Source organism: Pseudomonas sp. lyk4-TYG-107 (assembly GCF_030209055.1).
GTDB lineage: Bacteria > Pseudomonadota > Gammaproteobacteria > Pseudomonadales > Pseudomonadaceae > Aquipseudomonas > Aquipseudomonas putida_A.
Window position 1 is genome coordinate 286384 of record NZ_JARVST010000019.1, and the last position, 230686, is coordinate 517069.

Consider the following 230686-nt stretch of genomic DNA (forward strand, 5'->3'; position numbering starts at 1 on the left):
AAGGTGCTCAACGCACTTATCAAAGGCAACAAGCCCACCACCACCGAACACCTGCTCGCAGCAAGCAGCCAGTCACTGACCGTCACTCGCGGTGTCATAGAAGCACTGCGAGACGAACCCGACCAGGATTTACTGGCTCAGCGCTTGGCATCCGAGGTGGCCCTGTCCAGCGTCCTGGAAAAAGCATTGCTGTTGCAGCGCACTCTGTTGACTGGACGAAAAGAACCTAACGTGGCGTCCAATGAATTGGCTCAGCAAGCCATTAACACCGAAAGCGACCTCCTCACCCAAGAAATCAATAGTCTTAAAACTGAACTAGAACTGCGCCGCACCCTCGCCGGCAACTCACCCATGACGCTGATCCAGCGCCAAAGCGACAGGGCTGCAGGGTCTCGCGGGGTCTATCAAGGCGACCCTGTGCGCAACCGCCTAGACCTGATCCAGCAATCGGCACCTGAGGGGCAGCAACGATGAAGCGCCTTGCAACGACGAGGACCCTATTGGCGCATTTACTTTTTTGGGGCGTTCTCCTCAGTCTGGGAGTAATCATTCTCACGCTGACGGTCCTTGAAGGCACAAGCACTATCGAGCAGTGGAATGCCTGGATGCGATCAAACCAGGCAGCTCTTCTGGTTTGGCGTCTTCCTCTTTATGCCACCACGGTGTACGGCTGGTACCGCATGCGGCTGAGCTTAATAAAACGAGGTTTCACTCCCTGCCAACAAAAACGCCTTCTGTATGCCGAGGTCGCTGCGATTGGTGTGCTGGCGATGCTTGAGCTGCTGACCTTTCGCATGAACTGACGACCAGGGACGGTGCCATGACGCTCTACACAAATGACTACCTCGAGTATTACCTCACCCTTGTCGGCTGGATCGTCAATAACGGCATCTGGGAAATGCTCGTGGCCAGCGGTGTATTCACGCTTCCTTTCCTTACGATCATTATTCAGGAATGGCTCAGGGCACGAAGTGAAGGTGCCGACGAAGGCAACAAAGGCGTGCTCTCCTCTCTGCGAATCGAGAACCGCGTGTGGGTTGCCATCGCTGTGATCATGTTCGCCGGCATCCCCTTCATAGACGTCGACCTAAATACCATCGAGTTCAACACCACTCGCTCAACACAATGCCAAATCAATGTGGCGAGCCCACAAGAAACCCGCTGGTCCAACACATTTACAATATTGAACAACCAAAGCGCGAAAGTGCCGGTGTGGTGGTTCTTTATGCACTCGCTGTCCAAAGCACTGACCGGTGGAGCGACTGCAGCCATCCCCTGTGGTACAGACCTGCGACAAATCCGTATCGACATCGATGCGGCGAGGATCGACAACCCTATCTTGGCTCAAGAAGTCGCCGACTTTAGCCAAGACTGCTACGGCCCTGCCCGGGCGAAGCTGTTCATGAGCAGACCAACGCTGAACGACGCCTTACTGAACGACATCAACTGGATTGGCTCAAGTCATCTGCTTAATACCAGCGGTTACTATGATAAGTATCATTCAAAGACGCCGCGCAGCAGTTGGCCCTACAACGCGACACGGGATGCAGGGCTGGCTCAAGTCCCTGGCGGTGGCGGCTATCCCACCTGTAAACAATGGTGGTCGGAATCCCATCAGGGACTGCGCGCACGGCTGCTGAAGCAGGTGGATCCTGGCCTGCTGTTACGGATTAACAAATGGGCGCGCTTTCTCAACATGCATCAAGCCGAAGACTCAGTGATCCGCTCCGTTGTCTCCCCTCGACAACAAAACCTGAACCAAGGCCAGGTCTACACAAGCTATGCAGGACAGATCGATATGAGCGCGTCCAACGTAACCGCACGCGTCGCATCCAACCTTGGCATGACCGTGGGCTCAATGGCCTACTTCCCAGCAATGGACGTCGTACGCCAAGCATTACCCATGGTTCTGTCATTTCTGAAAATGGCACTCACCATCTGCATACCCCTGATACTGGTCGTCGGCACCTACGACCTCAAATCCTTGGTCACCATAAGTTGCGTGCAGTTTGCCCTGTTCTTCGTCGACTTCTGGTTCCAACTCGCCCGCTGGCTCGACAGCACCATCCTTGATGCCCTCTACGGCTGGCATTCCCCACACAGCAACTTCAACATCCTCCTCGGAGCTAACAACTCCTTCGGAGACATGCTGTTGAATTATGTGATGGGTGCTCTCTTCATCATGCTTCCGACATTCTGGATAACTGCATTGACTTGGAGCGGTGTTCGCGCAGGTGGAGTGCTCCAAGGACTGGCACAAGGAACATCAGACGTAAAATCTGAAGGCGCAAGAGGCTCAAGCTATGCTTCGAGCAAACTAAAATAACTGCTATTCCATTTCGTCTGGGTCGTACGGATCGAGTCGCGTGCCCGCTCTGTCATAGAGCCCAAAACCTGATGGCCCGTCACGCCAATTTGGCGGCTCATTCTCTGTGCTTGAGTATCTGATACTTCCGATTAGCACCACAATAAAAATCACTGCAGTCCAAAATCCGATGTAAAGCAGAGAGATAACGGCAACCGTTTGCAGAAGCAAGGTACAGATTTTGGCAATTACTGAAGGTACGCCCACTCTAATTAACAGCCCGGAAAGTTTTGCCAAATTACGTAAGTACCCTTTCCAGCAGCGCCCCAGGTATTCCCCTAAGCGCGATGCCTTTGAGGTTTGATCTTTCTCAGTCACCTAATAGCTCCCTGTCCTAAGTCATTCATCCCTGAATTGCTAATTGCACTGCTGATTTTCTGCCTCCTTGAATAGCAAGCCACCCAAAAGGTAAATGGAAAAAGGGGCCAAACCAAGGGAATGGAGCCGAAGGGGAAAGGCCCTACCCAAGAAACAGAAAAGGCCTTCCTACAAACCTTTCGACAGGATCAATCATGTTTTCTTTGTTCCATCGACGGACTCGATCTGCACGAGATACACCTGCTCCAGATGAGGCAACACTGCAGGCGGGATTGACTGCGCCACAATCTGCCCAATCGCTTTTGTCCACACCCCGCAGACAAAAACTACTGGAGCAGATTTGGCAGCGCACTGCCGTCTCCCGATTTCAATTTGAAAAGCTGTATCTCGATCCCATAAACCGATATGCAGAATTGGTCCAATTGCTACCAGCATCCGAAAGCCACCACCATGCCTACCCAGGAGGCATGCTTGACCATGGTTTGGAAGTCGTCACTTACGCCTTGAAGCTTCGACAAACACATTTGCTCCCGTCAGGCGCCCAACCTGAAGTACAGATTGCACAAGCTGAAGCCTGGACCGCTGCCCTTGCCTACGCGTCCTTGAGTCATGACCTCGGAAAGATCGCAGTCGATTTACACGTCGAACATTCGAATGGTTGCGTCTGGCATCCCTGGCATGGCCCACTCAAAACTCCTTACCGCCTAAGATATCGAAAAGATCGGCAGTATCGTTTACATGGCGCGGCCTCAGGTCTGCTCATCCATCAGCTGCTCAACAAAGAAATTCTCGACTGGCTCTCGAGCTTTCCGGAGCTATGGTGCTCACTGATCTTTAATTGGGCTGGTCAAAATGAACACGCCGGCGAGCTAGGTAGTCTCGTCTCACAAGCAGACCAGGCTTCCGTAGCGCAAGCGCTTGGTGGTGATCCAGTAAAGGCTATGTCAGCCCCCAAACACGCTTTGCAACGCAAACTGCTCGAAGGTCTTCGATACCTACTCAACTCAGAACTGAAACTCAATCAGTCCCAGGCCTCGGACGGCTGGTTGACTCAAGACGCCCTATGGCTAGTCAGCAAGACCGTCTCAGACAAACTGCGCGCGCACTTGCTCTCACAGGGCGTCGAAGGCATCCCTGAGAGAAACATCGCAGTGTTTAACGTATTGCAGGAGCATGGTATCGCCCTCCCCGGCGCCGACGGCAAAGCCATTTGGAAAGCAACGGTGACAAGCGATTTGGGCTGGTCCCACAGTTTTACCTTTCTGAAGGTGTCGCCGGCATTGATATGGGAGGCTCATACGCGCCCTGCAGCGTACACAGGCACAGTCATCGCTGATGCCCCCACCCTAGCGCCTGCGACATCCAGCGCACCTGCAGTGGCAACTGATGCGGCGATAGCGAGGTCCCCTACGCGATCCAGCAGCGACTCAAGCACTTCAATCCCGTCACCTTTGACCGATACACACTACGTAGCTCCTGACTCACTTGACATGCTGATGGACCTATTCGGCGGCCCGCCGACCCTTCCTGCAGACCTCGAGGTGATCCCGATCGACGACCAAGTCCCATCACTCGATATGCCGATGAACACGGGTCAACCAGATGAACTGTCCGGCGCGCACTTCATGGAATGGCTCGGGCAAGGTGTACGCTCTCGCCGCATCATCATGAATGATACCAAGGCGTTAATTCACACCGTAGAGGATACCATCTTCATCGTCACCCCCGGGGTCTTCCAGCGCTATGGACAGGAACACCCGCAGCTCGCCCGAATTGCAAAAAAAGAAAGCCAGCACGACTGGCAATGGATTCAGAAACGCTTCGAAGAAATGAAGCTTCATCGCAAGCAACCAAACGGACATAACATTTGGACATGCGAAGTGAGCGGCGCACGCAGAACAAGGCGCCTCCACGGCTACCTGCTGAAGTCTCACGGCGGATTGATGAATGACTTGGCCCTCAACAATCCATACCTGAAGGTGGTTGAGTCAGAACAGAAAAAGAGCGCTCGTCCAACTTTAGGAAACACTCGGTAACCGGTTTATGGATTGACACCAAACGCCCGGCGACGCAATTTAGGCCCGTGTCTTGCTGACTGGTTCAGCTACATGCCAGCCGCCAGGGTCTTTTAGACGGCGCTGCGAACCTTCGCAGGATCCACCCAATGACCGCACCGCTTCCTGAAGCGCGGTCAGTCGACAACGTGTCGATGGAAGTACGATTTTCCCACCCACGACGGGCCTAACCCTGTCGTGGGATAGGCCTTTTTAGTTTTTCTGGAGGCCTTAATGAAAATGGACCTGGCTCTGTATCAGGCACTGATCGCTATCAATGTGCCTGAGCCTAAAGCCGAAGCAGTAATCCAAGCGCTGGAGTCGGACTTGCAGACATCACTTGCAACCAAATCAGACGTAGCATTACTTCGAGCAGAGCTTTCTCAGCTTGAAGTCAAGCTTACAATTCGAATGGGCGTTATGCTCTCGGCCGCTGTTGGCATACTCATAGCTGCTATGAAATTTATTCACTAATTTCACTCTGAGTTTCCGTACCTTGACCACCTGTCTTATGATAGGTGGTTTTTTATTGCTTCGTTCACAACAGATTTCTGTTTGTCCGTGTACGTCCGGTTGAATCCACAGCTAAAAGCAGTCATAGAGTTTTTACAAAGCTGGGCGATTCAGTTGGCAACTCAAGGCAGCAAGCCTCAGGGATGCAAACGCCGCTGAATGTCCGCTTCGGTGTCCTCTCTCCATGCTTCATGGTCATATGTCTTGGCTAATGCCATCAGCAGTTTCGAAGCAACAAACGGATGAGATATCTGTAGCTCCCTTCCCCAGCCCCGAGATTTTGCAGCGAGCACACGCTCTTGCTCCCCCCTTCACCCCGCCAATGCACACCACGCGAGTTATAAACTCCGGTGTGAGCACCTCGCATCATCGCCTCATATTGAATGTCCACCATCACAGCACGCACCGCTTCACAGGGCCAAACACCGTCCTTACCCTTAGATGCATGTGATAGAAGCTCGCCAAGAGTTGCGCATCCGCCAGGAGGAATGACTCAGCTTAAAAACTCAATCAGTTTGGTACCCAATGGTGTCGCTCTCCCAGCCAGCATTGAATCAACACCCATCGTTGTTCCAAGGCTGTCAGTGGTAACCAGGCCGCGTTGATAGAGATCTTTCCAAATAGGGGTGTAAAGCGTGCTCTGATTAGCCAGCTCTGGAATCGAGTACTCAATAACTTGGGTAAGCCCCCCCATATACCAATTTGCGGGAACCTCCCTCCCCTGTTTGGAGATCCATGCTCTTGGATCACGAAACAAGTGCAGCAACTTGATATGAGTCACCGTGCAAGCGTCCACGAAGCCCAGGAACAACTGACGATAATCGTCTGATGGGCAGCTCGGTAGTGCAGAGTTTTTTACAGCATTGCGTAATGCTTCAAGCTTATCTGCCTCATGATTTCGAAGAGATATTGAGCAAACTTCAGCTACGGTGCTGATGAAGGCTTCGTTCTCCCGTAAACCCTCCTCAGTGACCACTCCTTTTTCGATGAGCTCATTCATGACCTCACCGATCCGGATCATTGTTTCGGTTCGACGCTTGTTCAGCGGGGACTCCAGAACGGAATTAAATATCTCCACCAGAGGCCCGCCGACGATAGGTAATGCACTTATCCCAATGCGTGCCAAGCGGGCTACTTTTTCGCTATCGGGCTCAAGATCTGGATCCAGGCCTTTCAAATCGACTTGCTTCATTACCGCTCCCTATCCGGCCCCATGCCGGGCCGAACACAAATACCCCACTCCAACGAATCACGCCAGCCGGCGAGGCAATCGGCTGTCTGGAGCAAATATGAATCCTTACCTGATCACCGGCCCGGCCCAGATCGGAATCAGCGGTGGTCGCACCAGTGGCCATATGGTCTACAAGGTCCTCGAGGCACACGCCGGCACCCTCCCCGCTGATGTGCACCTGTTCTTCCAAAACACCAGCAAGGGACGCGAAGAAACGCTGGTTTCTATCGATCAGATCGCCAAGCGGTGGAACGTGAACATCGTCTGGATGGAGTGGTGCCGCGTGTATGGCCAGCCCGATGACGGCCCGTGGTACAAGCTGGTGGACTTCGAAACGGCCAGCCGCAACGGCGAACCATTCACCATGATGCTCGAGTATCACGCTGCGTACCGGAAGGCTGAAAAAAATCTGCCGCCTGTGCTTCCGAATTTCTCGAACAACATGTGCACCGCATACCTGAAGTTGAAGATCGGCGAAAAGCACATGCGCGCCTTAGGCTATACCGAGTGGGACTGCGTCGTCGGAACTCGCTACGACGAACCGAAACGCTACCACCGAATGATGATCTGGTGGTAAGGCACGGAAGAACGCTTCGGTCAGGTGTTCCTGCAGGATTGAGCTGACTACAAGACGATGGGATGGTGTGCCGAGCAACGTGCCCGGCAGACCGACTTTGATTTCGAATACCTAGCCGAAGATATCGACTGTTTCTGCGGTGACTAAGAACTCAACCTAAGACTGGATCTCATCTTTTTGTACGAAGCCAACACCGCCTAAGTCGATAACACAATCTGGAACAAATCTACAAATCCCGTCTACCGTATCGCGCTCCTTATAAAGAACACTGATTGCAATATCGTCTTCCGGAGAATACTGCGGCCACCTAAATTTGAAGTCAACGCTTTCGCCTCGACCTAATGCTCTGAAAGTCGCGAAATGATGTTCATTTATCCCATTACTAAGTACCAGAGTTAAGCTATATATTTGGGCCCCGTCATTAAACAACCTACACTCCACGATCCAGTAGCCATCTTCAAAATCAACATTGCCACCTTGCAGATGAAGAATTGGGCGTAGGCTTTGCCGATAACGAATAGCCTCTTCACGCCGAGCCTCACGCTCATGCTCAAGCGTTTTCAATGAGACGTCGGCTAACAGCCTCTGCTGCTCTACAGCGTTTTTCAATTCATCGCCCTGTAAATTTAGAGCCGCCGTTCCTTGTCGTAACTCTATACCCTGCTGAAAAAATCCAAGTACAAGCCAAAGAATAGCAACAGGACCGAAAGCGCCAGCGAGAAAATCGCCGACTTCATTTAGAGACATTGACTGCAATGTTTGAATACGATCCCCGATTAGCCACCAACTAAAAACACCATATAACAAAGTAAATACGATCCCTATCAGAGCAAGCGCCTTACCCATAACCCATCTCCCTAAATAATACTTTTGAGTTTACCTCAGTGAAGCATTGAGGAAGTCCCATGCCCACAGAAAACCCTATCGACTGCCCGGCTTTGCGCAAGCGCAGCAACATCTACCCGTTTGGCGAGCGAGTGCCGCGCACGGTCCGGATGCTGAAGACTGTCACCGCCGATCCCATGCCAGGCGTCGGGCTCGCTTTCATCAAGGGCGATATGCCGGTTGCCACGGCCGGCCAATCGTATCCGGTGTGGACGAACAGCCACGGCGCCGACGCGGCGGTGATGCCCGATGGCAGGTACCTTGGCCTAGTTCGAGGTTGATACCTGGCACGACCTGTCTACAGCTCCAGTAGGCTCTGGTGTCACCCTCGCTACCGCCCGCGCCAACCGCCTCTACTTGGCCGGACCGATGACTGGCTTCGAAGACTTCAATTTCCCCGCCTTCAACAAGATGGCCGCCGAGCAGCGCGCCCGAGACTATGTCGTAGAGAACCCAGCTGAGCACGGCGTCGTCGAGGTTGCGAACCATGGCCTACGACCTGACCCGCCTCGGCCTGTGCGGACAGGTCGCGGTGCTGCCCGGCTGGGAAAACTCGAAAGGCGCCCGGCTTGAGGTACACATCGCCCGCGAGCTCGGCATGACGGTTGTGAATGCCCATGATCTGGTATCGATGGAGATTGCAGGATGAGCGAAGTAAAACGGTACTCAGCAGCCCTGACGCATGCCGAAACGTCGCCGATGTACGAAGCACCGGACGGCGAATGGGTTGTGGCTATGGATTTCGACCGGGTCACCACCGAACGTGATGCCCTGCAGCAGCGCCTGAACGCAGCGGATCAGCGGATTGATGACTTCGCTGGCGGAGAATGCGAGTGGCACCGCGAAGACGACAGCGGCATCTGGAACAGTGTCTGCGGTGAGATCTGGTCATTCCATGAGGATGGACCGGAAGAAAACGGCATGCACTTCTGCCATTCCTGCGGTAAGCACTTGCTGGTTGAGTGGTTGAACAGGAACAGGAACAGGAACAGGATAACGACTGGCACATGAGCCCATGCAAGCAAGGTCACCGCGATGTCGGCGCGGCCGGCGGTGTGGCGGCGTACAACCAGTGCGACGAGAAGATCGAAGCCGCCACCACGCAAGAAGCCTTCGAGCGCTGGAACGCGAGCCATCCGGTACCACAGGCATGAAGCGCTTCGTCCGCCGCAAGCTCGAAGCCTGGCTGATCCTGCTGGCCGCGAAGATCCTGAGCGGCCGCAACGTGCAGCGATCCCCAGTTGTGTCCCGGCGCGACAACAACCAAATGTTTGAAATTGCCGGTGAGCTCGAAGAAATCGCCCAGCGCATCATCACGAAATACCCGTAACTCCCTCCCCCTTCAAAGTCAGCCGCTATAGTGGCAAGGACGAAGTCATGTCTGAAGAAAAGAAACAAACAGGGCCAGACCACTTTCGCTACGTCGACCATATTGGCCCGGAGGGCGTAACTATCGTCTGCCGGAAATACGTTGTGATCCGAGAAAGCGAGCACTGCTACTGGATCGTTCCTGAAGGCTCGGAAGGCTAGGCGCGGGCGAGGCAGACGGCTACAGCCAGACCCTGCACAACCGATGAAGTCGACGACAGCGAAGCGCTCGCCGGCGCCGGAACCACTGTGATCGGGATCACGCTGATCGGCCGTTCTTCCAGACGAGCGCCGGTGTCGATGTGCGCGAACTTGCTCGGTTCGAACTGCAGCGCGCTGATCTCGAAGTCGCCCTTGGTGGTGTGCTTGGTGCGCAGCACGCGGTACAGCGGAATTGCCAAGTCGTCAGCGTCGAGCGCCCATTGCAGTTGCGCGACTGGTGGCTCGCTATAAGCGACGGTCACCGTCACCGCGCGGCCGTTGACGCTCTGCACGGTGCGCCCTTCGGCGCGGCCGCCCGGCAGGTTGATAATCAAACGATCACCGGCTTTGGCCTGGGTATCGCGGTCGAGAGTGATCATCCGCCCCGCCACGGCCGAAATTCGGCCGCCGACTTCACGACCAGCCAGCAGCGAATCCGCGACCGGGATGATGTGACCAAGCAGCGGGATAACACCCTCCATGCCGGTCTTGAACGACACAGTCCGGTCTTGGTTGTTGCTCAAGATCGCCCACTTGCCGCGGCGCTGGGCCTCGGAGGCGCGGGTGCAGCCAATGGCACTAAGCTCGGTCGGCCGGTCGCCGTAACGGCGCTGAAGATCTAGATCCGCGAACGGAATGACGTCGGTGTCGTAGTTGTTCGCTGGGTTGTCGTAGCTGACCCGGATGTTCAAGTTCGGACAGACCTTCAGCGGCGTCGATCAGCAACACCATGCCGTCACGTTCCGCATTCAACTTGTCGATCAACTCCTGCAGCGCAGCGTGATCATCACTATCGGTGACGGGCTTGGAATTAGAGCTACTATCGAAATTCCACTAACGAAACAGCTCTAAAAGGGAAAGTAATGAGCAGCAAATACAAACTTATGAGTCTAAACCTAGCGAACCTGCACGCCGGAGACGGATGGAATTTGCTGGCGACCATCCTGCTACCAGCAGGCACCACAACAAACTTCAGCCCGAAGTCACCCGCCAATGCGGACTCAATGTCAGTAGCCGAACTTAAGGCCTACGCCCTGCGCGAGTTTGAAAAAGCCAACGATTAAGCGATTCCTAAACGCCGCTCGATCTCGGTCAAGCGGCGCTCCAACAGTTTTTTCGGCTGCTGCGTTTCCGGCCTCGCCAAATTGATTGCAAACTCATCGCAGCGATAGCAACTTCGGCAGCTGTAACGCGAGAGGCCAATGCCTCATCCGCAATCGCTCGCGCACTGGACTCGGCGTCAATCTTGGCGGTGTTCGCTTGAACCTGAGCAACCAGTGCTCGGATCTGGTGATCGGTCATTTGCTGTGCCTCATAACGAGAAAAGCCCCTGCGAATGCAGAGGCCCTGAATAGGTGCGCTCGTCTTTCCGAGCTGTCGGCCAAAGGCCTTCTCAACGTCGACGCCCCTATGCATCGATCTCGCTGTTCCAGTCTCGCGCCACCCTGAAAGCAAGTTTGAGATCAGGGTGCAGGGCTGCCGGTGTTGATTCCGTAAGTCGAACTATCTGGCTATCGACGTCCAGGCCTTCCCGAGGGCTGTCCTGGCTACAGTGTTGCTGGCTGGCATGGGAGAATCACTTTCCAGTTCTTCGGTATCTAGCACTACGAGCTTCAGGCGTATAAGAGTCTCGATAAGCAGCCGCATTAGCTGCCTTGCAGCTGTCGCAGCGACAGCCTGTCGTATATTTTGATCTCGTACCGCACATGGCTTTTTTTGTCTGACGCCTTGCGCCAACATTGCAGCCGATATGGCTGAATGCGACATTATCGAGATCAAAGAACAGCGTCACGGGGTCGTCACTGTCCAGCCATGGGACTTTGTGCTCAATGGAGAAGTCTTTGCGACTCATTTCAAGACCGCAGTGGTGACACCTGTGCTTCAACTCGGAAAGCAGCTTGAAAAGTACATCTTTCACCAACCGATTACTGGCTGTTCCCGGATCCATTCCGAGCTGAGTTTTCTTTTTCAAAAGTAAAATCCCTGAATGTGAACTGGGATTCTAAAATGCCATCACAGGAACTTCTACCACCGTGCTATATGCCAATGTAATGCCGCTACGCGACCCCCGGGTCCGTTCGCTTATAAGGCGACTGCTCTACCACTGGAGCTATGACGGCGAATTTCGGGCAATAAAAACCCGGCATGGTGGCCGGGCTAAAGAGACAATAACGCAACTCGGGATTTTGTTACCTCACAACGCCGAGATCCACTAAAGCCCTCCGCCGACTCTCTATCAGAGCATCAGCCTCGGACTCAGTGAGCTCTTCAGCGATGACCACAATGCCGTGAAAAACTGTCCAACATTTGGCCCCGCGCGAGTGCTTGTTTCGTTCTTTTCTCAAGGTATCCATCTCAACTCCAAGGCTATATTTGCTGAGGAAATCTACCATTAGTACGAAAACCCGGCGCAGTGGCCGTGTTGAAAGACAGCTTACGAATCTAGCTGGTGCAAGAGTCGCAGCACTGCGGCGCCATTGATGTCGGCTTGAGCACCTTCGAAAAAATTCACGCCGCCACGCCTCGAAAGCGCCTCCAGAAGCTGATCTCCGAGCTGTGTTCGCTCCCTGGCGCCCAAAATCGCAGCTGGCCCAGAGCGAACTCCGGCAGGACGAATAAACCCTTCGTCTTGGAGCTGCTCGGAAAACAGATCAGCCAAATCTGAAAATTCATGGATGGGGTGCTTGGTATCGAGATTCTGCGCGATCAAGTCCCTGAAGTAGGCACCAGCGATAAGCCCAGGCATAAACGATTGATTTTCACCTGTTGCTCCTGCCAACAGCCTTCTCACGTATTCCCACATTTCCATACGAATTTCTCCTTGAACGCTGCATACGAAAAAGCCCAGCTAGTTGCCGGGCTTTCATGATCACTCCTAAACGCGCAAGAATGATAGGATGGAATTAATTTGGCTCATCCGCTCACTGTCGTCAACAGGCAATCACGCAGCTTGTTCAATCAGCAGACCTTCCGCCTCCAGAATGTCGGAGGCATGTGCCAGCGCCTCGTCGGACCAAGACGTCAGCAGCCTTTCCGATATCCTGTCGCCACCGGCGTCGAGTCGATTCCGGCGTCCCGTCGTTGTCCCAGGTGTTCATGTCGTAGAAGCTGTCCTTCAGCACGATCATGTCGGCCGATCGGGAATCGTCTCTCTTCGCCTTGGCCTGGCCTGCCGCCAGAGCCGCCCTCACCACTGCATCGCGACGCCACTCCGGTGCATTGAGCGGGATCTCGAAGGATACGGACGTGACCACCTTCGGCCGCGCATCCTTCAACTGCGGGATAGCCCAGGCGGTGGTCGCCTTGAACAGGAACAGCTTCGGGGCCGGGGTGTTGATGAGAGCGCACTGTGCAGCCGCGCAGACACCCAGCAGTCCACCTGCGTGCGATCGATGGTATCGGCGCCAGGGGAACGGACCAGTATTGCCAGATCGCCGCCCTCCTCTTCGTCGGCAGAGTTGTACAGCTTCTGCCATGCCTGTTTGCTGGTGTTGTCGATGGCCTCAGCCGCGAGGGCGGAGAAGCGGCCGACCAGTTGGCCAAGTTGGCCACCGACCTTGGCGTTCCACACGGGCCAAGTGCTGTAGCGCTTGCAGTAGGCCATGGTGTAGTTCGCCCAGACCTTGAAGGTTTTGCAGGACTGGTCTTTCGGGCCCGGCATGTCAGCGGGAATCTCAACACGTGGCGTAACGGTGCGATCAACCACCAGCACCACGTTGCGGGCTGGCTTGTCCGGACTGCCCTGCAAGTCCTGATGGGTATCCAGGCCGCGATAGCAAACCGTGTTTGCACGGTGATTTCGAACTGCACTGGCCTCAGCGTTTTCTGCTGCATCACCATGGCGCGTGGTGATACATACTCGCCATGGGCGACGTCGCGCGCACGAAGCTTGGTTAAGTCGCAGGCCCGAAGCTTGCTGTCGATGGCCAGATCGAAGAGCGCAAGATCACGGGTTCGTTCTACAATTTGAAGCCTTACCCGGATGGCCCAGATATCTCTCAGTCTGAGTGGAGCTTTCTGCCCGACCAGTTTTCCTTTGTTCCAAGGCTGGCGGCTGCAGGTAGCGAAGATGTTCATGACGAGTCCTCCACGTATCGAAGGACAAGGATGACTGACCAGAGAAAGGGCCGCTAACCGGCCAGAAGCAGTCGTTCCAGAGCGACCTCTTTCGCAGCGTTTTACCCTCGTTGAGCTCAGCCAACTGCCGCCCCAAATATCTAAAGCTAAAAAAAACAAGCCTTCAACAGATAGGCTAGGATTTCAAACGGAGCGAGGGGTACCAGTTTTTCTGCTTGCTCTCTTCATGTGTCAGGGAGAAAGATTTTATGAGAGTAAGCGGTGTTGCAATTCGAAATTTCCGTCGACTGGAAAATGTCCAGATTGAAATTGAAGAGAGGGAGTCCATTTTTGTTGGCCCCAACAATAGCGGCAAAACTTCTGCCACTGCAGTTTTTCGCTGTTTCCTCGGCGGACGCGATTTCAAAATCCACGACTTCTCGGTCGCCCGAATGGCTGATTTAGACGCATTTGTCAAAACTGGAGATGTGGCGCAGCTCCCCAAAATCAGTCTTGACCTGTGGTTCTCCATCGACCCCGAAAGCATCGCATTCGGTAGAGTTTTCACATTGCTGCCGAAACTTTCGGATTTTACACGAGTAGGAATTCGACTGTCATATGAGGTTTCTGAAGCAAAGAAATTACTCGAGCATTACGACGCCGCCTATCCATTAGAAGAAGATGGAACACGCTCCAAGGCGTTGTCGCAATATCTGGCGCTCGACGGAAATCTTGGCCGACATTTTGCGGTTTGCTACTCGTCACTCGAAGAGAAAATTCAGGACGAAACTTTGCCTGAGATCTTGTCGAGTTACCTTGATCCCGACGAAGGCAAACGACTTCTGAAACATCTCATACGAGTAGAGTTTGTAGACGCGCAGCGCAACATTAACGATGACGACAGTAGCCGCAGTAACAGGCTCTCGTCGGCCTTCGCCGCCTTCTACCGAAAAAATCTAGAGCAGGTGGGCCCAGCGGCCGATGCTCACAGTGTGATCGATGAGAACAACAAGCAGCTAACCGATCACTATGCAAAGCAGTTTGCCCCACTGATCAACCTCATCAAGCACCTTGGCGTACCATCGATTAATGATCGGGAATTACAGATTGTCTCCTCGCTTAGCCCTGAAAGTGCTCTGCGCGGGAACACCGAGTTGCTTTACATTGACCCCAACCGTAAGCATGAACTGCCGGAGCTCTATAACGGACTTGGTTTCAAGAACCTAATTTACATGGCTATTCAGGCTCGGCATTTCCATTCTCAATGGGTGATGACCACCGAAAACAGGCCTCTATGCCTGATGATCTTTATTGAGGAGCCTGAAGTTCACCTTCACGCACAGGTGCAGCAGACTTTTATCTCCAACATCTGGCAGGTAATCAATCAATCTGCTGAGGCAGCTGGCGAGCCTAATCTTGTGCCGCAACTAGTTGTAACCACACACTCCTCTCATATCATGGAAGCCGTGGATTTCGAGAAAGTTCGCTATTTTCAGCGATGCCATACCGAGGATGAGACGGTCGCGACGGGGATTCGCAATGCGTCCATGGTTAGAAGCCTTCGGGCCTTCCAGCCAGAGGTGGAGACGATTGATGGTAAATTGGTTTCACCGTCAGAATCGCTGGCCTTCCTCAAACGCTATCTACGCTTAACACACTGCGACTTATTTTTCGCTGATGCTGCCATCCTTGTGGAAGGTGCCGTTGAAAAATTGCTAATGCCGTCCATGATCGAGCGCGCCGCTGGGCGATTGCGTACTGTATATTTAACAATATTGGAGGTGGGAGGAGCCTATGCTCACCGTTTCGAGGGCCTACTCAGCTTCCTTCATATCCCCTACCTTGTTATAACTGACCTCGACTCCGTGGCCCCCACCGGCTATCCCAGTGCCTGTCGGGCGGACGTTGTGGGTGCTAGAACCTCCAACGCGTCTCTAAAAAAACTTTGCGGACAGACTACCATCGCCGATCTGATCGCATTGACCTTCGCTGAGAAACAGCACATCGACAAAGATCGTTGCATTGCCTTCCAAACAGATATTTTTGTCGCGGATGGCGCCGCCAACGAAACATTGCGCCCACGAACTTTGGAGGAAGCAATCGTCTATGAGAATTTTGGACTGGTTCGGTCCGGCGCTTTATCCATCGGCATCCCCATCCCCGAGTTTCTCAACGACGCTTACCAGGTTGTCTACGACAGAGTTCGGTCGGATAATTTTAAAAAGACTGACTTTGCCATGGACATTTTGGCTTGCACCGAGGAATGGATCGTCCCTGGATACATTGCCGAGGGATTAAGTTGGCTTGAGTCGCGCCTATCGCCCCCGCTAGCCGCGGTGACGGAAATAGAAGTCGTTGCCGCGGCGGAGGTATAAAATGGGGGGATGGGTGGAAAGCGAAGCGGATACACTAGTCCGTAAATGCATAGATAGCCGTCGCAGCTTCGCGATGATAGCCGGAGCGGGTGCGGGTAAGACTAGTTCGTTGGGTGATGCTCTTAATCGGGTTCGGGATAATGAAGGACGTTCCCTTAGAAAAAATGGTCAACGCATTGCCTGTATTACCTTTACCAAGCGTGCCGTTGAGGTCATAAAGAAAAGGTTAGGGTTCGACGAGCTTTACCTAGTTTCAACTCTTCATGGGTTTCTGTGGGGCCAGATCAGCCGTTTCCATGAAGATATTCGCCAAGCGCTATACGTAAGTCGTATCCCAACTCTTATAGAAAAGGCCATGGCAGATGATAATGGGGGTAACAGCAAAAAGGCATTAAAGGCCCGTGCAAAAATCGATCTACTGACAGAACAGCGCGCCCTTCTCGAATCAATTGAACGTTTTGACTATGCCGACACAAGCTTCAGTAATTACGGCAAGGGACAGATCGGACACGACGACGTCATAGAGATTGCAACCTACTTGCTTGCAAATAATAAAACTCTTAGACGGATCATCGGCCTACGGTTCCCATTTATCTTCGTCGACGAAGCGCAAGACACATTTGAAGGAATTGTCTCAGGACTCAATCTCGTGTGTGCGGGCGCTGAACTTCCTGTGGTCGGCTATTTCGGCGACCCCTGGCAGCAGATTTATGACCGGAGCGCCGGCAATTTTGCGCCACCTGCCAATGGTGAGGTCATCAAGAAAGCTGAGAACTTCCGCAGTTCCAAGAGCGTTATCCGTCTTCTAAATGCCTATCGTGGGGATGTTGAGCAGTATGCCGCCGGCGAAAATGCGGCATGTGAAGGCAGCGTCGAATTCTTACTGATCAAAGCAGAAGATCCAACGGAACCGCGCAGGCGTTATTCAGAGGAACAGATTGAGCGGGCGCTGGCACGTATGGATGCTGCAGTCGAAGGCTGGGGCTGGACAGGGCGCGACGATGTCATGAAGCTCTTCCTAGCACGTCAAATGATCGCACGGCGGCTTGGCTTCGCTGACCTCAACCGACTCTTTACAGGCGACTATGCGTCGTCTCGTGCCCAAGATGCGTTTGAGGAAGGTGCGCATTTCCTTCTTAAACCATTTATTTCGACAATTTACCCTCTTATCACTGCTCATAAACAAGGTGACGAACGAGAGATTATCAATCTGCTTCGTCGCGATAGCCCGGCTTTCGCGATCGATGGATTAAACGCGGAAAAATCACTGAAGTTGATGATTGAAACTTCGAAGGCTTTGGTTGGCCAACTGCAGACTCTATGGAGCACCGAAACGATAGGAGCGATCCTTCGTTTTTGTATCGAAAAGCAGATCATCCAGCCTTCCGAAAGGCTAAGCGAGCATCTTGATCGTGCCCCTCGGGTTGAGCCGTTTGATGAGGATATTCACAGCCTAGACAAAGGTGACTGGCTCGCAGACTCTCTATTCAGAATGACGCCTGAGATGGTCGCCCGTTACGCCGATTATCTCAACAACAATACCGCCTATAGTACCCAGCATGGCGTAAAGGGCGAGGAGTATCCAAAGGTGTTGGTCGTCTATGACGATGTCGAGGCCGCATGGAACCAATACAGCTTTAGTAAGACCTTAACGCCACTTACTGCCGGAGAGCCCTCTGACCGGCAACGCGCCGTAACTCAGAAGCTTGCGTATGTCTCGTTCTCCCGTGCGAAGGAGGATCTGCGTGTCGTACTGTTCACCGCTGACCCGGAAGGAGCACGAGCAGAACTCATAGGACGCAAGCTATTAGTGCCTGATCAAATCCGAATAGTGGATTAAATGTTGAGCCTGCCTTTTGATTCAGCGAATGGCATTAAGCCTAAGCGGGGGGAAAGGCACTTATCTGTGTATGTTGAAAAAGGCCCTGACACCAAGCCCACTTCGGAAATCAATAAACGGTTTACGCTGTTGACATAGGCGCCTCGACTGCCCCTCAAGAGGTGGTTGCTCTCGATCGTCGCTGACATATTGAATATAAGCGAATGAATTTTAACGTCTGCTCTTTGCCGAAAACGGTCACTCATAAGCGACTGCTTTCGGCCGATGCTGTGTAAAAACTTTTTGAGCGCGCCTGGCGTTTAAAACCGGACAGTCAATAACGCGTAGTCGGTCGTGGTAGGAGACAAAAGCCTCTTGTTTTTGTACTTTCTTAAGGATATGGTTTGTGATAGGCGGCGCCAGCGCTGAGCCATATTCAATATACCTACGGTAATGTCATGTCTGATATCTCGAAATCAAGTTCTAAGCGATGCTATATCTCCGCTCCATTCGGGCTTGATCTTGATGCTCTTCCAATGCTGCTTGCAGAGCGAGATGTATTTTGGGAGTGGGCCAAGGACGAGTCTTATGAGGGCAGAGATGCTATTGATAGAATTACGGCAGCCGACTTTGTGGTGGTTATTTTAAACGGTACTAATGCTGATTATCGGGGTGCATTTGAAACCGGAGTGGCAGCCGGACTTGGAAAACCAGTTTTTCTTATCCAGAGCAAAGCTCGCACAATTCCAATTGATTACAGTCGATTCACAATTGTTAAGTCCAGCCTATCCAATAGTGAAGCTCTAAAATTTCATTTGGACCTATTCTTGGCATCGCCACCCGCGCCATCAGTGAGCACTGGCACCAAACGCTTGAAGAACGACACTTCTTCTCGTCTGGCCAAGGTACGTCAGCCAGTACGCCCTTTCGATTCTCTTGCAGAAAAGAGAGTATTTGATGCTGTGATCGCAGCGGGTGGAAGTGCGATTTCCCAACCTAAGCCAACTCCAGGTGCGAAATTTCGCCCTGATTTACTCGCGTGGCTTGGGAATTTAGACCCTGAACTGCTGGATCCGGTGGTGATTGAAGTTAAGGGGGATGTGAGTTTTGAAAATGCTCTCAAACTTAATCAGCGACTATGGGACTTTATACAGTCAGCACGCCTAAAGCTAGCCTTGGTTGTTACTAGTTCTATCCCACCTCAATCCGAACAGCAACTTTCACCAAATGTACTTTGGCTAACCATTCAAGATTTTGAGCATCTAGTTAGTTCTAGGCAGCTCGGCGAATATATAAGAAAAACTCGAAATCGTATCGTACATGGTGTGCGATAATGGCTTTAATCGATCATGTATATATTGCTGATAAGCTTGTGGCTGGCGACGCGGGAAATACTGCGGAGAAGGGTGCAGCTTTAGAAGAGGTTGTCGCAAAAACGCTATGTCAACTAGAAGGAGTTGGGGTAATAAAGAGGAACATTCTCGACAATGCTGGCTCGCTTGAGATCGATATACTTTTATACAATCATCGTCTGCGAGATGGTTTGCCTTTTCTTCCAACTCATTTAATCATTGAGTGTAAAAACTGGCAAGCGCCTGTAAACTCTGCAACGCTAACTGTCTTTACAGGTAAGCTTAGAAAATTCCGTGTAGACTTTGGTATTTTGGTCGCTGCAAATGGAATAACCGGCGATGCGCAAGATCGCACAGCAGCTCATGCCCATCTTCGAAGTGTGTATGACCGCGATGGTTTAGCAGTAATAGTAATCACTCGCGCAGAAATTGAGGCTTTACGTGATACTGAAGACTTAGGTCTGTTGATGCGCGAGAAATATGGTGACTGTATCATGGGGGCAGACCAATTCTAGGTCATAGTCAGGTTAGCGGAACTCGATGAGGGACCCCTTAACCCATCACTTTTATGGCCTACGGTTTCGTAGACTGCGAATGACCCTTATTGGCCGGAAGAAGCACCGGCCTCGGCCCATTCGCTTTGGGCCCTGGAACATATCCGATCTACTCGTTGTTACGGCATCCGATACGCCGCGCCCCTTTAGCAGCATTCACCTCCTTCAACATCGGCTGCAGCTCAGCATGGAGCCGGTGATACTCCTCAAACGCGCAGGCGATCGTCTTATCTACCAACTCCAATGTCTCACCATTCCCTCTGGTCACCAGCGTACTCAAGTCGACTTGCATGTCATGACTGAACCGCTCAAGCAGCACACAGAATGGAGTCTTGTGATCGATATGCAGATCTTTACGCTCTGTGATCTCTACACCACTTCCTGCACACTGAACCGGCAAACCTATAGCATCACGGAAAGCCTGCATCTGTGGCCTCACTGCAAATCGCAGGGCCTCACAAACCTTGCCATGAGCAGATTGCGGCACACCGGTGATGCATTGCTCGTAAGAAAAGCTCTCTTCGCTCCCGTCGCTACGGACGAGCCAAAAACCTCGCCCAGCACCCACGTTTCTTTTGATCTTGAAATGATCCACCCCCACGCCAATTTTCCTTGGCGCGTCTGGATGCATCGCAATCAGCAAATGCAAATGCTTGATTGCGTGCCGCTCGCGAATCACACCAATGTGAGCGCGCTGCAAATAGCTTTTGAAACGATCCAAAAGCGCTTTCTTCGATTTGTATTCGAAAGGTCCCAACCAGTACATTTCGGTCGTCTCCATGACATCTGAGGCGGTTATCCATGCCCCTCCGGCTACCCGATACATTGGCGCCAATGGCAGCGGAGCCTTCCCCGCTGCATAGTGAAGCTATGTCACCGCCCTCGCCCTGCAGCCGTGAGGCGGAGTAATACGATATTCTTTGTGTGTACAAGAGCCAGGGTCTTTTCCTCGATAGTCCGAACAGCCCCAGAAAGGCCTATCCGTCTGCTGCCAAACCATTCGGCCTCCCGATTTTGGACACAATGCAATCCATCCACCGCAATTCTGCGCACAGATCAGGTACTTATCACGCTCATGCATTGGCGAGCGGCAATCTGGGCAAGCTGATTCAGTGTGCGAGCACATCGGGGCGAAGGAGCAGCCGTAAAAATATTCATCCTTCTTTGTCCGTTTACGCAGCGTTAGCTCACCCGTTACGCAGGCAGGACAAGGGGGGCCGGAAACAATGGGGGCAGGAGTACCAAACTCATTGAGCTCAAGGTCATATTCATCATCAAGCAGCTCCTTGACGAAACTGGACACCTTATTCTCGCCGGCGACCAGATAGACCCGTTGTTTAGCCCTGGTGAGCGCCACGTAGAACAAGCGACGCTCTTCTGCGTGAGTGAAGTTTTCTCGCGGCGGCAGCAACGCATCCACCAAAGGATGGGACGTCTTTTCTGAGGGCAAGCCGAACTTTCCTGACTTGTTTCCAAGCAACACCACGAAATCAGCTTCTTGGCCTTTGGACGAGTGAATGCTGTCCACTCGAATCATCAGCTTCGGATACAACCTCGCCAATTGATCAAATTTGTTCTTGTCCGGTAGCCCAAAGGAAAACCGGGCAAGAATGTAGACACTCGCGCCTGCACCGGCTCGGGCATTAATACGAGCAATAACCTGGTCCAATGCCTGCTCGTCTTTCAGATCTGTACGAAACAACGAGACTGCGGGATCCGCCTCTTCGACGTGGGTGGACATTTTCTTGAACAGCTGTGCGGGGTTACGCATGACGAAACGGCTAGCGACTTCACTGATGCGATCATTGAAGCGAAAGGTCTTATCCAGCGCACTGGTCACCGTAGGACCAAAGAACTTGTCGAATTCCGACGTCAGGGTGATATCGCTACCTGTGAAGCGATAGATAGACTGCCAGTCATCTCCGACACAGAACAACGAGCCATCGGGCTGAAGGCGCCGAAGCCCCCTGACCAGACGCGCTCGCGGGTTTGAAGTGTCTTGAAATTCATCAACAAGAATGAAGCGCCATGGTGGTGTGTACCCCCCCTCTTCCACTCGCTCAATCGCGCGCACAATCATGTCATCAAAATCGATCTGTTCATTGAGCTCCAGTTCCTTCTGGTATTGCTCGTAGATAGGCTCCAACAGGTCCAATGCTGCACGCATTTGATCTGGATCGGGCGCAGCCTTGACTCGAGCTTCAAGCTCTGTCGGTGACAAATCGGCGGCTTTGTAGCACTTCAATAATTCTTCCAGGAGTTCGGCAAACGCCGACACGACGCCAAATTCACGTAGTGTCTCCAACAGTGCTTCCTCGGGCATTGGATCGAACTTCACCCCGGCCGCAGCGAGACGCTCCTCTAATACCTTGAGCAAAACACCTTCTTGCTGCTCGTAGTGGAAGGTTTCGATCAAGGATGTCTGGTGTTTTTTATGCAGTTGGCGTTTCCATTCCATGCCTTCCTGGTAGGACGCTCGATTGACGTACGGAGCAGTATTGCCTTTTCGGTCAACACCGAAGTGCTCGATGTAAAGGTCGAAATCGGGAAGGTAAAAATCAGGGCGATACTGGCGGCGCTCAGGCGTACGGGTTGACACCTTGTAGGCGTATTCGTAGCGATAATCGACGCCCATCTTGAACAAGAAGTTGGCGATTCGACACTCGGCCATGCTTTTGACTCGTTCACTCTTGAGCGTGCGAACTTCATGCTCTGCCAGATAGCGGAAGTATTCACCCAAGGAAGCAAAATCGAACGGATTTCTGATGGGGTAAAGGTAGTGCTCAAAATACTGCAGGAGTTGTTTGCGGTACTCCGGCTCATTTTGCAGTCGTTCGAATGCCAATTGGACAAATCGTTTGCGCGCAGGCTCGTCATCGGCCATTGGCGACAAGGAAGGATGCTGCAGTATCGATTTACCCAGTGAATGAAACGTCAGTGCTTCAACGCCCTTCACACCCAGGCGTGACTCCAATCGCTCACGCATTTCTTTGGCGGCGTCGTTTCCGTAAGCCAAAAGCAGAATCTCATCCGGGCGTGCTTGACCACTTTTAACAAGGAACGCGACTCGCCCAATCGTCGTACTGGTCTTGCCAGTACCCGCACCTGCCAGGACCAGGTTGTTGTCTTCATCGACAATGCAAGCCAAGCGCTGCTTACGTGTCAGCGGCATTGTCTCAACCTGATCAAAGAGATCGGCATATTTGACCAGGCTTGTTTTGACGTAATGCGCACGCCAGCGGCGCAGGCATCTTTCACCGTTTCTTACCCACGACCTGGCGCGAATCAAGACTTTGCGTTCTTCTCGTGAGAGTACGCCTAATCCTCTGTCCGGTAATGTCGGCCACAGTGCGGATTGTTTAACAAGCTCAGCGTGAAGGTCTGTCCATTGCGAGCGACGGCAGTAGCCAGTTCGCCTCAGGCGCTCGAAAAAAGAGTTCAAATCTCCAGCGACAGAACGAACACGATCGGCATACCACTCTCGCAGTGCTGAGCGCCAGAGCTGATAGGGTTTGCTGACGCCCCACCCAATTGCTACGACAGGCCCCGTGGCTGCATTCAGCTTTAAGCGAGATAGCACCAACCATCGACTTAGCTCGGGAGGTCTGGGCATTCCCGCCACAGTGATTGTGGATGCCCGCCCTTGCCAATCAACCGCAATCAAGCCGTTGGAAGCATTGTCTATCGAAGCGCAACCAGCCCCCAGCCACCTTACCCAACCAAAACTACGAAACGCCTCTTGAGTCATCTAACTATCCTGCTCTGCCACCATCCGCAGTTTGCGAACGCAGCTGTCATCCAAATCCGCAGGCTCAGTCCATTCTGATCCCAACATAGGCGCTCTAGACGCCACTATTGAGCCATTATCACACAGCACCTTTAATTTTTTCGAGGCTCAAGTCCATTGAGCAGCTTTTCGGCCATCAAAGCTCATACACATACGAAAATATTTCATCAATTGATTCGCCGATCTGCGACTGCTAGTCTCCAGCCCCAAGGTATTCGGTAGGTACCGGCCGTCCACAAAGGCGAAGCATCAGCACTATCGTGACAGCCGAAACACCTAACCTGACCCCCAATCAGGTGACCTCGTAGTGGACGCAAGGCACAGCCCTCCCTGGAGCTGTATATGCAGATTACCTCTATTGAAATCAAACAGGTCAAACGTCTGGCCAAGCAGCTTGAAAGCACGTACCCCGAACTGAAACTTGGACAACGCCTAGACAAAGCAGCCACCCAGCACTTAGGTGTACGGGACTACCACGAAGCGTACCGCCTGTACGACAAATGGGTCATGTTTCATGTGCATGCTTCTGAGGACGCTGATCGAGTGAGCAAGTGCGCTTACTGTGAGTTCAGCTTCGCCCCGGATATCAAAGCAGATCTCCAATCACATCGCAAAATTCACGACCACTTTCACGAGGCATGCGTTTCTCTGGGCTACCAACCCGGCAACTACGTGCAACGGGAGCTCATGAAACATGATGGACGGGAACAGGCTGCATCAGGTCAGTCCGTGGAGATCAGAGTAGAGGGCGTTCTGATGCTATTACGTGGCTGGTTTGATCGGTCGCTGGCAGATGCGATACACGGCAAATATTGGCGCAAGCACCCCACCTTTGAAGTTTACGTCGCAATGATTCTAGATACGCTTGGGAGCAGTTACGGTGATCTGCAGAGAGTACTGAAAGAAAGGTACGGATACCTGCCAGGCGTAATCCAAGCTGGAAATAGCTATTGGTATCCGCGAAATGATTGAGCGCTCCAGCAATTTATTTAAAGTTCATTTTTTGAACGCTGAGTAGCGCCTGTGGTGGGCCTCATCATCGCGATGGCGCTCATCACTCGATTGTTTGTTGGGGCCCTTTAGAGAAGCGATTCAGATTGCTGTCCCGATTCGGGCTCGCACCGGTTTTTACGCTCAGTCATCAAAGGGTAATCATCTCGACTTTGCAAAACCAACAAGCCGTCCAGAGCCTTAGAAGTACATCGCAGAAGATTTAACTTTTCAGATACCAAGCCCTCTGCAAGCATCAGATTTGCCTGAATCTTGGGTTCCAGGTTCTTACGATCCAATTGGGTTGGGGACGGGACCGCTAACCAACGTTCGTAATCCAGAGCGGCTCTGGAAGCATGCAAACTTCCCCCCTTTAGGTCTGATTGGATCATAACGACACCCTGTGACATTCCTGCTTGCGTGCGATCGCGTTTTACGAACTGCTGCGGCAACGCGCCTTGCCCAAAACGGAACTCACTGATCAACGCACCTCCGGAATGCAAAATATCATCGGCCAGCTTTCGATGCTTGCTAGGTGCAATAGTCTGCAATCCATGGGCAAGTACAGCAACAGTGTGCCCTCCCGCATCTAGAGCAGCCTGATGCGCGACAGCATCACATCCAAGTGCTAGGCCGCTAACAATGCTCCACCCCTCACTCACAAAATATTCTGTCATTCGCTGCGTTATGACAATTCCGTGCATCGTCGGCTCACGTGTTCCAATAATAGCTACTGACTTAATAGGGGTTGCACTCAACTCACCTTTAACAAAAATCACAAAAGGATCGTCTTTTGTCTTAGCCAGCAACGGAGGGTACCCCTTATCTAGCGGGGATATTATGCGCGCACCGTGACTTAATGCCTGCTCTATCTGTACCTGGGCCTCTTCAGTTGCCTTATCCCAAGCATCCTGAGCTTGCAGCGCTTTCGATAGCGCAGGTAAGTGAGTTGCCAATTGCTCTATCGGTAGCACCTCGAAATCGATGATACCCGCGACCTTTTTTAGAGCAGATGGACCAACCCCTTTCAGCATGCCGAGTGTCAGCAATCTTTTGGTCACAACGGAGATTTCAGTCATTGATCACACTGCTTATGTTGGCGGCGATTGATAAGCAAACCACCTCTTGCACCCCCGCTTCTTCGAGGTATTTTTTGGCGTAAATCAGGGTTGACCCGGTGGTGGAAACGTCGTCAATCACAAGCACCCTTTGAGCCATTTTAGCCACTTCTGGCTGTCTTACAATCAGATGATCTCGGACATTCTCGAAACGTTCAATCGCACTTAGCTTATCATTGCTATTGGATCTCACTCCGTTTTTGTATCCGAGAAGGTCAGGTACAAACGATAGTTTTTTTGGGCCGAAAATCTGAGGTTTAGCGTAAGAACTCTGCAATTGACTCAGGAACGCTTCCAAGCGGGGTGTTCTACCAGGACGGTGTGGAATGACGGTTACGGTCAGTTTTCCACCAACACAAACGTCCTTAAATTTCGACAGAATGAACATTCTGACGGCCTGCACCCATTCGTATGGAAATTCTTCAGCATCCTTCTGCTTGTGAATGCTAGCTGTTAATTTATGCCAGCTCCTACGTGCCTCCAAACACTTATAACCCGCAAAAGATCGGCCACATGCGAAGATAGGAAAAGCTGTCTTATCACCTCCCGCCTCCTTGGGAATAAATTTGTTTATTCTGTCGTACCGTGCATTTCCGGCACGACCTTCAGCCTCATACAGAAGACGCTCAAGCTCTGGAAGATATCGAGTGTAATCAACTAGCACATCAATCAGTTCTTCTGGCTTTTTTATTATCACATCTGGTATATGACCCATCGCCCTCCAGTTGTCGTTGGTATACCCTACTCCCCAAGAACTCTTGTCCAACACGACAACACAGCCTGCATTGTAGCCTGCACGAATATCCGCATCGCCATCCCCCACAAGAATGACATTATTTACCGAATTACAGCCAGCATCCTGCATCGCTTTACCGACACCATCACCATACGGTTTCGTTCGCTTTACGTCTTCGTATGCGACTATGGTGTCCCACTCAAACCCTGGGTAAGCTTGTTCTAATATAACCTCTGCGTAACTCCGTGGAGCTCTCGTAAACACACCTAATTTAAGCTCGGGGAATTTTGCGCGAATCTCTTTAATAAGTTCGTGCGAATATATAATCCTACCTTTATCAGTGGCGAACCCCCTTACTACCTCTGCCCTATAACTTGCACTATCTTTATTCTTGCCAGACTCGCGCAGGACAGTTAGGTCATCGGTTTTGACCAGAGTTTGATCCAGATCAAACAAGCACAATTCAAACATGACGCCTCCTTGCTCAATTGTTTTTAGTGCAGATGGCTCCATCCGTTAATTATAAAAAAAAGCCACCTACCTTAAGACTTCCTTATAAATATAGACTTTACCTATCTTCTAGCGCTTGCGTGCAGAGAGTTATTAATTTCTCTAAAACAGTCACGAATACGTGTCAACACCTCATCAATATGGGCCTGCGTTACGCTATCCCCTTGAGCCAGTACACAGCGATCATCCTTAACTAAAAAGCGGCTTGAAGCGAAATACAGCCCAGCCCAATCCGGAACTGCATGAGCAGGCTGGGTAAACGAAGGCAGCAGCGGGATCAACGCCTCCAGATCTACATCACTGAAGAAAGGAAATACTCCAAACCACTTGTGCTTATAGGCCTTCACCCAAACACCCTTCGGCCAGCTTCGCAGACGAACGTCCAAGTCATATTGTTGCTTGTCGGTGTTCGTTGAAAACCTGGTTTCCATATCGCTCGCAAACTCTGCAAACAAGCTGTCAACCTCCAAACGCTCGCCTAGCAAACGGAATAACTCAGTCATTTTGCGAGTTTTGCAATACTCAAAGTGCTTCACCAGGTGGGTGTAAGCCTCTTCGCTCTGCTGGAAGACCTCCCAGCAAAGGCGGTTCAACTCGCCGTTACCGGACATTGTTTTTTCCACGTGGGTGACAAATTGATCGATGAAATAGGCGGCAGATGGGGTGGCTTCAGACTGATACGAGTGCAGGAGAGTGGCTAAGTCGCCATAGGATTGGAAATACACCGGCACATCGGACGCCAGATCCTGTGTTGAAGACTCCCTTCCCGCCGGCGTCAGGTAAACCAACGCCCTTGACTCGTAATGCGGGTAGAGATCACACAAGGCTCTCTGATAGCGAGCGACCTGATTGTGCTGATCAGCCGCCCAAATCTTGTTTTCGATCGCGATAACCAGACGCAAGCTTGGGAAATCGAGCAGCACATCGATGTGCGCCAGTTCCCTGATAACTTTCGCTTTAGCGCCCTTAGTGCTGCCCAGCACCCGCAGGGAAAGAGGATTACCACTGCAGCGCATTTGAGCAAGAGACGCGACGAACGCGTCCCTGAAGTCAGCGCCGAGTCCGTGCGCTTCGTCCGCCCTCATGAAGGCTGCAAGAATGTTCGAATGGACTAGCTCCTTGGAGCTCACACCCATCACTTTGAACAGATCGAATACGTTGGTGTAGCGGGTAAGCGCAGCAAACTCTACGCTGTTGCGCAGGGCTTCCACATGCTTGATGGCATCCATACCAAGAGTCCTGATAGTCGATCGGGGGGCTCGCGTTCTCAGACTATAGTAGTGGAAGCCATGTACAAAGTGCCATCACTGCATTCATGCTTACGACTTGATCGCACCGCACTCCCCATCATCGAAGGGTCGAGTAAGCGAGAACGTAAGCAGTAACAGGCAATTTGGGTTCAGAGAGAGCCCACAGGGAGGAAACATGGAGTTTGTTGTTCCACGCGATCGGCCATTGTCTGATCTGTTATCGAGTGCATCATCCGCGGACCTTGAGGTATTGGCCGCGCTCATTACCGACAATGGTAAGGGTCGGATTGCCCTCGACAGCTCGATTAAAACCCTGATTTTGAAGCGCCTGGCACAAGGAAATCTTCAGTCAATCGCTGATGTTTTTGAAACAGAGATCCGGGCATTTGGCAGCAACAGCATCGCGAATCTATTCAGGTCAGAGGGAGTGGAGTACAGCGAGCTGGTTGCAGATGTGGCTAAAAAACTAGATGGAAAGCCTGCTGAGGCGCGTGACATTTTCGCATTGGAGGACATTGTCATCCAACAGGCCGCCCGCAAATACCTCGAGAAAGATGTGCCAATCGAAGCACTAAGTGGCGCAGCCCTGACGGCCTATATCGGACAGATTGTAAGCACCTTGATCGCCGCTGCCGGCACTGCTGCAGGCTTTGCTGCAACCGGGGGAGCTGCAGGAATCGCAAGCGCTATTGGTGGAAGACTCGTCACACTTGTCGCTGCCCCCCTAGCAGTCGGCGCAGCCGGCGCTACGCTTATCCAGGCAACAGCACCTGCGTTTCGCATTACCGTTCCGGCAGTACTCCAAGTGGCGAAGATTCGCCGCATTCAATTTGAAGCCGACTTGGCAGCCTACAAGGAGAATCTTCGCGCATGCCTATAAACCCTGAAGTGCTCCTACGCTCCCTGCCCGACATCCCTGGGCTGTTGGCCAAACTGCAAAGCGGTGAATTTCAACTCCATGGCGGCGTCGTACGACATGCTTCTGGCAGTTCACAGGGCGGAAGAATCGTTGGCCATCTGCTCTTTCCTAGTGACGCTCTGCAAACCCAAGAAAGCCTTCAAAAGCTTCAGTCCACTCTAACTAACGGGTTCGGATCGCTTCAAGGCGGCATGGATCAATTGCAGCAAAGCATGAGCACGCTGCAAAGTCTGCAATCGGCTAACCTCGTGATGTCTGGGTTAAACCTTGCCGTCACGACCGCTGGATTCGTGATTGTTTGTAAAAAACTTAATAGCATCAGCGAGCAAATTCAGGCTCAGTCGGTTGCCATTGAGCAAACGCTGCATTGGGTGCGGGAGGGTCATGAGCGAAGTCTCCTAATCGATGAGGCACAGTTTCGAGCCTTGCTCCTCACCGCACAGCAATTCTGCGAGCGCGGAGACATTGAGCCCCTGAAAGGTCTGATCGCTCCCTTTCATAAGGAGTACCAATTCACCAAGCTGGTACTTGAAAAGCATGCACCTATCGCCGCAAGCAACGTTGAACGCTTAAGTGAAATCAAGCTACTGCAAGACCGTCTTGTCAATCTTGGCCTCATGATGTCGCATGTTCAAATCAAGATTGGTGCAATGACATTCGGCCGCGAGAGCTTAACGCAGCTCGGCAGCGACATTTCTCGCTTCAACACTCAACGCATTGATGCCTTGGAAAACAGCCATGACGTCGCGTCCAAATTCACCCAGACACATTTCACCGACCTGACCAGTTTCCTGCAGCATGGGAAGAAAATGATGCCTGCGCTCACCTATCAAGCAGATCTCATCGACCTTGAAGTTCGGCATCCTGGGATGCTTGAGCAAGCATCCGAATCCAAGGAAATTCTGTTGCTCGCTGCCTGAGAAGTAAAACTAAAAGCTTGGTTCTGGAATCGTCCATAAGCAGATGATTCCAGAACCAGGCAGAATTAAAAATTGAGCGAATTACATGTCGATAAACACACTGAGTGGATCACCTTGATTGCTCATCACCTGATTCAAATGTGTCGAAATCCCGAAGGGTAAAATTAACTCAGCAATCGCTCTTTGAAGCCATCAATCCATGCTTGCACCATGGATGAATAAGGTTCCTGTGGCCTTGCCATACGCTTCATCTCACGCAGAACCTGCTCTTGGAGCAGCTTCAAACGCCGAACGATACCTTCGTCCCGCGCATCGGTCTCCTTCCGTATCGCCGGATCTGGTTTAAGCTCCTGTGCCATAACACCAATGTCCAAGGCTAGCGTCTCCAGAAACTCCAGCTGCCGCAACAACCGCGTTCGTTCTTGAACCAAGCCGAGACGATTAAGCCCATATACATGAATCGACACGACCCCTCTGAGGCTGAGCCCAAGCTCAAGCGCCTCTTCCATCACCGCTCGTATTGCTGCGTCTGCTCCATTTATGCCCACTACAGGCACATCCCTCCCATCGCTCTGCTGAGGCAACACCAAGCTTATAAGGTTGGATCGATCAATGTGAAATCTGAGGTGCTCCTCAGGGTTGTCCCTGCACGGGTCGAGCAGCAGAGGATATTCATCGAGAATTGGACAGTCCTCGGACATTGCACGGGTACCCAGCACTGGAAAACTGTCTTTTTTCCCACTAGACATCAACACGCCATGACTAAATCCTCGTGGCCCCTCCTGCAACGTCAATAACTTGGTCGATAGCTGGGGCATGACTTGTTTGCGCTTTCGATTGCAATCAATGCAGCTCGGCAGAAGATTTTCCCAGTCCATCCCCAGCCACCAATAACCAGGATGTGTATCGTCTTCGTGCACGGCGCCTTTGGGCCTGTAGTGTTCAACATCTACAGGTGCTGTTGAGGCATAGAAGCTTTCACAGTAAGCGCATTTGCCATGAAACAATTCATCAAGCTGCTTCTTCACGCTGTCTGATTTGTACACTGCAAAGGTCGGTGCTTTGTCACCAGGCGTGTCGAAGTGCTGTCTGAATTTAACCAACTCGCGCTCAGCCGGGGAGTCTATTCCAGCCATAGCATCCGGCTTGCGGGTTTTGCTCCGTAGCACTGCACGCATGATTCAAAGAGCCTCAAGGATGGTGACAATTTCCCTGCGTGCCTGATCTCGCAGTTTGCCCAAGTTTTCAGAAGACATTTGTCGGCGGTTTTTCAGATAGTCCGATACTGCCTCTTGTACCAACCTCTGCACCTCGGTGGTGCCTACCGGTAAAGCATCACTGACGTCCTGCTCAAATCGTTCCCAAGCCAATTGTTGATCCTCAGTCAGCGATTGGCCAGCCGCTCTAGCCAAAAGCAGATCAGCAAACATCGCCAACTCGCGCTCTATGCGTGGCTGATCGGTCGATGCGAGTCCAAAAAAATCTGACGTCAGCAATTGTTCAATGGTTAGCTGACTTACATCAGGCAAGCGCACTACCTGCTCTACCATCACCGGCCACTCACTGTCCGCGCCATTCTGGCTTGGGACCCGCTGCATGACGATGACCTCTCCATCTTCCATCCCGCGTAAACACAATGGATCGTGAGTCGTGACGATAAACGTGACCTTCGGTAGAGCAATGCGCAAGGCCTTCATGATTTGAATCTTCCAGCGAGGGTGTAGATGCGCCTCGACTTCGTCGATCAGTACGACCGCCCTCGCTGTTTCAAGACTTTCGTAAAAGGTATGAATTTTTGCGCTCATCAACCCTTGAATAATATCGCAGACCATCGCTAGCACTGATCGATAACCTGAGGATGCTAGACCAAGAGGCGTACGATTAGAGACACGATTGCCAGGAGAGGAAGTCACTATCAGACATCGGTTGTTTTCATAATCACGCTCCATGACGTCAAAATCTCCTTCGATGGAGAGAATGACACGAAGTGCGCCCACTACTTCTTGAAATTGATACGAGCCTAAACTCAGCAGCCACTTTTCGGGGTTGGACAGAGGCTTATCGGGATGAAATAAGCTCAATATTGATTTTCCATGGCTGTAGCGCTTTGTTCGCTTTTGGTACTGCCGAAATGCACCATACGCAAACACCGGAGGAACATCCGGTTCCGCCTCCATCAAAAATCTTCCCCCTTCGATCGTCAAGCTACGCATTGAACCATCGTCAAATTTAAGACTAACCGTGGCTTTTTCTCGTTGAGGTGTGGAGTGTTCACCCATTAGCTTTGGATCAAGTGGCAAGGCTGACACATCTAACTTCAGCTCGGCGCGTGCCTCATCTGTTGATAAGGCAAGAGCAACTGCTTCCAAGATTGAACTTTTTCCCGTCGCGTTTTCACCTAAAATCAACAAGGCAGGCTGCAGTGGGTTCGGCAACTCCGCTGTAGAAGCTTTCGCCTCTGGAATTTCCAATTCTAGTTGCTCAATCCCTTTAAAATCGGTCAACGATATGCTGGTCAGGATGGGAGGCGTTTCGGTGAGAACTCGCATCAGATGAGAGTCGCTAGTGAAAGAACCGCGTAGCGAGTCGTTGACCCACTCTTCCAGCGCATCCTGATTAAAGGATTTTAAGCTACTAGTAGTCAATCTCTGAAATGTCTGCTCGATTTGCGTTAACGATAGCGACCATTGTTTTGGACTGCCCTCATTTATAAACAATATGATTTGTCGACACATCAGATACCACGACCCTCCGAATTCCAGTTCGGAGAAATTAAACAGCTCGCTGCTATCACGTGAGGGCCGATGCCCTCTCAGGATCCACTCAACAAGCTCATCGAAATATTCCCTTAAACGCTGGCTACGTACCTCCAGTAAATCCTGCCGATTTAAGTTAAATTGATCAATTGTTTGCTGTGCCCGATCTGTGTGCGGGAAGAGATATCCGTACAAATCAGAAGTGAAATGTGGAACAAAATTATCTTTGCAAGGATCAAGCAGAACATTGCTTTCTTTTGGAGGATGATCCCTCCACAAGCCGATCCCTTCCGCTACATATCTTTCAAGCTGAGCTGTGGAAGGCAATACGGCCCGCGTACCTTTGACTGGAAAATACTCTGGGCGTTCAGGCCTACATAACTGGCAAATCGGATATAAATTTTCCCAAGCAGCACTTAGCCAGATGTAATACAGCCTGGAGTCCGCTCGTTTTGCCATCGGCAAGACACTGCCTGCCGGGCGAAACCTGTAAGGCTCAGTAGTAGCGTAACTTTCGCAGAACGCGCACTTGTCGTGGAAGAGTCTTTTCAGAGCGCTATTGATAGAGTCGTGATTTAACTCGATGTGCAGGTTTGGTACTCGCGTCTGAGCCCTACGCTGCTCTTCCAACTTAAAATATTTAAACATTGCCTGCCGTTGCAAAATGAAATCTTTACTCTGCAACAGAACAGGTGGTGGCTCACTACTGCGATCAAATCGTTGCACAATCTACTTCCTTGACAAGTGGTTGAATTTTAGCAAGGCGCCAGACTTTACTGCTATGCCAATTAACTTTTAATTCTTGCTAAACCAGCCTTTCGAGCTCTTCCAACTTCCAAGAAGTTGAAAGATTTTTTACGCTCTCCGGCTTCATTCATTATCCGTGCCGTACCGCAGCAGATCGCCATCACGGTACAGATTCATTTATTCAGAGCATGCAAACCACCTGCCGCATCGCTATTCGCACCCGATAAGTGGGGCATTGTAGCCAGGCCGATTCCTCCCCTAACTGGAGAATTGTGCTTAGACGCCTCAAGAATATGGCTCTCACACAGGAGGGGCTCTATCAAATCTAATGAATCTACGAAGCTCTTCAATCCGGAGTAGCTTATCGTCGGTATGGGCTATTCGGTGGCAATTCGCGCACAAGAGGACCAGATCATCGGGATCCGTCTCTCCCGTGTGGGCCTCGTGAGAAAGCGGCAACTGGTGATGACACTCAATGACCCTGGTAGCTTTCGATCCTAGCAAAGCATAGAAGTCTGTCTCGCAAGCAGCGCAGGTAAGGCTTTGCTGATCATTCATGCGCTGAAGTTTCAGCTCGTGTCCGATTCGCCCGTTGCGCTCTGTTCGCAGGTGAGATTTCAGGACCTTGGATCCTTCGGCGAAGCTCGAACCCTCTCGGAGCTCATCTCTTTCGCACATGAACCTGCTCTGCAATTTAGAGATGACTTCTGCGGTTCTACCATCTCTGGCAAAGTCCCCTTGATCATAATAGTCAAACGATCCGAGGACGTGAATGAACACATTCATAGTGTCCTCATTCAACGGAGCTTCCTGCCATTTCGACGAGCAGACCTTTTGCGCAGGCCCGGCGCCTTTGCATCGAAGAAAATAGGAACAAGTGTTCAGGCAGGAGCCTTGGTGGTTTGCCCAATTCTCTCCTCCTGGCATGACCGAATCGAGAATCGATTTTTCTGCGCTGCTAAATTTCAAGGTTTTTATAGTCATCAATTCCACTTTTCCATGCTGTCCCTCTAGCTGGAGACAGTCATTCTCGTCAGGTCAATTTAAATTAGTGACCGAACCTTGCTGCGATGTCAATTGGCCACTCTCAGTTTTACAAGATCCGATGTGCGGATTTGAATCGGCAGTTTCCCAGTAACCTGTTGTCATAAAGGAAGCTGCGACAAGCGTATGCAAAGTCGCGTTACACGCCCTAAGGCTGGTTAAAACCTACATCTTTAGTCCTCTGTGGTTTGCGGCAAAGCAGTTTCGATGGCAGCTACTAAACCAAGATGCCCAAAAGAACGTCTCCAACTTTCCTAGATCCTCATCCGAGTCAGATGGATAGCATTCAACTGCCCCACCCACTCACCCGGAGACTGAAATGTCCAAAAAGCCCATCTCCTCCAATCCGCAACGCCAACAGCAAAACGATCATGCTGATGCCCTGAATAAAAACCGCGGCACCACTGGCTCCAACCCGACGAATGCCCATACTCATGGCAACCGCGGTAAACAACTCAACCCCAACAAACGCTAGGACAGCGCCCCCGGCCTCTGGCCGGGGGGTTCAAGGATCGGATATGAACATAAAGGTTTGTTTCGCAAACCAAGGCGAGTTGATCAGGCTGGCATTCGACGCATTCGGGGTGCTCCCCCGCAAGGAAGCCGATCGGGATGATTTCGATGAAGCGGCCAAAAAAAGTATCCAGAAACAGTTGCACAGACTCGCCAAAGAAGAAGGTCACCTGACCTCAAACTTCGACGAATCAGTCGAGCTACTTGGAAGCATTCTTTTAGGGTATCTGCCCAGCACCCGCATGATACAAGCCGTAGGCGCCCCCATGTCAGACCTCCACGACGCGTACAACGAAGTCGTGCGCAGCGAAGGCACATTTCTGAGTAAATCGCAGACCCTGCAATACTTCATCTCAGTCAAGGCTGTCCCACTCTTGGTCATGTCGTTGAACCATAGTCTGCTTCAATACAGGATCGAAGACTTTGAGCTGGAAACGCCTGATGATCCGTTCTGGTACCTGCCTTCCTGGTCGGACTCAAGAAAACCAACACTCCCCTTGGCCAAGGTAATGCGTTGGTCCTATGAGCGCTGTGGCCTCTCACAGACGCAGTTTCACTTTCCAGGGAAATGCGCGGAGTCAGATAACAACTCGCTTCAACACAACCTCGATAACGCCTTCAATTGGACCTCAGGTGCCTCCTTCCCTTCGCTTCCGGCGCTGATGAAAAATTTCAAAGAATCATTCAAGGCTCAGGCTGAAATCGGTCGAGAAGTCCCAGCCCTCCTACAGGCAAGTGTCTTAACCGCTCTTGTGTTTGCAAGGCTGGCGAGCCACATCGCGGAGCGGGTTGTAGAGACTTATGGTGTCGGTTACCTGAAGGACGTCTGCAACCAATTCAAGGACTACGCACAGTGGATTGTGGACGACATTGGAGAGTTCAAGACCGAGCTTGAACCGGTTATGCAAAAACAAACATCGCCTGAAAACGCTTGGATAACCTGGCAGCATGCCTGCAGCCACTTCTGGGGCTTCTTCAACGCAAAAATTGACCACGTAGCTGATACGCTGCAGCGGATTCAAAGTACACATCCCGACCAACCAGTGCGGGACGATGTGATAGCTGCACTGACAACCGAGTATGGTCGGTTTGCTGTATGCACCCGCATGGATCTTTACCAAAGAAAGGTGCCGTTGAACCCACCTGAAGGCTTCGTCGACATGGTCGTACAAGGCTTCAGCCTCAAGCGCGCCCCGAATACGCAGTGGCAGCAGATCGACGAGTACGCCAAGCGCATCGCCGCTTATGGGCTTGAAGAACACCTGTGCTGGATGGAGCCGTGGTTGCGAGCGGTTTACCACTACCGCAGGGAAGACTTTACGTCAGCGATGGAGCACTACCAGATCGCCTTTGAGCATGCCAAGTACCGAGCCGGGCAGCATCAGTACGACCTGGTGAATCAATTTGTTGAGGTGGCTGCAAAGAATGACAACCGGCGCAGGTTTAAAAAGGGTATTGAGTGGGCACAGTACATGAGAATCAAGGTTCGCTGGCTACGTGACGATGATCCAACGGAAGAAAAGCTGGACTACGTTTATCGAATGTTCAAGAGAGCTCGATACGATCATCAGCTATAGAGATTGCAATATTGCAGGCCTGAGGAAGTCTGTTTGGTTGGTTTGGCTCTATGGAGTGTGGATCGAGGAACCACAACCCATTCATGCCGCGCTCCTGCCCCTCTCTACCTAGTGGATAGATCTTGAGGGGCTGAGCAACCAATTTTTTTAGCCAACTGCCCACTCGTCAGTTTTAGCTGTGTCTGAACATCTCGTGGTAATCCGTTCCACAACGTCAGTCCTGATCGCTTCTCTATCTCCGCCACCGTTACCTGAAAATCACAAAAGTTCGCCGATCGCGGTGTGCTTTGATCCATGATAAATGCAGCGTAAAGCCCACCAACAGGCGAAGTCCCCGTGAAGATCACCTTCCAGTATCCACTCGGGATTGTGTGAGCCTTCTGGGTGCCCGGGAGAGAGCCAATGGTTCGCTCGTAAAGTGGCCCGGTAACGACATATACCGCATCCACGTCTGCGGCTTTACCAAGGTTGCGCTCTTGGTCTTCAAGACGTGCCCAAGCCCCTTGGTTGAGATCCGTTTTTTGTGGGGTGATGTTCGTCAGGTAGTTGAGCGACTGCCAATCGGAGACACCGCCCATAGAGGCCAGATTAGCTTGATGACCTCGATCAATTTTCAAAGCGGCGCTCGCCCCATTGTAATCCTGAGGATTAAGCGTTTCCCCCGAAGGTACGTCAGGGTCCGTCTTCCAATTACGAGGGCGGCCACTGGCGGGTGTTGCTTTGGTGATTTTGTAAGCTACCCAGTTGGCGAACTTGGTTGTTGCATTGTTGTTCAGGGTATAGGCCTGACGATAGAGCGTGACCTCACTGCCTCCTGCGGGACACCCCACAGAACAGTTGTCGATCGTCGTTTGCGGTGCCACCTCATGGCCTGGTGCAGTGCCGCCAACGCCCAAAGAGCCAAGTGATGAACAAGCACTTATCAAAGGTAATGCGAGCAAAGAAACCAGTTTGTATTTTAACAATTCTCGCATTTAGCGCTCCTTAAAAGGCGCGCAGCTTAAATCGCAAATGCTCGCCACACCAGTGTGCGCGTTGAGCAAGGTGTATCCAAACGTGGATAATATTCGGCACCCCAAAGTCACACCAATGAGTCAAAATCGACAGTGCATGCATCCTTCGTAATTACCTACGCGCGTCAAGCAATGAACCAGCCTCACACTTCTCGATCGATCAAGGTCAAACCTGCAGGCAACAATGCAAGTTAAGTTATTTAGCTGGTCGCATCCAAAAGCTATAAACCTAAACTTGGACGCCGCGAATTATGAGCCACCTTACCTACCATTCTCTTTTCTACTTTTGGAACAACGAAGACTCTAACAATTTCCTCATCGCATGCAGAGTCATAAAATCTACTCTCGTGGAAATCAAACATTGACTCCCCACCTACGTTCCGAAAGCTATTTTTCACCTCCTCCATTTCTCGAGAAGCGACTTTCCTATCTTTTTTTTCTACCTTGTCGAGAAATCCGCTTGAAACGCCTTCTGGATAAACGAAAATATTGGGGATAATAACGCTCCGCTCATCCACGTCGTCAAAATCAGTAAAAGTGATGGCGTAAAAAGTACCCTTATCAATTTTCTCCATTATTCTTATCAAGCTCATTACAAAAACCGCCATCCCCACAAGCACTTCCGACACCTTGTCGTTGCTCATTTCCTTTTTTAAAAAATCCAATCGCTTATATCTAGAAACAAGCGGTATCTCTTCAAAATTTTCGTAATCTTCAAAGAACACACCCATATCACTATATGGCTCTTTATTTATGATCTTTGTATAAATATCAACCAGCTTCATTTAAGGAATACTCCAACCGTGATCATTTAGCCATGCTTTTGTTTTGTTAGAGAAGGTCACATCTCCTTTTCCTTTATCATGTATTGATCCGTCTAGATTGTATCCCGACCCACACTTGCAGTGTGCATGCCATTGACTGTTAGGAACACTTTGTTCAGGTTCATCAATACGAGTGATTTCCGCCGGTGCCTGGCCTCTTCGAACCTTTGATTGCGCCTGTTTAGGGGTGCCACCCGATTGTCCGCCTTTTTTAGCCAATCCTAACGGATCGACCCAGTTCGAAGGATTCGGAGCGTACTCAAACAGGTTCAACCCGCCTGCGTAACCACTCGGATCTTGGCTGATAAAACGACCCACGCTCGGATCGTAATATCGATGCCGATTGTAGTGCAGCCCCGTCTCATGATCATGGTATTGCCCCTGGAATCGAATCGGGTTGGTAACGCCCTGCTGTTTCGCCCATTGCGACCACTCTTCTGTGATCTCTCCCCAAGCCTTGTACTGAGCACGCCACACAAGGTCACCGCTCTGATCGGTCAGTTCTTGAGGCGTACCAAGATGGTCGCACTGGAACCATGTCAACACATCGATGGGTGGCGACACTGATGAGTGATTCCAGAGCGGATCTTCCTCCACACTGTAGCCCTCGTCATAGCTCGGTAATCCCACCAAATTGATAGAAGAATGAGACATAGCCTGCGCAACCGGAATGAACGTACCCGGCTCAAACACATAGTGAATCGTGCGGCCCGCCTCGCCATCCTGCTGCGCAGCACGACTTTCCCAAGCCAGGTTATCGCCATCCCAGCCGTACAATGTGAACCCACACCCATGCTCGCGCTGCAACCTGGCCTGCTCAGTGCTATTCCACAGTGAGCCCGCTGCCGATCTAGGCTGGTAATGCACCCTTGAGTTCTTCAGCAATCTTCGCCCAAGCGCATCGTAGGCATATTCCACCGATAGCTTGGCGTCTTCAAAATGCACCAACCGATCAAACAGATCCCAGCGCATTTGACTGAAAGCACCGTCCTGCCAGCGCTTGATCTGATTACCGCGTTCGTCGTATTCGTAGTGAGTGCCGGCGTAATCGCGCAGTAAGTTATCGACCAGTTTGCTGCGTGCTGGGGTCAGCTCCAATGGTCGCCGATTCTCAGCCGTCTTTTCATCCAACAAGTTACCCGCCGGGTCAAAGTCGAATGTCTCAACACCCAAACGACTGACTGCGCTCACCAACCTGCTCACTGGATCATAACGGTAGGACAACTGACCACGACGTGTATCGTTGATTTCGCTCAGTTGTTCTGCTGCGTCGTAGGTGTACTCACGCTTGAGAACGACAGACTTGTCATCACTGCGCCCCAGCAGTTGCTCCTGCAACCGCCCGACAGGATCCCATTTCTGAATCTGTACCAGACGATTGCCTTGATGCCGAGCGACTTCGCGGTGCATGTCATCGCGCTCATACCCAAGCAGCTCATGCTCGTTAAGACGCAACGCCAAGAGATGGCCGCTGCCGTAGGTCAACCAACTGACTCGATGTCCATCAGGACGAATCGTAGCAACGCGCTGATTGAGCACGTCGTACTCATGTTGCCAAACAGCAACGAGTGGTTTTTCCAGACAAAGATAATGCTGATGCTCACGCACCATGTTGCCTGCCGCATCGTGGAACCACTGCACACGACTATCGGCATTGCTCGCAAGGATCATCTGACCCCTGCCATCATAAGCATAATTTTCTGCCTGTGACTGATCGCCAAGGGTTGCAAGGCGCTCAGTCACACGTCCCATTTCGTCGTACGCAATCGTCACAACACGGTCACCAGTAGCTACCTTTGACAGACGTCCTGAAGCTATATCGTATTGATAGCGAGTCAGACTACCGTCAAAGCCTGTTTCGGTCAGTAACCGTCCAACTGGGTCATAGAGGAATTGTGCCGAACGCTCATTCTGGTTCTCCAACGCTTGCAAACGCCCCAGGCGATCCCAGCGATAACGCAAAGTCTGTTCGGCTGCGTCCACTCGCTCAGCGAGAAAACCCGATGCTGCATAACTCCAGGTCGTACAGCGATCCAGTCCGTCGACATGCGCCAACAACCGACCTTCCGCGTCGTACTCAAAGCGCTCTTGTGTTTTGTCGGGATGCTTGATGAGCGCCACGTGTCCAGACTTGTACTCATACTCGGTGCTTTGCCCAGCGGCATCGATTGCACAGATCATCAAGCCTCGATCGTCATACTCCCACGCAGTAGTCTTGCCTGAGCAATCGACGTATTTGAGTAATTGTCCAGCGTCGTTGTACTCGAGCGTTTTCTCGTTGCCGTTTGCGTCCTTGATCGCAATCAGCAAACCTTTCTTGTCGTACGCGTACTCTGTTTTGTTACCGAGTGGATCGATCGTTTCAATCAGATTGCCAACATCATCGTAAGATCTTAGCCAGACTCCACCCTCTGCATCCATGATCTTGACCAGTTGATCCTGATCATCATAGGCAAAATGCACCACGCTGTTGTCCGCACGAATATGCTCAAGCCGATTACTGCGCTCGTCGTAGCTGTAACGATCTGTCGATCCATCCGGATGCACATGCCGCACCACGTTTTTGGCATCATCACGAAACAGCCATTCGGACAAGCCATCGGCGTGACGAATACGGTAGGTGTAGCCGAGGCTGTCGTAGTAATGCCAGGTCTCGTTGCCATGAGCATCGGTGACATAGGTCAGACGAATGTTCTCGTCCCATTCCAGGCGAGTTTCAAAGCTACCGTCATCCGCCCACTCACGAACTGCTTTGGCATCAGTGCCTGTGCCCTGCCACTGCAGGTTCATCCCGCGACCGGTTCGATCTGTATAACGTGTAATCAGGTGGTGCTCGTATTGGTAAGACCAAGCGGCTCCATTTTCATCCTGCGCCTGAACCAGATCACCTTGTCCGTCATATTCGTATGCACACAACTGCCGCAGCGGAGCCCCATCACAGATTTCCCACAGGCCGGTGACACGGCCATAAGCATCAACCATGGTGCCGATGTGGCGGTGAACTTTGGTGATGTCATTTTCCTGATAGGTGATCAGATCGGACAAAACCGGCACTTCTCCGTGACGATGCTCATGATGCAACATGATCCCCGCCCCGTTTCGCAGCTCAACACCAACCAATACAAAACGTTGACCGCGGCGGTTATAGGTTTCCTTGCGATCGAAACCACGGCACAGCAATAACTGCTCCTCGCTAACATGCACCAAGGTGATGTTTTCAATCGCGTCGTAGTGGAATTGACCGACCTTCGGTACCGGATAGGCATGGCTACGTCCGTCCGCATCGTGGAACACGAGGCCGTCATCCACCGCATCGATCCTGGTGGTAAACGCTGTGATCCAGCGGGCTCCAATCACGTCCGCGTCATAGGCGTTCAGATCAGAACAATACGTGCGCGTCCATTCGATGGGAAATGCACCGGGCAAGCTGAAGTCTGTGTGATTGAACGTCTCTGTACCCATGGCGAAGCTGATGCTTTTGCAGGTCGCGGGGCACACTTCGTTTTTCTCATCATTAGGCCGCGACTTTGGTTTCGACTCGCCTCGACTGACCTCAACTTTGCCGTCGTCTGCAACACGTCTCGACTGGCTGGTTGTTCCTGGTTTGACGTTGCCGCCTTGTCCGTGAACATTGCGCATCCGCCAGGCTGCAACTGCACTGGCCAGCACCACCAGCAATGCACCAATGGAGCTTTGAACGGCCGGATCGCTCAACTTGTTCAACTGCGTGCGCAGCTCAGGCCCCATGGCTCGCAAAGATTTCGTATGGACCAGCACCTTCTTCCTGGCCTGTTCTGGCAAAAGATGCTCGGCGGCGCTGTTGGCCACACCTTTCCCAGCGGCCTTGTAAACATTCGCGGCGGCGCCAAAAATATTGCTGATCGCACTCAGGGGGTCATGGAGCAACTGATCGCTGGCAGCACTTGCCATCTGCTCGGCTGCTTTCAAATTGCCTTTGGCATCGAGCTTACCGTTTACGACCCTTTCCAGGCCGTTGGCAATTTCGTTGAGGATTTTCTCGCCGAGCTCCCCTGCGTCATTGAGCAACTCTTTAAGTTTGGCTTGGGCCTGCTTAACGAAATCATCAATCACCCCCACGATGTCAGCGTTCAAATGACCGACCACCACGTTGATCAACGCATCACCGAGTACCAACTTTCCGACCTTGGCGACTTCCTGACGCACCAGAAATAGCGTCGGTCGCAAGCTCATGCGCGCTGCTGCCATATTCGGCGGCATCGGCAAAACACCGATCAGGTTAATTCCCAGGCTGACCCAATTGAGGGGATCTTGTCTCGGACTATTGGAGAGCGTCACAACATCATTCAGCGCATCGACCAATGCCATGATGTTACCGACAACAGGCAAAGCCCCCGCCACCGTCTTGATGCGTTCCAGGGTGACCAGATCACCACTGATATCCCGCAACCAGGCATCGAATTGAGCCGCACTGCGGCCTACGTCTTCCACCATGATCAGATTCAGGGGAACGACGGCGACTTGTGGTTCACGTTTGGTTGCAACAGCGGTATTGGTCGTCATGGGAGCGTCTTACCAGCCAGCAGGCTCGGGAATTCAGGGAAAACATGAGGCGCATCGCCGGTTGAGGGGTACGACTGGACGTCGCTTCTCATCAGCAATGGAGCCAAGATGTAGTTAGAACGATCAGCTGATCACTGCGCCTTTCGGGCCGCTTGCAATCAGCGCAGCACCGCAAGCGGTTTTCATACCGTCCAGAGCGATTGGCGTGCCTTCAACGGTGTAGGTGCTGCTGCCCTCTGCAATTGGGAAAACCCCTTTGCACAGTGGACAGCTGACCTTGTGACCGACTCCGGCAATAGGCTTGCCGTTGAGATCGGTTTGGGAGAAGGCTTCGAGCACCTTGCCACCGTGAGTAGTGGAGTCGCCCAAGCGGATTACATCTTTCATGTTGTCACTCCTTTGACTCAATTTTGGTTTCGTATCGGCCAATGGAAAATTGAAAACAGGTTCGCACCGAAAACCCTTTTCCACCGCTTACTCGGCCATCCAAGCTTCAATGGCCGTCACCAGATCGCTTTTGGACAATCAGTCAGCTCTGCAGCCACCAATTGAGTAGGGTTTCTTCATCATCAATGTTTTTTGTAAGCGAAAGACGGCTACCTGTGGCTCTCGCTTCTTGGCAACGGCTGCCTCAGTCATGAGAGCACCTCCCCATTTAGCAGGCCAGGCGTCTTGAGCGATGGTTTGGGCAAGGACGGGGCCGGGAGGCTTGGCAGTTTCCCTGCCTTGCTCGCTGCGCCGAGGATGCTCGATGCACTCGGCAGCGCCGCACTGGCAAGTTTCGGTAACCCGGCCACCCCGCCCTGCACCGCCCCTTTCACCTGCTGCGCCGTCTGCATCGCGCCCTGTGCGGTCTGCATGGCGCCCATGCCGCTCTGCGCCAGTTCCTTGCCCTTCTCCAGCATGTCCCAGTTCTTGTTCGGCAGAACCTGCGCAACCATCGCCTGCACCTGGCTCGGCACGTCTTCAGTGGCTGGCGGTTTTAGCGGCCATTCCGCTTTGCCGATGTAGCTGCCCTCACTCCAGGTGTCCGCCGGATCCTTGCCGAACAACACACGCGCGGGGCCTGGTGCAGCGCCAGAAACGCTGGCGAAACCCTTGGCGTCGAGCTTGCCCTTGATGCTTTTGCCCAGGGCGTCGATGACTTCGTAGTCGCCTTCCTTGATGCCTTGGCGCCCGGCGTACTGGTTGAACAGTTCCAGATTGCCCTTGCCCGGTTTCGGCGGTTCCGGGAATACCCCGGCCAGACTTTTCGCCCCGGTGTAGGCGAAGTTCGCCGCGTGCGCGGTGTACGGGCCCGTAGTGGCGTGGGTGATGCCGCCGGCGTTGTAGGTGGTCGCGCTGCCGCCGCCCTGGATCACCAGTTCGGTCTTGGCGGTGATGGTGATGCGGTCAGCATTGGCAGTGATGTTGAGTTTGGCCAGCAGGTTGATGCTGTCCTTGAGAGCCTTGACGTCGATGTCGCCGGACGCCGCGACCAGACGCCAGCCCATGCTTTGCACGAACAGACGCATGCCACGGCTGGCACTGGCCAGCAGGCGTTTGCCGATGGAAAAACTGGTGTGCCCGGTGCTACTCAGCGCCAGGTGTTCACCGGTGGCGATGTGGCTGGAGCGCGGCGTGGTCAGGGCGATGCCCGCGGGGCTGGCGAGCACCAGATGCGGCTCGGTGAATTCAGGGAATTCATTGGCGGTCATGTTCGCCGGGCCACTGCCGAGTACGCCTTGATGCTGCGCGTGCAACGCCTTGGCCACGTCGTCCTGATCGCCGGCCTCTTGCGCTTGAAGCTCTTTGGCCTGGGTGGCGAAACCGTCCTGCTGATCGCTGGCGGTGGCGAGGCGCTCGGCGGTTTCCGGCAAATCCTTGTGGTGCTTCGATTCGTTCGGGCGCGGCTCGGTGGTGATCAGCAGGCCGGCGCCGGCACGCACCGCGCCATGGCGATCGGTGCGCAACTCGAAACCTTCGCCACGCGGCTGCCCGCCGCTCGGGCGCGGGTGTGTCAAGTAGCCGAGGTTGATCGCACTGGCGCCGTGATCACTGCGCAGCGCAATACTGATCTCGCTGGTGGTGTCGTCGATGCGCAGTTCGTTGGCGCGGCTACCCTTGTATTCCTTGCTCTTGACCGTGGCCAGGGTCTTGAAGTCCGGCAGTTTGTACGGCGGCAGATTCGCGCCGTGGTACAGGCAACCGGTGATCAGCGGCTGATCGGGATCGCCTTCCAGGAAGGTGATCAACACCTCCATGCCGACCCGCGGAATGTTGATCGCGCCAAAGGTTTCCGCGGCCCAGTTCGAGGCCACACGCATCCAGCAACTGGTCTTGTCGTCGTGCTCGCCTTCGCGATCCCAGAAGAACTGCACCTTCACCCGACCGTACTGGTCGCAGTAAATTTCTTCGCCCTCAGGGCCGCAGACCACGGCGCTCTGAGTGCCGAGGACTTTCGGTTTCGGGTGATCGAGCGGCGGCCGGTACGGCACGTCCCACGGGATCGCATTGAAGCGGTTGCGGTAGCCCTGGTGGAAATCGTCCTTGTTGTCAGTGGTGTCGCTGGTCACCGACTCTTCGAGCACTTGCGGCTGCTTGCCTTCGTGGAGGATCTCGGTCAGCAGCCACAGATCGTTCCAGGTCGGGTTGGCGTGTTCGGTGAGGGCGAGGAAATGCCCGCTGACCAGAATCGGCTGATCGCTGTTGCCCTCGGCCAGACGATAGTCGCTGCGATGGCGCTCCAGTGCGCGATTGGCCAGGTGCTTGCCGCGCTCGCGATCTACGAAACGCCCCGGGTAATCGTAATCCTCCAGATCCGGCTGGGCGCTACTCTTGGCATCGCTTTCGAGCTCGATCTTCGGTTTGACGAAGTCGTAATCACGTCGTGTGGTGCGGCTGGTGCGGGTCGCCAGATGCAGGCCGAAACGCTTGACCACTGGTTGATCGGCGACCAGTCCGGAGTCCTGCTGATAAGCCACTGGCGCCAGTTTCGGGAACACCGTCTGGTCATCGCCGAACATCAGTTTGTGGCCGCTGGCGGTGTGCTGGAAGTGGTAGTGAATCCCCTCCTCCTCACACAGGCGCTGGACGAAATGCAGATCGCTTTCGTCGTACTGCACGCAGTAGATGCGCTCCGGATAAATCGCGCTCAGTTGGAAGTGATAGTCACTGGCGAGAATGCCGTGTTCTTCCAGCACCTTGCTGATGATCTGTTGCACGGTCATCTGCTGGAAGATGCGCTGGTTGACCCGATGCGCGAGGTACGAGAGCTGTGGGCGCAGGGAGATTTTATAGCGGGTCAGGCGCTTGCCGGCCTCGCCCTGGGCGATGCTGTAGATCAGCCCGTGAATCCCCGTGCCGCTGGGCGACAGCTGCAGGAACGCGAGTTTGTGCAGCAGGCTTTCGAGGTTGATCGAGGCTTTCTCACTGACCAGTTCCAGTTCGAACTCGAAGGGGGTGTTGAGCGCCTCTTTCCCGGTGAACGACAGCACCTGGAAATCGCTGTCCGCGCCATCGATGGTCAGATTGAAATGAGGCTGATTGGCCGGTGAGAACATCCCTTGTTCCTCGCGCAATGCTGCGACGGGCGCCATTCCATGAAGCGTGGCGCACGCAAAAAATTCTTTAGATCAAAGCCGCCCCGGCCAGCCGCACTGGCCAGGGCAGTACAACCATCAGTCGCGATTAAACGACTGGAGCACGCCAGTCATCGGAGCCCGAAGTACCGGAGACTTCGTGGGTCCAGGTGATTTTGCGGTAGGTGAACTGCACTTCTTCCAGGTGGGTGAAGTGGGCGTTCGACGGGTCCTGGCAGTTGTGCATCTTGTTGTTGATGGCGACGATGATCGCGTCTTCCAGTTTGGTGGTGTAGTAGTGCTCTTGAGTACCTTGAGCCGAAGTGCGGTACCACTGGATAACGATTTCGCTCATGCGCTCGCCGGAAGTCAGCGCCGCTTGCAGCAGAGGCGAAGCCTTGTCGTATACCTTGGTGATGACCACTGGCTTGTGCACACGCTGACCGGTTGGCTGACCGGATTGCGGATCACGCGGGATGATCACGTCGTGGGTGAAGGCCTGAACCATGACCTGGTCTTCGTGACCTTCCTGGAAGGTGTTGCCCACGGAGTCGGCGGTGAACGCGCCGGCAGTGATCAGACCTTGTTTTTCGCCAGTGACGGACATGTACGCTGGTGTTGCCATGGGGATGCTCTCCTTGCTCGAAAATACACAACCGACAGGCACCATTGCCTGCGCTGGTGGCGCTTAGCTATCAAAACTCATGCCAACAGATATGAAGCCCTTTGAAATTGAGGCTTTCAGGCTACCGTTCCTTCATTTTTTGTTTTCAATTCCCTCAAACAAACATGAAAGTGCGCAACTTCTTGCGCAGTAGTGTGCAAAAAGTTGCGCAGTTGGCTGAAAGCCTTGAATTACGTGGGTTTCAGAGCGTCTTAACACCAAAAACCGAGGAAGCACTGCGCAACTTCTTGCGCACTTCGAAAAAATGAATGTCCACTGAGAAAACGGGCATGCAGTCGGTGCGACTCTGAAACCGGGCTGTGAATCGACACGCCCGGCTGTCAGATTTTTAAAAGTGGAAATTGACCGACAGCCGATCAAAACGTTAACTGTACATTCGTACAGTATCGGAAGTCGTGCGTCATGAGCTTTTCAATCCAAGGCCCTATCGCTGTGGGCGGCCGGAAATTACCTCTCTGTTTATCGCGTGTACCAGCCGGTTTCCCATCGCCTGCTGCGGATCACATTGAGGCCCACATCTCATTGGATGAGGTTCTGAACATTCGTGCACCCCATGTTTATCTCGTTTCAATTACGGGAGAGAGCATGCAGGGCGCCGGAATTTTTGATGGTGATCTGGCAATAGTCGATCGTTCAATTGAACCGATTCATGGCCACATCGTGGTCGCATTGCTCAACAATGATCCTGTCTGCAAACGATTATGCTTGCGCGGCAAAGAGGTCATCTTGTTGTCAGAGAATCCGAAATTTCCACCTCGCTACGTGCTCGAGGGAGATGAACTTGCTATCTGGGGTGTCATCACCGGCAGTGTACGTAGCCATGTCTAAACAGCCCCCTGTATTCGCACTGATCGACTGCAATAGTTTCTACGCCAGTTGCGAACGGGTATTTCGTCCCGACTTGGCCAGAGTGCCAATCGTGGTGCTCTCAAACAACGATGGATGCGTGATCGCACGATCAGCAGACGCCAAACCTTTTGTGAAAATGGGCGAACCCTACTTTCAGATCAAAACCAAGCTCCGCCAGCATGGCATTGTCCCCTTTTCCTCCAACTATGCGCTCTATGGCGATATGAGTGAGCGTGTCATGACTGCCATTGAGTCTCTGGTACCTATGGTGGAGGTTTACAGCATCGACGAGGCGTTCGCAGACCTCACAGGCATCGCAAATCTGGATGCACTCGGCAGGCAGATTCGTAGCAACGTCCTACGCGCCACCGGGATACCCGTTGGTGTCGGTATTGCTCACACCAAAACCCTGTCCAAGTTGGCCAACCACACGGCTAAACGATTGCAGGCCCAAACGGGTGGCGTCGTGAATATTTGCGATCCATTCAAACGAGACTGGGTTCTTCGCAATACTGATGTGTCAGAGGTATGGGGTGTCGGTCGACGGATGCAGCTGCATCTGAACGCGATGGGCATCAATACCGCCATGGATCTGGCCAAAGCTGATCCTTGGACGCTGCGTAAAAATTTCAGTGTGGTGATCGAGAAAACGGCGCGTGAACTGGCCGGCACGCCCTGTCTGGAACTTGAAGAACCGGATCCTCCAAAACAAGAAATTTGCTGCAGCCGAATGTTCGGGCAGCGATTGAAAGAGCTTGCGCCGATAAAGGAAGCGGTTGCCACCTATATGCAAAGGGCTGCGGAAAAACTCAGAGCACAGCAGTCACTTTGCAAAAAAATTCGAGTCAGCATACGCACCGGCATGTTCAATCCGGAAGAAGCAAAGTACGCCAATGGCGTTGTGATTGAGCTTCCCTATCCAACAGATGACGTCAGGCTTTTGACCAAAACAGCTGTGGATTCACTCGATCATGTGTTCCGCCCCGGATTTAACTACAGCAAGGCCGAAGTGATGCTGCTCAACCTCTGTCAGCCTGGTGAGTACACGGACGATTTATTCGCAATATCGCAACCAGCAGCTGCTACGAAGGTTATGTCCGTCCTGGATGAAATCAATCATCGATGGGGTCCCGGGACACTGCGAACTGCCAGCGTCCCGAGTAACCCGGCTTGGACGATGCGTCGAGAAATGATGAGTCAGAGTTACACCACCCGGCTCGATCAGTTATGGAAAGTCTCTTGCTGTTAGCAAATGGACACGGCGCTTTTCTGAAGCTTGGCACTCTGTCCCCAAAACACCTATGTTCCACCAGCCGAACAGGCAGCTAACGCCGCCAATGTTCGGCGTTCGGAGTTCCAAATCGTCAGACACCAGACATGTTCAGTCTTCGTCTCCAGACAGAAAAAGTCTGTCCACGCCGCGCTTAGTGAATGCCCATCTGGAACGCAATTGATCTGCTGCCAAGGCCCCACCACCCAACTGAAGACTGAGATATCGCGGTGCTCCAGAAGTCCCAGCACATTGATCCACTCACGGAACAATACTTGCGTGTCTTCGGCGTAGCACACTGTTTTCAACTGGAAAAGTGGACGACAAAAATCAGCATAAAGTGAGAATGGCTCAGCGCAATTGGCCTCGGTGCGAGTAAGACCACGTATTTGCTCGGAGCTCAACTGCTCACCCACGGCTTCAGAAATATTCCAACTCATCGTAGGCTCGGGATAATCCCCGACCGGCACACGCTGGATAAGCTTTCCATGCCACTCGCGCTGACTGTCCATGATTTGTTCATAGAGTTCTGAAAGCGCTCGCCGATGAAACTGCTCATGAACACCTATGTCATCGTCAACGATCAGGGACACAAACTCGAACACACAGCCCACATCATCAAGGCGCCTGCGCAGTTGCGCTATTTTATCCGACCACACCTTTTCTGAATCGCGAACGTGATCCTGCACTCACTACTCCCTACTCTTTTGATTCGACCAGCCTATGCATCGTGCAACGCCGACAGATGGTTGAGAACGCTATCAAATGAGCCGGACGATAAATGTAGGAAATATCAACGCGTCATGAAGGAGGATCCGTAAACTAACATCGATAGAGCACCTACCTGCATCCCCTCTGAAACCAAGTTTCTAGGTACATTGTCTTCGATTTTTGACGTTAACGAACAGTTGACCGAGCGGATAGCGGCTAACAAAGCCCCATTGGACTGACGCGAATCGTTCAGGCGAGCTTATGCTTTTGCCCCTATTACCGATCTTTGCGCTAACGGTCAAAGGGGCAATGCTCGTCAATCCCTGGCAATCAATCCGCTTTACCAAACCGCAATATGCGAATCCGCCCGCGGCTCAGTCCCGCCACACAGCACACCCGTCACTGGATCACGCAGAATAATCTGTCCTCTGCCGTAATCCGTCAGGTCACTGGCGATCTGCACCTCATGCCCGCGACGCGCCAACGCGTTGGCCAGATCCCTTGAAGCACCCTGCTCGATGCCGACCTTCATCCCGCCAAGCCACTGCCAGCGCGGCGCGTCCAGTGCCGACTGCGGGTTCAAGCCGAAATCCACCAGGTTCATCACCATCTGCACATGCCCCTGCGGCTGCATGTAGCCGCCCATCACCCCGAACGGGCCCAACGCCTGACCGTCCTTGGTGAGGAAGCCGGGAATGATCGTGTGAAAGGTCTTTTTCCCCGGCGCCAACGCGTTGGCATGCTCGGGATCCAGGCTGAATTCCTGGCCACGGTTCTGCAGGGCGATGCCGCTGTCCGGCAGCACCACGCCTGAGCCGAAGCCGTGATAATTGCTCTGGATGAACGACACCATATTGCCCTGCCCGTCCGCCGTGGCCAGGTACACCGTGCCACTGGCATGGGGATCGCCCGGTTTCGGCGGTTGCGCTTGTTCGCCGACCTGAGCGCGGCGGCGGGCGCTGTATTCGTCGCTCAACAGATCGGCCACGGCCACGCGCATGTGCAGCGGATCGGTGATGTAGTGCAGCCCATCACTGTAGGCGAGCTTCATCGCCTCCAGTTGCCGGTGCCAGGTCTGCTGGCTGTCACGGTGATCGAAGTTGAAGCCTTCAAGAATCTTCAGCGCCATCAGCGCAACCAGCCCCTGCCCGCTCGGCGGGATTTCCCAGACATCCACGCCGCGATAATTGACGTGGATGGGCTCGACCCACTGCGCGCGGTAATGCTCAAGATCCGTGGCGCGCAGATAGCCGCCCGTTGCCCGCGAATGCGCATCCAGGCGTTGCGCCAGTGCGCCGCGATACAAACTCTCGCAACGAGTGCTGGCCAACTCCTCAAGGGTTCGCGCCTGCGCCGGGTTACGGAACAGCTCACCGGCCTTGGGCGCACGACCGTCAATCAGGAACGTATCGAACCAGGCCTGCAGCACCTCATCGCGGTGCGGACTGAACTCATCCAGTGCGATCTGCCATTGATGGGCAACCACCGGCGACAGCGGAAAACCGTCTCTGGCCAGGCTGATAGCCGGTTGCAGCAAATCGGCGAACGGCAACACGCCAAAGCGTTGCGACAGCTCGGCCCAGGCCGATGGGCAACCGGGCACCGTCACTGGCGTCCAGCCATACAGCGGCATTTGCTCATGGCCGGCTGCTTTCACCGCTTCGATGCTCAGACTGGCCGGGGCATGGCCGTTGGCATTGAGGCCATGCAGCTGATCCTTGAACCAGACCAGCGCAAACGCATCACCGCCCAGGCCGCAGCCCGTAGGCTCGACCACGGTCAGTGCCGCCGCCGTGGCGATGGCCGCGTCGATTGCATTTCCACCCTTCTGCAGCATCTCGATGCCGGCCTGCGCGGCAAGTGGCTGAGACGCCGCGACCATGCCACGACGGGCGAAGACGCTTTGGCGTTGCGATGGATAGGGATATTCGTGAGCAGAGAATTTCAACATGGCAAAGGCTCTTCAAATCAAATTCATTGGCCGGACTTGATCCGGTTCCATTCGCGGGTGATCAGGCGCTGGATGTTTTCCGGCAGATCGGCGGAGACGAAGGCATGGTTGATCACCTCGTCAGTCGGGTAGATCCCCGGGTTGCCGCTGACTTTGCTATCCATCAGCGCCGTGGCGTCCTTGTTCGGATTGGCGTAACCGACGTAATCGCTGACCGGCGCAATCACCTCAGGGCGCAGCAAGTAATTGATGAACGCATGGGCGTTGGCGACGTTGCCGGCGTCCTTGGGGATCGCCAGCATGTCGAACCAGAGGTTCACGCCTTCCTTGGGAATCAGGTAGCGGATATCGATGTTTTTGCCCGCCTCGCGCGCCCGGGTCTGGGCCTGCATCACGTCGCCGGAATAGCCGATCGCCACGCAGATATCGCCGTTGGCGAGGTCGGCGGTGTACTTCGATGAGTTGAAGTAAGTCACTGAGGGCCGCAAGGTCATCAGCAGTTTGGAAGCCTGTTTGTAGTCGTCGGGCTTGACGCTGTTGGGGTCCAGCCCAAGGTAAAGCAGGGCCTGAGGAATGATCTTCACCGGTGCATCGAGGAACGCCACGCCGCAGCTCTTCAGTTTGGCGAGGTTCTGCGGGTCGAACACCATCGACCAGGAATCCAGCGGCGCATCCTTGCCCAGCACGGCGCGGACTTTCTCCTCGTTGTAGCCGATACCCACCGTGCCCCACATGTACGGCACGGCGTATTTATTGCCCGGGTCGGCAGCCTGCAGACGCTGCATCAGACGCGGATCGAGGTGCTTCCAGTTATCGAGCAGTTCGCGTTGCAGCGGCTGATAGGCACCGGCGCGAATCTGTTTGGACAGAAACTGGCTCGACGGCACCACCACGTCGTAACCCGAGTGCCCGGAAAGTAACTTGGCTTCGAGCATTTCATTGGTGTCGAAGATGTCGTACTGAACCTTGATCGCGTTGTCTTTCTCGAAATTCTTCAGCGTGTCGGGGCCGATGTAATCGGACCAGTTGTAAACCTTCACCACCGAGTCGGCGGCTTGAAGCATGGGCACCACAGCGGCGCAGCACAGCGCCGCGAACAAGCTCGATAAACGCATCGTCAATATCCTTGTGAAATTCACAGCACGCGGCTGAGAAAGGCCTGAGTACGGGGATGGGTGGGCCGGCTGAAAATCTGCTCCGGCGGGCCTTGTTCGATCAGTTCCCCCTGATCGAGCACCACCACCCGGTCGGCCACCTCGCGGGCAAAGCCCATTTCGTGGGTGACCACGACCATGGTCATGCCCTCCTCGGCCAGCTCCTTCATCACCTGCAGAACCTCGCCGACGGTTTCCGGGTCGAGCGCGCTGGTGGGTTCGTCGAACAGCATCGCCTGCGGTTTCATCGCCAGTGCGCGGGCGATCGCCACCCGTTGCTGCTGGCCGCCGGAAAGCATCGACGGGTAATGAGCGGCCTTGTCCGCCAGCCCGACTCGCTTGAGCAAGGCTCGCGCCTGCTCCAGCGCAGCCTGGCGTGGCACACCCAACACCTGAATCGGTGCTTCGATGATGTTTTCCAGCGCGGTCATGTGCGGGAACAGGTTGAAGCGCTGGAACACCATGCCAATGTCCCGGCGTTGGCGAGCGATGTTGCGTTCCGAATCGCGCACCAGACTGCCGTCCGCCCGGGTGCGATAACCCATGGGCTGGCCGTTGACCCGGATCTCTCCGCCCTGAATGTCTTCGAGCAGATTGATGCAGCGGATAAACGTGGTTTTGCCCGAACCCGAGGCGCCGATCAGCACCACCACTTCACCGCGTCGCACTTGCAGCGAGATGCCTTTGAGAATCTGCAGATCACCGAAGGCCTTGTGAATGTTCAGCGCCTCGATGATTAGCTCGTCACTTTGCTGCGCCATGATTAACGCCCCCTCAGCAGTTTCAGAGTGCTGCGGCCGAACATCCGGCTGGAGGCCGGCGGTGGCGCAGAAGGTCGGTCGGACTGGCCGAAGCGGTTCTCCAGCCAGCGCTGAAAGAAGCCCCACAGCGTGGTCAGTAACAGGAAATAAATCGCCACCACCAGGTACAACTCGAACACCCGAAAAGTCGCCGAGGTGACCATCTGCGTGCTGAGCAACAACTCCTGCACGCCGATCACGCTGACCAGCGTGGTGTTTTTCAGCATCACGTTGAACTCGTTGCCCAGCGGCGGCACGATCACCCGGAACGCTTGCGGCAGCACGATGCGACGCATCAGTTTGGCGAAGGTCATGCCCAGCGAGCGGCCGGCCTCGTACTGGCCCTTGTCCACGGCGCCGATCCCGGCGCGAATGATCTCGGCCATGTACGCGCCTTCGTTGAGCCCCAGAGCAATGATCGCGGCCTGGATGTTGCCGGGCACCACTAGCCCGAACAGCTCGATGTCTTCGAAGCGAAAAATCCCGCCCGCCGCCAGCGCGGTGTAGAGGAAAACGATCTGCACCAGCAACGGTGTGCCGCGCATCAGCCACACATAAAAACGCACCGGCAGATGCAACAACGGGTTCTTCGACAAGCGCAGCAGCGCGGCGGCCAGCCCCAGCACACAGCCCAGCAACATCGCCAGCACACTGATCAGGCATGTCAGCCAGAGGCCGGTGAGGTACACGCCGCTGGGCTGCAACAGGTACTGCCAGAACACATCCCAATTGAAGTTCATCAACGCTTACCTCAATCGAGTGTGTCGCTGGAGACGTGCCATTTGCTCAGAAGCTGGTTGTAGCTGCCATCGCTGCGCATGTCGGTGATGATTTGCTGCACGGCGGCGCTCAGTTGCGCATCATCCTTGCGAATGCCCAGACCGGTGAGGATTCGGCTGAAGGCTGGCACGCCTTCCTCGAACAGATCCGGCGCCATCGCCGCGTAATAGCCGGCGGTTTCTACGGTGGTGCCGTAAGCGTCGACCTGATTGATGCGCAGGGCCTGGAAGGCATCGGTATCGGTGTTGTAGACCACCAGTTTCATCGGCGGCTTGCCGGCCTTGCTCAGGCTTTCATTTTCGGTATCGAGCAAGGTCTTGATAGTCGAACCGTTGAGCACCGCGATTTTGTGCCCGCTCAGATCCGCCAAGGTCTTGAGCGCCTTCGGATTGCCCTTGGGCACGACGACCGCCTGGCTGGAATACATGTAGTTGACGATGTCGATCACCTCGCGGCGCTCGGGCTTGTCGAACAACTGGTCGACGATCATGTCGCACTGTTTGGCGAGCAAGGCCGGGAGCAATCCGGAGAATGGAATCACCCGCCAATCGACCTTCTTGTCGCCTAGCCGCCTGGCGATTTCCAGGCCCAGATCGACGGTCAGCCCTTTGGGCTTTTGCGCTTCATCAAAAGACACCAGCGGCGGTGAATCCATGCCCGAGCAATAGGTCAGTTTGTCGACCTTGAGCAGACGCTCCGGCACCGTGGGTGCGGCAAGCGCCCACTGCGTACAGAGTCCGAGGGATATTGCAGCCAGTAACAGGCGAGACGTATGCATGACCAGACACTCCAGTTCGGTTAGTAACGGGGCAGTACTCAAAGTCAAAACATCGGCGGACTCGTGTTCCGCTCTGTGGTTATTTTTCCGATTGCAAAAATTTGATCAGTTCGGGGACGGTGCCTTCGATGTGCTCGCGCACCACGGCTTCGGCCTTGCTGGCGTCACCGGCGCGAATCGCATCGAGGATCATCTGGTGTTCCTGGCGCGCACTCAGGGGCTTTTCGATGTGCTGCAGCCAAAGGCGCATCGGCGCTTCGATCAGCGAATAGAGGGCGCTGATCTGCTTCAGCAGTCGTGGGCGATCGCTGAGGCTGCACAGGTATTCATGGAACTTGCGATGGCGGCTGACCCATGCCGCACTCTCCTCGCGGTAGTCGTCCATTTCATCGAGCAGCCGCTCCAGCGCGGTCAACTGACGCTCGCTGATCTTGGGTACGGCGATGCGAATCGCCAGCCCTTCCAGGGCGCTGCGCATCTCGAACACTTCATGCATTTGCTCGACATCCAGACCGCTGACCACTGCGCCGCGGTTAGGCCGCAGCGTCACCAGGCCCTGCGCATCGAGGCGGCGAAAGGCTTCGCGCACCGGCATGCGGCTCATGCCGATTTCACTGGCGATGTCCTCGGCGATCAACCGGTCGCCCTTGCGATAACGACCACCGCAAATGCCTTCCAACAGAAAGTTGTAGGCCTCTTCCTCGGCGGTCATCGGTTGACGCTGATCGTAGGCGGGAGCGAATTGCATGGCAGCACCTTTTGTCTTTTTGTATCCAATTATCCACGGATACAAAAAAGCACGATGCATGCCAGATTTCACATGTGCAGCCCAAGCTTTTGATTTGCATGATTTAAGCGGCAAAACGGCGATAAGACCCTGCCGTGCAAGACTCGAGCGGTGCTACCCGATCGCCCATGGCGAGCACCGCAAAGGTACAGATTGGTAGCTGAGTAACACTCAACTGAATGGCAGCGCCGCTCCAGGAACGACGTTTTTTTGTGGGCTGAAGGACAACTTCCCTTGCAGGCCTGCCTATAGAAATAGGCAATCCTCCCAGACAAACCGGCATACCCTTGCCACGCCGCGCTGCCTACCATGTCGTTTCATCTATCCGTCGGAGATTGCCATGCACAGCAGCAAAACCTTATTCATCACCGGTGTCAGCAGCGGCTTTGGCAGCGCGCTCGCGCAAGAAGCGATCAACGCCGGTCACCGGGTGATCGGTACCGTGCGCAACGAGGCCGATCTGAAGTCGTTCGAGGCCTTGTCAGCGGATCGGGCACACGGGGTGTTGCTCGACGTCACCGATTTCGAACGCATCGACGGGGTGATCGCCGACGTCGACGCCACACTGGGTCCGGTCGATGTGCTGGTGAACAACGCCGGTTACGGACATGAGGGCATTTTCGAGGAGTCACCGCTGGCGCAGATGCGGCGTCAGTTCGACGTCAACGTGTTCGGCGCGGCAGCGATGATCAAGGCGTTCGTGCCGTATTTCCGGCAACGGCGCGCCGGGCGCATTCTGAATATCACCTCGATGGGCGGCACCATCACCATGCCCGGTATTGCCTATTACTGCTCGAGCAAGTTTGCCCTCGAAGGGCTCTCCGATACGCTGAGCAAGGAATTGCAGCCGTTCAACATTTTTGTCACGGCGGTGGCACCTGGCTCGTTTCGTACCGATTGGGCCGGGCGTTCGATGCAGCGCACGGCGCGCAGCATTGCCGACTATGACGCCAGCTTCGACCCGGTGCGCAAGGCCCGTGAAGAGAAGAGCGGCAAGCAGTTGGGCGATCCGCGCAAGGCGGCGCAGGCCATGCTGCAACTGATCGCCAGCGCCGCACCGCCCGCGCACTTGCTATTGGGCAGCGATGCGCTGAATCTGGTGCGCGATAAACTGCAACGCAGCCTCAGCGACATCGAGCAATGGGAAACCCTGACCCGCTCCACCGATGGCTGAGTCCCGGCACAGAGATCAATGCCCATGAGTCCATCCGATCCGTATACCGCGCGCATGGTGCAGTTGCTTGAACAGCTCGCGCCGCTGGAGGGTTACAACCTCAGTGCGCTGGAGGACGTGCGTTTTCTGCGCTCGAATCGGCCGCTGAGCAACACCCCGGTGCTGTATGAGCCGGGCATCGTGATTCTCTGTCAGGGGCGCAAGCGCGGCTATCTAGGCGATGACGTCTACGTCTATGACGCCCAGCATTATCTGGTGGTGTCGGTGCCGGTGCCGTTCACCATGGAAACCGAAGCCAGTGCGGCTGAACCGATGCTGGCGGTGTATATGCGCCTCGACCTGCAATTGGCCAGCGAGTTGATGCTGCAGGTCGACGAGGTGTTCGGCCCCAGCGACGCTCCACCCAAGGGAATGTACGCCTCGCCGATGGATGATCCATTGCGCGCCTCGACCCTGCGTTTGCTCGAAGCGATGAGCGATCCGGGCGACGCGCAGATCCTCGGGCCGGCGCTGGTTCGGGAGATCTACTACCGGATTCTGACCGGCGCCCAAGGCGGGTCGATGCGTGCGGCGCTCCAGCAGCAAGGGCATTTCGGCAAGGTCAGCCGGGCGATCCGGCGGATTCACAGCAGCTATGAGCAACGCCTGGATGTCGAGTCCCTCGCCGAGGAAGCCGGGATGAGCGTACCGAGCTTTCATGTGCATTTTCGCAACGTCACCGACTCATCGCCGATGCAATACCTCAAGGCCACGCGCCTGCATCAGGCGCGTTTGCTGATGCTGCGTGGCGCCATACCGGCCGCGACGGCAGCGTTCAACGTCGGTTATGAAAGCGCCTCGCAGTTCAGCCGCGAGTTCAAGCGATTCTTCGGGCGCACGCCGCTGGCTGAGGTCGCGTGGATGAAGGCCACGTATGCCCTGCCCCAGTCCGCCACGCCCTCCCCGTATGTTTCTTCGCACTAAGCACTGATCGTTCCCGGCCATCGCATGCCCGTCGCAGTCTCAAGGCAAAATCCCCGCGCGTTCACTACGCTTGAGAAATCCGCCTCGATGCAAGCTCGGCAAACACATTGAACATTGCACGCAGGCCGCTGTTCCAGATGATTCAGACAGAGAATCAAGGACGAACATATGGATGTCTTCGCTCCCGCTGCGCCTGTTCCGCCTCAGCAAAGCGCAATCACCCGCCGCCTGGCGTTCGCGGTAGGCACGCTGTTTATCGTCGGGGTGATTGCCGCTATCGGCACCCTGCTCGGCATTGCCGCTCGCCTGGATCGCGAGGATGTCGAGCAGAACCGTTTCTACATGGCCCGCGCCCTGGAAAACCGCATCAGCACCTCAAAGAGCTACATCACCAGTTACGCTGACTGGACCACCGCCTATGAGCACCTGCACACCCAGGTCGATACCGACTGGGCGTATACCCAACAGAACATCGGCAAGACCCTGTTCACCACTGACGGTTATGACGGCGTGTTCGTGCTGGATCGGCAGCGCACCAAATACGCCGTGGTGCAGGGACAGCAGGAAGACGCGGACATCGCGCACTGGCTCGCGGCGCCTGCCGCGTCGTTGATTGATCAGGTGCAAAACCAGTCCGAGCTGACTGTGCCTGTCAGCACCTACTCGCTGTTCGACGGCTGGCCGGCGCTGGTCACGGCGGCGGCCATTCTGCCCAACGATGAGCGCCCGGTGGGCGATCCGCAACAGACGTCGGTGCTGGTATTCGTCGACAAGCTGACACCGGCCAAACTGCAAGCGCTTGGCGTGGCCTATGGCCTGAACAACCTGACTCTGATGCCGGATGAACAGCTCAGCGGGGAGCAACCACGCGTGCCGCTGGACAGTACCGGTTTCAGCATGACGGCAGATCTGAAGCGACCCGGGCAGCAATTGTTGTGGTCATTGCTGCCAACACTCGGCAGCGTGCTGGCCGTGCTGATGCTGTTGACCGCCTATTTCCTGCGTCACGCCGTGCGATCGTCGACCTACGTCGATCAGAGTTTCAGCACGTTGAAGAGCTCGAATCAGGCGCTGGAGGCGGCCAACCATGCACTGGAAGCCAGCGAAGAACGCTTTCGCGCCGTGGCCGAAGCCGCATCGGACTGGATCTGGGAAGTCGACAATCAACTGCGCCTGACCTATCTCTCGGCGCGCTTCAGCGAGGTGACCGGTTACCCGCAAACCGAGTGGCTGGGGCAAGGCATCGGGCAACTGGTGTCCTGCGATACCACGCCGCTGGAGCTGTGGCTGAAAAAACTCACCGAAGACAGCAATGCCAGCGACCTACGCTGCACCTACCGCGATCACGCCGGGCAGCAACGCCACTGCCGGCTATCAGCGCGGCCGATCATCGAGAAGCAAAGCGTGGTCGGCTATCGCGGCACCGCCAGTGACATCACCGACGAAGTCGCTGCCCATGCGCAGATCCAGCACCTGTCGATGCACGACGCCTTGACCGGCCTGCCCAATCGCAATCAATTGTCGCGTTATCTGGATGACGCGCTGCTGCTCAAAGAGCATGCCCCGCCACTGTCGTTACTGGTGATCGATCTGGACAACTTCAAGCCGATCAACGATTCCCTCGGCCATCCGGCCGGTGATGCGGTGTTGCAGGAAGTCGCCAGTCGCCTGCGCGAATGCACCCGTGAGCACGACATCGTCGCGCGCCTGGGCGGTGACGAATTCGTTGTGGTGCTCAATGGCATGGACACTCGGCAAGAGGTCGACCGCTTTTGTACCCGGCTGGTCGAGAGCCTGCATCAACCGATGGTCTTCGAGCACCATCCGCTGCACGTCGGGGCCAGCATTGGCATCGCCCTGAGCCGCCGTCAGGGCTTCGTGCCCAGCGAGTTGATCCGTTGCGCCGACATCGCGCTGTATCAGGCCAAGTCCGAGGGCAAGAACACCTGGTGCTATTTCGAAGCGCACATGAACGACCAGATCCAGACCCGCCGGCAAATGGAAAGCGATTTGCGTGGCGCGTTGAAGAACGACGAATTCATCCTGCATTACCAGCCGCGCTACACCGTCGACGGCAAGCACATCGTCTCGGTCGAGGCATTGGTGCGCTGGCAGCATCCGACCAAGGGGCTGCTGGGGCCCGACGTGTTCATCGGCCTGGCGGAACAGACCGACCTGATCGTGGCGCTGGGCCGCTGGGTATTGCGTGAAGCCTGTGAAACCGCACTGAGCTGGCCGTCAGACATTCTGCTCTCGGTCAATCTGTCGCCGGCGCAATTTGCCCTCAGCGATGTCGTCGAAGACGTGCGCGAAGCGCTGATCCAGACCCGTTTCCCGGCCAGTCGCCTGGAACTGGAAATCACCGAAAACGTGATGCTCGTCGACACCGACGGTGCGCTGGCCACGATGAATGCGCTGAAGCAACTCGGGGTGCGGCTGAACATGGACGACTTCGGCACCGGCTATTCGTCCCTCGGCTACCTGCGCGCCTACCCGTTCGACGGGATCAAGATCGACAAACGCTTCATCGCCTCGATCAGCAACGGCGCCAACGATCGCGCCGTGGTTCAGGCGATCATCGGCCTGGGCAAAGCCATGGGCCTGACCGTCACCGCCGAAGGCGTGGAAACCGAGGAGCAACTGGAGATTCTCGGCAAGGATCAATGCAACGAGGTGCAGGGCTACTTCATGAGCCGGCCGATCGACAAGGGCGCGTTTGCGCAGTTGTTGAAAAGCGCCAGGGCTGAACCGGCCGAGCATCCGTCGCCGAAGAAAGGGCGCGTCATTTAGCCGGCCTTGTATCACTGCCATTCAATCATTGAAATGCACAAAGCCCGTTTCGACACGCGTTGTTAATACGTTTTCCTGTTGACTTCAATTGGTTTTGTTCAGGGTGTGTTTAGGGCCGTCATGCTTGAATATTCCTCACCGCGGATCAGGCTCAACGTCAATCTCGCGCTACACACATGTTCAATGCAGGCGTCACCGGACTGTCAGGATTGCGGTCAAAAGAACAACGTCACCAAAGGGTTAACGATGGATCGATATGATGCCCCGCTTGTTGTAGGGCGCACTTCGCGGGCTGGAATGTTGACGGGGTTGATTACGAGAAATCCATGCCTGAGCATTTTTTTCATGACACTGGCCGTGTTCATGGCATTGCAGTACAAACCCGCGGTCCTCAACTACACAACACGCTTTGTCGACTTTGCCGAGTACATGTTGCTGCACGGCATCACACTGTTCCCGATTGCCGACGACCTCAAGCCTTATCCCGACTATACGGTTATCAATACCCTGTTGGTCTATCTGGTTTCCTTGCCGTTCGGCCGGGTGTCCGTTCTTTCCATGGGTTTTCCGTCCTGCGTGGCCGCCTCGCTGATGCTGGTATTCATTTATCGGCTGGGCGCGCTGCACAGCAAAAAATGGGGCGCGTATGGCGTTCTTTTCAGCCTGCTCACCTGGGCTTTTCTTGACGGCGTCAACTCGCTGGCACTGGATATCTATCCGGCGCTGTTAACGGTGATGTGCTTCTACTTTGCCTATGCGGCCGATATAAAAAAGGACCCGCGTCGCCTTGCATTGCTGTACCTCGGGTTGGCACTGGGTTTCGCCTTTCGGGGGCCAATTGGCTTGATCGGGCCTGCGACTGTCATTGGCGCTTATTACTTGCTAAGCCGGCAGTGGCGCATGTTGCTGCTGTTTTCATTGCTCTCGGGCGTGATTCTGACTGTTGGGGTTGCGCTGCTGGCATGGGCCGCCTACTTGCAAGGGGGGCAAGCGTTCCTCGACGAAGTGCTGAACATGCAGGGCATCGGACGCTTCGGTTCCGACCACGCGCCACGCTACTACTTCTACTTCTCCGCAGGCCTGTTTACCTACGGCATCACGGTGTTTTACGCCATTAATGTAATTCTCAAGAAGTACAAACTGTTCTTCCGCTCGACCCGCGATAAAGACATCGACCTGCTGCTGTATCTGACCGGGTGGCTGTTGGTGCTGCTGGTGCTGTTTACAATCCCCAGCTCGAAGAAAGCGCGCTACATCCTCGCAATCACCCCGGCCATTTCGCTGCTGGCCGCTTACCTCTTCGTCAGCAAGGAAGCCGCCTTGATCCGCGCCAAAAACGGCCTGCTGAACTTCTGCCTGAAGTTGCCCATGCTGGGGTTGGGGATGCTGGTGGCGGTGCTGGTCTACAACAACTTCGCCGATGTTCCGTTACAGCCCAACTACCTGGGCGTAACCTTGGGATTATCTGCGCTGCTGAGCTTCTACCATGGCAAACACCAGTACTTCGCCGAGCATCCCTATCGCGAGTTCATGACGCTGTCGTTTGGCGTAGCGGCATTTCTGATACTGGATATATTTTTCTTCAACCCGATCACCTACCACCTGGAACTCATGATCGAACCCACACCGAAGTTTCTGCCGTATTGGTTTTGGTGAAGCCTCTTCCTGATTCATGAGTAAGCGACACGACTGTCCAGTATTCACATGTTGATATCTGACAGAGTCATGACGCATTCAGGGTACTGAATCGGCGGCAGGGCCCTGCGCAAAAGCAGTCGTTTGCAGCAGGAAAAAAATAAAGGTGCCGCCCGCTTTCGCGAGCGACACCTTCATCCACTGCCCGCTAATCAAGCCTTGTTGTCCGCTTCTTCCAGCGCTTTTTCAGCGTTGAACCCGTCGAAGTTCTCGAATACGCCCAGAAAGCCCGGTACGGTTACTTCTCGCGCCCAGTCGCGCTGTAGTTCGCAGTACATTTGCACCCGGCTGATGAGCTTCGCCCCCGCCTGTTCCATTCTGCGCAACGCCGCCTCGTGCGCGGCGAGCGATGTGCCGCCGACCGCATCGACCGGCACATAAACGTCATAACCTTCCTGGATCGCGTCGAGCACCGGGAATGTCAGGCACGCTTCGGTCCAGAGTGCAGTCATGATCAGCTTTTTGCGCCCGAGCGCCTTGACTGCCTGCTTGAATTGCGTGTCCTCCCAACTGTTGATCGATGTGCGGTCGTAGGTCGGAAGATGGCCGAGCACCTGTTGCAGCTCCTGGATCGGCGGCTTGTTGCGGCCGGTCGCGACATTGACTGTCGAGTGGATGATCGGAAGGTTGTAGTTGACCGCCGCCTTCGCGACGCTGGTTATGTTGAAGACGAGTTCATCACGCGGCATCGAGCGGATCGAAGAAACCTGAACCGGCTGATAATCGATGATGATCAACGCCGAGTTTTCCGGGGTCAGTAGCTGATCGGTATGGGGGTTGCGGAGAGTCTCGCTTGCCATTGGCAAATCCTTTTCATGGGTGACGCACGTTTGTGAATCAGGCCGGAGCCTGTGCGGGTGATGGGTTCCGAGACACGTGCGAATGACGCCATGCCCGGAAAATCCATTGTGCTGTTCCCATGTTCGACGCAGTAGTAGCATTGCGCGACGTGCTGTGTCGCGAAAAGAGGAACGCAAGCGTGGATATCGAAGAACTGCAGACCTTCGTGGAAGTGGCTGATGCCGGGGGCATTTCGCAGGCGGCTCTGCGTCTTGGCGTGTCGAAATCGATCGTCAGCCGCCGCCTGGCTCGGCTTGAAACCGAATTGGGTGTGCAATTGCTGGCACGCTCCACTCGCGGGGCGGCGCTTACCGAGGCCGGTGCGACGTTCCGGGACTACGCCGCCAGGGTTTGCACCGAGATCGACATCGCCAAGGAAACGATCCTGCCCGCCGGCGCCCTCCGCGGCCGCTTGCGCGTGGCCGTGCCGCTGTCGTTCGGCCAGAGTCACTTCGCCCCGATGCTGGCAGAAATGGCGCGTCGGCATCCGCAGCTGCACATCCAGACCTGTTACAGCGATCGCTTCGTTGACCTCATTGCCGAGGGCTACGATTGCGCCATCCGGGTGGGCTATATGCAGGACTCCAATCTGATCGCCAGACGGATTGGCCCGGTCTACGCCAAGCTCGTCGCGAGCCCCGCCTACATCAACGCGCATGGAGAACCCCAGACGCCGGATGAACTGATTGCCCATCAGGCGCTCATGCAGGGCACCGAAGCCTGGCAATTCATGGATGGCGACAAAGTCATCACGGTTCGTCCGCAAGGCCGCTTCAAAGCCGACAACGGCATCGCCCTGGTCGCCGCCGCGACCGCAGGCCTGGGTGTCGCCTACCTGCCCGACTGCCTCACCCATGAACACGTGGCATCCGGCGCGCTGGTGCCGATCATGACAAACCATCCTCCCCCTCCGGCCGGTGCCTACATCCTCCGCCCGCCGGGTCCGCACCCTGCGCGCAAAATTCGTGTGCTCACTGAACTGCTGATCGAGTTCTTCGGCGAAACGCCACACCTGGCGGTGCAGCCGCTGTCACATCAGGATGATGCGCTGGCATGAGGTTGGGCTAAGCGAGAGCGACAGACATTCCTCTTTATCTGCCATTCGCGCAGGGCCGCTATGGGAAAGCGGTCACTCGCGAGTGTCGTCTTCCGACCGGAAGCTGCCCGTAGGCACAGACAGCAATCGGCCAATAAAGGACGATCGCGGTTTAGCTCAGATCTAACGTATACAGTAATATCCGTCTGCACCGCCCAAGCTATGGAGTCGGGCTATTAGCCATGAAGGGATCAAGTGAATCTACAAGTTGAAATTGAAAGGATCTTCGAGGGTAAAGCATTTGCCAGGCCACTTTTCTATACCTATCCAGGAGGTCTGCGTTTTGAGCTCTCTGAAACTGGCGGAGTGATTGAGCAATTTCTAACAGCACTACGAAAATCAGCAAAGATCTGCAGCGATATCTTCCTTGATGACGCGACGCTTGTTGCTTGTCTGCGCGTTCATTCTGGCATCAACCGATTTGCTCATCGGCCCCTGATTCGCGCTCTTCGATCTGCAGACATTAACATACCCACGGAATGCTCAGTCTGGAGTGAGGAAATAGATCCGGAGGAATGGTTTTGCGAAAAAGAGCCGGAGTATTGGATCAACATCGCCTTTGAAGCACCCGCCACCCTGCTTCAAACATTTCTTTGGTGTGCCTTGGCTAGGGACTTTTCCGCAATTCAGCCTAAACCCAACTGCATTTTGTACCTCTTCAATTTGAAGAAACATGTCATGGTTTTCCCCTACGACGACAGAGGTATGGATGTGGTCGGCCCCAACAAAAATCTGCTTTTACAGCTGTATCGTCTCCATCATACATACCTGCTGGATTACGACCGACACACGATGGACACCACATTTTCAGGGCCTGCGTACTAGCCTTATTGCTCACATTGGAGCTGAAACCATGCCCACAGCCCACATGGAAACCGTCTCCTTTGTGTCGTTTGCTGCCTGTCACGAAGGGCAGGAACCTGTCCAGAGTGTGTAAAAACTCCAAAGCCAGCTCGGATGATTAAAAATCGCCCCCAAACACGCATTGCCGCATCTGTCCTGCGTCAGTAGGATTCGGTCATCGCTGACATAAATGGATGTGTACATGGAAAGCATGCCGAGACTGGAAATTGAGCGCGCTGCGTATCAAGAGTTTTTAACTCTTTGGGAACGCGGTGTATTCGATAATCAGCGCTTAGGCCAAGCGTTCTATAACCATTTTCGGCTTCATCGTCTGAGCGACCAAACGCGCCTGTTCGGTCTCTATGAAACTGACGGAGACAAGGCCATAACCGCGATCTCCCGCCTGTTCCAAATCAGATAACTTCGACCCCGCGTTTCGCGAGAGCAGGGTCAGCCTTGAAGACCGAGAGGGGATCAAGCGTTTTTACACACTCTGGGCCAGAAGCGGACGTATTGGCATCTGTGTAGTATCTGCCTCTCTTCCAACCTATATGAGGTGCCCGACGCCTAGTCGACACCCCCATCCCTACAAGAGCTGTCCTAGACCTGCAATACGCCCTTTACTCGATGGAGCGCCTATCACGGTAAGGTCATGTTTGTATGACGCACACGAGCAACCACAATCCCTTGATATTTTACAATAAACCCTTCCATTTACCTGAAGCCTATATCATGTAGCCATAACTGCCGCGAGCTTGGGATGTTTATTTTGATAATACAGCTCCACCTCAGCATCATTCTCCAGGAATTGCCATACCTCTTTTGAACGCATGGAGTATAAAACGATAACTGCAAACACTCCCAGATACAGCCATACCAGACTCGCCGTGCCGAATTTAGACATGATTGCGCCAGTTATCACGAATGAAACCGAGCTTCCCAACTGACTAATAACCAACGTGGACGCCATCAATCTTACGCGTGCACCCGAAGGTATAGACATAACTCTTTTATCCATTCCGATCAAGGTAATACAAGCACTGGCCGCCCCCGCGAAAAATAGCCAAGGAATCAATAGCCAAACTTCGTCGCTTTGCGTCGTCGCGCAAAGTGAAAAAGTCAGCAACGACCAACATCCAAGATACTTTTTGCGCTGATTTTGTCTTTTAGCAATAATTGGGCTCAAAATTAACAAGCCTGCAATAGCTCCACTCGCGAAGACAGCATTCAACAGGCCTGCACTGCCTTCCGCAAGATTGCGAGTATGTGTAAGTGTTGGAACCAGCATCGGCACGATCGCCGTGACGGTCAAACCAAGTAGCAGCCCAGAACAGGTCAAAAATTGTTCTGGCGGAAGAATGCATTTAAGTTTAAGCCCAAGAAATATTTCATTAATACGATGTGATGTTGATCTCGGCTTTGTGGGGGCTTCACTTATCGGTAGAGCCATTGCTATTACTACGGCTACCAGTCCCAGTATTGAAGAAAAAAGTAGCGAGATGTCCAATGAATACACCGCAATTACAATGCCCGCTAACAAAGGCCCCGCAACCCTACCCACGGTAACAACGATACGCCGAATGCGAAATGCAGCACTCGTTTGATGTTTATCAACAGTTTCAGCAGGATAGATGCCAAAAAGAGGCTGGACCACTCCAAATGCTGCTACAGCAATAACGTCGATGAGAATCAGGGCGTCAAGCGAATACCAGTTAGAGGCAAATAGGTACCGCAATGCACTGGCAAACAAGATTACAATACAACCTGCCTTAAGAGCAGTACTACGGCGCATCGACTCAACGCGTGGTGCAAAGCACAACATTGAAATTATCGCTGCGAATGCGAGTGCTGTTTCGTAGACAGCCAGTTCAAACAGGCTGCCCCGCTGTACAATAATCAGAGGCAGCGTTGTGTTCCAACATCCGAGGTAGATCCAGAGCAATAACTCCAGGTATAGATACGTTCGGAATGTACTCAATTCATAATTTCCTTCTTCGTATGGGGGCCGCTATAGCTCCCTGCCATGGCGACCCCTTCACACGAATCAGCCTGCTACAAAATGATTGACTTTAAAGCTTTCTGCGCTCACACCAAACTTAGAAAAGAGGTGGCCGTGCATTCTATTCTTGTATATATCTCGATTCTTTTCGAAATACTCTCGATCATACCATCTTACGCCGAAAAACATGGTCAACCCCCTTACCACAGTCGCAAGCTGCCAATCGTAGAAAACGGCCTCAACCGGTCGAGCACCCAATCGCTCATCAGACTCCATTACCGCGACAATGCATAGATCCAGTTCTTCCTTGCTTGAAAAAGCAACCTCACAGTTGGTCAGAGCAACTATTGGCTTATCCAGGTTTCGTTCATTGCCGATGACAACTTCGTACGTTTGAGATTCCATTCTTGCTAGCCTCTACGTATTTGATGGGTGATTAACACGCTTACTTTCAGAAGCTTCCAATCCGAGAAGCGGATTGGTCCAACATGGAAACTCTCGGAAGAGATCACTAGAGATATGGCAAGCAGAACAAATACGAAATCACAGTCGTCCGCGAGAGCTACCCTGTCAAATCTACAATTTTGGGGGAAGAGCGTGAGACGACAACTGCTCAATACGAAGTAGCAACCCTTAAACACGAACCGTAGCAGAGTGTGTTTCACATTCCAGTTGAGCGCCCTGATAATTAATGTTCAACCAAACTGCGCTGTCAAACTATTTTTTATGCACCATTTTGGCAAATAAATCACGACCAACGGAGCCTTTAATTGTGGAGATGTGGCTGCAACAGCATCAAAAAGGAGCGCATATGAATTATTTGGTGCACCTCCATAAAGCAAAAAAAGTGTGCAGAAATAATAGTTAGAGACTGACAAACATCCTTTGAATGACCCCTTCTGGCTGTGGATTCAACCGGTCGACGCAACACGACTAAATTCTGTGTAAGCAGAAGGAGTGTTGCAGATGAAGCAGAGACCTCGGATCTATTACACCGAAAGCCAGAAAAAACTGATGTGGGATCACTGGCAGAAAGGCGACTCTCTCCAGCACATCGCCCAACTATTTGATCGAAACCATTCATCGATACAGCGCATCTTGGCGGAAACAGGCGGTATCAGACCCGCTGTACGCCGCAGATCCAGATTGGCGCTGACGTTGGCTGAGCGTGAAGAGATTTCGCGTGCCGTGGTGGCAGGTAACTCGATCCGTTCCATGGCTGCGTTGCTAGGGCGAGCAGCCTCTACGATCAGCCGTGAGATCAGACGCAACGGTGGCCAAGGATGCTACCGGGCTAATCAAGCTGATCAGGCTGCCTGGGATCGCGCCCATCGACCCAAGGTCTGCAAACTTGTTGAGAACCGAACGGTGGCGCAAATTGTTGCAGACAAGCTTCAATTGCAGTGGTCACCGGAACAAATTGCCGGTTGGTTGAAGCGCACGTACCCGGACGATACGAGCTATCAGGTGTCACACGAGACGATCTATCGCACGCTCTTCATACAGGCTCGCGGGGCTCTGAAGAAGGAGTTGCTTGAGCATTTACGGCGCACGCGGGCCATGCGTCGCTCGCGTCATCACACTCAGAAAAAAGAAAATCACGGACGAATCACTGATGCTGTATCGATCCGTGAACGCCCGGCCGCGGCTAAGGATCGGGCGGTGCCAGGTCACTGGGAAGGCGACCTGCTGTGCGGTAGCAGGAACAGCCAAATTGCCACTCTTGTTGAGCGACATACCCGCTACGTAATGCTAGTGAAATTGGACGGTAAGGATAGCGAGACGGTCATCAGCGCCCTAATTGAAAACGCCCGTAACTTGCCCCAAGAACTCTACAAATCGCTGACCTGGGATCGCGGTAAAGAGATGGCTGACCATAAACGCTTTACGGTGGCTACCGACATCAAAGTCTACTTCTGCGATCCTCATCGTCCTTGGCAACGAGGATCAAATGAGAACACCAACGGGTTGTTAAGGCAGTACTTCCCGAAAGGAACCGACCTTGCGGAGCACTCGCAAGCCACGCTCAATGAAGTGGCAAGGCAGCTAAATAGCCGCCCTCGGAAAACGCTAGACTACGAAACACCGGCAGAACGATTTAGCCAATCTGTTGCGTCGACCGGTTGAATCCACAACCGATAACTGCCTTCGATACGCGACTTTCGCACGCCAGCGGCTCGATTGTAAGAATATGGCGGAGAGCTGCAAAACCGCCTACGCTTATAGAATGATTCCTCGAACACCTTGCCCATCTGGTGGTATAGAGCCGAGAGATCTGACTTCCTTTGACCGTCCACTTAACACCCACCCGGACCGACCCGCGCCTATCGCCAGCAACTGCCCCCTGAATCCGGTCCACACGACCAGCAGTACGGCGCAACGGGTAAAAGCCAGACCCAGTCCCCCACCTGTCGTTCAAAAGCGACCGATGCCGCAGCACCTCTGGAAACGGGGGCGCTGTTCACGTTCTGCCATGAGGTCAATCCGTATGTATCGGCCGAGCACGATTCCTTACCAGCAGCATCTAGGGTTTAGCCGAACCTTCACTCAGGGGCATTTGAGCCTTGGATTATTCTTTCCCATGGAGGCGTTCGACGGGGACACTCCGAGCATGCTCAACCAGGTCACACTGGCTAAACAAGCCGAGGCGCTGGGCTTCTGCGCGCTCTGGTTTCGCGACGTGCCGCTTCGCGACCCTGGCTTCGGCGATGTCGGCCAAGTCTTCGACCCCTGGGTGTACCTGGGCTATATGGCTGCTCATACCTCGGAGATTGCGCTTGGCACCGCTTCCATTGCCATCCCTTTGCACCATCCCCTGCACACGGCCAAGGCGTCAGCCAGCGTCGATCAGTTGAGCACAGGTCGCTTGATTCTGGGGGTGGCTTCGGGAGATCGGCCGGTGGAGTTTTCGGCTTTTGGTGTCGATCCCGAAAGGCGTGGAGAAATCTTTCGAGAACACTACGAAGTGATTCGGCAAGCCCACAGCACCAGCTTTGAGCCCATCCACTGGAGCACTGGCGAAATGCACGGCGCAGACCTGATTCCGAAACCCACCACCCAATTCATTCCAATGCTGGTGACCGGCAACAGTCGCCAGTCACTGGATTGGATCGCGCGTGAGAGCAACGGATGGATCAACTATCCACGCATACCGAATATGCAGCGGCTGGTCGTGGAAGATTGGCGGCTTGAGGTCACCAGGCAATGTGGCTCTGTGTACAAGCCCTTTACTCAGTCGCTGTACATCGATCTCGATGAGAATCCGTCCACGCCACCCACACGTATCCATTTGGGGTTCAAACTTGGACGTTACCATCTACGGTTTTTGCTGGAGTCGCTTGAGGAAATCGGCGTGGACCACGTCATTCTCAATCTCAAATATGGCAAGCGCCCTGCGGCGGAGGTTATTGAGGAATTGGGTACGCACATCGTTGCGCAGTTCGGAGTGCAGCCGCGTCCGGCAGCGCATTGAGGATCGGTCACTGCTACGCCGACAGATGCTCACTTGACGAAGCCATCGTGAGCCTCCCCGAACTGAATGGAACTTCCTGTTGGATTTGCTTAACCGGGCAGCTTGGCCGCAAGGACGTCAACCTTCTCGATTGATGGCGGTTCGGCAAACAGCTCGGCAGCGTTTGCCATAAGCGCCGCCGCGACCTTGCCCGAAAGATGAGCCTGCCGGCCCGCTTCATCCGGGAATGCGTCAAAGATGCCAAAGGTAGACGGCCCCAAGCGGATTCCAAACCAGGCTGTAGTGGCTGGCTCCTCCTCCACTAAAGGAAGGCCGCTCAAGAGAAAGCGCTCCACCTCTTTCTCTTTCCCAGGTTTTGCTTCCAGACGAACGAACAACGCTACTTTGACCATGACGTGGCTCCTGTTGTTACGATGCGGCTGGTGCTATCTGGTCGCAATAGCTAAAAGGGGCATCCGGTAATTAACTATGGTCGACGACACCAGGATTACAAACCCAAAGAGACCAAGGGTAGCGTCGCATGTCGCTCGGACACTGAGAATGACGTAGTGGGCAACGTGCAAGCCGCAGACCAGCCGCTTGATCACTTTTCCCGAGCTGTGGCCTGATAATAAAGACTCAACGATATCTGAAATTCAGGAGAACATAACAGATCATGGTGACTGTCAAGCCGACCAATATGTACTCGACACGCGGTAGAAATATAACTAACCCACCTAAAGAAAACACGATCAAGGTGTTTTGCAGTATGTATTTCCTTATTCGACTCACAGCTATGAAATAGCCATATTGCTTCCCCAGGAAAAACAAGACCATGCCGGTGATCGACATAATCTGGAAATCGCGCATCGCAATGTCATTCAGGATCGCATGCCTGATCAAATTTGCCAGGAGTGCCAGCCCCATAAAAAGAAAAAGGTGCGAGTAGATCAAGGCGTGCCCACTCATACTGCTTTGATGTTTGTTCAATAAGTAAAAACTATCAAAATAGATCCACCAGATACTGCAAATCATGATGAATCCGGTGATGGCCGCCATCACATTGTAATAACCCCATTGAATGTTAGATAAGCCTCCGGAAAGGCTAATAATTGACTCCCCCAATAAGATTAGGGTGAGTAGGCCTATGCGCTCAACCAAGTGCTCTGTGTGTGCTGGCAACGGTTTTAATTTAGTCCAGAAAAATACAGGAAACAGAATATCAAGAACAATCCCAATATAAGCAACAAGGTAACGCAAGGGCGGGTCAAAAATAACGGATGAAAGGCTAATAACTGCGCTAACTAATAGGGCGAAGCCGAGCCTTGAGGAAAGTTCGCCGCGAGAATCGAGTTTACTAATGGACGAAATATACATAACACTGATGATCGCACGTATACCAAAATAGCAAGCAATAATAAGCGGGTAGTTCACTTCCAGGTCTTCCCCGATCCGTGCCGACAGCACAATGAGCAGGAGCATTATGAATAATGTTGCCAAACGGTGAAGATTGCTGTCTGTATCAAACCTGTTGGAGTAAATCGTGTGACTGGACCAGATCCACCACAACGGTACAAAAAGCAGTAAGAATGTCCATAGTTGCTTATGTTCAAAGTGGCCTTCATGAACATGTCCGAGAGTGTGCGTAACCTGGCCTATCGTAACAACGAAAGTCAGGTCAAAAAACAACTCCAACCATGTGGCGTGTCGATTTTCTTCATAATACTTCAAAGATTTCATTAGTTGCCGGCTCCGTGTCCACCTCTTTAATGTAAAAGGAAGCTAACGTTGGTTTTTCCTCGGCTCCGATGTGGGTGATGCCAAGCCGATTTGGTTCTCTAGCGATTTCGTCCACGCACTAACAAAAGCTCAATCATCTGACTCATCCCGATGAACTCTGGAACTCCGTCATAGCGAAGCCCGTCAATGTAAAACGCTGGGGTGCCATTCACGCCGCTGCGTACACCGCCATTGAAATCGGCTTGTATTTTGGGAATGTAAGTATCCTCTTGCATTGCAAGATCGAATTCCTCCCTGGAAAGGCCGTGTTTTAGAACAATGGCGCGATACAGCGGCAGGCCCAATCGATCCTGATTTTCGTACAATTCGTCGTGGGCCTCCCAGAAGAATCCTCGACTCCCGGCATACTCAGCGGTGACCGCTGCACCCAATGCATGGGGGTGAGCGGTGGTCAGAGGGAAGTTACGGAACACAAACAGCAAGTCATCGCGAAAATGCTGTTGCAGATTCTTGACCATCCAATAAGCTTCACCGCAATAGGGACATTCATAGTCGCCAAATTCGACCAAGGTGACCTTGGCATGCGCACTTCCCTGGCGATGGTCGTTGGCACTTACCGGGACTTTGAGAGTGGCCATGTAATCACCTGTTAATTTTTGGTTGGCGTGCTTTGTGGTGAATTCGCCAGAGCATCCAGCGCATCCAGAATGCCGTCCGCCCCAGGGTTGATTGCCATTGGTGAGATGTAGCTCCAGGCGACCACCCCCTCCTTGTCAATCACGAACAGTGCCCTCTTACAAACTCCGAGCTGGGACTCGTACGCTCCATACTGTCGTGCCACCGCCCCTTTGGGCTCGAAATCGGCCAGCAGGCTGAAGTGAAAATTCCGATCTTTGGCAAAGGCCTGATGACACCAGGCGCTGTCAACCGAGATACCCAGTAGCGCCGCACCGTATTCTCTGAATGTGGGTAGCAACTGGTTGTACAAGGTCAGTTGGTCACCACACACCGAAGTCCAGTCAGCGGGATAAAACGCCAATATCACGGGATTTCCCTTTAGCTCACGCAGCGACAACTGTTGATCAGGGGTTGCGTGAAGAGTGAAGTCGGGCGCGACAGTGCCGGCCGGCAGCGGACCCTGAACCAGGTCGCCATTGGTTTTTTGTGCATCATCGAACTCTAAAGTATTCATTGCTTGAACCTTGATAGATGGGTGGTTGGGACGTGCTCAGTGGGATGCGACGTGCCCGGCGGGATAACTCCATCCACCATCAAGGGGTTCAAAAAAAGACAACGCTGCCTCGATCTCAGCCTGAGCCTGAGTGATTTCGGCAGCGAAACGTTCACGTTCCGCATCAAGGAACACAAGAAGATCCGCCGTGTAATCGCGGAATTGGATTAGGCCAGGTTGGCAGGGGAATGGTCAGATTCGCTCTGGCTCACCAATGACTATAGTCGTTGATGACGCTTGCCGTAGTCGCTGAACGAATTTTCGGTACCCTCAAGTGCCAACAACACTTACGCGCTTATCTTGCTGCCATTTCAGGCGGCGCTTTAACACGATGATTTTGGAAGCTATTTCGCCACTTCAGACAAATCTACATCTGCTTTCTGGACGACAACGGCTGCCCGTTACGACAAGCAGAAACCGACCAGAGGCAGACACTGACACCGCCTTCAGGTCGACAGAATGAAGGTTGATATGGGAAATGCTCTGGACAAACGAGTCGTTGTCATTAGTGCCGGCATCGTGGGCGCTTCGCTGGCGTATCACCTAGCTGATAAAGGCGCGAATATCATCTTGGTTGAGGCTGAAGGTAATCAAAGATGCGGCTCGTGCAGCGATGGTGCTGTACCTAACGAATAGTCGAGATCGGTCTTCGGGAAGCTGAGCGGTAGCCTTTGCGAATATTGTCACTGACCGCTTTTGGCCGGAAGCAGACGATCGGCGCGCTGCATGTGTGAGGAACATTTCTTTAAGGGAAAACCCTCATTGTTGGGCCTACGTCACGCTACTAGCATGAACCTCGGCAATCGGCCCATTCGTAGGAGAAAACCCATGACTACCTTGCAGAGTGACGACAAGCGCCCCACTCCGGATCAGGCGGAGGACAATGCCTTTTTTCCCTCCCCATACTCGCTTAGCCAATTTACCTCGCCAAAATCTGATCTGAGTGATGCGGATTACGCTAATCCCTACCGAGGTGGCCGCTGGAAGATTTTGCTGATTGGCGCCGATGAGCGCTACTTACTGACCGACAACGGAACAATGTTTTCCACCGGTAATCACCCAGTCGAGACGTTGTTGCCCATGTATCACCTCGACAAAGCCGGTTTCGCGTTCGACGTTGCGACCCTGTCAGGCAATCCAGTGAAATTCGAGTTCTGGGCCATGCCTAGCGAAGATACCGAGGTAAAGGATTTCTACGCCAAATACCGTGAGCAGTTCAAAAAACCTTTGAAGCTGTGCGAAGTGGTTGAGAAGGCGCTGGGGCAGGATTCGGATTACATCGGCGTTTTCATACCTGGCGGGCACGGCGCGCTGATTGGATTGCCGGAGAGTACCGACGTGAAAGCGGCTTTGCATTGGGCAATCACCAACGACAAATTTGTGATTTCCTTATGTCACGGCCCAGCAGCAATGCTCGCGGCGGGCATTGGTGAGTCTAGGAATTCCTACATATTCAACGGCTACAAGATCTGCGCATTTCCAGACAGTCTCGACGCAAAGACGCCCGACATAGGGTATATGCCTGGGCATCTGACGTGGAAATTTGGTGAGCAGTTGAAATCCTTGGGAGTTGAGATCATCAATCAGGATATTTCAGGTGCGACGCTCCAAGACCGCAAGTTGCTGACCGGCGACAGCCCATTGGCAGGCAACAATCTGGGCAAGTTGGCAGCTGAAGCATTGTTGAAAGAGGTTGCATCGGAGTGAGCGACGGGCCGGCCGAAACAGCGATGCGCGCTGCTCTGGAGATAGAGACGGCGCGCACGCTTGAATCAATCAAGAAATCCGTCAGGGGTTTCGCCACACCCTACGGTTATGATCGATTCGTGCTGTTTTCTGCATCGACGGCAAGTGAGGAAGTGGTTGAGCATATCTACTGGGTCGAAGGCGATTGGTTCGATAACGGTCAAGCGGTGGATGCCGAGACTTACGTTCGACATTGTCCGGTGACTCGTCACCTTTTGAATGCTCGGCAATCCTTCTTCTGGCAGAAAAAGCAGGTCAAGGGAGAAGAGCGTTACCGGATGATTCGTTCTCCAGGTGGACCAGGAATTCAGGGGTTGCAGGTGCCAGTTTTTGGCCCACAGGGGCTTGAGGGCGCAATGAGCTTGGGGGGGGAGCCGGTGGATGGGAGCGCGCGGGTGCGCTTGGGACTCAGCCTGGTTGCGACGGCCGCTTTTTTCGCGGCTCGGCGGTTGCTTGAGGCGCCATTGGACGAAGCGTTAAGAACCCTTTCCCCGCGAGAGCGCGAAGTCATGGAATGGACGGCTGCCGGAAGACGGCAAGCGGATATTGCAGCGACTCTCGGTTTGTCGGAGCGTACAGTTGAAAATCACCTGCGCTCAGCACGCCGACGTCTGGGCGTGACAACGACAGCACAAGCCATCAGGATGGCCATTCGTAACGGCGAGATCGATGGGTAAGGACGCGGCAAGATCGAGTGCTAGACGGTTTGGACTTCCAAGTAATTTCCTCATCAACTGATTGAGTGTCCACTGTTGGCCGCGAGACGCCACTCCCGAGCGCCTGCTTTTGGCCGATAGCTGCCAGCCAACGTCAACTATTTCCAACTCAGCGCAGACATTACACGGGATGGCGTTGGATTATCTCCAAACGTCATTCGAAGCCGTTCTTCCGCCATCCTCACGCCCCGTGTTCAAAATACCTCTTGGCACGCTCTTCAATTTTGATGAGCGATGGAATTCACCGGTACTGAACTCCATCCGGTCATCGCGGCCCCTGCACCCGATTCATGTGGTGTGCTGAACCAGTGATCACAAATACCAGCGATACTCCCGCGCACTGATCTCCTGCATGAATGCCAGGTGATCCTGACGTTTATTCTCGCAATACACGTCGACAAACTCGGCGCCCAGTCCCGCACGCAGTTGTGGCTGATGCTGCAAGGCGCGCACCGCGTCGAGGATTTCCGTCGGGAAATCGATGCCGCTGTTGCGATCGTCGTTGAGTGGCGGGATCGGTTCCTTGCCTGATGCCAGACCATGTTCCAGGCCCACCAGAATTGCCGCCAGCACCAGATACGGATTGGCGTCGGCGCCGGCCAGACGGTATTCGATGCGCAGGTTTTTCGTGTCCGATTCAGGAATGCGCAGGCAAGCGTCACGATCCTCGTAACCCCAGCTCGCCTTGGTCGCGGTGTTCACCGTGCCGCTCAGGCGGCGCATGGCGTTCTGGTTCGGCGCGAAAATCGGCATGCTGTGCGGCAGCAGATCCAGGCAGCCGGCCACCGCGTGGCGCAGTGCTTGCTGGTGATTGGCGGCCAGCAGGTTGTTGCCAGCCGCGTCATACAGGCTGACATGCACATGCATGCCGCTGCCCGGATGCTGCACGTACGGCTTGGCCATGAAACTGGCGCGATAGCCGTGCTTGAGCGCGACTCCACGGGTGCTGCGACAGAACAGCGCCGCCCAGTCCGCAGCGCGCAAGCCGTCGTCCATATGGCCGAAATTGATTTCGAACTGCCCCGGTCCCAGTTCGGCGGTGATCACCGTGGCGTCGATGCCCTGAGCTCGCGTTGCTTCCACCATTTCGTCGAGCACTGGGGCGAAGCGCGACAGACGCTCGATGTGCATGTTCGGCTGATCATCGGCGTCGTCGGTCAGCTCGTCGCGAGGGAATTGTGGCAGGCCGTCGCGAAGTTTTTTGTCGAACAGATAGAACTCCAGTTCGAAGGCCACCACCGGGTGAATGCCTTTGCCCGCCAATCGATCCAGTACCTTCGCCAGCACTTCACGGGGTTCGAACTCGATGGGTTTGGCGGTGCCGTCGGAGGTAATCAGCATCTGCCCCAGCGGCTGCGCTTCCCAGGTCACGGGCTTGAGCGTTCCCGGGACCAACCGGCGCACAGCGTCAGGGTCGCCGTCGTTGAAACAGTAATCGCCAATCTTGAACAGACCGCCCTGCACGCCGAGCAGCACGCAGTTCTGCGGCAGCTTCAGTGCGCTGCCCGCCGCGACTTTTTCGAGCATGTCCACCGGATAGCGCTTGCCGTAAAAGTGCCCCGGAATGTCCAGGGAAATCAGGTCGACATAACGCACCTCGGGGTAACGTTGGCGAAACGCGCGCACTTCGGCGAGCAGGTCAGAGCAGACAGCGTCCATCGTGTTCATCCTTTGTTGTTATCAGGTGTAGACCCAGAGCACACGGGTGAGCTGCCCGGTGAGGTTGCCGTAGCGACAATGGGTGTGACTGTCGAATTGAAAACTGTCGCCGGCCCTCAAGGTGACCGGCTCGTCGTCGTTGCCCAGCCACAAGGTCAGTTCGCCTTCGAGCACATAGCCGCCCTGCTCCGAGCTGTCGCTCATGTGCCGGTCGCCACTGCTCGCGCCCGGTTCCAGATGACTTTCGAGCATGGAGAACGAGGCACGCATCTGCGGCGACACCAGAATGTCGGTGATGCCGTTGGCGTAATACAGCGTGCGTCGTTCGTCCGGACGGGTGACCCACGGCACTTGTTTGGCTTTGGGCAGGCTGTAGAAATAGGTGGTCGGCACACCGAGGGTTTCACTGATCGCGGTGAGGTCGGCCACGGTCGGGCGCGACAAGCCGCGTTCGACTTGCGAGAGAAAACCCACCGAACGGCCGATTTTGTCGGCCAGCTCTTTGAGGGTGTATTTCTTGTGCTTGCGCAGGTCGTGGATCAGGATCGCCAGCGCAGCGATTTCTTCTTGCTTGTTCATGGTCAAAATCTCATCAAATGCTGTCGCGCAGGCGATACCAGGCCTTGCCGATGGCTTCCAGCGGTGCGGCGAAGTGCTTGCCGCCGGGGAAACGGCCATTGCTCAGGCCCTGGTACAACGCCAATTCATCCGCCTCGCCGAGAATCGCGTCGGACACCGCGCGGGCGGCGGCCAGTGTCGGCAGCACGCCGTGGCCCGAGTAGCCTTGCAGCCAATAGCGATCGCCCTCGCGGCCAATGTCAGGCGTGCGTTTGATCGTCAGGTCGATATGCCCGCCCCAAGCGAATTGCAGCTCGACGCCCTTGAGCTGCGGAAACACGCGTTCGAGAAACGGCCGAGTTGCCGCCGCAATGTCCTTGGGCATACCGCCCAGATAGGTGCAGCCGCCCCCGAACAGCAAGCGGTTGTCCGGCGTGCGACGGAAGTAATCGAGGACGAACTGGTTGTCGGTCACACAGACGTTGCTCGGCAGCAGCGCGGTGGCTTGCTCCGGCGTCAGCGGTGCGGTGGCGACTTGATAGGTGCCGACCGGCAGGATGCAGCTGGAGAGTTGCGGGTCGAGCTCATCGAGATAGGCATTGCAGGCCAGCACCAGCACGTCGGCCTTCACCGAACCGCGCTCGGTATGGACCCGGTAACCGTTGCCCTCCTGCTGATAGCTAAGCGCTTTGCTTTGTTCGTAGATATGCCCGCCGGCGCGTTCGATGGCGGCGGCAAGCCCCAGCGCGAGTTTCAGCGGATTGAGGTGTGCGCCTTCGGCGTCAAAGAGGCCGGCCCGATAACGATCACTGGCGACCCATTGCGGCAAGTCTTCACGAGGAATGAACTGCAGACCGTCGTGGCCCCACTTGTGACTGGCTTCGTGTTGCCACTCAGTCAGCAGGCTGACTCGACGCGGCATCACCGACGTCCACAAATGGCCCGGGCGATAGTCGCAATCGAAGCCATGCCGCCCGGGCAATTCACGCAGCTCCTGTGCGGCCCAACGCATGCCGTCCCATAGACGCCGGGCGCGCTCATATCCAAGCGCAGCCTCCAGCGGCGGCATGTCGCACGACCAGCCCAGAATCGCCTGTCCGCCATTACGCCCGGACGCGGCCCAAGCCACGCGACTGGCTTCGAGTACGGTGACGCGCTTGCCGGCCAAAGCCAGACGCAATGCGGTGTGCAGCCCACTGAAACCGGCACCGATGATCACCACGTCGGTGTCGTGCGCACCTTCCAGTGCCGGTCGTGTGCTGAGAATATCGGCGCAACTGTGGGCGTAATAACTGGCGACATGCTGTTGGGATTGCTGAAACATTCGGCGCCTCATGAAATTTATTTCTTATAATTTCATGAAAATCTACAGAACAAATTTCATATCGGCAACCGACAACTGTTTCACTCACACGAATCAGTGCTCCAGCGCATAGCGCCGGCAATGTTCCAGATAGCCTTTCTCATGGCTGCCCACCAACTGCACGACACTGGTCCACAGCCACGACGGCGCATCCAGCGTTTTCGAGCGACACGTCTGCAATTCACGCATCCATTCGGCGCGGGTACTCATGTCCATCTGCCGGGCATGGGCCAGCCCCACGACGCGGGCCAGATAGCCGGCGGCGAGCATCGCGTCGGTCTGGCTCAACTGATCCAGTTCCAGTTTCATGTCTTGAGGCAGCAGTTCGCGGATGAAGAAGCCATGATCGAGCACGCGGGTGGCGATCATCCGATTGCCCAGGCCCGGGGAGAGAAACCGCGCACCTTCGACCACACGTTTACCGTTGTCGCGCGGCATCGCGGCGCGGGCGACCCGGGGTGCGGCGGCAGCAACTGCCTCTTTGATATCCAGCAGGCAATATTCCTGATCATCGCCCTCGCCCACCCCCAGCAACACCGCATAACGCTTGAGCCCCAGCGAACTGCAGCCTTTGACCCAATAGGCCGAGTCGAGCATTTTCACCCGGTCGTCCTTTGAGCGCCCCTTCAGGGACGTCACCAGCGTATGGACGTCAGGCGTTGCGCAAAGCGATTTCAGCGCGCTGCGCTCTTCCCGTGACAGCGACCAGAAATGCTTGCCCAGCGGAATAGTTGGTTTGGTGCTCTCGATGCGCTCCTGGGCCAGATGCTTCCAGGTGCGCTGCACCGCGCTGCGCATGCCGGCCTTGACTTGCGCGGGTCTTGGCGGCTCTTTGTCGACGTCGTCTTCGAATGCTTGTTCATAGCCGCGCATCATCTCTTCAAGCATGCGCGCGGTGGCGACGCCGGGCAGGTCCGAACCTCGGGCGGCGGTGGCCAAGGAAAGCGCCAGACGCACCAGATCATGCGCGGGGTTGCCGATAACGGTTTGGTCGAGGTCGCGGATGTGAATGTCGATGCGCCCCTTCAGATCGCCGGTCGGCCCGAGATTGCCGGCGTGACAATCGCCGCAGATCCACACCGCCGGCCCCTTCGGTAAGTTGCGGCCCGGTTGGCTGTGCAGCCACTCATAAAACTGCACCGTACTGCCACGGACATAGGCGTGGGCGGAGCGAGCCATTTTCAGATTGCGCAGTTGTGACAGCGGTTCAAGACGTGCGGAGGGCCGTGGGGTTTTCATGGACGCTTCTTGCAGTGAATGTGTCCTGTTGACCGCCGGCCGCTCGCAAATGTTTCAAAGTATTACAAAGGCAACTCAACCCGCGCCAGCAAACCACCGCTGCTGCGATTGCTCAATGTCAGTTCCCCGCCCTGCTCGCGCACGATGGCCCGCGCCGCCGACAGCCCGAGCCCGACACCACCGGTTTCCCGGTTGCGCGAGGTTTCCAGGCGGAAAAACGGGTCGAACACCCGCTGCAACGACGCTTCGGGAATCCCCGGCCCGTTGTCACTGACGTCGATGCACACGCTGTAGCCATCGCTGCTCAAGGTAATGGCCGGCTGCTGCGCGTACTTCTCGGCGTTTTCCAGCAGGTTGACGACCACCCGCTTGATCCCCAACGGGCGGCCCTCATAAACCAGATGCGCCGGGCCATGAAAATCGATGGCGATGTTCTGGTCGCGGTAGTCGTCGATGATCGTCTGCAACAGTTCCGACAGGTCGAAGGCGGTGCTTTGCTCCGGCTGAGTATCTTCCCGAAAGAACGCCAGTGCCGCGTTGATCATCGACTGCATTTCTTCGATGTCGCGGATCAGTTTGCCCTGATGATCAAAGTCCTCCATGAACTCGCTGCGCAGGCGCATACGGGTCAGCGGTGCGCGCAAGTCGTGGGAAATCGACGCGAGCATGTGCGTGCGTTCGCTGATGTAGTGCTGAATCTGCGCCTGCATGGTGTTGAAGGCGATGATCGCCTGGCGGATCTCGTCCGGGCCTTCGACTTTGATCGGCGGCGCACGCAGATCACCGCCAAAACGCCGGGCGGCGCTGGCAAAGCGTTGCAGTGGCTTGGCCAATTGCTGCGTGGCCAGCCAGGCCACCAGCACGGTGGCGATCAGGCCGAGGACGATGATGATCGCGATGCGCGTGCCGATGTCCAGGCCCCAGGAGCGCTCGGGCGAAGAGAACAACAGCCAACTGGCATCCGGCAGTTGAATCAGCGCCGCATAGCGTGCCAGCGGACTGCCGCTCGGCCAGTCAGCGGGATTGAACACCCGAATGTCTCGCTCATCGCCCAACAACTGATGCAACCCCGACGTCTTGTTGGCGATGAGCTGCGTACCACCCGCTGGCAATCCAAGTTCGTCGCGTTGCGCACTCCAGGTCACCTCCTGCGTCGGGCCGGTTGCCGCGTGCGCCAGTTTCGGGCGTAAAGGCGCTGGTGCAGCCTCGATCACTTTGACGGTCGCGGCAATCTGCTCCAGCAAACCGGTACGTTCAATCGGTGGCCGCGCCCAGGTCCCCGCAACCTCCACGAATAGGAAATTGAGTGCCAGCGAAGCCAGCATGGCCGCGACAATCGTCAGCGCGATCCGCCGACTCAGCGGATCACGGCGCAGGAATCGATGGATCATGAACGAGTGACCTTGGCGGTGAACATATAACCGCCGTTGCGCACGGTGCGGATCAGGTCCGGGCGTTTGCTGTTCGGCTCGATCTTGCGCCGCAGGCGGCTGACCTGCACGTCGATGCTGCGATCAAAGGCGTCGTGGCCCTGACCACGAGACAGGTCGATCAATTGTTCGCGGGTAAGAATGCGCTGCGGGTGTTCGAGAAACACCACCAGCAGATCGAACTCGCCGCCGGACAGCGGAATCATCACGTTTTCCGGGGAGCGCAACTCGCGACAGGTGATGTCCAGATGCCAACCGGCGAAGGCGATCACCGGTCGCGAAGGTTCACTCGCAGGACTGACCTGCTCACCGGCGCGACGCTGCACCGCGCGCAGGCGCGCCAGCAATTCACGCGGGGCGAACGGTTTGGTGACGTAGTCATCGGCGCCCAGTTCGAGGCCGACAATCCGGTCGCTCAACTCGCCCATGGCGGTCAGCATGATGATCGGAATGCCCATCTGCGCGCGCACTTTCTGGCACAGGCTCAGGCCACCTTCGCCGGGCAGCATCAGGTCGAGAATGATCGTGTCCGGGCGCTGCTGGGCAATCGCCGCCCACATCGCTGCGCCGTCGGCGGCAACATCGACCTCGTAGGCGTGCTGGACGAAGAACTTCTTCAGCAGGGCAAGAATTTCCACGTCATCGTCGACGATCAGCAGTCTGCTCACGGGCACAGGATCCTCAGGCCAAAAAAAGAACGCATCTAAAACTATTCTGGCGGGCGGGTCATATATTTCAATCGAGCAACATTCCGTCGTCCCGGACATCAAGCGGACATTCTGCGGCAAAACCCCTCAGGCACCCTGCACGCCATCGACAACCGGGGGGCTTTCAATGAGCGCATTGCACAACCGTTATACCGCCGAGGGCCACGACGCCCGCTATCCGTTGATTCTCAGCCAGCGCACCAGCGCGCCCGAGCAGGATACGCCGCTGTTGTTCCAGGAGTTCTGCCTGGGCCTGTCAGATGATCAAAGCCGAATCGTCCTGCGCCGCTATTTCGAGCAGTACGGCCCCGGCGATTCGCAATGGGTCGAGTACGTGCATTCGATTCCGACCGCCGACCTGATCCAATGGATCATGAGCCACGGCCAGCTGCACATCGAGTGCTCGGACAACACCCCGCCGCTCTCCTCCCCAATCACTGCCCGCGCTTGAACGACGCGAGGCAAAAGCGCAAAACAAGGATTCGCATGATCAGAAGCCATTGCTTGATGTCGGTGCTGTGTACGGCGTCCCTGAGCCTTTCGGCCTGCAGCAGCAAAACCGTCGAACCGCAGAAGTACACCGGATTTCTGCACGATTACAGCGTGCTCAGCGAGCGCCAGTCGCCATCTGGGCAGAAGGTGCTGGGTTGGGTCAGCCCGGCGCTGGCGCGGGGGCGTTACACCCAGGCCTATCTGGCGCCCAGCCAGTTCTACCCGAGCGCCGCGCCGACCGAGCGGATCCCGCTGAGCACGCTGTCCGGCGTCACCGATTACTACGACGCCGCGCTCAGGCTGGAACTGGGCAAGGTCATGCGCCTGGTGCCACAACCCGGCCCGAACACCCTGACCATCAGACCGGCGATCACCCGCGTCGCCGCCAGCACCCAGGGCCTGCGCTTTTATGAATGGCTACCGGTGACCCTGGTCGCCGCCGGCGTGAGCACCGCCACCGGCATCCGCGATCAGGACAGCGAAATCACCACCGAAGTCTCGTTCGAGGACGGCACAACCGGCGAAGTGGTCGCCGAAGTAGTGCGCAAGGGCACCGGGCTGCCGCTGGAAAATGACAAGCAGGTGCTGACCGCCGATGACGTCAAAGCGGTGCTGGACGGTTGGGCCAGTGATCTTGGACAGTCCTACCTGGCGACCCGTCGTTAGCCGTGTAACTTTTTCAGCTAGCCTTGCTCACTGAATGTGCTGACCTGTTCGCAAGCAAGCCCGCTCTTACAGGGGAACTGCATTCCAATGTGGGAGCGAGCCTGCTCGCGAAAGCGGTGTGTCTGGCAACTAGTCACTAGAGACTTTCAGCGATCGAAAACACCGTAGACAAGGTCTTGAGCAATCTGCCGGGTTACCAGTTGTTCAAGGACACCACCACACGCTTTGCCGGGATGGAAAACCCCGACGGCTCGAAGGTTGGCCTGATTGCCGAAGAACAAGGCTGGCGCTTGTGTCTGGTGGTGGAAAGTCTCGGTGACTGGATGACGGTGTACATGCCGGATGGCGGAACGGCCGGTGGCACGGCGGGCGAAGTGCGCTTGCTGCAGGCCCGCGAAGTGATCATTACCGAGCTGTCGTGGCTGACCATGGCCGCCGGGTTGCGCTGTGGCGGACGCGGGATGCTGGAGTTGATGCAGCCGTGGTTGCCGAAAACCTGAAAACCACTACTCGCTGCTCAAAATGCCATGGCAGATCAAACCCAGCACACCGCGCATGTGTTCGGCATGTGCTGCCCTGTCCGGCTCAGGCTCGGTCGCCAGACGGATAAACGCCATGTTCGCGTACTGGTTGAACAACGTCGCCGCCACATCGAGATCGACTGACCCCCGCACCTTGCCCTGCGCTCGAAAATACCCGAGCAGCGCCTTGGTTTCTTCGATCACCGCCGCATTCCACGGGCTCAACGCCAGCGCCAACTCACCGGTCAGTAGAAACGGTGCCAATTCACGCCACAGCGAGGCCGGCATCGCTTGCAGTTGATAGTCGGTCATCAAGCCTTCGAACTCGCACAACGCCTCCAGCGGATCGCTGTCGTCATCCAGATTGGCCCGCGCCTCGCGCATCGCCTGCTCGTCCGGCTGTTTGAGCAAGGCCAGCAGAATCTCCTGTTTGCCACCGAAATAATTGACCACCGTCGGCGCGGAAACCCCGGCCTGGATCGCGATCTGGTCCAGCGTGGTGACCGCAAAACCGTTGGTCTTGAACAGCTCCAGCGCTGCCTGCGCGATGACTTCCCTGCGCTGTTCCTTTTGCCGTTCTCTGAGCCCGCTCATGGTGCTGATGTCCTGTCTTGCTGATCGGCGTCAGCCTACGGACTTATTTTTTCACCGACAAATATTTTCTTTACAAAAATTTTTTTAAGTGACAAATATTAGCCGTGCACCGCTGGAATGAACGCGCACCCACTTGCCCCGTTTCTCTGGAGAACCGCCATGTCCGCCGAATTCGATCCGACCCGTAGCACCCGCGATTATCAGGCCGCCGACGCCGCCCACCACATTCACGCGTTCGTCGACCAGAAGGCGCTCAACGAGGAAGGCCCGCGGGTGATGGTCAGCGGTGATCGCCTGGCGTTGTGGGACAACGACGGCAATCGCTACCTGGACGGCATGTCCGGCCTGTGGTGCACCAACCTCGGTTACGGGCGCAAGGACCTGGCCGCTGCCGCGACCGCGCAGCTGCAACAACTGCCCTACTACAACATGTTCTTCCACACCACTCACCCGCAGGTGATCGAGCTCTCCGAGCTGTTGTTCAGCCTGCTGCCCCAGCACTACAGCCACGCGATCTACACCAACTCCGGCTCGGAAGCCAACGAAGTGCTGATCCGCACCGTGCGCAAGTTCTGGCAAGTGATGGGCCAGCCCGAAAAGAAAATCATGATCGGCCGCTGGAACGGCTACCACGGCTCGACCCTGGCTGCGACGGCGCTGGGCGGCATGAAATTCATGCACGAAATGGGCGGCACCATCCCTGACGTCGCGCACATCGATGAGCCGTACTGGTTCGCCCACGAGGGCAACCTCAGCCCGGAAGAATTCGGCCTGCAGGCCGCGCGGCAACTGGAAGACAAGATCCTCGAACTGGGCGCCGACAAGGTCGCCGCTTTCGTCGCCGAACCGTTCCAGGGCGCTGGCGGCATGATCATTCCGCCCGCCACCTATTGGCCGGAAATCCAGCGTATCTGCCGCCAATATGATGTGTTGCTGTGCGCCGACGAAGTGATTGGCGGTTTCGGTCGCACCGGCGAATGGTTCGCGCACCAGGCCTTCGGTTTTGAACCGGACACCCTGTCGATCGCCAAAGGCCTGACCTCCGGCTACATCCCCATGGGCGGGCTGATCCTGTCGCGACGTATGGCCGAAGCGCTGGTGGAAAAAGGCGGCGTGTTCGCTCACGGCCTGACCTATTCCGGTCACCCGGTGGCGGCTGCGGTGGCCATCGCCAACCTCAAGGCCTTGCGCGATGAAGGCGTCGTCACTCAGGTGAAAAACGACACCGGCCCGTACCTGCAGACCTGCCTGCGCGAAGTGTTCGGCAACCACCCGCTGGTGGGTGAGGTTCAGGGCGTCGGGCTGGTGGCGGCATTGCAGTTCGCCGAAGACAAAGCCACCCGCAAGCGTTTCGCCAACGAGAACGACATCGCCTGGCGCTGCCGCACCATTGGTTTTGAGGAAGGCCTGATCATTCGATCGACGCTGGGCCGGATGATCATGGCCCCCGCATTGATCGCCACGCGCGCGGAGCTGGATGAATTGGTCGACAAAACACGAATCGCCGTGGATCGCACGGCTCGCGAATACGGCGTGCTGTAACGCATACCCCTTGTAGGAGTGAGCCTGCTCGCGATAGCGGTGTGTCATTAACATCGATCTAAACTGATCGACCGCTATCGCGAGCAGGCTCACTCCTACAAGGGAATCAGGTATGCCTTGAACTCAGCACATCGGCTCAATCCGGCACGGATGATCGTGCCCATCATCAGAGACCTTCCCTGATTGTCGGTCCCTCACGATGGCTCCCTCAACACCACGCTTTGCGTTGTTGGCACTGCTTTGCGCAGCGAGCGACAGTGCTTTGGCCAATGACTTCTTCGACGACGCCAAAACCGAAGTGCTCAGCCGCAACTTCTTCCTGAGCAACGACTACCGCTCGCCCTCTCCCTCCGGCAAAAACTATAAACAGGAATGGGCCCAGGGCTTTATCGGCACGTTCACCTCTGGCTACACGCCAGGCACTGTCGGATTCGGCATCGATGCCCACGCCTTTCTCGGTCTGAAACTCGACGGCGGCAAAGGACATTCCGGCACGGGTCTGTTGCCGGTCGACAGCAATGGTCGTAGTGAACCGAACTACTCCAGCGCTGGCGGCGCGTTCAAACTGAAAGCTTCACGCACTACCCTCGCGTTTGGCGAAATGACGGTGGAAACGCCGGTGTTCGACACCTCGGACAAGCGCCTGCAACCGGAATACGCTACAGGTTTGCTAGTGAACAGTCGTGAAATCGACAACGTTAACTTCACGGCCGGCCACTTCACCGCATTCAAGAATCAGGACAGCTCTTCGAGCCACGGCGACTTTTCCGGTTACGGCGCCACTACCGAGGCTGGCGGAATCAGTTTTCTCGGCGCCGATCTGTTCGGCGACAGTCCGGTCGGTGGATCGCTTTACGCCTCGGACCTGACTGACACCTGGCATCAGTACTACGCCAATCTGCACTTCAAACAGTCCGGCCTGCTGCTCGACGCCAACCTCTACCACACCCGCGATACCGGTCGGGCGCTGGCCGGCGCGATCGACAACACCGCGTTCAGCCTGTCCGGCAAGTACAGTTTCGGCGCGCACGCGGTCATGCTCGGCTGGCAACGCATAAATGGCGACACGCCGTTCGATTTCGTGGGCGGTGACTCGATCTACCTCGCCAACTCGATCAAATACGCCGACTTCAACGGCGCCGGCGAACGCTCCTGGCAAGCACGCTACGACCTCGACCTTGGCGCTTTCGGCATCCCTGGCCTGACCTTCATGACCCGCTACGTCTCCGGCGACCACATCGACGGCACTCACGCGCCCAAGGGCGGCGCGTACAACCCGTTCGATGCCGAGACTGGCGACTATCAGCCGCAGCAAGGCGCTGGCGGCAAGCATTGGGAACGGGATATCGATCTGAAATACATCGTGCAATCGGGCACGGCGAAGGACCTGTCGGTGCAGCTATCGCATGTCTCGCACCGGGCCAACGAGGCACAGGCCGGGGATGATATCGACCGGATTTATTTAGTGATTCAGTACCCGTTGGGGTTCTGATGGCTGGTGGTTAAACCCAGCCTCTGGCCCGATGTCGCCCTACGAATCCATCGACTGGAAAACCAATCCCCTGTGGGAGCGAGCCTGCTCACGAAAGCGGCGGATCAGTCGACATAGACGTTGAATGACTTACCGCATTCGCGAGCAAGCCCGCTCCCACAGGGGGGATTGGGTGAGGTTTGGAATATTGCGTAATTGGCGGAAGGCAGCCGGAGTCGAACCTGCCCGGGAACGGATGCCGTCCCCAACCGGGTTTGAAGCCCGGCCGCGCCACCGGGCGCGATTGCCTTCCTTTGAACTCAGGGTGCGTCGGCACTGGCCAGCGCGTTGTCGTGGCGGATCACCCGGGATTCGCCGATGCGCCGGGTCAGGCCGAGGCGGTCGAAGTATTCCAGGTACTGAATACAGCGTTTGCGTCCCAAGCCTAGCGCATCACGGAAGGTTGTCACCTGGATCGACGGATTTTCCTGCTCCAGTTGCAACAGAATGTTGGCCATGCGCCGCAGTTGCCCGTCAGACAGAAACAGGTCGCGCACCACTTGGTGCATCAATCCCAAGCGCGCCAGTTTGCGCAACAGCAGGCGCACCACGGCATCCTCCACGCCCAACACGTTGGCGACATCACGTACCCACGGCGGATCAAACCCGGCCTGCTCGAACAGCGGCTGCATGCGCTGCCACAGGGTTTCGTCTTCAGCACTCAAACGCACCTGATGATCCGGCAGATGCAACCACGGCCCGCTGGCGTTGATCGACCCAGCAGCGCGCAGTTCTTCCAGCAGGCTGACAAAGGTCGAGCGCTCCAGCGCCAGACCACTGAAGCGTCGCAGGCGGTCGCGATCCGGGCCCATCTGGTCCGGTTCCAGCTCATGCAATTTCGCCAGTTGCTCCAACAGGGTGAACTTCAATTGCCCCCAGCGCTGCACATTGAACAGCACCGGTCCCTGGCGGGTGTCGATCAGGCGCACGTTGGCTGGTAGCGCCCAGTCTTCACGCTGACGATTGAACTGGCGCTCCAGCCGTTGCGGATCGAGGCCGCCAGCGCTGTGGTCAAGCAGCAGTGGTAACGCTTGTTCAAGACTGTCGCTGCCGGCCAGGGCCTGCAGTTGCGCCAGCCGTTCCGGGCTGCGGCGCTGGCGGGCCGGGGCAAACGGGTCGAGTACCTGACCGCCACCGAGGGTGCGTTGCGCGCTGTGGTCACGCAGGATCAGGCGATCGCCCTTCACCGCGTGCACCGGGGCGTTGATCAGCAATTGCGCGAACATGCGCTGACCGGGGCTCAAACGCGAACCTTCGAGCAACGCCACACGGGCGATGACGTCCTGAGTGCCGAGATGCACATGCACCGGGTGAAAATGTTCGAACGTGCGCTCGCCGGGCAGCAGTTGAAACTCAATGTCGACCCGTTGCGTCGGTGCGTGCAGCCATTCGGCCAGCAGCCATTGGCCGCGATGAATCTGCTCCAGGGTCAACCGGTCACCACTGATATTCAGCGCCACCCGTTGCCCGGCGAAGGCTTGTTCGGCGGCTTGATTCTGCGCGTGCAATCCGCGCACCCGCACCGCTTTACCGGACGGCCCGAGGGCCAGTTTATCGCCGACGCAAACCGCGCCCGACAACGCGGTGCCAGTCACCACGATCCCGGCGCCCGCCACGCTGAAGGCGCGATCAATGGCCAGGCGAAAACCACCTTCGCGGCTGCGCTCATGGACTTCACGTTGAACCTGCAGCAAGTTCTGGCGCAGTTCATCGACGCCCTGCCCGGTCACGCTCGACACCGTCAGCATCGGTGCTTCGGCAAACGGCCCGGTTTCCAGCAGGTCGAGTACCTGACGTTCAACCTCTTCCACCCTGCCCGCTTCAACCCGATCGCATTTGGTGATCGCCACCAGCGCCCGGGGAATGCCCAGCAACTGCACAATCGCCAGATGCTCACGGGTTTGCGGCATCACCCCGTCGTCCGCCGCCACCACCAGCAACACCAGATCGATGCCCTGCGCGCCGGCGAGCATGTTGTGGGTGAATTTCTCGTGGCCCGGTACATCGATGAACCCGGTCAGCCCGGCACTGGGTTCCAGCTCCGCGTAGAGATAACCGAGGTCGATGGTCATCCCACGCTCGCGTTCCTGCGGGCGGCGGTCGCCGGTTTGCCCGGTCAGCGCTTGCAGCAGCGAGGTCTTGCCGTGGTCGATGTGCCCGGCGGTGCCGACGATCACGACTCGACCTGCAACTGCGGCAACTGCGCCAGCCACGTCGGCTCGTCGTCGAGTTGGCGTAGATCGAGCCACAGCGCGTCGTCGTCAATTCGACCCAGCACCGGAATCGGCAAATTGCGCAACGCAGCTTCCAGATTCAGCAGACAACGCCCGCGCAAACGCTTGGACACTTGCGGGCGTAAGCACAGCGCCGCACTCGGCAACCGCGCCACCGGTTGGCTGCCGCTGCCGATCATGCCCAAGGCCTGCACGGCGCTGACCTGCCACGGTTCGCCCAAGACTTCAGCCATCGCCGGTTGCAAACGGCAAGCCTGGGCGAGGATCTCGGCTTGCGGGCGAGTCAACAGCCGCAAACTCGGCAGACGTTCGGCGAGGCGATCCGGATCGCGATACAGGCCCAGCACCGCTTCCAGTGCGGCCAGAGTCAACTTGTCGACCCGCAAGGCGCGCTTCAACGGATTCTTCTTGATCTTCGCGATCAGTTCTTTGCGCCCGACAATCAACCCGGCCTGCGGCCCGCCGAGCAATTTGTCGCCGCTGAAGGTGACGATGTCCGCACCGTCGAGCAGCGCCTGCCGTACCGTCGGTTCCGCCGGCAGGCCCCAACGGGTCAAGTCCAGCAGACTGCCGCTGCCCAGATCCTCCAGCAGCGGCAAGCCGTGCCGATGCGCCAGCTCGGCCAGTTCGGCGGTGGGCACCCGGGCGGTAAAGCCTTCGATGCTGTAGTTGCTCGCATGCACGCGCATGATCAAGCCGCTGCGCGGGCTGATCGCCGCTTCGTAGTCGCGGGTGTGGGTGCGGTTGGTGGTGCCGACTTCATGCAGGCGCACACCGGCGCGGGCCATGATGTCGGGAATGCGGAACGCGCCGCCAATCTCGATCAGCTCACCACGGGAGATGATGCCCTCCTTGCGCGCACCAAGGCTGTTCAGGGTCAGGAGCACCGCAGCGGCATTGTTGTTGACCACGGTGACGGCTTCAGCGCCGGTCAGCTCGCGGATCAGGCCTTCGATCAGGTCATCGCGATCACCGCGTTTGCCACTGGCCAGATCGAATTCCAGATTAAGCGGATAACGTGCGGCCATCTGCACCGCGTCGATGGCTTCGTCCGGCAGCAAGGCGCGGCCCAGATTGGTGTGCAGCACCGTGCCGGTCAGGTTGAACACCCGCCGCACGTTGCTGCGCTGTTGCTGCGCCAGACGCTCGCCGACGCGGCCGGCGAGCACTTCGGGGCTGATTTCAATGGCAGACAGTTGACCTTGCAACACGCTGAGCCGCAGCTCATCAAGCAACTGCCGCAAGCCGCTCAGCAACGCCTCACGACCATAACGCTCGGCCAGCGGCAGACAGGCCGGGTGACGCAACAAACCATCAATGGAAGGCAACCGCAGGGCAACACTCGAAGACATCAGCCACTCCCGAAAACAAGACTCTCCGGCATGACCTGACGCAACGCGTCTAAATACAGCACACCGGCCCCCAATTGTGGGAGCGGGCTTGCTCGCGAATGCGGTGAGTCAGCCACAAATAATCTGACTGACACGGCTCCTTCGGGAGCAAGCCCCCTCCCACAGGTTTTTCAGGAGTGTAGACGCTCTGGTCATTCGTCTCCCGGCGCCAGCAACAGATTCGGTGCCAGACGCTGAATACCGTCCTGCGCCAGACGCATGTCGAGCAGCAGGCTGGTGAGGTCAGCTGACAGCGCTTCGCCTTCGGCATCGTTTTCCAGGTACAGCAATTTCAAGTAGCTGTTGCAGCTCGGACAGACCTCTGCCCGAATCGGCGCCTGATTGGCCGCATGCCGATCGTCCTCCAGGCTCAGGTAATCGAGGCCTTTACTCGACTCGCAATACACGCACTTGACCCGCACCACGTGCCATTCGCAGGCGCACAGCGAACACACCAGATAGCGCAGGCCGTTGTGTTTGCCGCGATGGCGGATCACCCCGGCCATCGCCGGTGAACCGCAACCCGGGCACTGGCTGAGGCTGTCGCCGGGTTTCAGTTGCAGGTTCGGTGCGCTGAGCAGCCAGTGGCTCCACGCCGCTTGCAACCCGGCGCCGAGAAACGGCACCAACTGTGCCGGCACCATCGAATATTGACCGCTGACCAACGCCACCGCCCACGCACGCAACTGGCCGGCACTGGCGCTGCGCAGTGTGGCGAGCGCGTCGACTACGGCGGGTTGATCGGGCGGCACATAGCGTTGCAACAGAGCATCCAGATAAACCTGCCAGCCCTCCTCGCGCACCAATGTGTCGGCAGCAAACGGCGGCAAACCATGCAACTGACAGGCTTCGATCCTTTGCTGATCAAACGGTGCCGTCAGCGGTGGATCGTCGAAAACCTGCTGCTGAGCCCGGCACAATCCGGCGATCAGCCGCAGGTAATCGGCCAGCGGATGCCCGTGAGCCAATTGCTCCAGGCGCTGGGCGCGCAAAGTGAACAGGTTGTGCGGCGGCAGGTGCAGAAACGGCGGCGAACTGGCCGCCGCTTCGATTTCCCCGGGTTCAAGAATGGTTGCCAAAAGTCAGCCCTTTTTGGTGATCGGTCGCTCCGGCACGTCCGGATTGCGTTCATCGCGGGTGATGTCGCGATACCACAGTTCATGGTGCTTCTTCGCCCAGGCGCGGCTGACCCAACCATGCAGCATCGCGTCCACCGAACCCTTGATCCACAGCCCGGCGTAGATGTGCACGATAATGCTGAGGATCAGCACAAACCCGGCCAGCGCATGCAGGAGCATGGCCCAGCGGATCACGGTGATGCCGAAGTAAGCACTGAAATACGCACGCCAGATCACCAGACCGGTGAATAGCAAACCAAGCATGCACAGCAGTAAAGTCCAGAACAACATCTTCTGCCCGGCGTTGTACTTGCCCACCGGCGGCACGCTTTCTTCATCGTTGACCAACACCCGATCAATGCGGCGCATCCACTTCCAGTCGTTGTCGATGAAGAAATTCGCGCGCCAGAAGCGGAACACCAGGCCGAGGAACAACACGAACATCAGCACGCCCATGAACGGGTGCAGAATCCGCGTCCACGGCCCGCCGCCGAACAGGTTAGTCAGCCAGAACATCGACGGATGAAACAACGCCAGCCCGGACAGCCCGGCCATGAAGAACAGAATCGCCACCAGCCAGTGATTGGTGCGCTGGTTGGCGGTGTAACGCAGGATCGTCTTGTTGCTCATGGCCGGTTCTCCCCGCGTGGATCGAAGGTGTGCACCGCCGGATCGACAACGTGCACCGAAGTATCCGGTGGCGCCGGATGATCATCCTCCTCGGTGCGGTTCGGCCCGATGCGCACATAGTGGAAGAAACCGGCCAGCACCGCTGCACCCATCGCCAGCAGGCCCAACGGTTTGCTGATGCCTTTCCACAAGCCCACCAGCGGGCTGATGGCCGGCGCATCTGGCAACCCGGCGTAGATCTTCGGCGTGTCGGCGTGGTGCAACACATACATCACGTGAGTGCCGCCGACGCCTTCCGGGTCATACAGCCCGGCGTTGTCGAAGCCCCGGCTTTTCAGGTCGACGATGCGTTCGGCGGCGTGTTCCTTCATGTCTTCCTTGGTGCCGAAGACGATGGCGCCGGTAGGACAGGTTTTCACGCAGGCCGGCTCCAGCCCTACCGCGACGCGGTCGGAACACAAGGTGCATTTGTAGGCCTTGTGATCCTTCTGCGAGATGCGCGGAATGTTGAACGGGCAACCGGTGATGCAGTAACCGCAGCCGATGCAGTGATCCTGATCGAAATCGACGATGCCGTTGGCATGCTTGATGATCGCCCCGGGACTCGGACATGCCGCCAGGCAACCCGGCTCGGCGCAATGCATGCAGCCGTCCTTGCGGATCAGCCACTCGAGGTTGCCGGCGTCGGTTTCGTGTTCGGTGAAGCGCATCAAGGTCCAGGTTTCTGCGCTCAGATCCTGCGGGTTGTCGTAGGTGCCGTGGTTGTGGCCGACCTCGTCGCGCAGCTCGTTCCATTCCGAGCAGGCGACCTGGCAGGCTTTGCAGCCAATGCATTTGGTGGTGTCGATCAGCTTGGCGACTTCCTGCTGATTCCTCACCGAGGGCGGCACCGTGGTGGTGGCCGAGCGGGCAATGATGTCTTGGCTGGCCATTTACAGTTTCTCCACGTTGACCAGGAATGACTTGGATTCCGGGGTCTGTGTGTTGCCATCGCCGAGGAACGGCACCAGGGTGTTGGTCAGGTAACCGTGACGCGTCTGACCGGTGAATCCCCAGTGCAGCGGGATGCCGATCTGATGCACCACCTGGCCGTTGACCTGCAGCGGCCGGATGCGTTTGGTCACCACCGCCACCGCCTCGATGAACCCGCGCTTGCAGCTGACCCGCACCCGATCCCCGGCCGCGATGCCCTTCTCCTTCGCCAGCACTTCGCCGATTTCGACGAACTGCTCGGGCTGGGCAATCGCATTCAACTTGCAATGCTTGCTCCAGAAGTGGAAGTGCTCGGTCAACCGGTAACTGGTGCCGGCGTACGGGAAGTCCTTGGCTTCGCCGAGGCTTTCCCAGACCGAATCGAAGATCCGCGCCGCCGGATTGCTGATGGCTTTCTTGTTTTGCGGGTGCAGCGGGTTGATGCCGATCGGCGTTTCGAACGGCTCGTAGTGCTCGGGGAATGGCCCTTCGTTCATCTTGTCGACGGCGAAGAACCGCGCCACGCCTTCCGGGTTCATGATGAACGGGTTCATCCCGGCTTCCGGCGGCACATCGGCCTTGTAGTCCGGCACATCGGTGCCGCCCCAGGCCTTGCCGTTCCACCATACGAGGCGTTTTTTCGGATCCCACGGTTTGCCCGCGACGTCCGCCGAAGCGCGGTTGTAGAGAATCCGCCGATTGGCCGGCCACGCCCAGGCCCAGCCCTGATGCTGATGCATGCCATACGGGTCGGCATTGTCACGCCGGGCCATCTGGTTACCGGCTTCGGTCCAGCTGCCGGCGAAGATCCAGCAACCGGACGCGGTGCTGCCGTCGTCCTTGAGCAACCCGAACCCGGCCAGTTGCGAACCGGCCTTGACCGCCACGCCGCTGGCATCGGTGAAGTCGGCCATGGCGCTGCCGTTGATCTCTTTGGCCAGCTCCTCCGGCGATGGCTCGTCGGGGATCTTGTACGGCCACGACAGGTTCAGCAGCGGATCGGGGAACTTGCCGCCCTCGGCCTGATAACGTTTGCGCAGACGCAGGAACAGTTCGCTCATGATGCGGATGTCGGTTTGCGCTTCACCGGGGCCGTCGGCGCCTTTCCAGTGCCATTGCAGCCAGCGACTGCTATTAACCAGCGAGCCGTCCTCCTCGGCAAAGCAGGTGGTCGGCAGGCGAATCACTTCGGTCTGGATCTCGGCGCTTTTCACATCGTTGTATGGCCCGACGTTCTGCCAGAACTCCGAGGTTTCGGTGGCCAGCGGATCCATCACTACCAGCCATTTGAGTTTGGCCAGCGCAGCCATCACCCGGTTCTTGTCCGGCAACGCAGCGATCGGGTTGAAGCCCTGGCACATGTAGCCGTTGACCTTGCCCTGGCTCATCAGGTCGAACATCTTCAGGACGTCGTAGTTCGGGATATCCAGTTTCGGCAGGTAGTCGTAATTCCAATTGTTCTCCAGCGTCGCGTTGGCGCCGTACCAGGACTTCATCAGGCTGACGTGGAATTTGCTGTAGTTCTGCCAGTAGGACAGCTGCCCCGGACGCAACGGCATTTGCGTACGTTTTTTGATAAAGGCGTTGTAGTCCTGCTCGGCATCGCCACCCAGGGTCAGATAACCCGGCAGCGAGTTGGACAACAACCCGAGGTCGGTAAGGCCCTGAATGTTCGAGTGTCCGCGCAAGGCATTGACCCCGCCGCCCGGCATGCCGACGTTGCCCAGCAGCAGTTGCACCATCGCCGCACTGCGGATGATCTGTGCGCCGATCGAATGTTGCGTCCAGCCGAGTGCATAGAGGATGGTCATGGTTTTGCCCGGCGTGGAGCACGTGGCAATCTCATCCCAGATTTTCTGCATGGCATCGACCGGCATCCCACAGATCTGGCTCGCCAGCTCAATGTTGTAGCGGCTGTAATGCTGCTTCATCAATTGATAGACGCACTGCGGATCCTGCAGGGTCGGGTCGACCTTGACGAAACCATCCTCACCCAACTCGTAACCCCAGCCGGATTTGTCGGTGTAGCTGCGTTTGGCCGCGTCGTAGCCGCTGAAGATGCCGTCTTCAAAGCCATAGCCGGCTTTGACGATGAACGAGACGTCGGTGTAGTTGCGCACGTATTCGTGCTGGATCTTGTCCTGAGTCAGCAGGTAATTGATCAATCCGCCCATGAAGGCGATGTCGGTACCGGTGCGGATCGGCGCGTAATAGTCGGCCACCGAAGCGGTCCGGGTAAAACGCGGGTCGACCACGATCAGCCGGGCAGCGTTGTGCGCCTTGGCCTCGGTCACCCATTTGAAGCCGCACGGATGCGCTTCTGCTGCGTTGCCACCCATCACCAGGATCAGATTCGCGTTGGCGATATCGGTCCAGGTGTTGGTCATGGCTCCACGGCCGTACGTCGGGGCAAGACTTGCCACCGTCGGGCCGTGTCAGACACGCGCCTGGTTATCGAACCCCAGCATGCCAAGACTGCGAATCACCTTCTGGGTGATGTAACCGGCTTCGTTGGACGCGGCCGACGCGGCGAGGAACCCGGTGGTCAGCCAGCGATTCACCGTTTGCCCGGTGGAATTTTTCTCGATGAAGTTGGCGTCGCGGTCGGCCTTCATCAGGTCGGCGATGCGATCCAGTGCTTCATCCCAGCTGATCCGGGTCCATTCGCTGCTGCCGGGCTTGCGCATTTGCGGATACAGCAAGCGGCCCGGGCTGTGAATGAAGTCCAGCAGGCCCGCGCCTTTCGGGCACAGGGTGCCGCGGTTGACCGGGTGGTCGGCGTCGCCCTCGATGTGAATGATGTTTTGCGCGACGTTCTTCGCGGCATCGCCCTGGCTGTACATGATCAACCCGCAACCGACCGAGCAATACGGGCAGGTGTTGCGGGTTTCATGGGTGTGGGCAAGCTTGAAGTGACGCACCTGCTCGGCGAAGGCCAGCGTCGGGGCCATGCCCAACGCGCCCAGGCTAGAGCCTGCAAGGCCGATACCGGCGACCTTGAAGAATTGACGACGGCTGAGATCCATCGTGCACTCCTGATCAGGTGGAACCCGGTACTTGAGCCGGGCTTTTTCTGGACAAACACGGTTACGGCAGAATGCCTGCCGGCTTTTTCACTGTAGACAATGACCACACACTCTGTGTGAAAACCGACCGTCGGCGACAATCGGTCATGCCCTGGAAAACCTGTGGGAGCGAGCCTGCTCGCGAAGAGGCCCTGTCAGTTGAGACAAATATTGACTGACACACCGCCTTCGCGAGCAGGCTCGCTCCCACAGGTTTTGTGTATCGCCGAGTGTCATGGGTTTATCATGGCGCCCATGAACAACCCGCCTTCACGAGACCGCGCATGACTTTCGATTTTGATCAGCTATTCGACCGCCACAACACCGGCAGCACCAAGTGGAGCCGCTACCCGGCCGATGTGTTGCCGATGTGGGTCGCTGATATGGATTTCGCCGCGCCACCGGTGATCATCGAGGCGTTGCAGCAGCGTCTGTTGCACCCACTGGTGGGTTACAGCGTGGCGCAGGACAACTTGCGTGAAGCCATCGTCGCCGACCTGTGGGACAAGTTCGCCTGGAAGGTCAAACCGCAGGAGCTGATCTTCCTGCCGGGCGTTGAATCCGGTTTCAACATGGCTTTGAAAGCGCTGGTGCAGCCGCAGCAGAACGTCGTGGTGCAAGTGCCGAACTACCCGCCGCTGCGGCATGCGCCGGGGCATTGGGGGCTGAACAAGGTCGAGCTGGAATTCATAACTCAGGCCGATGGCAGCTACGCCACGCCGCTGGAGACCCTGCGCGAATCGCTGAACGGTGGCGGCGCCCTGCTCCTGAGCAACCCGCACAACCCGATCGGCAAGGTGTTTGGCCGTGAAGAACTGCAAGCCGTGGCCGACATCTGTGCGGCACAGGACGCCTGGATCATCTCCGACGAGATCCACGCCGAGCTGTGCTTCGACGGCCGCGTGCACATTCCGACCGCGTCCCTCAGCCCGGAAATCGCCAAACGTACGATCACCCTGATGTCGGCGAGCAAGGCCTACAACATCGCCGGCCTCAAAACCTCGTTCATGATCATCCAGGACGCTGCCCTGCGCGAGCGCGTCAACCACGCCCGTTGTGGCATGGTCGATAGCGTCAACCCGCTGGGCATGGAAGCCACCCGCGTCGCCTACAGCGAAGGTGCGCCGTGGCTGGCCGAACTGAAAACCTATCTGCAGGCCAACCGCGACTGGCTGGTGGATGCGGTGCGCAGCCGCTTGCCGGGGGTGACGATCAATGTGCCGCAAGGGACTTATCTGGCGTGGCTCGATTGCTCGGCGCTGGACCTGGACAATCCGCAGCAGTTCTTCCTTGAGCAGGCCAAGGTTGGTCTGAGCGCGGGGCTGGATTTTGGTGATCAGCACCAACAATTCGTGCGCCTGAACTTCGGCTGCCCGCGGTCGTTGCTCGAAGAGGGCATCAGCCGCATGGAGCGTGCCCTGACCCAGCGCAATACCTGAAAACACCCTAAACCCTGTGGGAGCGAGCCTGCTCGCGAATGCGGTCTTTCATCCAACAAAGAGGGTGACTGATACACCGCATTCGCGAGCAGGCTCGCTCCCACATTGGTTTTGCATTTCCAAGTCTGAAAGACCAGCGCAAATCCGATCGAACTCACGGCAAACCGTCCGGGTCAACCACCCATACCTGCCCTGAGAACCTCGGAGATTTGTGATGACCGATTACCCAAAACCACCCTTCCCCGCACAAGCCCAAGCCGTCCCCGGTGCGCAAAGCAAAATGCAGCCGTACCCCGACTGCGGCGAGCAAAGCTACGTCGGCTCCGGGCGGCTGGCCGGCAAAATCGCGCTGATTACCGGTGCCGACAGCGGCATTGGCCGCGCGGTGGCGATTGCCTTCGCCCGTGAAGGCGCTGACGTGGTCGTGGCCTATCTGAATGAACATGACGACGCCAAAGAGACCGCGCGCTGGGTCGAACAGGCGGGCCGTCAGTGCCTGCTGCTGTCCGGCGACCTCGCGCACAAGGCCCACTGCCAGGAACTGGTGGACAAGACCGTCGAACGCTTCGGACGCATCGACATTCTGGTCAACAATGCCGCGTTCCAGATGACCCACGAAAACTTCGAAGAAATCCCCGATGACGAATGGGTGATGACCTTCGACGTCAACATCACGGCGATTTTCCGGTTGTGCCAGGCGGCGATCAAACACATGCGCCCCGGCGCGTCGATCATCAACACCAGCTCGGTCAACTCGGACATGCCCAAACCGACCCTGCTGGCCTACGCCACCACCAAGGGCGCAATCGCCAACTTCACCGGCGGACTGGCACAGATACTCGGGCCAAAAGAAATCCGCGTGAACTGCGTGGCCCCCGGACCAATCTGGACGCCACTGATCGTCTCGACCATGCCCGATGAAGAAGTGCAGAACTTCGGCAGCGAAACCCCGCTCGGTCGCCCCGGGCAACCGGTGGAAGTGGCGCCGATTTACGTGCTGCTGGCTTCCGACGAGGCCAGTTACATCACCGGTCAGCGCTATGGCGTCACCGGCGGCAAGCCGATGCTCTAAGCGGCGCGAGAAAAACTGAACCTGGCGGCATGACGTCCCTCCATACCTTTAAGAGCCCCAACCGGTCTGCAGGATCAGGAGGTCGTCATGTCCGCCCCTCTCATCAAACTCTTCACCCAGCCCAACTTCGCCTGGACCGATATCCGCCGCGAGGAAGAGGCCCATCCCCGTCACTACCTGGCGCATCTGTTGCTATTGGCGCTGATTCCCGCCGTGTGTCTGTTCCTCGGTACCACGTATGTCGGCTGGAGTCTGGCAGCCGGCGAGACCGTACGCTTGAGCACGGCCAGTGCACTGCAACTGAGCATTCTGCTGTATGTGGCGATTGTCGCCGGGGTCGCGATCATCGGCGGGTTCATCCGCTGGATGTCACGTACGTTCGACGCACGCCCCACGCTTAACCAGTGCATCGGTTTCGCTGCCTATACCGTGACGCCGTTCTTCGTCGCCGGGATCGCCGGCCTCTATCCGAGCCGCTGGCTGGCGATTCTGGTGCTGGGTGCCGCGTCGGTGTATTCGACGTTCCTGCTGTTCGTCGGCCTGCCGACGTTCATGCATGAGCGCAAAGAACAGGGCCTGCTGTACTCGGCCTGCGTCTGGGGCGTCGGCCTGTTGGTGATGGTGACCATTCTGGTGTCGATGATTCTGCTGTGGTTCAACGTGCTCGCGCCCGAGTACTTGCGAACTACCGTTGGTTAACCCGGTGTCAACGCTGTCGTCGATGGACGGCCGAACATGAGCTTTGTCATCTGGGTCGCGGTGCTTGGCGCGGTGTTGCTGACCCTCGCGCTGACCTCGTCGTACCTTCGCTGGATGCCGGTCACCACTTCGGCCGTGTGCCTGCTGCTGGGGATCGGCATCGGCCCCAGCGGTCTGGATCTGCTGAAGCTGTCACTGGAAAACGCTTCCGTATGGATGGAGCACCTCACGGAAGTGGCGGTACTGTTTTCGCTGTTTGTCTGCGGGCTGAAGTTGCGTCTGCCCCTGCGCGACAAGCGTTGGCGGATTGCGTTCGGGCTGGCGGGCCCGGTGATGGTCTTGACCATCGCCGGGGTCAGCGTGTTGCTGCACTGGGGCCTGCAACTGTCGTGGGGGCCGTCGCTGCTGATCGGGGCGATGCTGGCGCCGACCGACCCGGTACTGGCCGCGCTGGTGCAGGTCAACGATGCGCGGGATGTCGACAGCGTGCGCTTCGGTCTGTCCGGTGAAGCCGGGCTCAATGACGGCATCGCGTTCCCGTTCGTGATTCTCGGCTTGCTGCTGTTGCAGGCCGACGCGCAACCCGGCGCCTTGACCGATTGGGTGCTGCACGGTTTGCTCTGGGCGGTGCCGGTCGGTTTGCTCACCGGTTACTGGATGGGGCGCGGCATCGGTCGGTTGACGCTGTCGTTGCGCATCCGCAACGACGACAGCACCCTGAGCCCGAATGATTATCTGGCGCTGTCGCTGATTGCTCTGGCTTATGTCGGCGCAGATGCGATTGGCGGTTATGGTTTTCTGTCGGTATTCGCCGCCGGCCTCGGCTTGCGTCAGGAAGAAGTCAAATCCACCGGCGCCAGCCAGCCGCCCGCCGAACATCTGGTGCAACCGGTGGTCGGCCACCAGAACATCGAACCGCAGCACGCGGTGCACGGCGATACCGAACGACTGGAAAGCAGCCAGGTCGCGGCCGGGATCATGATGGGCGACATGCTCTCGTTCGGCAGTCTGGTGGAACGGGCCATGGAAGTGTTTCTGGTGACCCTGCTCGGCGTGGTGCTGGTGCCGCATTGGGACTGGCGCGCACTGGTCATTGGCGCGGTGCTGTTCTGCGTGGTGCGTCCGGCCTGCGTTGCGCTGATGCCATGGGGCAGTTTGCTCGACGGTGGTCAGCGGCTGTTGATCGGCTGGTTCGGCATTCGCGGGATCGGCAGCCTGTTCTATCTGTTTTATGCCTTGAACCACGGGCTGAGTCCTTCAGTCGCGACGTTGTGCACCAACATCACCCTGTCCGTGGTGGCATTGAGCATTTTGCTGCATGGCATCAGCACGCAGCCGCTGCTGGCGCGCTACGAACAACGGCAAAAACGAAAAAACTGATTTTTCCGGCGGCAATATATCGGGAAATCCATCGAAGTTTTTTCTGAAAATAAATGGATCCCTCGGCCAAAACCGACAGTCACAACCATAACCCCTCGCTGGATGCACTCGGCGGGGTCCGGCAGGTTCGGTTCCCCTGCGGCTTGCAGCCCATGAAGAGGAATCTTTGGATAACAAGGTCACGGTCATGAAAGAATGCTCGACTCCGGCACAAATCAAGGCTTGCAGGGCTTTGGCCCTGGAACGCAATCGTCAATTGTTCGAAGACGCCCACGCCCTCAACCGAGCGGCTTACGAGCTGCTGGAAGCGGACAATCTGGACCTCGAACAGTTTGAGCACTATCGAGCAATGCGCCGCAAAGCCGATGGGAAGTTCGAGGAAGCCATCGATCACTTGTGCGTCCTCAACGAAGACTTCCCGCCGATTCCGATGTCGCCGCATCACTCGCAGGAATTGCGTCGGCAACTTGAAACCGTCGAATAAAGCACACAAGAAAAAGCCCGGCAGCGATGTCCGGGCTTTTTCTTTGGGCGGCGTTCAGCCCCCGGGGTTGGTCACCTGAATGAACACTGCATAAGCCCCCAGCAGGATCCAGAACGTGGCGAAGATCCAGGGCGTGCGCACCGAAAACAACAGCGACTTGCGATAGCCCTTGTGGCTCGACTCCATTTCACTGAACAGCGGCGACTCGTCGTAAGCCATGCCCATGATCGGCTCGCTGCGTAACAACTCGCTCTGCTTGTAGTGCCAGTGATCGATGATGTCGTACGCCGCACGAATCCCCGGCCAGGCGTTGAGCGAACTGAGCAGCCCGAGCAGTGCGAGAAACGGCGGCACCACCAGCGTGAACAGCTTGCCCCACTCGGGGTTGAGGTTGGCCATGCACGAAGCGAAGGCAATCACCAGAAACGACTGCGCCGCGAGATAGGCATCGGTGCGGTTGGCGAGGATGCTGGTTTCGTACTGTATTTCCTTGCGATAGAAGTCCAGCCGTTCCTTGGGTGAGCCGAACATCTTGGCGTCGTGTTCGGTCAGGTGCTCTTCAGCGCTGGGCTCAGTCAGTATGCGAGGCAAGGGACGCGCACTCCGTGGCGGGGAAACCTTTTAGAAGGCCCTCGCCACGGACAAGTTCAGGCGGATTCACTTCATCGACTGCGCGATGATTTCCACCAGGTTGAGCTGGGTGAATGGCTTGGGCAGACGCGGCAGTTGCGCGGCAAAGCCTTCCAGGCGTTCAGCGTAACCGGTGGCCAGAATGATCGGCAGATCCGGCTTGAGCAGGCGCACCGCATGCGCCAGTTGCGCGCCGCTCATCTGCGGCATGGCCATGTCGGTGATCATCAGATCAATGACTTCGCCCTGCTCGAACAACGCCAGCGCCTTGGCACCGGACGTGGCGCTGATCACGCGATGGCCAAGGTCTTCGAGCAGCAGCGTGGTGCTGGTCATCACCAGCGAATCGTCGTCCACCACCAGCACGCTGAGGCGCGGCACCAACACCGGTTTGACCGCCGGGTAGAGGTTTTTTGCCGTCTCCCCGGCCAGCGCCACCGGTATCCACATTTCAGCGCGGGTGCCATGGCCTTTTTCGCTCTTGAGAATGAAACGGCCGCCCAGTTGCTCGATAAAGCCATGCACCATCGACAGGCCCAGCCCGGTGCCCTTGCCCACGCCCTTGGTGGTGAAAAACGGATCCCTGGCCGAACCCAGCGTGGCTTCGTCCATGCCCTCGCCCGTGTCGATCACGCTCAGGCACACATAGTGCCCGGCTGCCATTGACGAATGGCTTTGCTCAAGCACGACTTCCGGCTGCGCGGTAATGCACAGGCTGCCACCGTCGACCATGGCGTCGCGGGCGTTGGTCGCCAGATTGAGCAACGCCAGTTCCAGTTGGTTGCTGTCGGCCAGCACCGGTTGCAGATCCTCGGGAAAGCGTGTCTCGATGCGAATCCCGGGGCCTATCGAGCTGCGCAACAGTCCGGTGATGCCTTGCACCAGTTGCGGAATATCGACCGGCTCGGTCTTGAGTTCCTGACGGCGGGCGAAGGCCAGCATGCGTTGGGTCAGCGATACGCCACGCAACGCACCCTGCGTGGCGTTTTCCAGCAGACGGCTGTTTTTCGGATCGTCACCGATGCGCTTTTGCAGAATCTCCAGATTGCCCAGAATCACCGTCAGCAAATTGTTGAAGTCATGGGCGATGCCGCCGCTGAGCTGACCGATGGCCTGCATCTTCTGCGCCTGAAACAGCGCTTCGCGGGTCTTTTCCAGCGCCACTTGCGACTCATGGGCTTCGGTGACATCGCGGGTGATCTTGGCAAACCCGAGCAGCGTGCCGGTTTCGCCGCGAATGGCATCGACCACCACGTGGGCCAGAAACCGCGTGCCATCCTTGCGCATGCGCCAGCTCTTGTTCTCGAAACGGCCCTCGCGGGTGGCAATCTCCAGCGCCCGTTGCGGTTCGCCGGCCACGCGGTCTTCCGGGGTGTAGAAAATCGAAAAATGCTGGCCGATGATTTCTTCCGGCTGGTACCCCTTGATCCGCTGGGCGCCCTGATTCCAGTTGCTCACACGACCTTCGGGGCTGAGCATGTAGATCGCATAATCGGTGACACCCTGCACCAGCAGGCGAAACTGCTGTTCGCTTTGCTTGAGGGTTTCCTCAGCCATCTTGCGGTCGGTCAGGTCACGGGTGATCTTGGCATAGCCGAGCAGTTTGCCGTTGGGATCAATGATCGGATCGATGACTACATGGCACCAGAAGCTGGTGCCATCCTTGCGCACCCGCCAGCCCTCGCCTTCGAAGCGTCCTTCGCGCAGAGCCGTGTCGAGCGCGCGTTGCGGCAGGCCCGCCACACGATCATCGGCGGTATAGAAACGCGAGAAATGCTCGCCGAGAATCTCCGCCTCTTCGTAGCCCTTGAAGCGTTTGGCGCCGGAGTTCCAGCTGGTGATGATGCCGTCCGGGTCGATCATGTAAATCGCATAATCGACCACCGCATCGATCAGCAGACGAAAACGCATCTCCTCGATCGCGGCAGTTTTGCTCGGGTTGTCACTCATCAGGTTCACCGCTGGTTTTCATTAGCGCAAGTATGCGGCAATCCGGCGCCATGGGAAGGTGCAAACGCGCTTCTATTCACGGCGTGATCAATGGGTTGATTGAGGACGAGTCGGTGCCGAGCGACCACCAGCGTGGCAGCAGTTGCTGAATGCGCGGTTCGGCGAAGCGGTCATCGATCAGCATCACCACGCCACGATCTTCACGGGTGCGGATCACCCGCCCGGCGGCCTGCACCACTTTCTGCACGCCCGGATACAGATAGGTGTAGTCGTAACCGGCGCCGAAAATCGCTGCCATGCGCCGTTTCAACTGTTCGTTGACCGGGTTGAGCTGGGCCAGCCCCAGGGTCGCAATGAACGCGCCGATCAGCCGTGCTCCGGGCAGGTCGATGCCCTCGCCGAACGCTCCGCCCAACACGGCGAAGCCGATGCCCTGGCTGTCGGCGGTGAACTGATCGAGAAAGGCCTGCCGCTGCCCTTCGGCCATGCCCCGGGACTGCTGCCACAGATTGATCTGCGGATGGCGTTCGGCAAGCAGCGTCAGCACTTGTTGCAGGTAATCGAAGCTGCTGAAGAACGCCAGGTAATTGCCCGGGCGCTCGCTGAACTGGCGGGCGATCAGCTCGACGATCGGTTCCAGCGACGCCTGGCGATGATTGAAGCGCGTCGAAATGCGGCTGACGATCTGCACTTGCAACTGTTCGGCGCTGAACGGTGATTCGACGTCTATGCATACCGTGTCGGCGGGCGTGCCGAGCAGATCGGCGTAATAGCGTCGCGGGCTCAGCGTCGCCGAGAACAACACGCTGCTGCGCGCCGCTTTCAGGCGCGGGCCGATGAACGCCGCCGGCACCACGTTGCGCAGGCACAACTGCGACAGCGGCCGCTTGCGCTCGAGGTCGCGCTTGCTGATGTCGAACAGGTAATGCTCGTCGAACAGTTCCGCCACCCGGCCGAACTGCAGCATGTCGAAATAGAAGGTTTGCAGCGCGCTGTCGAGTCCCTGCGGATGATCATTGAGGTAATCACCAATGGCCGCGCTGCACAGGGACACCGCTTGCAGCAGTTTTTCCGGGGCCTTGTCGTAGGCTTGATAGGGCGCCAGTTGCGGCTGATGCAGCGCGTCCCACTCGCGGTTGACCCGTTGCAGGGATTTTTTCAGCACCTCGGGGGCCGTCTTGCGCACACTGGCCAGCGTGGCCTGATCGAGACTGGCGCTGTACATCGAGCGCCCGCGTTCGACCAGGTTGTGCGCTTCATCGGCCAGCACCGCGACTTTCCACTGATTGAGCTGGGCCAGACCGAACAGCAGCGCGCTGAAATCGAAGTAATAGTTGTAGTCCGCCACCACCACGTCGGCCCAGCGGGCCATTTCCTGGCTCAGGTAATACGGGCACACCGTGTGCTCACGGGCCACTTCGCGCATCGACGCCTGATCCAGCAGATTGATCCGGCTGGCCGCTTGGCGGGCGGCGGGCAGCCGATCATAAAAGCCCTGGGCCAACGGGCAGGACTCACCGTGACAGGCTTTGTCCGGGTGTTCGCAAGCCTTGTCGCGGGCGACCATCTCCAGCACCCGCAGCGGCAAGCGTTCAGACTGATCGAACAACACCTGACTGGCATCCAGCGCCAGTTTGCGCCCCGGGGTCTTGGCGGTCAGAAAGAACACCTTGTCCAGTTGCTGCGGCGCCAGTGCCTTGAGCATCGGGAACAGCGTGCCGAGGGTTTTGCCGATGCCGGTGGGCGCCTGGGCCATCAGGCAGCGGCCGGTGCTGACCGCTTTGAACACCGATTCAGCCAGATGCCGCTGGCCGGGGCGAAAGTCGGCGTGGGGAAAGCTCAATTGCTGCGCGGCCAGATTGCGCGCCTCGCGATGGGCCATTTCCTGCTCGGCCCAGTTCAGGAACAACCGGCATTGCTGTTCGAAAAAATCCTGCAAGGCTGGAGCATTGAAGGACTCGACCAGACAGGTTTCCTTTTCGCTGACGATGTCGAAATACACCAGCGCCAGATTGATCTGCGCAAGCTCCAGCTTGCGACACATCAGCCAGCCGTAGATTTTCGCCTGCGCCCAATGCAACTGCCGATGGTTGGCCGGTTGCTTGCTCAGGTCACCGCGATAGGTTTTGACTTCTTCCAGACAGTTCTGCGCCGGGTCATAGCCGTCCGCCCTGCCCCTGACTTTCAATTGCAGAAACTCACCTTCCAGCGCCACTTCGCTCTGGTATTTGTCGCTGCGCCGCGAGGCCACGGTGCGGTGCCCGAGCATGCCTTCGAGGGCTGTCGGCGAAGGGGTAAAACGCAGGTCGAGGTCGCCGGTCTTGGCGGTGAACTCGCATAGGGCACGGACGGCAATGCTGTAGCTCAAGCGCTCTGCTCCGCCCATTGCACGTAGCACACGGCGACCGGCATCTGGTGTTGGTGGCAAAATTCCAGCCAGCGCAGCTGGTTGTCCTGCAAGCGGTCACCGGGGCCTTTGACCTCGATCATCCGGTAGGTCTTGTGCTGCGGCCAGAACTGGATGAGGTCGGGCATGCCAGCGCGGTTGGCCTTGATGTCGAGCAGCAGGCGATTGAACCAATGCTTGAGGTGTTCCGCCGGCAAGCACTCCAGGGCCTGCTCGAGCAATTGCTCATTCAACGCGCCCCAGAACACGAACGGCGACTGCACGCCCCATTTGGCGGCGAAACGCTCACGAATGGTTGCGGCGTAACGGCCGTCGTCGAGCTGGTCGAGGCAGGCCTGGAACAGTTCGGCGCGGCGTTGCTGAAAGTCTTCGTTGAGCAGATCCACCGGCCCGCGCTGGAACGGATGAAAGAACGCTCCCGGCAACGGCGCAAAAATCGCCGGCCAGCAGAGCAGGCCGAACAGCGAGTTGATCAGGCTGTTCTCGACGTAATGCACCGGGCCGCTGTCTTCGTGCAAATGCGCCTGCACGTAAAACTCCACAGACAATCCCGGATCAGTGCGCGGCAGTTGCAGATCGAGGCGCTCGACCGGGCGTGGCGTTGCCCGTTTGAGCGGCGGCCCGCCGAGTTTGCGCCGCAGCCGTGGCAGCATCCGTTGCAGGCTTTGCTGTTCGGCGGCGCTTTCCGGCGCCTGTTCGGCGAGAGTGGCAAGCTCCAGCGCCAGTGCGTATTCGCCGCAGCGCTCCAGCACGCGGATCATTCGCTGACGGGCGCCGGGGTAGGTGCAATCGCGGTAAATGCTCAACGCCAGGGCGAACTCGGCGACGCGCTCGCAATACTGGCCGATCTGGAACAGCACCTTGCCACGCCGCCGTTGCAGCCACGGGTTGTCGAACTGCAGCGCGCTGACCTGCTCGACAATGGGCTCCAACGGTTCACCGGCTTCGAAACGCTGTTGACACTGATGCAGGAACAGGCAGGCGTCAACGTCTTCACGGCTGCGCAGGCCACGGGAGTCAGCGCAGAACTCGACTTTTTCGTAGGTAAAGATGCCGAGGTCGGCGAGGACGAATTCCGACCAGTCCTGATACAGGTTGCCGAAGAACATCAGACGCAGGCGGTCGCACAAGTCCATGATGGTCAGGCTGAGCAAGCGGTCGCCGAGCGTCGGTGCCCAATCGCAGAGGCTGCGCGACTCGCTGAATTGCTCGGCGAGCGGCGGCAGCCAGTCGTCCTTGCGGCCCTTGGGTTGCTCGATAAAGCTGCCGAACGCCTGCAGCAGTTCAGCCTTGAGCAACACGTCGAACACTTCGGGCACGCTCAATAAAGCCTGATCGTCGAGCCAGCCGTGACGCAACAACGGCTGCGCGGCAGCGCTGATGTCCCCGATTTCCGGGTAGTTGAGTTTGCCGAGGCGGAAATGCACGCCCTTGCGCATTATCATGCGCACCAGCAAACCCTGCGAAGCGCGTGGCAAGGCCTTGAAGTCGCGAATAAAGCCGTGCTCGGATTCGCTCATCACATCGGCATAGCGAAGTTCAAGCCAATCAAGCACTTGCCGGAAGTTGTTGAGGTAATAGAACGGATCGTCGAGCGGGTTGGCAGTCACGGGAATTCAGGGCCATGGCGAGCGAATACTGGTTATGCGTACAGATACCAGCTCTGCCCCGTCGCGTGCAAACGGAAAAAGATCAGTGGCAGCGGCAATCGGGATTTTTTCAGGGTGCCATCGAACTTTTCCCGGTTCGATGGCACCAACCGCGTTAGAGACCGAAGTCGGTCAATTGATATGGAATGAGGTATTTGAGGTGGGTATGAACATCAAGACTCTGGGTCTTCCCCTGGCGGTAGCAGCCTTCCTGGCATTGGGCGGCTGCTCGACACCAACCGTGGTGACCTTGCAGAACGGTACTCAGTATTTGACCAAGGACATGCCGAAAACCAAGAACAAGGACGGGTTCTATGAATTCGAGGATATTTCCGGGACCAAGGTGAAAGTCCGCTCCGATGAGGTCGCGACCGTACGCAAGGAAGACTGACACCCCGTTTTACCTGTAGGAGCTGCCGCAGGCTGCGATCTTTTGATTTTGATTTTAAAAACAAGATCAAAAGATCGCAGCCTGCGGCAGCTCCTACAGGGGAAGTGTTATCCGCCTGGGTTATTCGAAAGCAGGCAAACCCATAATGCTGTGATCACAGCTGAAATACTGCTCACCGCGCCGCGCCAGCTCGGCTTGCAGACGCCGGCAGCGTTCCAGATCCTGTTGGGTCATGCGGTCAATGCTCAGATTGCCAGTGGCTTGCGCCTGTTTGTCATCACCGCGCCGAAACGTCACGAACGGCTGTTCGGGCTGGATCTGAAACAGGCTTTTCTCTTCGACCGGCTCGGCTGCTTCGGTCTTCGCCGGTTTCGGCAATTGGTCACTGCTGATGCCGTAGCGGCTCAGAATCGAGGTTTGAGGCAGATCGGCCCAGGCATTGGCCGATAACAGCGCCAGTCCGACAATCCCGACATACCCCTTGAACCTTTTCACGTGTGCATCTCCTGTACTCAATGGCGGCTGGCTATAGAACGTGCGTGCACGTGCTGGCTTTAGGCCGCTTCTGCTGTTTGCACAGCTTTTGAGTCAGGGTGTGGCTGTTGAGTCACTTTTGATACCGAGCTGAATCCTTCGCGAGCAGGCTCGCTCCCACACTGGACCTGTGTCGATCACATAGCCCCATGTGGGAGCGAGCCTGCTCGCGAATAGGCCCTTACCGGCGCCCTATCAACCTCAGACGATCACAATTCCATCGGCACTGAGGCTATTCAGCGCCACCCCGACCAGCGTCACCGAGTCAGCGCCAAACTTCAGCACCGTGTCCTGCCCCACTATCGAGGCATGCGCGCGGAAGTCATCATTAGGCAACACACCCTGCACGCCAAGGAACACCAGTTTGTCGTTGGCCGTAAAGCCAACCACCCGATCCTGACCGAACGCGCCATTGAACAGGAACGTATCCGCCCCGCCCCCAGACTCCATCAGGTCATTGCCGGCGCCACCGACAAACACGTCGTTGCCGACGCCGCCAATCAAATGATCGTTGCCATCCAGACCAAACAACCAGTCACCGCTGGCATTTGCCTTGAGCGTGTCGGCGCCGCTGCTGCCCTTCACGCTCGATTCATAGGCCGTGACATTGTTGCCAACCTTCAAGCCGCTAGCCGTGACGCTGTGGGTCACGTCGTCCTTGAACAGCCCCCAGAGAAAACCTGGCTCCTTGGTGACGATGCTGCCGATGTCGCGGGTGATGCTGATCCCACCGTTGGCATCGCGCACGTACAGATTGCCGGCGCCATCGTTGGCGAAGTCGAAAGTGTTCACCGATTTCTGCAAGTCGAGGGTGTTGTTGCCGGCGCCACCGAGAATCACGTTGTAGCCACCACCGTCACGGAAAGTGTCATTGCCGGCGCGACCTTCGAGGTAGTCGTTGCCGCTGCCGCCCTGGATCAAGTCATTACTGTCACTGCCGATGATGAAGGTGCCGCCCTTGTGGGTTTCGGCGTTGCGGTTCAGATCCTGCACCCAGGTGTTGACCCGCGCCGGGTCCGACAGGTTGGCGACGATGATCGTCGAGTCCTTGCTGGTCAGGTCGTAGAACTTCGACTCGATGATGCGGTTCATGCCATCGCCGTAAGCGGTCGGCAGGTGCGAGATCCAGGTCGGGATATTGAGAATCGAAAACGGCAGCAGATTCCACGCGGTCGAGGCGTAGTGATCGTTGAAGCTGACGATGTTGTCGGTGGCCGACTCCTTGGGCGCGTCGTGCACGCCGACCGAGGCGCCGGTGAAGGTCGAGCCGTCGAGGGCGCGGAACACCGGATCGTTTTCGTAACCGACGTTGAGCACTTTGTCGGTGCTGCTCTGGGTCGGCGAGGCGTAGGCGATGTAGTTGGAATCGGCGAAGAACCCGCCCCACTTGCCGCCACTCAGGTCAGCCATGCTGTTGACCGCCAGCCCGCCGAGGCTGTGGCCGCTGACCAGCACGTCCTTGCCCGAAAGGCCGTTGGCCTTGGCAAACGCCACCACGTCATTGAGCAGATTGCCGAACGCTTCGCCGACGTAATTCTTGGCGTAGTCCTTGGGACCGAACGCTGCCAGCAGGTCGTTGATCACGTCGCCGATCGAGTCGAGGATCAGGTTTTCCCGCGGGCCACTGGTGCCGCGAAAGGCGATACCGATTTCCGTGAGATGGCCCTGGGCGTCGTACTTGCCGAGGATCTCCACCTGGGCGGTGGTGTAACCGGCCTTCTCGCCGAAGAAGGTTCCGCGCGCGTCGGTCTTGCCGTCGTAGCCCAGCTGCGAGGCGGTGATTGGTGTCCAGCCAGCCTTTTTCACGGCGTCGAGGGCAAGTTTTTCCGAGTCGGGGTTCCACGGAATCCCGGGAATCACCCCTTGCGAATCAGTACCGCCGAGCAGCGCGGTGACCAACGTGACCGGCAGGCCGAGGCCGAAGCCGTTGTGCTGATAACCGGCGGCGAAGCCGTTATCGAGGTTGTGATAGGAATACAGCGTGATCGCCATGGCATCGCTGAACAGCGCCTTGGAATCGGCTGTGCCGAAGTTCTTGTAGTCATACACACCCATTGCTATTGCCTCTCTTTTGTTGGAATTGTCAGAGATAGCTCACAGCCAGGGCGCCCCTCGCGGGCACGCCCCGGAGCATTTCAGTACTACTTGTTGCAGATCTTCCCCTGTGGGAGCGGGCTTGCTCGCGAAAGCGGCGTATCAGCTAAAACAATGTTGACTGACACGGCCCCTTCGCGAGCAAGCCCGCTCCCACTCTGGAGCTAGGCGAACACGAACGCCGAGTCCGACAGGTTAGCCACTCCCACCCCGACCAGGGTCACGGCATATTCGCCAATCTTCAGCACGGTATCGGCCCCCGACTGCACAGCATGCTGCTTGTAGTCATAACCCTGCCCCGCGCCTTCGACGCCCATGAACACCAGTTTGTCGCTGCCCTGATAACCATTGATCGCATCAAAACCGAACGCGCCGCTGAAGAGGAAGGTGTTGTTGCCACCCACTGCCGTCATCACGTCGTTGCCGGCGCCACCGACGAAGGTCACGTGGCCCTTGTCGCTGATCAGCTTGTCATCGCCGCCCAGGCCAAACAGCCAGTCACCGTCGGCGCTGGCGTGCAGCGCATTGCCGTACGCATCGCCGTTGAGCGAATGGGTGTACTGGGTCAGTTCGCTGCCATTGGTCAAACCCTTGGCCGTGACACCCCAGGTGATTTCCTTGCTGCCCCACCACGACCCCGACTCCTTGCTCACCAGCGCGCCGATGTCGCGGGTCATGCTGATGCCGCCGTAAGCGTCGCGCACGTACAGCGTGCCGTCACCGTCGTTGGCGAAGCTGAAGTTCTGCAGTGGTTTCTGCAGCTCGAAGGTGTTGTGACCCTGCCCCCCGAGGAGGATGTTGAAACCGCCGTCATCACGGAACCGATCATCACCGCCCAGGCCTTCGAGGAAGTCGTTACCCGCCCCGCCCTTGAGCCAGTCGTTGCTCTGCGTACCGATGATGAAGGTGCTGCCGGTGTGCGGCTCGCCGCTGCGCCCCAGATCCTCGACCCAGGTCTTGCCCCGGGACGCTTCCTCAAGGTTGGAGACGATGAGGGTCGAGTCTTTGTGCGTGAGGTTGTAGAACTTCGAATCGATCACCCGGTTCAAGCCATCGGCATACCCGAGCGAGCTGTGGGCCGACCAGTTCAGCGGATTGACGATGCTGAATGGCACCAGGTTCTGCGCGGTGGACGCATAGTTGTCGGTGAAGTTGACGATGTTGTCGGTGGTCGACTCATGCGCCCCGTCGTGCTTGCCCAGCGAACCGCTGCTGAAGGTGGTGCCGTCCAGCGCACGGAACACCGGATCGTTTTCGTAACCGATGTTCAGCACGTTGTTGCCGGTGCTGCTCTGGGTCGGCGAGGCGAACGCGATGTAGTTGGCGTCCTTGAAAAACCCGCCCCAATTGCCGCCGCTCAACTCGGCCACGCTGTTGACCCCAAGACCACCGAGGCTGTGGCCACTGAACAGCACGTCCTTGGCGGCGATACCGTTGGCAATGGCGAACGCGGCGACAGCCTTGAGCAGGTTGTCGAAGGCGTTTTTCGCGTAGTTGCTCGCGTAATCCGACGGCCCGATGGCGGCCAGCAGATTGTTTTTCATGTCGCCGAAGGTGTCGCTGTAACCCAGCCCGCCGGTGCCGCGAAAGGCCACGCCGATGCCGATCAATTTACCGCCAGCGTCGTACCGGCCGAGCACTTCGGCCTCGGCGCTGGTGAAGCCATCCTTCTCGCCGAAGAACGTACCTTGCGCGCCGACCGTGCCCTGATAACCCAGCGCCGTGGCGCTGAGAGGTTTCCAGGCGGTGGCCGGCAACGGCTGGCCGGTTGGCGTGTAGGCATACAGCGTCAGTGCGATGGCATCGCTGTACAACGCTTTGCCGTCGGCATTTTTATAATCGAACAATCCCATGTTGTGCTCTCTCTTCCTTCAAAACCGGCAGCCCCCAAGAGACTGCCGGCACGCCTTTAGAACTGCCAGTCGAGGGTCAGACCCACACCGTGGTCTTTCTCGTTGTTACCGATCAGTCCGTTGTAGTCCAGGTTGACCCGGACATCGCGATTGAGCGCCAGCCCGGCGCGTACGCCGACCACCGTCGCGTCACGATCCATCGACACACTCTGCACAGTGAAGGCGCTGTTGCCATTGGCGAAGGCCAGGTGGCTGTCAGCATCGACACTGCTCAGGTTGTGCTGCCAGCCGAGGGTCGCGCCCAGTTCCAGCTGATGTTTGTCCGACAGCGCGAAGCTGCGCTTGGCGCGTACGCCAAGGGTCGACAGCACCACGTCGCGGTTGTCTTCGCCGCTCTTGAGCGCCGCAGCATCACCCTTCTCGGTGAAGCTGTCGGTGTTCAAGTGCACGTACGACAGGTTGGCGAAAGGCTCCAGATTCATCGGTTGCAGACGCAGATCGTAAGCCGCTTCGGTGAACACCTGAGTGGTCGCCGCATCGTGCTTGGTTTTCTCTTTGCCATTGACGCCCGCGAACTGCAGATCACGCTTCACGTCCACGCGATGCCAGCTGTAAGCCGCACCGGCGGTCAGACGCAGCGCATCAATCTGATGCCCCAGGTACGCACCGAGGTGATAGCTGTCGACCGAGGCCGACGAATGCGTGCCGCCGCCCATGTTCAACGAGCTGTCGCTATAACCGGTAACGAAACCCAGACGGGTATCTTCAGCAATCAAACCGTCGACACCGGCCAGCAGCCCGCCGATGGAGCTGTTGGAGTCGGCGTTTTCATGGCCGCCATCGCTCTTGCCCCACGAACCCAGTACCTTGACCCAAGCGTTGCTGCGGTCGTCGGTCGGTGCGTCGGCATTGAACAGATCACGCTCACGCAGACGCTCGCCCACCGCTTCACGCAGGTAGCGGCTGTCGTTGATCAGCATCGTACCGATGGCCGGGTGAATTTCGCCGGAGAGTTGCTGGAAGGCTTGTTGCGCCGAGGCCGCGTTCGGCGACAGCAGCAGGGTTTCGAACAACGCATTGCCCGCCCCGAGACCTTCGGCAGCCGCACCGACCGCACGCTGGTTTGGCGTCAGACCAACACTGGCGAACGACGCGCCGTTGCGCCCGACGTCCAGTTGCACGCCGTTTGCCGAGTACGCCAGGGTGCCGCCGAGGAACGCGTAGTTCGGCAGCACTTGCCCGAACTGGCCTTGGATGCCACCGGCCGCTTGCAGGATGTTGAACTGCGAACCGAGCAGGCTCTTCACTTCAGTCGTCGTCAGCAAGGTCGGGCTGTTTTCCAGCGACAGACTGACCGTGGCGCCATCGATCACCGCTTTGCCACCGGCAACGATCTGGTCGCTGCTGGTCGGCGACACTTCCACCGCGTAGGTCGAACCGCGCTCGAAGGTCACATCACCGGCCACGTTCAGCGTGCCGATCGAGTTGCCCGGGGCGACGGTACCGCCGCTTTTCGCGGTCAGTGCACCGATGCGGCCGTTACCGCCGAGGATGCCGCTGTCGTTGACCGTGACCGCCGAAGCCAGCGAGCCATTGATCGCCAGACGTCCCTGATTGACCAGAGTCGGGCCGCTGTAGGTGTTGTTGCCGGTCAGCACCAGCGTGCCGATGCCCTGCTTGGTCAGCCCGCCGTGACCGGAAATGTCGTTGCGCCAGGTGTCGAGGCCGCAAGTGATGTCGGTGCACAGGCGCTCGGTGGGTTTGCCCTTGTCGATGATCGCGCCGATGCCCGGCAAGTCCGCGACAAACTGCCCGGAACCGTAGGCCCCCTGAATGCGGAACTCTTCCGGGATGTCCTGCTCGGTGACGAACATCGCCGGGCCGTCGATGCCTTTGCGCAGGTTGATCATGCCCCAGCCGTACAAGGCGTCGATGCCCGGTGCGCCGAGGTCGGTCGCGGTGGTACGCAGCACCGTGGCGACCTGATCGCCCGTCATGTACGGGAAGCGCTCCATCAACACCGCCATCGAGCCCGCCACATGCGGTGCGGCCATCGAGGTGCCGTTGTAGTTCTTGTAGCCGGTGGTCAGGTTGTCGGCGTTGGTGCCGCTGATGATCGAGCTGTAGATCTGCGTGCCCGGCGCCGAGACGCAGAAGCTCGCGGTGTAGCCGCAGCGCGAGGAAAACGTACTCATGATGTACGGATTGGCGCTGGCCTGGTCCGGGTTCCTCTGCAACGCGGCGACGGTGATCCAGTTCGGCGCGATGTCCGGCACGAAGTAGCCGAGGCCGGCGATGGCGTCCGGGTTGTTCAGGTTGTAATCGTTACCGGCAGCGAAGATCGTCACGATACCGCTGCGGGCGGCGGCAATCGCACCGTCATAGGCGCCGCCGGGCTTGGTGCCGAGCAGTGTGCGGATCTCGTTGAACTGCACTTGCGCGTCGTTGACGGTGAAGTGCGGATACGCCGGGTCGCGGCCGCCGAGGTCGAACCGGTCAGTGATGCCGATGCCCCAGCTGTTGTTGATGATCCGCGCGCCACTGGCGATCAGCGCATCCCAACCGGCCTTGTACACCGCGCCGTCGTTGCCACGGACGATGCCGTCTTCCGGGCCCGGGTCACCGTTATCCGCGCTGATGATCTGCGCACCGAACGCCACGCCGTGCATCGGCCCGCCGTCACGGCTGCCGGCAGCGATGCCACCGACGTGGGTGCCGTGGGCACCGAGCTTGCCGTCGGAACCGACCGAGGGCGAACCGTCATAGCGGAACGCATCGCCGGCTTTGACCGGGATGTACGGGTCGGTGTATTCGCGGATCCCGCTGGTGACCAGGGTGATGACTTTATTGGCACCGGAAAACTCCGGGTGCGCGGCGTACACCGGCTGGTCGAAGATCCCCAGTTTCACACCTTTGCCGGTGTAACCGGCGGCATAAGCGTGATCCGCGCCGATGGCGCCCAGGCCCCATTCCGCCTGGAACTCGGCGCTGCGCCAACTGGCGGGATCGCCGCTGCGGCCGCTTTCCACGTAAGGCACCGCGTGCGCGGTGCCCCAGGTGGTCAGCGCACAAATCACGGCGCAATTGAGGGTTTTCATGGCGAAGCGACCGCCCGTTTGCGCGCGGGTATTGTTGTTATTCATCCAGCGACCTTCCTTAGTGTTGTTGCGAAAAATCCGTGTACCAGGCCCACACCCGGGCCTGGGAAATAACGCTTGTGGTGAGGGGATTTATCCCCGATGGGGCGCGAAGCGACCCCGAGCAGTTTCCAGTAACCGAGTTGTCCGGGTGAGCGACTGCTGCGAAGTCGATCGGGGATAAATCCCCTCGCCACAAGTGTGTGTTCACCTGACCTGCGGGGTTTGTTTCAGAACTGCCAGTTCAGGCTCAGCCCCACGCCGTGGCTCTTCTCGCGGTTGGCCAGTTGTCCGTTGTAATCCAGGTTGACCCGCACGTCCTTGCTCAACGCCAGGCTGGCTTGTACGCCGACCAGCGCCGCGTCACGCACCAGTGCCGAACTCTCGACCGCGTACGGTGTGCTACCGCTGGCAAAGCGCAGATGCTGTTCGGCGTCGATGTCGCTGAGGCTGTGCTGCCAGCCGAGATGCCCGCTCAGGTCCAGCGCCTGCGCGGCCGACAGGTTGAAGCGCTTGACCGCCCGTACACCGAGGGTGCTGAGCACTGCGTCGCGCTGATCGCCCGAGCTTTTCAGCGCCGCCGCATCGCCCTTTTCGGTGAAGCCTTCGGTATCCAGATGCACGTAAGCGAGGTTGGCGAACGGCTCCAGTGCCAGCGGTTGCAGGTTCAGCCGGTAAGCCGCTTCGCCGAAGACCTGCGTGGTCGCCGCATCGACCTTGACTTTCTGTTTGGCGCTGACGTTGCCGTATTGCAGATCGCGCTTCACATCGGCGCGATGCCAGCTGTAGGCCGCGCCGGTGCTCAGGCGCCAGGCGCCGATGTCATGACCGGCGTAAGCGCCGAGGTGATAGCTGTCGACCTTGGCCGACGAGTGCGTGTCCGAGCCCATGTTCAGCGAGCTATCGCTATATCCGGTGACCAGACCGATGCGGGTCTGCTCGTCCAGCGCGCCGTCAACACCGGCGAGGAGACCACCGATTGAGGTGCTGTAGCGCGAAGTGTCGTTACCGGAGTTGGTCGAACCCCAGGCGCCGAGGGCCTTGATCCAGCCATTGCTTTGCGTGGCGTTGGCATCGTGCAGACGTTCGCCGACCGCGTCGCGCAACTGGCGGCTGTCATTGATCAGCATCGAGCCGAGCGCCGGGTAGATTTCGCCGCTCAATTGCTGGAACGCCTGTTGCGCCGAGGCTGCAGACGCCGACAGCAGCAGGCTTTCGTACACCGAATTGCCGGCGCCGAGGCCTTCGACGGCGGCCGCCACCGCACGCTGATTCGGGGTCTGCCCGACGCTGGCGAACGAGGTGGCGTTGCGCTGAATGTCGAGCTGAATGGCGTTGGCCGTGTAGTCGAGGTTGCCGCCGATGAACAGGTAATCCGGCAGCACCGCGCCGAACTGGCCCTGAATACCACCGGCCGCTTGCAGAATGTCGTACGAATGGCCGAGCAGGCTGCGGGTTTCAGTGGTGCTGAGCAGGGTCGGACTGTTTTCCAGCGACAGGCTGACCGTGGCACCGTTGATGCTCGCGCTGCCGCCAGCGACGATGCGGTCGCTGCTGGTCGGCGACAGCTCGACCGCGTAGGTCGAGCCTGGGGCGAAGGTCACGTCACCGGCCACGCTTAAGGTGCCAATGGAGTTGCCCGGCGCTACGCGGCCGCCGCTGTTGGCGAGCAACGAGGCGATCCGCCCGGAACCGCCGAGGGTGCCGCTGTCGTTGACGGTCACCGCCGAGGCCAGCGAGCCGTTGACGCTCAACAAGCCGCCATTGACCGTGGTCGGGCCACGAAAGGTGTTGTCGCCGGTCAGCAGCAAGCGCCCTGCCCCGGACTTGATCAGGCTGCCCTGATAGACCCGCGTCGCCGCTGCGGCATCGCGCGCCATACCGACGGCGTAGTCGGTCTGATCCTGCTGAGTGGCACCGGCCGGAATACCGTTCTGCCAGCCCTTGTCCTGCAAGGTCTGCTGCCAGGCGCCGTGTTCGGCGAGGTCTTCGCGCTGGCGCTGAATTAATGCCTTGTCGGAGATGTCATTGCTCCACACATCGCTTTGCCCGGCCGCCAGGTTGGCATCGAACGCGCCAAGCAACTGCCCCGGCCCGCGCATCGCCCGGTTCAGGTTGGCCACGCCCCAGCCGACCCGCTCGGTCGGCGCATCGGTAACCGAGCCGTCGAGTTGCGTGGCGGTGGTCAGCAGCACTTCCAGCGCCTGCTGATTATTCATGTACGGGTAGCGTTCCATCACCAGCGCCAGTGCCCCGGTGGCGTGCGGCGCGGCCATCGAGGTGCCGGACTTGATCGCATAATCGCCACCCGGAATGGTGCTGTCGATCTTCGCCCCCGGCGTGGTGATGCACCAGTATTTGGCGATGCCGCACTGGTTGTACTTCTGCTGATTGCTCTGATCCAGCCCGGAAACCGCCAGCCAGTGGCCTTCGAGGTCCGGCTGAAAGTACGGCAGCGCCGAGCGCACGCTGGCGTTTGGATAGCCGCTGTTGCCGGCGCTGAACACGTTGATCACGCCACGGCGCGAGACGTCCGCCGCTGCATCGAGCCAGGTGCCCTGATTCCAGTGCTGGGCGTAAGCGGCATGCAGATCGGCCAGGGTGCGATAGCTGACATCCGGCGGCTGACTGCCCCAACTGTTGTTGATCGCCCGTACGCCGGCAGCGGCCAGAGCGTCGTAGGCCGCTTTGAAATAGCGCGGATCGGGTTTCGGGCCGAACAGAAAGCTGTCGTTGTTGTTGGTGTTGCCGACGTAGATTTGCGCGTTGTACGCCACGCCGTGCATGCCGGTGCCGTCACGGCTCGCGCCCATGGTGCCGACCACGTGGGTGCCGTGGGAATCGTTGTTGGGGTTGAGGGTGCCGTTGACGTTGAACAGCGAGCCGTCGACGTAACTGCCGGAGGCCAGCACCGGGTGATAGCGGTCGCTGGCGAACTCGGGATGGGCGGCGTCGAAGCCGGAGTCGAGGGCGCCGATCTTCACGCCTTTGCCGGTGATGCCGGCGGCGTAAGCCTGATCGGCCTGCATCCGCGCCAGGCCCCAGTCGCGCTGGAATTCGGCGCTGCGCCAACTGGCCGGATCGCCGGGCTTGCCGGTTTCAAGGTACTGCGCGTTGGCTTGCGCAATGGAAACTGCGAGCAACAGAGTGCCGACCGCTGCCGGCTTGATGCGTACTTCCATGTTCACCACTCACTTTTCTTATATTTTTGTTATGACCCGTTTCGCCGGGCGAGCACTTCTTGAAATATCGAGCGAGTCTATTTGTGGCGAGGGAGCTTGCTCCCGCTGGCTGCGCAGCAGCCCAAAATCTTGTGAGCGCTACGCACTCAAGCGGGAGCAAGCTCCCTCGCCACAGGTTCGGTGCCAAGCATTAACGCGGGTTGCTTTTCGGGCCTTGTCCGAACGCCTCATCCACCCGCGCCAGATCCTGTTCGTTCAACGTCCCCGCGTAGTAATGCAGCTTGGTCCAGGCCATCAAGTAGTCGTAGCGCGCCTGGGCCAGATCGCGGCGGGTGGTAAACAGTTGCTGTTCGGCGTTCAGCGCATCGAGGTTCGTCCGTTCACCGCCAAGAATGCTTTGCTTAGTCGACACCACCAGCGCTTCAGCCGAGGCCAAGGCCTTCTGGTAGGCGCGCAGTTTGTTGACGCCCGACAGACAGGCGCTGAACTGGCGGCGCAGTTCGATCAAGGTTTCGCGGGTCTTGCCATCGAGCTCGTATTCCGCCTGCTCCATGGTGCGGCTGGCCTGACGGGTCGAGGCCGATACCCCGCCACCGGCATACAGTGGCACGTTGACTTCAAAGCCGATGGTGTTGGTGTCGTAGCGCTGGTTATAGGTGTTGCCGCTGTCCGATTCAGTCTTGCGGATCGACGCGTAGGCACTGACTTTCGGCAGGTGCCCGGCGCGGTTGCGCTCAACTTCATACTTGGCCACTTCCACCGCCTGACGCTGCGACGCCAGATTGGGGTTGTTGCTGATCGCCAGCTCATGCCAGGTGTCGTAGTTGGCGGGCATCAGGGCGAAAGTCTGGAAGTTCTGATCCAGCGGTGCCAGCTCGCTGATGTCCACCGTCTGCACGCCGACTAGCGCGCCCAGCTCACGCAGCGCGGCGTCCTGCTCGTTGCGTGCCTCGATCTCTTCGGCGGTCGCCAGTTCATAGCGCGACTCGGCTTCGAGAATGTCGGTGCGCGTGCCCTCGCCCTGTTTGAACATGTGTTCGTTCTGCTGGAACTGCTGCTCGTAAGCCTTCTTCTTGGCCTGGGCGATGTCGATCTGATCCTGAGCGAACAAGGCTTTGGTGTAGTTGTCCAGCACCCGCACCAGCAGCTCCTGACTCTTGCCGCGAAACGCCTCGTCGGCGAACAGCGACTGCGCCACGCCTTTGCGATACGCCGCGTAGGCTTCGTAGTCGAGCAACGGTTGCTGCAAGGTCAGGGTCGAGCCATAGCTGTTGTAGTTGCGGTCTTCGGTGAGGTTGCCGCGGGCGGTCAGTTGCGTGGCCTTCGAGGTGTTGTGACCCCGGTTGTAGTTGTAACCCAGTCTCGGCAACAGCCCGGCGCGGCCGATGATGCGGTTTTCCAGGCCCGCGTCGCGCTCCTTGATCGCGCCGAGGAACACCGGATCGTTACGCAATGCCTGTTCGTAGACCTCGAATGGCCCCATGGCCGCCAGCGCGCTGTTTCCTGCGAGCAGCGCGAACGCTGCTCCCAACATCGAAAGCTTATTCATACAGCCGAACATCCTTATTCTTCAGTCAACGCAGAGCCAGCGCGATCGAGCAATGGTTTGAACAGGTAGTTGAGCAGTGAACGTTCGCCCGTGCGCACGAACATTTCCGCCGGCATACCGGGCTTGATCACCAGGCCATGGAGTTTTTCCATCGCCTGATCACTGACGCTGCTGCGCAACACGTAGTACGGCACGCCGGTTTTCTCATCGACCATCTGGTCGGCGGAAATCAGGCTGACCTCACCCGGTACACGCGGGGTCTTGCTCTGGTTGAACGCGGTGAACAGGATATCCACCGGCAGATGCGTGCCGACCTTGTCGATCAGGTTGATCGGCAAGTGCCCTTCGACTTCCAGGGTGGTGCCTTGCGGGACGATCTCCAGCAGGGTTTCGCCCTGACGCACCACGGCGCCTTCGGTGTGCACGCCAAGGTTGACCGCCACGCCGTCGGCGGTGGCGAGGATCTCGCTGTGTTGCAGGTCGAAACCGGCCGAGGTCAGTTGCTCGGACAGGGTCACGCTTTTGAGTTGCGCGTCGGCCAGTTGCGTGCGCACTTCCTTTTGATATTCCTCGCCATGCTGTTGCAGTTTCAGGCGCGATTCGAGGATGCCCTGCTCCACCCGGCCGCTTTCACCGGTGTTTTCCGCGAGTTGCTGCTGCACTTGCGACAGCTGACGCTGGTACTCCATCAAGCGGTTGCGCGGGATGTAGCCGTTGTCCGCCAGTGGCTGCAGGTTGCTCAGTTGCTGTTGCAGCGAATCGGCCTGGGCATTGAGGTCGGTGCGGGCGCGGCGCATGCCGGCCAGCTGCGCTGTGGCGCCTTCGATGCTGGCGCGCAGACCGGCCTGCTCGCGGTAGAACGCTTCTCGGCGGCTGCTGAACAGTTGACGCTGGCCTTCAAGAACCAGCGCCAGACGCGGATCCGGGTCGTTACTCAGTTCGGCAGGAAAGGTGATCTCTTTGCGGTTGTCGCGCTCGGCCTGCCAGCGTGCGAGGCTGGCCCAGGCCATGCGGTATTGCGCCTGCAACGACTGCACATCGGCGGCCACCTGGGTCTGATCGAGGCGAAACAACGGTTGACCCTGCTTCACGATCTCGCCTTCGCGCACCAGAATCCGGCTGACCACGCCGCTGCTCATCGACTGCACAGCCTTGCGCTTGCCCGAGACCACCACGGTGCCTTGCACCGGAATCCCCTGATCCAGCGGCGCCAGTGCGGCCCAGGTAAAGAAACTGCCGGCGCCGACGATGGCCAGAATCCAGCCCATGCGGGCGAAGAATTTCGCATCGCGCTCCGGGCGCTCGGTGACGTACGCGTGTTCCATGGAGGCTTCGTTTTCAGTGTTCATGCTGGCGCTGCTCATACACCCGAATTCCTTGTCGAGGGCTGGTACTGCCGGCTCATGCTGAGCCCGCCCGGTGCCTGCGCGGATTTTTCCCGTTGTTGTTCCTGAGCGCCGGACAGCGCCTTGAGCACTTCCTGACTGGCGCCGAACGCCTGCAAGCGGCCATCGTTGAGCACCAGCAGTTTGTCCGCCTGAGCCAGTACCGAAGAGCGATGCGTCACCAGCACCACGGTGGTGCCCTTGGCCTTGAGCTGGGCGATGGCGCTGGCCAGCGCGGCTTCACCGACAGTGTCGAGGTTGGAATTCGGCTCATCGAGCACCACCAGGCTCGGATCGCCATACATCGCACGGGCCAGGGCCACACGCTGCTTTTGACCGCCGGACAGACCACTGCCGTCCTCGCCCAGTTGCGTGTCGTAGCCTTGCGGCAGGCGCAGAATCATCTCGTGCACGCCGGCCTGTTGCGCGGCGGCCACGACCTTCTCCGGGTTGGCTTCGCTGAAACGGGCAATGTTTTCGGCGATGCTGCCGCTGAACAGTTCGATGTCTTGTGGCAGGTAGCCGATGTACGGGCCGAGCTCGTCGCGGTTCCAGCGATGGATGTCGGCACTGTCCAGGCGCACCGTGCCGCCGAGGGTCGGCCACACACCGACCAGCACTCGGGCCAGAGTCGACTTGCCGGAACCGGAGGCACCGAGCACGCCGAGCACTTCACCAGCACCCAGATTGAAATTGATCATCTGCAGGGTTGCCGCGCGCTGCCCGGGAGGGCCGGCACTGACTTGCTCGAAGGTGATCTGGCCTTTCGGCGCCGGCAGCGCCATGGCGTCGTCACTCGGCGGGAACGCCTGCAGCAGCGAATCCAGACGACGGTAAGCGAGCTTCGCCCCGCTCCACTGCTTCCACACGGCGATCAACTGGTCGATCGGGCTCAGCACGCGGCCCATCAGGATCGAACCGGCAATCATCATCCCGGCGGTCATGTCGCCCTTGATCACCAGCAACGCACCGAGGCCCAGCACCAGCGATTGCAGGCACAGACGCAAGGTCTTACTGATCGAGCTGATCACCGCGCCGGTGTCGCTGGCCTGATTCTGCAGACCGAGGAAGCGCGAATGCACGCCGAACCAGCGCTTGCGCAACGCACCAAGCATGCCCATGGCCTGAATGGTTTCGGCGTTGTGCAGGTGACTGGTGGCCAGTTGGCTGGACTTCTGCGAGTAACCGGCAGCTTCGCCCAGCGGTTTTTTGGTCATGTATTCGTTGAGGCAGGCCAGCGCAATCAGCAGCAGCGCGCCGGCTGTGGCGAGCACGCCCAGCCAGACGTTGAACAGGTAGATGACAAACAGATAGACCGGGAACCACGGCGCGTCGAAAAACGCGAACAGGGCCGGGCCGGTGACGAATTGGCGAATGTGGGTCAGGTCGCCCAGCGATTGCCCGGCGTTGCCCTCGCCCTTGAACAGGTTGCGTTCGAACGCCGCCTGATACACCCGCAGGTTGAAGCGGCGCTCCAGTTGGCTGCCGATGCGGATCACGATGAAGCTGCGGATCACCTCCAGCATGCCGATGAAGGCAAAGAAGCCAACCACCATCAATGACAGCATCGCCAACGTCGTTTCGTTCTGCGAAGACAGTACGCGGTCGTAGACCTGCAGCATGTAAATGGAGGGCACCAGCATCAGCACGTTAATCAGTGCGGTAAAGCACCCGACGCTGATCAGAATGCTTTTATAGTCACCCAAAGCCTTGAACAAGGGAGCGGTGGCTGGGGCCTTCGCCATCTTCATTGTTTCTTCCTGAAATGATAGATCCCGCCAGACTTCGACGAGCGCTCAATTAATGTTCCGCCTACCTGCGAAAGATGTTTTGCAAGTACTCGCTTACCATTCAACAACAACTGCGACGATCACTTATAACGTTCAAGCACTGCCATATATTCGAACTGGATTAGTTGAGCGTTTATTTCGTCGCGCGTACGAGTGTAACAATCAGGCCCGACTTCAAAGTGCTGGAATAGAGCCCGTCACGTTGTCGGCTGAAAAACACGATTCTTGAACCTTCCTTGCCGGTGATCGAAATTCCGTCGGGTTCCGGAAACCAGCCGGTAGGCGAATCTTCCAGCCATGCACCAAGGCATTCGGCGCCCTTGCCGACGGTCTGATTGGCTTGCAGTTCGAGGGCACAGGTGTTCGACGGTTTATCCTGCAGCTTTTGCGCTTCGGGCGCGTCATTTTCAGTGCTCAACGTCGCCTGCCATTGCCCGGCAAAAACCGAGGGATCTTCAAGTCTGAGGCTGCTTGCCATGGTTGTTTCTCCAGAAATCATGATCAGCGCCGCCGAAAGCCACGCCATTGCCTTGTAGGTAAAAACTTTACAGATCATCAGAAAATTCGCTCCAGCACCTAGCCTTGCCCAGCCATCAACACGATGCAAGCAAAGAAAGCGGCGCATCAAGCGCCGCTTCCCGTTTCACATCACGCCACGATGTCGCTGGTCGCTGCCTGGCCCACGGTGCTGACCTGGAAGTCCGCCACGCCGTGCCCGGAGAAGTCCACCGACAACAGGCTGTTGCCGCCCGACGAGGTCAGGATCGCGTCGCCGGCCGAACCGGTGAAGCTGCTGACAAAGTGCAGGCCGGAACCGTTGGTGATGGCGCTCAGGTCGATTTTGTCCAGACCGCTGACGAAATCGAGGATCTGATCGATTGCACCCGGCTTGGAGTCGGAACTGGAGGCGAACACGAAAGTGTCCGAACCCGAACCGCCCCACAGTTTGTCCGCACCACCGGCGCCGTAGATGATGTCGTTGCCGGCACCGCCCTTCAGCTCGTTGGACGCACTGTTACCGATCAGCAGGTCGTTGCCCGAACCGCCGATGGCGTTCTCGATGGTCACGCCCTTGGCGATGGACACGTTACCGATCATGCCACCTACGTCGGAGAACGAGGCTTCATTGAGGTTGATCTTCTGGTTCTGGGTGAAACCCGAGAAGTCGAAGGTGTCCTTGCCGCCCGCGTCCCACACCGAGAACACCAGCTTGTCGCTCGACGACGAGGCGCTGAGGAAATCGCGACCGGCGTTGGAGTTGAAGCCGTAGGTGGTGTCACCGGTACGGGTGGTCAGGTTGGCGCCGTACAGCTTCTGGATCGCTGCAATGTCGTCCATCAGCGGGCCGGAAGCGTAAGCTTCCACACCGCCCTTGCTGAAGTTCTGGGCGGTGTTGCTTTCGCTCCAGTAACTCATGAGGCTGTAACCGCGGGTGTCTTGCCCGTAGGAAGCATCCTTGTAAGTCGGGTTGCCTTCGCCGGCGTTGTAGTCGCCAGGGTGAGACAGGCCCAGGGTGTGGCCGATTTCGTGGGTCAGGGTTTGACGCCCGTAATTGTTCAGACCCGGGGTTTTGTTGACGTCGTAGCCACTGCCGGTCAGGTACCAGGACTGACCGTCATAGCCTGGCTCGGTGCCTGGCAGGAACGCAAACGCCGCTGCGCCTTCCTGGCCGCCGCTGTAGTTACCGAAGGTCATGTGACCGTCGCCACCTCGGGCCGATTCGGTGAACGTCACGTTGGCGACATCCGCCCAGGATTGCATGGCGAGCACGGCCTGGGCTTTCTGCAGGGAGCTGAACTGACTGAAACCGGTGACGCCCAGGCCGCTGAAGTTAGCGGTTTTGGCGGTCAGAAAGGTGTAGGTCAGTTCGATCTTGCCACTGTTGTCCAGGTCGTGCCAGGAGGCACCGTCGCGCAACAGTTGAGTGGCGGCTTGATCCACCGAGAAGGAGGGTTTGCCATTGACCGTGAGGTTGCCGCCACGATCGTATTGATGGCTGAAGCTATTGATCTGGTTCCAGGCAGAGCTGGTCGCAGCCAGAGATTGCGCTGCGCCGACAGGCACGAATGTGTCTGCGGTGATATCAATAGCGTTCGCTTTTACTTTCGACATAAACACACTTCCTTGTTTAGCAATGGAACAGTTTTTGTCAGATAGCGACGATCCCTGGCGAGATCGTCCTATCACTCGCCCAATGAAGGCGTAAGAAACCTGACACAATTTGAAATCTGTCGTCTAGCGTTTTTTTGAGATCAAAACCGACTGTTCCGTCAAATGCCCGTAAACAATGACTGCGGGGTCGAAAGATTGTTATGAGGTGTTTGTTCTCGCCTAATTGTCTGACGATTTTCTATTTAAATATTAAATATCGGTAAGTTGCTTTTTGATAGATACGTCTCACTTTGCTGCACTCTATTAGTGCGATGCCAGTGCAGTGATATCAATCCAAATCAGCGTTGCTAAAACACTTGTGGGAGCGGGCTTGCTCGCGAATGCTATTTATCTGCCAACCTGTTTGCTGACTGATCGAACGCATTCGCGAGCAAGCCCGCTCCCACAGGAGGGGTGATGTGGTTTAGCTACCGGTACGGATCTTGTTCCACACCCGCGTGCGGATCCGATCGATGTTCAGCGGCATTGCCTCCAGCGCAAACAGCTTGCCCATCATTTCCGGGCTCGGATAGACCTTGGTGTCACCCTTGATTGCCGGATCGATCAGGCTGTCGGCCTGCTGGTTGCCATTGGCGTAGTGCACGTAATTGCTGATGCCGGCCATCACGTCCGGACGCAGCAGGTAGTTCATGAACGCGTAACCGGCCTTCTCGTCCGGTGCATCGGCGGGCATGGCGACCATGTCGAACCAGATCGCCGCACCTTCCTTGGGAATCGCGTAGCCGATGTCGATACCGTTCTTCGCTTCCTTGGCGCGGTTTTCCGCCTGCAGGATGTCACCGGAGAAACCGACCGCCACGCAGATATCGCCATTGGCCAGGTCGCTGGTGTACTTCGAGGAATGGAAGTAGCTGACATACGGCCGCACTTTCATCAGCAATGCTTCGGCTTTCTTGTAGTCCTCGGGGTTCTTGCTGTGGGGCGGCAAGCCCAGGTAATTGAGGGCTGCCGGCAGCAATTCCGGGCCGTTATCGAGGATCGCCACGCCGCACTTCTGCAGTTTTTCCATGTATTCGGGCTTGAAGATCAGATCCCAGGAATCCACTGGCGCGTTATCACCCAGCACCGCCTTGACCTTGGCAACGTTGTAGCCGATGCCGGTGCTGCCCCACAGATACGGAAAGCCGTGCTCGTTGTTCGGGTCGTTGACCTGCAAGGCCTTGAGCAACACCGGGTTGAGGTTCTTCCAGTTCGGCAACTGGCTCTTGTCGAGCTTCTTCAGCGCCCCGCCCTGGATCTGCCGCGCCATGAAGTGGTTGGACGGGAACACCACGTCATAACCGGATTTGCCGGTCATCAACTTGCCGTCGAGGGTTTCGTTGCTGTCGTAGACGTCATAGGTGACGCCGATGCCGGTGTCTTTCTGGAAATTTTTCGTGGTGTCCGGCGCGATGTAGTCCGACCAGTTGTAAATCTTCACCGTTTCGGCGGCATGACTAATGGAGGCGGCCAGCAGCAGCGGCGCCAGAGCGAGGGTTTTCTGGATCATGGGGTCGATTCCTGTAGTGGCTATTTTTGTTGGCAGGCAATCAAAGGATCAAACAATCAGAAAATAAGGACGTAGCTCTTGCGCACGGTCTCCTGGATATCCCAGATGCCGAGCGTGTTGGCCGGCAACATCAGTGCGTCGCCACCTTGTATGTGCAGGGTTTCGCTGCCGTCGTCCGGGGTGAACGTGCAACGGCCGGAGATGAAGTGGCAGAACTCCTGCGCGGTGATCTGCCGGCGCCAGCGTCCCGGGGTGCATTCCCAGACGCCGGTTTCAACGCCGTCATCGCGCTCGACGCTGGTGGTCGAGGCAATGGCGACCGGCTCGCTGAGTGGCACGGCCACCGGGTTGGATTCATCCAGTTGCAGGCTGGCGGTGTTCTTGAACTGCGTAATGCTCATGGTGAGACCTGTCTTGTGAAGAAAACGGCGGTTAGTGCATGAAACCTTCCATGAAGCCCGCGACCTGACTGGCCAGCTTGCGCCGCCACGGGGCGCTGGCCGGGTTGGCCAGGGTCTGGTCTTCGTGGACGAAACTTTTGATGATCGCGTTGTAGCCAAGCCAGCGGCACGGCTCCGGCTCCCAGGCGCGTAGCGCATGAATTCCGCCGTCCGGCAGCACCCACGGCTGATGCACCAGTTCGGTATCGCGCTCAAGAATCAGATCGGCCAGGGTGCGGCCGCCAAGGTTGCTGGCACCCACACCCTCCCCGCCATAACCGCCGGACAGCGCAATGCCATTGGCGCGATCGCAGAGCATGTGCGGCTTGAAATGCCGGGACATGCCGAGGTTGCCGCCCCAGGCGTGGGTGATCTGCACGTTTTTCAACTGCGGAAACAGCTCGCCGAACAGATAGCGCCGCAGCTCGACTTCATCACGGGTCAGATCGAAGTTGTGGCGCAACTTCCCGGCGAACTGGTAACCGCCGCGGGCGCCAAAGACCAGACGATTGTCGGCACTGCGCTGGCCATAGGTGACCTGACGGCTGAACTCGCTGAAGGCCTGGCCACGGTTGAGGCCGATTTCATCCCAGGTCGCTGCCGACAACGGTTCAGTGGCGACAATCAGACTCTGCACCGGCAACTGATAGCGACCCAGCGGTGGGAGCGTGACCGAATAACCTTCGACCGCCGGCACAATCCAGCGACTGCGCACACTGGCCCTGGCCGTGCGCAAACTGCCGGACTGCCAATGCGTCACGGGGCTATTTTCGTAGATCTTCACGCCCATGCTCTGCACGGTGCGCGCCAGACCGCGCACCAGTTTCGCCGGGTGAATGGTCGCCACGTGCGGCGCATAAATGCCGCCGTAGGGTTTCGCCACACGAATCTGTTGCGCCAGTTGCTCGGGGTTCAGCCAGCGGTAATCGTTGTCGGTCAGGCCTTGGGCGTGCAGTTTGTCGAGGTATTCGCGCAGGCTGGCTTCCTGCTCCGGGTAACGGGCGGCGCAGTACAGCACCCCGCCTTTTCGGTAATCGCAGTGGATGCCCTCACGTTCGAGGACAACTTCCACTTCATCCGGAATGCTGTGCAGCAGATCAAACGATGCGCGACGTTGTTCTGGAGAGAGACCGGCGAGCAGTCGATCCTCGCCCAGCAGGTTACCCATCAGCCAGCCGCCATTGCGCCCGGACGCGCCGAAACCGGCGGTTTGCGCCTCGACGATGGCGATATCGAGACCGGGAGCGAGTTTTTTCAGGTAGTACGCGGTCCACAACCCGGTATAACCGGCGCCGATGATCGCCACGTCGACATCCAGATCCTGTTCCAACGCCGGCCGCGCAATCAACGGCTCGTCGAGTTGATCCATCCACAAACTGATAGTGCGCCACGCCGGCATGCAAGACTCCGCCACTGAAAACCTTCGATGGCGTCGATCCTAGTGCGTGACTTCAATCACTGTCTTGCGCGCGTGCCCGCAAAGAAATTTGTTTGGCGTAGGCCTTCGGCGACTGGCCGGTGTGTCGGCGGAAACAACTGTAGAACGCTGACAGCGAGTTGAAACCGGCAGCAAACGCCAGCTCATCGATACGCAGCGGCGGCATGGCCTGATCCAGTGACTTGAGCAAGTGCTGCAGGCGGGCCTGGTTGACGTAGCGATAGAAGCTCTGGCCGAGCACCTGATTGAGCAGGTAGGAAATCTGATTGCGGCTGTAGCCGCACTCCTTCGCCACCCGTTGCAGATCCAGTTCCGGATCGAGATACGGTTGCTGGCGTTCGAAATATTGCTGCAGATCCTCGGCCATGAAACTGATCTGGCGCGGCGAAAGCCCCAAGCGACTGACCGCCGGACGCTGACTGGGTGCGACAGCGCCGTTGGTTTGCGTGCGGACCAGCGAGGCGTATTCGTTGACCCGCCAGATCAAGCCGTCCTTGACCGTGATCGCTTCGCTGGATCGGAACGACACCAGCCCGTCGCCACCGCGCAGGGTCACTTCGTACTGAATGAACGCAGTGTTGCCATCCACGCGGATCCGGTCGCAATGCTCGAGCGCTTCGTCGGATTCTCGCGGCATGCTCACGCGCACGTACTCGCGCAATTCGTCGAGGCCGAGGACCCGGTTCTGAAAGAAATCGTTGTATTGGACGTCCGGGTGATACAGCGCCATGACGCTGTCCAGATCGCGGTGCTTCCAGCTCAGGTGGTAGCGCATGACTGTGGCGGCCGTGGCCGGGGTCTGTTCGGGGCCGTCATCGTCGGCGTGCATAAAGGGCTCGGCGCAAAAGAACCGAGCTTGCCCAAGTTCGCCAAAACGATCAACGAGCAAACCGTAGTGGCCATTTGGCGATGACTGATCCCGACGTGACTTACATCAAAAAACGCGCAGCAATCGCAAAATGAACTGAAAAATCTCACGGAAAATTCACATGCGAGTGCTACTTTTAACGTCACTGACCGGTTGAGCCAATGAAGGCTCTTCCCACCTAACATGAGCAAAAGGAAGCGCTCGATGAAGAAGGCGGGCAACACATGAATAAAGGCTCCAGTAAAGTCACGTTTCCCAATGCGTGCCAACTGATGCGTTGGCACTTTCATCCCATGGGTTTTGAGGCAACGATGGATGCGCCGGGCAGCATGATTGCCCGTCTGTTTGATCGTGCCAGCGGTGAAACCATGATCGCCATCGCCGGTATTCCTTGTGCGACGGTGATGAACGCGGCCGATGTCGAGCGCATCATTGAGGCTGTGGAAGACGAACTGGAGGCTTTCATTCCTCCGGAGTCTCTCAAGAGTTACGCATAAACTATTGTTTTATATAAAAAAGCCCGCCAATTCAGGCGGGCTTTTTTTGTGCTTGCGGGCTACGCGTTTTGCGGCTGTTTTCGGTGATCGACGAAGAATGCCTTGCCTTGTGAAACCCGATCGGACGCCCTTGGCATGTTCACGGCCTGGGCATCCTGCGGCTCGACGTACCAGTAGCAATGGCTGACCGCCCGGGTGATACCAACGTAGGCCAGCCGCAGAATCTCGTCCTTCTGCGCCGTGTCATAAGGCTCACTGTCGCCAGCCTTGCCCAAGCCGGCCATGCGATACACCTGGTTCTTGTAGGGCGAACTGGTCAGGTGCTGGCAGTCACCGAGCAGGAACACCGCATCAGCCTGCAGCCCCTTGGCGCTGTGGTAAGTCAGCTGTTTCAGCCGTCGCGCTTCGTACGGCAAGCTCGAATCAACATTAACTACAGGCTGAATATGCTGCTCTATCAATAACTTATCGCTGCTTTTTCGATAGAGCATCAAGATCGAATCGCCACGATTGTAATGTTCGGCCAAGCGCTGCCCCATGGCCTGGTCATCGCGCTCCAGCACATTGACTGGCTGCAATGCCTTGGGCGCACCGCTGGCCTTGGCCTTCTTGCCGGGGATTGCCGGCGCTGCGCGGACGATGTGTTCGGCAGCATCGATGATGTGCTGATGGCTGCGATAGTTGTCGCTGAGCATCACCCGAGTAGTGCTCGGCGACGGGAATTCCTTGTTGAACTCCATGAAGTAACTCGGCGAACTGCCGCGCCAGCCGTAAATCGACTGCCAGTCATCACCGACGCACAGCAACGAAGAACGCTGCGCACCCCGCCCGACATGCATGGCCGGGCCGCGACTGCGGATTTCCGCGAGGCTGGCGCGGATCCAGGAGACGATTTGCGGCGATACGTCCTGAAATTCGTCGATCATTAGGTGCGACATCGGTCGCAGCAGCTCATCACTCAGCAGCTTCAGGTTCTCCGGCGAGTGCTCGCTGAACAGCGCAAACATCCGGTTGTAGGTCATCACCGGCGGCTTCTGATCAAGTAAATGATCTTCAAGGGCACGCCAGAACAGGCTCAGCGCCTCAAAGAAGAATCGGTCCGGGTCGTCCTTGGCAAAACTCATACGACCGACAGCGTCCGGCACGTCCAGCCCAAGGTTTTCGATGAAACCGGCCGCCGCGACAAAACAATCGAGCAGCGGCGCCGAAACCAGCTCACCTTTGACCTTGTAGTCGAAGCCTGGACCGGCGCTCGCGTCGCCGGCTAAGGTCGACAACACCCGCTTTGATACCTCATAACTATCTAGCCAAATCAATGGCTTACGACAGAAAGCTTGAAACAAGGTGCGCTTAACGGCCCACTCGGCGCGTACGCTGAGCTTCGCGTTGGGCCGGCAAATCTGCGGGTTTTCCCGGGGATCGAAGCCGAGCACCACCCAGGCATCGAGGCTGGGAATGTAGCCGTGGCAGTGAAAGGTCGAACCGTTGATCTCGAACGTCTGCCGGCTGGGCTCGATGCCCTTGATCGGCCAGGCACCGGCGCGAAACCACAGGTCTTCGATGGCATCGCACAGTTCTTCGTCGCGTTTGGCTGCCAGTTCGGTCACCGCCATGCGCTTTTGCACGTCCGGGTGATCGCGCTCAAGCTCCTTGAGCTGCAAGGCAGCCTTGGCCAGTGGTTGAATCAACTGGCGGAAACGTTGGTCCTGATTGAATAACCGGTGATAGCAGGCGTTGAGCTGCTGGCGCTGGGCATCATTGATTCGCAGATCGAACGGGTTGCTGTCGACCTCCTCGTCAGCGCCTTGTGGCCGATTGCTTAGATTTTCAAAAGCCTGCAAGCGTTCGAACCCCGGCAGGCTGCGTACCATCGGCAAAATGCGTGAGTGAAAGGTACGCACCAGTTCCCGCGCCTGTTGCAGGCTCAATGGCTGGCCCCAAAGCGCGAACATCTCGATAAGCTTATTGATGAAGTCCTTGCGCGACTCACGGGTGAAGGTCACCACGGTCATTGAATCCAGCTCAAAGCCCAGATAATGCGTGAGCAGCAGAATACGCAGCACCAACGTGGTCGACTTGCCTGCCCCGGCTCCGGCGATCACCGAGGTCGAAGGAGTGTCACTGAAAATCATCTTCCATTGAGCGAGGCTTGGCTGGGCATGCGCGGGCAGCAGGCGCGCCACATCGGCTTTCATGCGCTTCTTCAGCTCGGCGCTGAGCGGCAGACGCCAGTCGTCGAACAGATGATTATCGACGCTCGGAGGACGATGCTCGGTGCTGCGACTGTCACGAATCAACAGCACCTGCCGGCCTTCTTCCAGGCCTTCGAGTTTCCCCTCCTTGAAGCCGTACTCCACGCCAGCGGTGTGTCCGCTGCGAAAACCGTCCGCCTGGCCGTGCAGCCAAGACGCACGGTGTTGAGCGCGCAAGCGTGTCAGGCCATGGCCGAAGAAACGTGCGGCGAGACGCTTGAACCATGGCATCTCGGCCAATGGACGAAGTTCGGGAGGCAGATCGGGAGTGTGTTGCGCCACGCTGAGGGGCTCCAGTGTGTGAGGCTGTTGAGGGCTATGGTGGCTTTATTTGCTCATGAGTTCTAGCGAAATGCTTACAGCTCATTGGTTTAGGCGATGAACTGAAAGTTGTGTGAGATTATTTTGAGCCGGTTTCCCATCAACGGATTCGATGAGAATGCCGCACTTTTTACGCTTTTTCTCGATGGTTGACTGATGGATGATGCCCGTCATAACCGACGGTCTCGCTTCATGGCTTTGGCGTTACGCCCCATGACGAACCCTTTGAGGAGACGATCATGCTTGAACTCAGACCTTTCAACACGCTGGGCGGCGCTCATCACGGCTGGCTGGATGCCCATCACCACTTTTCGTTCGCCGAATACTACGATCCGCAACGCATGAACTGGGGCAATCTGCGGGTCTGGAACGATGACGTGATCGCCGCCGGCACCGGATTCCCGCTGCACCCGCACCGCGACATGGAAATCATCACTTACGTGCGTGAAGGTGCGATTACCCACCAGGACAACCTTGGCAACAAGGGACGCACTGAAGCCGGCGACGTGCAGGTCATGAGCGCCGGTACCGGCATCGCACACAGCGAGTACAACCTGGAAGACAAGGAAACCCGAATCTTCCAGATCTGGATTCTGCCGACGGAAACTGGCGCGCCGCCATCGTGGGGTGCCAAACCGTTCCCCAAAGGCCAGCGCGAAGGCTTCGTGACCCTCGCCAGCGGCAAGGACGGCGACGATCAGAGCCTGCGCATTCGCGGTGATGCGCGGTTGGTCGCGGCCAACCTCAAGGCCGGCGAAACAGCTGAATATCAGTTGGATGCCGGACGTCGAGCGTATCTGGTACCCGCCACCGGTCTGATTGAAGTCAATGGCTTGCGCGCACAAGCTCGAGACGGTGTTGCCGTCGAGCATGAGTCAATACTGACTGTGACGGCGCTCGAAGACAGCGAAATCGTGTTGGTGGATCTGGCTTGATCGCCTGATATGCAGGTAAAAAAAGGGGCGACCGTCATGGTCGCCCCTTTTTTGCAGCTTTTGTGGCGAGGGGATTCATCCCCGATAGGCCGCAAAGCGGCCTTCCTTTCAATGGAGCGGACTGCTACGCAGTCCATCGGGGATAAATCCCCTCACCACAGGAAGAACTCACCTCCCTGAAGATCACTTGGTGCTGATTGCGCCATCCACCAGCGTTTGCGCTTCGGCCACCAGTTGCTTGAGGTGGTCGTCGCCAATGAAGCTTTCGGCGTAGATCTTGTAGATGTCTTCGGTGCCCGAAGGACGTGCGGCGAACCAGCCGTTTTCGGTCATCACCTTCAGACCACCAATGGCCTGATCGTTGCCCGGCGCATGGCTGAGAATGCTCTGAATCTTCTCGCCTGCCAGTTCGGTCGACGTTACTTGCTCCGGCGACAGTTTGCTCAACAACGCTTTCTGCTCAGGGTTGGCCTTGGCGTCTACGCGCACCGAGAACGGTTCGCCCAGTTCATCGGTCAGGGCGCGATAGGCCTGGCTCGGATCACGGCCGGTACGGGCAGTCATTTCAGCCGCCAACAACGCCGGAATCAAACCGTCCTTGTCGGTGCTCCAGACGCCGCCGTCCTTGCGCAGGAACGAAGCGCCAGCACTTTCCTCGCCACCAAAACCCAGCGAGCCATCGAACAGGCCATCGGCAAACCATTTGAAACCGACCGGCACTTCGTACAGACGACGCCCCAGACGTTTGGCCACGCGATCGATCAGACCACTGCTGACCACGGTTTTACCCACGGCGGCGTCGGCGCGCCATTGCGGACGGTTCTGGAACAGGTAATCGATGGACACCGCCAGATAGTTGTTCGGTGCCAGCAGACCACCCGACGGGGTGACGATGCCATGGCGATCATGATCCGGGTCGCAGGCGAAGGCCACGTCGTAACGTTCCTTGAGACCGATCAAACCTTGCATGGCATGGCTGGACGACGGGTCCATACGGATCTGTCCATCCCAGTCGACCGTCATGAAGCGGAAAGTCGGATCGACCTGCTTGTTCACCACATCCAGATCAAGACGGTAATGCTCGGCAATCGCCGACCAGTAGCGCACCCCTGCTCCGCCCAACGGATCTACACCCAGACGCAGCTTGGCGTCACGGATGGCATCGAAGTCGATCACGTTGATGAGGTCAGCGACGTAGGTGTTGAGGTAGTCGTGACGGTGGGTGGTGCTGGCCTTGAGCGCCTGCTCGTAGCTGATGCGTTTGACGCCTGCCAGCTTGTTGGCCAGCAGTTCGTTGGCCTTGGCTTCGATCCACTTGGTGATGTGGGTGTCGGCCGGGCCGCCGTTGGTAGGGTTGTATTTGTAGCCCCCGCTTTGTGGCGGATTGTGCGACGGCGTAATCACGATGCCATCGGCCAGGCCCGAAGTGCGGCCACGGTTGTAGCAGAGGATTGCATGCGAAACCGCCGGTGTCGGCGTGTATTCGTCACCTTCGGCGATCATCACGGTCACACCGTTGGCCGCCAGCACTTCCAGCGCACTGGCCCCGGCCGGGGTCGACAGCGCATGGGTGTCGATACCGACGAACAACGGGCCGTCGATGCCTTGGGCTTCGCGGTACAGGCAGATCGCCTGGCTGATCGCCAGAACGTGCCACTCATTGAAACTCAGGTCGAAGGAGCTGCCGCGATGCCCGGAAGTACCGAATGCAACACGCTGGGTGGCAATCGAAGCGTCCGGTTGGCCGGTGTAATAAGCCGTTACCAGTCGCGGGATGTCGACCAACAATTCTGCTGGTGCCGGTTTGCCCGCAAAAGGACTGATAGTCATGCAAAACCTCTGAAATAGAGTGGTTCAGGAAATACAGCGCAGTTTACTGACAGTTCGACCGCAGCGCGACGGGATCTATCCGACAGATTTCAACGTTCATTCCAGCGGCGCCAAGCGCAACGCCTCTCCCAACCTCTCGAGCGCTCCGCCCAAGCCGCTCTCGCCGTGATCCAGCAGGTTCAGGCGCAGATGCCGACGGTGCAATCCCTGCAAGCTGAACAGTTCGCCCGGCGCAATCAACACCTGTTGCCTGAGCAGGCGCTGAAACACATCGCGCATATCCACCGGCCGCCGTGCCCGCACCCAGACCGTCGCTCCGCCTTGTGGCTCGACAACCTGCAGCGCTTCGCCCAGACGCTCGCGCAACAAGTCGATCATCGGCGTACGGCGTTCCTTTAGGCGCCGGCGAAGTACGTACAGATGCTGGTCGACCCGACCGTTTCCATACAGCCGGGCAATGGCCTTCTGGCGAACGGGTGACAACCGGAACGAGCGCATCAGAAAATGCCGCTGCATTTCGTGCTTCCATTGGCGCGTCAACACGTACCCGTATGGCGCTTCGATACCGATGAATTTCTCGAACGTGGAGAAGACCAGCAGTCGGTCAGGGTCCAGTTGATCACGCAGACGCTCGACGCCCGTTGCCTCGCCCAGTTCACCGTAGCAGTCGTTTTCCAGCACCCAGGTGCCGTGCTCGCCAAGCAGGCCGGCGATCACGTTGCGGTTATCCGCTGGAACCTGTGTACCGCGCGGCATGCACAGGCCCGAGGACAGCAGAATCAGCCGCACGTCTTCGGTCTTGAGCAGTGTTTCCAGCCGCTGCAGCTCCAGCCCGCCACAGGCCTGCAACGGCAGTTCGATTACACGCACCTCAGCCGCCTGCAGCAACCGCAGTATCACCCAGTCACAGGGCGACTCGACCAGAATGGTTGTGTGCCTGAGCTGCAGAACGGCCACCAGGATCTCCAGCACCCCGCGCATATCCGCGCCGATGTAAACATCCTCGGCGTGCCAGCACTGCTTTGGCGAGGTGGTATAGCGGGCCGCCAGGACGGCGCGTAATTCCAGTTCACCACAAGGCTGGTCGAGCAACGGCGGCTGGCGGGGATACTGGCGCAGCAGCTCACGCTCCAACAACAGCAATGGACTGTCCAGTGATTGCAGCGAAACCGGATCATCAGCATTCAACAAACGCATACCCGGGTGCCGCGCGTTGACATAGAGCGTTTCGAGCAGATCATTGCTCATGGCAGGTGGCGTCCCCCCCGAAACCGCCCTGGCGTAATACCCGGACTTGGCCACTGAATAGATCCGCCCTTCCTTTTCGAGCAACGAGTAAGCGTATTGAATGGTCGAGATCGACACGTTCAAGCGATCTGCCAACTGACGCAGCGATGGCAGCCTTGAATTGCCATCGCAAGCCGACTCGGCCATCAAGCGCATCAGGTATCGATAGACTGCCTGGTAGGCGAAACCGAATTCCCGTGCAGCCTTCATGAGACGGACACCATAACCGTTGGTGCGCCCAAGGATCGCTCGCTCACTTCATCGTTCCACTGACCGGTCACCCACGCCGGAGCCATCGAGGCCTGACGCGTCGAGTGCGGTCTCCAGTGTTTGCCGGGCCGCACCGTGCGCAGGCAAGGGTTCCATGGCGTAGAGGTGGCCGATGAGCCGAACCGGTAAACCGCTGACGTCCATCATCCACTGCATTACCTGCTCCGGGCCGTGCAGCCCCTGCATGGCCCGATGCAAATCAGGCAGCGCCACCAACATGCCGGGATGACAGCTGCGCAGGAACCGCTCGAGCCCGGCTCCACGCTCGATGAACGGCGTGAACAGCAGGCAGACCCATTGTGCTTCGTTCAGACCGTAAGTCTGGTGCAGCCAGCTCGACGCCGCTTCGCGCAGTTCTTCCGTAGTCTGCCGTTGCCCCAGTCTTGCGATCATCTGCTCGCAGACCGGTTCCGGCACCCGCTGCAGCTGCATGTTCGCCAGCATGCGCTGGACGTGTTCCGAAAACCCCGCTTCATAGCTGCGATCGCTGAGGAACTCGGCTTCCAGGCCGCGTAAATGGGCCTCGATCAAAGGGTCGGCGTATTCGCCCTCACCCTGGTGAAACACCCATTCCTCTGCCTCGAACCCCAGAAACTCGCTCAGTAGCGGCCAGCGTTCTTCAAGATTGCCGACCGCCATGTCATGAATGTCGACAAATGTCGTGCGACGACATGACTCGAAGCCACCCTCGGGACGCCAGCATTGCCGCTCCGATTCGGAGTAAAAACCGCGATACAAATCCCCTCCCAATCCGTCCAGCAAAGCGAACAGCTCATCGAACGTCCCGGAATTCGGCGTCAGCGCCCCGATACCGGCCTTCTGCACGGCCCGGTCCAGGTCTTCGACAAACTGCTTCTGACGACGCGGCGATTCGCTGGCCAGCCAGGCATCCACGCCGTTACTCCAGCGAGCAATCTGGCCGTAAAATTCGGCCCAGTCCAGGCAGGCGTCGTCCCGCCACTCAAGCTTCTCGCCCCTGGCACGTCGATGCCCCATCATCAGCAGATTGGTGCGATGGGCGTCCGCGCTGTCCATTCCGAGTGGCGCCAGATGGTTGAACGGCAACACTTGTCGATGTTCCACCATGAGCAACTCGACACGGGGGTCGTCATACAGAAACAAGGCAGCGAAGCTGCGGTGCATGTTGTTCAGCGCCGCCGTCCCCGATTCGCTGCGGCGCAAGGTGGCCACACGTAACTGGAACGTGGCGGGGGCGCGGCCGGCAATACTCAACTGGGCGGCGCGCAGCAGCGCCAGCATGTAGCAACTGTCACGGGTACCGGATGGCGTCACCATGACCTTGTATTCACCCATGCGCTCCATTCCGCCGGCGGCGACCACCAGACGCTGGATCAGCAACTGCAGCGCTGTGCGCTCGGCTCTGGAAAAGAAACTCAGCAGGCGTTGCAATACTTGCTGGTAGACATAGTTCATTGCCTGATCATGGATCGTGCTCATCAGTACTTTACCCGGCATAAAAAATTCATATCGCGCATCAGCGATGACGCTGGCGCAATAAATTCATCAATAAGTAATAGACGATCAAATACTAACACTTATGATTTTGAAGTTATTTGAAACACTTGACGCAATGAAGTCAGCAACCCCACCGCCTCAGACAACGTAAACCACTGTCAGCATTGAATTTTTTTTGATCAGAAAATATCTGAGGAAACTTCTTACAGCGTCCCACGAACATTGAGTACAACAAAAGCAGAACAACAATAGGAAATGCCCTACAGTCATTAAACAAAAACCGCTATATCGCTCATGAGGGGAAACGTTAAACGCGAAATGAAAAACAGAATGCACAGACATGGCTCATTCCTTGAGATGAAAGTAATCATTCAATTATCAGGGCTTATATGGCGAATAGAAGATACAGATTGCAGACAAAAACCGGTTCAGATGCACAACCGGCCACGCACCATGCTTGGTCTGTCTGATTATTTGCGAGAGGTAAAAACGCAAGAGTCCGTGGGGCCACGGACTCTGTTCGGAGGGAGTTACGCGGGTTCGACCTGCAGGGCGACCCGTTCGCGGCATGGGCATTCGTCCATGTAGCGATGTGCTTCGACGAACTCGTTGAACGGGAAGACCCGGGTCTTGAGTGGCAGCAGCACACGGTCGGCCGTCAACTGATTGATATCACGCAGGGCACGTTGCAAGGCGACTTGATCCTGAACAATGCCCAACTCGGGTTTACCGGTGAAATTACCGATGCAGTGCACAAAGAACTGGATGTTTTTCTGGAACGCCGCACAGGCCGGAAATGGTGTCTGGTTGCCACCCTGCAGACCATACAGGACCAGGCTGCCACGCGGTGCGAGGACATCGCCGAGCAATGACATCTGCGGGCCGCCCAGACCGTCGAACACCACATCGACACCACGGTTGTCGGTGATCTTGTTGATTCGCATCAACAAGTCTTCTTCCTCGGTGACGATGACTTTCTCGGCACCCAGCGACAGCAGGTACTCACGCTCATCAGCGGTTTTCGTCGCGGCAATCACCCGCACGCCCATGGCCTTGCCCAACTGGACAAAGGACGGACCGGCGCAATGGCTGGCATCAGTGACCAAGGCAAACTGCCCTGGTTTGACCCGCGCCAGATCCGCATAGGCAAAATAGGCGATCAACAACGGCGTGTAATGCACGCTGGCCTCAACCGGGCTGAGCACATCCGGATAACGGGTCAGCGCGGTACGTGGCAGCACGATCTGCTCGCCATACACCGGGTAATCGTTCGGGCTTTCGGCCGGGAAACTGGCCACCTTGTCGCCGACCGACAGATCGTCCACTCCGTCACCGACGGCGGTGACCACACCGGCCATTTCATGGCCGAGACCGGACGGCAGGCGTGCCTGGGACGAGGCCAGATTCTGACGCCAGAGAATGTCGTACCAGCTGATGCCGATCGCCTCGACACGCACCTGCACTTCGCCAGGACCTGGCTGAGCGGCCGCATGCTCTTCGCATTTGAGCACCTCGGCCGGACCAAACTTGTGAAAACGGATCGTGCGGGACATCGCAAACCTCGTCAAAGTAACCTCTAATGCCCTGAACTCTATCTGGGCTTTTGACCCAAGACTATCAGTGGCTATTAATAGTCGACATGCCTGTCATTGATTCCGCAGTATGAACGGCATTGGCAAAATTGATGAAAAAATGCCACCACCGGCCCGGTAAAGCTGAATTTAGCGGTGCAGAGTACCAGCCTTTCCCCGTAATATTCATGCCGGCCATTGTTCTCATATGGTCGCTCTCGTCAAGCTTGATGACTCTGCCAGGACTCCAGATGAATCGTAATGACCTGCGTCGTGTCGACCTGAACCTGTTGATCGTATTCGAAACACTGATGCACGAACGCAGCGTGACCCGCGCCGCCGAGAAGCTGTTTCTAGGCCAGCCGGCGATCAGTGCGGCGCTCTCGCGCCTGCGCAGCCTGTTCGATGACCCGTTGTTCGTGCGCACCGGACGCAGCATGGAACCGTCCGCCCGCGCGGTGGAAATCTTCGCCCTGCTCTCCCCGGCGCTCGACTCGATTTCAACGGCTGTCAGCCGCGCGGCGGAATTCGACCCCGCCACCAGCACTTCGGTATTTCGCATCGGCCTGTCCGACGACGTCGAATTCGCCCTGCTGCCGATGCTGCTCAAACGCCTGCGCGCCGAAGCACCGGGCATCGTCCTCGTCGTGCGCCGAGTCAACTACATATTGATGCCGGGCCTGCTGGCCTCCGGCGAAATCTCCATCGGCGTCAGCTACACCACCGACCTGCCGGCCAACGCCAAGCGCAAGGTGCTGCGCCGCAGCCAGCCGAAACTGCTGCGCGCCGACACCGTGCCCGGCCCGCTTAGTCTGGATGACTACTGCGCGCGTCCGCATGCACTGGTGTCGTTCGCCGGTGACCTCAGTGGCTTTATTGATGAAGAGCTGGAGAAACTCGGGCGCAAGCGCCACGTGGTGCTGGCCGTGCCGCAGTTCAATGGCTTGAGTACGTTGCTCGCCGGCACTGACATTGTTGCGACCGTGCCGGACTACACCGCGGATGCGCTGACGGCTGCCGGCGGCGTGCGGGCGGAGGATCCACCGTTGCCGACGCGCACGTTCGAACTGCATATGGCGTGGCGTGGGTCGCAGGATAACGATCCGGGGGAGCGTTGGTTGCGGTCGCGGATTCAGATGTTCTTTGGCGATCCGGACAGTCTCGAGCTGCCTGCGCATTAACCAGGCAGCCAGCGACTCAAGCCCCAGCCCGGCTGTTGCGATAAATCGACAGGCAGTAAAACGCCAGCGCTGCCGCCGCCAGCATTCCGCCCACCACCCCGATGTAAGCAAAACCAAACTGGCTGCCCACCCAACTGCCCACCAGTGCCCCGCCGCCGATACCGATGTTGTAGATGCCTGAAAACAGCGCCATCGCCACATCGGTGGCGTCCGGCGCCAGTACCAGGACTTTGGACTGTAACGCCAGCCCGAAGCCCATGATCGCCATACCCCAGAACACGCTCAGCACGCCGAGGTAGGAGACGTTGCCGCTCAACGGCAACAGCAAAGCCAGGCACAAGGCGAGCACCGATACGCAGATGATCAGAAAGCGCTGTGGGCTATAGCTGTGCAGGTAGCTGAACAGCAGAGAGCCGAAAATACCGGCACCGCCGAATAGCAACAGCAGCAGCGTCACCACGTCGCCGCTCATGTTGGCCACGGTCAGTACGAACGGTTCGATGTAGCTGTAAGCGGTGAACTGTGCCGTCACCACCAGAGCCGTCAGAACATAGACGGCCACCAGCGCAGGTCGCTTCAGCAATATCGGCAGGCTCTTGAGCGAGCCTGAGTTCTGGCTGGGCAGCAGCGGCAGTACCTTCGCCAGGCAGAACACCAGCGCCGCGGCAAAGCCTGCAATCACCATGAACGTGGTGCGCCAGCCCATGGCCTCGCCCAGCAAGCGGCCGAGGGGAATCCCCAGCACCATCGCCAGCGAAGTACCGGTTGCCAGCAAGCCCAAGGCCTGAACCTGTTTGCCCGGCGGCGCCAGGCGCACGGCCAGAGACGCGGTGATCGACCAGAACAACGCATGCGACAACGCCACACCGATCCGGCTCACCAGCAGTACACCGAAGCTGGTCGCCAGACTTGACAGAATGTGACTGGCGATAAACATCCCGAACAGCACAATCAGCAATTTCCGCCGCTCGACGTTGCGCGTCAGCAGCATGATCGGCAGCGACGTCAAAGACACCACCCACGCATAGATGGTCAACATGAGGCCGACTTGCGCGGTCGACATGTCGAAGCTGCTGCCAATCGAACTCAACAGACCGACCGGGACGAACTCGGTGGTGTTGAACACGAACGCAGCCAGTGCCAAGGCAATGACTGCGTACCAGTTGCCGTTGTTTGTCGCCGTAGAATCACTCATTTAAACGTCGTATTACTCTTTGATGATCGTGCGTGAATGTACGCAAGCGATCTGTGCCCATCTGTCGGTGTCTTGATACCGATTGCCGAATGTGTCGACGTTCAGGGGACGCACCATCAGTGAGCCAGGCCACACTAATCTGGTCCAGTCGGCTTGATGAATCAATCTGCCGTTTCATTGAGCAGCAAAAGGCCTGCGTAGCGTGCGGCCATGGCGAAAGAACAAGAGCGCCCACAGTGACGGAATCAGGGCCTTGCCGAGGACTCGTATCGATCGGCATATGCCTTGATCAACTCGGTCGTCACCAGCGTTCGCATTCGCAGAGGCGGATCCCATGCCGGTTCGCCAACGAACTCGAACCATGCCTCTCGCTCGCCCGGCAACCACATTTCCAGTCCTACCTTGTGCTCGCTCAATCCCTCTTTGGCCAGATGGTTATGCAGCAGTAGCCCGTAGGCTTCCAGATTCAGAAAGTCTCGCTCCTCCTTGGCGATTTCTGCATTCTTGCTCCACTTGGGGCGCTGGAAAGTCGCCCGCTCATAGTATTTGAAATCCACTACCGTCCAGTTTTTACCGTCCTGCCTCACCAGATCAGGGCGCCGTTTGATGTGGTTGCGCGCAAAAATCTTTCGACGCTGCTGTTGCCAGCGAGACTGTATAGCCGTGCTGGCTATCCCGTGAGGCAGATGCTGGTCGTCGCACGTCTGGAAGCGTTCCAGCCCTCCCTCGCCTTCGCTCAATCCATGACAAAGACAGACTGACTCCCAGACAGCCCAGAACTTTTCCACGCCCCATATCAGTCCCGTGTCCAGGTCGCTTTGTGTACCCGCATGCAGGTAGCGCTTCAGAGCATCGTGCAACTGATAATAGTGAGCGTCGCGCGGGGCCGCACAGCGGTCGATACTCTGCAGCAGGTGCCGCAGATGGCTCAGGCTGCGCTGACGCGACTGGACATTGCCAAAATAGAGCGAGTCCTCAGCGCTGAGGTAACGATGCTGGAAGTCTTGCGCCAGCGCTTCGCCTTCACCCACGAAGCTGCCCCAGGCACATCGAGGATCTACCTGCAGAAAACCCCGATAGAAATCCACTGCCAAAAAACAATAGAGGCCTACGATATCCGCCTTGCCAAACTGACCGACCCGACGATCCTGCGCGACCGACTCAAAGTAAGCAGCGCCCCGTTGATCAAACAGCGCACGATGCAGATGTCGATCAAAACGGCGATAGGGGTCGTCGACACTGCGACCGCGGCGCTCACACATTGAAAGCAGACTGCGTGGGTCGACGCGGTCGAACAACTCGTCCAGCGCCAGCGCATCGTGAAATGCAAGTCCGTCGCCAACACGCTCCTTGCCCTTGCCGTGGGCCTCGACGCCATCACGGGCCGTCAGCACCTCAGGCTCGCGTCGTGTCCGGCGAAATACCACGAAACACCGGTAAAGCAGCGACAACGCTTCTGCACCGCTCATTGCCCCCATGCCATAGGGCACCTTCAACAGGTAACGCCCATCCGCTTCACGAACCAGTCCCACCTCGCCGTCGCTTTCTACTCGTTCGATTTCGTCGAGCTGCATTATCAGGCCTCGCCGGATGTCGTCAGTCCGTCATCTTCCGAGTTGAATGCGGCATCAGCAAACGCGGCGCTCAGCAGTTCGTGAATATCAGGAGGCGGGCACAGACAAGTAATGAATTCATCGGCGCGTTTGGCAAACTGACCGAAGGTGCGCAGCTCACGCGGTTCGATTTCAAGCAGCGAACACAGGGGGGTTCGGTCACGATCAAAGACGTTGTCCCACAGATACAGGAACAACTTGCCGACGATATCGGCGCGCTGAATATGGTGGACTTCGAAGCGCAATTTGAACTTGGCGAGCTGCTCCAGGTAATCCTCGATAATGAGACCCTTGGTGTCCGACTTGAACTTCTTGGGAGAGGTCTTTGAGCAATAGTATTGATTGGCGTGGCCCGAATTAGAGCGGATTCGCTTGAACTTGAGCTCGGCGTCTGGTTCATGCCCTCCCTCATCGAGCAGTCGCTTGCGGTTGGCTTTGGACATTTTGGTCGCCAATTCCAACAGGTCATCATCGAATGCCCTGCTTTGTTTAACACCGCTGGCGGGATCTCCGATCATGCTGGTAGTGGCGACGAGTCTGGCCAATTCGCCCGGATAAACTTCAGCCAGGGTTTTGTCAGGCTCCCGCCTGGCCTTGATAAACCATGGCCCGACCAGCTTGTCATCGAGCCTCGGGGCTGTGCACCGATCACGAATGAACTGGTTGAGCGCTGTGACGAATGTCTCCCAGGTCAAATGATGAGTTGATGGCATCAACGCCTTGCTCTGGCTGGTCGGCACCTCATCGTTAAACGCTTCCGCACAAAACTCGAAATGCCAGCGCCGCTTGAACGCCGAATCCATGAAAAACACCGATTCGTCGCTGGTATTCATGGTGCCAATCATGAACAGGTTAGGTGGCAGGCATAACTGACGCTGCTTCAGCGCATCGGCCAGTCGCCGATTCAGATCGGGAAAAGGGCTGGTGTGGCCAAGCAGCGCGAGCTCGGCCTCAAGGGCATCGATCACCAGATCGGAAACACTGATCGCGTAGCTGGACCAACCCTCGTCATCACGATCAAGCAACTGAAACACATCGCCAAAAATTTCCGCGCAATTACCACGGTTGATCTCATCGACCAGCAGCAGTACGTTCTGCGCTTCCTGAGCGTTATCTTCCTGAGGCTGATGACTGTATGACAGTGCCAGCGCCCGCAGTAATGGCCCGGCATGCACGCGATACTCGATCTGGTTTTCCCGGGTTCTTGGCATCAACCGCGCGACAAACTCGCCATAACTGTAATCCGGGTGGAAGGCCACAGGAACGATCTGGGTACTGTTAACGCCCAGAACCCTGGCCTTTGTTGTCCGGGCCCGATGGCTCTTGCTGGTGCCGGGCGGGCCGAAAAGGATCAACTGATGCTCAACCATGAGTGCTCTTTCTCCTTGAGCCAATGAAACAGAATAAAGTTCGCGAAAAATAGCATCATAAAGCCACTATTCAAATGGAATACCGCTTTTACTTGGCCAAGCGACCTTTGCACTCGACGCAACAAACATTTGTCATCAAACCAATTGATAGCACCCTAACGAAAGGTGCATGCTAGAGGGCTCGAATCGGTCTTATATCATTCCGAATGATAGTTACCTTTGCTTCATTCGATTCGTGCCATCACAGCCTGCCGAGCATCATCCGCCCATCTTCAATACATTGGCGGATGATTCCATGGAACAGTCACTCAAACATTTGCGCTTCCCCTTGGCCATGCTGGCCGTGCTGGTGATGAGCGCTTGCGGCAAGACTCCGGAGACTGCCGCCACCCTGCCCGCTGCCAAAGTCAGCGTGGCCAAGGTGCTGGAACAACCGGTCAACGAGTGGGACGAATTCACCGGGCGCCTCGAAGCGCCGGAAACTGTTGAAATTCGTCCTCGGGTCTCTGGCCAGATCGACGAGGTGGCGTTCACCGAAGGTGCGCTGGTCAAGAAAGGTGACCTGCTGTTCCAGATCGATCCGCGTCCTTTCCAGGCTGAGGTGCGCCGCCTCGAAGCCTTGGTAGCCCAGGCCCGCGCCAATGCCACTCGCAGTGAAAACGAAGCCGGGCGTGGCGAACGTCTGCGTGCGAGCAACGCGATTTCCGCTGAGCTGGCCGACTCGCGCACCAGCGCTGCCCAGGAAGCCCGCGCCGCCGTCGGCGCCCTGCAGGCGCAACTGGACCTGGCCAAGCTGAACCTGAGCTTCACCCGCGTCACCGCGCCCATCAGCGGTCGCGTCAGCCGTGCCGAGATCACCGCCGGTAACCTGGTGACTGCCGACACCACCCCGCTGACTAGCGTGGTCTCCACCGACAAGGTCTACGCCTACTTCGACGCCGACGAGCGTGTGTTCCTCAAATACACCCAACTCGCCCGTAACGGCCAACGTGGCGCCACCACCCCGGTGTACATGGGCCTGTCCAATGAGGACGGCAATCCGCACCTCGGTCAGATGAACTTCGTCGACAACCAGGTCAACCCGAAAACCGGCACCATCCGTGGTCGTGCGGTGTTCGACAACAGCGACGGCACCTACACCCCTGGCCTGTATGCACGTCTGAAACTGGTCGGCAGCGGCACCTACAACGCCATGCTGATCAACGACGAAGCGGTCGGTACCGACCTCGGCAAGAAGTTTGTGCTGGTGATGGATGCGGACAACAAGACCGCTTACCGCGCCGTCGAACTGGGGCCGAAGATCGAAGGCCTGCGCATTGTGCGCACAGGTCTGAACAAGGACGACACGATCATCGTCAAGGGTCTGCAACGGGTGCGTCCGGGTTCGCCGGTGACGCCTGAAGTGATCCCGATGGCCAGCGAGCAGACCATTGCCGCTCTGGCTCAACAACGTCAAGCGCTGGAAGCCAGCAACCTGCCCAAAGTCGCACCCGCCAAAGGTGCACAGGGTACGGCTGTGAAGCTGGCCGCTACGACCCCACGCGGTTAAGGGACGACAACTCCGATGAATTTTTCCCAATTCTTCATTTCACGGCCGATCTTCGCAGCGGTGCTCTCGCTGTTGATCCTGATCGCCGGTGCGATCTCGCTGTTCCAGCTGCCGATCAGCGAATACCCGGAAGTCGTGCCACCGACCGTGGTGGTGCGTGCCAACTTCCCGGGCGCCAACCCCAAAGTCATCGGTGAAACCGTGGCCGCTCCGCTGGAGCAAGCCATCACCGGCGTCGAGAACATGCTGTACATGTCCTCGCAGTCCACCGCTGACGGCAAGATCACCCTGACCATCACCTTCGCCCTGGGCACCGACCTGGACAACGCGCAGGTGCAGGTGCAGAACCGGGTGACCCGGACCGAGCCGAAACTTCCCGAAGAAGTGACGCGCATCGGTATCACCGTCGACAAGGCCTCGCCCGACCTTACCATGGTTGTGCACTTGACCTCGCCGGACAAACGTTACGACATGCTCTACCTGTCCAACTACGCGATCCTCAACATCAAGGATGAGCTGGCGCGTCTGGGCGGCGTCGGTGACGTGCAGCTGTTCGGTATGGGCGACTACTCGCTGCGGGTCTGGCTCGATCCGAACAAGACTGCTTCGCGCAACCTGACCGCCACTGACGTGGTGACCGCGATTCGTGAGCAGAACCGTCAGGTCGCTGCCGGTCAACTCGGTGCGCCCCCTGCCCCGAATGCCCAGAGCTTCCAGCTGTCGGTCAACACTCAGGGCCGTCTGGTCACTGAAGAAGAGTTCGAGAACATCATCATTCGCGCAGGCGATAACGGTGAAATCACTCGTCTGAAGGACATCGCGCGCGTCGAGCTGGGTTCCAGCCAGTACGCCCTGCGTTCGCTGCTGAACAACCAGCCCGCTGTAGCGATCCCGATCTTCCAGCGTCCAGGCTCCAACGCCATCGATATCTCGAACGAAGTTCGCGGCAAGATGGAAGAGCTGAAGAAAGGCTTCCCGCAAGGCATGGACTACAGCATCGTCTATGACCCGACGATCTTCGTACGCGGCTCGATCGAGGCGGTGGTTCACACCCTCTTCGAAGCATTGATCCTCGTGGTGCTGGTGGTGATCCTGTTCCTGCAGACCTGGCGCGCCTCGATCATTCCATTGGTGGCGGTGCCGGTATCGTTGATCGGTACGTTTGCAGTCATGCACCTGTTCGGCTTCTCGCTCAACGCCCTGTCGCTGTTCGGCCTGGTACTGGCGATCGGTATCGTGGTCGACGACGCCATCGTGGTGGTGGAGAACGTCGAGCGTAATATTGAACTGGGGCTCAACCCGTTCGATGCGACCAAAAAGGCCATGGGTGAAGTGACCGGCCCGATCATCGCGACGGCACTGGTGCTGTGTGCGGTGTTCGTTCCGGCGGCGTTCATCTCAGGCCTCACCGGGCAGTTCTACAAGCAGTTTGCGTTGACCATTGCGATCTCCACCGTGATCTCCGCGTTCAACTCGCTGACCCTGTCGCCAGCGCTGGCCGCTGTATTGCTGAAAAGTCATGACGCGCCGAAAGACCGCTTCTCCAAAGTGCTCGACAAGATCTTTGGTGGCTGGTTGTTCCGTCCGTTCAACCGCTTCTTTGAAAAGGCCAGTCACGGTTACGTCGGTACAGTGCGCCGGGTCATCCGTGGCAGCGGCATCGCCCTGCTGTTGTATGCGGGTCTGATGGTGCTGACGTTCTTCGGTTTCTCCAGCACACCGACCGGTTTCGTACCCGGCCAGGACAAGCAATACCTGGTGGCCTTCGCGCAACTGCCGGACGCCGCGAGCCTGGATCGCACCGAAGACGTGATCAAGCGCATGTCCGACCTGGCACTGAAGCAACCGGGCGTGGAAAGCGCCGTAGCGTTCCCGGGCCTGTCGATCAACGGCTTCACCAACAGCCCGAACGCCGGCATCGTGTTCGTGACCCTGAAACCATTCGACGAACGTAAGGACCCGAGCATGTCCGCCGGTGCAATCGCCGGAGCCTTGAACGGTCAGTACGCGAACATTCAGGAAGCGTACATGGCGATCTTCCCGCCTCCGCCGGTACAAGGTCTGGGCACCATTGGCGGTTTCCGTCTGCAAATCGAAGACCGGGGCAACCTGGGCTACGACGAGCTGTACAAAGAGACGATGAACATCATCACCAAGAGCCACAGCGTGCCTGAGCTTGCGGGGCTGTTCACCAGCTACACCGTGAACGTACCCCAGGTCGATGCCGCCATCGACCGCGAAAAAGCCAAGACCCACGGCGTGGCCGTCAGCGACATCTTCGACACCCTGCAGATTTACCTGGGTTCACTGTATGCCAACGACTTCAACCGTTTCGGACGCACCTATCAGGTCAACGTTCAGGCTGAGCAACAGTTCCGCCTCGAATCCGACCAGATCGGTCAACTGAAAGTGCGCAACAACAAGGGCGAAATGATCCCGCTGGCGACCTTCATCAAGGTCAGCGACACCTCGGGTCCGGATCGCGTGATGCACTACAACGGCTTCATCACTGCGGAAATCAACGGTGCGGCAGCTCCCGGCTACAGCTCCGGCCAGGCCGAAAAAGCCATCGAGAAACTGCTCAAGGATGAATTGCCGAACGGCATGACCTACGAGTGGACCGACCTGACCTACCAGCAGATTCTGTCCGGTAACACCGCGCTGTTCGTGTTCCCGCTCTGCGTATTGCTGGCGTTCCTGGTGCTCGCGGCGCAGTACGAAAGCTGGAGCCTGCCACTGGCGGTGATCCTGATCGTACCGATGACCCTGCTGTCGGCCATCACCGGGGTGATTGTCTCCGGCGGCGACAACAACATCTTCACCCAGATCGGCCTGATCGTACTGGTGGGCCTGGCGTGCAAGAACGCGATTCTGATCGTCGAATTCGCCAAGGATAAACAGCTGGAAGGTCTCGATCCGCTGGCTGCGGTACTGGAAGCCTGCCGCCTGCGTCTGCGGCCGATCCTGATGACCTCCTTCGCGTTCATCATGGGTGTGGTGCCACTGGTGTTCTCCAGCGGTGCCGGTGCCGAGATGCGTCACGCGATGGGTGTGGCGGTGTTCTCCGGGATGCTCGGGGTAACCTTCTTCGGTCTGTTGCTGACGCCAGTGTTCTACGTGTTGATCCGTAATTTCGTCGAGCGTGGCGAAGCCCGCAAAGCGGCCAAGGCGCAAGCTCTTCAAAAGCCACTGGAGGCGCAATAATGAGTCTGAAAGTCTTCCTGCCGAGTCTGCTGGTGCTGGCGTTGAGCGCCTGCGCCGTCGGCCCCGACTACAAGACCCCAGCCACGGAGGCGGCCAACATCACGACCGCCACCGACGGCGCTGCCGGTCAGAAGAACTTTGACCGTTCGAAATTCGAAGGCATCTGGTGGCAGCAATTCGACGACCCGACCCTCAACCAGTTGGTGACGCAATCGCTGCAAGGCAACCGTGAACTGCGCGTGGCGTTCGCCCGCTGGAAAGCCGCCCGGGCGATCCGCGACGACGTCAGCAACGATGCGATGCCGACCATCACCAGCCGTGCGAGCAGTGATCTGGCCAAGGGGCAAATCCCCGGCCAGACCACCAAACGGGTCAACAGCGAACGCTACGATCTGGGCCTGGACATGGCCTGGGAACTCGATCTGTTCGGCCGGATCCAGCGCAATCTGGAAGCCAGCGACGCAGACCAGCAGGCGGCCGAAGCCGATCTGTACCAACTGCAAGTCACCATGATTGCCGAACTGGTGGACGCCTACGGTCAACTGCGCGGTGCGCAATTGCGCGAGAAGATCGCCTTGGCCAACCTGGAAAACCAGCAGGAGTCGCGCAAGATCACCATCAGCCTGCGTGACGCCGGCGTGGGCGATCAGCTCGACGTCGAACGTGCCGATGCGCGTCTGGCCTCGGTCGAAGCCAGCGTGCCGCAATTGCAGGCGGAACAGGTTCGGCAGAAAAACCGCATCGCGACCCTGCTGGGTGAACGTCCGGACAAACTGACCGTGGATCTGAGCCCGAAAGACTTGCCGGCGATTGCCAAGGCCCTGCCGATCGGCGATCCGGGTGAACTGCTGCAACGCCGGCCGGACATCCTCAGCGCCGAACGCAAACTGGCCTCGGCCACCGCGCGAATCGGTGTGGCGAAGGCTGATCTGTTTCCACGGGTCAGCCTCAGCGGGTTCCTCGGCTGGACGGCCGGGCGTGGTTCGCAGATCGGCTCCTCGGCGGCCAACGCCTGGGCACTCGGCCCGAGCATCACCTGGGCGGCGTTCGATCTGGGCAGCGTGCGCGCGCGTCTGCGCGGCGCCGATGCCGACGCCGAAGGCGCACTCGCCACCTACGAGCAACAGGTGTTGCTGGCGCTGGAAGAATCGGAAAACGCCTTCAGCGATTACGGCAAGCGTCAGCAACGGCTGATCTCGCTGATTCGTCAGAGTGAATCGAGCCGCAAGGCTGCCGATCTGGCGGAAATCCGCTACCGCGAAGGCACCACCGACTTCCTCGTGCTGCTCGATGCTCAGCGCGAACGCCTGAATGCCGAAGACAGCCAGGCACAGGCCGAAGTTGATCTGTATCGCGGCATCGTCGCGATCTACAAGGCCTTGGGTGGTGGCTGGCAGCCGGAAACCGTCGCCAGTAAGTAATAGTTGTTAAAGAGCTCCTTTGGTTGGCCGCAACCAACCAATTTTTTTGCCCCGCGTATCATTCGGTCGCGGGGCTTTTTTTGGCCTGATGGTTTTGCGCTTCCAGTACAGTGACAGTGGCGGTCGTACCGGCCCTTAATCGATTCTTGCCGGCATAGTCACCATCAATGCCGATGCGCACCGGCACCCGCTGCGCCAGCTTCACCCAGGTGTAACTCGGATTGATATTGGCCAGCAGTCGGCCACCCGTGGCGTTTTCCCGGTCGGCGATGGCAAAGGCGATGCTCTGGACCGTGCCACCAAAGGTTTCTCCGCTCATCAACTGCACGCGCACGCGGTCCCCCTCCTCGATTCGCGGCAATTTGGTCTCTTCAAAGTAACCGCTGACGTAGAACGAATCGCTGTCGACCAGTGCCAGCAGTGCACCACCCGCAACCGCGTAATCACCCTGTCGGGTCAGCAGATTAGTGACGTAACCGCTGACCGGCGATTCGACACGAGTACGCTGCAAGTCCAGTTCCGCCTGAGTCAGTGCAGCAATCGCCAATTGCACATTGGCCTCGGCCAGCCCGAGATTGGCCTGATTGCGCAACAGATCAGCCTGAGCCACCGCCACATCGGTATTGGACTTCTCCCATTCTTCCCCGGAAATTGCAAAACCCTGCTTAAGCGTACGCCGGCGCCGCTCTTCGCTCTGGCGTTGTTTGAGCAGCGCTTCACTGGCGACGATGGATGCCTGTGATTGCCCCAGCGTCGCCTTCGCCACCTCGACCGAACGCCGCGCATGCTCGACTGCCAGGCTATAGCGCGCCGGATCGATCTCCATGAGCAATTGCCCCTTGTCGACATGCTGGTTGTCCTGCACCACGAGGCTGACGATACGCCCGGAAACATCGGCTGATAGCGTCACCACATCCGCCCTCACCCGCGCATCCCGCGTCCAGGGCGCACGGGTGTAATGCTCCCAGGCAAACCAGCCAAGCACGATGGCCAGCAACACCACCGCTAATGTCGTTGTTCGAGCGAGTAACACTTTCAAGGCATCAGGCTCCCATCAGCAAAATCAGCGCGGCACAAACGCATGCATACAAGGCGCCCTCAAACAGCGCCTCGTGCCAGACCAGTCGCAACACACCCAGACGTCGCAAACACCAGTCCAGGAGCATAAATATCGGTATCGCCAGCAATAGGGCCTGGGCAATGGGTGGCAGATAAACGCCACCCATTTCGAAATCAATGGGCAAGGGCCGGTTCTCCTTCCGAGACGTTACGTTGCAGGTATTCGCCGTGGCGTTTCAGGAAAGACACGACGATCAACAGCGCCACGCGCATGCGAAACACCGACCACAAATGTTCGTGGCTGGCGACGTGCAACTCGTCCAGCTCATCACCCAATAGCTGGAGCGAGGTCAACAACGCTTGCAATTGCACGTCCTGGCGCCCGGCCACAAAACGGCCGGTCTTGCGCAGCGCCGAAGCCAATTGCTGGCTGAACGCGTCCGTCAGCAGTGCATTGTTCTGTGCCTGCTGCCGGAGTTGATGCATTGCTACGCCCAATGCGACGCACGCCAGACTGATTTCATAGAGCTGCTGCATGGCGCGCTCGCTCACGGCCGGCAGCAAGCCAAGCATGCTGGTCAGTCGGTCGACCATACGGCTTTCGAAAGCGAATTGCTGTTCATCGGTGGCCGGTTTTTTGGTCAGTTCATAAACCTGCTCACGCGCCTCGTTATAAAAGCGGCGGAGACGCAATGCCGGACGGAACGGGAAAATCCATGCGTAGACCATCAAAGCGAGCATCGCCGCGCTGACATAGGCGCCGGCGAATTCGAACCATTGAATTGCAGTGTTCTGCCCGGTGCCGACATTCTGTGGGCCGAGCAGGAGGAAACTCGACAACCCCAGGCCCATACCAATGCCCGCGGTCGTCGGGCTCGCCAAACCGACAGCGATCACGTACAGCAGCGGTGCCAGCATCAACGCCAATGGCTCGAAATCACTGATGGTCGGCACCAGCATGAATTGATAGAACGCCGAGACCACCAGTGCCAGTCCCAACCCACGCGCGTAACTCTGCGCGGCCATCAGTGGCCGCGGGAATGTCGCCATCAGCGAACAGAGAATCCCCACCAGAATCATCCCGCCCCGCGCGCCATCCCAGGCGGTTTCGATCCAGATCAACCCGGCTACCAGTAATGCGGTAAAGGCGCGGATGGCGTTCATTGAAGCCAGTGTGAAATCCAGATGCAACGGGCTGGCCTGACCGCGATACAGACAACTGGCTTCGCGCCCTTCCTGAATGGCATCACTCAACTCCAGAATCTGCTCCAGTTGCTGCAACAGCCGCGCCTGCTCCCAGCGTAACGCCCACGCCAGCGAGCGCAGGATAGCGCTCATGTCTTCGGTCAGTTGTTCGGCCTCATACGCCAAGGCTTCAAACTGCTGCTGCAGCGTGATGAATTGATGCCGCCGCTCGGCGGGCAGCGCTCGGCCCAACTGCGCCAACTGGTCGAGAAGTGCGAGCTCTTCTGCACGCAAGCGCTGTACGTCCAGAGGAAGATCGCCCTCCCAACGTTCGGTGAGCAATTCGCGCTGATGACGTAATGCAGTCAAACGCGAGGTCAGCAACATCAGTTGATTACCCAACAGCAGCACCAGATTGTCGGCACCGCGCAACCGTGGGGCATCGAAATACAGATGGCGGCGCAACCCTTCGAGCGCGCTGATTTCACCGAGCAACTGCATCTGACGGCGCTGAAAGTCGGCTTCACTTTCTTCTGTTCGAATCACCGCAGCGGAGTGACTGGCAGCCAGTTTGATCACCTGATCGACCTTGGCGAAGTAACCTTTGGCAACTGCTTCCGGACGCGCGGTGAGCAGGCTGACCACGCAGACGCACGCTACGGCCAGCAAGGTTTCGGTAACGCGGGTGACAGCCAGCAGAAAGGTGCCATCCTGGTCGGGAATGGCCAGCAATGCCACCACCACGGCGGTATAACCACTGAGCACAAACGCCTGAGAACTGGTATAGCGCAGCAACGTGCCGCCCGCGGTGCAGAGCGCCAGCCACAGTGCCAGCGTTGTGATGAACGGAAGCGGCGCCTGCGGGAATATCGCCATGATCAACACCGCCACCGCAGCACCCAGCGTGGTGCCAATCACTTGACCGAAACTACGCGCCAGCGCCATGCCGGCCAACGGCTGGCTGACAATCACGACGGCCATGATCGACCACTTGGGTTGGTCGAGATCGAACAAAAACGCCAGATACAGCGTCAACAGCCCGGCGGCAATGGTGCGCAGGGCAAACAGCAGGACAGCCTGACCGGGATGGATCACGACCTGGAAATAATTGCGCAGGGCTTGCATGGGGGCTCTCATCGAAGCGACTCCTGCAAGCGTAGACTCTGCATCGAATGCCTGATGGGTAACTGAATCGACAGATGTTGTAGGGCGATTCGCATGCACGGGGTTTGACTCACGGCCCTCGCTGGTCGAAGCTTGCCGTTCTGCTATAGAACGCCAGTTCACGGAAATCTGCATGCCTCAGTCCCGCCGCTACCTGCTTATCAGCCTTGGCCTTGTGCTGCTCGTCGTCATCGCCTGGTTATCCCTGCGCTCCACCGCCCCGGTGGTGCCGGAAGCGATCAAGCGCGGCTACAGCGAAGCCCTGACGGCCGCCCGTTCCGGTCAGCCGGGAGCCGCGCGGCAGTTGTATCAGCAATTGGGTCGCCCGGACCTGTCGGTCAAACGCAGTGTCTGGCTGCTGGCCGAGCTGCCCAACTATCCGAGCCCGCAAGCGCTGAAACTGGCCGACGCCCATCTGCAAAACGAAGCCCCCGAAGTACGGCTGGCAGCGATTCAAAGTGTGGTCGGACTGGTGCCCGGCGGGCAACGCAGTCTGCTGCTCGGGCCGATGCTCGACGATGAGGACCAAAACGTACGGTTCGCCGCGATCAACGCCCTGCTCGGTCTGACGCCGGATGAACTGGGGCTGTATTTCGCCCCGCTGCAGCAGGCGATCGATGGCTGGGAACAAGCGCTCAAGGGACAGCCGGAAAGCGCCGCCACCTATGCGCAACTGGCACGCCTGTATCTGCACAACGCCGAACTCAAACAGGCCCAACAAGCGCTGGACAACACCCTGCGGCTGGAACCGGGCAACCTGCCGGCACTGGTGATGCAGATCGATGTCCTCGACCGCCAGGGTCAGAGCGACGCCGCCCGCCAGTTGCTCGCCAAACAGTTGCAGGCGCAACCGGATTCCGCCTACCTGCAACACGCGCTCGGACTGTGGCTGTTGCACCACGGCCAGCGTGAATTCGCCCTGCTCGGCTTGTCCAAAGCGGTGGAACTTGAGCCTGACAACAAGGATTACCGCTACGACCTCGCCACCACCCTGCACGCTGCCGAAGAGCTGGAAGCGGCGCAAAAGCAGTTGCAGGAAGTCGTCCAGCGTCACCCAGCCGACCGCAAGGCGCGAGTGCTGCTGATCAATTACTGGAAGGAAAGCGGCCAGTTGCAGAACGTGCAGATTCTGCTCGCGCAACTGGAGCAGATGAACCCTGATGACCCGGCGTTACAGCAGGGACTCTGAGCCTTTACCCGCTGATTCAATGACATTTTGATATCGAAACATCGGAACCGTCATGACTGGCAGCGGTCAAGTAATCAGGTAGAGCACAACGGCTGATACAGCCTGCTGCCTCGATTCCCCTAGTCATGAGAGGGCATTCTTTGTCTACGTCCAACGAGTTGATCAGTGCAAAAGCCGCCACCGGCATCATTGGCCTGGATGACATCCTCGCCGGTGGTCTGTCCCGAGGGCATGTGTTTTTGCTCGAAGGTGAACCCGGTACAGGCAAAACCACCGTCGCGTTGCATTTCCTGATGGCGGGCGCCCGTGCCGGCGAACGCTGTCTGTACATCACGCTGTCGGAAACCGAGCGTGAATTGCGTCAAGGCGCGGCCTCCCACGGCTGGGAGCTGAACGAGAACATTGAAATCTTCGAGCTGACGCCACCCGAAAGCCTGCTCAACGCCGAGCATCAGCAAAGCCTGCTGTACTCGTCCGACCTTGAACTGGGCGAAGCCACCAAGCAGATTTTCGAAGTGGTCGAGCGCTTCAAGCCGACCCGCGTGGTGCTCGACAGCCTGTCGGAGATCCGCCTGCTGGCGCAGAGTTCGCTGCGCTACCGCCGGCAGATTCTGGCGATCAAACATTACTTCGTGCGTTACGACGCCACCGTCCTGCTGCTTGACGACCTGACCACCGAGTCTCTCGACAAGACCGTGCACAGCGTCGCCCACGGGGTGATCCGCCTCGAAGAACTGACGCCAAATTACGGTGCCGAGCGCCGCCGCGTGCGCATCGTCAAGTATCGCGGCCAGAAATACCGTGGCGGTTACCACGACTTCACCATCATGGGCGACGGCGTCCATGTGTTCCCACGACTGGTCGCCGCCGAACACCGCAGCGACTACCCGCGCCTGCAATTGACCAGCGGCATCAAGGAAATGGACGCCCTGCTCGGCGGCGGCATCGAGACCGGCTCCAGCACGCTGATTCTCGGCCCGGCCGGTACCGGCAAATCGCTGATTTCGATGATCTTCGCCGCTGCTGCAGTAGCCCGGGGCGAAAAAGCGGCGCTGTTCATCTTTGATGAAGAGCTGGGCCTGCTGTTCGAGCGCATGAAAAATATCGGCATCGACCTCAAGGCCCTGCAAGCCACCGGCAACCTGCTGATCGATCAAGTGGATGCCGCCGAGCTGTCCCCCGGCGAGTTCTCGCATCGGGTGCGTCGCTGCGTAGACGAAGGCAATATCAAGACCGTGGTAATCGACAGCATCAACGGCTATCAGGCCGCGATGCCGGAAGAAAACGCGCTGGTGCTGCACATGCATGAGCTGCTGCTGTATCTGAACCGAAAAGGTGCGGCGACTTTCATGACGGTTGCCCAGCATGGCCTGGTCGGCGACATGCAGGCGCCGGTCGACATCACTTACCTGGCCGACACGGTGATCCTGCTGCGCTACTTCGAAGCCATCGGCAAAGTTCGCCGGGCCATTTCCATCATCAAGAAACGTACCGGCAGCCACGAGTCGACCATTCGTGAATACCGCATTTCGGGCCAGGGCATGACCATCGGCGAACCGCTGGAAGCGTTCCAGGGCGTGCTGCGCGGCGTGCCGACTTACCTCGGCGCGAGCAATCCGCTGTTGCGGGAAGAAACCTTGTGACAGCCTCCGTATCACTGCCGGAACGGGCGCTGATCCTGGCGCCCATGGGTCGGGACAGCCAAGTGGCGCTGATGATCCTCAATGAGGCCGGTTACGGCGGCGTCATCACTCCGGATCTGGGTGCACTGTGCGCAGAACTGGAGCCTGGCGCCGGACTCTTGTTGATCGCCACCGAAGCCCTGCGCGGCCCCGAGCTGGAAACGCTCCTGCACTTTCTGGAACAGCAGCCGGCCTGGTCGGATCTGCCGATCGTCTTGCTGACCCACCATGGCGGCCCGGAACCCGGCCCCTCCTCGCGCATGAGCAAACTGTTGGGCAACGTCACTTTTCTTGAGCGCCCGTTTCATCCCGCGACTCTGGTCAGTCTGGTCTCCACCGCCCTGCGCGGGCGACGACGACAGTACGAAGCCCGCGACCGCCTGATCGATTTGAGTGAAAGCGAACGCCGACTGCAATCGACACTGGAAACCCTTGAGCAACAGGTCGAGGAGCGTACCGCGCAACTGCGCCACAACGAAGAAGCCCTGCGCCAGTCACAGAAAATGGAAGCGGTCGGTCAGTTGACCGGCGGCATCGCTCACGACTTCAACAACATGCTCACCGGCATTATCGGCAGCCTTGAACTGCTGCGCCGGCGGCTGGCTCGCGGACGCCTTGATGACCTCGACAGCCTGATCGATCTCGGTGTCACTTCAGCCAACCGCGCGGCCGGCCTGACCCACCGTTTGCTGGCGTTTTCCCGCCGGCAATCGCTGGACTCCAAAGCCGTGCAGATGAACACACTGGTACTGTCGATGGGCGAGCTGCTGCAGCGCAGCCTCAACGAAAGTATCCAGCTGGAGATGCGCCTCAACGACCAGTTGTGGATCGCCGAAGCGGATCCCAATCAACTGGAAAGCGCCCTGCTCAACCTGGTACTCAACGCCCGCGATGCAATGCCCGAGGGCGGCAAACTGGTGGTCGAAACCAGCAATCAGGTGCTTAAGCCGGAATTCACCGAGGCCTACCCGAACCTGGAACCCGGCGACTATGTGATGCTCAGCGTCACCGATAACGGCAGTGGCATGGCGCAGAGCGTGGTCAGCCGCGCGTTCGATCCGTTCTTCACCACCAAGCCGATCGGCCAGGGCACCGGGCTGGGTCTGTCGATGATTTACGGCTTCAGCAAGCAGTCCCGTGGTCACGTCTCGATCGACAGCGAAATCGATCAGGGCACCACGGTCAAACTGTACCTGCCGCGTTTTCGCGGTGAAGAGCTGGAGCATCCGGTGTCCGATATTCAGCAGGCCCCGGAAGCAATGGATGGTGAAACCGTGTTGATCGTCGAGGACGACCCCGCCGTGCGCGTACTGGTCAGCGCGGTGCTCAGTGAGCTGGGTTATGCGTTCGTCGAAGCCGGCGATGCCGACGGCGCCGTGCCGATCCTCAACTCGACGCAGCGCATCGACCTGCTGATCAGTGACGTCGGCCTGCCAGGCATGAACGGCCGGCAACTGGCGGAAATCGGCCGGCAGTATCGGCCGGGGCTGAAGGTGTTATTCATCACTGGGTATGCCGAGCACGCGGCAGTGCGCGGTGGTTTCCTCGACCCGGGCATGCAGATGATCACCAAGCCGTTCACCTTCGATCTGCTGACCGCCAAGGTCCGCGAGATGATCCAGAACTGATCCCCCAAAACGACTGTAGGAGCTGCCGCAGGCTGCGATCTTTTGATCTTGTTTTTCAAGATCAAAAGATCGCAGCCTGCGGCAGCTCCTACATGGGAAATATCAGCCGCTATGGATCAGGCCAGCAATTCCTGAATCTTTTCCTGCAATACGTCCAGATCGAACGGTTTTTCCAGGATCGGCGCCTTGCGCGTGATCGGGCTGCCGGTCTCGCGGATTTCCTGCGGGTAACCGCTGATGAAGATCACCTTCAGATCCGGGCGCAGTTTTACTGCCGGCTCCGCGATCTGCACGCCGGAGATCCCGCCCGGCAGGCGGAAGTCAGTGATCAGCATGTCCAGATGCGGCTTGCTCGCGAGGATCTCGAACGCCTGCTCGCCGTTTTCGGCCTGCAACACGCGGTACCCCTGCCCCGACAGGTAATCTGTCAGCACCATCAAGATAACCGGTTCGTCCTCGACGACGAGTACTACATCTTGTGCATCTACGCTCATGGGAAGCCTTTGTTCGGTCAATAGCTGCTGATACGACCGTGCGGTCACTCAGAGGTTGCGTCGGATATGCCGTTTTCCTGGATTGGCAGACAAACGCGAAACAGGGCGCCTTCGTTGATTTGACTCTCGACGACGATGGAACCGCCATGGGCGGCGACGATCTGCTCGGAAATGAACAGACCCAGCCCGAGACCAGCCACTACCGTCTTGGCGGAAACCCGTTCGAACTGTTGGAAAATGCGCTTCTGGTTCTCTTCGCTGATGCCGATGCCACGGTCCTGAACCTCGACCCGCGCCGCGTCGCCTTCACGGTACACGCGCACCTGAATCGGGCTGCGGCCACCGTAGCGCAAGGCATTGGTCAGCAGGTTGGAGACCACCTGCTCGATGCGGAATTCGTCCCAGTAACCTTCCACCGGCTGCGGCGCGGTGAACGACACTTCGGTCTCCGCCGCCTCTATCTGCTGGGCGAAATTCTGCAGCAGGTTGCTCACCAGTTGCGTCAGGTCGAAACGATTCGGCCGGATCGACAGCTTGCCCGTGCGGATACGCGAAACGTCGAGCATGTCTTCGATCAGCCGGATCAGACTTTTGATCTGGCGCTCGTCGCGATCGACCATCGCGTGCATCTTGTCGAGGGTGAACGCCGCGGCGTTGTCCCGCGCCAGGTGCATCTTGCGCAACTGGGTTTCGAGTATCAGGCCATTGAGCGGCGTGCGCACTTCGTGAGCGACGATTGACATGAAGTCATCGCGCATGCGCACCGCCTGCTCCAGCTCCAGTTGCGTGCTTTGCAGTTGTTGCAGCAGCGCTTCCTGCTCGCGACGCGCCTGCTCCAGGGCTTCGACCTGTTGTTTCATGGCCTTGCTCTGGCGGTACAGGTCGACGAATACGTTGACCTTGCTCTTCACCGCGTGGATATCCAGCGGCTTGTGCAGGAAGTCCACCGCCCCGCTCTCGTAGCCCTTGAACGCGTAGTTCAGTTCACGGCCGGCGGCGCTGACGAAAATGATCGGAATGTTCTTGGTTTTCTCGGTGCCGCGCATCAACTCGGCGAGCTCGAAGCCGTTCATCCCCGGCATCTGCACGTCGAGGATGGCCATGGCGAACTCGTGTTGCAGCAGCAGCGAAAGTGCCTCGTCCGCCGACAGCGCCTTGTACACCGTGCGGTCCTCACGCTTGATCAGCGCTTCGAGGGCCAGCAGGTTCTCCGGCAGATCGTCGACGATCAGCAATTTGGCCTGGATATTACTCAGCATGCGATTCGTTCCAGCTCGACAAGCAGACGGCCGATGCCGTGAATGGGTAGGACATGGTCAGGCTGCTGAATTTTCAGCGCAGCCAGAGGCATGGTGGCGACCTGCGCGTCCTGCGGGTCTTGAACAATGGTCAGTCCGCCACGCTGCTTGACTTGCGCCAGGCCGCGAGCGCCATCGTGATTGGCACCGGTCAGCAACACGGCAGCCAGGGTTTCGCCGTAAACATCAGCGGCGGATTCAAACAAGTAATCAATGGCCGGACGGGAATGGTGCACGCGGTCTTCAAGACTCAGCGACAGACTGCGATCCTGCTCCACCGACAGGTGATATCCGGGCGTGGCGAAATAAACCGTGCCGGGGGCGATGTCCCGCTTGTCGGTCGCCTCTTCCACCGGCAGCATCAGCCGCCGGGCGAACACCTCGGCCAACTGACTGCGCCGCTCCTCCGGCAGGTGCAGCACAACAATGATCGGCAACACGTAACCCTGGCGCAACGGCGCGAGCAGAGTCAGCAGGGCCTCAACCCCACCGGCTGAAGCACCGACCACGATGGCCTCGACACGAGGCAAATCCACGGCATCATTCATAATTTGCGGTAGATCCGTTCTTGTTTGACCAACGGTTCGAACTGATTCGAGTAACCGGAAAAATCCAGCGTTTCCTTGCTGCCCAGCACCAGAAAGCCACGGTGGCATAGCGATTCGTGAAACAGACCGAAGGCACGGTCCTGAAGTTTCTTGTTGAAGTAAATCAGTACGTTGCGGCAGGAAATCAACTGCGTTTCGGAGAACACGCTGTCCGTCGCCAGGCTGTGATCGGCGAAGGTCACGTTCTCACACAGGCTCTTGTCGAAGATCGCGTAGCCATAGGCTGCGGTGTAGTAATCGGCAAAGGAACGCTGACCGCCGGCCTGCTGGTAATTGGCGGTGTAGGCGCGCACGTTCTCCATCGAGAAAATGCCCTGCTTGGCTTTGTCCAGCGAGCGCGGATTGATATCGGTGGCGTAGATGATCGTACGGTCGAGCAGGCCTTCTTCGCGCAGCAGAATCGCCATCGAGTAAACCTCCTCGCCAGTGCTGCACCCGGCGATCCAGATCTTCAGCGACGGATAGGTGCGCAGCAGCGGCACCACTTCCTTGCGGATTGCCAGGAAGTGCGACGGGTCGCGGAACATCTCGCTGACCGGGATCGTCAGCAACTGCAGCAACTGCATGAACGCCGTGGGATCGTGCAGGACTTTCTCTTGTAACGCCGAGATCGTCGCACATTCGAACTGACTCAAGGCGTGCTGCACCCGGCGCTTGATCGAAGCGCCCGAGTAATCGCGAAAATCGTAGCTGTACTTGAGGTAGATCGCCTCGATCAGCAAGCGTAATTCAATTTCGCTGTTGCGCTCCGCGGAGTGACTGCTATCCACTAAATGCGTTCCATCTTCGGTAACCACACGCGAATCAACGAGAACAGGCGATCCAGATCGATCGGCTTGGCCAGATAATCGTTGGCGCCCGCCTGCAGGCAGCGCTCCTGATCGTCTTTCATGGCCTTGGCCGTCACTGCGATGATCGGCAGTTTGCGCCAGCGCGGATCCTTGCGGATTTCAATGGTCGCTTCAAAACCATCCATCTCCGGCATCATCACGTCCATCAGCACCAGGTCGATGTCCTCGATTTCATTCAACTTATCAATCGCTTCGCGACCATTACGGCCGATCACCACGACTGCGCCCTTGTGCTCCAACGCACTGGTCAGGGCGAAGATGTTGCGCACATCATCGTCCACCAGCAGCACCTTGCGGCCTTCGAAGACCTTGTCGCGGCTGCGGGCGGTCTTGAGCATCTTCTGCCGTTCATGGGACAACTGCGATTCGACTTTGTGCAGAAAGAGTGTCACCTCATCCAGCAGGCGTTCCGGCGAGCGCGCGCCCTTGATGATGATCGAGCGTGAATACTTGCGCAGCTCGGCCTCTTCATCGCGGGTCAGGTTGCGGCCGGTGTAGACGATCACCGGCGGGAACGAGCAGATGTCCTCGGTCGACATGCGCTTGAGCAGATCGTTGCCGAGCATGTCCGGCAATTTCAGGTCGATCACCATGCAGTCGTAAATCGTCGTGCGCAGCTTTTCCAGCGCGTCTTGCGCCAGACCGACGGCGGTGATTTCGATGTCCTCGTCACCGATCAGGCGGGCAATGCTTTCGCGTTGCAGATCGTCATCTTCGACCAGCAGCACGCGCTTCACCTTCTGGGTCAGCTTGGCTTCGAGACGGGCGAACACGTCCTTGAGCTCTTCGCGGGTGGTCGGCTTGACCGCATAACCGATCGCACCCATGTGCATCGCCGCTTCGACACGGTCTTCGACCGAGATCACATGCACCGGGATGTGGCGGGTTTCGGCGTGTTCTTTCAGGCGTTGCAGCACGGTCAGACCGGAGTGATCCGGCAGACGCATATCGAGCAGAATCGCGTCCGGCACGAACTCGCGGGCCAGGTCATAACCTTCATCCGCTCCGTGCGCCACCAGACACTGATAACCCAGTTCGTGGGCCAGGTCGTAAAGGATGTGGGCGAAATTCGGCTCGTCTTCCACCACCAGAATGCAGCGCGTGGCGAACGGCGCCTTGCCACGGTCATCGGCAAAACGCGGGATGTGCACCGGCGCCAGCGGCGACACCGCGATCGATGGCGGCTGCACCACCGGGGCCGGGGCCGATACCGGCGGCGTGAAGGTCAGCGGGATCGCAGGGCTGTCACCCGGCTCGCTGTATTGCTGCGGCAGCACCAGGGTAAACACACTGCCCTGCCCCGGCGCGCTGCTGACGCTGATCGAGCCGCCGAGCAAGGCTGCCAGATCGCGCGAGATCGACAGGCCCAGACCGGTGCCACCGTATTTGCGGTTGGTGGTGCCGTCAGCCTGACGGAACGCTTCGAAGATGCTTTCCTGCTGGTCCGCCGCGATACCGATCCCCGAATCGCGCACGATGAATGCAATGCGCTCGTTCGGCTGGCCGGCGATGGTCAGGCTGACCGCGCCGTGTTCAGTGAACTTCACGGCGTTGGACAGCAGGTTCTTGATCACCTGCTCCAGACGCTGGCGATCGGTGTACAGCATGATTGGCGCATCCGGCTGCAACTCGACGCTGAACGTCAGTTGCTTGTCCGCCGCCAGCGGTTCGAACACGCTGCGCAGGCCGTCGGCCAGACGCGCGACACTGGTGTTTTCCGGGATCACTTCCAGCTTGCCGGCCTCGACCTTGGAAATGTCGAGAATGTCGTTGATCAGGTTCAGCAGATCGTTGCCCGCCGAATAGATCGACTCGGCGAACTTGACCTGTTCGGCCGTCAGATTGTCCTGCGGGTTCTCGGCCAGCAACTTGGCGAGGATCAGCGAACTGTTCAGCGGCGTGCGCAGTTCGTGGGACATGTTGGCGAGGAATTCGGACTTGTACTTGCTCGAACGCTGCAGTTCTTCGGCGCGTTCTTCGAGCTGCACCTGAGCCTGATTGAGTTCGGTGTTCTTCTGGTCCATGGCGTCGCGCTGCTCGGCCAGGGTTTGCGCCTGTTCGGCCAACTGCTCGTTGGTCTGCTCCAGCTCGACTTGCTGGGTTTCCAGATGCGCCTGGGACTCCTTGAGAATCCGCGACTGTTCTTCCAACTCCTCGTTGGCGGTTTTCAGCTCTTCCTGCTGCACCTGCAACTCTTCGTTGAGCTGCTGGGTTTCGGCCAGCACTTCCTGCAGGCGCTGGCGATAACGTGCCGCTTCGATCGAGGTGCCGATGTTGCCGGCAATCAGTTCCAGCAAATCGATATCGCGGTCGGTGAGCGGGCGCAGGAAGCCCAGTTCGATCACCCCGTTGACCCGGTCATCATCACTGGTCGGCACCACCAGCACACTGTGCGGCAGACCTGCGCCCAGGCCGGAGCTGACTTTGAAGTAGTCGGCCGGAACCGAATCCAGGCGAATCAGTTGCCCCTGCTGGGCAACCTGGCCGACGATGCCTTCGCCGCTGTAGATCTGCTGATCTTTTTCTTCCTGTTCGCGGGAGAACCCATAGGACGCCACGCGTTTGAGGCCGCCGTGTTCTTCGCGTACGTACAGCGCTGCCACCGCAGTGCCCAGATATTGTGCGCAGAACTGCAGGATGTTGCGCCCCAGCAGGTTAAGCGTCAGTTGCCCCAGCACCTGTTCCGCCAGTTCGGTCTGGCCGCTACGCATCCACGCCTGGCGCTCCAGACGCTCGGCGCTGGCTTGCTGCGCCGCAAGGTTGGCGCTGTAGCTGTCCGAAAGGCTGACCAGATCGCGGCGACCGACATACGCGAGCAAACCGCTGATCGCGGCGATGAACAGCAGGTACAGAGTGATGCTCCAGATCGTGGTACGGCGCACCTCTTCGTTGCGCGTGGTGCGCAACTGCTGCTCCATGTCGATCACGTCTTCGAACTGCTTGCGGATCTCATCGGTCAGGCGCTTGCCGCGCCCGGCCTTGACCGCGCCCCGGTAGTCGCCGCTGGAGCGCTGCAGGTCAATCATCGATTGCGCGTAATTGCTCCATTCGGTCTGCAATGCCTGCAAACGACGCAGACGATCGGTCTGCACCGGGTTGTCGGCGGTCAGTTCGAGCAAGGTATTGAGCGCCACGTTGATCCGCGGCTTGGCGGTCTCGTACGGGTCGAGGAAGTGCTCGTCGCCACTGAGCAGGAAGCCGCGCATGCCGGTTTCCAGATCAACGGTGAGTTTCACCGCTTCGTTGGCGTTATTGATCACCCGGTCGGTGTGTTCCACCCACTGGATCACCGAGAGCAAATAGGTGATCAGCGAAATGAAAAACACTGCACTGATCGCGCCGACGCCCAGGGGCAGACTGATGTTGCGCGTCAGGAGTTTACGGAACCGTGTTTCGTCAACTGTAGACCGAGTGGACATGGGGCAGCCTTGTCGAACTGTCGAAACCCGGGAGTTTGCCCCAAAACGGTACTATGGATCCATTTTTCTCACCGCCATGATGGCAATTTCCTACATTTGCTGCACTTCCCGATCAGGCAACGGGTATCCTTGCCGCCCCGATTTGCAGCTAATCTTTTTCGTATCCGCTCGGGAACTTGTGGCCATGCGCCACTTACTCATGCAAGAGCCCGGCATTTTCGACCGGTCGCCGTTCCGATTTCATTTCTTGAGAGCTATCCCTATGTCCACCCCAGCGTCCACCATCCTTGTAGTAGAAGACGACGACATCGTACGCATGCTCATCGTCGATGTGCTCGAGGAGCTGGAATTCAGTGTGTTGGAGGCCGATGACGGCGAGTCTGCGCTGGAGATTCTCGGGGATCAGAGCAAGGCTATCGACTTGATGATGACTGACTACGGCCTGCCGGGCATGACAGGCAGTGAACTGGCCGGCAAGGCACGTGAACTGCGCTCCACCCTGCCCGTTCTGTTCGCCAGCGGTTACGCCGAAAACATCGACGTGCCTGCGGGCATGCATGTGATCGGCAAACCCTTCTCGATCGATCAACTGCGTGACAAGGTCAAGGGCATTCTGACCGAGTGATTGGCCTTGATCCGGCAGCGGCTGCAGATGTGCTCTAATTGCGCGCCATTTTCAGCCGCCTGCCTGCAAGGATTACCCGTCAATGACTGCATCACCCGCCACCAAAGTTCTGGTCATCGGTTACGTCTGGCCCGAACCGCGCTCTTCGGCAGCCAGCGGGCATGTGATGCAGATCCTCGAGACGTTTTTGCAGCAAGGCTGGGACATCACCTTCAGCAGCCCGGCCGGCCCGGGCGAGCACAAGGCTGACCTGACCGCGCTGGGCATCCGCGAAGTGCCGATCGAACTGAACAACAGCAGCTTCGATAGTTTCATCAGTGAACTGGCCCCGGATATCGTGCTGTTCGACCAGTTCATGATGGAAGAGCAGTTCGGCTGGCGCGTCGAAAAGCAATGCCCGAATGCCTTGCGCGTACTGGAGACGTCCGACCTGCAGAGCCTGCGCCACGCCCGCCACCAACGGCTCAAGGAACGTTTGAAAGACGACCCGGACAATCAGGATTTCAGCGCACTGTTCGCGCCGGCGCTGCGCGAAGAGTTCGAGTTGATGGCCGATACGGACCTGGCCAAACGGGAAATCGCCGCGTTGTATCGCTGCGATCTGAATCTGATGATTTCCGAAGTTGAAATTCAGTTGCTGGTCGAACAGTTCCAAGTCCCGGGCGAGTTGCTGCACTGGTGCCCGCTGATGCTCGAACCACCGCGCGATTCGTTCGTCCCCTTTGAGGAGCGCGCGCATTTTCTGAGTATTGGCAACTTCCGTCACGCGCCCAACTGGGACGCCGTGCTGTGGATGAAGACCGCCGTCTGGCCGCTGATCCGCCAGCAATTGCCCGGCGCCCAACTGCATATCTACGGTGCCTATACGCCGCCCAAGGCCACAGCCCTGCACAACGCGGCGCAGGGGTTTCATGTGATGAACTGGGCAGAAGATGCGCTGCAAGTGATGTCGCAAGCCCGGGTTTGCCTGGCGCCTTTGCGTTTCGGTGCGGGGATCAAGGGCAAGATCGTCGATGCAATGCTCTGCGGCACGCCCAATGTCACGACGCCCATCGGCGCCGAAGGCATGGGCGGCGCATTGCCCTGGCCCGGTGCGGTGGCTCAGTCGGCCCAGGCCTTGGCCGACGCCGCTGTGGCGCTGCACGAAGACAGACTGCGCTGGGCTGATGCACAGCAGGCCGGGGTCGCGTTGTTGAATGCGCGCTATCGGCAGACTGATCACGGCCCGGCGCTGATCGCTCGCCTGCAACATTGCCGCGACAACTTGTCAGCATTACGTCGCGCCAACTTTACTGGCAGCATGTTGCGTCACCACTTGCATAAAAGCACCCAATACATGGCGCAGTGGATCGAAGCAAAGAACCAGAAAAGTTGATAAATAAAGTGCAAAATCACATTGCCAATACTTTGCAAAGAGTGCTGACTTGTACTTTTTCCGTTTGCACCAAAGAATAACTTCCGAACTGACCAAATAAGTTGACTGGTCGGAAATTAAACTTTATCTGCAACGGAATGCACCATGAGTAATTACCCTTTCAAAAACTGGATGGCGGCTACACCGGATATGGACCGACTGACCCTTGGTGAAGTGGTCTGGCCCGGCGCGCATAACTCCGGGCTGGATTTTGATTTTCCGTACCCGGCTTATCTCCAACCCGCCCAGAACTGGTTTGTCTGTCAGGACGGTCCGTTCATTCAGCAACTTAATGAAGGCGTGCGCGCCTTCGACTTGCGTTTGCATTCAGATGAACACTGGCTGGGCATCAGGAAGTTTCATACCTTTCATGGCGTGAAACTGCTCCAGGGACGCTCCTTGAGCGATCTGGTAAAAAGTCTCAATTTTTTCCTCAATGAAAATCCGAACGAATTCATCGTATTGGACTTACATGAACTCAAGGGCACCAACGATCAGCCATTCGATTACAAGGGTTTCCATGAAGTCATCACCACGGAGCTGGCTTCGCGGCTTATTCCCCGAAACAACGGTCATCTGACCCTTGAACAACTTAAAAGGGCCAGTTCGCTACAACGCGTGGTGTTGGCAAGCGACTCGCACCCGGATTTCAATTCGCCCCTGTACTGGCCGAAAATCCGCCATGAATGGAGCGGGTCGGACATCACCTCGCCAGAGCAACTCAAGCAACACATCACCCGAACCATGGCCAACCCGCCGGTACCCGGCAGCCTCTGGTCATTGTCGGCCACCAGCTATGGCGAACTGGCCGGCGTCAAGCGGATCACCGACGAACTCGATCAATGGTTTGGCCCAGACTCGGGATGGGCGCCGAAGTGCAGCATTATCAATGCCGACTTCATCGGTGGCACTCCACTGATCGGCCATTGCCAGCAGGTCAACCAGTCCAAAGGTCTACGCAAGGCCCGGGACTGAGGCGCTGGAACTGTCCGTGGCGCGCGTGCATGATGGGCACCTGAACACCACAACAAGACGCATCGGACATGACTCGGGCAACCAGAATCACTGATCCCTCCTACGAACTGATGGACGACCATAACGGGTTGTCCATCATCTACCGTCAGCATGGTTTTCCGTGCCCGTTAGTGCGCTGGCATTTTCACAAGGAATACGAACTACACCTGATCGTTGCCAGTTCCGGCAAGGTCTTCATCGGCGACTACATCGGCAACTTTTATCCGCAAACACTGTTCCTCACCGGGCCCAATCTGCCGCACAACTGGATCAGCCAGGTGGCCGACGACGAGGTGGTGGAAAAGCGCGACATGCTGGTGAACTTCACCGATGAGTTGTTCGACAGCGGGCACCAGGTGTTCGCCGAACTCAAGACTTTGGCGCCGCTACTGGAGCGTGCGCAATATGGCATCGAATTTCGCGACAAGGATACGATCCGTCAGGCCATGACGTTGATGCAGCGAATTGCCGACACGCGCGGCGTTACCCGTCTCGGACACTTTTTCATTTTGATGGAGCTGCTGGCGGCGACTGACGATTATCAATTGCTGTCCGGCGCCACTAACACGCAACTGGCCGACGAGCACAACATCGACCGCACCAACCGAGCGGTCGATTTCATCTTCGACCATTACGCCCGCGAATTGACCCTGGAAGAAGTCGCCGATCATCTGGGGATGAAGCCGACCTATTTCAGCCGCGTGTTCAAACAGGCCACCGGGCGCAACTTCATCGAGTTCGTCAATCGCCTGCGCATCAGTAAATCCTGCGAACTGCTCGCTGACGGCGACAAACCGGTGACCGAGGTGTGTTTCGAGTCGGGGTTCAATAACATTTCCAATTTCAATCGACGCTTCCAGCAACTCAAGGGCATGACGCCGTCGCACTATCGACGCCTCGCTGTACAGCGTCTGACCGAACAAAACCTCGGCTGATATTACCGCCCCTTGTAGGAGTGAGCCTGCTCGCGAAAGCGGTGTATCAGTCAACTGATCGGCAAACTGACACCGCGCTTTCGCGAGCAAGCCCGCTCCCACAAAAAGCATCTTATGCGATGAAACCTGTACTGATTCAATAGCCCCTCCCCACTGAAAAGCCCTTCCCTGCGTCTACCGCAACAAACACCAGTGCAAAAAAGTATTGATTTAAGTGCGACGGATGATTTGTCAGTCCGTCGATTGAGGGCTGTAATCAGCGCACATTCTTCCTGCACCGGAAGACACAAAAACAATAACTGTCCTTCTGCCGCCCGCCGGGTGCAGAAAAGGAGTGCACGATGCAACCCACTGCAAAAGCTCTGCTAGCCCTCACCTGCATGACCCTCAGCAGCGTCAGCCTTGGCGCCCAGACCCTGACCATCGCCACCGTCAACAACAGCGACATGATCCGCATGCAAAAGCTCTCGAAAACTTTCGAGTCCGAGCATCCGGAGATCAAGCTCAACTGGGTGGTGCTGGAAGAAAACGTCCTGCGTCAGCGCCTGACTACCGACATCGCCACTCAGGGTGGCCAGTTCGATGTGTTGACCATCGGCATGTACGAAGCGGCACTCTGGGGCGCCAAGGGCTGGCTCGAACCGATGAAGGATCTGCCGGCTTCTTACGCCCTCGACGATGTGTTCCCGTCGGTGCGTGAAGGCCTGTCAGTCAAGGGTTCGCTGTATGCCCTGCCGTTCTACGCCGAAAGCTCGATCACCTATTACCGCACCGACCTGTTCAAGGACGCCGGCCTGAGCATGCCCGAGCGCCCGACCTGGGAACAGATCGCCGGTTTCGCCGAAAAACTCACCAACAAGGACAAAGAACAGTACGGCATTTGCCTGCGCGGCAAGGCCGGCTGGGGCGAGAACATGGCGTTGATCACCACTGTCGCCAATGCTTACGGCGCGCGCTGGTTCGATGAGAAATGGCAGCCGGAATTCACCGGCCCGGAATGGAAAAACGCGCTGAATTTCTACGTCGACACCATGAAGAAATCCGGCCCGCCGGGCGCGTCCAGCAACGGTTTCAACGAAAATCTCGCGCTGTTCAACAGCGGCAAATGCGCGATCTGGGTGGACGCTTCCGTCGCCGGCTCGTTCGTCACCGACAAGACCCAGAGCAAGGTCGCCGATCACGTCGGTTTCACCTTCGCCCCGCATCAGGTCACTGACAAAGGTTCGGCGTGGCTGTATTCATGGGCACTGGCGATTCCGACCAGTTCCAAGGCCAAGGACGCCGCCAAAGCGTTCAGCGCCTGGGCCACCTCCAAGGAATACGGCGAGCTGGTGGCCAAGACCGACGGCATCGCCAACGTGCCGCCGGGCACCCGCGCATCGACCTACAGCGATGCTTACATGAGCGCCGCGCCGTTCGCCAAGGTCACGCTGGAATCGCTCAAGGCCGCAGACCCGAGCAAACCGACGCTGAAACCGGTGCCTTACATCGGCATTCAGCTGGTGACCATTCCTGAATTCCAGGGCGTGGGCACCCAGGTCGGCAAGCTGTTCTCGGCAGCGCTGATCGGCCAGACCACGGTGGATCAGGCCCTGACCGCCGCGCAGCAGACCACCGAACGCGAGATGAAGCGCGCCGGTTATCCCAAGTAACCACACTGCTCGCTCCTGCCTTTTGTAGGAGTGAGCCTGCTCGCGATGGCGGTTGTTTTCCATCAAACCCCATTGGTGGCTGACACACCGCTATCGCGAGCAGGCTCACTCCTACATTAGATCTCCATAGGTCTGTATGACTCGGTTGTGATCACCATGAATACTTCAACTGCCAAAGCCCACCTCGACTTGTCGCAACCTCAGCGCAAAGTCCGCGTACGTAATCCCGGCTGGTTTCTGGTCAGCCCTTCGGTGGCCCTGTTGCTGCTGTGGATGATCGTGCCGTTGGGCATGACCATTTACTTCTCGATGATTCGCTACAACCTGCTCGATCCGGGCGTCAACGAATTCGTCGGGCTGGAGAACTTCACTTACTTTCTGACCGACTCCGGGTTCCTGCCCGGCGCCACCAACACCCTGTTGCTGGTGGGCAGCGTGCTGTTGATCAGCGTGGTGTTCGGTGTGCTGATCAGCGCGTTGCTCGAGGCCAGCGAATTTCTCGGCCGCGGCATCGTGCGGGTGATGCTGATCTCGCCGTTCTTCATCATGCCCACCGTCGGTGCGCTGATCTGGAAGAACCTGATTTTCCATCCAGTGTCGGGGATTCTCGCCTACGTCTGGCGGCTGTTCGGTGCCGAGCCGGTGGACTGGCTGGCGCACTATCCGCTGCTGTCGATCATCATCATTGTTTCGTGGCAATGGCTGCCCTTCGCGATCCTGATCCTGATGACCGCCATGCAGTCCCTCGACCAGGAACAGAAAGAAGCAGCGCGCCTCGATGGTGCCGGTCCGGTGGCGATCTTCTGGCACCTGACCCTGCCACACCTGGCGCGGCCGATTGCGGTGGTGGTGATGATCGAAACGATCTTCCTGCTGTCGGTGTTCGCCGAGATTTTCACCACCACCAACGGCGGCCCCGGCTACGCCTCGACCAACCTCGCCTACCTGATCTACAACCAGGCGCTGGTGCAGTTCGACGTCGGCATGGCCTCGGCGGGCGGCTTGATTGCCGTGGTCATCGCCAACATCGCCGCGATCATTCTGGTGCGGATGATCGGCAAAAACCTGACTGACAAAGCCTGAGGCCCGCCATGACTCTTCAACAATCCCGCCGGCTGCAAAGCCTGCTGCTCGGCACCCTGGCCTGGGCCATCGCGATCGTGATTTTCTTCCCGATCTTCTGGATGGTGATGACCAGTTTCAAAACCGAAATCGACGCCTTTGCCACGCCGCCGCAGTTCATCTTCACGCCGACGCTGGAGAACTACCTGCACATCAACGAGCGCAGCGACTACTTCAGTTTTGCCTGGAATTCGGTGGTGATCTCGTTCAGTGCCACGGCGTTGTGCCTGCTGATCGCGGTGCCCGCCGCCTATTCGATGGCGTTCTACGAAACCCAGCGCACCAAAGGCACGCTGCTGTGGATGCTCTCGACCAAGATGCTGCCGCCGGTGGGCGTGCTGATGCCGATCTACCTGCTGGCCAAGAGTTTCGGCCTGCTCGACACGCGCATCGCGTTGATCGTGATCTACACCCTGATCAACCTGCCGATCGTGGTCTGGATGATTTACACCTACTTCAAGGACATCCCCAAAGACATCCTCGAAGCCGCCCGCCTCGACGGCGCCACGCTGTGGCAGGAGATGGTCCGCGTGCTGCTGCCGATCGCCAAGGGCGGCCTCGCCTCGACCGTGTTGCTGTCGCTGATCCTGTGCTGGAACGAGGCCTTCTGGTCGCTGAACCTGACCTCGTCGAAAGCCGCGCCACTGACGGCTCTGATCGCCTCCTACTCAAGCCCTGAAGGCTTGTTCTGGGCCAAGTTGTCGGCGGTCTCGACCCTGGCCTGCGCGCCGATCCTGATCTTCGGCTGGATCAGCCAGAAACAACTGGTGCGCGGCCTGTCGTTCGGTGCCGTGAAATGAAGTGCTCCAACCGTACCCAATCCCCTGTGGGAGCGAGCCTGCTCGCGAAGGGGCCGTGTCAGTCGGCATTAATGGTGAATGACACACCGCTTTCGCGAGCAGGCTCGCTCCCACATAAAAGCATGCCCGGCGCCATTGAATTAACTTAAGCGGAGGCCCATCACCATGGCCAACCTGAAAATCAAGAATCTGCAAAAAGGCTTCGAAGGTTTCTCCATCATCAAGGGCATCGACCTTGAGGTGAATGACAAGGAATTCGTGGTCTTCGTCGGCCCGTCCGGTTGCGGCAAATCCACCCTGCTGCGGCTGATCGCCGGGCTGGAAGAGGTCAGCGGCGGCACCATCGAACTCGATGGCCGCGACATCACCGAAGTCAGCCCGGCCAAGCGCGATCTGGCGATGGTGTTCCAGACCTACGCGCTGTACCCGCACATGACCGTGAAGAAAAACATGTCGTTCGCCCTCGACCTGGCCGGTGTACCGAAAGCCGAAGTCGAGAAAAAGGTCGGCGAAGCGGCGCGCATTCTCGAACTCGGGCCGATGCTCGAGCGCAAGCCGAAACAGCTGTCCGGCGGCCAACGGCAACGGGTCGCCATCGGCCGGGCGATCGTGCGCAATCCGAAGATCTTTCTGTTCGACGAACCACTGTCCAACCTCGACGCCGCGCTGCGCGTGCAGATGCGTCTGGAGCTGCTGCGTCTGCACAAGGACCTGCAAGCCACGATGATCTACGTGACCCACGATCAGGTCGAAGCCATGACCATGGCCGACAAAGTGGTGGTGCTCAACGGCGGCAAAATCGAGCAGGTCGGCTCGCCGCTGGACCTCTATCACAACCCGGCCAACCTGTTCGTCGCCGGTTTTCTCGGCACGCCGAAAATGGGTTTCCTCAAAGGCAAGATCGCCCGCATCGACGGCCAGAGCTGCGAAGTCTCGCTGGACGCCGGCACGCGCATCACCCTGCCGTTCAATGCCGCCAACCTGAGCATCGGTAGCGCGGTGACCCTGGGCATTCGCCCGGAACATCTGGAGCTGGCACAACCGGGCGACTGCACCCTGCAAGTCACCGCCGACGTCAGCGAACGCCTGGGCAGCGACACCTTCTGTCACGTCACCACCAACGCGGGCGAAGCCCTGACCATGCGCGTGCGCGGCGACTTGGCAAGCCGCTACGGCGAGCAACTGAACCTGCACCTGGACGCCAGCCATTGCCACCTGTTCGACGCCGATGGCGTGGCGCTGACCCGCCCGCTTCGCGCCGCGGCCTGAATTTCGAGACCTGCCCGATGAAACTGAATGAACAAAACCTGCACCGCCTCGCCCCCGAGGTGCAACTGCCGGCCTACAACCTCAGCGACACCCGTCAGGGCATCGCGCACATTGGCGTCGGCGGCTTCCACCGCGCCCATCAGGCGTATTACACCGATGCGCTGATGAACACCGGCCAGGCGCTGGACTGGGCAATCTGTGGGGTCGGCTTGCGCGCGGAAGACCGCCGCGCCCGTGACGACCTCAAGGAGCAGGATTACCTGTTTACCCTGTTCGAACTCGGCGACAACGATGACACCGAAGTGCGGGTGATCGGTGCGATCCGCGACATGCTCCTGGCCGAGGATGGCGCACAGGCGCTGATCGACAAACTCGCCGATCCGCAGATCCGCATTGTCTCGCTGACCATCACCGAAGGCGGCTACTGCATCGACGACAGCAACGGCGAATTCATGGCGCACCTGCCGCAGATTCAACACGATCTGGCACAGCCGCAAACGCCGAAAACCGTGTTCGGTTTCCTCTGCGCGGCGCTGGAAAAACGCCGTGGCGCGGGCATACCGGCGTTCACGATCATGTCCTGCGATAACCTGCCGCATAACGGCGCGGTGACCCGCAAGGCGCTGCTGGCCTTCGCCACCCTGCGCGACCCGGGACTGCGCGACTGGATCGAACAGAACGTCAGTTTCCCAAATGCCATGGTCGACCGCATCACACCGATGACCAGCACCGCGCATCGTCTGCAACTGGCCGACAAACACGCGGTCGACGATGCCTGGCCGGTGGTCTGTGAGCCGTTCGTGCAATGGGTGCTGGAAGACAAATTCGTCAATGGGCGCCCGGCCTGGGAACAGGTTGGCGTGCAGTTCACCGATGACGTTTCGCCCTACGAAGAAATGAAGATCAAACTGCTCAACGGCAGTCACCTGGCGCTGACGTATCTGGGCTTTTTGAAGGGCTATCGCTTCGTCCACGAGACCATGAACGACCCGCTGTTCGTGCGCTACATGCGCGCCTACATGGACCTCGACGTCACCCCGCAACTGGCACCGGTGCCGGGCATCGACCTGACCGACTACAAGAACACGCTGGTGGCGCGCTTTTCCAATCAGGCGATTGCCGACCAGCTGGAGCGGGTGTGCTCGGATGGCTCGTCGAAGTTTCCCAAGTTCACCATTCCGACGATCAATCGCTTGATTGCCGATGGTCAGGAAACCAGGCGTGCGGCGTTGGTGGTGGCGGCCTGGGCGTTGTATTTGAAGGGCGTGGATGAGAATGGCGACACTTATACGATTCCCGATCCACGGGCAGAGTTTTGTCAGGGACTGGTGGCCGATGATGCGTTGATTACTCAGCGGTTGTTGGCGGTTGAGGAGATCTTCGGCACGGCGATACCGCGTTCGGCGGCGTTTGTGGCGGCGTTCGAGTGGTGCTGCAACAGCTTGCGCGAGGTGGGTGTGACGCGCACGTTGGAGCGGGTGCTGGCTGAGTGATGCGGTGAAACCACCGATGCCATCGCTGGCAAGCCAGCTCCCACAGGGTTTTCAATCGTTCATGGATTTTGCATACAACCGAGAACCTGTGGGAGCTGGCTTGCCAGCGATTGGCTTCACCTTGACTCACCTGACACCCTGAGGACCTCACTGTGACCACCCGACAACTCTTCCTCGGCATCGACTGCGGCACCCAGGGCACCAAGGCGATCATCCTCGATGCCAGCAGCGGTCAGGTGCTCGGCGAAGGCGCGGCCACGCACACGATGATCAGCGGTGCCAACGGCCGGCGCGAGCAGGACACCCAACAGTGGCTCGACGCCTTCGCCCTCGCCACCCGCCGCGCCTTGCTCGCAGCCAATGTTGACGGTCAGGCGATCCTCGGCATCGGCGTTTCCGGCCAGCAACACGGTCTGGTGCTGCTCGACGATCAGGGCCAGGTGCTGCGCCCGGCCAAGCTGTGGTGCGACACCGAAACCACTGACGAAAACGATCGCCTGCTCAAACACCTCGGCGGCGAAAAAGGCTCGCTGGAGCGCCTCGGCGTGGTCATCGCGCCGGGCTACACCGTGTCGAAACTGCTGTGGACCAAGGAACAGCACCCGGAGGTGTTCTCGCGTATCGCGCGCATCCTTCTGCCCCACGACTACCTGAACTTCTGGCTCACCGGCCGCGCCTGCAGTGAATACGGCGACGCCTCCGGCACCGGCTATTTCAACGTGCGCAGCCGTCAGTGGGACTTGCAACTACTGCGCGACATCGACGCCACGGGTCGCCTGCAAGCGGCATTACCGGAGCTGATCGACGCCCATCAAGCGGTCGGCACCCTGCTGCCGACGATTGCCGAACAACTCGGCCTCAACCCGAATGCGCTGGTTTCCAGCGGTGGTGGCGACAACATGATGGGCGCCATCGGCACCGGCAACATTCAGCCGGGAGCGATCACCATGAGCCTCGGCTCCTCCGGCACGGTGTACGCCTACGCCGAGGCGCCAAAAGTCAGCGCGGACGCTTCGGTTGCGACGTTCTGCTCGTCCAGTGGCGGCTGGCTGCCGCTGATCTGCACCATGAACCTGACCAACGCCACCGGTGCCATCCGCGAGCTGTTCGACCTCGATCTGCAGCAGTTCAATCAGCTCGTGGCCGAGGCGCCGATCGGGGCCGAAGGCGTGAGCATGCTGCCATTCCTCAACGGTGAACGCGTCCCCGCCCTGCCCCATGCCACCGGCAGCCTGCACGGCCTGACCCTGAGCAACCTGACCCAGGCCAACCTGTGTCGCGCCGTGGTCGAAGGCACCACCTTCGGTTTGCGTTATGGACTGGATCTGTTGCGCCACAATGGTTTACAAAGCCGCAGCATTTGCCTGATCGGCGGCGGCTCGAAAAGTGCGGTGTGGCGGCAGATCGTCGCCGACATCATGAACACCCCGGTGATCTGCACCGAACACAGCGAAGCCGCAGCCCTCGGCGCGGCGATTCAGGCGGCGTGGTGCAAGTCATGGTCGAACGGCCACGAAGACACTTTGGCCGACCTGTGCCAACGCTGCGTGAAGCTCGATCTGCACAGTGAAACCCTTCCGGTTGCCGCCAATGTCGCGGCGTTCCAGCAGGCCTATGAACGCTATCAACAGCATGTCGCAACCCTATAAAGAGCAAACAATTATGTATTTGGTGTGTGGCGAAGCCCTGTTCGATTTCTTCAGCGAAGACGATGCCAGCGGTCTGGCGTCGAAAGTGAATTTCAAGGCGATTGCCGGCGGCTCGCCGTTCAACGTCGCGGTCGGTTTGCGCCGTTTGGGCGTGGATTCGGCGCTGTTTGCCGGGCTGTCCACCGACTATCTGGGCCGGCGTTTGCAGCAAGTGCTGCAGGAAGAAGGTGTGCGTGCGGACTACCTGATCGACTTCGCCGCGCCAACTACGCTGGCGATGGTCGCGGTCGGCGCCAATGGCTCGCCGCATTACAGCTTTCGCGGCGAGGGCTGTGCTGATCGCCAACTGAGCCTCGCCCATCTGCCGCAACTCGGAGATGACGTGCGTGGTCTGCACATCGGCTCGTTCTCGCTGGTGGTGCAGCCGATCGCCGACACCCTGCTGACCCTGGTGCGGCGCGAAAGCGGCAAGCGCCTGATCACCCTCGACCCCAACGTGCGCCTCAACCCGGAACCGAACATCGACCTGTGGCGCGAGCGCGTGGCGACCCTGGTGCAACTGGCCGACATGATCAAGGTCAGCGACGAAGACCTGAGCCTGTTGTATCCCGAACAAGATCCACAACGCGTGATCGAAGGCTGGCTGCAGCAACGCTGCCAGTTGGTGTTTCTGACCCGTGGCGGCGAAGGCGCAACGGTGTTCAGCCGCGCTCATGGTTCGTGGTCAGTACCGGCGTGCTCGGTGAAGATCGCCGATACCGTCGGCGCCGGCGATACCTTTCAAGCGGCGCTGATTACCTGGTTGACCGAGCAAGCACTGGATTCGGTCGAAGGGGTTCAACAACTCAGCCGCGAGCAGATCGACGCGATGCTCAGGTTTGCCGTACAGGCGGCCGCCCTTACGTGCAGCAAGACCGGTCCGGATTTGCCCTATCGTCACCAGTTGAGCTGAGCGCGTAGACTGTCGGCCTTTTTGCGCGCATGGGGATGACGGTTTGATGTCGGGGCGGACGGCGGGACTTTTGATACTGGCGGGATTAGTCAGCGGCTGCGGCACCTCGCCGCCGCGTTCGCCGGAAGACATTTGCGAGATCTTCCGCGAGAAAAGCGACTGGTACGACGCGGCGCAAGTCACGCAGAAACGCTGGGGCGTGCCGATCCAGGTGCCCTTCGCGATCATGTATCAGGAGTCCGGCTACCGCTACGACGCCAAAACACCGCGCAAATACCTGTTGTGGGTGATTCCGTGGGGCCGGGTATCGACAGCCGCCGGCTATGCCCAGGCCAAAGATGAAGTCTGGGCCGACTACCAGAAGAGTACCGGGCGCAACTGGGCCGACCGCGAAGACTTCGATGACGCCATCGATTTCGTCGGCTGGTACATGGACAAGACCACTTCGATCAACGGCGTGTACAAGTACGACGCCTACAACCAGTACCTGAACTACCACGAAGGCTGGGGCGGTTTCCGCAACAAGACCTACGCCAGCAAGGCCTGGCTGATGCCGACTGCGCGCAAGGTGCAGGCGCGCTCCGACGTGTATGCGCGGCAGTATGCCGGGTGCAAGGAAGATCTGAATCGCGGCTTCTGGAGCCGGTTCTGGCATTGGTTGTAGGGATGACTATCAGGCCCAATCGCGAGCAGGCTCACTCCTACAAGGGATCGATGGCGAACACGCTATCGCCGTCTGCCTAAATCCCTTTGTAGGAGTGAGCCTGCTCGCGATAGCGGTCATCCAGGCGCCATAGTTCTCAGGGTTACAACACCGAAAAGTTGTAACTCACAATCAACCGGGTCTCATCCACATCCCGGGCAAACTTTTCATAGTTGGTGCGGTAAGTCGCATTGCGCAGGCGCAGGCTGACATCCTTGAACGTGCCCGTCTGGATCACGTACTTCAACTCGCTGTCGCGTTCCCACTCTTTGCCCTCCTGATCACTGCCCGGGACCTTGATGTGATCACCGTTGACATAGCGGGTCAGGAAGCTCAGGCCGTTGATGCCGATGGCCTTGAAGTCATAGTCATAACGCAGCTGCCAGGAGCGCTCCTGCGCCGCGGCGAAGTCGTTGACCTGCACGTAGTTGACCAGATACGGGTTACTGCCATCGAGGTACGGCATCGAGTTGTCGCCGTTCATGCGCTGCCAGCCGGCGCTGAAGGTGTGGCCGCTGATGCCGTACGAGAGCATGCCGCTCAAGGCGCGGTTGTCGATGGAGCCGGCCTTGGCATCACCGCTGTCGGCGCTTTTCAGCAAACGCAGATCGGCCTTCAGCACACCGTCACCCAGCGGCTGGTTAGCCAACAGACCCACAAAGTGCTGGCGGTAGATGTCTTCCAGTTCGGCGTAGTGGTACTGCGCGGTCAGGCGATCGTTGATCTTGTAGTCGAAGCCGTACATGTCGAAATGATCGGCGGTGGTGTTGCAGGCGTAGCGCTTGTTCTTGCAGTGCACGCGGATGTCTTGCGAGTCGGTGGAATCGCGCGCGGTGTACTTGTCCAGACGCGCGGCCATGAAGGTCAGATCCTTCACTTCTTTAGAGGTCAGCATCGCACCGTTGAACATGGTCGGCAGCAAGCGGCCGTCGTTGTACTTGAGCAACGGCAGATCCGGCAGCAGCGCGCCGTACTTCAATACCGTGTCCGAAACCTTGACCTTGGCGGTCAGGCCCATTTTCGAGTACTGGCCCTTCGAGCCGCGCGGGTTGTCGCCGCTGGATGGCAACAAGCCGCTGTTGCTGCGATCAGGGCTGGAGTCGAGCTGAAAACCGAGCATGCCCAGCGCATCGATACCGAAGCCGATCGTGCCCTCGGTGTAACCCGATTGCAGATTCAGAATAAAGCCTTGCGCCGACTCTTCACGCTTGGAAGCGCCCTGGTCACTGGAGGTATGCCCATCACGGAAATCGCGGTTGAAGTACACCGTGCGCGATTCGATTTTCGCCGTGGTGTCTTCGAGAAAACCGCTGGCCTGAACCTGCGCGGCAAAACCGGCGCACAGCACAACGGCTCCGAAGCCAAACGACTGGCGCGGGGTGATGAGAGGGAATGGGGGACGCATGAAAAACTCCAACAGTACAGCGTTTGCGCCGGGGCGCAGTCAGCCAGAAAAATAGCTCCCGTCCCGGGTCAAAAACAGCCGGGAAGAAGTGGACACGCAGGGGTGAGTTGCAATGATGGCAGATGGCTTTTACGGGTTGAAGGCGACTTTAGTCTGAAACTGACTGGCGATTCTTCGGCCTGCGATTGGCTCAAATCATGCGCTGACCAAGGGCTCACGACTGCGAAGCCCCCGGTTTCATTGGGTTTAAACGCCGGCATAGGGGTTTTCCCTATACCCCGCGGGCCCCCTCTCTACGGCATTTGCGCCTTGAACGAGGCGGTTTAATCCTCCATCATCCGTCACCTGCTTATTCAATGGACGGAATTCAAGGCATGCTGGACGCCAACGCTACCCACATTACCCTTACCCTCGAAGGCGCCTCCGCCGACCTGCAAGTGCTCAGCTTCACCGGTCGCGAAGCCCTCAACGAGCCTTTCCGTTTCGACCTCGAACTGGTCAGCGCCCGCCCCGACCTCAAACTCGAAGAGCTGCTGCACAAGCCCGGCGTCCTGACCTTCGGCGCCACCGGCGAAGGCAAGATTCATGGCCTGGTGTATCGCATCGAACAAGGCGATTCCGGCAAGACCCTGACCCGTTACAGCATCAGCCTGGTGCCGCAGCTGGCCTATCTGCGGCACAACCATGACCAGCAGATTTTCCAGAACCTCACGGTGCCTAAGATCATCGCCCAGGTGCTGGAAGATCGCGGCATTCTGGCCGACGCCTACAGCTTCCAGCTCAACGCCGAGTATCCGCAGCGCGATTACTGCGTGCAGTACGACGAGTCCGACCTGCATTTCATCCAGCGCCTGTGCGAAGAGGAAGGCATTCACTTCCACTTCCAGCACAGCAGCAGCGGGCACAAACTGGTGTTCGGCGACGATCAGACGGTGTTCCGCAAACTCAAGGCCGTGAGCTACCAGCAAGACTCCGGCATGAGCGCCGATAAACCGGTGATCAAGCGCTTCAACCTGCGCCTGGAAACCCGCACCACGCGCGTCAGCCGCCGCGATTACGACTTCGAAAAACCGAAGATCCTGCCCGAAGGCGCGGTAAAATCCGAGTTCGCCCCGGATCTTGAGGACTACGATTACCCCGGTCGTTTCACCACCCGCGAGCGCGGCAAATTCCTCTCGACCCGCGCCCTCGAACGCCATCGCAGCGACTACAAACTCGCCGAAGGCAAAGGTGACGAACCGACCCTGACCAGCGGCCACTTCCTGACCTTGGCCGAACACCCGCGCGCTGAATGGAACGACCTGTGGCTGCTGCTGGAAGTCTTCCACGAAGGCAAACAACCGCAAGTGCTCGGTGAAAACGTCACCAGCGACGTCACCGACAACAAAAGCGATTTCCACCAGGGCTACCGCAACAGCTTCCTCGCCACCCCGTGGGACGCGCACTACCGCCCTGCCCTCGAACACCCGAAACCCAAAGTCCTCGGCAGCCAGACCGCGGTCGTCACCGGCCCGGCCGGCGAAGAGATCCACTGCGACCAGTACGGCCGCATCAAAGTCCAGTTCCACTGGGACCGCGACGGCCAGTCCGACGACAAAACCACCTGCTGGCTGCGCGTCGCCAGCGGCTGGGCCGGCGCCGCCTACGGCGGCATCGCCATCCCGCGCATCGGCATGGAAGTCCTCGTCACCTTCCTCGAAGGCGACCCCGACCAGCCACTCGTCACCGGCTGCCTGTACCACAAGGAAAACGTCGTCCCCTACGACCTGCCGGCAAACAAAACCCGCAGCACCTTCAAAACCCTCAGTTCCCCGGGCGGAAAGGGCTACAACGAGTTTCGGATTGAAGACAAAAAGGGTGTGGAGCAGATCTACATCCATGCCCAACGCGATTGGGACGAGAACATTGAGCACGACCAGAAGATCCGCGTGGGCAATGAGCGGCATGACACGGTTGAGGCCAACACCTACAGCGAATTCAAAGTCGAAGAGCACCGCATCACCCATTTGAATCGCGTCAGTGAAATGCGCGCAGATGATCACCTGACCGTCGCAGTCACCCAGCACCTCAAAGTAGGCACAGCGCAATTCGTCGAAGCCGGCAGCGAAATCCATTACTACGCCGGCCAGAAAGTCGTCGTCGAAGGCGCCATGGAACTGACCGCCAAAGCCGGCGGCAGCTTCGTCAAGGTCGACGCCGGTGGCGTGACCATCAGCGGCGCCGAGGTGAAGGTCAATACCGGCGGTGCGCCGGGCGTAGGTACGCCGGCCGCCCCGTTGCTGCCAGGGCCGATGAAAGTGGCGGATGTGGATAAGGCGGGCAAAGTGCTCATCCCGCTGCCCAAACGCCTCAACGAGTCCGGTATCACGCCGTTGTGCGGCAAACAAAGCAACGGCGCTTGCAGCCGTAAGGATTGCACATGCATGTAAAAGCACTGAGCGCCCTCCTCGAAGCGCCGCGCTACGCCTTCGAGGGTTTGCCGAAAGAAAGCTCCGACCTGAGCCTGTGTTTCATCATTGATCGCATCCGTCAGCCAGAAGCCATGAGCCGCCTCTACCGGGTCGGCGAACCCGTCGACACTCAAGGCCTGTTCCTCAACACCGACTTCGCCGAAATCGCCGCTGACGGCCCTCTCTGGCTAGTCGCACCGTGGGGCAGTCGTCTCGCTGCAGAAGCGGCAAGTCTCTGCGAAGAGAACTTTGCCGGCATCGCCCTCACCACAGCAGATCCAGTCAAAGCACTTGCACACGCCCGCTGGCTCCTGCGTGCCAACGATGGCTCCGGCGGTCAAAGTCTGTTGAGTTATCACAAGCCAAGTCTGTGGGCCGCGCTGGCCTACACCGCCGGTGAAAGTTCGCATCAGCTCTACGGCCCTTGGCAACACGTATACAGCCCGGCACCGGTTCACTTCGGGCGCAATCGCGGTCGCTGGCTCAGTTGGCGAGCCCTTTCGGAACTTGAATGGCTGGGCGACGTCTCAGCGTTCAACCTGCCACCAGCAGCGCCAAAGGTTCAGGAGCATCTTGGATGGGTTTACTGGGCAGACGAGCAATACTCTGCCTACGGTGAACCTACCGACGAACAACTGCCCAACCTCGTGGAAAACCTCAATGTGCTGGTTGCCCACAACATTTACGAAGGTCGTCATTTACTGAAACTGGGCCAAATCACCAACGGCCCGCTGCTCGAAACGCAGCCACAGGCAATGGCCATCCTGCAATCCAGGGAAGAGTCGTTCATCATAGTGCAGCAGTTGCAGAAACTCGATAACAGCGCAGCTTGATGACCCCGTCCGTAAAGAATGAATGGAAGCGAAATGGAACAGAACATCAGCACAGCAACTAACACCGAGTCAGCACCCACAACAGCAGTAGTCGCTGATGAAGCTTGTGCAAAACCGCCTCGGGATATCGGTGAACAGCCCGAAGCGCCGGAAGATACACCAGGCGATCACGACAAAGTGAAAACGCCCTGCTCCACAGTTTATGGCAGCGCAATTTACGACACTGAGAATGAATCATTTTGGCTGCTGCCGGAGCGGACCAACTCGGCACTAAAAGAAGCTTCCAGCGATCTGGAACAAAAAGTCAGCTCCACCAAATCACCCGAAGAGCGCAAAAAAGGGCTCTACGAATCGGGTCTCCTGGAGTACTTCCTTGAGCCCAAGCTGGCAAACTTTCTTGAGGGCGAAGAGAAGTCCCGGATGTTGGAGATCGAAGCTCAACATCCCAACATAAGCAATTTGGACGCGGCGCTGCTTGAAGCTCAACAGAGCAGGAAAGCCGCAGCACCAGAAGCAGCACCACCTGCGACGCCCCTCACGCGCCTCGAACAGGATCAGATTAAAAGAACCGAAATGATGACCGCCCGTGACGATGCTACTCGCGTGCACGGCATGTACAGTGAATGGCAAAAGCTCAAGCGCACCGCCATTGCCGCAGCCAAAGAAAAAGGCTACGCGTACGAAAGCGGCAGCCTTTATGCGCCGAAAGCCATCGCCGCACGTGAAGCCGTTCAAAAATATCTGAAAGCACGAGAGGCGTTGTTAGAAGACAAGGATCTCACCACGTTAACGTCGGCAGAACTCGCCCCGATGCTCGCTCAGGACAAAAAGCGAATAGATGAGATCGCGATGTGCGGCACCAATAATCAATTGATGCTGTGTACATATGTGCGGGACCAGGAAATCAAACGCAAGGAAAGGAAAGCGACCTATAGCGCTTATCTGGACGCCATCACCGATGTTGCCCAATACGGAATCGCATTGCCCGAGTTTGCATTGATCCCCGAGGGCGGAGCAGTCGAGGGTGGCGTCGACTTGTTCAAGCAGTATCTGGCGCTAGAGAAAGAGCAAAAAGAGGTCAATGAACGCCTCAGTGCCAAGTACAAAGGCTGGATTGAAGCAAGTGGTCGACAAGCCAAGGCGCCCACCAACCTTGTGACCAATGAACGTGCCGCCTGGGACCGGCTGCAGGCGTCAAAAGAAAAGCTACGGCTCCAGGCTGAGAACAACGTGGAAACTGCGACTGTTCGCCGTCATCTGTTGTGGGAGCCAGAACAATTTCAGGCGAGACCTGAAGAGCGTTTGATCAAGAATGGCTTCCCGCTGGCCGAGATGAGCATGGCGGACAGCCTCAACAAGCCGCTCACCTATCTCAGCATGTATTCACTGCCACGACTCAAACAGACCGTAAAGGATGACTGGAAGAAAGTAGGCGCCAAGGTCAAAGATCTGGCGAAGCGTCCGGGCAATAGCGATGGAAAAGCAGCGACCGACACTGAGCTGAGCTTGTTCGGACAGTGGCTGAAAGACGAAGGTGCATTGAGGATCAAGGATCAGGAAAGCGACTGGTTCTCCTCAGAAGGCTGGTTCGAGATCGAAAAATTCAACGCCTACCTTGAAAGCAAGAAGTACAAGGTCACGGCGCTGGAGAATGCTGGTACGCGTAAAGAATGGGGGGATCGATTGCAGCAAGTGTTGTTCAAGGACAACGTACGCAAGACCTTCCGCATTTTCGATATCACTCCGCAGGCACAGCTGGTTCGTTGCCTGATGCCTTCCACCACGAAGATCATCCACTCGTCGACAAAAGTAGAGGGGCCAGATTGGACACTGGCCGAAGGGTTCCAGGCCTCGGCCAAGGCGACCTTTGCCGTTGACCTTGCAAGGGGTGAAGTCGAACTCTTTAAAGTCGACTTGCCAGACCGTGCCAACGCTAAAGATATCGTCATCACCTACCGAAACGCCGAAGACATACAGCAGAAGATGAACCTCGGACGGTTCTCGCTCTATCTAGGCGCGAAGGCTTGGGGCTACGCCGGAGCATCGTTGCTGCTTTCTTCGGAAATTGCACTGGATGTCAGCAACGCTGGCTTCCATTTAGCGCCTCCCGAACCGGTTGTGCGCAACCCCGATAAGCGCAGCTACGCAAGAACTGAGAAAAGTGGCCAAATTAAAAAAGCTCCAGAAAATCTACAGATACAGGATGGCGCAAAAGCCGCATTCAATCTGTTCGCTGGTCTGCAAACCGGGATCATGGTCACCGGAGCGCTGAACTGGGCTCCACCTTCCGAAGTAGCCTTGCTAACCAAAGCCCCCGTTGCTGGTAAAGCCGCAGGAATGAAAGCCAGCGAATGGTTTAGCCTTGCGCGCTTGACCGTGGAACTCAATGCCGCAGCCGGTCTCGGTGCGAGGGCTGAAGCGAGTATTTCCCTGCACGAGGGCCGTCTGATTCTGGTGCTCAAGGCCGCATTGATAGCCGGCCCGGGCGTTGGAGGCTCCTTCAAATTCGAGGTAGGCTACGACGCCGTCACTGAACTGCTTAACATGTTCCGTAGAGAACTTTATAAAAACAAACAGAATCCGTACTTTGTTATTGAAGATAAAACCTACGCGTACCTTTCGAAATTAAATACTCTGGCCATTGGTGGCTTTGATATCCGCATGATTTATCTCATGGGTGCTGATGCCGTGATGACGCTTTATGAAAGCTTGACTGCAACGGGCAAAGGCGGCGCGATAGCTGACACCATTATGTCTTATGACAGACAAGCCGAATTAGAAGAATGGTGTGTAAATGCGATACCTGGTGCGCTTGGACCGCTATTGATGACGCTTATTAGTCCGCCAAGCGAGTTCAATGTTAAGGTTTCAGACTCCTCAGGAAGTTCGGATAAAAAAGAACGCAAATACACTGAAGACGAAGCCTACCTTCTACAGCAGCGCGCAGTCGAATGCATATTAGGCTGGATTGTTAACAATGCGGAAAAACAAGGTTCTATAGAAAAAGCACAGAGTCAATTTGAAGAAATTTGTATGTGCATGAATAAATTTGGTTTAAAGCCGGCAAATGCAGATCAAAAATACTGCGAAAGCCGTTTAGCTCTTGACAACTTTATGAACGAGCCAGTGCTTCGTCTTAAATCAGTATCCGGAGAAGAGATGCGTACGCGCTATAAGAACCACGTTAAACTTCTAGGCGCCAAACGTGACTCATATTGTCAGCGCACCCAATACTCAGGAAGAACATATATCCCTTCGGGAGTAGTAAAGTACATAGCCCCCACCCTTTAAAAATTATCACGAGCACAAAAAAATGCATGTACGACTGCTTTTATTTATTATGCTTTCCCTTTCAAACATCTACGCAGCACAAGCAGAACTAAATACAGAAGACGCACAATCAAAAAGCCAAGGTATTATTCTTTACAACCAACTTAAATTCGAATCTGCGACTCCTTTTTTGCAGAAAGCTTCCGATGCTGGAGATCATGAAGCGCAATATTTCCTAGCAGAAGCATTGAGAAAAAAAAACCACTACATGAATCCTGAGGCAAGAAAGTGGTATGAGGCGTCAGCACAACAGGGTGATCTATATGCGATGATACAATTGGGCCGTACTGAAAATGATATGTGCGATATCACTCAAGACTGCTCGACACCTCAAAAAAAACCTATTGAATGGTTGAATCAAGCAAAAAAAATAGCGCAGGAAAAATCTGAACTCGGCAATGCAGAAGCAATGTACCTAATGTATGAGATCACTCTTGATGAGTCATGGCTGAAAAAAGCCGCACTCGCAGGTGATGCGCAAGCACAATATTGGATCGCAATTGGTTACAAACAGGGTGAAGGTTTTTTCTTGCCATGGAAGCGTTCTGAAGAAATAGAAAAGTGGTTCAAGCTATCTTCCGAAAATGGAAACCCTAAGTCGATGATGGAATACGCAGCTCTGCTTTATGAAAAGGGCGACGTTGACGGCTTTCGTTATTGGAATGAGCAAGCTGCCCTAGTAGGTAATGCTGAATCGGTTTACAACTTCGGGTCGTATCTTGCTCACGAGCCTGATACTTTCGGCTTCCCCTACGATCCTGTGAAAGCATACTCGCTCGTATCCTCCCTCCGCATCTTGGATGGTGGTGGAGGAATGAAAGTTAACGTTGAATACAAACTCCCAATTATTGCTGCAAAACTGACAAGCTCACAAATCTCAGAAGCAAATGAGCTCTCTAAAAAGTGGGCGCTTTCTCACCCTCCGCTGTCATTCTTTCCTGAAAAGCTAAGCCGTTAACTCCCATGAAAATTACTATCGCAGGCTTTTTGCTGGTCACCTTCGCCCCCACCGCACTGGCACTAAGTGACTACGAACTTGCAATGAAGTCTCGCGGCATAACTCTTTACAATCAGTTTAAAACTATCTCTGCAACTCCTCTACTGAGAATAGCAGCAGAGGCTGGAGACCATGAGGCACAATATTATCTTGCTGAGTCATTACGGCAAAAAAATAGCTACATGAATCCTGAAGCGAAAAAGTGGTATGAAATGGCAGCTACCCAAGGGGATCTTTATGCAATGATCCAGCTTGGGCGAGTAAAAAATGATCTATGTAAATTATCAGAAGACTGCCCTGCCACAGACAAAATACCATCGGACTGGTTGAATCAAGCATCTAGCATCGCTCAGCCTAAGGCTGAAGATGGAAATACTGAAGCCATGTACATAATGTATGAATTAACGCTCGATACAACTTGGCTAGAAAAGGCAGCCGCAAAAAATCATCAAATCTCACAGTATTTATTAGCTAAAAGCTACAATCAGGGAGACGGCTTTTTCCTTCCATGGAAACGCTCGGAAGCGGTTGAAAAATTATTCAAAGCTTCAGCTGAGAGTGGGTACCCGCCCTCCATGATGGAATACGGAGCCCTTCTTTATGAAAAAGGTGACATTGAAGGCTTCCGTCATTGGAATGAGCAAGCAGCTTTAGCGAGCTACGCCACAACAGTTTATGGTTACGGTTCTGACCTTGCTCATGAGCCAGACACGTATGGATTCCCATTCGATGTCGTTAAAGGTTATGCCCTCGTTTACACATTGAAGGAGCTAGACGGCGGTGGCGGCTTACAAGAAAGAGTAGAGAGTAAGCTACCGAAAATTGAAGCAAAGATGACAGCTGAGCAAATTGCAGAAGGTAAAAAATTTGCAAAAGAATGGAAGGCGACTCACGCACCACTTTCGTTCTACCCGGACAAACTAAGTCGTTGAAAACCTAGCTTAACGTTCAAACGGGAGGAGTAGATGGCGTGGGGGCCGCCCACTCGCATTCCTACTCCCGTTCTCATTCAAGGCATCAAACCGGCGCCTTCCAATCCAGCATCTGCTGCTGTGCCACCTGCAGCAAATCATTGCCGTCCTGCGCCAGCAAGTACAGCGCATGGGTAATGTGTGGAATGTCCTGAACATCACCATGGCGGAAGCACATGCAATGCAGGGTTTCGAGCAGGTCGCTGCAGGCCCGGATGCGCTGGACGGCGGACTCGAGTATGTCTTGGGGGTTAGCTTGGGTGTCGATGACCATTGGCGCGCTGTCGGTGACGCCGCTGTTGAGCGGGTGATAGCGGTTTGGGAGCGGATTTAGTGTTGGCATTTTGATTACTCGATATTTTAGAAAGTAACCGCCAGTACCGTGACCAAACAGTGGGAGGCGGCCGCATGCAGGATTGGTCAACTGAGACAACGCCAAAACTCAGCTCGCCCGAAGGCGCCCTGCACACAGCCGCCATAACAGCGCACTGCAAAGACATAGAAGTCCGCAGCGCAAATGATGGCACATCTGCAATGGTGTCGTGCTCAGGTGACCAAACCCGAGCCGCTGATTTTGCAGCGACGCCAAACCATACCCGCCCTGCTCCCACCGCCGAAAGCAGACAAGGCATCACCCCTTGTAGGAATCGGCCCCGTATCCCCGAGAAATCCTCCCTCTGCCAGACAGCCGGCGTTCAGCCAGGTTAACCATCACTTAACGCCGCAGTCCAAGACTGTACTGAACCGCACACCTCAGCCCCTGGCTGGCGCCGAGTGCGGCAGGTTCGGCTGTATGGCGCCGAACGCTTATTCCGTCGCACGGGAGTCCGATTCATGAACATTCGCACGCTATTGCTCACCTCCACCCTCGCCTGCAGCGCATTCGCCGGGCTGGCTCAGGCCAATGACACCAACGCTGCTACCCAGCCCGTTCCCTATCAGTACGGCATGCCGTTGCATGTGAACAAAGTGATTTCCCTGACCGAGCCACAGACTCAGCAGTGCAAGGTCATCACCGCCGACATGAAGTACATCGACAATGCAGGCAAGCCGGCGGAAATCACCTACCGGAAAATGTCTGACGCCTGCAGCTTCCAGAACTGACAGAAGGCTCTGATTTGCGGCTTTGCGGTAGGCGGTGAAGGGCTCGAGGGTTATGCTCGGGATCACTTCTCACTGCCGCAAGGACTCGCCATGCAGTTGTCGTTTCGCACGTTGTCGATCATCACATCTTTGTTGTGTTTCGTGCTGGCGCTGGCTTGGGGCTTTTTCCCGCAGGTGTTGCTGGCGATCTGGAGCATTGAGTATTCGTTCGCTGCCGGTTTTGTTGCACGGCGCAGTGCGGTGCTGTTTGCGGCGTTGGGGGTGATGTTTTATCTGGTGCGCAGCGCGCCGCCGTCGCTGGGTCGCAATGCCCTGAGCAACGGGTTTATCGTCGGTTGTTTTGGTCTGGCGGTACTGGGTTTTGGCGAATGGCTGAACGGCCACGCCGGCCCCGGGATTCTGCTCGCGGTGCTGGTCGAGTTCGCGCTGGGCCTAGGCTTTGTGCAGGCCCGGCGCGTGACGGTCGAACTGGGTGAAACGGTGAGTTAAAGCGCTCTGGAGCGAGGACTGTAATGCTGTGGTGTGGTTTGTTGCGCCAGATCCGAGCGCAGGCCGGCAATCAGTTCGTTGATCTCGCGACAGCCATTGAGATGGCTGGCGTCGATACCGCTGACGTGCAGATCAACCTGGTCAGTCTGGTGGTCGCCGAAGACCTTGACGGTCATCGACAAGTCTGGTGACAGCGTGCACTGGCAGCGTTTAGGCAGAAAACTGCTTTCAATGATATTGCGTAGTTCCAAGGCAGACAGAAACATGATGAACCTCTCCTTATTGATGAAACTGCCAATCAACTCTTCACGTTGACCACTTTTGCTGCCCCTGCACGGGTGTGTCCCCGCTGATTCCCTGGTGCGGCAAACGGTTGTACTGCGAAATGCCCATTGGAGTGTAGGCGCCCGAAGCCGGTGCGCTGCACCAAAGCGACGCATAAAACGTGCCTTTCATCGGGTCATTTCGACCCTCATGAAATCAAGCACTTGGCACGGTGGCCAGCAGTTGGCCAGTTGCAAAATGCAAGATTGACCTTCCCGAGCACTGCAATTTGCAAGTCGACGCCGGTTTGCATTCATCGCTGATGACAGTGAGAATGCCCGACATCCACCCTACACCCGCCAGGAGGCTTTCATGGGTTCTTTACGCGCTCGCGCGACAATCGGTCTGCTCGTTGCCGGCCTGTCTACCCTCGCCCACGCGGCCAAACTCGAAGACGTCGCGCCGTATCCCAAAGCGGAAAACGGCTTCACCCGCCAAGTCATCTACCTGCCCAAACAGGATCAGGAGGAGAACTTCCAGGTTGAAGTGCTCGCCGGCAAAACCCTGGAAGTCGACTGCAATCGCCAGCGCCTGGGCGGCGCTCTGGACGAGAAAAACCTCGAAGGCTGGGGCTATCCGTTCTACCGCCTGGAAAAAGTCATTGGCCCGATGAGCACGCTGATGGCCTGCCCAACCGGCACCGCGAAGAAACGCGCCTTTGTCCCGGTTGTCGGTGACGGCTTCATGCTGCGCTACAACAGCAAGCTGCCACTGGTGATCTACGCCCCGAAAGATGTAGAGGTGCGCTATCGCATCTGGTCGGCTTCGGACAAGGTCGGCACTGCTATTGCGGAATGACCTGAACAGGGAGCGCCAAACGTGATTACCTGCCATGTGCGATACGTGATCGATCCGTACCAACTGACCGAATTCGAGGCCTACGCCAAGGCCTGGCTGGGCATCGTCGAGCGCTTGGGCGGCACGCATCACGGCTATTTCCTGCCCTCCGAGGGCGCGAGCAACATCGCTTATTGCCTGTTCAGCTTTCCCTCGCTGGCCGATTACGAAAGCTACCGGCACATCGCGCTGACCGACCCGGAAAGCACGGCGCTGGTGGAATCACTGGTGCAGAAGAAATTCATCGTCAGCTACGAGCGCAGTTTCCTGCGCCCATTGCTGCCCTGAGCGGTATCACGCCGGGACGCCGCACATCGCGGCGCGCTCGGCGACATGGCGCAGGCTGTCGAAGTTGATATTCGCGCCGGAGTCGATCGCGACGAAGGTTTGCCCGCGAACACCGCTGCGCGCCACGTATTGCTTGATGCCGGCCACCGCCAATGCCCCGGAAGGCTCGGTGATCGAGCGGGTATCGTCGTAGATATTCTTGATCGCCGCGCACAGCTCGTCATTGCTGGCGGTGATCACTTCGTCCACACAAAACCGGCACACCTCAAAACCATAAGCGCCGATCTGCGCCACCGCCACGCCATCGGCGAACGTTCCGACACTGGGCAACACAACGCGCGCATCCGCTTGCAGCGCCGCCTTCAGGCAGGCCGAATGCTCCGATTCGACACCGATGATCCGTACCTCCGGTCGCAGGTATTTGACGTACGCCGCGATGCCGGCGATCAGCCCGCCCCCACCGACCGGAACGAAGATCGCATCCAGCGGCCCCTGATGCTGACGGAGGATTTCCATGGCCACCGTGCCTTGGCCGGCGATCACGTCCGGGTCGTCGAATGGAGAGACAAAGGTGCGCCCGGTCTGCTCGGCGAGTTGCAGCGCATGGGCCAGGGCAAACGGAAAACTCTCGCCGTGCAGCAGCGCCTCGGCGCCCCGACTTCGCACCCCAAGCACCTTGAGTTCGGGCGTGGTCGAGGGCATGACAATGGTCGCCGCGATCCCCAGCTCCCGCGCTGCCAGCGCCACGCCTTGGGCATGATTGCCCGCCGAAGCGGTGATCACCCCGCGTGCTTTCTGCGCATCGCTCAATTGCACCAGCTTGTTGTAGGCGCCACGGATCTTGAAGGAGAACGTCGGTTGCAGGTCTTCGCGCTTGAGCAGGATCCGGTTGCCCAGCGCCTCGGACAGCGCCGGCGCCGCCTGCAACGGCGTGCGCACGGCAATGTCGTAGACCGGCGCGGCGAGGATCCTTTTCACGTACTGCTCAAGCAGGGCTTGCTGGTCGGGGCTGTGCGGCATGGTCGTCTCCTGACGTTTTGATCAGAACCCCGGAGACAGAAAATAAAAACCCGCCTCTAGGGCGGGTTGGGTGCTGCAGTCGTGAGCTAGCCCGCCAAATGAGGAATGGCGGTAATAATGCTTGGCTGGCAGCGCAATACGGTGGAAGTCATAGGCCTGAAATTAGCCCGGCGGCGGCCAGCGAGTCAATGGCTTATTTGCGGATGCGAAGGTAGGCTGGCGATTCTGCTCATCACCCAAGGAAGGAATGCATGATGTCTGTCGCCCTGCCCCTCACTGCGTTGATTGCGTTTACTGGCTACACCGTATCGGTGATGCTCCAGGCCGAACAGTCGTTGATCGACTTCGGTATCAGCCTGATGTCGCGTCCGGACACGGCGCAGGTGGTGATTGATCTGTATCTGCTGGCGACGCTGGCCGGGGTATGGATGGTCAAGGACGCCCGCTCGCGAGGGATGTCGGTCTGGTCGGTGGTGCCGTATCTGTTGCTGACGGCGGTATTTGTGTCGATTGGGCCGTTGTTGTATCTGGTGGTGCGTGGGGTTCGGGAGCAGAGGAAGTCTGCTGAGGCGACTCAAGCGAGCTAAGCCTGATTTTTCCTGCTGAATAGCTATCGCTGGCAAGCCAGCTCCCACAAAGACTGGAGTTGCCTGCAAGGTTCGCGCCCCCCCCAAAAAAACTGTGGGAGCTGGCTTGCCAGCGAAGGCGTCGGCAAGCTACCACAGATCACTTGGCCAACCGCCGCAACCCAAACAACATCCCCCCCGCCCCCAACAACATCACCAGCAGAAACAACGGGTAAGAAATCCACCACGGCGTGCCTGCCGTCATCATGCTGAACTCGGACATCCCGCCAATGCTCGCAATCAGGTTCAACGGCAGAAACACCACGTTGATCAACGTCAACTTACGCAGCAGGTTGTTCATGCTGTTGTTCATCAAGTTGCCGCGCGCATCGATCAGCCCCGAGAACACCGTGGAGTAGATCTCCGCCTGCTTGTAGCACTGGTTGTTTTCGATGATCAGGTCGTCGATCAGCCCGATCGCTTCACTGCCGAAATGCTGTTTTTCCGCGTGATTGCGCAGCCGCGTCAGCACCGCGCCGTTGCTGTGCAGGGCGTTGATGTAATAGATCAGGCTTTCGCTGAGGTTGAACATCTGCACCAGGTGCTGGTTCTGCATCGAGGCGTTGAATTTCTGTTGCAGCTCGCGGGCCACCAGTTTGATCACCTTGAGGTGGCCAAGGTAATGGTGGATGTTGTTGAACAGCAGATCGAGCAACACATCCAGCGGTGCATTGAGCGGTTGGCGTGTGCCGATGCCGTGCAGCGGCGTGTCGTCGGTGGCGATCACCAGCAGTTGCCCGGGCGCAAACAGCAGGCCACAGGACGACACTTCAAACGCCAGGCTGCCACCGCCGGAATAGTTTTCCGGACGTTTCCAGATCAGGAATAAATGATCGGGGTGAAACTCGATTCGCGAGACCTCGTCCGGGTCCAGCGCCGAGGCCAGCGCGTGTTCGTCGACCTTGTAGTGGCTGTGCAGCAAATCGCGTTCGGCCGCATCGGGGTTGCTGAACAACATCACCTCGGCGTCCAGCCGCTCGACCCGCTGCAGCGCGCCATGACTCAATGCGAAACTGCTGATCATCGGCGCGTCACCAGGCCTGGCCGCGACGCTTGAGCTCCAGCCGTCGCACGAACTCCTCCAGCACCAGTGAATACAGATCGTCCTGCAAGTAGGCGTCTTCGATACCGGCATCGAGGTTGGGGTTGTCGTTGACCTCGATTACTACCACTTTGTCGCCGGCCTGTTTCAGGTCCACGCCGTAGAGGCCATCGCCGATCAGGTTGGCGGTCTTGACCGCCAGTTCCACCACCGCTCGCGGCGCCTCGTGAACGGCCAGGGTACGGCACTCGCCGTTGATGTCCTGGCCCTTGGCTTTGTGGTTGTAGATTTGCCAGTGTCCCTTGGACATGAAGTATTGGCAGGCGAAGATCGGTTTGCGGTTGAGCACGCCGATGCGCCAGTCGTACTCGGTATAGAAAAACTCCTGAGCCAGCAGCAACACCGAGTGTTCGAACAGTTCAGCGGTGGCTTCAAGCAACGCCTGCTGGCTTTCAACCTTGATCACTCCGCGAGAAAAACAGCCGTCGGGGATCTTCAGCACCAGCGGAAAACCGAGGCGTTCGCCGACCCGCTCGAAGTCTTCCGGTCGTTCCTTGTAGAGAATTTCGGTGGCGGGCATGCCCAGTTGGTGGCTGTTGAGCAGGTCGGTCAGATACACCTTGTTGGTGCAGCGCAGGATCGACGTCGGATCATCCATGACCACCAGTCCTTCGCTTTCGGCTTTTTTTGCAAAGCGATAGGTGTGGTTGTCGACGCTGGTGGTCTCGCGGATCAGCAAGCCGTCGTACTCGGCGATCCGCGCATAATCCCTGCGCTCGATCAGTTCGACGTCGATGCCCATGCGTTTGCCGACCCGCACGAAGTTTTCCAGCGCCTTGGCGTTGGATGGCGGCAAGGCTTCCTGCGGATCGTGCAGGATCGCCAGGTCGTAACGCGCCACTTGTGGCGAGCGTGGCGCCCGCCAGACTTTACGGCTGAAGCCGTCCAGCGCATTGGCGAACTGATCTTCTTGGTCATCACGCAACTTATGCAGAGCGCCGGACTTTATGCCTTCGATGTGCCAACCGTTAGTTCGACAAAACTCAACTAACAGGATCGGACAAGGAAACACTTCGAATAACTGTCGAGCCAGATCCTGCAGCGGCTCGATATGCGTCTTACCGAAGTAAAGTGTCAGGGTAAAACCTTCGGTATCGCTGTAGAGATGATGGCTGAGGGCCTTTTCCAGGGTTTTATCGAGATCGTCCAGTGCCAGACCGTAAAGTGATTTTTTGGTCAGCTCGCTGATGGTGCGCACCGATGGAATCACCTTGTGGCCGCGGGCTTCAGCCAGTAGCGAGCAGTAGTAACCGTGCCCCAGGTACTTGTAGCTGCGGCACAGATTGATCACCTGCACCCGCTTGCCCGGCTCGCTGTCACGGGTTTGCTCGAGGTATTCCTGAGCCGTGACGATGTCCTCGCTGGGAAAGTACGAGGCCCAGTCTTCCTTGCGTTCGACGATAATCAACACTTGACTGGAAGTTCTGATGGCTGGATTTAAAAAAGTTGCCGCCGGCAAACTTTGCTCGGATACTTCGCGCCAATGACCCTGTACCGCTGACATAGAGATTGATCCGTTGGAGAACAAGACCATTTCTATTAAGCACGAAGTTTTTCGAAAGTCCCGTTTCGTTACGCAACTTTTACGGTGGTCATATGAATGCTGTTTTTCGTTTGGCGGTAGTTGAAGATCTGCCAGCGCTGCTGGCCCTGGAAATGCAATGTTTCACCACCGACCGGCTCACCAGCCGCAGCTTTCAATGGATGATCACCCGCGCCCATGCGCAGCTAATGGTCGCCGAGATCGACGGTCGATTGCTCGGCTACGCACTGGTGCTGTTTCATCGCGGCACCTCGCTGGCGCGCCTGTACTCGATCGCCATTGCCGGGGAAGCTCGCGGCAGCGGATTGGGCAAACAGTTGCTGCAACGTATCGAGGCCTGCGCCGTCGAGCATGACTGCGCATACCTGCGCCTGGAAGTGCGTATCGACAACCCCACCGCCATCGCGCTTTACGAGCGCAACGGCTACCGACGCTTTGCGTTGATTCACGATTACTACGAGGACCACGCCGATGCGCTGCGCCTGGAAAAGCGCATTGTTCAGCATCGTGATTCGCGCAACATCAAGGTGCCCTATTACCCGCAAACCACTGAATTTACCTGTGGCCCGGCTTGCCTGCTGATGGCCATGGGCGCGCTGCAACCTGAGCGCTTGCTGGAGCGGCGTGAGGAATTGCAGATCTGGCGTGAAGCGACCACGGTGTTCATGACCTCCGGCCATGGTGGCTGCAGCCCCCAGGGCTTGGCACTGGCGGCCTGGCGACGGGGGTTTCGGGTGCGTCTACAACTGAGTATGGCCGGACCGTTGTTTCTCGATGGCGTGCGCGATGAGCATAAAAAAGACGTCATGCGCCTGGTGCACGAGGAGTTCACTGCGCAAATGCACGAAACCGACATCGATCGGCAGATTGGCACCCACCTGGATTTGCCGAAGTTGTTACAGGCTGGCGGACAGCCTCTGGTGCTGATCAGCAGCTATCGCCTGACCCGCTCCAAATCACCGCACTGGGTCATGGTGACCGACTGCGATGAAGACTTTGTGTATCTGCACGATCCGGATGTCGATCACAGCCAGCATCGTCAGCCGATGGACTGCCAGCATGTGCCGGTCAGCCATGGCGAGTTTGAGAAGATGAGCCGGTTTGGGCGTGGGAAATTGCGCGCGGCGGTGGTTTTGTATGCCCGGAATGAAATCTCTGGCTGACCCGTTGTAGTGAGGGGATTTAGCGAAACGTCGCACCGCCCCGATGGCGCGAAGCGGGCCCTCCTGAATTTTTAAGGGCCTGCTGCACAGGCCATCGGGGATAAATCCCCTCACTACAGTTGAAACTCAGTGTCTGAAGTGAAGTTATTTCAGACCGATTTTGTACAACGAACCATCCTGCTCATCCGTCAGCACATACAGATACCCGTCCGGCCCCTGCCGTACATCGCGAATTCGTTGTTTCAAGTCGCCCAGCAAACGCTCCTCGTGCACAACCCTGTCGCCATCGAACTGCAGCCGGATCAGCTCCTGGCTGACCAGCGCACCAATAAACAGGTTCTGCTGCCAAGGCTTGAAGCGGTCAGCGTCATAGAACGCCATCCCGCTGACACCGGGGGACTTCTCCCAGACATGGTGCGGATCAACCGCACCCTCGACACTCTTGCCCTTGGCTTCCGGGATCGGTTGCAGCGAATAGTTGATGCCGTGAGTCGCCAGCGGCCAACCGTAGTTCTTGCCGCGCTCAATGATGTTCACCTCATCGCCGCCACGGGGGCCGTGTTCGTTTTCCCAGATAGTGCCATTCCACGGATTGAGCGCCGCGCCCTGCGGGTTGCGCTGGCCGTACGACCAGATTTCCGGACGCACACCGGATTGGCCCACGAACGGGTTGTCATCCGGCACCTTGCCGTCGGGGAAGATCCGCACGACCTTGCCCTGCAGCTTGTCGAGATCCTGCGCGGTCGGTCGGTCGTTGTTTTCGCCCAGGGTGATGAACAGATAACCGTCGCGGTCGAACACCAGTCGTGAGCCGAAGTGGTTGCCGGTCGAGAGTTTCGGCTCCTGACGGAAGATCACCTTGAAATCGCTGATCGTCTTCAGGTCATCCGACAGCCGCCCACGCCCCACCGCCGTACCGGCCTTGTCCCCGGCACCACCGCCCTCGGCGTAGGACAGATAGACCAGACGATCCTGTTTGAAGTCCGGCGACAGCACCACGTCGAGCAAACCGCCCTGGCCCTTGGCCCAGACCTTCGGCACGCCACTGATGGGCTCGGAACGCTTGCCGTCGGGTGTAATCACCCGCAGGTTGCCCGGACGCTCGGTCACCAGCATCCCCTGACGATCCGGCAGAAACGCCAGCGCCCAAGGGTGCTGAAGGCCTTGAGTAATCGTGGTGACTTCAAGGGTGCCCTGCTCGCTTTGCAACTCTTGTGGAGCAGCGGCGAAAGCTGGAGCGCTGATCAGCGCGCCGGCGCACAGCGTGGCTAGAAGGGTTTTACGCAACATGCACGATTCCTTTTGTTCATTTCAAAGGCTGACAGGAACGCAGTCCCGCCGTTCAACGGTTGCTGTCTCCATCGCGTGGCGGTGGGTTGGGGATGAATCTGGGCGGCGTACTCGGTACCGAACGCTGCTGCTGACCATTGCCAATCCCACCGTTGCCAACGGTAGGCGTACTGGGTACCGGCACTGTATTCGGCCCGCGAATCGCCGGCGCGCTGGGCTGCGTGCCCTGCATGCTGTTGGGATTGGCCCGGCGGATCGGGCTGTTGTAGGGATTGTTGTTGGTGCCGGTGGGACTTTGCGCCAGCAACAGCGGCGCGGACGGTGCCGCGACGTCGGCATGCGCCAGACCGGCCCCAAGGAGCAGAACGATAATGCCTGGCAGTATTCGGTTCATGGGGTGGCCTCGCGGTGCACAGGTGATAGAGCCTTCGAGTCCACGCTACGCCCCGGGTTCGGATTTGTTAACCCGTCGCCCTTAAACAAGATGTAACACGGCTTGACCGGCAACGCCGCGCGCCACGCAAATGCCGGAAACTTTCACACTGCGCCACAGGTCACCTGATCATCACTTGGAGAACTCACCATGGCTCGGGCAATCTGGAAAGGCGCGATCAGTTTCGGACTGGTACACATCCCTGTCGCGCTGGTGTCGGCAACCTCTTCGCACGGCGTGGACTTTGACTGGCTCGACAGCCGCAGCATGGATCCGGTGGGCTACAAACGGGTGAACAAGGTCACCGGCAAGGAAGTCACCAAGGAGCACATCGTCAAAGGTGTGGCCTATGAAAAAGGTCGCTACGTGGTGCTCAGCGAGGAAGAGATCCGCTCGGCGCACCCGGTGTCGACGCAGACCATCGACATTTTCTCCTTCGTCGATGCCGAGCAGATCCCGCTGCAGAACATCGACACACCCTACTATCTCGCACCTGACAAGCGCGGCGGCAAGGTCTACGCCCTGCTGCGCGAAACATTGAGCAAAACCAACAAGGTCGCCCTCGCCCGCGTCGTCCTGCACACTCGGCAATATCTGGCAGCACTGATGCCGCTGGAATCGGCGCTGGTGCTGGTCAAACTGCGCTGGCCGCAAGAGGTGCGCGGCCTCGACGAACTGGAACTGGGCAGCGAGGTGACCAAGCCGCAACTGGCCAAGGGCGAGCTGGACATGGCTAAACGTCTTGTGCAGGACATGAGCGGCGACTGGAGCCCGGAGGACTACAAGGACGAGTTTGAAGACAAGATCATGGCCCTGGTTGAGAAAAAGGCCCACGAAGGCAAGATCGAGGATGTCGAGACCGTGGGTGGCGAGGAGGAGCGCAAGTCTGCGGATGTTATCGACTTGACCGAGTTGCTTAAACGCAGCCTGGGCGGTAAAGCGCCGGCCAAAGCGAAGGCAAAAGAAAAGCCTGCCAGTAAGGCAGCCCCGGCGAGAAAGACCAAAAAGGCCTCGGGGGAGTAAATCAGATGCGGTTCCTGTCAGGAAGCTGACAGGTTGGCTTTGAGAGACTCATCGCTCCCACAGTTGAAATGCGTTCTTTCCTGAACTCACATTCCACTGTAGGAGCCAGCCTGCTGGCGATGGCATAAACAGGCGCGATACACCGGTCAGATCAAAATGAAGATCGCCAGCAAACCGCCAAAAATCGCCCACTTTTCCATGTAATAGCGCGCGCGATTACGTTTTTTCAGCTCTTTACCACGCAGGCGAACCTTGTAGATTTTGGTAAACAGGCGGTTGATCCCACCAGTGCGGTCACCCGCGTCGTTCGGCGCACCGGCCGCGGACATCACGGTACGGCTGAACCAGCTGTTGAACGCTGCCGCCCAGCGATATTTCATCGGGCGCTCGATGTCGCAGAACAGGATGATGCGGTTTTTGTCGGTGGTGTTTTCGGCGTAGTGGATGTAAGTCTCATCAAACATCACCGCTTCACCGTCGCGCCAGTGGTAGCTCTCACCGTCGACATTGATGTAGCAACCGGCGTCGTTCGGCGTGTCGAGCCCCAGGTGGTAGCGGTACGAACCGGCATACGGGTCACGGTGGCGAACCAGTTTCGAACCCGGTGGCAGCTCGGCGAACATCGCGGCCTTGATCGAACCAATGCTCTGCACCAGCTCAGTGGTGCGCGGGCACAGCTTCATCGCCGACGGATGGCTCTCGCCGTACCATTTCAAGTAGAAACGCTTCCATCCACTTTTGAAGAACGAATTGAAACCGACGTCATCGTACTGATTCGAGCGCTTGATCTCACCGGCACGCAGCAGATCCTGCCCTTCCTGGCGAATTTCTTCCCAATGCGCCTGCAACGGGCTCAGGTCCGGAAACTCGGACGGATCGAGATACGGTTTGTTCGGCTTCTTCGAAAACAGGTAAAGGAAGCAGTTGATCGGGGCCAGAAACGTCGAGTGATCGCTCAATTGACGGCCCAGTTTGTGACGCACACGGCCACGAAGGTGAACGTATGCAATCGAAATGACATAAATAGCGGCAATGATGAGTTTCACGGAAATCGTCACACGTCAAAAGTGAACAAACTGCGCGCCTGCCGGCCGGAGGCCCAGGGTCTATGCAGTGGCATGAATACAGATACTATCCCGGTGGCACTTCCTTGAGCCCATGCCGTTAGCGGCTATTGGGTAATCGGATGGCATTTTAGCCATACTTTGTAACCAATGGTGAACCTGATCTGTTAAAAACTGTCCGCAGAATTTGCCAAACGGCAGGCGCGACAATACGCTCGTGCAGGTGCAGGAGTGCTGACGCAGAACAAAAACAAAGGTTGGAATACGCTTCGACCGAGGTCGCTATGCCGTGCCCACGGACGATATTGTGGTCGAGTCCGATAGGTTGACCATGGACGCCATGCTGCCTAAGGGCCCCGCCGTCATGATCCGTTACCTGACCTTCGGCGCGGCCTTTGCTGGAGATGCTGCCTTAGAACCGGCAACCGATTAATCGAAAGCGCCATTCAGCACTTCGTAAATAAGCCCGCTCGCAATCGCCACCAGGATCAAATCGGTGCCCGCCTGCTGCCACTCATATCCGTCGTAATGAGGCAGGCGCCCCGCCAGTCGCCCATCCAGTTTTTTGGCGATGCCCGGCGGCAGCGGTTTGCCGCGCGCCAGATTCTTTTGAATACCGGGAGGCAGCGCCGGACCGGGGCTCCAGTAGTCTCTGTAGCCGCTGAGAACGGTCAGCACACCGCTTCGATCGATCACCGGTGCATAGTCCCGGTTGCCCGAGTTGGATCCTTTGTTTTTGCCACCCTGATTGCCGTGACCCTGACTGTTCTGGGAACCGCCCTTGCCGTTCCCTTTGCCATTACCATTTCCCGGATCGGCCAGTGCGGTTACTGAACTCACCGACAAAGCCAGGCAAGTAACAGACGCAACAAGTAATCGTGTTTTAAACATGACCGTCCTCTCATGAGAAATTCCTGTTTGAAATGTAGACGATGTTGCTGGTTTTGGTTGCTCCCTGGATTGCTCCAAGCGCGGGACAAGCCAGCAGTCCGGGCCGACCTCAGCCTTGCGCGGCAAGGAACACCGTTACGCAACAGCCTTCAGGTTCATTAGCGTCTGCCATACAACTGCCGCATGACTTATGCGACAATGCGCGCAATGTCTGGCATGAATCCCGCCTTTATTGCCCAACAGCCTGGACACCGCGTCCAGATGCTGCTCTCGCCCCACGCCTGCCGGCTTACCGCCAGCACTGATCGGGTCGGGAAGAAAAGCTCCAAAATGCCCCAGAAATGGCCCAAGCGCCAAATGTGCGGCTCGCAACCCATTGATAGGTAAAGCAATTGATCTCCACAGCTAACATCACGATGCAGTTCGGCGCCAAGCCGCTCTTCGAAAACGTTTCGGTCAAATTCGGCGCGGGTAACCGCTACGGCCTGATCGGCGCCAACGGTTGCGGCAAGTCGACCTTCATGAAAATCCTCGGCGGCGACCTCGATCCGTCCGGCGGTCAGGTCATGCTCGAGCCGAACGTTCGTCTGGGTAAATTGCGCCAGGACCAGTTCGCCTACGAAGAATTCACCGTGATCGATACTGTGATCATGGGTCACGAAGAGCTGTGGAAGGTCAAGGCCGAGCGCGATCGCATCTACTCGCTGGCGGAAATGAGCGAAGAAGACGGCATGGCTGTGGCCGAGCTGGAAACCGAGTTCGCCGAGATGGACGGCTACACCGCCGAATCCCGCGCTGGTGAACTGCTGCTGGGTCTGGGTATTCCGCTGGAACAGCACTTCGGCCCGATGAGCGAAGTCTCGCCAGGCTGGAAACTGCGCGTATTGCTGGCGCAGGCGCTGTTCTCCGATCCGGAAGTGCTGTTGCTCGACGAACCGACCAACCACCTGGACATCAACACCATTCGCTGGCTGGAAAACGTTCTGACCCAGCGTAACAGCCTGATGATCATCATCTCTCACGACCGTCACTTCCTGAACAGCGTGTGCACGCACATGGCTGACCTGGATTACGGCGAGCTGCGCCTGTTCCCGGGCAACTACGACGAGTACATGACCGTGGCGACCCAGTCCCGCGAGCAACTGCTGTCGGACAACGCCAAGAAGAAAGCGCAGATTTCCGAGCTGCAATCGTTCGTCAGCCGCTTCTCGGCCAACGCCTCGAAAGCCAAACAGGCCACTTCCCGCGCCAAGGCGATCGACAAGATCCAGCTGGCCGAGGTCAAGCCGTCCAGCCGCGTGAGCCCGTTCATACGCTTCGAGCAGAACAAAAAGCTGCACCGCCAGGCGGTCATGGTCGAAAAAATGGCCAAAGGCTTCGACGGCAAGCCACTGTTCAAAGACTTCAGCTTCCAGGTTGAAGCGGGCGAGCGCGTAGCGATCATCGGCCCGAACGGTATCGGCAAAACCACCCTGCTGCGTACCCTGGTCAACGAACTGACCCCGGATGCCGGTAGCGTCAAGTGGACCGACGCCGCGGAACTGGGCTACTACGCTCAGGACCATGCGCACGACTTCGAAGACGACGTGACGCTGTTCGACTGGATGGGTCAGTGGACTCAGGGCGAGCAGATGATTCGCGGCACTCTGGGCCGCATGCTGTTCTCCAACGACGAGATCCTCAAGTCGGTCAAAGTGATTTCCGGTGGTGAGCAAGGTCGCATGCTGTTCGGCAAGCTGATCCTGCAAAAGCCGAACGTGCTGATCATGGACGAACCGACCAACCACTTGGACATGGAATCGATCGAGGCGCTGAACCTGGCGCTGGAAAACTACCCGGGCACGCTGATCTTTGTCAGCCACGACCGTGAGTTCGTATCGTCCCTGGCGACGCGCATCATCGAGCTGAGCGCCAACGGCGTGACTGACTTCAGCGGCACTTACGATGACTACCTGCGTAGTCAGGGTGTGGTGTTCTAAGAGCAGCTTCGAGCCTCCAGCCTCAAGCTTCAAGCGAAAGCCCTGTCGGTGTGACAGGGCTTTTTGCATTTCGGAGCCAATATTTATGCGGGCACCAACACCATCGCGAGCAGGCTCACTCCTACATTTGAAATGCGCCCCCCTCCTGTAGGAGTGAGCCTGCTCGCGATGAGGACACCAGCAACAATCGGAATAGCCAGAAAAAATAGTTAGCCTGCTTCCTTTTATTCCAGCGCCCAGCCATGATGCCCACTCTCCCACCGCCGCCCGCGAACGAGTCCACATGTCTGCGCAGCAACCGCCTCCGCAAAGCTCCCTGGCGATCACCCTGCAGATCGTCTCCATCGTGTTCTACACCTTTGTCGCCTTCCTGTGCATCGGCCTGCCGATCGCGGTGCTGCCCGGTTATGTGCATGAGCAGCTGGGTTTCAGCGCCATTATTGCGGGGCTGGTCATCGGCTCGCAGTATCTGGCCACCCTGCTCAGTCGGCCGATGGCGGGCCGCATGTCGGATACGCTGGGCACCAAACGGGCGATTGTTTTTGGCTTGTCGGGGATTGTGCTCAGCGGGCTGCTGACGCTGATCTCAACGCTGTTGCAGGACTTCCCGATGCCGAGCCTGATCATTCTGATCGTCGGGCGCCTGCTGCTCGGCGTGGCACAGGGCTTGATCGGGGTCGGTACCATCAGTTGGTGCATGGGCCAGGTCGGTGTCGAACACACGGCGAGGTCGATCGGCTGGAACGGTATTGCCTCCTATGGCGCAATAGCGATTGGCGCGCCACTGGGCGTGGTCATGGTCACCGATTACGGATTTGCCAGCCTGGGCATCGCTCTGTCGATATTGGCCGCCGGGGCCTTGGTGTTGATCCGCAATAAGCCTTCGGTGCCGGTGGTACGCGGCGAACGGCTGCCTTTTTGGGCGGTGTTCGGGCGGATTGCACCGTATGGGGCCAGTTTGACTCTGGCGTCGATCGGTTACGGCACGCTGACCACCTTCATCACCCTTTATTACCTCAACCGAGGCTGGAGCGGCGCGGCGTATTGCCTGACGGTGTTCGGCGTGTGTTTCATCGTGTCGCGGCTGCTGTTCATTTCGGCGATCAGCCGTTTTGGCGGCTTCAATTCGGCGATCGCCTGCATGAGCATCGAGACCGTCGGCCTGGTGTTGTTGTGGCTGGCGCCCTCTACCGCGTTCGCCCTGATTGGCGCGGGACTGGCCGGGTTTGGCTTGTCGCTGGTGTATCCGGCGCTGGGGGTCGAGGCGATCAAGCAGGTGCCCAGTTCCAGCCGTGGCTCGGGGTTGGGGGCTTATGCGGTGTTCTTTGATCTGGCGCTGGCGATTGCCGGGCCGTTGATGGGTGCGGTGGCGTTGAATCTGGGGTATGCGTGGATTTTCTTCATTGCGGCGCTGTTGTCGGTGATCGGGCTGGGGTTGACCTTGGTACTCAAGCGCCACTCGACATCCTGAAATTTCGTACAAATCACTGTGGGAGCGGGCTTGCTCGCGAAGGCGGTGGGTCAGTCAAAATATAGAGTGACTGATCTATCGCATTCGCGAGCAAGCCCGCTCCCACAGGGGGATTGAGTCGTTTATTGATCCGCGGTCTGCATCCCCGCCCGGCTCGGCTTGCCCAGCGTGCGCGAGAAGAACTGCCCGGCCTCGGAGATCAGGTTGCGGTGAATGTTTTCGCGATCCACGCCGTCGGCGTCGGTGCACAAGGCCGGCATGGCGCGGATCTGCTCTTCGTTGCACGGCGCCATGAATACGAAGTGCCCTGCCCCGGCCAATAACTTGAAGTCCGGCGCGGTCGGCAGTTTGCGCGCCAGAGCCGCGGCGTTTTTGTCGAAGGCCACCAGTTTGTCGCCATCGCCGCTGTACAGCAGCACCGGCACATGCACATCCGCCAGGGTGCTACGGCCGAATTTCAGGCTCAGCGGCGCCATCAGCAGCAAGGCATGCACGCGCGAATCGGCCACTGGCTGCAAATCATCGCGATCGACGATCAGCTCACCCTGGGTGTTGCAGGCATCATGGTCGTCCGGGCGTTCCTGGCAGTAGCGGCGCAGACGATCCAGATCCGGCTGCGCGCCGGAGAGAATCAACGCGGTTTCGCCACCGGCCGAATAACCAATGACCCCGACCTGATCAGCGTTGACGAACGGCGAGAGCATCGGGTCGCCGAGGGTCGCGGTGATCGCTTCGGAAATCTGGATCGGCCGCCCATACAGATTGCTCAGGGTGCCGAGGCGGCTGTGGTCTTTGGAGTTGTCGCCGGGATGAATCACCGCGACCACCACAAAGCCCTTGCGTGCCAGCGAGGTGGCGAGGTCATGCAGTGCCAGCGGCGTGCCGGTGTTGCCGTGAGACAGCATCAGCATCGGAAAACGACCGATGGCCACCTTGGTGTCAGCGCCAGCCTCGACGGTGTAACCCTCAAGCAGGCTGCTATGTTCGCGGTCGCTGGAGGGATAGAAGGCGATGGCGCGCATCGGTTGCAGATCCAGCGGATCGAGGAAGGTCATTTCGTGGTAACCGACACTCCAGACAGGGTGTCGCCCGGGCGCGGCATGCACTGAACCGAGGCTGCCGAGCAGGCAAATCAGTAACGTTGCACAAAGACGCATCATGGGATGGCCCACCCTGTGTTACTCAATCGAAAGATCCTTTGTGTTCCGACACGCCCCAAACCCTGAGGTTCGGAGATCCGGCGCAACGGTGCACTCAGACGTTGATCGTTTGACTGCATAACCCGGGCCAGATTATGCAACAGTCAGAAACAAAAAACTCCGCATCTGGCCCTTGCAGAACCAGAATACAGAGTTTTTTGAGGGGCTACCTGAACGGCAGCTGGTCTTTACGCAATGCTTACGCGGCGGCGAACAACTGCTCGCTGATCTTCGCCTGAGCAGCGCTCATCGCGTTGTTGCGCACTTCATCACCGTAGGCCAGACCTTCGGCACGGACGATTTCGATGTCGGTGATGCCGAGGAAGCCCAGTACCAGCTTCAGATATTCCTCGTGAGCGATGCCGCTCGCCTGACCGGCATGGATGCCGCCGGAGGTGGAGACGATCACCACTTTCTTGCCACCGCACAGGCCTTCAGGGCCGGCTTCGGTGTAACGGAAAGTCTGGCCGGCAACGGCGACGCGGTCGATCCAGGCCTTGAGCTGGGTCGGCACGGTGAAGTTGTACATCGGCGCGGCAATGACGATGGCGTCGGCAGCGATGAATTCAGCCAGGGTCGAGGCGCTCAGTTCGGCTTCGTGCTGTTGTGCGGCGTCGCGCAGCTCAGCAGTGGTACCGGCAGCCACCAGGGTGGTCGACGAGAAGTGACTGATGGCGTCGGCGGCCAGGTCACGGTAGGTGACCACGGCGGTTGGCTCGGCGGCTTGCCAGGCTTTGACGACTTGGCTGCTCAACTGACGGGAAGCGGAGTTGTCGCCCAGAATGCTCGAATCGATGTGCAGCAGTTTCATGTGGAATCTCCTGTAAAGAATCGCCGGCGGCGACGGAATGGAGACAATCCTACGGAAGAAACCAATAGCTGATTAGCCGCCGACAATGCGATAGTTCGTCCCACTGATAGAACGGTGGACTTTTCATGCAGGATCTCAATGATCTCTACTATTTCGCCAAGGTGGTCGAGGCCGGTGGCTTCGCCGCAGCCGGGCGTTTGCTGGGCATTCCCAAGTCCCGCCTGTCACGACGCATCGCCGAACTCGAAGAGCGCCTCGGCGCCCGTCTGCTGCAACGCACCACGCGCCAGTTGAACCTGACCGCGGTTGGCGAGCGCTACTTGCGTCACTGTCAGGCGATGTTGCTGGAAGCGGAGATGGCCGACGAAGCGGTCGCCAGCATGTCCAGCGAGCCACGTGGCCGCCTGCGCGTATCCTGTCCTACCGGTCTGGCGCGGGAAATGTTGCCGTGGGTGATCAGCGAATTCCTCGGCAAATTCCCTCAGGTGCAACTGGAGGTGGTGTTGCTCAATCGCCGGGTGGATCTGGTGGCCGAAGGTTTCGACGTTGCGTTGCGTGTGCGCGAGTTGGGCGATGAAGATCCGTTGCTGGTCACCCGGCGTCTGCGCCAGGCGCAAATGGTCGTGGTGGCCAGCCCGGCCTTTGTCGAGGGCAAAACCATCACTCATCCGCAGGACTTGAAGAACCTGCCGGTGCTCGGCGCGCTGGAGGCCGATCGCATGGTGCATGTGCGCTTGCTGGATGAGCAAGGCAACAGCGTCGAACTGAACATGGAGGCGCGGTTGGGCATCGATGACTTCATCGTGCGCAAGGCCTGTGTGCTCGCCGGCCAGGGTTTTACCCTGCTGCCGATGATGTATTGCGAAGCCGACCTTGAGAGCGGCGCGCTGGTGCAATTGCTGCCCGAGTGGTCGTTGCCCGGCGGCTGGTTGCAGGCGGTGTATCCGCATCGACGCGGGGTGATGCCGGCGGTGCGGGCATGGATCGATCATCTGGTCGAATCGTTCAATGCGTGTGGGGAGCGGTTGTTATGAAACAGGGAAAGATGAACGAAGCGGATGTCGCCGCCTTCTGCCTGGCCTTGCCGGGTGCGCGGGAGGATTACAAATGGGGCGGCGTGCGGGTGTTCTCGATTGCCGGCAACAAGATGTTTGCTCTGCAAGGGCTGCGCGGGGATTCATTGGCGTTCAAGGTCGACAAGGATCTGTTTCTCGGCCATTGCGACCGCCCGGGTATTCACCCTGCGCCTTATCTGGCGCGGGCGCAGTGGATCATCATGCACCCGCCCTACCCGCTGGGCGCGGAGGAATTACGCGGGTTGCTGACACGGTCGCATCAGTTGGTGGTGAGCAAGTTGCCGAAGAAAACCCAAATCGGATTACTGCTCTAGCTTTTTGATTTTGATTTTGGTGGGAGCGGGCTTGCTCGCGAAAGCGGTGTGTCAGACAACATATTCGTCCATTGGCACACCGCTTTCGTCGGAACGCCGCCCGGAGCAAGCCCGCTCCCACATGGGTCATGTGTGAAGCTTAAATATGTGAAAGCAGGTTCGAACCGAGAAACAACTGGTCGATCCAGAACACCTGATGCAGCGCCACAATCACCCAGAACAGAATCTGAAACGACACCTTGCGCGTCTTGTGCCGGAACACCTGTTGGGCGATCAGCGCGCCGGGCCAGCCGCCGGCCAATTCCAGCGCATGCAGGATGTTCTCCGGCGTGCGCCACGCATCGGCGCGGGCCTTGCGCTTGTCTGCCCAGTACATGAAAAACGCCAGCACGCTGACCACGCCATAAGCGGTCAACGGCACCAGCGAGATGCCACGTAGCCACATCGACAGCGAGCCGAACAGCGGCAGCGCGCAGACGATCAGCAGCACCGCCAGTTTCAATTTCAGATGCTGAATGCCGCCACCGGACGGGCGTCCATCCGGGCGGCGCGCGCGGGAATCACTCATGGTTTCGCCGCCGACCAATCCACCCAGCCGAACTGCCAGGTCGCCAGAATCACCAGACCGAAAACAATCCGGTACCAGGCGAATGCCGCGTAACTGTGGCTGGCGATGAACTTGAGCAGACCGCGCACGGCAATCATGGCGAAGATGAACGCGGTGATGAAACCGATGGCGAACACCGGGAAGTCCGCCGGCACAAACAGATGGCGATACTTGTAACCGGAGTACACCGCCGCACCGACCATGGTCGGCATGGCCAGGAAGAACGAGAACTCGGTCGCAGTCTTGCGCGACAGGCCAAACAGCAGGCCGCCGATAATCGTCGAACCCGAACGCGAGGTACCGGGGATCATCGCCAGACACTGGGCGAAACCGACTTTCAGCGCGGCCTTCCAGGTGATCTCGTCCACGGTTTCGGCGTGCACTTCATGTTGCCGACGCTCGGCCCACAGCATGATCATACCGCCCACCACCAGCGCGGTTGCGACAGTGATCGGATTGAACAGGTATTGGTGAATCAGGTCGGCAAAAATCACCCCCAGCACCACCGCCGGCAGAAACGCGATCAGCAGGTTGGCGGTAAAACGCCGCGCACTCGGCTGGGTCGGCAAGCCGATCACCACGTCGAGAATCTTGCGACGAAACTCCCAGACCACCGCGAGGATCGCGCCGAGCTGAATAATGATGTTGAACGCCATGGCCCGTTCGCCGCCGAAGTCGAGCAAGTCGGCAACAATGATCTGGTGTCCGGTACTGGAAATGGGCAAAAACTCCGTCAGCCCCTCTACAACTCCAAGAATCAGTGCCTGCAAGGCGGTCCAAAGATCCATCAGTCCCCCAAAGAGCGATGCACAACGGCATGCCCCGATAGTATTTTTTTACGTTCACTGCGATCAGCGTAGCTGTTTGTAGCTGTACCGATTCCGCGCACACAGCATCCACACGAAACGGTCAAAATTCCGTGAAATATCAATTTGGATTCAGGTTTTCACGCGCGGGGCCGAAATCCTAACAGACAAGCCTTAATAGTGCTGCGGCGTTATTCGACTTGGGTCGCGTATGCCTGACCACCCAAACGTGGTTGGATGCTGGCGTTGATTTATTACAAGAAAAAGAAATCGGAGTGACAGCGTTATGAACAGCTTGCGCAGTGTGTCGATCAGCCGACGCTTGTGGCTCATTTTGATTGTGGCGGTGGTCATGTTGTTGACCTTGGGCGTGTTGATGCTCAAGCAGATCCACGATGACCTGTACCACGCCAAGGCGCAGAAAACCCAGCATGTGGTGCAGACCGCCAGCGGCCTGCTGACCTATTACCACGACCTGGAAACCGCCGGCACCCTGACCCGCGACGCCGCGCAGAAACAGGCGTTGACCGCCATTCGTGGCCTACGCTACGACCAGAGCGATTACTTCTGGATCAACGACCTCACCCCCGTGATGGTCATGCACCCGACCAACCCCAAACTCGAAGGCCAGAACCTCTCGGCGATCCGTGATCCGGATGGTTTCGCGGTGTTCAACGAGATGGTTGCGATCGCCAAAAGCAAAGGCGCGGGCATGGTCGATTACCGCTGGCCCAAGCCCGGTGCCAGCGAACCGGTGGCGAAAACCTCCTATGTAAAATTGTTCGAGCCGTGGGGCTGGGTGCTCGGTTCGGGCGTTTACGTCGATGATGTGCAGAGCGAGTTCCGGGGGCAGTTAATCAAGGCTTCGGTGATTGGTTTGGTGATCGCCGTGATCATGGCCCTGCTGGTGATTTTGATTGCCCGCAGCATCGTCCGTCCGTTACAGGAAACCGTGAACGCCATGGCCAACATCGCCAGCGGCGAGAGCGACCTGACCCGTAGCCTCGACACCCACGGTCAGGACGAAGTCACGCAACTGGCGCATCACTTCAACGCCTTCACCGCCAAGTTGCGCCGGGTCATCGGTGACCTGCAGGTTTCGGCCAGTGCGCTGGGTCAGTCGTCCAGTGAACTGGGCAACGATGCGACTCAGGCCCAGCAGCGCAGCCAACAGCAATCGCAGCAGATGGAACTGGTCGCAACCGCAATCAACGAAGTGACCTACGGCGTGCAGGATGTGGCGAAGAACGCCGAACATGCTGCCGCTGAAATGCGCGATGCCGAAGCTCAGGCACAGCAGGGCCAGATCAACATCGACGGCAGTCTGCAACAGATCGACAAGTTGTCCGGAACCATTGACCAAGCGGTCGAAGTGATTCGCACCCTGGCGGCCGAAAGCACGCAGATCGGCAGTGTGCTTGAGGTGATCCGCTCGATTGCCGAGCAAACCAATCTGCTGGCACTCAACGCGGCCATCGAAGCGGCCCGCGCCGGTGAACAGGGCCGGGGCTTTGCGGTGGTGGCTGATGAAGTACGGTTGCTGGCGCAGCGCACGCAAAAGTCGACGGCGGAAATCCAGAGCATGATCGAACGCCTGCAGAATCATTCCGAAGCGGCGGTGAAAGTCATTGGCGACAGCAGCAAGGCCTCGCAACTGACCATCGAACAGGCCGGCCTCGCCGGTGCCAGCCTTAACGCGATCGGCCAGGCCCTGCGCAATCTCAACGGCCTGAATGCCTCGATTGCCAGCGCCACACTGCAACAGGCGCATGTGGTCGAGGACATCAACCAGAACGTCACGCAGGCCGCCGGTCTGTCGCACAGTACGGCGCTGGCGGCGGAGCAGTCGAGTGTGGCGAGCATAAAGCTTGGACAGTTGAGCGAGCAGTTGAACCAGTTGCTGCGCCAGTTCCGCGTCTGACCCCTCACCCTTGTGGGAGCGAGCCTGCTCGCGAAGGCTTAATGTCAGTCAACATCTGCGTTGCTGACATACCACTTTCGCGAGCAGGCTCGCTCCCACAGGGTTATTCGTCATTCAAGGTTTTTGGGTACAATTGCGCCCCTTCTTGCACTCCCCCAAGGAACCCCCATGTCCGGGCTTGAACTGTTTGCCGCCGCCCTCGGTGTGATCGCCGTCTGGCTGACGGTCAAACAGAATCCGTGGTGCTGGCCGATCGGCCTGGTCATGGTGTTGCTGTACAGCTGGATTTTCTATGACGTGAAGCTGTACTCGGACATGTTGCTGCAAGTGATTTACGCCGCGCTGCAAGTCTACGGCTGGTGGCAATGGACCCGCGCCGGGACGATGCAAGACGGCCGTGAAGTCACGCGTCTGGATCGGCGCTCGATCCTGCTCGGTCTGAGTATCGGGGCACTGGGCAGCCTGCTGCTCGGCGCGGCCATGGCGCACTGGACCGACGCGGCGCAGCCGTGGCTCGATGCCGCGCTGACGGCGTTCAGCCTGGTTGCGCAATTGTGGATGGCGCAGAAACGCCTGCAATGCTGGGCGCTGTGGTTCGTGCTGGATGTGATTTTCGTCGGCCTGTTTCTTTATAAGGGCTTGTACCTTACTGCCGCGCTGTATGCACTGTTCACCCTGATTGCTGTGCAAGGCTGGCGCGAATGGCGTGCCGATCCGGCGCTGCAGCGATGAAGGTGGTTGTCCTCACCGGCCCGGAATCCACCGGCAAGAGCTGGCTGGCCGCTGGCCTTCAGGCGCGCTTCGGCGGCCTGCGGGTGGACGAATACGTGCGCTGGTTCATCGAGCAGAATCCACGCGATACCTGCCTCAACGACATCCCCAACATCGCCCGTGGGCAGCTGCAATGGGAAGATCAGGCGCGGGCGCAGCAACCGCAATTGCTGATTCTCGATACCCATTTGCTGAGCAACATCCTCTGGAGCCAGACCCTGTTTGGCGACTGCCCGGCGTGGCTGGAACCCGAGCTGCTGGCCCGGCATTACGACCTGCATCTGCTGTTGTCGCCGGAGCAGATCGACTGGACCGACGACGGCCAACGCTGCCAGCCGCAACTCAGCGAACGCATGGCGTTCTTTCAGGCCACCCGCGACTGGCTGGAACAACAACGGCAACCGCTGCAGATCATTCAGGGCGATTGGGATGAGCGGCGGTCTCAGGCTTTCGAAGCAGTGGCGCGTTTAATGGCTGATTGACTTGGCAAACAGCTCCTTTCGGAGCCCAAGTGTCCATTCCTGAAACACCCGACTCCGCGCAAAGCAGCCGTTTAAATGGCCTTCATCATTCTGAAAGGGCATTTGTTACGCCAGTGAAACAGTCCCGGGCAAACCCTTGTTCCAGAGCTTTGCACCGCCCCTGCCCCCGCCGCTGTCGACATGACTGTTTCAGCGCTGAAACAGGTTATGTATCAACGTTGCGTGCCTCAGCGCCAACCCGTTGAAAACAATAGACAACTCAAAAGCGGCACAGCTTTCGCTCTCTCCTTCCCAACGCTGACAAGAGCCAGCCCACTGAAGAAGGAATTGCCGCCGTGGGGAATATCAATAAAGGCCTGACCTGCCTTCTGCTGATTGGATCAGCCGCCAGCACATTCATCAGTTTCAACGTTCAGGCCGAAGGCAATGGCGTGATCGTTCTCAACCGCGACGTTCAGCCCATTCCTATCGGGCGCAGCGGTGGCAAAGACCCCTACCCAACCACGGTCAATGCCAACCCTTCGGCTCGCATCAATCAGGCGATGACCAGCACCGAGCTCAATGACGGTGAATTTGCCAGTGTAGCCAGTGGCGCTTCGATTCGCGGCAATATCACCACGCCCACCGCCAACATGCCTGGCATGAACACCCTGACCAATCCCAACGGCCTGCCCGGCATGGGCGGCGGTCACGGCGGTGGCGCGGGCGGCTCGATTTCCAACACCGTCAACCGTGCGATGAGTTCCGGTCTTGCTCCGCTGACCCGCATGGCCGGAGGTCAATGAGATGAATCGTTCCCTTCTTTTACTTGCCCTTTTCGGCTGCGTCCAGGCGCTGGCCGCCCCCGACTCGGTCAATAACGCGAACATTCAGGACACCGGCGTCCAGTACCGCGGCAACTACAACGTCAACCAGGCTGCTGGCGACCAGATGCAACAAACCAATACCAAAGCCATCGCCATTGGCACCTCGGCCAGTGCTACCACCAACGTCCGGCAGCACATCGATACACCGGCCAACCCTTCAACGAACGCCAGCGCCACCATTGGCGGCAACTCTTTCAGTAATGGCAACGGGATCCTGGGCGTGAACCAGGGCGCCGGGGCCAACAACCAGATGGCCAACGTGACGCGCGTCAGCATCAGTGCTGCCCCGCAAAGCGTTGACGACAGCGCCCTGTCGCAACAGAACGTGGCGCTTTTACCGAGCTCAGGAGCAACTGGCACCTCACCCGGCAGTCGCCAGGTCACGACAAGTGATCAGGCCTTCACCGGCAGCCGAGGGGTGATTCAGGTGAACCAGAGTGCCGGGGTGGGGAACCGTATGGCTAACACCCTGAGCATCCGGGTCGCTGACTGACCCAAACAACAAAAGCAGTGCAATTAGAAAGTACCAACACTTAACCAACTAATAAGCACGATGGAGAAACACCATGAAACCTACAATGGCTCTCAAACCACTGGTTTTCGCACTTGCAGCAGTAATGGCAATGGCGGCTCAGGCAGGCGGCAATGATCATGGTAACGGGCACGGCAATGGCCATGGCAACCATGAACCCAAAGGCCCTACCCTGGAACAACTTCTGCAAATCGGAGCCGGCGCCGGGGCTGCCGTACTCGACACGCAGAACAGCGATGGCAACCTGGTGGGCAACCAAGGCACCAAAAACGATGCCAACGTCAATAACTCGGCTAATGGCACCAACGGCAACGTCGGCATGAACAACACCGCCGGCGATGGCAACCAGCAAGACAACGCTGCTGCACTGGCGACTGCCGACGAAAGCTTTATCTTCGGCAGCGCGGTATCGGTCTCCAGCGCCACTCAGGTCAACAACAACAACGCGGTTGCCAACTACTCGACAACCAACAACGCCAACCTCAACAACGTGGGTAACGGCGGTTCCGGCAACATTGGCGTGAACAACAGTGCCGGCAACTTCAACCAACAGAAAAACAACCTGGCTATTGCTGTATCGGGTGGTCGTGTAGCTAACGCTGCTGCTGCTGCGAACCAAAGCTCCACTGGCCTGACTGTGTCCAATAACGGCACTCAAACCTACAAAAAAGATACCCTCACCGGCACCGTGGCCGCCGTCGGCGCGTTCGCTGCCGTTGGCAAGGCTACCATCGAAGGTGATAAAGGCCACGGCGGTGGCGGCTATGGCGACAACGATCGCGGCCATGGCGGTAACGGCGGCAGCAAAGATCAGAAAGCCACCTTCGAAGCTGTCGGTGTCTTCGGCCTGGCTGGCGTCACCACTCAACAAGTGCTGACCCCTGATGGCTGGAAAAACCCTGTGACCAACAACGCGAACATCTCGAACGTTGGTAACAACTTCTCCGGTAACGCTGGTTACAACAACGCCGCCGGTGTTGGCAACCAACAAAGCAACTCGCTGTCCATCGCTGCAGGTTGCAAAGCCTGCATGTAATCGCGATCGAAACGAAAGCCCCGGAAACGGGGCTTTTCCTCAGTCCGCAAAGGCGTATCGATCATGCGTAAGACTGCCTTTATCGCCCTGCTTTGCCTGTCCGGCCTGACCCAGGCTGCCCAGATGCCCGTCGCTGCCCTGCCCGGCGGCGTACTCGTCTACAAGAACGTGCAAAGCATTCGTGAACGCAAGTTTGCCGACATCGTCGAACAAAAAACCGATTTCAGCTGCGGCGCCGCCGCACTGGCCACGGTACTGCGCCAGGCTTATTGGCTCGACGTCGATGAAGAGCACATCATCAAAGGCATGCTGGTCAACGCTGACCAGGACCTTGTGCGTACTCAAGGTTTCTCCATGCTGGACATGAAACGCTACATAGAAAGCATCGGCATGCGCGCCAGGGGCTACAAGATTCCACCGGATAAACTCGACGACGTAACAATCCCGGTGGTGGTACTGATGGAAATTCGCGGCTACAAGCATTTCGTGGTGCTGCAGCGTTCGGACAAGGATTGGGTTTATATCGGAGATCCCGTCTTAGGCCATAAACGCTACGCCCATGATGACTTTGTCAAAGGTTGGAACGGCATCGTCTTCGCCATCGTCGGCCCCGGTTATGACAAAACCAATGCATTGCGCATGCCGCCGACCCCGCTGACCGCGAAGAACAAGCTGGATAACTTCAACCCTGTCAGAGATGCCGAATTGATGGACTTCGGGTTCATACAGAGCGACTTCTTTTAATCGCCGATTATAAAGAATGGGGCTGGATGTCCCGGGAGCAGCAGATGAAAACCTCATACTGGCTGGCCGCCGCCTGCCTGGCAGCGAGCGCGTCAGGCTATGCCAATGCAGGATTCAAACCCATCGAAGTTCAGGATCAGGAGCTGTCCCAGCTTCGTGGTCGTTATGTCATGCCGGGGCGGATCATCAGCTTCGGCATTGTCATGAGCAGTACCTGGCGCAACGCCAGCGGTGATCTGATCGGCGCTGCGACGTCGATGCAAATCCAGGCCGCCACGATCAAACCGGAATTCTATGTCTCGACCATCAAGGAACAGGGCAACGGCAGCACCCCGACTCCGGGCACTGGCAATGTCATTGGTGGCGCGGCACTCAACAGCAGCCAGGGCGTGACCCAAAGCGTACGCGCCGCCGGCGACGGCAACACCGCCAGCAACAACGTGGCCATCAACGTAAAAGAAGCCAATACCCCTCCTCCGCTGGCACCCGCACAAGGCCAGGCGCTGATGGCCGGGCAGACTATCGGGGCCAGCAATGCCGCCGGCAGTGTCGCCGTTTCGGCCACCAACAGTGGCGTGCAAATGGCCATTCAGGCCTCGGGCAATCAAGGCACCGCCCTGCAACAAGTGGCCCAGGGTGGCCTGCTGCAGAACACCCGCCTGCTCGGCAGCGCCAACGTGGTCAACAACATGACCCAACTCAATGTTGTGCTTAACAATAACGGCATCAGCCCCGGCGCACTGGACTGCAACCTGACTCAACTCAGGGCACTACGCAATATCGGATATTGAACTACGCTGAGTCTCGATCATTGGGCTTAAAGGGACGGCTTATTCATGTATCGATCAGTATCACTGCGTGCCGCTGTATGTCTGAGTACTCTTCTACCCGCGGCGATGCTGCAAGCAGCACCCGACGCAGATGTGGAGACCCTGAAACAGGAACTTCTGGAGCTGAAGCAACGATACGAAGTGCAACAAAAGGCCCTGGCGGTGCTCGAACAACGGGTCCGTCAGGTTGAGGATCAACCGGCGGCCCCGCAACCCAAACGCCTGGCCAAGTCGCCGTCTGACATGAAAGGCAATCCAAAAGTCGCTACCAGTACCGGAGCGCCGGGTACCGGTGCCGCAGCAGCGTCGGGGGGCGCGGCCGGGAGTAGTGGCGCTTCTTACGGCCAATCGCTGGCCGACGACTCGCAACCGGCCCAGAGTGTGTCCAACCTCTACGACGAGGCCAGCGGCTTCTTCGGCGGCGGCAAATTCAGCTTTGAAACCGGTGTGACCTACTCGCGTTACGACACCCGGCAACTGATCCTCAACGGTTTCCTCGCGCTGGACTCGATCTTTCTCGGCAACATCAACCTCGACCGGATCAAGGCCGACACCTGGACGCTGGACCTGACCGGGCGCTACAACTTCGACAACCGTTGGCAGTTCGACGTGAACGTGCCGGTGGTTTACCGCGAATCGACCTACCAGTCCGGCGGCGGCAACGGTGGTGCATCAAACGTCACGACGGAACAGGATGTTTCGCGTGATCCAACCCTCGGCGACGTCAACTTCGGCATCGCGTACAAGTTCCTCGACGAGTCGGTCAACACGCCGGACGCCGTGGTCACCCTGCGGGTCAAGGCGCCAACCGGCAAGGATCCGTTCGGCATCAAACTGCGCCAGACCGACGCCAACTCCAACCTGTTCGTGCCTGACACGCTGCCAACCGGTAACGGTGTCTGGTCGATCACACCCGGGGTTTCGCTGGTCAAGACGTTCGACCCGGCAGTGCTGTTCGGCAGCTTGTCCTACACCCACAACCTGGAGGAGTCGTTCGACGACATCAGTTCGACCGTCAACCAGAAAAACCCGGGCAAGGTAAAGATTGGCGACAGCTTCCAGATCGGCGCCGGTATTGCGTTCGCTCTGAACGAAAAGATGAGTATGTCGTTCTCGGTGTCTGACCTGGTACAACGCAAGAGCAAGCTGAAACAGGATGGCGGTGATTGGCAATCGGTGGTTTCCAGTGACGCCAACGCCGGTTATTTCAACGTCGGCATGACCATTGCCGCCACGGATAACCTGACCATCGTGCCCAACCTGTCGATCGGCATGACCGACGATGCCCCGGACTTCTCCTTCAGCCTGAAATTCCCGTACTACTTCTAAAGCACAAGATCGCAGCCTGCGGCAGCTCCTACAGAGGTAATCCCTGTAGAAGCTGCCGCAGGCTGCGATCTTTTGAGCTTTGTTCTCTAGCGAATCTGATGCTTGTGCAGCAGGCGATAAAACGTCGGCCGCGACACGCCCAGCACTTTCGCCGCCACACTCAGGTTGTCGCTGTGACGGTTCAATACATCGCACAGCGCCTGGCGTTCAGCGCGCGTCTTGTAGTCTTCCAGCGTACCCATCGGCGTCGAAATCGTGTGCTGGCTGAGCAATCCCAGATCCCGGGCTTCGATCTGTCGGCCTTCTGCCAACACCAGACCCCGTCGCACGCGGTTGGCCAGTTCCCGCACATTGCCCGGCCAGTCATGCTTGCCCATGGCGATCAACGCATCCTCACTGAAGCTGCGCGGGCGGCGGCCGGTTTCGTGGCTGTAAAAATGCGAGAAATGGTTGGCCAGCATCGACAGATCACCGTGGCGCTCGCGTAGTGGCGCGGTCACCACTTGCAGCACATTGAGGCGGTAATACAGGTCTTCGCGAAAACGCTTTTTCTCGATCGCCGCTTCGAGGTCGACGTGGGTGGCCGCCAGCACGCGAACATCCACCGGGATCGGCTGACTGCCACCCACGCGCTCGATGTGTTTCTCCTGCAGAAAACGCAGCAGATTGGCCTGCAATTCCAGCGGCAGATCGCCGATTTCATCGAGAAACAGCGTGCCGCCATTGGCGGCCTCAATGCGCCCGACCTTGCGCTGATGCGCACCGGTGAAAGCGCCTTTTTCGTGACCGAACAGTTCGGACTGAATCAAATGTTCGGGAATCGCCCCGCAATTGATCGCCACAAACGGCTTGCTGTGGCGCTGGGACTGGCGGTGCAGCGTGCGCGCCACCAGTTCTTTACCGGTGCCGCTTTCACCGCGGATCAGTACCGGGGATTCGGTCGGTGCCAGTTTGCTCAATAATTTGCGCAGTTCGCGGATCGGCTTGCTGTCGCCGAGTAACTCGTGTTCAGGCTGGTCGACGTGAATCGTGCCTTGCCCGCGCAAACGCGCCATGCCGAATGCGCGGCCCAGGGTCACCTGAACCCGTGAGACATCGAACGGCAAGGTGTGGAAATCGAAAAACCATTCGCAAACGAAGTCACCCACGTTCTGCAACCGCAGGACTTCCTGGTTCAACACCGCGATCCACTCGGTGCCGCTACGGCTGATCAGTTCCTTGACCGCTTCGGGACGTTCAAGGTGAAAAGGTTGCAGTCGCAGCAGCCCGACATCGCATGTCCGATCGGCGGCATTTTCCAGGCTACAACTGTCGACATCCCATCCCACCGAGCGCAAACCAGGTAATAACCGGTGACAGTCGTCGCACGGGTCGACCACCAATAAACGTCGTAACGCAGGCGCTTCGATCATGACTGTTCCTTGGCGCCAAATTTAAGGAAATTATTGTAAAAACAGTCATTTGGCAGACCCGACTGTAACATTAGCAAGAAATTGACAGGGCCTTGTATCGATTGCTTATAGGTGTACAAGCTAACGAGTTATAAGAAGCAAGTTTATTAGTCAGCTATCGAGTTGCTATCTTTCACCAGGCTTTCAAAAACGTTCGGAATGTTGAGCCTGAGCAATTAAGTTGAAATTTCTTTGTTTCGTGTGTGACCTGCCACGGGGTTGCGTGCATCAGTACAAGTAACCAGCCGAACGGTAAGCCCAACCGACGGCACATCACTTGATTGGGCACGACAGAGAGAAGACCCCAATGACCGCCCCGCTCCGTATCAACGAAGCTCTTTTGATTGCCAACCACGCGTTCAAACCCTTTCAGTGCGTGGCCTGGGCCCCACAAGACGGCAATGGCGAACTGAACCTGACCGTCATCGACCGTACCAACTCGCACATCGGTCGCCAGCAGATTCCAAGCAGCGCCTACTCCGATCCGGCGCAACTGGAACTGCTGTTGCAACAGGCCCGCGCCGAATTGAGCAAAGAAGGTTACCTGCTGCAATCGTGGTCGATGCCACATTGATCAGAGGCTAATGCGGATGACTTTCACGTCATCCGCTCTGTTCTTTGTTAGTTATCCGCTGCTGTTTATCTTCAATGCTTCTGTACAACTTTCTTCAAGCTGCCAGGCGCCACTGCTTGGCAGGCTTTCGTTTGGTTCAAAAAGACACTGTTATGGCACAGTGCGACCCTCCACCTGTTAGTTCTGTCAGTTGAACTTGCGTGTATTCAGGGATTGAATGTTCCGCTCATGCAGTTACCGCCCATTCGGGCCTGGTCAACTTGCAAGGAGAGGCATGCATGTCACCCGAGAACGCCTTTGCGCGCCCGGCACTACTCAACAGTTCCGGGCAACTCGACAAACAATTTGCCAGCACTGGCGTTGCCCAGGTGTATTTCGCCGGCAGTGTTTCCAGCATGACCCAGGGTATTGCGCTGGATCGACAGGGGCGCGTGCTGGTCGCCGCCAAAGTCGGCACTGCGCAAGGCAGTCGGTTTGGTCTGGCACGCCTCTTCGCAGACGGTTCGGCCGACCTCGCTTTCGGCCAGCAAGGCAGCGTGATTGGCGAGTTCGAATGCGGTTTTGAGGCCACCGGTGGCAAGGTTCAGGTGTTGCCCGACGGACGAATCCTGCTGGCCGGGCTGCATTATCAAAACACCCATCGCACCCTGCCTGCGCTGGCCCTGTTCAGCGCTGACGGAACCCCCGACCCGGACTTTGGTAAAAATGGCTGCAAAGTGGTGCGCCTGCCCGGCGACCTGTCCGTCGGCTCCCGCGATTGCTGGCTGCCACCCGGCGTACCGGGGGCTGAAGCCTGTGACATCGCCGTGCAGGATGACGGGCATATTCTGCTGATCGCCAATCACCACTTCGAACTCGCCGACCATGCCGGAATGCTGATCCGCCTGACGCCAGACGGGACGCTCGATGCAAGCTTCAATGGGCGCGGTTTCGTGATGATTCGACATTTGCTGCTCAACACGTGGCTCAGCAGCCTCGTATTGCAGGAGGACGGGCGGATCCTTGTCGCCGGCTCAATTGATTTCCCCCAGGAGGGCCTGGTGGCGCGCTACCTGCCTGACGGGCGTCTTGATGAGCGCTTCGCGGTGGATGGCTTCCTGGCTTTCAAAGCCAACGGCAAAAGTGCGATGGTCTGTCAGGTCATCGAGTCAAAGGAACATCTGCACTGTTTTGGCAGCAGTCGCGATCCGATCCGCTGCCTGGCGCTGAGCCTGCACCCTAACGGCCGCCCGGACTGGCGCAACGACACTGGTCACCCGCATCTGCTGGAAATCGGCCCCAGTGGTTGTCAGTGGAGCGCCGCGCAACGCATGGCGGATGGTCGGATCATGGCGGTGGGTGCAACGATCGGCGGCGTCGAGGCCGACTTCATCGTTGCTCGCTATAAAGCTGATGGTCATCTCGACCGAAGCTTCGGCAACGGCCACGGCTGGTTGCGCACACGCCTGGGCCGCAGCCTGGATACCGCCAATTCTCTCGCGATCCAGCCAGACCGGAAAATTCTTGTCGGCGGCTACTCGCTCGACGGCAACTACCGCGCCATGGTCGCGCGCTATCTGAATCAATAACTCTCCAGACTTGAACTTGCCAGGCACTTGCGGCAACTTGCGCGCTTCTTAATACAAGGAGCAACCGATGTCCGGCTCACTGGCCCAGGCGTTCGCGCATAATTTTCTCGGGCACTCGCCCCGCTGGTACAAGGCGTGCATCGTAGGGTTCCTGATCCTCAACGCCGTGGTGCTGTTCACTGTCGGCCCGGTCGCCGCCGGCTGGCTGCTGGTGATCGAGTTCATTTTCACCCTGGCCATGGCGCTCAAGTGTTATCCGTTGATGCCCGGCGGCTTGTTGCTGATCGAAGCCCTGCTGCTGAAGATGACCACGCCGCAGGCGCTGTACGACGAACTGGTGCACAACTTCCCGGTGATCCTGCTGCTGATGTTCATGGTCGCGGGCATCTACTTCATGAAGGATCTGCTGCTGTTTCTGTTCTCACGGTTGCTGCTGGGCGTGCGCTCCAAGGCGCTGCTGGCGCTGATGTTCTGCTTTCTCTCAGCTTTTTTGTCGGCGTTTCTCGATGCCTTGACCGTAACCGCGGTGATCATCAGCGCGGCGGTCGGCTTCTATTCGGTCTACCACCGCGTGGCCTCGGGCAATGATCCGCGTCAGGACAGCGAATTCAGCGACGACCGCCATCTGCCGGCCCTGCACCATGAAGACCTGGAGCAATTCCGCGCATTCCTGCGCAGCCTGCTGATGCACGGCGCGGTCGGCACCGCACTCGGCGGGGTCTGCACCCTGGTGGGTGAGCCGCAGAATCTGCTGATCGGTCATGAAATGGGCTGGCACTTCGCAGAGTTTTTCCAGAAAGTCGCGCCGGTTTCGTTGCCGGTGCTGGCGGCGGGTCTGGTGACCTGCGTGCTGCTGGAAAAACTGCGCTGGTTTGGCTACGGCACCCTGCTGCCGGACAACGTCCGCGCCGTGCTGGCCAATTACGCCGCCGAAGACAACGCCGAACGCACCCCGCGTCAGCGTGCCGCCCTGCTGGTGCAAGGCGCTGCCGCATTGATCCTGATTGGCTGCCTGGCGTTTCACGTCGCGGAGGTCGGGCTGATCGGCCTGATGGTGATCGTGCTGATCACCGCGTTCACCGGCATCACCGACGAGCATCGTCTGGGCAGCGCGTTCAAGGACGCCATGCCGTTCACCGCATTGCTGGTGGTGTTCTTTGCCGTGGTCGCGGTGATTCACGATCAGCAACTGTTCGCGCCGTTGATCCAGTGGGTGCTGGCGCTGCCGGCGGAACAACAGCCGGGCATGCTGTTCATCGCCAACGGCCTGCTCTCGGCGATCAGCGATAACGTGTTCGTCGCCACGATCTACATCACCGAAGTGAAACAGGCCTTCCTGTCCGGGCACATGAGCCGCGAGCATTTCGAGACCCTGGCGATCGCGATCAACACCGGTACCAATCTGCCAAGCGTGGCGACACCTAATGGCCAAGCGGCGTTCCTGTTCCTGCTGACCTCGGCGATTGCACCGCTGGTGCGCCTGTCGTACGGGCGGATGGTGTGGATGGCGCTGCCGTACACCGTAGTGATGGGCCTGCTGGGCTGGTACGCCGTCAGCTACTGGCTGTAATTACGCCGAATAAACTGTAGGAGTGAGCCTGCTCGCGATAGCGGTGTGTCAGCCCAAGAAATGGTGACTGATACATTGCAATCGCGAACAGGCTCACTCCTACATTTGTTTTTGGGGTGAGTTCAGCGACCGAGGATGTACTTCTCGATCGCCTGCGCCACGCCGTCGTCGGTGTTTGGCGCGGTGACCACGTCAGCCTGGCGCTTCACCGCCTCTTCCGCCTGCCCCATGGCAATCGACAATCCCGCGCAATGGAACATCGCCGGGTCGTTGCCGCCATCGCCAATCGCGGCGGTCTGCGCCAGCGGGATATCGAGGTGCGCGGCAATGGTTGCCAGTGCGGTGCCCTTGTTGGCCTCCAGCGCCGTCACGTCCAGGTACACCGGTTGCGAACGCGAAACCTGAGCCATGCCGCTGACCTTGGCTAACAGGCGCGCCTCAAGCTCGATCAGCAGATCGGTGTTGTTACTGGTGGCAACGATCTTGTCGATGCGCTCCAGGTACGGCTCGAAACTCTCGACCACCACCGGCGGATAACCGAGGCCGTGCTGTTCGCGCGGCACCATCGGTCCGTGCGGATCCTTGAGCAACCAGTCACCACCGCTGAACACCCAGATCTCCACATCCGGTTGGTCAGCGAACAACGCCAGAGCAATCAGCGCGGTCGGCACCGGCAGGTAATGCGCCACCAACAGACTGCCATCCGGATTGACGATGGTGCCGCCATTGAAGGCGGCGGTCGGCAGATCAACACCCAAGGCTTCGATCTGCTGCAGCATGGCTTTGGGCGGGCGCCCGGTGGCCAGGCTGAACAACACGCCGGCCTCGCGCAGCGAACGAACGGCGTCGATGGTGCGCTGGCTCAGGCTGTGATCGGGCAGCAACAGCGTGCCGTCCATGTCACTCAATAAAAAGCGGATCGATTCACTCATCCCAGACCGTGCCAGACGCGACCATCGCGAGTCAGCAGATCATTGGCGGCTTGCGGGCCGTCTTCCCCGGCGGCGTAGGTCTGCACGCTCGCATCCTGTTGCCAGGCATCGAGGAAGGGCTGCACCGCGCGCCAGCCGTTCTCGATGTTGTCGGCGCGCTGGAACAGCGTCTGGTCGCCGGTCAGGCAGTCGTAGATCAGCGTTTCGTAGCCGGTGGACGGCTGCATCTCGAAGAAATCCTTGTAGGCAAAACCCAGCTCGATGTTGGCCATGTTCAACGCCGGCCCCGGCCGTTTGGCCAGCAGGTCGAACCACATGCCTTCGTTAGGCTGGATCTGAATACGCAGATAGGTCGGCTGCAACTCGTCGACCTCGGTATCCCGGAACTGCGCATAGGGCGCCGGTTTGAAGCAGATGACGATTTCGGTGTCGCGCACGCTCATGCGCTTGCCGGTACGCAGGTAGAACGGCACGCCGACCCAGCGCCAGTTGTCGATCATGACTTTCAGCGCGACGTAGGTTTCGGTGTTGCTGTCAGGCGCCACGTTGGCTTCCTGGCGATAGCCATTCAACGCTTTGCCATCGACTTCACCGGCGCGGTACTGACCGCGTACCGAGTTGGCTCGCGCCTCCTCAACGCTCCATGGACGGATCGCGCCGACCACTTTGGCCTTCTCGCCGCGCACGGCGTCAGCGCCGAACGCGGCCGGTGGTTCCATGGCGACCATTGCCAGCAGCTGGAACAGGTGATTGGGCACCATGTCACGCAGCGCACCGGTGTGCTCGTAAAAACTGCCACGGGTTTCGACGCCGACGGTTTCTGCCGCGGTGATTTGCACGTGGTCGATGTAATGGTTGTTCCAGAAGGCCTCGAACAGGCTGTTGGAGAACCGGCTGACCAGAATGTTCTGCACGGTTTCCTTGCCCAGGTAATGGTCGATCCGATAGATCTGTTTTTCGGACATGACCTTGAGCAGACAGGCGTTCAACGCTTCGGCAGTTTGCAGATCGGAGCCGAACGGCTTCTCGATCACCACCCTTCTGAATGCTTCCGGGGTTTCCTCCAACAACTTGGCGTCGCCGAGACGGCGTACCACTTCACTGAAGAAACGTGGCGCGGTGGCCAGGTAGAACACCGCATTGCCAGTGCCGCTGTCGGCAATTTTTGCCGCCAGCGCGGAATAAGTGCTGTCGTCCAGGAAGTCGCCCTGGACGTAGCTGATGCCTTTGGCGAGCTTGGCCCACAAGGCCGGATCAAGCATCTGATCGCCCTTGCCGACTTTCGCCGCCACTTCGGTACGGATGAAGTCTTCGAGTTTTTGCGCGAAGGCTTCATCGGTAATGGCGTTGTGATCAACGCCGACGATCCGCAGATTTTCGTCCAGCAAGCCGTCGCGACTGAGGTTGTACAGCGCCGGCATCAGCAAGCGCTTGACCAGGTCGCCGTGGGCACCGAACAAAAACAGCGTGGTCGGTGGTGCGGGTTCTGCCTTGGATTTTCTGCGGATCGTATGGGTCATTTCTTCGGTGTCTCCACGTGGCCGCCGAAGCCGAAGCGCTGGGCCGAAAGAATCTTGTCGCCAAAAGTGCCCTGACCGCGCGAGCGGTAGCGCGAGAACAGCGAGTTGGACAGCACCGGAACCGGCACCGCCTGCTCCATGGCCGCTTCGATGGTCCATTGACCTTCGCCGCTGTCAGCCACCGAACCGGAGAACCCGTCGAGTTTCGGGTCGCTGGCCAGTGCGTCGGCGGTCAGGTCGAGCAGCCAGGACGAGACCACGCTGCCACGGCGCCAGACTTCGGCGATGTCGGCCACGTTCAGGTCGAAACGCTGATCTTCCGGCAGACGCTCGCTGGACTTGGTCTTGAGGATGTCGAAGCCTTCGGCGAACGCGGCCATCATGCCGTACTCGATGCCGTTGTGAATCATCTTCACGAAGTGCCCGGCACCGGCAGGACCGGCGTGAATGTAGCCGTGCTCGGCGCGGTGATCCTCGGATTTGCGATCCTTGGTGCGCGGAATGTTGCCCATACCCGGCGCCAGCGCTGCGAACAGTGGGTCCAGACGGTTCACGGTCTCGGCGTCGCCGCCGATCATCATGCAGTAGCCGCGCTCCAGGCCCCAGACGCCGCCGGAGGTACCGACGTCGATGTAGTGCAGGCCCTTCTCGGCCAGGGTTTTCGCCCGGC

At 57.7% G+C, this 230686-nt stretch carries 192 protein-coding genes, 1 tRNA gene and 6 pseudogenes (2 of these 199 running past the window's edge); 96 read left to right on the forward strand and 103 right to left on the reverse strand.

Annotated features, from left to right (window positions below):
• The 3 genes in view from QRN61_RS16610 to QRN61_RS16620 are tightly spaced (at most 17 nt apart) and all read left to right on the forward strand, a layout consistent with a single transcriptional unit that may run on beyond the window.
• On the forward strand, positions 1-474 hold the final stretch of the coding sequence (locus tag QRN61_RS16610; protein WP_285374372.1) for an integrating conjugative element protein. 840 nt of this gene lie to the left of the window's left edge; 474 of the gene's 1314 nt are visible here — the last part of the coding sequence; its start codon lies off the left edge, out of view; the stop codon is at positions 472-474.
• Complete coding sequence (locus QRN61_RS16615) at positions 471-803, forward strand: hypothetical protein (RefSeq protein ID WP_285374237.1); 333 nt, start codon at positions 471-473, stop codon at positions 801-803. The genes QRN61_RS16610 and QRN61_RS16615 overlap by 4 nt, the downstream gene beginning before the upstream one ends.
• A gap of 17 nt (positions 804-820) precedes the next feature.
• The gene (locus tag QRN61_RS16620) at positions 821-2326 is read left to right on the forward strand and encodes a conjugal transfer protein TraG N-terminal domain-containing protein (RefSeq protein ID WP_285374238.1); all 1506 of its coding nucleotides are present in this window, start codon (positions 821-823) and stop codon (positions 2324-2326) included.
• Between the two features lie 3 nt (positions 2327-2329).
• Here the strand turns inward: QRN61_RS16620 and QRN61_RS16625 are convergent, their stop codons facing one another.
• Positions 2330-2683 (reverse strand): DUF3742 family protein, encoded by a 354-nt coding sequence (locus QRN61_RS16625; RefSeq protein WP_285374239.1) that lies wholly within the window; start codon positions 2681-2683, stop codon positions 2330-2332.
• A gap of 194 nt (positions 2684-2877) precedes the next feature.
• On the opposite strand from QRN61_RS16625, the gene mobH reads away from it, so the two are divergent.
• Positions 2878-4719 (forward strand): MobH family relaxase, encoded by a 1842-nt coding sequence (gene mobH / locus QRN61_RS16630; RefSeq protein ID WP_285374240.1) that lies wholly within the window; start codon positions 2878-2880, stop codon positions 4717-4719.
• A gap of 252 nt (positions 4720-4971) precedes the next feature.
• Entirely contained in the window at positions 4972-5211 is a 240-nt protein-coding gene (locus QRN61_RS16635) for a hypothetical protein (RefSeq protein ID WP_150774178.1), read from the forward strand.
• Positions 5212-5743: 532 nt separating this feature from the next.
• Here the strand turns inward: QRN61_RS16635 and QRN61_RS16640 are convergent.
• A complete protein-coding gene (locus QRN61_RS16640) occupies positions 5744-6442 on the reverse strand; it encodes a hypothetical protein (RefSeq protein ID WP_285374241.1) in 699 nt (232 codons plus the stop codon).
• A 97-nt stretch (positions 6443-6539) separates the two neighbouring features.
• Here QRN61_RS16640 and QRN61_RS16645 point away from each other — a divergent pair, with 97 nt between their 5' ends.
• Complete coding sequence (locus tag QRN61_RS16645; protein ID WP_285374242.1) at positions 6540-7058, forward strand: adenine nucleotide alpha hydrolase family protein; 519 nt, start codon at positions 6540-6542, stop codon at positions 7056-7058.
• Between the two features lie 156 nt (positions 7059-7214).
• On the opposite strand, the gene QRN61_RS16650 is transcribed toward QRN61_RS16645, so the two are convergent.
• Positions 7215-7904 carry a hypothetical protein gene (locus tag QRN61_RS16650; RefSeq protein WP_285374243.1) on the reverse strand — a complete coding sequence of 230 codons (690 nt, stop codon included), beginning with the start codon at positions 7902-7904 and terminating at the stop codon, positions 7215-7217.
• 59 nt (positions 7905-7963) lie between these two features.
• Here QRN61_RS16650 and QRN61_RS16655 point away from each other — a divergent pair, with 59 nt between their 5' ends.
• From QRN61_RS16655 to QRN61_RS16680, 6 genes are all read left to right on the forward strand, one after another.
• Entirely contained in the window at positions 7964-8224 is a 261-nt protein-coding gene (locus tag QRN61_RS16655; protein ID WP_285374244.1) for a hypothetical protein, read from the forward strand.
• A 206-nt stretch (positions 8225-8430) separates the two neighbouring features.
• Positions 8431-8592, forward strand: coding sequence for a DUF4406 domain-containing protein (locus QRN61_RS16660; RefSeq protein WP_285374245.1), 162 nt, complete (start codon positions 8431-8433; stop codon positions 8590-8592).
• Positions 8589-8954: a hypothetical protein gene (locus QRN61_RS16665; protein ID WP_285374246.1), complete on the forward strand. Its 366-nt coding sequence runs from the start codon at positions 8589-8591 to the stop codon at positions 8952-8954. The genes QRN61_RS16660 and QRN61_RS16665 overlap by 4 nt, the downstream gene beginning before the upstream one ends.
• Positions 8951-9097 carry a hypothetical protein gene (locus QRN61_RS16670; RefSeq protein WP_285374247.1) on the forward strand — a complete coding sequence of 49 codons (147 nt, stop codon included), beginning with the start codon at positions 8951-8953 and terminating at the stop codon, positions 9095-9097. Before QRN61_RS16665 ends, QRN61_RS16670 begins: the two co-directional genes overlap by 4 nt.
• Positions 9094-9273 (forward strand): hypothetical protein, encoded by a 180-nt coding sequence (locus QRN61_RS16675; protein ID WP_285374248.1) that lies wholly within the window; start codon positions 9094-9096, stop codon positions 9271-9273. The genes QRN61_RS16670 and QRN61_RS16675 overlap by 4 nt, the downstream gene beginning before the upstream one ends.
• Positions 9274-9320: 47 nt before the next feature.
• Positions 9321-9473, forward strand: a complete 153-nt coding sequence (locus QRN61_RS16680) for a hypothetical protein (RefSeq protein ID WP_285374249.1) — start codon at positions 9321-9323, stop codon at positions 9471-9473.
• Between the two features lie 17 nt (positions 9474-9490).
• Here QRN61_RS16680 and QRN61_RS16685 read toward each other — a convergent pair.
• Positions 9491-10192, reverse strand: a pseudogene (locus QRN61_RS16685) (TipJ family phage tail tip protein); the annotation flags it as partial.
• A gap of 183 nt (positions 10193-10375) precedes the next feature.
• Between QRN61_RS16685 and QRN61_RS16690 the strand changes: the two are divergent.
• Complete coding sequence (locus QRN61_RS16690; RefSeq protein WP_285374250.1) at positions 10376-10576, forward strand: hypothetical protein; 201 nt, start codon at positions 10376-10378, stop codon at positions 10574-10576.
• Positions 10577-11088: 512 nt separating this feature from the next.
• On the opposite strand, the gene QRN61_RS16695 is transcribed toward QRN61_RS16690, so the two are convergent.
• The 5 genes and pseudogenes from QRN61_RS16695 to QRN61_RS16710 all read right to left on the reverse strand — a co-directional run.
• The gene (locus QRN61_RS16695; RefSeq protein WP_285374251.1) at positions 11089-11484 is read right to left on the reverse strand and encodes an HNH endonuclease; all 396 of its coding nucleotides are present in this window, start codon (positions 11482-11484) and stop codon (positions 11089-11091) included.
• Positions 11485-11946: 462 nt separating this feature from the next.
• Positions 11947-12321, reverse strand: coding sequence for a hypothetical protein (locus QRN61_RS16700; RefSeq protein WP_285374252.1), 375 nt, complete (start codon positions 12319-12321; stop codon positions 11947-11949).
• A 132-nt stretch (positions 12322-12453) separates the two neighbouring features.
• Positions 12454-13011: pseudogene (locus tag QRN61_RS27795) on the reverse strand (hypothetical protein).
• Positions 13009-13272 (reverse strand): annotated as a pseudogene (locus QRN61_RS16705) (phage replication protein); the annotation flags it as partial. The pseudogenes QRN61_RS16705 and QRN61_RS27795, both read right to left, overlap by 3 nt.
• A pseudogene (locus QRN61_RS16710) lies at positions 13272-13589 on the reverse strand (site-specific integrase); the annotation flags it as partial. The pseudogenes QRN61_RS16705 and QRN61_RS16710, both read right to left, overlap by 1 nt.
• A gap of 248 nt (positions 13590-13837) precedes the next feature.
• On the opposite strand from QRN61_RS16710, the gene QRN61_RS16715 reads away from it, so the two are divergent.
• The 4 genes from QRN61_RS16715 (at position 13838) to QRN61_RS16730 (ending at position 19629) form a co-directional block, all read left to right on the forward strand.
• Positions 13838-15943 (forward strand): ATP-dependent nuclease, encoded by a 2106-nt coding sequence (locus QRN61_RS16715; RefSeq protein ID WP_285374253.1) that lies wholly within the window; start codon positions 13838-13840, stop codon positions 15941-15943.
• Positions 15944-15956: 13 nt separating this feature from the next.
• Entirely contained in the window at positions 15957-17783 is a 1827-nt protein-coding gene (locus QRN61_RS16720; protein ID WP_285374254.1) for a UvrD-helicase domain-containing protein, read from the forward strand.
• Between the two features lie 437 nt (positions 17784-18220).
• Positions 18221-19096 (forward strand): nucleoside 2-deoxyribosyltransferase, encoded by an 876-nt coding sequence (locus tag QRN61_RS16725; protein ID WP_285374255.1) that lies wholly within the window; start codon positions 18221-18223, stop codon positions 19094-19096.
• On the forward strand, positions 19096-19629 hold the full coding sequence (locus QRN61_RS16730) for a restriction endonuclease (protein ID WP_285374256.1): 534 nt from the start codon (positions 19096-19098) through the stop codon (positions 19627-19629). The genes QRN61_RS16725 and QRN61_RS16730 overlap by 1 nt, the downstream gene beginning before the upstream one ends.
• Before the next feature lie 148 nt (positions 19630-19777).
• Here QRN61_RS16730 and QRN61_RS16735 read toward each other — a convergent pair whose 3' ends face one another.
• On the reverse strand, positions 19778-20434 hold the full coding sequence (locus QRN61_RS16735) for a DUF3223 domain-containing protein (protein ID WP_285374257.1): 657 nt from the start codon (positions 20432-20434) through the stop codon (positions 19778-19780).
• 102 nt (positions 20435-20536) lie between these two features.
• Entirely contained in the window at positions 20537-23416 is a 2880-nt protein-coding gene (locus QRN61_RS16740) for a UvrD-helicase domain-containing protein (RefSeq protein ID WP_285374258.1), read from the reverse strand.
• 381 nt (positions 23417-23797) lie between these two features.
• On the opposite strand from QRN61_RS16740, the gene QRN61_RS16745 reads away from it, so the two are divergent.
• Positions 23798-24427: a hypothetical protein gene (locus QRN61_RS16745; protein WP_285374259.1), complete on the forward strand. Its 630-nt coding sequence runs from the start codon at positions 23798-23800 to the stop codon at positions 24425-24427.
• 107 nt (positions 24428-24534) lie between these two features.
• On the opposite strand, the gene QRN61_RS16750 is transcribed toward QRN61_RS16745, so the two are convergent.
• From QRN61_RS16750 to QRN61_RS16760, 3 genes are all read right to left on the reverse strand, one after another.
• The gene (locus tag QRN61_RS16750) at positions 24535-25524 is read right to left on the reverse strand and encodes a DNA-processing protein DprA (protein ID WP_285374260.1); all 990 of its coding nucleotides are present in this window, start codon (positions 25522-25524) and stop codon (positions 24535-24537) included.
• Positions 25517-26770 (reverse strand): HAD hydrolase-like protein, encoded by a 1254-nt coding sequence (locus tag QRN61_RS16755; RefSeq protein WP_285374261.1) that lies wholly within the window; start codon positions 26768-26770, stop codon positions 25517-25519. The genes QRN61_RS16750 and QRN61_RS16755 overlap by 8 nt, the downstream gene beginning before the upstream one ends.
• A 101-nt stretch (positions 26771-26871) precedes the next feature.
• Positions 26872-28038, reverse strand: coding sequence for a PDDEXK-like family protein (locus QRN61_RS16760; RefSeq protein ID WP_285374262.1), 1167 nt, complete (start codon positions 28036-28038; stop codon positions 26872-26874).
• Between the two features lie 196 nt (positions 28039-28234).
• Between QRN61_RS16760 and QRN61_RS16765 the strand changes: the two genes are divergently transcribed.
• Both QRN61_RS16765 and QRN61_RS16770 read left to right on the forward strand, forming a co-directional pair.
• Positions 28235-28939, forward strand: a complete 705-nt coding sequence (locus QRN61_RS16765; protein WP_285374263.1) for a YaaW family protein — start codon at positions 28235-28237, stop codon at positions 28937-28939.
• Positions 28930-29898 carry a hypothetical protein gene (locus tag QRN61_RS16770; protein ID WP_285374264.1) on the forward strand — a complete coding sequence of 323 codons (969 nt, stop codon included), beginning with the start codon at positions 28930-28932 and terminating at the stop codon, positions 29896-29898. The genes QRN61_RS16765 and QRN61_RS16770 overlap by 10 nt, the downstream gene beginning before the upstream one ends.
• A 164-nt stretch (positions 29899-30062) precedes the next feature.
• On the opposite strand, the gene QRN61_RS16775 is transcribed toward QRN61_RS16770, so the two are convergent.
• From QRN61_RS16775 to QRN61_RS27635, 3 genes are all read right to left on the reverse strand, one after another.
• Positions 30063-31076, reverse strand: a complete 1014-nt coding sequence (locus tag QRN61_RS16775; protein ID WP_285374265.1) for an HNH endonuclease family protein — start codon at positions 31074-31076, stop codon at positions 30063-30065.
• A gap of 3 nt (positions 31077-31079) precedes the next feature.
• The gene (locus QRN61_RS16780) at positions 31080-33380 is read right to left on the reverse strand and encodes an AAA family ATPase (protein WP_285374266.1); all 2301 of its coding nucleotides are present in this window, start codon (positions 33378-33380) and stop codon (positions 31080-31082) included.
• A 321-nt stretch (positions 33381-33701) separates the two neighbouring features.
• The gene (locus QRN61_RS27635) at positions 33702-34385 is read right to left on the reverse strand and encodes an HNH endonuclease (RefSeq protein WP_350310355.1); all 684 of its coding nucleotides are present in this window, start codon (positions 34383-34385) and stop codon (positions 33702-33704) included.
• Positions 34386-34764: 379 nt separating this feature from the next.
• Here QRN61_RS27635 and QRN61_RS16785 point away from each other — a divergent pair, with 379 nt between their 5' ends.
• Both QRN61_RS16785 and QRN61_RS16790 read left to right on the forward strand, forming a co-directional pair.
• Entirely contained in the window at positions 34765-34920 is a 156-nt protein-coding gene (locus QRN61_RS16785) for a hypothetical protein (protein WP_285374267.1), read from the forward strand.
• A gap of 43 nt (positions 34921-34963) precedes the next feature.
• Positions 34964-36535, forward strand: a complete 1572-nt coding sequence (locus tag QRN61_RS16790; RefSeq protein WP_285374268.1) for a hypothetical protein — start codon at positions 34964-34966, stop codon at positions 36533-36535.
• Between the two features lie 104 nt (positions 36536-36639).
• On the opposite strand, the gene QRN61_RS16795 is transcribed toward QRN61_RS16790, so the two are convergent.
• The 6 genes from QRN61_RS16795 to QRN61_RS16820 all read right to left on the reverse strand — a co-directional run bounded on the left by QRN61_RS16795 (position 36640) and on the right by QRN61_RS16820 (position 47099).
• A complete protein-coding gene (locus tag QRN61_RS16795) occupies positions 36640-37509 on the reverse strand; it encodes a DNA/RNA non-specific endonuclease (RefSeq protein ID WP_285374269.1) in 870 nt (289 codons plus the stop codon).
• A 260-nt stretch (positions 37510-37769) separates the two neighbouring features.
• A complete protein-coding gene (locus QRN61_RS16800) occupies positions 37770-38333 on the reverse strand; it encodes an Imm15 family immunity protein (protein WP_285374270.1) in 564 nt (187 codons plus the stop codon).
• Positions 38334-42914, reverse strand: coding sequence for an RHS repeat-associated core domain-containing protein (locus QRN61_RS16805; RefSeq protein ID WP_285374271.1), 4581 nt, complete (start codon positions 42912-42914; stop codon positions 38334-38336). It abuts the gene before it with no gap.
• Between the two features lie 123 nt (positions 42915-43037).
• Positions 43038-43301 carry a PAAR domain-containing protein gene (locus QRN61_RS16810; RefSeq protein ID WP_285374272.1) on the reverse strand — a complete coding sequence of 88 codons (264 nt, stop codon included), beginning with the start codon at positions 43299-43301 and terminating at the stop codon, positions 43038-43040.
• Positions 43302-43549: 248 nt separating this feature from the next.
• Entirely contained in the window at positions 43550-46456 is a 2907-nt protein-coding gene (locus QRN61_RS16815; protein ID WP_285374273.1) for a type VI secretion system Vgr family protein, read from the reverse strand.
• Between the two features lie 127 nt (positions 46457-46583).
• Positions 46584-47099 (reverse strand): Hcp family type VI secretion system effector, encoded by a 516-nt coding sequence (locus QRN61_RS16820; RefSeq protein WP_027613808.1) that lies wholly within the window; start codon positions 47097-47099, stop codon positions 46584-46586.
• A 462-nt stretch (positions 47100-47561) separates the two neighbouring features.
• Here QRN61_RS16820 and QRN61_RS16825 point away from each other — a divergent pair, with 462 nt between their 5' ends.
• Together QRN61_RS16825 and umuC are read left to right on the forward strand one after the other, a co-directional pair.
• Positions 47562-47987 carry a LexA family protein gene (locus QRN61_RS16825; RefSeq protein WP_285374274.1) on the forward strand — a complete coding sequence of 142 codons (426 nt, stop codon included), beginning with the start codon at positions 47562-47564 and terminating at the stop codon, positions 47985-47987.
• Entirely contained in the window at positions 47980-49257 is a 1278-nt protein-coding gene (gene umuC / locus QRN61_RS16830) for a translesion error-prone DNA polymerase V subunit UmuC (RefSeq protein ID WP_285374275.1), read from the forward strand. The genes QRN61_RS16825 and umuC overlap by 8 nt, the downstream gene beginning before the upstream one ends.
• Positions 49258-49307: 50 nt before the next feature.
• Here the strand turns inward: umuC and QRN61_RS16835 are convergent, their stop codons facing one another.
• The 7 genes from QRN61_RS16835 to QRN61_RS16865 all read right to left on the reverse strand — a co-directional run bounded on the left by QRN61_RS16835 (position 49308) and on the right by QRN61_RS16865 (position 56200).
• Positions 49308-49967 (reverse strand): hypothetical protein, encoded by a 660-nt coding sequence (locus QRN61_RS16835; RefSeq protein ID WP_285374276.1) that lies wholly within the window; start codon positions 49965-49967, stop codon positions 49308-49310.
• Positions 49968-50329: 362 nt separating this feature from the next.
• Positions 50330-51940: a gamma-glutamyltransferase family protein gene (locus QRN61_RS16840; protein WP_285374277.1), complete on the reverse strand. Its 1611-nt coding sequence runs from the start codon at positions 51938-51940 to the stop codon at positions 50330-50332.
• Positions 51941-51963: 23 nt separating this feature from the next.
• Complete coding sequence (locus QRN61_RS16845) at positions 51964-53055, reverse strand: polyamine ABC transporter substrate-binding protein (protein ID WP_285374278.1); 1092 nt, start codon at positions 53053-53055, stop codon at positions 51964-51966.
• A gap of 20 nt (positions 53056-53075) precedes the next feature.
• Complete coding sequence (locus QRN61_RS16850) at positions 53076-53855, reverse strand: amino acid ABC transporter ATP-binding protein (RefSeq protein ID WP_285374279.1); 780 nt, start codon at positions 53853-53855, stop codon at positions 53076-53078.
• A gap of 2 nt (positions 53856-53857) precedes the next feature.
• On the reverse strand, positions 53858-54634 hold the full coding sequence (locus QRN61_RS16855; protein WP_007967116.1) for an amino acid ABC transporter permease: 777 nt from the start codon (positions 54632-54634) through the stop codon (positions 53858-53860).
• 11 nt (positions 54635-54645) lie between these two features.
• On the reverse strand, positions 54646-55452 hold the full coding sequence (locus QRN61_RS16860; RefSeq protein ID WP_285374280.1) for an ABC transporter substrate-binding protein: 807 nt from the start codon (positions 55450-55452) through the stop codon (positions 54646-54648).
• 79 nt (positions 55453-55531) lie between these two features.
• Positions 55532-56200, reverse strand: a complete 669-nt coding sequence (locus QRN61_RS16865; protein ID WP_098964038.1) for a GntR family transcriptional regulator — start codon at positions 56198-56200, stop codon at positions 55532-55534.
• Between the two features lie 379 nt (positions 56201-56579).
• Between QRN61_RS16865 and QRN61_RS16870 the strand changes: the two genes are divergently transcribed.
• The 4 genes from QRN61_RS16870 to QRN61_RS16885 all read left to right on the forward strand — a co-directional run bounded on the left by QRN61_RS16870 (position 56580) and on the right by QRN61_RS16885 (position 62822).
• On the forward strand, positions 56580-57413 hold the full coding sequence (locus QRN61_RS16870; protein WP_285374281.1) for an oxidoreductase: 834 nt from the start codon (positions 56580-56582) through the stop codon (positions 57411-57413).
• A 24-nt stretch (positions 57414-57437) separates the two neighbouring features.
• Positions 57438-58376: an AraC family transcriptional regulator gene (locus QRN61_RS16875; protein ID WP_285374282.1), complete on the forward strand. Its 939-nt coding sequence runs from the start codon at positions 57438-57440 to the stop codon at positions 58374-58376.
• A 168-nt stretch (positions 58377-58544) separates the two neighbouring features.
• Positions 58545-61166, forward strand: a complete 2622-nt coding sequence (locus QRN61_RS16880) for a bifunctional diguanylate cyclase/phosphodiesterase (protein ID WP_285374283.1) — start codon at positions 58545-58547, stop codon at positions 61164-61166.
• A 345-nt stretch (positions 61167-61511) separates the two neighbouring features.
• Positions 61512-62822 (forward strand): ArnT family glycosyltransferase, encoded by a 1311-nt coding sequence (locus QRN61_RS16885; RefSeq protein ID WP_285374284.1) that lies wholly within the window; start codon positions 61512-61514, stop codon positions 62820-62822.
• Positions 62823-63013: 191 nt separating this feature from the next.
• Here QRN61_RS16885 and QRN61_RS16890 read toward each other — a convergent pair whose 3' ends face one another.
• The gene (locus QRN61_RS16890; protein ID WP_027611751.1) at positions 63014-63661 is read right to left on the reverse strand and encodes a hydrolase; all 648 of its coding nucleotides are present in this window, start codon (positions 63659-63661) and stop codon (positions 63014-63016) included.
• Between the two features lie 179 nt (positions 63662-63840).
• On the opposite strand from QRN61_RS16890, the gene QRN61_RS16895 reads away from it, so the two are divergent.
• From QRN61_RS16895 to QRN61_RS16905, 3 genes are all read left to right on the forward strand, one after another.
• Positions 63841-64758 (forward strand): LysR family transcriptional regulator, encoded by a 918-nt coding sequence (locus QRN61_RS16895; protein WP_027611750.1) that lies wholly within the window; start codon positions 63841-63843, stop codon positions 64756-64758.
• 234 nt (positions 64759-64992) lie between these two features.
• Positions 64993-65622 carry a DUF3885 domain-containing protein gene (locus QRN61_RS16900; RefSeq protein ID WP_027611749.1) on the forward strand — a complete coding sequence of 210 codons (630 nt, stop codon included), beginning with the start codon at positions 64993-64995 and terminating at the stop codon, positions 65620-65622.
• A 220-nt stretch (positions 65623-65842) separates the two neighbouring features.
• A complete protein-coding gene (locus QRN61_RS16905) occupies positions 65843-66061 on the forward strand; it encodes a hypothetical protein (RefSeq protein ID WP_027611748.1) in 219 nt (72 codons plus the stop codon).
• Positions 66062-66370: 309 nt separating this feature from the next.
• On the opposite strand, the gene QRN61_RS16910 is transcribed toward QRN61_RS16905, so the two are convergent.
• Together QRN61_RS16910 and QRN61_RS16915 are read right to left on the reverse strand one after the other, a co-directional pair.
• Positions 66371-67618 carry an MFS transporter gene (locus tag QRN61_RS16910; RefSeq protein ID WP_027611747.1) on the reverse strand — a complete coding sequence of 416 codons (1248 nt, stop codon included), beginning with the start codon at positions 67616-67618 and terminating at the stop codon, positions 66371-66373.
• Positions 67619-67684: 66 nt separating this feature from the next.
• Positions 67685-68044 (reverse strand): hypothetical protein, encoded by a 360-nt coding sequence (locus tag QRN61_RS16915; protein WP_027611746.1) that lies wholly within the window; start codon positions 68042-68044, stop codon positions 67685-67687.
• Between the two features lie 561 nt (positions 68045-68605).
• On the opposite strand from QRN61_RS16915, the gene QRN61_RS16920 reads away from it, so the two are divergent.
• Together QRN61_RS16920 and QRN61_RS16925 are read left to right on the forward strand one after the other, a co-directional pair.
• Positions 68606-69766, forward strand: a complete 1161-nt coding sequence (locus QRN61_RS16920; RefSeq protein ID WP_096795984.1) for an IS30 family transposase — start codon at positions 68606-68608, stop codon at positions 69764-69766.
• A 361-nt stretch (positions 69767-70127) separates the two neighbouring features.
• Complete coding sequence (locus tag QRN61_RS16925; RefSeq protein WP_096795983.1) at positions 70128-71111, forward strand: LLM class oxidoreductase; 984 nt, start codon at positions 70128-70130, stop codon at positions 71109-71111.
• Between the two features lie 89 nt (positions 71112-71200).
• Here QRN61_RS16925 and QRN61_RS16930 read toward each other — a convergent pair whose 3' ends face one another.
• The 4 genes from QRN61_RS16930 to QRN61_RS16945 all read right to left on the reverse strand — a co-directional run bounded on the left by QRN61_RS16930 (position 71201) and on the right by QRN61_RS16945 (position 74022).
• Positions 71201-71503, reverse strand: coding sequence for a putative quinol monooxygenase (locus QRN61_RS16930; RefSeq protein WP_025569629.1), 303 nt, complete (start codon positions 71501-71503; stop codon positions 71201-71203).
• A gap of 226 nt (positions 71504-71729) precedes the next feature.
• Positions 71730-72830, reverse strand: a complete 1101-nt coding sequence (locus QRN61_RS16935) for a low temperature requirement protein A (RefSeq protein ID WP_096795982.1) — start codon at positions 72828-72830, stop codon at positions 71730-71732.
• 98 nt (positions 72831-72928) lie between these two features.
• On the reverse strand, positions 72929-73468 hold the full coding sequence (locus tag QRN61_RS16940; RefSeq protein ID WP_070086726.1) for a DsbA family protein: 540 nt from the start codon (positions 73466-73468) through the stop codon (positions 72929-72931).
• Positions 73469-73479: 11 nt separating this feature from the next.
• The gene (locus QRN61_RS16945) at positions 73480-74022 is read right to left on the reverse strand and encodes a redoxin domain-containing protein (RefSeq protein ID WP_285374285.1); all 543 of its coding nucleotides are present in this window, start codon (positions 74020-74022) and stop codon (positions 73480-73482) included.
• Positions 74023-74532: 510 nt separating this feature from the next.
• Here QRN61_RS16945 and QRN61_RS16955 point away from each other — a divergent pair.
• The 3 genes and pseudogenes from QRN61_RS16955 to QRN61_RS16965 form a co-directional block, all read left to right on the forward strand.
• Positions 74533-74646: pseudogene (locus QRN61_RS16955) on the forward strand (FAD-dependent oxidoreductase); the annotation flags it as partial.
• Between the two features lie 243 nt (positions 74647-74889).
• Entirely contained in the window at positions 74890-75768 is an 879-nt protein-coding gene (gene hchA / locus QRN61_RS16960; RefSeq protein ID WP_285374286.1) for a glyoxalase III HchA, read from the forward strand.
• A gap of 23 nt (positions 75769-75791) precedes the next feature.
• Positions 75792-76484: a PA1136 family autoinducer-binding transcriptional regulator gene (locus tag QRN61_RS16965; RefSeq protein WP_247267462.1), complete on the forward strand. Its 693-nt coding sequence runs from the start codon at positions 75792-75794 to the stop codon at positions 76482-76484.
• A gap of 351 nt (positions 76485-76835) precedes the next feature.
• Here the strand turns inward: QRN61_RS16965 and QRN61_RS16970 are convergent, their stop codons facing one another.
• The 6 genes from QRN61_RS16970 to QRN61_RS16995 all read right to left on the reverse strand — a co-directional run bounded on the left by QRN61_RS16970 (position 76836) and on the right by QRN61_RS16995 (position 83440).
• Positions 76836-78182, reverse strand: coding sequence for a glutamine synthetase family protein (locus QRN61_RS16970; protein WP_285374287.1), 1347 nt, complete (start codon positions 78180-78182; stop codon positions 76836-76838).
• 21 nt (positions 78183-78203) lie between these two features.
• Positions 78204-78761 (reverse strand): helix-turn-helix domain-containing protein, encoded by a 558-nt coding sequence (locus QRN61_RS16975; protein WP_027614278.1) that lies wholly within the window; start codon positions 78759-78761, stop codon positions 78204-78206.
• A 13-nt stretch (positions 78762-78774) separates the two neighbouring features.
• Complete coding sequence (locus tag QRN61_RS16980) at positions 78775-80064, reverse strand: NAD(P)/FAD-dependent oxidoreductase (RefSeq protein ID WP_285374288.1); 1290 nt, start codon at positions 80062-80064, stop codon at positions 78775-78777.
• Positions 80065-80157: 93 nt separating this feature from the next.
• Positions 80158-81342 (reverse strand): DUF2252 family protein, encoded by a 1185-nt coding sequence (locus tag QRN61_RS16985; protein WP_285374289.1) that lies wholly within the window; start codon positions 81340-81342, stop codon positions 80158-80160.
• A gap of 62 nt (positions 81343-81404) precedes the next feature.
• Positions 81405-82733, reverse strand: a complete 1329-nt coding sequence (locus QRN61_RS16990; RefSeq protein WP_285374290.1) for an ATP-binding protein — start codon at positions 82731-82733, stop codon at positions 81405-81407.
• A complete protein-coding gene (locus QRN61_RS16995; RefSeq protein WP_285374291.1) occupies positions 82730-83440 on the reverse strand; it encodes a response regulator in 711 nt (236 codons plus the stop codon). The genes QRN61_RS16990 and QRN61_RS16995 overlap by 4 nt, the downstream gene beginning before the upstream one ends.
• 166 nt (positions 83441-83606) lie before the next feature.
• Between QRN61_RS16995 and QRN61_RS17000 the strand changes: the two genes are divergently transcribed.
• From QRN61_RS17000 to QRN61_RS17010, 3 genes are all read left to right on the forward strand, one after another.
• Positions 83607-83930, forward strand: a complete 324-nt coding sequence (locus QRN61_RS17000) for a hypothetical protein (protein WP_097089845.1) — start codon at positions 83607-83609, stop codon at positions 83928-83930.
• 35 nt (positions 83931-83965) lie between these two features.
• Complete coding sequence (locus tag QRN61_RS17005; RefSeq protein ID WP_285374292.1) at positions 83966-84637, forward strand: DUF3313 domain-containing protein; 672 nt, start codon at positions 83966-83968, stop codon at positions 84635-84637.
• 176 nt (positions 84638-84813) lie between these two features.
• On the forward strand, positions 84814-85137 hold the full coding sequence (locus QRN61_RS17010; protein WP_285374293.1) for a hypothetical protein: 324 nt from the start codon (positions 84814-84816) through the stop codon (positions 85135-85137).
• Positions 85138-85143: 6 nt separating this feature from the next.
• Here QRN61_RS17010 and QRN61_RS17015 read toward each other — a convergent pair whose 3' ends face one another.
• Positions 85144-85752, reverse strand: coding sequence for a TetR/AcrR family transcriptional regulator (locus tag QRN61_RS17015; RefSeq protein WP_285374294.1), 609 nt, complete (start codon positions 85750-85752; stop codon positions 85144-85146).
• A 159-nt stretch (positions 85753-85911) separates the two neighbouring features.
• Between QRN61_RS17015 and QRN61_RS17020 the strand changes: the two genes are divergently transcribed.
• Together QRN61_RS17020 and QRN61_RS17025 are read left to right on the forward strand one after the other, a co-directional pair.
• Positions 85912-87294, forward strand: a complete 1383-nt coding sequence (locus QRN61_RS17020) for an aspartate aminotransferase family protein (RefSeq protein WP_285374295.1) — start codon at positions 85912-85914, stop codon at positions 87292-87294.
• Between the two features lie 199 nt (positions 87295-87493).
• On the forward strand, positions 87494-88786 hold the full coding sequence (locus QRN61_RS17025; RefSeq protein ID WP_115989747.1) for an OprD family porin: 1293 nt from the start codon (positions 87494-87496) through the stop codon (positions 88784-88786).
• A 196-nt stretch (positions 88787-88982) separates the two neighbouring features.
• Here QRN61_RS17025 and QRN61_RS17030 read toward each other — a convergent pair.
• The 7 genes from QRN61_RS17030 to fdnG form a co-directional block, all read right to left on the reverse strand.
• Positions 88983-89078 (reverse strand) — tRNA-Sec (locus QRN61_RS17030).
• Between the two features lie 7 nt (positions 89079-89085).
• Positions 89086-91002, reverse strand: a complete 1917-nt coding sequence (selB, locus tag QRN61_RS17035) for a selenocysteine-specific translation elongation factor (RefSeq protein WP_285374373.1) — start codon at positions 91000-91002, stop codon at positions 89086-89088.
• Positions 90999-92411, reverse strand: coding sequence for an L-seryl-tRNA(Sec) selenium transferase (selA, locus tag QRN61_RS17040; RefSeq protein ID WP_115989745.1), 1413 nt, complete (start codon positions 92409-92411; stop codon positions 90999-91001). Before selA ends, selB begins: the two co-directional genes overlap by 4 nt.
• Before the next feature lie 191 nt (positions 92412-92602).
• A complete protein-coding gene (fdhE, locus tag QRN61_RS17045) occupies positions 92603-93529 on the reverse strand; it encodes a formate dehydrogenase accessory protein FdhE (RefSeq protein WP_285374296.1) in 927 nt (308 codons plus the stop codon).
• Between the two features lie 3 nt (positions 93530-93532).
• Positions 93533-94198 (reverse strand): formate dehydrogenase subunit gamma, encoded by a 666-nt coding sequence (locus QRN61_RS17050; protein ID WP_103483471.1) that lies wholly within the window; start codon positions 94196-94198, stop codon positions 93533-93535.
• Positions 94195-95130, reverse strand: a complete 936-nt coding sequence (gene fdxH, locus QRN61_RS17055; RefSeq protein WP_285374297.1) for a formate dehydrogenase subunit beta — start codon at positions 95128-95130, stop codon at positions 94195-94197. The genes QRN61_RS17050 and fdxH overlap by 4 nt, the downstream gene beginning before the upstream one ends.
• Complete coding sequence (fdnG, locus tag QRN61_RS17060) at positions 95131-98196, reverse strand: formate dehydrogenase-N subunit alpha (RefSeq protein WP_285374298.1); 3066 nt, start codon at positions 98194-98196, stop codon at positions 95131-95133.
• 323 nt (positions 98197-98519) lie between these two features.
• Between fdnG and QRN61_RS17065 the strand changes: the two genes are divergently transcribed.
• The 5 genes from QRN61_RS17065 (at position 98520) to QRN61_RS17085 (ending at position 103309) form a co-directional block, all read left to right on the forward strand.
• On the forward strand, positions 98520-99674 hold the full coding sequence (locus QRN61_RS17065) for a MalY/PatB family protein (protein WP_285374299.1): 1155 nt from the start codon (positions 98520-98522) through the stop codon (positions 99672-99674).
• 214 nt (positions 99675-99888) lie between these two features.
• Positions 99889-100746: a glucose 1-dehydrogenase gene (locus QRN61_RS17070; protein ID WP_285374300.1), complete on the forward strand. Its 858-nt coding sequence runs from the start codon at positions 99889-99891 to the stop codon at positions 100744-100746.
• 87 nt (positions 100747-100833) lie between these two features.
• The gene (locus QRN61_RS17075; protein WP_027612797.1) at positions 100834-101445 is read left to right on the forward strand and encodes a Yip1 family protein; all 612 of its coding nucleotides are present in this window, start codon (positions 100834-100836) and stop codon (positions 101443-101445) included.
• Between the two features lie 36 nt (positions 101446-101481).
• On the forward strand, positions 101482-102825 hold the full coding sequence (locus QRN61_RS17080) for a cation:proton antiporter (RefSeq protein ID WP_285374301.1): 1344 nt from the start codon (positions 101482-101484) through the stop codon (positions 102823-102825).
• Between the two features lie 187 nt (positions 102826-103012).
• A complete protein-coding gene (locus QRN61_RS17085; protein ID WP_027612795.1) occupies positions 103013-103309 on the forward strand; it encodes a hypothetical protein in 297 nt (98 codons plus the stop codon).
• Between the two features lie 54 nt (positions 103310-103363).
• On the opposite strand, the gene QRN61_RS17090 is transcribed toward QRN61_RS17085, so the two are convergent.
• From QRN61_RS17090 to QRN61_RS17105, 4 genes are all read right to left on the reverse strand, one after another.
• Positions 103364-103900 carry a hypothetical protein gene (locus QRN61_RS17090; RefSeq protein WP_007967008.1) on the reverse strand — a complete coding sequence of 179 codons (537 nt, stop codon included), beginning with the start codon at positions 103898-103900 and terminating at the stop codon, positions 103364-103366.
• Positions 103901-103966: 66 nt separating this feature from the next.
• The gene (locus QRN61_RS17095; RefSeq protein ID WP_027612794.1) at positions 103967-105889 is read right to left on the reverse strand and encodes a hybrid sensor histidine kinase/response regulator; all 1923 of its coding nucleotides are present in this window, start codon (positions 105887-105889) and stop codon (positions 103967-103969) included.
• 76 nt (positions 105890-105965) lie between these two features.
• Positions 105966-108257 (reverse strand): ATP-dependent DNA helicase, encoded by a 2292-nt coding sequence (locus QRN61_RS17100; protein WP_285374302.1) that lies wholly within the window; start codon positions 108255-108257, stop codon positions 105966-105968.
• On the reverse strand, positions 108254-109906 hold the full coding sequence (locus QRN61_RS17105; RefSeq protein WP_285374303.1) for a VRR-NUC domain-containing protein: 1653 nt from the start codon (positions 109904-109906) through the stop codon (positions 108254-108256). Before QRN61_RS17105 ends, QRN61_RS17100 begins: the two co-directional genes overlap by 4 nt.
• 205 nt (positions 109907-110111) lie before the next feature.
• Here QRN61_RS17105 and QRN61_RS17110 point away from each other — a divergent pair, with 205 nt between their 5' ends.
• Positions 110112-110336, forward strand: a complete 225-nt coding sequence (locus QRN61_RS17110; RefSeq protein ID WP_041064149.1) for a YgdI/YgdR family lipoprotein — start codon at positions 110112-110114, stop codon at positions 110334-110336.
• Between the two features lie 120 nt (positions 110337-110456).
• Here the strand turns inward: QRN61_RS17110 and QRN61_RS17115 are convergent, their stop codons facing one another.
• The 14 genes from QRN61_RS17115 to QRN61_RS17180 all read right to left on the reverse strand — a co-directional run bounded on the left by QRN61_RS17115 (position 110457) and on the right by QRN61_RS17180 (position 132228).
• The gene (locus QRN61_RS17115) at positions 110457-110831 is read right to left on the reverse strand and encodes a hypothetical protein (protein ID WP_097087458.1); all 375 of its coding nucleotides are present in this window, start codon (positions 110829-110831) and stop codon (positions 110457-110459) included.
• A 240-nt stretch (positions 110832-111071) separates the two neighbouring features.
• Positions 111072-112925 (reverse strand): polyurethane esterase, encoded by a 1854-nt coding sequence (locus tag QRN61_RS17120; protein WP_285374304.1) that lies wholly within the window; start codon positions 112923-112925, stop codon positions 111072-111074.
• A 203-nt stretch (positions 112926-113128) separates the two neighbouring features.
• Positions 113129-114817, reverse strand: a complete 1689-nt coding sequence (locus QRN61_RS17125; RefSeq protein WP_285374305.1) for a polyurethane esterase — start codon at positions 114815-114817, stop codon at positions 113129-113131.
• A gap of 56 nt (positions 114818-114873) precedes the next feature.
• Positions 114874-117960, reverse strand: coding sequence for an autotransporter serine protease (locus QRN61_RS17130; RefSeq protein WP_285374306.1), 3087 nt, complete (start codon positions 117958-117960; stop codon positions 114874-114876).
• A 224-nt stretch (positions 117961-118184) separates the two neighbouring features.
• A complete protein-coding gene (gene eprS, locus QRN61_RS17135) occupies positions 118185-121136 on the reverse strand; it encodes an autotransporter serine peptidase EprS (RefSeq protein WP_285374307.1) in 2952 nt (983 codons plus the stop codon).
• Positions 121137-121326: 190 nt separating this feature from the next.
• Positions 121327-122697, reverse strand: coding sequence for a TolC family outer membrane protein (locus tag QRN61_RS17140; RefSeq protein WP_285374308.1), 1371 nt, complete (start codon positions 122695-122697; stop codon positions 121327-121329).
• 2 nt (positions 122698-122699) lie between these two features.
• Positions 122700-124049 (reverse strand): HlyD family type I secretion periplasmic adaptor subunit, encoded by a 1350-nt coding sequence (locus tag QRN61_RS17145; RefSeq protein WP_049827896.1) that lies wholly within the window; start codon positions 124047-124049, stop codon positions 122700-122702.
• Positions 124046-125821, reverse strand: a complete 1776-nt coding sequence (locus QRN61_RS17150) for a type I secretion system permease/ATPase (protein WP_027612782.1) — start codon at positions 125819-125821, stop codon at positions 124046-124048. The genes QRN61_RS17145 and QRN61_RS17150 overlap by 4 nt, the downstream gene beginning before the upstream one ends.
• A gap of 172 nt (positions 125822-125993) precedes the next feature.
• Entirely contained in the window at positions 125994-126416 is a 423-nt protein-coding gene (locus QRN61_RS17155) for an AprI/Inh family metalloprotease inhibitor (RefSeq protein ID WP_158248883.1), read from the reverse strand.
• Positions 126417-126508: 92 nt separating this feature from the next.
• Positions 126509-127972: a serralysin family metalloprotease gene (locus QRN61_RS17160; protein WP_247267436.1), complete on the reverse strand. Its 1464-nt coding sequence runs from the start codon at positions 127970-127972 to the stop codon at positions 126509-126511.
• A gap of 463 nt (positions 127973-128435) precedes the next feature.
• Positions 128436-129521: a polyamine ABC transporter substrate-binding protein gene (locus QRN61_RS17165; protein ID WP_027612779.1), complete on the reverse strand. Its 1086-nt coding sequence runs from the start codon at positions 129519-129521 to the stop codon at positions 128436-128438.
• 56 nt (positions 129522-129577) lie between these two features.
• Entirely contained in the window at positions 129578-129922 is a 345-nt protein-coding gene (locus QRN61_RS17170; RefSeq protein WP_285374309.1) for a cupin domain-containing protein, read from the reverse strand.
• A gap of 31 nt (positions 129923-129953) precedes the next feature.
• The gene (locus tag QRN61_RS17175; protein WP_285374310.1) at positions 129954-131360 is read right to left on the reverse strand and encodes an NAD(P)/FAD-dependent oxidoreductase; all 1407 of its coding nucleotides are present in this window, start codon (positions 131358-131360) and stop codon (positions 129954-129956) included.
• Positions 131361-131412: 52 nt separating this feature from the next.
• Positions 131413-132228 carry a helix-turn-helix transcriptional regulator gene (locus QRN61_RS17180; RefSeq protein ID WP_285374311.1) on the reverse strand — a complete coding sequence of 272 codons (816 nt, stop codon included), beginning with the start codon at positions 132226-132228 and terminating at the stop codon, positions 131413-131415.
• Between the two features lie 263 nt (positions 132229-132491).
• Between QRN61_RS17180 and QRN61_RS17185 the strand changes: the two genes are divergently transcribed.
• Entirely contained in the window at positions 132492-132764 is a 273-nt protein-coding gene (locus QRN61_RS17185; RefSeq protein ID WP_025109621.1) for a DUF1652 domain-containing protein, read from the forward strand.
• 59 nt (positions 132765-132823) lie between these two features.
• Here the strand turns inward: QRN61_RS17185 and QRN61_RS17190 are convergent, their stop codons facing one another.
• The gene (locus QRN61_RS17190) at positions 132824-135298 is read right to left on the reverse strand and encodes a UvrD-helicase domain-containing protein (protein WP_285374312.1); all 2475 of its coding nucleotides are present in this window, start codon (positions 135296-135298) and stop codon (positions 132824-132826) included.
• A gap of 278 nt (positions 135299-135576) precedes the next feature.
• Here QRN61_RS17190 and QRN61_RS17195 point away from each other — a divergent pair, with 278 nt between their 5' ends.
• Positions 135577-136272: a pirin family protein gene (locus QRN61_RS17195; RefSeq protein ID WP_027612774.1), complete on the forward strand. Its 696-nt coding sequence runs from the start codon at positions 135577-135579 to the stop codon at positions 136270-136272.
• Positions 136273-136455: 183 nt separating this feature from the next.
• On the opposite strand, the gene pgm is transcribed toward QRN61_RS17195, so the two are convergent.
• The 4 genes from pgm to QRN61_RS17215 form a co-directional block, all read right to left on the reverse strand.
• Complete coding sequence (gene pgm, locus QRN61_RS17200; protein WP_096796764.1) at positions 136456-138102, reverse strand: phosphoglucomutase (alpha-D-glucose-1,6-bisphosphate-dependent); 1647 nt, start codon at positions 138100-138102, stop codon at positions 136456-136458.
• Between the two features lie 96 nt (positions 138103-138198).
• Positions 138199-139599: an aminotransferase-like domain-containing protein gene (locus QRN61_RS17205; RefSeq protein WP_285374313.1), complete on the reverse strand. Its 1401-nt coding sequence runs from the start codon at positions 139597-139599 to the stop codon at positions 138199-138201.
• 48 nt (positions 139600-139647) lie between these two features.
• Positions 139648-141117 (reverse strand): hypothetical protein, encoded by a 1470-nt coding sequence (locus QRN61_RS17210; RefSeq protein WP_115990565.1) that lies wholly within the window; start codon positions 141115-141117, stop codon positions 139648-139650.
• Between the two features lie 548 nt (positions 141118-141665).
• Positions 141666-142688, reverse strand: a complete 1023-nt coding sequence (locus tag QRN61_RS17215) for a zinc-dependent alcohol dehydrogenase family protein (RefSeq protein WP_027612770.1) — start codon at positions 142686-142688, stop codon at positions 141666-141668.
• Between the two features lie 269 nt (positions 142689-142957).
• Between QRN61_RS17215 and QRN61_RS17220 the strand changes: the two genes are divergently transcribed.
• Positions 142958-143887: a LysR family transcriptional regulator gene (locus QRN61_RS17220; protein WP_007963542.1), complete on the forward strand. Its 930-nt coding sequence runs from the start codon at positions 142958-142960 to the stop codon at positions 143885-143887.
• A gap of 16 nt (positions 143888-143903) precedes the next feature.
• On the opposite strand, the gene QRN61_RS17225 is transcribed toward QRN61_RS17220, so the two are convergent.
• The 3 genes from QRN61_RS17225 to QRN61_RS17235 all read right to left on the reverse strand — a co-directional run bounded on the left by QRN61_RS17225 (position 143904) and on the right by QRN61_RS17235 (position 148065).
• Positions 143904-145082 (reverse strand): sugar transporter, encoded by a 1179-nt coding sequence (locus QRN61_RS17225; RefSeq protein WP_285374314.1) that lies wholly within the window; start codon positions 145080-145082, stop codon positions 143904-143906.
• 245 nt (positions 145083-145327) lie between these two features.
• A complete protein-coding gene (locus QRN61_RS17230) occupies positions 145328-146656 on the reverse strand; it encodes a hypothetical protein (protein ID WP_183779940.1) in 1329 nt (442 codons plus the stop codon).
• Positions 146657-146658: 2 nt separating this feature from the next.
• Entirely contained in the window at positions 146659-148065 is a 1407-nt protein-coding gene (locus QRN61_RS17235) for an McrB family protein (protein WP_285374315.1), read from the reverse strand.
• 295 nt (positions 148066-148360) lie between these two features.
• Here QRN61_RS17235 and mexE point away from each other — a divergent pair, with 295 nt between their 5' ends.
• The 3 genes from mexE to QRN61_RS17250 are packed head-to-tail and all read left to right on the forward strand — an operon-like array spanning position 148361 to position 154239.
• A complete protein-coding gene (mexE, locus tag QRN61_RS17240; RefSeq protein ID WP_027612756.1) occupies positions 148361-149614 on the forward strand; it encodes a multidrug efflux RND transporter periplasmic adaptor subunit MexE in 1254 nt (417 codons plus the stop codon).
• A gap of 15 nt (positions 149615-149629) precedes the next feature.
• Positions 149630-152818: an efflux RND transporter permease subunit gene (locus QRN61_RS17245; protein WP_096796769.1), complete on the forward strand. Its 3189-nt coding sequence runs from the start codon at positions 149630-149632 to the stop codon at positions 152816-152818.
• Positions 152818-154239 carry an efflux transporter outer membrane subunit gene (locus QRN61_RS17250; RefSeq protein WP_285374316.1) on the forward strand — a complete coding sequence of 474 codons (1422 nt, stop codon included), beginning with the start codon at positions 152818-152820 and terminating at the stop codon, positions 154237-154239. Before QRN61_RS17245 ends, QRN61_RS17250 begins: the two co-directional genes overlap by 1 nt.
• Positions 154240-154297: 58 nt before the next feature.
• Here QRN61_RS17250 and QRN61_RS17255 read toward each other — a convergent pair whose 3' ends face one another.
• From QRN61_RS17255 to QRN61_RS17265, 3 genes are read right to left on the reverse strand one after another with little or no spacing between them, the layout of a single operon-like run.
• Positions 154298-155278, reverse strand: coding sequence for an HlyD family secretion protein (locus QRN61_RS17255; protein WP_027612753.1), 981 nt, complete (start codon positions 155276-155278; stop codon positions 154298-154300).
• Positions 155279-155282: 4 nt separating this feature from the next.
• Positions 155283-155483, reverse strand: coding sequence for a DUF1656 domain-containing protein (locus tag QRN61_RS17260; RefSeq protein ID WP_096796771.1), 201 nt, complete (start codon positions 155481-155483; stop codon positions 155283-155285).
• Positions 155473-157608: an FUSC family protein gene (locus QRN61_RS17265; protein ID WP_103367027.1), complete on the reverse strand. Its 2136-nt coding sequence runs from the start codon at positions 157606-157608 to the stop codon at positions 155473-155475. Before QRN61_RS17265 ends, QRN61_RS17260 begins: the two co-directional genes overlap by 11 nt.
• A 172-nt stretch (positions 157609-157780) precedes the next feature.
• Between QRN61_RS17265 and QRN61_RS17270 the strand changes: the two genes are divergently transcribed.
• From QRN61_RS17270 to QRN61_RS17280, 3 genes are all read left to right on the forward strand, one after another.
• Positions 157781-158836, forward strand: coding sequence for a tetratricopeptide repeat protein (locus QRN61_RS17270; protein ID WP_027612750.1), 1056 nt, complete (start codon positions 157781-157783; stop codon positions 158834-158836).
• 140 nt (positions 158837-158976) lie between these two features.
• Positions 158977-160479 (forward strand): ATPase domain-containing protein, encoded by a 1503-nt coding sequence (locus QRN61_RS17275; protein ID WP_027612749.1) that lies wholly within the window; start codon positions 158977-158979, stop codon positions 160477-160479.
• Positions 160476-162146, forward strand: coding sequence for an ATP-binding protein (locus tag QRN61_RS17280; protein ID WP_285374317.1), 1671 nt, complete (start codon positions 160476-160478; stop codon positions 162144-162146). Before QRN61_RS17275 ends, QRN61_RS17280 begins: the two co-directional genes overlap by 4 nt.
• 116 nt (positions 162147-162262) lie before the next feature.
• Here the strand turns inward: QRN61_RS17280 and QRN61_RS17285 are convergent, their stop codons facing one another.
• Genes QRN61_RS17285 through QRN61_RS17305 form a run of 5 tightly spaced genes read right to left on the reverse strand, consistent with a single transcriptional unit; the run spans position 162263 to position 168816 of the window.
• Positions 162263-162640, reverse strand: coding sequence for a response regulator (locus tag QRN61_RS17285; RefSeq protein WP_003225116.1), 378 nt, complete (start codon positions 162638-162640; stop codon positions 162263-162265).
• A 44-nt stretch (positions 162641-162684) separates the two neighbouring features.
• Positions 162685-163899: a hybrid sensor histidine kinase/response regulator gene (locus QRN61_RS17290; RefSeq protein ID WP_285374318.1), complete on the reverse strand. Its 1215-nt coding sequence runs from the start codon at positions 163897-163899 to the stop codon at positions 162685-162687.
• Entirely contained in the window at positions 163893-164486 is a 594-nt protein-coding gene (locus QRN61_RS17295; protein WP_183779956.1) for a chemotaxis protein CheB, read from the reverse strand. Before QRN61_RS17295 ends, QRN61_RS17290 begins: the two co-directional genes overlap by 7 nt.
• Positions 164483-165316, reverse strand: coding sequence for a CheR family methyltransferase (locus QRN61_RS17300; protein WP_027612745.1), 834 nt, complete (start codon positions 165314-165316; stop codon positions 164483-164485). Before QRN61_RS17300 ends, QRN61_RS17295 begins: the two co-directional genes overlap by 4 nt.
• A complete protein-coding gene (locus QRN61_RS17305; protein WP_027612744.1) occupies positions 165316-168816 on the reverse strand; it encodes a response regulator in 3501 nt (1166 codons plus the stop codon). Before QRN61_RS17305 ends, QRN61_RS17300 begins: the two co-directional genes overlap by 1 nt.
• A gap of 262 nt (positions 168817-169078) precedes the next feature.
• Between QRN61_RS17305 and QRN61_RS17310 the strand changes: the two genes are divergently transcribed.
• The 12 genes from QRN61_RS17310 to QRN61_RS17365 all read left to right on the forward strand — a co-directional run bounded on the left by QRN61_RS17310 (position 169079) and on the right by QRN61_RS17365 (position 182405).
• Positions 169079-169441: a response regulator gene (locus QRN61_RS17310; RefSeq protein ID WP_027612743.1), complete on the forward strand. Its 363-nt coding sequence runs from the start codon at positions 169079-169081 to the stop codon at positions 169439-169441.
• An 82-nt stretch (positions 169442-169523) separates the two neighbouring features.
• Positions 169524-170816 carry a glycosyltransferase gene (locus QRN61_RS17315; protein WP_285374319.1) on the forward strand — a complete coding sequence of 431 codons (1293 nt, stop codon included), beginning with the start codon at positions 169524-169526 and terminating at the stop codon, positions 170814-170816.
• 144 nt (positions 170817-170960) lie between these two features.
• Entirely contained in the window at positions 170961-171830 is an 870-nt protein-coding gene (locus tag QRN61_RS17320) for a phosphatidylinositol-specific phospholipase C domain-containing protein (RefSeq protein ID WP_285374320.1), read from the forward strand.
• 68 nt (positions 171831-171898) lie between these two features.
• The gene (locus tag QRN61_RS17325; RefSeq protein WP_096796578.1) at positions 171899-172804 is read left to right on the forward strand and encodes an AraC family transcriptional regulator; all 906 of its coding nucleotides are present in this window, start codon (positions 171899-171901) and stop codon (positions 172802-172804) included.
• 341 nt (positions 172805-173145) lie between these two features.
• Positions 173146-174456 (forward strand): ABC transporter substrate-binding protein, encoded by a 1311-nt coding sequence (locus QRN61_RS17330; protein ID WP_103367022.1) that lies wholly within the window; start codon positions 173146-173148, stop codon positions 174454-174456.
• Positions 174457-174612: 156 nt separating this feature from the next.
• On the forward strand, positions 174613-175539 hold the full coding sequence (locus QRN61_RS17335; protein WP_003225141.1) for a carbohydrate ABC transporter permease: 927 nt from the start codon (positions 174613-174615) through the stop codon (positions 175537-175539).
• 8 nt (positions 175540-175547) lie between these two features.
• Positions 175548-176378, forward strand: coding sequence for a carbohydrate ABC transporter permease (locus QRN61_RS17340; protein ID WP_003225143.1), 831 nt, complete (start codon positions 175548-175550; stop codon positions 176376-176378).
• A 165-nt stretch (positions 176379-176543) separates the two neighbouring features.
• On the forward strand, positions 176544-177647 hold the full coding sequence (locus tag QRN61_RS17345; RefSeq protein ID WP_139053913.1) for an ABC transporter ATP-binding protein: 1104 nt from the start codon (positions 176544-176546) through the stop codon (positions 177645-177647).
• 17 nt (positions 177648-177664) lie between these two features.
• Entirely contained in the window at positions 177665-179140 is a 1476-nt protein-coding gene (locus tag QRN61_RS17350) for a mannitol dehydrogenase family protein (protein ID WP_285374321.1), read from the forward strand.
• 152 nt (positions 179141-179292) lie between these two features.
• Positions 179293-180789: a xylulokinase gene (gene xylB, locus QRN61_RS17355; RefSeq protein ID WP_285374322.1), complete on the forward strand. Its 1497-nt coding sequence runs from the start codon at positions 179293-179295 to the stop codon at positions 180787-180789.
• A 13-nt stretch (positions 180790-180802) separates the two neighbouring features.
• Positions 180803-181741, forward strand: coding sequence for a carbohydrate kinase family protein (locus QRN61_RS17360; protein ID WP_285374323.1), 939 nt, complete (start codon positions 180803-180805; stop codon positions 181739-181741).
• Between the two features lie 46 nt (positions 181742-181787).
• Positions 181788-182405: a transglycosylase SLT domain-containing protein gene (locus QRN61_RS17365; RefSeq protein WP_430962652.1), complete on the forward strand. Its 618-nt coding sequence runs from the start codon at positions 181788-181790 to the stop codon at positions 182403-182405.
• A 142-nt stretch (positions 182406-182547) separates the two neighbouring features.
• Here QRN61_RS17365 and QRN61_RS17370 read toward each other — a convergent pair whose 3' ends face one another.
• Positions 182548-183849: an OprD family porin gene (locus QRN61_RS17370; RefSeq protein WP_285374325.1), complete on the reverse strand. Its 1302-nt coding sequence runs from the start codon at positions 183847-183849 to the stop codon at positions 182548-182550.
• 374 nt (positions 183850-184223) lie between these two features.
• On the opposite strand from QRN61_RS17370, the gene QRN61_RS17375 reads away from it, so the two are divergent.
• The 5 genes from QRN61_RS17375 to QRN61_RS17395 are packed head-to-tail and all read left to right on the forward strand — an operon-like array spanning position 184224 to position 192391.
• A complete protein-coding gene (locus tag QRN61_RS17375) occupies positions 184224-186278 on the forward strand; it encodes a type VI secretion system Vgr family protein (RefSeq protein ID WP_150368362.1) in 2055 nt (684 codons plus the stop codon).
• Positions 186269-187132: a DUF4123 domain-containing protein gene (locus QRN61_RS17380; RefSeq protein ID WP_285374326.1), complete on the forward strand. Its 864-nt coding sequence runs from the start codon at positions 186269-186271 to the stop codon at positions 187130-187132. The genes QRN61_RS17375 and QRN61_RS17380 overlap by 10 nt, the downstream gene beginning before the upstream one ends.
• A gap of 33 nt (positions 187133-187165) precedes the next feature.
• A complete protein-coding gene (locus QRN61_RS17385; protein ID WP_150368364.1) occupies positions 187166-190423 on the forward strand; it encodes a hypothetical protein in 3258 nt (1085 codons plus the stop codon).
• Between the two features lie 22 nt (positions 190424-190445).
• The gene (locus QRN61_RS17390; protein ID WP_103367011.1) at positions 190446-191420 is read left to right on the forward strand and encodes a tetratricopeptide repeat protein; all 975 of its coding nucleotides are present in this window, start codon (positions 190446-190448) and stop codon (positions 191418-191420) included.
• Between the two features lie 5 nt (positions 191421-191425).
• Positions 191426-192391, forward strand: a complete 966-nt coding sequence (locus QRN61_RS17395) for a tetratricopeptide repeat protein (RefSeq protein WP_225135069.1) — start codon at positions 191426-191428, stop codon at positions 192389-192391.
• An 85-nt stretch (positions 192392-192476) separates the two neighbouring features.
• Here the strand turns inward: QRN61_RS17395 and QRN61_RS17400 are convergent, their stop codons facing one another.
• Complete coding sequence (locus tag QRN61_RS17400) at positions 192477-192773, reverse strand: hypothetical protein (RefSeq protein ID WP_103367010.1); 297 nt, start codon at positions 192771-192773, stop codon at positions 192477-192479.
• 491 nt (positions 192774-193264) lie between these two features.
• Between QRN61_RS17400 and QRN61_RS17405 the strand changes: the two genes are divergently transcribed.
• A complete protein-coding gene (locus QRN61_RS17405) occupies positions 193265-193534 on the forward strand; it encodes a DUF2790 domain-containing protein (RefSeq protein ID WP_285374327.1) in 270 nt (89 codons plus the stop codon).
• Between the two features lie 90 nt (positions 193535-193624).
• Complete coding sequence (locus tag QRN61_RS17410; RefSeq protein ID WP_134786482.1) at positions 193625-194023, forward strand: hypothetical protein; 399 nt, start codon at positions 193625-193627, stop codon at positions 194021-194023.
• Here the strand turns inward: QRN61_RS17410 and QRN61_RS17415 are convergent.
• Positions 194020-194289: a DUF1652 domain-containing protein gene (locus tag QRN61_RS17415; protein WP_007964586.1), complete on the reverse strand. Its 270-nt coding sequence runs from the start codon at positions 194287-194289 to the stop codon at positions 194020-194022. The genes QRN61_RS17410 and QRN61_RS17415 overlap by 4 nt on opposite strands.
• Before the next feature lie 370 nt (positions 194290-194659).
• Between QRN61_RS17415 and eco the strand changes: the two genes are divergently transcribed.
• Positions 194660-195145, forward strand: coding sequence for a serine protease inhibitor ecotin (gene eco / locus QRN61_RS17420; RefSeq protein WP_285374328.1), 486 nt, complete (start codon positions 194660-194662; stop codon positions 195143-195145).
• A 21-nt stretch (positions 195146-195166) separates the two neighbouring features.
• The gene (locus tag QRN61_RS17425) at positions 195167-195472 is read left to right on the forward strand and encodes an NIPSNAP family protein (RefSeq protein ID WP_003225174.1); all 306 of its coding nucleotides are present in this window, start codon (positions 195167-195169) and stop codon (positions 195470-195472) included.
• Between the two features lie 24 nt (positions 195473-195496).
• Here the strand turns inward: QRN61_RS17425 and ilvA are convergent.
• A pseudogene (gene ilvA, locus QRN61_RS17430) lies at positions 195497-196492 on the reverse strand (threonine ammonia-lyase, biosynthetic); the annotation flags it as partial.
• Between the two features lie 251 nt (positions 196493-196743).
• On the opposite strand from ilvA, the gene QRN61_RS17435 reads away from it, so the two are divergent.
• Positions 196744-197079, forward strand: a complete 336-nt coding sequence (locus QRN61_RS17435; protein ID WP_150368368.1) for a DUF2834 domain-containing protein — start codon at positions 196744-196746, stop codon at positions 197077-197079.
• Positions 197080-197218: 139 nt separating this feature from the next.
• On the opposite strand, the gene QRN61_RS17440 is transcribed toward QRN61_RS17435, so the two are convergent.
• Together QRN61_RS17440 and QRN61_RS17445 are read right to left on the reverse strand one after the other, a co-directional pair.
• The gene (locus QRN61_RS17440; protein ID WP_103367005.1) at positions 197219-198142 is read right to left on the reverse strand and encodes a magnesium transporter CorA family protein; all 924 of its coding nucleotides are present in this window, start codon (positions 198140-198142) and stop codon (positions 197219-197221) included.
• 7 nt (positions 198143-198149) lie between these two features.
• Complete coding sequence (locus QRN61_RS17445; RefSeq protein WP_285374329.1) at positions 198150-199724, reverse strand: RimK family ATP-grasp domain-containing protein; 1575 nt, start codon at positions 199722-199724, stop codon at positions 198150-198152.
• 92 nt (positions 199725-199816) lie between these two features.
• Between QRN61_RS17445 and rimI the strand changes: the two genes are divergently transcribed.
• Positions 199817-200926 carry a ribosomal protein S18-alanine N-acetyltransferase gene (gene rimI, locus QRN61_RS17450; RefSeq protein ID WP_150368369.1) on the forward strand — a complete coding sequence of 370 codons (1110 nt, stop codon included), beginning with the start codon at positions 199817-199819 and terminating at the stop codon, positions 200924-200926.
• A gap of 144 nt (positions 200927-201070) precedes the next feature.
• Here the strand turns inward: rimI and QRN61_RS17455 are convergent, their stop codons facing one another.
• Positions 201071-202216 (reverse strand): PQQ-dependent sugar dehydrogenase, encoded by a 1146-nt coding sequence (locus tag QRN61_RS17455; RefSeq protein ID WP_150368370.1) that lies wholly within the window; start codon positions 202214-202216, stop codon positions 201071-201073.
• Positions 202217-202268: 52 nt separating this feature from the next.
• A complete protein-coding gene (locus tag QRN61_RS17460; RefSeq protein ID WP_027612717.1) occupies positions 202269-202610 on the reverse strand; it encodes a hypothetical protein in 342 nt (113 codons plus the stop codon).
• Between the two features lie 189 nt (positions 202611-202799).
• Here QRN61_RS17460 and ku point away from each other — a divergent pair, with 189 nt between their 5' ends.
• Positions 202800-203672: a non-homologous end joining protein Ku gene (gene ku / locus QRN61_RS17465; RefSeq protein ID WP_027612716.1), complete on the forward strand. Its 873-nt coding sequence runs from the start codon at positions 202800-202802 to the stop codon at positions 203670-203672.
• Between the two features lie 146 nt (positions 203673-203818).
• On the opposite strand, the gene lpxO is transcribed toward ku, so the two are convergent.
• Together lpxO and QRN61_RS17475 are read right to left on the reverse strand one after the other, a co-directional pair.
• Positions 203819-204718 (reverse strand): lipid A hydroxylase LpxO, encoded by a 900-nt coding sequence (gene lpxO, locus QRN61_RS17470; RefSeq protein ID WP_027612715.1) that lies wholly within the window; start codon positions 204716-204718, stop codon positions 203819-203821.
• A gap of 447 nt (positions 204719-205165) precedes the next feature.
• Entirely contained in the window at positions 205166-205627 is a 462-nt protein-coding gene (locus QRN61_RS17475; protein WP_150368371.1) for an anti-virulence regulator CigR family protein, read from the reverse strand.
• 392 nt (positions 205628-206019) lie between these two features.
• Here QRN61_RS17475 and QRN61_RS17480 point away from each other — a divergent pair, with 392 nt between their 5' ends.
• Together QRN61_RS17480 and QRN61_RS17485 are read left to right on the forward strand one after the other, a co-directional pair.
• Positions 206020-207606 (forward strand): ABC-F family ATPase, encoded by a 1587-nt coding sequence (locus QRN61_RS17480; RefSeq protein WP_027612713.1) that lies wholly within the window; start codon positions 206020-206022, stop codon positions 207604-207606.
• 283 nt (positions 207607-207889) lie between these two features.
• Entirely contained in the window at positions 207890-209077 is a 1188-nt protein-coding gene (locus QRN61_RS17485) for an MFS transporter (RefSeq protein WP_285374330.1), read from the forward strand.
• A gap of 122 nt (positions 209078-209199) precedes the next feature.
• Here the strand turns inward: QRN61_RS17485 and QRN61_RS17490 are convergent, their stop codons facing one another.
• A complete protein-coding gene (locus QRN61_RS17490) occupies positions 209200-210237 on the reverse strand; it encodes an alpha/beta hydrolase family protein (protein ID WP_115989701.1) in 1038 nt (345 codons plus the stop codon).
• Positions 210238-210475: 238 nt separating this feature from the next.
• On the reverse strand, positions 210476-211087 hold the full coding sequence (locus tag QRN61_RS17495; protein WP_027612710.1) for an FMN-dependent NADH-azoreductase: 612 nt from the start codon (positions 211085-211087) through the stop codon (positions 210476-210478).
• Between the two features lie 125 nt (positions 211088-211212).
• Between QRN61_RS17495 and QRN61_RS17500 the strand changes: the two genes are divergently transcribed.
• Positions 211213-212121 (forward strand): LysR substrate-binding domain-containing protein, encoded by a 909-nt coding sequence (locus tag QRN61_RS17500; protein WP_007964611.1) that lies wholly within the window; start codon positions 211213-211215, stop codon positions 212119-212121.
• On the forward strand, positions 212118-212477 hold the full coding sequence (locus tag QRN61_RS17505; protein WP_096796554.1) for an MmcQ/YjbR family DNA-binding protein: 360 nt from the start codon (positions 212118-212120) through the stop codon (positions 212475-212477). Before QRN61_RS17500 ends, QRN61_RS17505 begins: the two co-directional genes overlap by 4 nt.
• A gap of 139 nt (positions 212478-212616) precedes the next feature.
• On the opposite strand, the gene QRN61_RS17510 is transcribed toward QRN61_RS17505, so the two are convergent.
• Positions 212617-213045, reverse strand: coding sequence for a DUF1294 domain-containing protein (locus QRN61_RS17510; protein WP_027612708.1), 429 nt, complete (start codon positions 213043-213045; stop codon positions 212617-212619).
• Positions 213042-213872, reverse strand: coding sequence for an undecaprenyl-diphosphate phosphatase (locus QRN61_RS17515; protein ID WP_285374331.1), 831 nt, complete (start codon positions 213870-213872; stop codon positions 213042-213044). The genes QRN61_RS17510 and QRN61_RS17515 overlap by 4 nt, the downstream gene beginning before the upstream one ends.
• Before the next feature lie 304 nt (positions 213873-214176).
• Between QRN61_RS17515 and QRN61_RS17520 the strand changes: the two genes are divergently transcribed.
• From QRN61_RS17520 to fapF, 9 genes are all read left to right on the forward strand, one after another.
• Positions 214177-215811, forward strand: a complete 1635-nt coding sequence (locus QRN61_RS17520; protein ID WP_096796552.1) for a methyl-accepting chemotaxis protein — start codon at positions 214177-214179, stop codon at positions 215809-215811.
• A gap of 168 nt (positions 215812-215979) precedes the next feature.
• Positions 215980-216543, forward strand: a complete 564-nt coding sequence (pnuC, locus tag QRN61_RS17525) for a nicotinamide riboside transporter PnuC (RefSeq protein WP_027612705.1) — start codon at positions 215980-215982, stop codon at positions 216541-216543.
• Positions 216540-217064 carry an AAA family ATPase gene (locus QRN61_RS17530; RefSeq protein WP_098964141.1) on the forward strand — a complete coding sequence of 175 codons (525 nt, stop codon included), beginning with the start codon at positions 216540-216542 and terminating at the stop codon, positions 217062-217064. The genes pnuC and QRN61_RS17530 overlap by 4 nt, the downstream gene beginning before the upstream one ends.
• Positions 217065-217399: 335 nt before the next feature.
• On the forward strand, positions 217400-217849 hold the full coding sequence (fapA, locus tag QRN61_RS17535) for a functional amyloid chaperone FapA (protein ID WP_027612703.1): 450 nt from the start codon (positions 217400-217402) through the stop codon (positions 217847-217849).
• A gap of 1 nt (position 217850) precedes the next feature.
• The gene (gene fapB / locus QRN61_RS17540) at positions 217851-218423 is read left to right on the forward strand and encodes a fibril amyloid subunit FapB (protein ID WP_027612702.1); all 573 of its coding nucleotides are present in this window, start codon (positions 217851-217853) and stop codon (positions 218421-218423) included.
• 73 nt (positions 218424-218496) lie between these two features.
• Positions 218497-219498 carry an amyloid-like fimbrin subunit FapC gene (fapC, locus tag QRN61_RS17545; RefSeq protein ID WP_007964628.1) on the forward strand — a complete coding sequence of 334 codons (1002 nt, stop codon included), beginning with the start codon at positions 218497-218499 and terminating at the stop codon, positions 219496-219498.
• 63 nt (positions 219499-219561) lie between these two features.
• A complete protein-coding gene (fapD, locus tag QRN61_RS17550; RefSeq protein ID WP_027612701.1) occupies positions 219562-220242 on the forward strand; it encodes a fibril amyloid maturation endopeptidase FapD in 681 nt (226 codons plus the stop codon).
• Between the two features lie 44 nt (positions 220243-220286).
• Positions 220287-221033, forward strand: coding sequence for a fibril amyloid subunit FapE (gene fapE, locus QRN61_RS17555; protein ID WP_027612700.1), 747 nt, complete (start codon positions 220287-220289; stop codon positions 221031-221033).
• Positions 221034-221078: 45 nt separating this feature from the next.
• Positions 221079-222401: a fibril amyloid transporter FapF gene (fapF, locus tag QRN61_RS17560; RefSeq protein ID WP_027612699.1), complete on the forward strand. Its 1323-nt coding sequence runs from the start codon at positions 221079-221081 to the stop codon at positions 222399-222401.
• A gap of 86 nt (positions 222402-222487) precedes the next feature.
• On the opposite strand, the gene QRN61_RS17565 is transcribed toward fapF, so the two are convergent.
• Entirely contained in the window at positions 222488-223813 is a 1326-nt protein-coding gene (locus QRN61_RS17565; RefSeq protein WP_027612698.1) for a sigma-54 dependent transcriptional regulator, read from the reverse strand.
• Between the two features lie 346 nt (positions 223814-224159).
• On the opposite strand from QRN61_RS17565, the gene QRN61_RS17570 reads away from it, so the two are divergent.
• The 3 genes from QRN61_RS17570 to nhaB all read left to right on the forward strand — a co-directional run bounded on the left by QRN61_RS17570 (position 224160) and on the right by nhaB (position 227564).
• Entirely contained in the window at positions 224160-224426 is a 267-nt protein-coding gene (locus QRN61_RS17570; protein ID WP_003225374.1) for a hypothetical protein, read from the forward strand.
• Positions 224427-224704: 278 nt separating this feature from the next.
• Positions 224705-225994 carry an NHL repeat-containing protein gene (locus QRN61_RS17575; protein WP_027612697.1) on the forward strand — a complete coding sequence of 430 codons (1290 nt, stop codon included), beginning with the start codon at positions 224705-224707 and terminating at the stop codon, positions 225992-225994.
• 67 nt (positions 225995-226061) lie between these two features.
• Positions 226062-227564: a sodium/proton antiporter NhaB gene (nhaB, locus tag QRN61_RS17580; protein WP_150368374.1), complete on the forward strand. Its 1503-nt coding sequence runs from the start codon at positions 226062-226064 to the stop codon at positions 227562-227564.
• Positions 227565-227686: 122 nt separating this feature from the next.
• Here nhaB and QRN61_RS17585 read toward each other — a convergent pair whose 3' ends face one another.
• The 3 genes in view from QRN61_RS17585 to gnd are tightly spaced (each overlapping or abutting the next) and all read right to left on the reverse strand, a layout consistent with a single transcriptional unit that may run on beyond the window.
• On the reverse strand, positions 227687-228496 hold the full coding sequence (locus tag QRN61_RS17585) for an HAD family hydrolase (RefSeq protein ID WP_096796547.1): 810 nt from the start codon (positions 228494-228496) through the stop codon (positions 227687-227689).
• Positions 228493-230016, reverse strand: a complete 1524-nt coding sequence (gene zwf / locus QRN61_RS17590; protein ID WP_285374332.1) for a glucose-6-phosphate dehydrogenase — start codon at positions 230014-230016, stop codon at positions 228493-228495. Before zwf ends, QRN61_RS17585 begins: the two co-directional genes overlap by 4 nt.
• Positions 230013-230686, reverse strand: partial view of a phosphogluconate dehydrogenase (NAD(+)-dependent, decarboxylating) gene (gnd, locus tag QRN61_RS17595; RefSeq protein ID WP_007964647.1) — the 3' portion only. The gene runs 307 nt beyond the window's last position; the window shows 674 of its 981 coding nt (coding positions 308-981); the start codon falls outside the window, past its right edge; its stop codon occupies positions 230013-230015. The genes zwf and gnd overlap by 4 nt, the downstream gene beginning before the upstream one ends.

Excerpts from the sequence above, each read along its gene's own strand:
- QRN61_RS16845 (WP_285374278.1), bottom strand. The coding sequence starts at position 53,055 with ATGCGTTTATCGAGCTTGTTCGCGGCGCTGTGCTGCGCCGCTGTGGTG.
- fdxH (WP_285374297.1), bottom strand. The coding sequence starts at position 95,130 with ATGGCCAGCCAAGACATCATTGCCCGCTCGGCCACCACCACGGTGCCG.
- QRN61_RS17490 (WP_115989701.1), bottom strand. The coding sequence starts at position 210,237 with ATGATGCGTCTTTGTGCAACGTTACTGATTTGCCTGCTCGGCAGCCTC.
- QRN61_RS17395 (WP_225135069.1), top strand. The coding sequence starts at position 191,426 with ATGAAAATTACTATCGCAGGCTTTTTGCTGGTCACCTTCGCCCCCACC.
- QRN61_RS16935 (WP_096795982.1), bottom strand. The coding sequence starts at position 72,830 with ATGAAATCTTTGAAGTATTATGAAGAAAATCGACACGCCACATGGTTG.
- QRN61_RS17185 (WP_025109621.1), top strand. The coding sequence starts at position 132,492 with ATGAATAAAGGCTCCAGTAAAGTCACGTTTCCCAATGCGTGCCAACTG.
- QRN61_RS16980 (WP_285374288.1), bottom strand. The coding sequence starts at position 80,064 with ATGTTTCAGCAATCCCAACAGCATGTCGCCAGTTATTACGCCCACAGT.
- QRN61_RS17325 (WP_096796578.1), top strand. The coding sequence starts at position 171,899 with ATGACTCGGGCAACCAGAATCACTGATCCCTCCTACGAACTGATGGAC.
- QRN61_RS17365 (WP_430962652.1), top strand. The coding sequence starts at position 181,788 with ATGTCGGGGCGGACGGCGGGACTTTTGATACTGGCGGGATTAGTCAGC.
- QRN61_RS16650 (WP_285374243.1), bottom strand. The coding sequence starts at position 7,904 with ATGGGTAAGGCGCTTGCTCTGATAGGGATCGTATTTACTTTGTTATAT.
- QRN61_RS17175 (WP_285374310.1), bottom strand. The coding sequence starts at position 131,360 with ATGCCGGCGTGGCGCACTATCAGTTTGTGGATGGATCAACTCGACGAG.
- QRN61_RS16740 (WP_285374258.1), bottom strand. The coding sequence starts at position 23,416 with ATGACTCAAGAGGCGTTTCGTAGTTTTGGTTGGGTAAGGTGGCTGGGG.
- pgm (WP_096796764.1), bottom strand. The coding sequence starts at position 138,102 with ATGACTATCAGTCCTTTTGCGGGCAAACCGGCACCAGCAGAATTGTTG.
- QRN61_RS16770 (WP_285374264.1), top strand. The coding sequence starts at position 28,930 with ATGCCTATAAACCCTGAAGTGCTCCTACGCTCCCTGCCCGACATCCCT.
- QRN61_RS16745 (WP_285374259.1), top strand. The coding sequence starts at position 23,798 with ATGCAGATTACCTCTATTGAAATCAAACAGGTCAAACGTCTGGCCAAG.
- QRN61_RS17415 (WP_007964586.1), bottom strand. The coding sequence starts at position 194,289 with ATGTTTCTGTCTGCCTTGGAACTACGCAATATCATTGAAAGCAGTTTT.
- QRN61_RS17360 (WP_285374323.1), top strand. The coding sequence starts at position 180,803 with ATGTATTTGGTGTGTGGCGAAGCCCTGTTCGATTTCTTCAGCGAAGAC.
- QRN61_RS16640 (WP_285374241.1), bottom strand. The coding sequence starts at position 6,442 with ATGAAGCAAGTCGATTTGAAAGGCCTGGATCCAGATCTTGAGCCCGAT.
- QRN61_RS16635 (WP_150774178.1), top strand. The coding sequence starts at position 4,972 with ATGAAAATGGACCTGGCTCTGTATCAGGCACTGATCGCTATCAATGTG.
- QRN61_RS16875 (WP_285374282.1), top strand. The coding sequence starts at position 57,438 with ATGAGTCCATCCGATCCGTATACCGCGCGCATGGTGCAGTTGCTTGAA.
- mobH (WP_285374240.1), top strand. The coding sequence starts at position 2,878 with ATGTTTTCTTTGTTCCATCGACGGACTCGATCTGCACGAGATACACCT.
- QRN61_RS17575 (WP_027612697.1), top strand. The coding sequence starts at position 224,705 with ATGTCACCCGAGAACGCCTTTGCGCGCCCGGCACTACTCAACAGTTCC.
- QRN61_RS16965 (WP_247267462.1), top strand. The coding sequence starts at position 75,792 with ATGCGCGCTGCTCTGGAGATAGAGACGGCGCGCACGCTTGAATCAATC.
- QRN61_RS17020 (WP_285374295.1), top strand. The coding sequence starts at position 85,912 with ATGTCCGCCGAATTCGATCCGACCCGTAGCACCCGCGATTATCAGGCC.
- QRN61_RS17375 (WP_150368362.1), top strand. The coding sequence starts at position 184,224 with ATGCTGGACGCCAACGCTACCCACATTACCCTTACCCTCGAAGGCGCC.
- QRN61_RS16790 (WP_285374268.1), top strand. The coding sequence starts at position 34,964 with ATGAACATAAAGGTTTGTTTCGCAAACCAAGGCGAGTTGATCAGGCTG.
- QRN61_RS17520 (WP_096796552.1), top strand. The coding sequence starts at position 214,177 with ATGAACAGCTTGCGCAGTGTGTCGATCAGCCGACGCTTGTGGCTCATT.
- QRN61_RS17475 (WP_150368371.1), bottom strand. The coding sequence starts at position 205,627 with ATGTTTAAAACACGATTACTTGTTGCGTCTGTTACTTGCCTGGCTTTG.
- QRN61_RS16680 (WP_285374249.1), top strand. The coding sequence starts at position 9,321 with ATGTCTGAAGAAAAGAAACAAACAGGGCCAGACCACTTTCGCTACGTC.
- rimI (WP_150368369.1), top strand. The coding sequence starts at position 199,817 with ATGAATGCTGTTTTTCGTTTGGCGGTAGTTGAAGATCTGCCAGCGCTG.
- QRN61_RS17220 (WP_007963542.1), top strand. The coding sequence starts at position 142,958 with ATGAATCGTAATGACCTGCGTCGTGTCGACCTGAACCTGTTGATCGTA.
- QRN61_RS17245 (WP_096796769.1), top strand. The coding sequence starts at position 149,630 with ATGAATTTTTCCCAATTCTTCATTTCACGGCCGATCTTCGCAGCGGTG.
- QRN61_RS27635 (WP_350310355.1), bottom strand. The coding sequence starts at position 34,385 with ATGACTATAAAAACCTTGAAATTTAGCAGCGCAGAAAAATCGATTCTC.
- QRN61_RS17285 (WP_003225116.1), bottom strand. The coding sequence starts at position 162,640 with ATGAGCGTAGATGCACAAGATGTAGTACTCGTCGTCGAGGACGAACCG.
- QRN61_RS17270 (WP_027612750.1), top strand. The coding sequence starts at position 157,781 with ATGCCTCAGTCCCGCCGCTACCTGCTTATCAGCCTTGGCCTTGTGCTG.
- umuC (WP_285374275.1), top strand. The coding sequence starts at position 47,980 with ATGTCTAAACAGCCCCCTGTATTCGCACTGATCGACTGCAATAGTTTC.
- QRN61_RS16880 (WP_285374283.1), top strand. The coding sequence starts at position 58,545 with ATGGATGTCTTCGCTCCCGCTGCGCCTGTTCCGCCTCAGCAAAGCGCA.
- QRN61_RS16715 (WP_285374253.1), top strand. The coding sequence starts at position 13,838 with ATGAGAGTAAGCGGTGTTGCAATTCGAAATTTCCGTCGACTGGAAAAT.
- selA (WP_115989745.1), bottom strand. The coding sequence starts at position 92,411 with ATGTCTTCGAGTGTTGCCCTGCGGTTGCCTTCCATTGATGGTTTGTTG.
- fapC (WP_007964628.1), top strand. The coding sequence starts at position 218,497 with ATGAAACCTACAATGGCTCTCAAACCACTGGTTTTCGCACTTGCAGCA.
- QRN61_RS16920 (WP_096795984.1), top strand. The coding sequence starts at position 68,606 with ATGAAGCAGAGACCTCGGATCTATTACACCGAAAGCCAGAAAAAACTG.
- eco (WP_285374328.1), top strand. The coding sequence starts at position 194,660 with ATGGGTTCTTTACGCGCTCGCGCGACAATCGGTCTGCTCGTTGCCGGC.
- QRN61_RS17080 (WP_285374301.1), top strand. The coding sequence starts at position 101,482 with ATGAGCTTTGTCATCTGGGTCGCGGTGCTTGGCGCGGTGTTGCTGACC.
- QRN61_RS17160 (WP_247267436.1), bottom strand. The coding sequence starts at position 127,972 with ATGTCGAAAGTAAAAGCGAACGCTATTGATATCACCGCAGACACATTC.
- QRN61_RS17485 (WP_285374330.1), top strand. The coding sequence starts at position 207,890 with ATGTCTGCGCAGCAACCGCCTCCGCAAAGCTCCCTGGCGATCACCCTG.
- QRN61_RS17305 (WP_027612744.1), bottom strand. The coding sequence starts at position 168,816 with ATGTCCACTCGGTCTACAGTTGACGAAACACGGTTCCGTAAACTCCTG.
- QRN61_RS17125 (WP_285374305.1), bottom strand. The coding sequence starts at position 114,817 with ATGGGATTGTTCGATTATAAAAATGCCGACGGCAAAGCGTTGTACAGC.
- fapE (WP_027612700.1), top strand. The coding sequence starts at position 220,287 with ATGAAAACCTCATACTGGCTGGCCGCCGCCTGCCTGGCAGCGAGCGCG.
- QRN61_RS16840 (WP_285374277.1), bottom strand. The coding sequence starts at position 51,940 with ATGTTGAAATTCTCTGCTCACGAATATCCCTATCCATCGCAACGCCAA.
- QRN61_RS16725 (WP_285374255.1), top strand. The coding sequence starts at position 18,221 with ATGTCTGATATCTCGAAATCAAGTTCTAAGCGATGCTATATCTCCGCT.
- QRN61_RS17165 (WP_027612779.1), bottom strand. The coding sequence starts at position 129,521 with ATGATCCAGAAAACCCTCGCTCTGGCGCCGCTGCTGCTGGCCGCCTCC.
- QRN61_RS16915 (WP_027611746.1), bottom strand. The coding sequence starts at position 68,044 with ATGGAATCTCAAACGTACGAAGTTGTCATCGGCAATGAACGAAACCTG.
- QRN61_RS16905 (WP_027611748.1), top strand. The coding sequence starts at position 65,843 with ATGGAAAGCATGCCGAGACTGGAAATTGAGCGCGCTGCGTATCAAGAG.
- QRN61_RS17370 (WP_285374325.1), bottom strand. The coding sequence starts at position 183,849 with ATGCGTCCCCCATTCCCTCTCATCACCCCGCGCCAGTCGTTTGGCTTC.
- QRN61_RS16615 (WP_285374237.1), top strand. The coding sequence starts at position 471 with ATGAAGCGCCTTGCAACGACGAGGACCCTATTGGCGCATTTACTTTTT.
- QRN61_RS17205 (WP_285374313.1), bottom strand. The coding sequence starts at position 139,599 with ATGAAGGCTGCACGGGAATTCGGTTTCGCCTACCAGGCAGTCTATCGA.
- QRN61_RS17515 (WP_285374331.1), bottom strand. The coding sequence starts at position 213,872 with ATGGATCTTTGGACCGCCTTGCAGGCACTGATTCTTGGAGTTGTAGAG.
- QRN61_RS16785 (WP_285374267.1), top strand. The coding sequence starts at position 34,765 with ATGTCCAAAAAGCCCATCTCCTCCAATCCGCAACGCCAACAGCAAAAC.
- fapB (WP_027612702.1), top strand. The coding sequence starts at position 217,851 with ATGAATCGTTCCCTTCTTTTACTTGCCCTTTTCGGCTGCGTCCAGGCG.
- QRN61_RS17585 (WP_096796547.1), bottom strand. The coding sequence starts at position 228,496 with ATGAGTGAATCGATCCGCTTTTTATTGAGTGACATGGACGGCACGCTG.
- QRN61_RS16885 (WP_285374284.1), top strand. The coding sequence starts at position 61,512 with ATGACACTGGCCGTGTTCATGGCATTGCAGTACAAACCCGCGGTCCTC.
- fapD (WP_027612701.1), top strand. The coding sequence starts at position 219,562 with ATGCGTAAGACTGCCTTTATCGCCCTGCTTTGCCTGTCCGGCCTGACC.
- QRN61_RS17005 (WP_285374292.1), top strand. The coding sequence starts at position 83,966 with ATGATCAGAAGCCATTGCTTGATGTCGGTGCTGTGTACGGCGTCCCTG.
- QRN61_RS16750 (WP_285374260.1), bottom strand. The coding sequence starts at position 25,524 with ATGACTGAAATCTCCGTTGTGACCAAAAGATTGCTGACACTCGGCATG.
- QRN61_RS17130 (WP_285374306.1), bottom strand. The coding sequence starts at position 117,960 with ATGAATAACAACAATACCCGCGCGCAAACGGGCGGTCGCTTCGCCATG.
- QRN61_RS16815 (WP_285374273.1), bottom strand. The coding sequence starts at position 46,456 with ATGTTCTCACCGGCCAATCAGCCTCATTTCAATCTGACCATCGATGGC.
- QRN61_RS17330 (WP_103367022.1), top strand. The coding sequence starts at position 173,146 with ATGCAACCCACTGCAAAAGCTCTGCTAGCCCTCACCTGCATGACCCTC.
- QRN61_RS17410 (WP_134786482.1), top strand. The coding sequence starts at position 193,625 with ATGCAGTTGTCGTTTCGCACGTTGTCGATCATCACATCTTTGTTGTGT.
- QRN61_RS16620 (WP_285374238.1), top strand. The coding sequence starts at position 821 with ATGACGCTCTACACAAATGACTACCTCGAGTATTACCTCACCCTTGTC.
- QRN61_RS17110 (WP_041064149.1), top strand. The coding sequence starts at position 110,112 with ATGAACATCAAGACTCTGGGTCTTCCCCTGGCGGTAGCAGCCTTCCTG.
- QRN61_RS17310 (WP_027612743.1), top strand. The coding sequence starts at position 169,079 with ATGTCCACCCCAGCGTCCACCATCCTTGTAGTAGAAGACGACGACATC.
- QRN61_RS17180 (WP_285374311.1), bottom strand. The coding sequence starts at position 132,228 with ATGCACGCCGACGATGACGGCCCCGAACAGACCCCGGCCACGGCCGCC.
- QRN61_RS16670 (WP_285374247.1), top strand. The coding sequence starts at position 8,951 with ATGAGCCCATGCAAGCAAGGTCACCGCGATGTCGGCGCGGCCGGCGGT.
- QRN61_RS16825 (WP_285374274.1), top strand. The coding sequence starts at position 47,562 with ATGAGCTTTTCAATCCAAGGCCCTATCGCTGTGGGCGGCCGGAAATTA.
- ku (WP_027612716.1), top strand. The coding sequence starts at position 202,800 with ATGGCTCGGGCAATCTGGAAAGGCGCGATCAGTTTCGGACTGGTACAC.
- QRN61_RS17225 (WP_285374314.1), bottom strand. The coding sequence starts at position 145,082 with ATGAGTGATTCTACGGCGACAAACAACGGCAACTGGTACGCAGTCATT.
- QRN61_RS17155 (WP_158248883.1), bottom strand. The coding sequence starts at position 126,416 with ATGATCTGTAAAGTTTTTACCTACAAGGCAATGGCGTGGCTTTCGGCG.
- QRN61_RS17095 (WP_027612794.1), bottom strand. The coding sequence starts at position 105,889 with ATGAGTGACAACCCGAGCAAAACTGCCGCGATCGAGGAGATGCGTTTT.
- QRN61_RS16930 (WP_025569629.1), bottom strand. The coding sequence starts at position 71,503 with ATGGTCAAAGTAGCGTTGTTCGTTCGTCTGGAAGCAAAACCTGGGAAA.
- QRN61_RS17015 (WP_285374294.1), bottom strand. The coding sequence starts at position 85,752 with ATGAGCGGGCTCAGAGAACGGCAAAAGGAACAGCGCAGGGAAGTCATC.
- QRN61_RS16985 (WP_285374289.1), bottom strand. The coding sequence starts at position 81,342 with ATGAAAACCCCACGGCCCTCCGCACGTCTTGAACCGCTGTCACAACTG.
- QRN61_RS16675 (WP_285374248.1), top strand. The coding sequence starts at position 9,094 with ATGAAGCGCTTCGTCCGCCGCAAGCTCGAAGCCTGGCTGATCCTGCTG.
- QRN61_RS17290 (WP_285374318.1), bottom strand. The coding sequence starts at position 163,899 with ATGCTGAGTAATATCCAGGCCAAATTGCTGATCGTCGACGATCTGCCG.
- QRN61_RS16700 (WP_285374252.1), bottom strand. The coding sequence starts at position 12,321 with ATGGAAATGTGGGAATACGTGAGAAGGCTGTTGGCAGGAGCAACAGGT.
- QRN61_RS17405 (WP_285374327.1), top strand. The coding sequence starts at position 193,265 with ATGAACATTCGCACGCTATTGCTCACCTCCACCCTCGCCTGCAGCGCA.
- QRN61_RS17000 (WP_097089845.1), top strand. The coding sequence starts at position 83,607 with ATGAGCGCATTGCACAACCGTTATACCGCCGAGGGCCACGACGCCCGC.
- QRN61_RS16925 (WP_096795983.1), top strand. The coding sequence starts at position 70,128 with ATGTATCGGCCGAGCACGATTCCTTACCAGCAGCATCTAGGGTTTAGC.
- mexE (WP_027612756.1), top strand. The coding sequence starts at position 148,361 with ATGGAACAGTCACTCAAACATTTGCGCTTCCCCTTGGCCATGCTGGCC.
- QRN61_RS17565 (WP_027612698.1), bottom strand. The coding sequence starts at position 223,813 with ATGATCGAAGCGCCTGCGTTACGACGTTTATTGGTGGTCGACCCGTGC.
- QRN61_RS17335 (WP_003225141.1), top strand. The coding sequence starts at position 174,613 with ATGAATACTTCAACTGCCAAAGCCCACCTCGACTTGTCGCAACCTCAG.
- zwf (WP_285374332.1), bottom strand. The coding sequence starts at position 230,016 with ATGACCCATACGATCCGCAGAAAATCCAAGGCAGAACCCGCACCACCG.
- QRN61_RS17570 (WP_003225374.1), top strand. The coding sequence starts at position 224,160 with ATGACCGCCCCGCTCCGTATCAACGAAGCTCTTTTGATTGCCAACCAC.
- QRN61_RS16975 (WP_027614278.1), bottom strand. The coding sequence starts at position 78,761 with ATGAACAAGCAAGAAGAAATCGCTGCGCTGGCGATCCTGATCCACGAC.
- QRN61_RS17140 (WP_285374308.1), bottom strand. The coding sequence starts at position 122,697 with ATGTTCGGCTGTATGAATAAGCTTTCGATGTTGGGAGCAGCGTTCGCG.
- QRN61_RS17250 (WP_285374316.1), top strand. The coding sequence starts at position 152,818 with ATGAGTCTGAAAGTCTTCCTGCCGAGTCTGCTGGTGCTGGCGTTGAGC.
- hchA (WP_285374286.1), top strand. The coding sequence starts at position 74,890 with ATGACTACCTTGCAGAGTGACGACAAGCGCCCCACTCCGGATCAGGCG.
- QRN61_RS17145 (WP_049827896.1), bottom strand. The coding sequence starts at position 124,049 with ATGAGCAGCGCCAGCATGAACACTGAAAACGAAGCCTCCATGGAACAC.
- QRN61_RS17170 (WP_285374309.1), bottom strand. The coding sequence starts at position 129,922 with ATGAGCATTACGCAGTTCAAGAACACCGCCAGCCTGCAACTGGATGAA.
- QRN61_RS16970 (WP_285374287.1), bottom strand. The coding sequence starts at position 78,182 with ATGGACGCTGTCTGCTCTGACCTGCTCGCCGAAGTGCGCGCGTTTCGC.
- QRN61_RS17445 (WP_285374329.1), bottom strand. The coding sequence starts at position 199,724 with ATGTCAGCGGTACAGGGTCATTGGCGCGAAGTATCCGAGCAAAGTTTG.
- QRN61_RS16860 (WP_285374280.1), bottom strand. The coding sequence starts at position 55,452 with ATGCATACGTCTCGCCTGTTACTGGCTGCAATATCCCTCGGACTCTGT.
- QRN61_RS16990 (WP_285374290.1), bottom strand. The coding sequence starts at position 82,733 with ATGATCCATCGATTCCTGCGCCGTGATCCGCTGAGTCGGCGGATCGCG.
- QRN61_RS17210 (WP_115990565.1), bottom strand. The coding sequence starts at position 141,117 with ATGAGCACGATCCATGATCAGGCAATGAACTATGTCTACCAGCAAGTA.
- QRN61_RS16730 (WP_285374256.1), top strand. The coding sequence starts at position 19,096 with ATGGCTTTAATCGATCATGTATATATTGCTGATAAGCTTGTGGCTGGC.
- eprS (WP_285374307.1), bottom strand. The coding sequence starts at position 121,136 with ATGGAAGTACGCATCAAGCCGGCAGCGGTCGGCACTCTGTTGCTCGCA.
- QRN61_RS16810 (WP_285374272.1), bottom strand. The coding sequence starts at position 43,301 with ATGAAAGATGTAATCCGCTTGGGCGACTCCACTACTCACGGTGGCAAG.
- QRN61_RS16945 (WP_285374285.1), bottom strand. The coding sequence starts at position 74,022 with ATGAATACTTTAGAGTTCGATGATGCACAAAAAACCAATGGCGACCTG.
- QRN61_RS17390 (WP_103367011.1), top strand. The coding sequence starts at position 190,446 with ATGCATGTACGACTGCTTTTATTTATTATGCTTTCCCTTTCAAACATC.
- QRN61_RS16665 (WP_285374246.1), top strand. The coding sequence starts at position 8,589 with ATGAGCGAAGTAAAACGGTACTCAGCAGCCCTGACGCATGCCGAAACG.
- QRN61_RS17120 (WP_285374304.1), bottom strand. The coding sequence starts at position 112,925 with ATGGGTGTGTATGACTACAAGAACTTCGGCACAGCCGATTCCAAGGCG.
- QRN61_RS16855 (WP_007967116.1), bottom strand. The coding sequence starts at position 54,634 with ATGAACTTCAATTGGGATGTGTTCTGGCAGTACCTGTTGCAGCCCAGC.
- QRN61_RS16865 (WP_098964038.1), bottom strand. The coding sequence starts at position 56,200 with ATGCAATTCGCTCCCGCCTACGATCAGCGTCAACCGATGACCGCCGAG.
- nhaB (WP_150368374.1), top strand. The coding sequence starts at position 226,062 with ATGTCCGGCTCACTGGCCCAGGCGTTCGCGCATAATTTTCTCGGGCAC.
- QRN61_RS17350 (WP_285374321.1), top strand. The coding sequence starts at position 177,665 with ATGAAACTGAATGAACAAAACCTGCACCGCCTCGCCCCCGAGGTGCAA.
- QRN61_RS17340 (WP_003225143.1), top strand. The coding sequence starts at position 175,548 with ATGACTCTTCAACAATCCCGCCGGCTGCAAAGCCTGCTGCTCGGCACC.
- QRN61_RS16660 (WP_285374245.1), top strand. The coding sequence starts at position 8,431 with ATGGCCTACGACCTGACCCGCCTCGGCCTGTGCGGACAGGTCGCGGTG.
- QRN61_RS17150 (WP_027612782.1), bottom strand. The coding sequence starts at position 125,821 with ATGAAGATGGCGAAGGCCCCAGCCACCGCTCCCTTGTTCAAGGCTTTG.
- QRN61_RS17215 (WP_027612770.1), bottom strand. The coding sequence starts at position 142,688 with ATGTCCCGCACGATCCGTTTTCACAAGTTTGGTCCGGCCGAGGTGCTC.
- QRN61_RS16940 (WP_070086726.1), bottom strand. The coding sequence starts at position 73,468 with ATGGCCACTCTCAAAGTCCCGGTAAGTGCCAACGACCATCGCCAGGGA.
- QRN61_RS17510 (WP_027612708.1), bottom strand. The coding sequence starts at position 213,045 with ATGAGTGATTCCCGCGCGCGCCGCCCGGATGGACGCCCGTCCGGTGGC.
- QRN61_RS16795 (WP_285374269.1), bottom strand. The coding sequence starts at position 37,509 with ATGCGAGAATTGTTAAAATACAAACTGGTTTCTTTGCTCGCATTACCT.
- QRN61_RS17195 (WP_027612774.1), top strand. The coding sequence starts at position 135,577 with ATGCTTGAACTCAGACCTTTCAACACGCTGGGCGGCGCTCATCACGGC.
- QRN61_RS17295 (WP_183779956.1), bottom strand. The coding sequence starts at position 164,486 with ATGAATGATGCCGTGGATTTGCCTCGTGTCGAGGCCATCGTGGTCGGT.
- QRN61_RS16805 (WP_285374271.1), bottom strand. The coding sequence starts at position 42,914 with ATGACGACCAATACCGCTGTTGCAACCAAACGTGAACCACAAGTCGCC.
- QRN61_RS17530 (WP_098964141.1), top strand. The coding sequence starts at position 216,540 with ATGAAGGTGGTTGTCCTCACCGGCCCGGAATCCACCGGCAAGAGCTGG.
- QRN61_RS17460 (WP_027612717.1), bottom strand. The coding sequence starts at position 202,610 with ATGAACCGAATACTGCCAGGCATTATCGTTCTGCTCCTTGGGGCCGGT.
- QRN61_RS17085 (WP_027612795.1), top strand. The coding sequence starts at position 103,013 with ATGAAAGAATGCTCGACTCCGGCACAAATCAAGGCTTGCAGGGCTTTG.
- QRN61_RS17505 (WP_096796554.1), top strand. The coding sequence starts at position 212,118 with ATGAAACAGGGAAAGATGAACGAAGCGGATGTCGCCGCCTTCTGCCTG.
- QRN61_RS16690 (WP_285374250.1), top strand. The coding sequence starts at position 10,376 with ATGAGCAGCAAATACAAACTTATGAGTCTAAACCTAGCGAACCTGCAC.
- QRN61_RS17400 (WP_103367010.1), bottom strand. The coding sequence starts at position 192,773 with ATGCCAACACTAAATCCGCTCCCAAACCGCTATCACCCGCTCAACAGC.
- QRN61_RS16890 (WP_027611751.1), bottom strand. The coding sequence starts at position 63,661 with ATGGCAAGCGAGACTCTCCGCAACCCCCATACCGATCAGCTACTGACC.
- QRN61_RS17050 (WP_103483471.1), bottom strand. The coding sequence starts at position 94,198 with ATGAGCAACAAGACGATCCTGCGTTACACCGCCAACCAGCGCACCAAT.
- QRN61_RS16800 (WP_285374270.1), bottom strand. The coding sequence starts at position 38,333 with ATGAAGCTGGTTGATATTTATACAAAGATCATAAATAAAGAGCCATAT.
- QRN61_RS17495 (WP_027612710.1), bottom strand. The coding sequence starts at position 211,087 with ATGAAACTGCTGCACATCGATTCGAGCATTCTGGGCGACAACTCCGCT.
- QRN61_RS17500 (WP_007964611.1), top strand. The coding sequence starts at position 211,213 with ATGCAGGATCTCAATGATCTCTACTATTTCGCCAAGGTGGTCGAGGCC.
- QRN61_RS16735 (WP_285374257.1), bottom strand. The coding sequence starts at position 20,434 with ATGTACTGGTTGGGACCTTTCGAATACAAATCGAAGAAAGCGCTTTTG.
- QRN61_RS17380 (WP_285374326.1), top strand. The coding sequence starts at position 186,269 with ATGCATGTAAAAGCACTGAGCGCCCTCCTCGAAGCGCCGCGCTACGCC.
- QRN61_RS17435 (WP_150368368.1), top strand. The coding sequence starts at position 196,744 with ATGATGTCTGTCGCCCTGCCCCTCACTGCGTTGATTGCGTTTACTGGC.
- QRN61_RS17315 (WP_285374319.1), top strand. The coding sequence starts at position 169,524 with ATGACTGCATCACCCGCCACCAAAGTTCTGGTCATCGGTTACGTCTGG.
- fapF (WP_027612699.1), top strand. The coding sequence starts at position 221,079 with ATGTATCGATCAGTATCACTGCGTGCCGCTGTATGTCTGAGTACTCTT.
- QRN61_RS17065 (WP_285374299.1), top strand. The coding sequence starts at position 98,520 with ATGACTTTCGATTTTGATCAGCTATTCGACCGCCACAACACCGGCAGC.
- QRN61_RS16765 (WP_285374263.1), top strand. The coding sequence starts at position 28,235 with ATGGAGTTTGTTGTTCCACGCGATCGGCCATTGTCTGATCTGTTATCG.
- QRN61_RS16755 (WP_285374261.1), bottom strand. The coding sequence starts at position 26,770 with ATGTTTGAATTGTGCTTGTTTGATCTGGATCAAACTCTGGTCAAAACC.
- QRN61_RS17230 (WP_183779940.1), bottom strand. The coding sequence starts at position 146,656 with ATGCAGCTCGACGAAATCGAACGAGTAGAAAGCGACGGCGAGGTGGGA.
- QRN61_RS17235 (WP_285374315.1), bottom strand. The coding sequence starts at position 148,065 with ATGGTTGAGCATCAGTTGATCCTTTTCGGCCCGCCCGGCACCAGCAAG.
- QRN61_RS17455 (WP_150368370.1), bottom strand. The coding sequence starts at position 202,216 with ATGTTGCGTAAAACCCTTCTAGCCACGCTGTGCGCCGGCGCGCTGATC.
- QRN61_RS16655 (WP_285374244.1), top strand. The coding sequence starts at position 7,964 with ATGCCCACAGAAAACCCTATCGACTGCCCGGCTTTGCGCAAGCGCAGC.
- QRN61_RS17345 (WP_139053913.1), top strand. The coding sequence starts at position 176,544 with ATGGCCAACCTGAAAATCAAGAATCTGCAAAAAGGCTTCGAAGGTTTC.
- QRN61_RS16870 (WP_285374281.1), top strand. The coding sequence starts at position 56,580 with ATGCACAGCAGCAAAACCTTATTCATCACCGGTGTCAGCAGCGGCTTT.
- QRN61_RS16850 (WP_285374279.1), bottom strand. The coding sequence starts at position 53,855 with ATGGCGCAGCAAAGTGACGAGCTAATCATCGAGGCGCTGAACATTCAC.
- QRN61_RS17025 (WP_115989747.1), top strand. The coding sequence starts at position 87,494 with ATGGCTCCCTCAACACCACGCTTTGCGTTGTTGGCACTGCTTTGCGCA.
- pnuC (WP_027612705.1), top strand. The coding sequence starts at position 215,980 with ATGTCCGGGCTTGAACTGTTTGCCGCCGCCCTCGGTGTGATCGCCGTC.
- QRN61_RS16775 (WP_285374265.1), bottom strand. The coding sequence starts at position 31,076 with ATGCGTGCAGTGCTACGGAGCAAAACCCGCAAGCCGGATGCTATGGCT.
- QRN61_RS16760 (WP_285374262.1), bottom strand. The coding sequence starts at position 28,038 with ATGGATGCCATCAAGCATGTGGAAGCCCTGCGCAACAGCGTAGAGTTT.
- QRN61_RS17320 (WP_285374320.1), top strand. The coding sequence starts at position 170,961 with ATGAGTAATTACCCTTTCAAAAACTGGATGGCGGCTACACCGGATATG.
- QRN61_RS16645 (WP_285374242.1), top strand. The coding sequence starts at position 6,540 with ATGAATCCTTACCTGATCACCGGCCCGGCCCAGATCGGAATCAGCGGT.
- QRN61_RS17385 (WP_150368364.1), top strand. The coding sequence starts at position 187,166 with ATGGAACAGAACATCAGCACAGCAACTAACACCGAGTCAGCACCCACA.
- QRN61_RS17440 (WP_103367005.1), bottom strand. The coding sequence starts at position 198,142 with ATGATCAGCAGTTTCGCATTGAGTCATGGCGCGCTGCAGCGGGTCGAG.
- QRN61_RS17075 (WP_027612797.1), top strand. The coding sequence starts at position 100,834 with ATGTCCGCCCCTCTCATCAAACTCTTCACCCAGCCCAACTTCGCCTGG.
- QRN61_RS17070 (WP_285374300.1), top strand. The coding sequence starts at position 99,889 with ATGACCGATTACCCAAAACCACCCTTCCCCGCACAAGCCCAAGCCGTC.
- QRN61_RS16820 (WP_027613808.1), bottom strand. The coding sequence starts at position 47,099 with ATGGCAACACCAGCGTACATGTCCGTCACTGGCGAAAAACAAGGTCTG.
- QRN61_RS17265 (WP_103367027.1), bottom strand. The coding sequence starts at position 157,608 with ATGCAAGCCCTGCGCAATTATTTCCAGGTCGTGATCCATCCCGGTCAG.